Annotated in this window: 216 protein-coding genes, 1 tRNA gene and 3 pseudogenes (1 of these 220 running past the window's edge); 141 read left to right on the top strand and 79 right to left on the bottom strand. The window is 69.1% G+C overall.

Going from position 1 to position 222,023, the window contains the following annotated elements; translation table 11 throughout:
* The 5 genes from KF941_RS20185 to KF941_RS20165 form a co-directional block, all read right to left on the bottom strand.
* A protein-coding gene (locus tag KF941_RS20185; RefSeq protein ID WP_214274341.1) for a Tex family protein crosses the window boundary here: on the bottom strand, positions 1–1,675 show its 5' portion. The gene continues 638 nt to the left of window position 1, outside the view; only the first 1,675 of its 2,313 coding nucleotides appear in the window; it begins with the start codon at positions 1,673–1,675; the stop codon falls past the left edge of the window.
* Positions 1,676–1,747: 72 nt separating this feature from the next.
* On the bottom strand, positions 1,748–2,191 hold the full coding sequence (locus KF941_RS20180) for a hypothetical protein (protein ID WP_240540498.1): 444 nt from the start codon (positions 2,189–2,191) through the stop codon (positions 1,748–1,750).
* A 500-nt stretch (positions 2,192–2,691) separates the two neighbouring features.
* On the bottom strand, positions 2,692–2,880 hold the full coding sequence (locus tag KF941_RS20175; protein ID WP_114537608.1) for a hypothetical protein: 189 nt from the start codon (positions 2,878–2,880) through the stop codon (positions 2,692–2,694).
* 445 nt (positions 2,881–3,325) lie between these two features.
* Positions 3,326–3,410: transfer RNA gene (locus KF941_RS20170), tRNA-Leu, on the bottom strand.
* A gap of 48 nt (positions 3,411–3,458) precedes the next feature.
* Positions 3,459–5,162 carry an NAD(P)H-hydrate epimerase gene (locus KF941_RS20165; RefSeq protein ID WP_214274340.1) on the bottom strand — a complete coding sequence of 568 codons (1,704 nt, stop codon included), beginning with the start codon at positions 5,160–5,162 and terminating at the stop codon, positions 3,459–3,461.
* Between the two features lie 154 nt (positions 5,163–5,316).
* On the opposite strand from KF941_RS20165, the gene KF941_RS20160 reads away from it, so the two are divergent.
* From KF941_RS20160 to gap, 7 genes are all read left to right on the top strand, one after another.
* Positions 5,317–5,655, top strand: a complete 339-nt coding sequence (locus KF941_RS20160; RefSeq protein ID WP_036760069.1) for a P-II family nitrogen regulator — start codon at positions 5,317–5,319, stop codon at positions 5,653–5,655.
* Positions 5,656–5,734: 79 nt separating this feature from the next.
* Entirely contained in the window at positions 5,735–7,141 is a 1,407-nt protein-coding gene (gene glnA, locus KF941_RS20155; protein WP_116220515.1) for a type I glutamate--ammonia ligase, read from the top strand.
* A gap of 582 nt (positions 7,142–7,723) precedes the next feature.
* The gene (locus KF941_RS20150; RefSeq protein ID WP_214274339.1) at positions 7,724–8,917 is read left to right on the top strand and encodes a Hint domain-containing protein; all 1,194 of its coding nucleotides are present in this window, start codon (positions 7,724–7,726) and stop codon (positions 8,915–8,917) included.
* Between the two features lie 99 nt (positions 8,918–9,016).
* Entirely contained in the window at positions 9,017–10,333 is a 1,317-nt protein-coding gene (purB, locus tag KF941_RS20145; RefSeq protein WP_036760074.1) for an adenylosuccinate lyase, read from the top strand.
* Positions 10,334–10,393: 60 nt separating this feature from the next.
* Positions 10,394–11,452: a FliG C-terminal domain-containing protein gene (locus KF941_RS20140; protein ID WP_214274338.1), complete on the top strand. Its 1,059-nt coding sequence runs from the start codon at positions 10,394–10,396 to the stop codon at positions 11,450–11,452.
* Between the two features lie 214 nt (positions 11,453–11,666).
* Positions 11,667–11,810: a hypothetical protein gene (locus KF941_RS20135; RefSeq protein WP_036760079.1), complete on the top strand. Its 144-nt coding sequence runs from the start codon at positions 11,667–11,669 to the stop codon at positions 11,808–11,810.
* Between the two features lie 238 nt (positions 11,811–12,048).
* Positions 12,049–13,050 carry a type I glyceraldehyde-3-phosphate dehydrogenase gene (gene gap / locus KF941_RS20130; protein WP_036760081.1) on the top strand — a complete coding sequence of 334 codons (1,002 nt, stop codon included), beginning with the start codon at positions 12,049–12,051 and terminating at the stop codon, positions 13,048–13,050.
* A gap of 98 nt (positions 13,051–13,148) precedes the next feature.
* Here the strand turns inward: gap and KF941_RS20125 are convergent, their stop codons facing one another.
* Positions 13,149–13,463 carry an antibiotic ABC transporter gene (locus KF941_RS20125; RefSeq protein WP_083539132.1) on the bottom strand — a complete coding sequence of 105 codons (315 nt, stop codon included), beginning with the start codon at positions 13,461–13,463 and terminating at the stop codon, positions 13,149–13,151.
* A 128-nt stretch (positions 13,464–13,591) separates the two neighbouring features.
* Between KF941_RS20125 and pyrC the strand changes: the two genes are divergently transcribed.
* The 8 genes from pyrC to KF941_RS20085 all read left to right on the top strand — a co-directional run bounded on the left by pyrC (position 13,592) and on the right by KF941_RS20085 (position 22,318).
* Positions 13,592–14,635: a dihydroorotase gene (gene pyrC, locus KF941_RS20120; RefSeq protein WP_072462484.1), complete on the top strand. Its 1,044-nt coding sequence runs from the start codon at positions 13,592–13,594 to the stop codon at positions 14,633–14,635.
* On the top strand, positions 14,632–15,303 hold the full coding sequence (locus KF941_RS20115) for an orotate phosphoribosyltransferase (protein WP_036760086.1): 672 nt from the start codon (positions 14,632–14,634) through the stop codon (positions 15,301–15,303). The genes pyrC and KF941_RS20115 overlap by 4 nt, the downstream gene beginning before the upstream one ends.
* A 221-nt stretch (positions 15,304–15,524) precedes the next feature.
* On the top strand, positions 15,525–17,024 hold the full coding sequence (locus KF941_RS20110; RefSeq protein WP_036760087.1) for a replicative DNA helicase: 1,500 nt from the start codon (positions 15,525–15,527) through the stop codon (positions 17,022–17,024).
* Complete coding sequence (locus KF941_RS20105) at positions 17,021–17,383, top strand: DMT family protein (protein ID WP_036760088.1); 363 nt, start codon at positions 17,021–17,023, stop codon at positions 17,381–17,383. The genes KF941_RS20110 and KF941_RS20105 overlap by 4 nt, the downstream gene beginning before the upstream one ends.
* Before the next feature lie 63 nt (positions 17,384–17,446).
* On the top strand, positions 17,447–18,655 hold the full coding sequence (locus KF941_RS20100; protein ID WP_214274337.1) for a multidrug effflux MFS transporter: 1,209 nt from the start codon (positions 17,447–17,449) through the stop codon (positions 18,653–18,655).
* Between the two features lie 57 nt (positions 18,656–18,712).
* A complete protein-coding gene (locus KF941_RS20095) occupies positions 18,713–20,107 on the top strand; it encodes a helix-turn-helix transcriptional regulator (RefSeq protein WP_036760093.1) in 1,395 nt (464 codons plus the stop codon).
* Between the two features lie 431 nt (positions 20,108–20,538).
* Positions 20,539–21,828, top strand: coding sequence for a M23 family metallopeptidase (locus KF941_RS20090; protein ID WP_072462482.1), 1,290 nt, complete (start codon positions 20,539–20,541; stop codon positions 21,826–21,828).
* On the top strand, positions 21,818–22,318 hold the full coding sequence (locus tag KF941_RS20085) for a polymer-forming cytoskeletal protein (protein ID WP_072462481.1): 501 nt from the start codon (positions 21,818–21,820) through the stop codon (positions 22,316–22,318). Before KF941_RS20090 ends, KF941_RS20085 begins: the two co-directional genes overlap by 11 nt.
* Before the next feature lie 63 nt (positions 22,319–22,381).
* Here KF941_RS20085 and KF941_RS20080 read toward each other — a convergent pair whose 3' ends face one another.
* The 4 genes from KF941_RS20080 to KF941_RS20065 form a co-directional block, all read right to left on the bottom strand.
* Positions 22,382–23,239 (bottom strand): DUF2189 domain-containing protein, encoded by an 858-nt coding sequence (locus tag KF941_RS20080; RefSeq protein WP_083539131.1) that lies wholly within the window; start codon positions 23,237–23,239, stop codon positions 22,382–22,384.
* Positions 23,240–23,293: 54 nt separating this feature from the next.
* Positions 23,294–23,788, bottom strand: a complete 495-nt coding sequence (coaD, locus tag KF941_RS20075; RefSeq protein ID WP_036761068.1) for a pantetheine-phosphate adenylyltransferase — start codon at positions 23,786–23,788, stop codon at positions 23,294–23,296.
* Positions 23,789–23,893: 105 nt separating this feature from the next.
* A complete protein-coding gene (locus tag KF941_RS20070; protein WP_036761065.1) occupies positions 23,894–24,331 on the bottom strand; it encodes a CBS domain-containing protein in 438 nt (145 codons plus the stop codon).
* 92 nt (positions 24,332–24,423) lie between these two features.
* Positions 24,424–25,317: a LysR family transcriptional regulator gene (locus KF941_RS20065; RefSeq protein WP_214274336.1), complete on the bottom strand. Its 894-nt coding sequence runs from the start codon at positions 25,315–25,317 to the stop codon at positions 24,424–24,426.
* A 109-nt stretch (positions 25,318–25,426) separates the two neighbouring features.
* Between KF941_RS20065 and KF941_RS20060 the strand changes: the two genes are divergently transcribed.
* From KF941_RS20060 to KF941_RS20040, 5 genes are all read left to right on the top strand, one after another.
* Positions 25,427–26,926: a CoA-acylating methylmalonate-semialdehyde dehydrogenase gene (locus tag KF941_RS20060; RefSeq protein WP_036761059.1), complete on the top strand. Its 1,500-nt coding sequence runs from the start codon at positions 25,427–25,429 to the stop codon at positions 26,924–26,926.
* 203 nt (positions 26,927–27,129) lie between these two features.
* Entirely contained in the window at positions 27,130–28,275 is a 1,146-nt protein-coding gene (locus KF941_RS20055) for an acyl-CoA dehydrogenase family protein (protein ID WP_214274335.1), read from the top strand.
* Between the two features lie 68 nt (positions 28,276–28,343).
* Positions 28,344–29,357 (top strand): enoyl-CoA hydratase/isomerase family protein, encoded by a 1,014-nt coding sequence (locus KF941_RS20050; protein WP_214274625.1) that lies wholly within the window; start codon positions 28,344–28,346, stop codon positions 29,355–29,357.
* On the top strand, positions 29,354–30,229 hold the full coding sequence (mmsB, locus tag KF941_RS20045; RefSeq protein ID WP_214274334.1) for a 3-hydroxyisobutyrate dehydrogenase: 876 nt from the start codon (positions 29,354–29,356) through the stop codon (positions 30,227–30,229). Before KF941_RS20050 ends, mmsB begins: the two co-directional genes overlap by 4 nt.
* Before the next feature lie 82 nt (positions 30,230–30,311).
* Complete coding sequence (locus KF941_RS20040; protein WP_036761050.1) at positions 30,312–30,629, top strand: hypothetical protein; 318 nt, start codon at positions 30,312–30,314, stop codon at positions 30,627–30,629.
* Positions 30,630–30,798: 169 nt separating this feature from the next.
* On the opposite strand, the gene KF941_RS20035 is transcribed toward KF941_RS20040, so the two are convergent.
* Positions 30,799–31,251, bottom strand: a complete 453-nt coding sequence (locus tag KF941_RS20035) for a DUF1801 domain-containing protein (RefSeq protein ID WP_072462476.1) — start codon at positions 31,249–31,251, stop codon at positions 30,799–30,801.
* A 405-nt stretch (positions 31,252–31,656) separates the two neighbouring features.
* Here KF941_RS20035 and KF941_RS20030 point away from each other — a divergent pair, with 405 nt between their 5' ends.
* The 5 genes from KF941_RS20030 (at position 31,657) to KF941_RS20010 (ending at position 38,949) form a co-directional block, all read left to right on the top strand.
* Entirely contained in the window at positions 31,657–32,862 is a 1,206-nt protein-coding gene (locus KF941_RS20030) for an efflux RND transporter periplasmic adaptor subunit (RefSeq protein WP_214274333.1), read from the top strand.
* A gap of 1 nt (position 32,863) precedes the next feature.
* Positions 32,864–34,804 (top strand): MacB family efflux pump subunit, encoded by a 1,941-nt coding sequence (locus KF941_RS20025; protein ID WP_036761380.1) that lies wholly within the window; start codon positions 32,864–32,866, stop codon positions 34,802–34,804.
* A gap of 136 nt (positions 34,805–34,940) precedes the next feature.
* Positions 34,941–35,117: a hypothetical protein gene (locus KF941_RS20020; RefSeq protein ID WP_166435372.1), complete on the top strand. Its 177-nt coding sequence runs from the start codon at positions 34,941–34,943 to the stop codon at positions 35,115–35,117.
* Between the two features lie 402 nt (positions 35,118–35,519).
* Positions 35,520–37,358, top strand: a complete 1,839-nt coding sequence (gene ilvD, locus KF941_RS20015; protein ID WP_214274332.1) for a dihydroxy-acid dehydratase — start codon at positions 35,520–35,522, stop codon at positions 37,356–37,358.
* A gap of 154 nt (positions 37,359–37,512) precedes the next feature.
* Positions 37,513–38,949 carry a deoxyribodipyrimidine photo-lyase gene (locus tag KF941_RS20010; RefSeq protein ID WP_214274331.1) on the top strand — a complete coding sequence of 479 codons (1,437 nt, stop codon included), beginning with the start codon at positions 37,513–37,515 and terminating at the stop codon, positions 38,947–38,949.
* A 185-nt stretch (positions 38,950–39,134) separates the two neighbouring features.
* On the opposite strand, the gene KF941_RS20005 is transcribed toward KF941_RS20010, so the two are convergent.
* The 4 genes from KF941_RS20005 to KF941_RS19990 all read right to left on the bottom strand — a co-directional run bounded on the left by KF941_RS20005 (position 39,135) and on the right by KF941_RS19990 (position 42,269).
* The gene (locus KF941_RS20005; protein ID WP_346429022.1) at positions 39,135–39,650 is read right to left on the bottom strand and encodes a gluconokinase; all 516 of its coding nucleotides are present in this window, start codon (positions 39,648–39,650) and stop codon (positions 39,135–39,137) included.
* Positions 39,647–41,023 (bottom strand): GntP family permease, encoded by a 1,377-nt coding sequence (locus tag KF941_RS20000; RefSeq protein WP_036759901.1) that lies wholly within the window; start codon positions 41,021–41,023, stop codon positions 39,647–39,649. Before KF941_RS20000 ends, KF941_RS20005 begins: the two co-directional genes overlap by 4 nt.
* Before the next feature lie 130 nt (positions 41,024–41,153).
* The gene (locus tag KF941_RS19995) at positions 41,154–41,432 is read right to left on the bottom strand and encodes a hypothetical protein (protein ID WP_036759899.1); all 279 of its coding nucleotides are present in this window, start codon (positions 41,430–41,432) and stop codon (positions 41,154–41,156) included.
* A gap of 63 nt (positions 41,433–41,495) precedes the next feature.
* The gene (locus tag KF941_RS19990; protein ID WP_036759897.1) at positions 41,496–42,269 is read right to left on the bottom strand and encodes an FCD domain-containing protein; all 774 of its coding nucleotides are present in this window, start codon (positions 42,267–42,269) and stop codon (positions 41,496–41,498) included.
* A gap of 215 nt (positions 42,270–42,484) precedes the next feature.
* Between KF941_RS19990 and dld the strand changes: the two genes are divergently transcribed.
* From dld to KF941_RS19955, 7 genes are all read left to right on the top strand, one after another.
* Positions 42,485–44,170, top strand: coding sequence for a D-lactate dehydrogenase (gene dld, locus KF941_RS19985; protein ID WP_214274330.1), 1,686 nt, complete (start codon positions 42,485–42,487; stop codon positions 44,168–44,170).
* Between the two features lie 79 nt (positions 44,171–44,249).
* Positions 44,250–46,016, top strand: coding sequence for an L-lactate permease (locus KF941_RS19980; protein ID WP_036759893.1), 1,767 nt, complete (start codon positions 44,250–44,252; stop codon positions 46,014–46,016).
* 9 nt (positions 46,017–46,025) lie between these two features.
* Positions 46,026–46,796, top strand: coding sequence for a (Fe-S)-binding protein (locus KF941_RS19975; RefSeq protein WP_214274329.1), 771 nt, complete (start codon positions 46,026–46,028; stop codon positions 46,794–46,796).
* Positions 46,793–48,220 carry a lactate utilization protein B gene (locus KF941_RS19970; RefSeq protein WP_214274328.1) on the top strand — a complete coding sequence of 476 codons (1,428 nt, stop codon included), beginning with the start codon at positions 46,793–46,795 and terminating at the stop codon, positions 48,218–48,220. Before KF941_RS19975 ends, KF941_RS19970 begins: the two co-directional genes overlap by 4 nt.
* Positions 48,217–48,855 carry an LUD domain-containing protein gene (locus KF941_RS19965; RefSeq protein WP_114537694.1) on the top strand — a complete coding sequence of 213 codons (639 nt, stop codon included), beginning with the start codon at positions 48,217–48,219 and terminating at the stop codon, positions 48,853–48,855. The genes KF941_RS19970 and KF941_RS19965 overlap by 4 nt, the downstream gene beginning before the upstream one ends.
* Before the next feature lie 48 nt (positions 48,856–48,903).
* Entirely contained in the window at positions 48,904–49,473 is a 570-nt protein-coding gene (locus tag KF941_RS19960; RefSeq protein ID WP_214274327.1) for a 2'-5' RNA ligase family protein, read from the top strand.
* A 58-nt stretch (positions 49,474–49,531) separates the two neighbouring features.
* The gene (locus KF941_RS19955; RefSeq protein ID WP_036759884.1) at positions 49,532–50,197 is read left to right on the top strand and encodes a GntR family transcriptional regulator; all 666 of its coding nucleotides are present in this window, start codon (positions 49,532–49,534) and stop codon (positions 50,195–50,197) included.
* On the opposite strand, the gene KF941_RS19950 is transcribed toward KF941_RS19955, so the two are convergent.
* The 8 genes from KF941_RS19950 to KF941_RS19915 form a co-directional block, all read right to left on the bottom strand.
* Positions 50,194–50,937, bottom strand: coding sequence for a methyltransferase domain-containing protein (locus KF941_RS19950; RefSeq protein ID WP_214274326.1), 744 nt, complete (start codon positions 50,935–50,937; stop codon positions 50,194–50,196). The two genes, KF941_RS19955 and KF941_RS19950, sit on opposite strands and share 4 nt — an antisense overlap.
* The gene (locus KF941_RS19945) at positions 50,934–51,542 is read right to left on the bottom strand and encodes a pimeloyl-ACP methyl esterase BioG family protein (protein ID WP_214274325.1); all 609 of its coding nucleotides are present in this window, start codon (positions 51,540–51,542) and stop codon (positions 50,934–50,936) included. Before KF941_RS19945 ends, KF941_RS19950 begins: the two co-directional genes overlap by 4 nt.
* Positions 51,539–52,828, bottom strand: coding sequence for an adenosylmethionine--8-amino-7-oxononanoate transaminase (gene bioA, locus KF941_RS19940; protein WP_214274324.1), 1,290 nt, complete (start codon positions 52,826–52,828; stop codon positions 51,539–51,541). The genes KF941_RS19945 and bioA overlap by 4 nt, the downstream gene beginning before the upstream one ends.
* On the bottom strand, positions 52,828–53,448 hold the full coding sequence (gene bioD, locus KF941_RS19935; protein WP_214274323.1) for a dethiobiotin synthase: 621 nt from the start codon (positions 53,446–53,448) through the stop codon (positions 52,828–52,830). Before bioD ends, bioA begins: the two co-directional genes overlap by 1 nt.
* The gene (locus KF941_RS19930; protein ID WP_072462110.1) at positions 53,436–54,551 is read right to left on the bottom strand and encodes an aminotransferase class I/II-fold pyridoxal phosphate-dependent enzyme; all 1,116 of its coding nucleotides are present in this window, start codon (positions 54,549–54,551) and stop codon (positions 53,436–53,438) included. The genes bioD and KF941_RS19930 overlap by 13 nt, the downstream gene beginning before the upstream one ends.
* Positions 54,548–55,510, bottom strand: coding sequence for a biotin synthase BioB (gene bioB / locus KF941_RS19925; protein ID WP_181820610.1), 963 nt, complete (start codon positions 55,508–55,510; stop codon positions 54,548–54,550). Before bioB ends, KF941_RS19930 begins: the two co-directional genes overlap by 4 nt.
* 147 nt (positions 55,511–55,657) lie before the next feature.
* Positions 55,658–55,915, bottom strand: a complete 258-nt coding sequence (locus KF941_RS19920; RefSeq protein WP_072462108.1) for a PepSY domain-containing protein — start codon at positions 55,913–55,915, stop codon at positions 55,658–55,660.
* Between the two features lie 81 nt (positions 55,916–55,996).
* A complete protein-coding gene (locus tag KF941_RS19915) occupies positions 55,997–56,671 on the bottom strand; it encodes a DnaA N-terminal domain-containing protein (RefSeq protein ID WP_072462107.1) in 675 nt (224 codons plus the stop codon).
* Between the two features lie 482 nt (positions 56,672–57,153).
* Between KF941_RS19915 and KF941_RS19910 the strand changes: the two genes are divergently transcribed.
* The 3 genes from KF941_RS19910 (at position 57,154) to KF941_RS19900 (ending at position 60,693) form a co-directional block, all read left to right on the top strand.
* Positions 57,154–58,458, top strand: a complete 1,305-nt coding sequence (locus KF941_RS19910; RefSeq protein ID WP_036759868.1) for an AAA family ATPase — start codon at positions 57,154–57,156, stop codon at positions 58,456–58,458.
* Positions 58,455–59,564 carry a ParB N-terminal domain-containing protein gene (locus tag KF941_RS19905; protein WP_036759866.1) on the top strand — a complete coding sequence of 370 codons (1,110 nt, stop codon included), beginning with the start codon at positions 58,455–58,457 and terminating at the stop codon, positions 59,562–59,564. Before KF941_RS19910 ends, KF941_RS19905 begins: the two co-directional genes overlap by 4 nt.
* Before the next feature lie 145 nt (positions 59,565–59,709).
* Positions 59,710–60,693: a hypothetical protein gene (locus tag KF941_RS19900; protein WP_214274322.1), complete on the top strand. Its 984-nt coding sequence runs from the start codon at positions 59,710–59,712 to the stop codon at positions 60,691–60,693.
* On the opposite strand, the gene KF941_RS19895 is transcribed toward KF941_RS19900, so the two are convergent.
* Positions 60,650–61,672, bottom strand: a complete 1,023-nt coding sequence (locus tag KF941_RS19895; protein ID WP_214274321.1) for an AraC family transcriptional regulator — start codon at positions 61,670–61,672, stop codon at positions 60,650–60,652. The genes KF941_RS19900 and KF941_RS19895 overlap by 44 nt on opposite strands.
* Positions 61,673–61,800: 128 nt before the next feature.
* Between KF941_RS19895 and KF941_RS19890 the strand changes: the two genes are divergently transcribed.
* The 26 genes and pseudogenes from KF941_RS19890 to cysE all read left to right on the top strand — a co-directional run bounded on the left by KF941_RS19890 (position 61,801) and on the right by cysE (position 85,727).
* Positions 61,801–63,459 carry an AMP-binding protein gene (locus tag KF941_RS19890; protein ID WP_036760265.1) on the top strand — a complete coding sequence of 553 codons (1,659 nt, stop codon included), beginning with the start codon at positions 61,801–61,803 and terminating at the stop codon, positions 63,457–63,459.
* A gap of 9 nt (positions 63,460–63,468) precedes the next feature.
* The gene (locus KF941_RS19885; RefSeq protein ID WP_214274320.1) at positions 63,469–64,236 is read left to right on the top strand and encodes an SDR family NAD(P)-dependent oxidoreductase; all 768 of its coding nucleotides are present in this window, start codon (positions 63,469–63,471) and stop codon (positions 64,234–64,236) included.
* A 26-nt stretch (positions 64,237–64,262) separates the two neighbouring features.
* Entirely contained in the window at positions 64,263–65,444 is a 1,182-nt protein-coding gene (locus KF941_RS19880) for an acetyl-CoA C-acyltransferase (RefSeq protein ID WP_214274319.1), read from the top strand.
* The gene (locus KF941_RS19875; protein ID WP_214274318.1) at positions 65,441–66,568 is read left to right on the top strand and encodes an acyl-CoA dehydrogenase family protein; all 1,128 of its coding nucleotides are present in this window, start codon (positions 65,441–65,443) and stop codon (positions 66,566–66,568) included. The genes KF941_RS19880 and KF941_RS19875 overlap by 4 nt, the downstream gene beginning before the upstream one ends.
* Before the next feature lie 9 nt (positions 66,569–66,577).
* Positions 66,578–67,348 (top strand): enoyl-CoA hydratase-related protein, encoded by a 771-nt coding sequence (locus tag KF941_RS19870; protein WP_072462101.1) that lies wholly within the window; start codon positions 66,578–66,580, stop codon positions 67,346–67,348.
* Positions 67,349–67,455: 107 nt separating this feature from the next.
* Positions 67,456–68,718 carry a beta-ketoacyl-ACP synthase II gene (gene fabF, locus KF941_RS19865; RefSeq protein WP_214274317.1) on the top strand — a complete coding sequence of 421 codons (1,263 nt, stop codon included), beginning with the start codon at positions 67,456–67,458 and terminating at the stop codon, positions 68,716–68,718.
* Positions 68,715–69,893 carry an endolytic transglycosylase MltG gene (gene mltG / locus KF941_RS19860; protein ID WP_036760259.1) on the top strand — a complete coding sequence of 393 codons (1,179 nt, stop codon included), beginning with the start codon at positions 68,715–68,717 and terminating at the stop codon, positions 69,891–69,893. The genes fabF and mltG overlap by 4 nt, the downstream gene beginning before the upstream one ends.
* A gap of 318 nt (positions 69,894–70,211) precedes the next feature.
* Entirely contained in the window at positions 70,212–70,571 is a 360-nt protein-coding gene (locus tag KF941_RS19855; RefSeq protein ID WP_052096250.1) for a hypothetical protein, read from the top strand.
* Positions 70,471–71,862, top strand: coding sequence for a terminase family protein (locus tag KF941_RS19850; RefSeq protein ID WP_214274624.1), 1,392 nt, complete (start codon positions 70,471–70,473; stop codon positions 71,860–71,862). Before KF941_RS19855 ends, KF941_RS19850 begins: the two co-directional genes overlap by 101 nt.
* A gap of 148 nt (positions 71,863–72,010) precedes the next feature.
* A complete protein-coding gene (locus KF941_RS19845) occupies positions 72,011–73,210 on the top strand; it encodes a phage portal protein (protein ID WP_214274316.1) in 1,200 nt (399 codons plus the stop codon).
* Positions 73,211–73,444, top strand: a complete 234-nt coding sequence (locus KF941_RS19840) for a hypothetical protein (protein WP_024843692.1) — start codon at positions 73,211–73,213, stop codon at positions 73,442–73,444. It begins immediately after the preceding gene.
* A 1-nt stretch (position 73,445) separates the two neighbouring features.
* On the top strand, positions 73,446–73,982 hold the full coding sequence (locus tag KF941_RS19835) for an HK97 family phage prohead protease (RefSeq protein WP_240540497.1): 537 nt from the start codon (positions 73,446–73,448) through the stop codon (positions 73,980–73,982).
* A 23-nt stretch (positions 73,983–74,005) separates the two neighbouring features.
* Positions 74,006–75,172 carry a phage major capsid protein gene (locus tag KF941_RS19830; protein ID WP_214274314.1) on the top strand — a complete coding sequence of 389 codons (1,167 nt, stop codon included), beginning with the start codon at positions 74,006–74,008 and terminating at the stop codon, positions 75,170–75,172.
* A 126-nt stretch (positions 75,173–75,298) separates the two neighbouring features.
* A pseudogene (locus KF941_RS19825) lies at positions 75,299–75,917 on the top strand (hypothetical protein).
* Positions 75,914–76,264 (top strand): head-tail adaptor protein, encoded by a 351-nt coding sequence (locus KF941_RS19820; RefSeq protein ID WP_214274313.1) that lies wholly within the window; start codon positions 75,914–75,916, stop codon positions 76,262–76,264. The pseudogene KF941_RS19825 and the gene KF941_RS19820 overlap by 4 nt, the downstream one beginning before the upstream one ends.
* Positions 76,261–76,680, top strand: coding sequence for a DUF3168 domain-containing protein (locus KF941_RS19815; protein ID WP_036760253.1), 420 nt, complete (start codon positions 76,261–76,263; stop codon positions 76,678–76,680). The genes KF941_RS19820 and KF941_RS19815 overlap by 4 nt, the downstream gene beginning before the upstream one ends.
* Positions 76,681–76,692: 12 nt before the next feature.
* On the top strand, positions 76,693–77,106 hold the full coding sequence (locus KF941_RS19810; RefSeq protein WP_024843686.1) for a phage major tail protein, TP901-1 family: 414 nt from the start codon (positions 76,693–76,695) through the stop codon (positions 77,104–77,106).
* A gap of 1 nt (position 77,107) precedes the next feature.
* Positions 77,108–77,425, top strand: coding sequence for a gene transfer agent family protein (locus tag KF941_RS19805; protein WP_036760252.1), 318 nt, complete (start codon positions 77,108–77,110; stop codon positions 77,423–77,425).
* Entirely contained in the window at positions 77,422–77,631 is a 210-nt protein-coding gene (locus KF941_RS19800) for a phage tail assembly chaperone (protein WP_214274312.1), read from the top strand. The genes KF941_RS19805 and KF941_RS19800 overlap by 4 nt, the downstream gene beginning before the upstream one ends.
* A gap of 24 nt (positions 77,632–77,655) precedes the next feature.
* On the top strand, positions 77,656–78,318 hold the full coding sequence (locus KF941_RS19795; RefSeq protein WP_214274311.1) for a phage tail tape measure protein: 663 nt from the start codon (positions 77,656–77,658) through the stop codon (positions 78,316–78,318).
* Between the two features lie 3 nt (positions 78,319–78,321).
* Positions 78,322–78,954, top strand: coding sequence for a DUF2460 domain-containing protein (locus tag KF941_RS19790; RefSeq protein ID WP_036760246.1), 633 nt, complete (start codon positions 78,322–78,324; stop codon positions 78,952–78,954).
* Entirely contained in the window at positions 78,951–79,769 is an 819-nt protein-coding gene (locus KF941_RS19785) for a DUF2163 domain-containing protein (protein ID WP_116220484.1), read from the top strand. Before KF941_RS19790 ends, KF941_RS19785 begins: the two co-directional genes overlap by 4 nt.
* Positions 79,766–80,191, top strand: a complete 426-nt coding sequence (locus KF941_RS19780; RefSeq protein WP_072462092.1) for an NlpC/P60 family protein — start codon at positions 79,766–79,768, stop codon at positions 80,189–80,191. The genes KF941_RS19785 and KF941_RS19780 overlap by 4 nt, the downstream gene beginning before the upstream one ends.
* A 15-nt stretch (positions 80,192–80,206) precedes the next feature.
* Positions 80,207–84,110: pseudogene (locus KF941_RS19775) on the top strand (glycoside hydrolase/phage tail family protein).
* A complete protein-coding gene (locus KF941_RS19770; protein ID WP_214274310.1) occupies positions 84,103–84,825 on the top strand; it encodes a DUF2793 domain-containing protein in 723 nt (240 codons plus the stop codon). Before KF941_RS19775 ends, KF941_RS19770 begins: the two are co-directional and overlap by 8 nt.
* A 62-nt stretch (positions 84,826–84,887) precedes the next feature.
* Positions 84,888–85,727: a serine O-acetyltransferase gene (gene cysE / locus KF941_RS19765; RefSeq protein ID WP_114537672.1), complete on the top strand. Its 840-nt coding sequence runs from the start codon at positions 84,888–84,890 to the stop codon at positions 85,725–85,727.
* On the opposite strand, the gene KF941_RS19760 is transcribed toward cysE, so the two are convergent.
* Entirely contained in the window at positions 85,724–86,782 is a 1,059-nt protein-coding gene (locus tag KF941_RS19760; protein WP_214274309.1) for a quinone-dependent dihydroorotate dehydrogenase, read from the bottom strand. The two genes, cysE and KF941_RS19760, sit on opposite strands and share 4 nt — an antisense overlap.
* The gene (locus KF941_RS19755) at positions 86,779–87,111 is read right to left on the bottom strand and encodes a DUF952 domain-containing protein (protein ID WP_240540496.1); all 333 of its coding nucleotides are present in this window, start codon (positions 87,109–87,111) and stop codon (positions 86,779–86,781) included. The genes KF941_RS19760 and KF941_RS19755 overlap by 4 nt, the downstream gene beginning before the upstream one ends.
* Positions 87,112–87,244: 133 nt before the next feature.
* Between KF941_RS19755 and KF941_RS19750 the strand changes: the two genes are divergently transcribed.
* On the top strand, positions 87,245–88,846 hold the full coding sequence (locus tag KF941_RS19750; protein WP_072462088.1) for a bifunctional metallophosphatase/5'-nucleotidase: 1,602 nt from the start codon (positions 87,245–87,247) through the stop codon (positions 88,844–88,846).
* A gap of 55 nt (positions 88,847–88,901) precedes the next feature.
* Here the strand turns inward: KF941_RS19750 and KF941_RS19745 are convergent, their stop codons facing one another.
* Entirely contained in the window at positions 88,902–89,258 is a 357-nt protein-coding gene (locus tag KF941_RS19745; RefSeq protein WP_036756246.1) for a metalloregulator ArsR/SmtB family transcription factor, read from the bottom strand.
* A 185-nt stretch (positions 89,259–89,443) separates the two neighbouring features.
* On the opposite strand from KF941_RS19745, the gene KF941_RS19740 reads away from it, so the two are divergent.
* The 5 genes from KF941_RS19740 to KF941_RS19720 all read left to right on the top strand — a co-directional run bounded on the left by KF941_RS19740 (position 89,444) and on the right by KF941_RS19720 (position 92,114).
* Positions 89,444–89,785: an AtpZ/AtpI family protein gene (locus KF941_RS19740; protein WP_036756244.1), complete on the top strand. Its 342-nt coding sequence runs from the start codon at positions 89,444–89,446 to the stop codon at positions 89,783–89,785.
* A 2-nt stretch (positions 89,786–89,787) separates the two neighbouring features.
* Positions 89,788–90,534, top strand: coding sequence for a F0F1 ATP synthase subunit A (locus KF941_RS19735; protein ID WP_036756242.1), 747 nt, complete (start codon positions 89,788–89,790; stop codon positions 90,532–90,534).
* A 58-nt stretch (positions 90,535–90,592) separates the two neighbouring features.
* Positions 90,593–90,826: a F0F1 ATP synthase subunit C gene (locus KF941_RS19730; RefSeq protein WP_010394077.1), complete on the top strand. Its 234-nt coding sequence runs from the start codon at positions 90,593–90,595 to the stop codon at positions 90,824–90,826.
* A gap of 77 nt (positions 90,827–90,903) precedes the next feature.
* Positions 90,904–91,563, top strand: coding sequence for a F0F1 ATP synthase subunit B' (locus KF941_RS19725; RefSeq protein ID WP_214274307.1), 660 nt, complete (start codon positions 90,904–90,906; stop codon positions 91,561–91,563).
* Entirely contained in the window at positions 91,560–92,114 is a 555-nt protein-coding gene (locus KF941_RS19720; protein ID WP_036756240.1) for a F0F1 ATP synthase subunit B, read from the top strand. The genes KF941_RS19725 and KF941_RS19720 overlap by 4 nt, the downstream gene beginning before the upstream one ends.
* 171 nt (positions 92,115–92,285) lie before the next feature.
* Here the strand turns inward: KF941_RS19720 and KF941_RS19715 are convergent, their stop codons facing one another.
* Together KF941_RS19715 and KF941_RS19710 are read right to left on the bottom strand one after the other, a co-directional pair.
* Positions 92,286–92,933, bottom strand: a complete 648-nt coding sequence (locus KF941_RS19715) for an OmpA family protein (protein ID WP_036756238.1) — start codon at positions 92,931–92,933, stop codon at positions 92,286–92,288.
* A 161-nt stretch (positions 92,934–93,094) separates the two neighbouring features.
* Positions 93,095–93,691: a methylated-DNA--[protein]-cysteine S-methyltransferase gene (locus KF941_RS19710; protein ID WP_214274306.1), complete on the bottom strand. Its 597-nt coding sequence runs from the start codon at positions 93,689–93,691 to the stop codon at positions 93,095–93,097.
* A 101-nt stretch (positions 93,692–93,792) separates the two neighbouring features.
* Here KF941_RS19710 and nth point away from each other — a divergent pair, with 101 nt between their 5' ends.
* On the top strand, positions 93,793–94,461 hold the full coding sequence (gene nth / locus KF941_RS19705) for an endonuclease III (protein WP_214274305.1): 669 nt from the start codon (positions 93,793–93,795) through the stop codon (positions 94,459–94,461).
* Positions 94,458–95,465, top strand: a complete 1,008-nt coding sequence (locus KF941_RS19700; RefSeq protein WP_214274304.1) for an adenosine kinase — start codon at positions 94,458–94,460, stop codon at positions 95,463–95,465. The genes nth and KF941_RS19700 overlap by 4 nt, the downstream gene beginning before the upstream one ends.
* Positions 95,466–95,691: 226 nt before the next feature.
* Here KF941_RS19700 and KF941_RS19695 read toward each other — a convergent pair whose 3' ends face one another.
* The 6 genes from KF941_RS19695 to KF941_RS19670 all read right to left on the bottom strand — a co-directional run bounded on the left by KF941_RS19695 (position 95,692) and on the right by KF941_RS19670 (position 102,740).
* Positions 95,692–97,875: a 3-hydroxyacyl-CoA dehydrogenase NAD-binding domain-containing protein gene (locus KF941_RS19695; protein ID WP_214274303.1), complete on the bottom strand. Its 2,184-nt coding sequence runs from the start codon at positions 97,873–97,875 to the stop codon at positions 95,692–95,694.
* 12 nt (positions 97,876–97,887) lie between these two features.
* Complete coding sequence (locus KF941_RS19690) at positions 97,888–99,099, bottom strand: acetyl-CoA C-acetyltransferase (protein WP_214274302.1); 1,212 nt, start codon at positions 99,097–99,099, stop codon at positions 97,888–97,890.
* Positions 99,096–99,737: a glutathione S-transferase family protein gene (locus KF941_RS19685; protein ID WP_214274301.1), complete on the bottom strand. Its 642-nt coding sequence runs from the start codon at positions 99,735–99,737 to the stop codon at positions 99,096–99,098. The genes KF941_RS19690 and KF941_RS19685 overlap by 4 nt, the downstream gene beginning before the upstream one ends.
* Positions 99,738–100,016: 279 nt before the next feature.
* Positions 100,017–101,795, bottom strand: a complete 1,779-nt coding sequence (locus KF941_RS19680; RefSeq protein ID WP_214274300.1) for an acyl-CoA dehydrogenase C-terminal domain-containing protein — start codon at positions 101,793–101,795, stop codon at positions 100,017–100,019.
* Positions 101,796–101,817: 22 nt separating this feature from the next.
* Positions 101,818–102,207, bottom strand: coding sequence for a MerR family DNA-binding transcriptional regulator (locus tag KF941_RS19675; RefSeq protein WP_036756222.1), 390 nt, complete (start codon positions 102,205–102,207; stop codon positions 101,818–101,820).
* 92 nt (positions 102,208–102,299) lie between these two features.
* A complete protein-coding gene (locus KF941_RS19670) occupies positions 102,300–102,740 on the bottom strand; it encodes a MerR family DNA-binding transcriptional regulator (protein ID WP_036756220.1) in 441 nt (146 codons plus the stop codon).
* Positions 102,741–102,877: 137 nt separating this feature from the next.
* Between KF941_RS19670 and KF941_RS19665 the strand changes: the two genes are divergently transcribed.
* From KF941_RS19665 to KF941_RS19655, 3 genes are read left to right on the top strand one after another with little or no spacing between them, the layout of a single operon-like run.
* Complete coding sequence (locus KF941_RS19665; protein ID WP_036756218.1) at positions 102,878–103,321, top strand: PaaI family thioesterase; 444 nt, start codon at positions 102,878–102,880, stop codon at positions 103,319–103,321.
* Between the two features lies 1 nt (position 103,322).
* The gene (locus tag KF941_RS19660) at positions 103,323–103,826 is read left to right on the top strand and encodes a PaaI family thioesterase (protein WP_036756216.1); all 504 of its coding nucleotides are present in this window, start codon (positions 103,323–103,325) and stop codon (positions 103,824–103,826) included.
* A 5-nt stretch (positions 103,827–103,831) separates the two neighbouring features.
* Positions 103,832–105,172, top strand: a complete 1,341-nt coding sequence (locus KF941_RS19655; protein WP_214274299.1) for an MATE family efflux transporter — start codon at positions 103,832–103,834, stop codon at positions 105,170–105,172.
* Between the two features lie 46 nt (positions 105,173–105,218).
* On the opposite strand, the gene KF941_RS19650 is transcribed toward KF941_RS19655, so the two are convergent.
* The gene (locus KF941_RS19650; RefSeq protein ID WP_072462081.1) at positions 105,219–105,533 is read right to left on the bottom strand and encodes a DUF1476 domain-containing protein; all 315 of its coding nucleotides are present in this window, start codon (positions 105,531–105,533) and stop codon (positions 105,219–105,221) included.
* A 147-nt stretch (positions 105,534–105,680) separates the two neighbouring features.
* Here KF941_RS19650 and purC point away from each other — a divergent pair, with 147 nt between their 5' ends.
* The 9 genes from purC to rnr all read left to right on the top strand — a co-directional run bounded on the left by purC (position 105,681) and on the right by rnr (position 115,985).
* Positions 105,681–106,445 carry a phosphoribosylaminoimidazolesuccinocarboxamide synthase gene (gene purC / locus KF941_RS19645; protein WP_024843654.1) on the top strand — a complete coding sequence of 255 codons (765 nt, stop codon included), beginning with the start codon at positions 105,681–105,683 and terminating at the stop codon, positions 106,443–106,445.
* 12 nt (positions 106,446–106,457) lie between these two features.
* Positions 106,458–106,697 (top strand): phosphoribosylformylglycinamidine synthase subunit PurS, encoded by a 240-nt coding sequence (gene purS / locus KF941_RS19640; RefSeq protein ID WP_024843653.1) that lies wholly within the window; start codon positions 106,458–106,460, stop codon positions 106,695–106,697.
* 76 nt (positions 106,698–106,773) lie between these two features.
* The gene (locus KF941_RS19635; protein WP_214274298.1) at positions 106,774–107,646 is read left to right on the top strand and encodes a LysR family transcriptional regulator; all 873 of its coding nucleotides are present in this window, start codon (positions 106,774–106,776) and stop codon (positions 107,644–107,646) included.
* 76 nt (positions 107,647–107,722) lie between these two features.
* Positions 107,723–108,214 carry a formate dehydrogenase subunit gamma gene (locus KF941_RS19630; protein WP_036756210.1) on the top strand — a complete coding sequence of 164 codons (492 nt, stop codon included), beginning with the start codon at positions 107,723–107,725 and terminating at the stop codon, positions 108,212–108,214.
* Positions 108,211–109,752 carry a formate dehydrogenase beta subunit gene (locus KF941_RS19625; RefSeq protein ID WP_214274297.1) on the top strand — a complete coding sequence of 514 codons (1,542 nt, stop codon included), beginning with the start codon at positions 108,211–108,213 and terminating at the stop codon, positions 109,750–109,752. Before KF941_RS19630 ends, KF941_RS19625 begins: the two co-directional genes overlap by 4 nt.
* A complete protein-coding gene (gene fdhF / locus KF941_RS19620; protein WP_214274296.1) occupies positions 109,749–112,628 on the top strand; it encodes a formate dehydrogenase subunit alpha in 2,880 nt (959 codons plus the stop codon). The genes KF941_RS19625 and fdhF overlap by 4 nt, the downstream gene beginning before the upstream one ends.
* A 4-nt stretch (positions 112,629–112,632) precedes the next feature.
* Positions 112,633–113,448: a formate dehydrogenase accessory sulfurtransferase FdhD gene (gene fdhD, locus KF941_RS19615; RefSeq protein WP_072462078.1), complete on the top strand. Its 816-nt coding sequence runs from the start codon at positions 112,633–112,635 to the stop codon at positions 113,446–113,448.
* A gap of 6 nt (positions 113,449–113,454) precedes the next feature.
* Entirely contained in the window at positions 113,455–113,676 is a 222-nt protein-coding gene (locus KF941_RS19610; RefSeq protein ID WP_036756200.1) for a formate dehydrogenase subunit delta, read from the top strand.
* Between the two features lie 44 nt (positions 113,677–113,720).
* Entirely contained in the window at positions 113,721–115,985 is a 2,265-nt protein-coding gene (rnr, locus tag KF941_RS19605) for a ribonuclease R (RefSeq protein ID WP_214274295.1), read from the top strand.
* A 216-nt stretch (positions 115,986–116,201) separates the two neighbouring features.
* Here rnr and KF941_RS19600 read toward each other — a convergent pair whose 3' ends face one another.
* The gene (locus KF941_RS19600) at positions 116,202–117,800 is read right to left on the bottom strand and encodes a phosphoenolpyruvate carboxykinase (RefSeq protein WP_214274294.1); all 1,599 of its coding nucleotides are present in this window, start codon (positions 117,798–117,800) and stop codon (positions 116,202–116,204) included.
* A gap of 235 nt (positions 117,801–118,035) precedes the next feature.
* Between KF941_RS19600 and KF941_RS19595 the strand changes: the two genes are divergently transcribed.
* The 6 genes from KF941_RS19595 (at position 118,036) to KF941_RS19570 (ending at position 121,333) form a co-directional block, all read left to right on the top strand.
* Positions 118,036–118,464, top strand: a complete 429-nt coding sequence (locus KF941_RS19595) for a serine kinase (protein WP_214274293.1) — start codon at positions 118,036–118,038, stop codon at positions 118,462–118,464.
* 9 nt (positions 118,465–118,473) lie between these two features.
* Positions 118,474–119,433 carry an RNase adapter RapZ gene (gene rapZ / locus KF941_RS19590; protein ID WP_052095936.1) on the top strand — a complete coding sequence of 320 codons (960 nt, stop codon included), beginning with the start codon at positions 118,474–118,476 and terminating at the stop codon, positions 119,431–119,433.
* Between the two features lie 24 nt (positions 119,434–119,457).
* A complete protein-coding gene (locus KF941_RS19585) occupies positions 119,458–119,883 on the top strand; it encodes a PTS fructose transporter subunit IIA (protein ID WP_036756189.1) in 426 nt (141 codons plus the stop codon).
* Positions 119,880–120,170, top strand: coding sequence for an HPr family phosphocarrier protein (locus tag KF941_RS19580; protein ID WP_214274292.1), 291 nt, complete (start codon positions 119,880–119,882; stop codon positions 120,168–120,170). Before KF941_RS19585 ends, KF941_RS19580 begins: the two co-directional genes overlap by 4 nt.
* 9 nt (positions 120,171–120,179) lie before the next feature.
* Complete coding sequence (locus KF941_RS19575) at positions 120,180–120,791, top strand: TetR/AcrR family transcriptional regulator (protein ID WP_072462075.1); 612 nt, start codon at positions 120,180–120,182, stop codon at positions 120,789–120,791.
* A 98-nt stretch (positions 120,792–120,889) separates the two neighbouring features.
* Entirely contained in the window at positions 120,890–121,333 is a 444-nt protein-coding gene (locus tag KF941_RS19570) for a DUF2852 domain-containing protein (protein ID WP_214274291.1), read from the top strand.
* 33 nt (positions 121,334–121,366) lie between these two features.
* Here the strand turns inward: KF941_RS19570 and KF941_RS19565 are convergent, their stop codons facing one another.
* The 5 genes from KF941_RS19565 to KF941_RS19545 are packed head-to-tail and all read right to left on the bottom strand — an operon-like array spanning position 121,367 to position 125,675.
* Positions 121,367–122,746, bottom strand: a complete 1,380-nt coding sequence (locus KF941_RS19565) for a glutamate--cysteine ligase (RefSeq protein WP_214274290.1) — start codon at positions 122,744–122,746, stop codon at positions 121,367–121,369.
* A 50-nt stretch (positions 122,747–122,796) separates the two neighbouring features.
* The gene (locus KF941_RS19560; RefSeq protein ID WP_116220466.1) at positions 122,797–123,312 is read right to left on the bottom strand and encodes a hypothetical protein; all 516 of its coding nucleotides are present in this window, start codon (positions 123,310–123,312) and stop codon (positions 122,797–122,799) included.
* Positions 123,309–123,728 carry a GNAT family N-acetyltransferase gene (locus KF941_RS19555; RefSeq protein WP_214274289.1) on the bottom strand — a complete coding sequence of 140 codons (420 nt, stop codon included), beginning with the start codon at positions 123,726–123,728 and terminating at the stop codon, positions 123,309–123,311. The genes KF941_RS19560 and KF941_RS19555 overlap by 4 nt, the downstream gene beginning before the upstream one ends.
* The gene (dapE, locus tag KF941_RS19550; RefSeq protein WP_139293959.1) at positions 123,725–124,873 is read right to left on the bottom strand and encodes a succinyl-diaminopimelate desuccinylase; all 1,149 of its coding nucleotides are present in this window, start codon (positions 124,871–124,873) and stop codon (positions 123,725–123,727) included. The genes KF941_RS19555 and dapE overlap by 4 nt, the downstream gene beginning before the upstream one ends.
* A 28-nt stretch (positions 124,874–124,901) precedes the next feature.
* Positions 124,902–125,675 (bottom strand): sulfite exporter TauE/SafE family protein, encoded by a 774-nt coding sequence (locus tag KF941_RS19545; RefSeq protein ID WP_116220463.1) that lies wholly within the window; start codon positions 125,673–125,675, stop codon positions 124,902–124,904.
* A gap of 428 nt (positions 125,676–126,103) precedes the next feature.
* Between KF941_RS19545 and KF941_RS19540 the strand changes: the two genes are divergently transcribed.
* From KF941_RS19540 to KF941_RS19525, 4 genes are all read left to right on the top strand, one after another.
* Entirely contained in the window at positions 126,104–126,430 is a 327-nt protein-coding gene (locus KF941_RS19540; RefSeq protein WP_214274288.1) for a hypothetical protein, read from the top strand.
* A 101-nt stretch (positions 126,431–126,531) separates the two neighbouring features.
* On the top strand, positions 126,532–128,187 hold the full coding sequence (locus KF941_RS19535; RefSeq protein WP_214274287.1) for an acyl-CoA dehydrogenase family protein: 1,656 nt from the start codon (positions 126,532–126,534) through the stop codon (positions 128,185–128,187).
* Between the two features lie 77 nt (positions 128,188–128,264).
* Positions 128,265–128,684, top strand: coding sequence for an META domain-containing protein (locus tag KF941_RS19530; protein ID WP_036756167.1), 420 nt, complete (start codon positions 128,265–128,267; stop codon positions 128,682–128,684).
* Positions 128,685–128,709: 25 nt separating this feature from the next.
* Positions 128,710–129,099 carry an META domain-containing protein gene (locus tag KF941_RS19525; protein WP_214274286.1) on the top strand — a complete coding sequence of 130 codons (390 nt, stop codon included), beginning with the start codon at positions 128,710–128,712 and terminating at the stop codon, positions 129,097–129,099.
* Here the strand turns inward: KF941_RS19525 and recO are convergent.
* The gene (recO, locus tag KF941_RS19520) at positions 129,068–129,796 is read right to left on the bottom strand and encodes a DNA repair protein RecO (RefSeq protein WP_214274285.1); all 729 of its coding nucleotides are present in this window, start codon (positions 129,794–129,796) and stop codon (positions 129,068–129,070) included. The two genes, KF941_RS19525 and recO, sit on opposite strands and share 32 nt — an antisense overlap.
* A gap of 63 nt (positions 129,797–129,859) precedes the next feature.
* Here recO and ade point away from each other — a divergent pair, with 63 nt between their 5' ends.
* Entirely contained in the window at positions 129,860–131,635 is a 1,776-nt protein-coding gene (gene ade, locus KF941_RS19515) for an adenine deaminase (protein ID WP_214274284.1), read from the top strand.
* 60 nt (positions 131,636–131,695) lie between these two features.
* Here ade and KF941_RS19510 read toward each other — a convergent pair whose 3' ends face one another.
* The 3 genes from KF941_RS19510 to KF941_RS19505 are packed head-to-tail and all read right to left on the bottom strand — an operon-like array spanning position 131,696 to position 133,907.
* Positions 131,696–132,034, bottom strand: a complete 339-nt coding sequence (locus KF941_RS19510) for a hypothetical protein (RefSeq protein ID WP_036756157.1) — start codon at positions 132,032–132,034, stop codon at positions 131,696–131,698.
* A complete protein-coding gene (locus KF941_RS28420; protein ID WP_255469645.1) occupies positions 132,034–132,168 on the bottom strand; it encodes a hypothetical protein in 135 nt (44 codons plus the stop codon). Before KF941_RS28420 ends, KF941_RS19510 begins: the two co-directional genes overlap by 1 nt.
* A complete protein-coding gene (locus KF941_RS19505) occupies positions 132,165–133,907 on the bottom strand; it encodes an extracellular solute-binding protein (RefSeq protein ID WP_240540495.1) in 1,743 nt (580 codons plus the stop codon). The genes KF941_RS28420 and KF941_RS19505 overlap by 4 nt, the downstream gene beginning before the upstream one ends.
* 510 nt (positions 133,908–134,417) lie before the next feature.
* On the opposite strand from KF941_RS19505, the gene KF941_RS19500 reads away from it, so the two are divergent.
* Positions 134,418–135,200 carry a 3-hydroxybutyrate dehydrogenase gene (locus KF941_RS19500; protein ID WP_036756275.1) on the top strand — a complete coding sequence of 261 codons (783 nt, stop codon included), beginning with the start codon at positions 134,418–134,420 and terminating at the stop codon, positions 135,198–135,200.
* Positions 135,201–135,257: 57 nt separating this feature from the next.
* On the opposite strand, the gene thyX is transcribed toward KF941_RS19500, so the two are convergent.
* Complete coding sequence (gene thyX / locus KF941_RS19495; protein WP_036756272.1) at positions 135,258–136,163, bottom strand: FAD-dependent thymidylate synthase; 906 nt, start codon at positions 136,161–136,163, stop codon at positions 135,258–135,260.
* 156 nt (positions 136,164–136,319) lie between these two features.
* On the opposite strand from thyX, the gene KF941_RS19490 reads away from it, so the two are divergent.
* Positions 136,320–136,748, top strand: a complete 429-nt coding sequence (locus KF941_RS19490; RefSeq protein WP_116220459.1) for a VOC family protein — start codon at positions 136,320–136,322, stop codon at positions 136,746–136,748.
* Positions 136,749–137,083: 335 nt separating this feature from the next.
* On the opposite strand, the gene KF941_RS19485 is transcribed toward KF941_RS19490, so the two are convergent.
* Positions 137,084–137,509 carry a winged helix DNA-binding protein gene (locus KF941_RS19485; protein WP_240540564.1) on the bottom strand — a complete coding sequence of 142 codons (426 nt, stop codon included), beginning with the start codon at positions 137,507–137,509 and terminating at the stop codon, positions 137,084–137,086.
* Between the two features lie 184 nt (positions 137,510–137,693).
* Positions 137,694–137,939: a succinate dehydrogenase assembly factor 2 gene (locus KF941_RS19480; RefSeq protein ID WP_051419801.1), complete on the bottom strand. Its 246-nt coding sequence runs from the start codon at positions 137,937–137,939 to the stop codon at positions 137,694–137,696.
* Positions 137,940–138,044: 105 nt separating this feature from the next.
* Here KF941_RS19480 and KF941_RS19475 point away from each other — a divergent pair, with 105 nt between their 5' ends.
* Positions 138,045–139,247, top strand: coding sequence for a pyridoxal phosphate-dependent aminotransferase (locus tag KF941_RS19475; RefSeq protein WP_214274282.1), 1,203 nt, complete (start codon positions 138,045–138,047; stop codon positions 139,245–139,247).
* Positions 139,248–139,284: 37 nt separating this feature from the next.
* On the opposite strand, the gene aspA is transcribed toward KF941_RS19475, so the two are convergent.
* Both aspA and KF941_RS19465 read right to left on the bottom strand, forming a co-directional pair.
* Positions 139,285–140,691, bottom strand: a complete 1,407-nt coding sequence (gene aspA, locus KF941_RS19470; RefSeq protein ID WP_072462123.1) for an aspartate ammonia-lyase — start codon at positions 140,689–140,691, stop codon at positions 139,285–139,287.
* A gap of 157 nt (positions 140,692–140,848) precedes the next feature.
* On the bottom strand, positions 140,849–141,745 hold the full coding sequence (locus tag KF941_RS19465; RefSeq protein ID WP_214274281.1) for a LysR substrate-binding domain-containing protein: 897 nt from the start codon (positions 141,743–141,745) through the stop codon (positions 140,849–140,851).
* A gap of 141 nt (positions 141,746–141,886) precedes the next feature.
* Here KF941_RS19465 and KF941_RS19460 point away from each other — a divergent pair, with 141 nt between their 5' ends.
* Positions 141,887–142,921, top strand: a complete 1,035-nt coding sequence (locus KF941_RS19460; protein ID WP_214274280.1) for an Ldh family oxidoreductase — start codon at positions 141,887–141,889, stop codon at positions 142,919–142,921.
* Positions 142,922–143,352: 431 nt separating this feature from the next.
* Here KF941_RS19460 and KF941_RS19455 read toward each other — a convergent pair whose 3' ends face one another.
* The 5 genes from KF941_RS19455 to KF941_RS19435 all read right to left on the bottom strand — a co-directional run bounded on the left by KF941_RS19455 (position 143,353) and on the right by KF941_RS19435 (position 148,634).
* Positions 143,353–144,180 carry an alpha/beta hydrolase gene (locus KF941_RS19455; RefSeq protein WP_214274279.1) on the bottom strand — a complete coding sequence of 276 codons (828 nt, stop codon included), beginning with the start codon at positions 144,178–144,180 and terminating at the stop codon, positions 143,353–143,355.
* Positions 144,180–144,968, bottom strand: a complete 789-nt coding sequence (locus KF941_RS19450) for an enoyl-ACP reductase (RefSeq protein ID WP_214274278.1) — start codon at positions 144,966–144,968, stop codon at positions 144,180–144,182. Before KF941_RS19450 ends, KF941_RS19455 begins: the two co-directional genes overlap by 1 nt.
* A 19-nt stretch (positions 144,969–144,987) precedes the next feature.
* Positions 144,988–146,217, bottom strand: a complete 1,230-nt coding sequence (fabB, locus tag KF941_RS19445) for a beta-ketoacyl-ACP synthase I (RefSeq protein WP_072462122.1) — start codon at positions 146,215–146,217, stop codon at positions 144,988–144,990.
* Between the two features lie 21 nt (positions 146,218–146,238).
* Positions 146,239–146,748, bottom strand: a complete 510-nt coding sequence (gene fabA / locus KF941_RS19440) for a bifunctional 3-hydroxydecanoyl-ACP dehydratase/trans-2-decenoyl-ACP isomerase (RefSeq protein ID WP_036756139.1) — start codon at positions 146,746–146,748, stop codon at positions 146,239–146,241.
* A 398-nt stretch (positions 146,749–147,146) separates the two neighbouring features.
* On the bottom strand, positions 147,147–148,634 hold the full coding sequence (locus KF941_RS19435; RefSeq protein ID WP_214274277.1) for a PLP-dependent aminotransferase family protein: 1,488 nt from the start codon (positions 148,632–148,634) through the stop codon (positions 147,147–147,149).
* A gap of 166 nt (positions 148,635–148,800) precedes the next feature.
* On the opposite strand from KF941_RS19435, the gene tauA reads away from it, so the two are divergent.
* The 8 genes from tauA (at position 148,801) to KF941_RS19395 (ending at position 157,436) form a co-directional block, all read left to right on the top strand.
* On the top strand, positions 148,801–149,817 hold the full coding sequence (gene tauA / locus KF941_RS19430) for a taurine ABC transporter substrate-binding protein (RefSeq protein ID WP_214274276.1): 1,017 nt from the start codon (positions 148,801–148,803) through the stop codon (positions 149,815–149,817).
* Between the two features lie 66 nt (positions 149,818–149,883).
* Complete coding sequence (locus KF941_RS19425; protein WP_036756131.1) at positions 149,884–150,693, top strand: taurine ABC transporter ATP-binding protein; 810 nt, start codon at positions 149,884–149,886, stop codon at positions 150,691–150,693.
* Positions 150,686–151,513, top strand: a complete 828-nt coding sequence (locus KF941_RS19420) for an ABC transporter permease subunit (RefSeq protein ID WP_036756128.1) — start codon at positions 150,686–150,688, stop codon at positions 151,511–151,513. The genes KF941_RS19425 and KF941_RS19420 overlap by 8 nt, the downstream gene beginning before the upstream one ends.
* 92 nt (positions 151,514–151,605) lie before the next feature.
* Positions 151,606–152,028: a nuclear transport factor 2 family protein gene (locus tag KF941_RS19415; RefSeq protein ID WP_116171109.1), complete on the top strand. Its 423-nt coding sequence runs from the start codon at positions 151,606–151,608 to the stop codon at positions 152,026–152,028.
* A gap of 8 nt (positions 152,029–152,036) precedes the next feature.
* Positions 152,037–153,428, top strand: a complete 1,392-nt coding sequence (locus KF941_RS19410; protein ID WP_214274275.1) for an FAD-binding oxidoreductase — start codon at positions 152,037–152,039, stop codon at positions 153,426–153,428.
* 12 nt (positions 153,429–153,440) lie between these two features.
* Positions 153,441–155,222, top strand: a complete 1,782-nt coding sequence (gene xsc / locus KF941_RS19405; protein ID WP_072462046.1) for a sulfoacetaldehyde acetyltransferase — start codon at positions 153,441–153,443, stop codon at positions 155,220–155,222.
* Positions 155,223–155,435: 213 nt separating this feature from the next.
* The gene (locus tag KF941_RS19400; protein ID WP_214272461.1) at positions 155,436–156,452 is read left to right on the top strand and encodes a putative sulfate exporter family transporter; all 1,017 of its coding nucleotides are present in this window, start codon (positions 155,436–155,438) and stop codon (positions 156,450–156,452) included.
* A gap of 3 nt (positions 156,453–156,455) precedes the next feature.
* Positions 156,456–157,436 (top strand): phosphate acetyltransferase, encoded by a 981-nt coding sequence (locus KF941_RS19395; protein WP_214274274.1) that lies wholly within the window; start codon positions 156,456–156,458, stop codon positions 157,434–157,436.
* Positions 157,437–157,457: 21 nt separating this feature from the next.
* On the opposite strand, the gene KF941_RS19390 is transcribed toward KF941_RS19395, so the two are convergent.
* Entirely contained in the window at positions 157,458–158,003 is a 546-nt protein-coding gene (locus tag KF941_RS19390) for a CAP domain-containing protein (protein WP_083539305.1), read from the bottom strand.
* Between the two features lie 318 nt (positions 158,004–158,321).
* On the opposite strand from KF941_RS19390, the gene KF941_RS19385 reads away from it, so the two are divergent.
* The 3 genes from KF941_RS19385 (at position 158,322) to KF941_RS19375 (ending at position 159,577) form a co-directional block, all read left to right on the top strand.
* Positions 158,322–158,723, top strand: a complete 402-nt coding sequence (locus KF941_RS19385) for an NAD-dependent epimerase/dehydratase family protein (protein WP_116220453.1) — start codon at positions 158,322–158,324, stop codon at positions 158,721–158,723.
* Between the two features lie 78 nt (positions 158,724–158,801).
* On the top strand, positions 158,802–159,125 hold the full coding sequence (locus tag KF941_RS19380) for a hypothetical protein (RefSeq protein ID WP_214274273.1): 324 nt from the start codon (positions 158,802–158,804) through the stop codon (positions 159,123–159,125).
* 32 nt (positions 159,126–159,157) lie between these two features.
* The gene (locus KF941_RS19375; protein ID WP_346429015.1) at positions 159,158–159,577 is read left to right on the top strand and encodes a DUF2269 family protein; all 420 of its coding nucleotides are present in this window, start codon (positions 159,158–159,160) and stop codon (positions 159,575–159,577) included.
* Between the two features lie 38 nt (positions 159,578–159,615).
* Here KF941_RS19375 and KF941_RS19370 read toward each other — a convergent pair whose 3' ends face one another.
* Positions 159,616–160,518: a LysR family transcriptional regulator gene (locus KF941_RS19370; protein WP_214274272.1), complete on the bottom strand. Its 903-nt coding sequence runs from the start codon at positions 160,516–160,518 to the stop codon at positions 159,616–159,618.
* Positions 160,519–160,690: 172 nt separating this feature from the next.
* Here KF941_RS19370 and KF941_RS19365 point away from each other — a divergent pair, with 172 nt between their 5' ends.
* The 4 genes from KF941_RS19365 to KF941_RS19350 are packed head-to-tail and all read left to right on the top strand — an operon-like array spanning position 160,691 to position 165,703.
* The gene (locus KF941_RS19365) at positions 160,691–161,932 is read left to right on the top strand and encodes an FAD-dependent oxidoreductase (RefSeq protein ID WP_214274271.1); all 1,242 of its coding nucleotides are present in this window, start codon (positions 160,691–160,693) and stop codon (positions 161,930–161,932) included.
* Positions 161,933–161,941: 9 nt separating this feature from the next.
* Entirely contained in the window at positions 161,942–162,211 is a 270-nt protein-coding gene (locus KF941_RS19360) for a sarcosine oxidase subunit delta (RefSeq protein ID WP_116220450.1), read from the top strand.
* Positions 162,208–165,090 carry a 2Fe-2S iron-sulfur cluster-binding protein gene (locus KF941_RS28415; protein WP_214274270.1) on the top strand — a complete coding sequence of 961 codons (2,883 nt, stop codon included), beginning with the start codon at positions 162,208–162,210 and terminating at the stop codon, positions 165,088–165,090. The genes KF941_RS19360 and KF941_RS28415 overlap by 4 nt, the downstream gene beginning before the upstream one ends.
* A gap of 1 nt (position 165,091) precedes the next feature.
* Positions 165,092–165,703: a hypothetical protein gene (locus tag KF941_RS19350; protein WP_214274269.1), complete on the top strand. Its 612-nt coding sequence runs from the start codon at positions 165,092–165,094 to the stop codon at positions 165,701–165,703.
* Between the two features lie 79 nt (positions 165,704–165,782).
* On the opposite strand, the gene KF941_RS19345 is transcribed toward KF941_RS19350, so the two are convergent.
* Genes KF941_RS19345 through KF941_RS19330 form a run of 4 tightly spaced genes read right to left on the bottom strand, consistent with a single transcriptional unit; the run spans position 165,783 to position 169,017 of the window.
* Positions 165,783–166,532 carry an amino acid ABC transporter ATP-binding protein gene (locus KF941_RS19345; protein WP_036759693.1) on the bottom strand — a complete coding sequence of 250 codons (750 nt, stop codon included), beginning with the start codon at positions 166,530–166,532 and terminating at the stop codon, positions 165,783–165,785.
* A gap of 11 nt (positions 166,533–166,543) precedes the next feature.
* Entirely contained in the window at positions 166,544–167,425 is an 882-nt protein-coding gene (locus tag KF941_RS19340; protein ID WP_116220446.1) for an amino acid ABC transporter permease, read from the bottom strand.
* Positions 167,415–168,170: an amino acid ABC transporter permease gene (locus KF941_RS19335; protein WP_214274268.1), complete on the bottom strand. Its 756-nt coding sequence runs from the start codon at positions 168,168–168,170 to the stop codon at positions 167,415–167,417. Before KF941_RS19335 ends, KF941_RS19340 begins: the two co-directional genes overlap by 11 nt.
* A gap of 13 nt (positions 168,171–168,183) precedes the next feature.
* Entirely contained in the window at positions 168,184–169,017 is an 834-nt protein-coding gene (locus KF941_RS19330; protein ID WP_036759698.1) for a transporter substrate-binding domain-containing protein, read from the bottom strand.
* Between the two features lie 250 nt (positions 169,018–169,267).
* On the opposite strand from KF941_RS19330, the gene KF941_RS19325 reads away from it, so the two are divergent.
* Positions 169,268–169,921: a transporter substrate-binding domain-containing protein gene (locus KF941_RS19325; RefSeq protein ID WP_166435371.1), complete on the top strand. Its 654-nt coding sequence runs from the start codon at positions 169,268–169,270 to the stop codon at positions 169,919–169,921.
* 8 nt (positions 169,922–169,929) lie between these two features.
* Positions 169,930–172,335 (top strand): ATP-binding protein, encoded by a 2,406-nt coding sequence (locus KF941_RS19320; protein WP_214274267.1) that lies wholly within the window; start codon positions 169,930–169,932, stop codon positions 172,333–172,335.
* 11 nt (positions 172,336–172,346) lie between these two features.
* Here the strand turns inward: KF941_RS19320 and KF941_RS28410 are convergent, their stop codons facing one another.
* Complete coding sequence (locus KF941_RS28410) at positions 172,347–173,144, bottom strand: response regulator (protein WP_214274266.1); 798 nt, start codon at positions 173,142–173,144, stop codon at positions 172,347–172,349.
* Complete coding sequence (locus KF941_RS19310; protein WP_240540494.1) at positions 173,111–174,142, bottom strand: GlxA family transcriptional regulator; 1,032 nt, start codon at positions 174,140–174,142, stop codon at positions 173,111–173,113. The genes KF941_RS28410 and KF941_RS19310 overlap by 34 nt, the downstream gene beginning before the upstream one ends.
* Before the next feature lie 113 nt (positions 174,143–174,255).
* Here KF941_RS19310 and KF941_RS19305 point away from each other — a divergent pair, with 113 nt between their 5' ends.
* The 17 genes from KF941_RS19305 to KF941_RS19225 all read left to right on the top strand — a co-directional run bounded on the left by KF941_RS19305 (position 174,256) and on the right by KF941_RS19225 (position 193,571).
* A complete protein-coding gene (locus KF941_RS19305) occupies positions 174,256–175,506 on the top strand; it encodes a sarcosine oxidase subunit beta family protein (protein ID WP_214274265.1) in 1,251 nt (416 codons plus the stop codon).
* Positions 175,507–175,515: 9 nt separating this feature from the next.
* Positions 175,516–175,800, top strand: a complete 285-nt coding sequence (locus KF941_RS19300; protein ID WP_116220442.1) for a sarcosine oxidase subunit delta — start codon at positions 175,516–175,518, stop codon at positions 175,798–175,800.
* Positions 175,797–178,730, top strand: coding sequence for a sarcosine oxidase subunit alpha family protein (locus tag KF941_RS19295; protein ID WP_214274264.1), 2,934 nt, complete (start codon positions 175,797–175,799; stop codon positions 178,728–178,730). Before KF941_RS19300 ends, KF941_RS19295 begins: the two co-directional genes overlap by 4 nt.
* Entirely contained in the window at positions 178,723–179,313 is a 591-nt protein-coding gene (locus KF941_RS19290; RefSeq protein ID WP_214274263.1) for a sarcosine oxidase subunit gamma, read from the top strand. Before KF941_RS19295 ends, KF941_RS19290 begins: the two co-directional genes overlap by 8 nt.
* Positions 179,314–179,401: 88 nt before the next feature.
* Positions 179,402–180,619, top strand: coding sequence for a pyridoxal phosphate-dependent aminotransferase (locus tag KF941_RS19285; protein WP_214274262.1), 1,218 nt, complete (start codon positions 179,402–179,404; stop codon positions 180,617–180,619).
* Positions 180,616–181,047, top strand: coding sequence for a RidA family protein (locus tag KF941_RS19280; protein WP_114537313.1), 432 nt, complete (start codon positions 180,616–180,618; stop codon positions 181,045–181,047). The genes KF941_RS19285 and KF941_RS19280 overlap by 4 nt, the downstream gene beginning before the upstream one ends.
* A gap of 73 nt (positions 181,048–181,120) precedes the next feature.
* Positions 181,121–182,026: a bifunctional methylenetetrahydrofolate dehydrogenase/methenyltetrahydrofolate cyclohydrolase FolD gene (gene folD / locus KF941_RS19275; protein ID WP_214272729.1), complete on the top strand. Its 906-nt coding sequence runs from the start codon at positions 181,121–181,123 to the stop codon at positions 182,024–182,026.
* 132 nt (positions 182,027–182,158) lie between these two features.
* Complete coding sequence (gene purU, locus KF941_RS19270; protein ID WP_214272728.1) at positions 182,159–183,043, top strand: formyltetrahydrofolate deformylase; 885 nt, start codon at positions 182,159–182,161, stop codon at positions 183,041–183,043.
* A 151-nt stretch (positions 183,044–183,194) separates the two neighbouring features.
* A complete protein-coding gene (locus KF941_RS19265) occupies positions 183,195–184,082 on the top strand; it encodes a LysR family transcriptional regulator (RefSeq protein ID WP_214274261.1) in 888 nt (295 codons plus the stop codon).
* A gap of 254 nt (positions 184,083–184,336) precedes the next feature.
* Positions 184,337–186,397, top strand: a complete 2,061-nt coding sequence (locus KF941_RS19260; protein WP_214274260.1) for a hydantoinase/oxoprolinase family protein — start codon at positions 184,337–184,339, stop codon at positions 186,395–186,397.
* Positions 186,390–188,078: a hydantoinase B/oxoprolinase family protein gene (locus KF941_RS19255; RefSeq protein ID WP_214274259.1), complete on the top strand. Its 1,689-nt coding sequence runs from the start codon at positions 186,390–186,392 to the stop codon at positions 188,076–188,078. The genes KF941_RS19260 and KF941_RS19255 overlap by 8 nt, the downstream gene beginning before the upstream one ends.
* Before the next feature lie 46 nt (positions 188,079–188,124).
* Positions 188,125–189,114, top strand: a complete 990-nt coding sequence (locus tag KF941_RS19250) for a TRAP transporter substrate-binding protein (RefSeq protein ID WP_036760506.1) — start codon at positions 188,125–188,127, stop codon at positions 189,112–189,114.
* A 58-nt stretch (positions 189,115–189,172) separates the two neighbouring features.
* Positions 189,173–189,688, top strand: coding sequence for a TRAP transporter small permease (locus KF941_RS19245; protein WP_052096274.1), 516 nt, complete (start codon positions 189,173–189,175; stop codon positions 189,686–189,688).
* A gap of 4 nt (positions 189,689–189,692) precedes the next feature.
* Entirely contained in the window at positions 189,693–191,006 is a 1,314-nt protein-coding gene (locus KF941_RS19240) for a TRAP transporter large permease subunit (RefSeq protein WP_036760509.1), read from the top strand.
* Between the two features lie 14 nt (positions 191,007–191,020).
* Entirely contained in the window at positions 191,021–191,761 is a 741-nt protein-coding gene (locus KF941_RS19235) for an SDR family oxidoreductase (protein WP_214274258.1), read from the top strand.
* Complete coding sequence (locus tag KF941_RS19230) at positions 191,758–192,786, top strand: Gfo/Idh/MocA family oxidoreductase (protein ID WP_214274257.1); 1,029 nt, start codon at positions 191,758–191,760, stop codon at positions 192,784–192,786. The genes KF941_RS19235 and KF941_RS19230 overlap by 4 nt, the downstream gene beginning before the upstream one ends.
* 59 nt (positions 192,787–192,845) lie before the next feature.
* The gene (locus KF941_RS19225) at positions 192,846–193,571 is read left to right on the top strand and encodes a GntR family transcriptional regulator (protein ID WP_214274256.1); all 726 of its coding nucleotides are present in this window, start codon (positions 192,846–192,848) and stop codon (positions 193,569–193,571) included.
* 9 nt (positions 193,572–193,580) lie between these two features.
* On the opposite strand, the gene KF941_RS19220 is transcribed toward KF941_RS19225, so the two are convergent.
* From KF941_RS19220 to KF941_RS19160, 13 genes are all read right to left on the bottom strand, one after another.
* Positions 193,581–194,261, bottom strand: a complete 681-nt coding sequence (locus KF941_RS19220; protein WP_084197434.1) for an exopolysaccharide biosynthesis protein — start codon at positions 194,259–194,261, stop codon at positions 193,581–193,583.
* 182 nt (positions 194,262–194,443) lie between these two features.
* Positions 194,444–195,364 carry a carbohydrate kinase gene (locus KF941_RS19215; protein ID WP_214274255.1) on the bottom strand — a complete coding sequence of 307 codons (921 nt, stop codon included), beginning with the start codon at positions 195,362–195,364 and terminating at the stop codon, positions 194,444–194,446.
* Positions 195,365–195,382: 18 nt separating this feature from the next.
* Complete coding sequence (locus KF941_RS19210; protein ID WP_214274254.1) at positions 195,383–196,669, bottom strand: zinc ribbon domain-containing protein; 1,287 nt, start codon at positions 196,667–196,669, stop codon at positions 195,383–195,385.
* Position 196,670: 1 nt separating this feature from the next.
* Positions 196,671–197,810 carry an SPFH domain-containing protein gene (locus tag KF941_RS19205; RefSeq protein WP_214274253.1) on the bottom strand — a complete coding sequence of 380 codons (1,140 nt, stop codon included), beginning with the start codon at positions 197,808–197,810 and terminating at the stop codon, positions 196,671–196,673.
* 81 nt (positions 197,811–197,891) lie between these two features.
* Entirely contained in the window at positions 197,892–198,920 is a 1,029-nt protein-coding gene (locus KF941_RS19200; protein ID WP_214274252.1) for a DUF2927 domain-containing protein, read from the bottom strand.
* The gene (locus KF941_RS19195) at positions 198,917–200,092 is read right to left on the bottom strand and encodes a toxic anion resistance protein (RefSeq protein WP_214274251.1); all 1,176 of its coding nucleotides are present in this window, start codon (positions 200,090–200,092) and stop codon (positions 198,917–198,919) included. Before KF941_RS19195 ends, KF941_RS19200 begins: the two co-directional genes overlap by 4 nt.
* A 219-nt stretch (positions 200,093–200,311) precedes the next feature.
* The gene (locus KF941_RS19190) at positions 200,312–200,764 is read right to left on the bottom strand and encodes a hypothetical protein (protein ID WP_036748988.1); all 453 of its coding nucleotides are present in this window, start codon (positions 200,762–200,764) and stop codon (positions 200,312–200,314) included.
* An 81-nt stretch (positions 200,765–200,845) separates the two neighbouring features.
* A complete protein-coding gene (locus KF941_RS19185; protein ID WP_036749313.1) occupies positions 200,846–201,859 on the bottom strand; it encodes a GlxA family transcriptional regulator in 1,014 nt (337 codons plus the stop codon).
* 71 nt (positions 201,860–201,930) lie between these two features.
* Complete coding sequence (locus KF941_RS19180; protein ID WP_114536015.1) at positions 201,931–203,265, bottom strand: AI-2E family transporter; 1,335 nt, start codon at positions 203,263–203,265, stop codon at positions 201,931–201,933.
* A gap of 109 nt (positions 203,266–203,374) precedes the next feature.
* Positions 203,375–204,598, bottom strand: coding sequence for a saccharopine dehydrogenase family protein (locus KF941_RS19175; RefSeq protein ID WP_214274250.1), 1,224 nt, complete (start codon positions 204,596–204,598; stop codon positions 203,375–203,377).
* 46 nt (positions 204,599–204,644) lie between these two features.
* The gene (locus KF941_RS19170) at positions 204,645–205,751 is read right to left on the bottom strand and encodes a carboxynorspermidine decarboxylase (RefSeq protein WP_214274249.1); all 1,107 of its coding nucleotides are present in this window, start codon (positions 205,749–205,751) and stop codon (positions 204,645–204,647) included.
* Between the two features lie 123 nt (positions 205,752–205,874).
* The gene (locus KF941_RS19165) at positions 205,875–206,900 is read right to left on the bottom strand and encodes a Gfo/Idh/MocA family oxidoreductase (protein ID WP_214274248.1); all 1,026 of its coding nucleotides are present in this window, start codon (positions 206,898–206,900) and stop codon (positions 205,875–205,877) included.
* A gap of 3 nt (positions 206,901–206,903) precedes the next feature.
* Positions 206,904–207,362, bottom strand: coding sequence for an Rrf2 family transcriptional regulator (locus KF941_RS19160; RefSeq protein WP_024845794.1), 459 nt, complete (start codon positions 207,360–207,362; stop codon positions 206,904–206,906).
* Positions 207,363–207,527: 165 nt separating this feature from the next.
* Between KF941_RS19160 and KF941_RS19155 the strand changes: the two genes are divergently transcribed.
* Complete coding sequence (locus KF941_RS19155) at positions 207,528–208,187, top strand: alpha/beta hydrolase (RefSeq protein ID WP_036749011.1); 660 nt, start codon at positions 207,528–207,530, stop codon at positions 208,185–208,187.
* Between the two features lie 36 nt (positions 208,188–208,223).
* Positions 208,224–209,373, top strand: a pseudogene (locus KF941_RS19150) (HD domain-containing protein).
* Here KF941_RS19150 and KF941_RS19145 read toward each other — a convergent pair.
* Positions 209,370–209,909, bottom strand: coding sequence for a hypothetical protein (locus tag KF941_RS19145; RefSeq protein ID WP_214274247.1), 540 nt, complete (start codon positions 209,907–209,909; stop codon positions 209,370–209,372). The pseudogene KF941_RS19150 and the gene KF941_RS19145 sit on opposite strands and share 4 nt — an antisense overlap.
* Positions 209,910–209,980: 71 nt before the next feature.
* Between KF941_RS19145 and KF941_RS19140 the strand changes: the two genes are divergently transcribed.
* From KF941_RS19140 to KF941_RS19115, 6 genes are all read left to right on the top strand, one after another.
* Positions 209,981–211,195, top strand: coding sequence for an NADP-dependent isocitrate dehydrogenase (locus KF941_RS19140; RefSeq protein WP_116220422.1), 1,215 nt, complete (start codon positions 209,981–209,983; stop codon positions 211,193–211,195).
* Between the two features lie 240 nt (positions 211,196–211,435).
* A complete protein-coding gene (gene purQ, locus KF941_RS19135) occupies positions 211,436–212,104 on the top strand; it encodes a phosphoribosylformylglycinamidine synthase subunit PurQ (RefSeq protein WP_214274246.1) in 669 nt (222 codons plus the stop codon).
* A gap of 64 nt (positions 212,105–212,168) precedes the next feature.
* On the top strand, positions 212,169–213,962 hold the full coding sequence (locus KF941_RS19130; RefSeq protein WP_036749022.1) for an ATP-binding protein: 1,794 nt from the start codon (positions 212,169–212,171) through the stop codon (positions 213,960–213,962).
* A 19-nt stretch (positions 213,963–213,981) separates the two neighbouring features.
* Positions 213,982–215,307 carry a sigma-54 dependent transcriptional regulator gene (locus tag KF941_RS19125; RefSeq protein WP_036749029.1) on the top strand — a complete coding sequence of 442 codons (1,326 nt, stop codon included), beginning with the start codon at positions 213,982–213,984 and terminating at the stop codon, positions 215,305–215,307.
* Positions 215,308–215,860: 553 nt separating this feature from the next.
* The gene (locus KF941_RS19120; protein ID WP_214274245.1) at positions 215,861–218,545 is read left to right on the top strand and encodes a ribonuclease E/G; all 2,685 of its coding nucleotides are present in this window, start codon (positions 215,861–215,863) and stop codon (positions 218,543–218,545) included.
* A gap of 77 nt (positions 218,546–218,622) precedes the next feature.
* Positions 218,623–219,366, top strand: a complete 744-nt coding sequence (locus KF941_RS19115; RefSeq protein WP_036749030.1) for a cytochrome c biogenesis protein CcdA — start codon at positions 218,623–218,625, stop codon at positions 219,364–219,366.
* Positions 219,367–219,377: 11 nt separating this feature from the next.
* Here the strand turns inward: KF941_RS19115 and KF941_RS19110 are convergent, their stop codons facing one another.
* Entirely contained in the window at positions 219,378–220,178 is an 801-nt protein-coding gene (locus KF941_RS19110; RefSeq protein WP_116220419.1) for an enoyl-CoA hydratase, read from the bottom strand.
* A gap of 84 nt (positions 220,179–220,262) precedes the next feature.
* Between KF941_RS19110 and KF941_RS19105 the strand changes: the two genes are divergently transcribed.
* The 3 genes from KF941_RS19105 (at position 220,263) to rpsI (ending at position 221,783) form a co-directional block, all read left to right on the top strand.
* A complete protein-coding gene (locus tag KF941_RS19105; RefSeq protein WP_036749037.1) occupies positions 220,263–220,685 on the top strand; it encodes a PaaI family thioesterase in 423 nt (140 codons plus the stop codon).
* A 150-nt stretch (positions 220,686–220,835) separates the two neighbouring features.
* On the top strand, positions 220,836–221,300 hold the full coding sequence (gene rplM / locus KF941_RS19100) for a 50S ribosomal protein L13 (protein WP_214274244.1): 465 nt from the start codon (positions 220,836–220,838) through the stop codon (positions 221,298–221,300).
* Positions 221,301–221,303: 3 nt separating this feature from the next.
* Entirely contained in the window at positions 221,304–221,783 is a 480-nt protein-coding gene (rpsI, locus tag KF941_RS19095; protein WP_036749038.1) for a 30S ribosomal protein S9, read from the top strand.
* The last annotated feature ends 240 nt before the right edge of the window (positions 221,784–222,023 follow it).

The raw sequence follows: 222,023 nt of genomic DNA, 5'->3' as shown, positions 1-222,023 counted from the left end.
CGCGGATGCGCAGGAAGCCCGCGCATTGCTCGAAGGCGCGCGGGCCAAGCCCCGTCACCTTCTTCAAGGCCGCGCGCGAGCGGAAGGCGCCCGAGGCATCGCGATGCGCGACGATGTTCTGCGCCAGCGACGGCCCCAGCCCGGCGACATGCGCCAAGAGCGGCGCCGAGGCGGTGTTCAGGTCCACCCCCACCGCGTTCACCGCATCCTCGACCACCGCCTCCAGCGTTTTCGCCAGCTGCCGCTGGTCCACGTCATGCTGATACTGGCCGACGCCGATGGATTCGGGCGGCACCTTGACCAGCTCGGCCAGCGGATCCTGCAAGCGCCGGGCGATGGACACCGCACCGCGCAGCGACACGTCGAGGCCGGGGAACTCCTTGGCCGCCAGTTCCGAGGCCGAATAGACCGAGGCGCCGGCCTCGGACACGATCACCTTCACTGGCTGCTTCACCCCCTCGGGCAGGCGTTTCAGCACCTCGGCCACGAAACGCTCGGTCTCGCGGCTGGCGGTGCCGTTGCCGATGGCGATCAGCTCGATCTTGTGGCGGGTGATGGCGGCGGCCAGCGCGGCTTCCGCCCCGCGCAGGTCGGATTTCGGCGGAAAGGGATAGAGCGTCGCCGTCTCGACCAGCTTGCCGGTGCCGTCCACCGCGGCCAGCTTGACCCCGGTGCGGATGCCGGGGTCAAGCCCGATGGTCGCGCGCGGCCCGGCGGGCGAGGCCAGCAGCAGGTCGCGCAGGTTGCGGGCAAAGACCCGGATCGCCTCGGCATGGGCGCGGGTGCGCAATTCGGTCAGCAGGTCGATATACATCGTGTTCGACAGCCGCACCCGCCAGCACCAGCCCGCCACCTTGCGCAGCCACCTGTCGCCCGGCTGGTCGCCCAGCCGACCCAGCGCCGAGGCGACGATGCCCTCGGCCCGCGCCGCGCCGGTTTCCGGCTCGGGCGCGATCTCGATGGTCAGCACCTCTTCCTTGGCGCCGCGCAGGATCGCCAGCGCCCGATGCGCCGGGATCGCGGCCCATTTCTCGGACTGGTCGAAATAATCGCTGAACTTGGCGCCGACCTGCTCCTTGCCCGGCACCACCTTGGCGGAAATGATCGCCTCGGCCTGCATGAATTCGCGCAGCCGGCCCAGCAGCGCCGCATTCTCGGACAGTTCCTCGACCAGGATGTCGCGCGCGCCCTCCAGCGCCGATTTCACATCCGGCACCGCCTCGGTCAGATAGCCCGCCGCCAGCGCCTCGGGCTCGGGGCTGCGGTTCTCCTGGATGGCGCGCAGCAGCGGCTCCAGCCCGTTTTCGCGCGCGATCATCGCCTTGGTGCGCCGCTTGGGCTTGAAGGGCAGGTAGATGTCTTCCAGCGTGGCCTTGGTCTCGGCCCCGGCAATGGCGCGGGCCAGATCCTCGGTCAGCTTGCCCTGGCCGCGGATCGTATCCAGGATCGCCGCCCGCCGCGCCTCGAGTTCGCGCAGATAGGCCAGCCGTTCGGCCAGCGTGCGCAGCTGCGTGTCGTCCAGCCCGCCCGTGACCTCCTTGCGATAGCGCGCGACGAAGGGAACCGTCGCGCCCCCGTCCAAGAGGCCGGTCGCCGCCGCCACCTGGGCGGGGCTGGCGCTGATCTCGGCGGCGATGGTGCGGGCAATGCGGTCGGTCGCGTCCACGGGCGGCATCCTCTGCTGACTGGAACGCCGTCTTAGACAAAACCGGCCGCCGATCCAAGCGTCCCGGCGCCGCCGTCCCGTTCAGGACAGGCGCATCGCCGCGCGCATCCGCTTTTCGAACTGCGGGTCAAGGCGCGGCAAGCGCATGTCGCCCTTGGTCGTCTCCATCGCGCACCACAGGTTCGCGATGGCGGTCCAGTTCAGGCCCAGGGGCTCGTCGCCGGTTTCGACCAGTTGCAGCCGCCCACCCAGCCGGCGGAAGGCCATGCCCCTCAGCAGGGCATTGGCGTGCAGCAGCACCTCGTCGGCCAGCTCGTCGTCGAACTGCGCCTCGGCCATGGCGACGAACCCCGAGGGATCGCCTTCGATGGAAAGGGTCTGCGCCTCGATCAGGTAGCTTTCGCAGATCGAGAACCCCTGCTCGCACCAGTCCGCCACCGAGCCCGAGAAGCTTCGGCTGCCGACCCCGATTCCCGGAACCTGAAGAAAGCTCAGGCAACCGTTGTCGCCAGGGGTATAATGCATGCCAGCGGCATGCGTGGCCTTGCCATTCACCAACATCACTCACCAACCAACAATAGAGATCACGCAATGACTTACAATTAAAACGATCTGTTCGGTTTAGGCCAGTTGCCCTTTAAGACAGGTTAACAATTTCTTAACAGCGGCGCGTCAATACGTTGTTTTTACTTGATTTTAATAAGCGCCCTGCGCGGCGGTGGCGAACACCCCCAGGTTGCGATGGATTCGCGGGGCCCTGTCTTTCCTTGCCGCAGGGTCATCCGGGGCCGGCGGCTTCGGCCGACCCGCGCTTGCGGCCGGCCCGCCGGGGCAGCCCCCGCGCGGGAATCAACAAAACGGGAAAGCCCCGCCGCAAATGGGCAGGACCGTTCCTTTCGGCTTTTGGGCCTTGGATATGCCGGAAAAAAAGCACGGCTGCCGCCTGCGCGGATGCGCTGGCGGCTTGACAGGCAGGCCAGCCCCGCGGCTGATTGCCTGCCCTGCGGGCTGGCGCCCGGCGCTTGCTAGCCCATGTTGTCCTTCAGCTTCCCGGCGACATACCAGGTGATGGGCAAGGCGATGATCGCACCCCCGGCGGCGGCCAGAAGGATGGCGCGCAGATCGTAAAATCCCATCGCCAGGACGATGATCACGCCGATCCCGGCGAGCGTCGTCAGGCTGATGGACAACAGAAGCATGAAAAGACGGGTCATTTCCACCCCCAGACCAGTTACCATGCCCTGTAGGGCACATCCGGCCGCGACGCGCTTTGACGGGGATCAAACTGGCCAAGGAAGAATCCGGCCCGGCTGCGCGCCCATCGCAAGGAACGCCCCCGGATCAGCCGCCACATGGGCCCGCTCGGGCAGCGGGCTGTAGAGGACATGCGCGAGAAGATCGGCGCCCTGGATGACGCCGGCCGGCTGGTGATCCACGGCGGGCGATATGCCGAAGCTGGGGAGTATTCAGCCCCTCACCGGGCACAAGACGCCCGCCCTGGTCTGGAAGTTCCGGTCCCAGGCCAACCGAAAGCGCGAGCCAAAGGCGGCGCAACGCCGCCGGGAACCGAACATGACCGCGCCGAAAATGTGCCGAAACGCCTTGAGCCGAGGGCCGGCACCATTGCGATCGCAGGCGGATTATCGTCTGCTTTCAAAATGGTGCGGGTGGAGGGACTTGAACCCCCACGCCTTGCGGCGCCAGAACCTAAATCTGGTGCGTCTGCCAATTTCGCCACACCCGCAATGGCGCGCTGTCTAGCAAAGCCACCGCCCACATGCGAGGGGTAATTTCAGACTCCCATCCCACGCAGCACGGCGGGCAGCGCCTCGGGCAGATCGTCGGCGATCAGACCGGGACCGAAGCGACGCGCCGCCTCGGCATGAAGCCGGGCGCCGGTTGCCGCCGCCTCCAGCCCCGGCAGGCCGCGGGCCAGGAGGCCGGCGATGATCCCCGCCAGCACATCGCCCGCGCCCGCCGTCGCCAGCCAGGGCACGTCGAAGGCGGAATGGATGCAAGCCCGCCCGTCGGGGGCGGCGATCACCGTGTCGGGGCCCTTCAGCAGCACGACGGCGCCGCTGCGCGCGGCCGCGTCGCGGGCGGCGTCGAGCCGCGAATAAAGCGGGCCGCGCATTTTTGCCAATTCCTCGCGATAGGCCGCATGTTCCGCCAGGAACCGCGCCATCCGCGCCGGATCGGACGCCTGGGCATCACCGATGCCGGCAGGCGCAGGCGGATGGTCAAGGCGCGCGGCAAGATCGGGAAAGACGCGCCCGAACTCGCCCGCATGGGGGGTCAGCACGCAGTTCTCGTGCAGCACCGCCATCAGGCCGGGGTCGCGGGACAGGGCGGTCAGCGCATCGGCATCCAGCACCGCCGCCCGCCCCGCGCCCAGGATCGCGGGCAGCAGCACCGCCGCGCGCTCGACCCCGCAGCCGGGACCGATGCAGAGCGCGTTGATCCGGCGGTCCGCCAGCATGTCCTGCAGCCCGGCCGGATCGTCGATTCCCCGGCGCATCAGCGCATCGGGCGGGCCGGCATGGGCCGGCAGGGCCTCGGCCGGCGGCGCAAGCGTCACCAGGCCCGCGCCGATGCGCAGGGCGGCGCGGGCCGACAGGCGCCCCGCCCCACCCCTGCCCGGCCCCCCGGCAACGACCAGCGCATGGCCGTGGCTGAACTTGTGGGGATGCGAGGACGACCGCTTGGCAAGCCGGTCGGCCAGCACCGTGCCAGACCGGGCGTCGGGAATATCGAACGGGGGCCAGATGCCGGTCAGCCGGGCGGGCCGGAACCCGCGGCCGTCGATGTTGCGCTCTCTCCAATGCCGCAGGCCGATGTCGGCGACGACCAGCTCGCCGCAGCATTCCGGCCCGCGTTCCAGCAGATGCCCCGGCTTGGGGCTGTCGAAGGCAACGGTCAGCCGGGCGCGCAGGTCGAAATCGCCCGGCTCGCGCGGCCGGCCGGGAAAGGCGCCGCTGTCGAGGCACAATCCGCTGGGGCAGTCCACCGCCACCAGCCGTTCGCGGAAGAACGCCCAATCGCCGCCCGAGCCGCCCAGATGATCCAGGATCGCGGCGATCTCGCCCTCGGGCGCGCGGGTCAGGCCGGTGCCGAAGATCGCGTCCACATAGACATCCGCATCGGGGCCCTCGCGCAGGGCGTCCTCGGTCAGGGGCAGGATCGGGCCCAACGCCCGCCATTCGGCCTTCATCCGGGCCGCATCCGCGCCGGCGGCATTGTCCATGCCCAGCACCCGCAGCTGCCAGCCCGCCCGGTGCAGGTGCCGCGCGACCACATAGCCGTCGCCGCCGTTGTTGCCCGGCCCGCACAGCACCACCGCCAGGCCCGCCTTGGGCCAGCGCAGCCGGATCTGCCCGGCGACGGCGCAGCCGGCACGCTCCATCAACTCTGCGCCCGTGACCCGGCCGCTGGCCATCGCGGCAGATTCGATGGCGCGCATTTGAGCGGTCGTCAGGATTTCGGTGCCGTGAAACATGGTGACTGCCTAAATTATCATCGTTCTGCACGAAATATACGCATATCGGCCGGGCAAATGCGATCGGCCGCATGATCCTGGCCTTGCCCCATTTACCCGCATCATCAAACCCGCCAATCAGGTCGCAGGCAAGTCGCGAGAGAAGGATCAGGCGATGAAGAAAGTCGAAGCCATCATCAAGCCCTTCAAACTGGACGATGTGAAAGAGGCACTTCAGGAAGTCGGCGTCCAGGGCCTCTCGGTCACCGAGGTCAAGGGCTTTGGCCGGCAGAAGGGCCATACCGAGCTTTATCGCGGCGCGGAATATGTCGTGGACTTCCTGCCCAAGGTGAAGATCGAGATGGTGCTGCCCGACGACCTGGTCGAGGCCGCCGTCGACGCCATCATCTCGGCCGCGCGCACCGAGAAGATCGGCGACGGCAAGATCTTCATCATCCCGGTCGAACAGGCCATCCGCATCCGCACCGGCGAGACCGGCGACGACGCGGTCTGATCCCGCCCGACCCGCAACAAGAAACCGATGACCCCAGCCCCGCGGCGGCGCCGGGCAGACTGATGGAGGAAGGATCCCAATGACAGTCAAGGACGTTCTGGATCTGATGAAGACGGAAGAGGTCGAATATGTCGACGTCCGCTTCACCGATCCCAAGGGCAAGTTGCAGCACGTGACGCTGGTCGCCGACCTGGTGGACGAGGACTTCTTCGAGGAAGGCTTCATGTTCGACGGCTCCTCGATCGCCGGCTGGAAGTCCATCGACCAGTCCGACATGAAGCTGATGCCGGACGCCTCCTCGGCCTATATCGACCCGTTCTATGCCGAAAAGACCCTCTGCGTGCATTGCAACGTGGTCGAGCCCGACACGGGCGAGCCCTATGCCCGCGACCCGCGCGGCACCGCGCTGAAGGCCGAGGCCTATCTGAAATCCAGCGGAATCGGCGATGCGGCCTATTTCGGTCCCGAGGCCGAGTTCTTCCTGTTCGACGACGTGCGCTATTCGGTCACGCCGCAGAAGGTCTCGTTCGAACTCGACTCGGTCGATGCCGCCTGGAACACCGACACCGTCTACGAGGACGGCAACCTCGCCCATCGCGCGGCCCACAAGGGCGGCTATTTCCCGGTGAACCCGATCGACGCCGCCCAGGACATCCGCGGCGAGATGCTGTCGACCATGAAGCGCATGGGCATCAAGGTCGACAAGCACCACCACGAGGTCGCCACCGCCCAGCACGAGCTGGGGATGATCTTCGGCGGGCTGGTCGAGCAGGCCGACAACATCCAGAAATACAAATACGTCATCCACAACGTCGCCGCCGCCTATGGCAAGACCGCGACCTTCATGCCCAAGCCGATGAAGGGCGACAACGGCTCCGGGATGCACGTGAACATGTCGATCTGGAAGGACGGCAAGCCGCTGTTTGCCGGCGACAAATATGCCGACCTGTCGCAAGAGGCGCTGTGGTTCATCGGCGGGGTGCTCAAGCACGCCAAGGCGCTGAACGCGCTGACCAACCCCGCGACCAACAGCTACAAGCGGCTGATCCCCGGCTTCGAGGCCCCGGTGCTGCGCGCCTATTCCGCCCGCAACCGCTCGGGCTGCGTGCGCATTCCGTGGACCGAGTCGCCCAAGGCCAAGCGCGTCGAGGCCCGCTTCCCCGACCCGGCGGCCAACCCCTACCTGGCCTTTGCGGCGCTGCTGATGGCCGGCCTTGACGGCATCAAGAACAAGATCGACCCGGGCCCGGCCTCGGACAAGGATCTCTACGACCTGCCGCCGGAAGAGCTGGCCGAGATCCCGACCGTCTGCGGCAGCCTGCGCGAGGCGCTGGAGGAGCTGGAGAAGGACATGGACTTCCTGCTGGCCGGCGACGTCTTCACCCGCGACCAGTTGGAAGGCTACATCAAGCTGAAATGGGAAGAGGTCTATGCCTATGAGCATACCCCCCATCCCATCGAATATGCGATGTATTACAGCTGCTGAGCCGCAGCCCGGAACGAACCGGAAAGCCGCCCTTCGGGGCGGCTTTTTCATTTCCCGATCCAGGAAACCAGCAATCCGGCGCCGCGGGTCGGCAGGCTCTGGAACCCCGCAGATCCAAGGGCGGGGGCGGGCCGGAGCCACGATCGCCTCAGCACAGCAGCAACGTCTTGCTGGAGCCCAGAGCCGCGACAGCGCGGCGCGCCGTTGCTTCCGAAAGGATTGCACGGCAGATCCGCATCACGGCGAAGCCAAGCCACCCAACGGCCGGACTTATCGCCCGATTTCCGCGCCGCCAGCCCGTCCCTGCAGCGCTTGTCGATAAGGGCGGGCCGGGGGCTGGCCCGGCTGATCGACCGCAGATGCCGGAACATTCGGCGCCCTGCACCGGGGGCAATCGGCAATTAGTTCAATTTGTCTGCAAAATGGATGGAAATCCGAACGCGAAACCGGCTACAGTGATCCTGTGCCAGACGCATGGCGTTTTGGTTGCAAAACGTGCGGTCATCCGTCCTCTGGGGTCGGCGGATGGCTGGTTTCCAGCCTACGGCATGGGCGCAGCCCTGCCTGTTACAGGATCTTAGAATGCCTTATTTCACCAAAATACCCGACGCGACCATCGACCTGGAGGCCGAGACCCCGGTCCTGGTTCTGGGGAACAATCTTCTGCTGAACGAACTCAGCGGCTCCACCCAGTTCACCCAGTACGACGTGGATGAACCCCACGGCACCACACTGTCCCGAGGGGACGACATCTCGCTGGTGGATGGCGAGGGCGATCCGCTGCTGTCGGGCGGCACCTTCGCCGGCACCGGCACGCTGTCCACGGCGGCCGTGGGACTGACCGTCAAGCTCCTCGGCATCGAGCTGGCCTCGCTGACGGTCCAGGTCAACCCGATCGGCGGCTCTTTCGTCGTGAAGGGCGAAGACACCTATTTCGTCACCGACCAGCCCCTGACCGAGGACCATATCAGCGTCAAGATCACCGGCACCGTCGCTGGACTACCGCTCACCCTGGCGGATGTGAACATCTCGGACCTTGGCGGTTCGTTGACCGGCGACGTTCTTGCGGCGGTGCAGAATCTTCTCGACACCATCGTCGTCAACGTCGCCTACAATCCCGCCGGCACGCTGGTCCTTGACGACGACGACGTCTTTCCCTGCTTCACCGCCGGCACGCTGATCGACACGCCCCAGGGCCCGGTTCCGGTCGAAAGCCTGTCGGTCGGCGACCTGGTGCTGACGGCCGACCACGGCCCCCAGCCGGTCCGCTGGATCGGGCGCCGCCGCTTTGCCGCGCATCGGCTTGCCGCCCATGGCGCCCGGCTGACGCCCGTCCGCATCAGGGCCGGGGCGGTGGGGCCGGACATGCCCTCGGCGGACCTGGTCGTCTCGCCGCAGCACCGGATCCTGCTGCGCTCGCGCGTCGCCCTGCGGATGTTCGGCACCGACGAGATCCTGGTCGCCGCCAAGCAGCTTTTGCAGATCGAGGGCGTCGATCTGGCCACGGACCTGGCCGAGGTGGAATATGTCCATATCCTCTTCGACCAGCACGAGGTGGTCCGGGCCAACGGCACCGCGACCGAGTCGCTGTATCTGGGCCCGCAGGCCCTTGCCGCCCTGCCCGCCACGGCGGTCGAGGAAATCCTCGCCATCTTCCCCGAGCTGACCGAGCGCACCCATGCCCCCGCGGGGGCGCGGATGCTGGCCTCGGGGCGCAAGGCGCGCAAGCTGGCGCATCGCCATTCGAAGAACGGCCAGCCGCTCGTCCTGGCCTGAATCGGCAACAGCCGCGCAGGGGCCGCCGCGGCCCCTGCCGCCGCGGTTGCGGGTCCGGGGCCTTGCCGCTAAAACCCCGGCAAACCCAAGGAGCCCTGCATGATCCCGCGCTATGCCCGTCCCGAAATGGTCGCCATCTGGTCGCCCGAGACCAAGTTCCGCATCTGGTACGAGATCGAGGCGCATGCCTGCGACGCCCAGGCCGACCTTGGCGTGATCCCGCGCGAGAATGCCGAGGCCGTCTGGAAGGCCCGGGACGTGGAGTTCGACGTCGCCCGCATCGACGAGATCGAGGCCGTGACCAAGCATGACGTCATCGCCTTCCTGACCCACCTGGCCGAGCATATCGGCGCCGAGGAGGCGCGCTTCGTCCACCAGGGCATGACCAGCTCGGACGTGCTGGACACCACGCTGAACGTGCAGCTGGTGCGCGCCGCCGACATCCTGCTGGCCGACATGGACAAGGTGCTGGCCGCGCTGAAGAAACGCGCCTACGAGCACAAGGACACCGTCCGCATCGGCCGCAGCCACGGCATCCATGCCGAGCCGACGACCATGGGCCTGACCTTCGCCCGCTTCTACGCCGAGATGGCGCGGGGCCGCGAACGCCTGCTGCGCGCCCGCGAGGAAGTGGCGACCGGCGCCATTTCCGGCGCGGTCGGCACCTTCGCCAACATCGACCCCGCGGTCGAAGAGCATGTCTGCGCCAAGATGGGCCTCTCGCCCGAGCCGATCAGCACCCAGGTCATCCCGCGCGACCGCCACGCCATGTTCTTCGCCACGCTGGGCGTCATCGCCAGCTCGATCGAGAACATCGCCATCGAGATCCGCCACATGCAGCGCACCGAGGTGCTGGAGGCCGAGGAATATTTCAGCCCCGGCCAGAAGGGCAGCTCGGCCATGCCGCATAAGCGGAACCCGGTGCTGACCGAGAACCTGACCGGCCTTGCCCGCCTTGTGCGCATGGCCGTGGTGCCGGCGATGGAGAACGTGGCGCTGTGGCACGAACGCGACATCAGCCATTCCTCGGTCGAGCGCGGCATCGCCCCGGATGCGACCATCACCCTGGACTTCGCCCTGAACCGCCTGGCCGGCGTGATCGAAAAGCTGGTGGTCTACCCCGAGAACATGCTCAGGAACATGAACAAGTTCAAGGGGCTGGTCATGTCGCAGCGCGTGCTGCTGGCCCTGACCCAGGCCGGCGTCAGCCGCGAGGACGCCTATCGCCTGGTCCAGCGCAACGCCATGAAGGTCTGGGAACAGGGCGCCGATTTCAAGACCGAGCTGCTGGCCGACGCCGAGGTGACGGCCGCGCTGTCCCCCGCCGAGATCGAGGAGAAATTCGACCTAGGCTATCACACCAAGCACGTGGACACGATTTTCGCCCGCGTCTTCGGCGAAAACGGCGCGCATTAACCCGGTGTTCGCTTTTTCCTGCCAGATTGCCCCCGACAGGTTTGGAATCGGGGGCAATCCATGGGTGTTCCGGCGCTCGGGGCGACGGCGGGGCTCAGTCCGCGGCAAAAGGCTGCGGTGATCGTGCGGCTGGTGCTGGCCGAGGGCGGGGACATCGACCTCGCCCGGCTGCCGCCGGAACTGCAGACCGACCTGGCGCAGGAAATGGCGCTGATGGGGATGATCGACCGCGAGACGCGCAATGCCATCGTGGCCGAGTTCTGCGACAGGCTGGAAGCGGTCGGCCTGTCCTTTCCAGGCGACATCGACGGCACGCTGGACCTGCTCGACGGGCATCTTTCGCCCGACACGACCGACCAGCTGCGGCGCATGGCGGCGCTCAACGGCGCCGGCAACCCCTGGGACAGCATCGCCGCCCTGCCCCCCGCGCTCTTGGCCGAACTGGCCCGCACCGAAGCGGTCGAGATCGGGGCGGTGATGTTTTCGAAACTGCCGGTGCCGCGCGCGGCCGAGGTGTTCGGCCTGCTCGAACAGGAACGCGCGCGCCAGATCGCCTATGCCATGTCGCTGACCGGCGGCATCACCCCCGAGGCGCTGCAACGCATCGGCCGGGCGCTGCTCCATGCCGCCGACGCCGTGCCGCAGCCGGCGCTGGAGGGCAAGGCGGGCGAAAAGGTCGGCGCGATCCTGAACTTCTCGCCCTCCAGCATGCGCGACGGCGTCCTGGCCGGGCTCGAGGACGACGATGCCGCCTTTGCCGGCGAGGTGCGCAAGACCATCTTCACCTGGGCGCATATCCCGCGCCGCATCGACCGGCGCGACATCGCCCGTATCCTGCGCGAGGTGGACAATCCCGTGCTGCTCAAGGCGCTGGCCGGCGCCCGCGGCCCGGCGCGCGAAACCGTGGATTTCCTGCTGGGCGGCATTTCCTCGCGCCTGGCCGAGTCGATGCGCGAAGAGATCGAGGCGCTCGGCAAGGTCTCGGCCCGCGACGCCGAGGAGGCGATGGACCAGGTCGTGGTCACGATCCGCCGCATGGAGGCGGCGGGCGACCTGTTCCTGATCGCCCAGGAAGCCGAGGAGGAAGCGGAAGAGGAACCGCAAGCCCCGCCCGGCTGACGGATCCCGCCCGCCGCAATCCGAAAACCCGCCGCAGGCTCGCCAAGGCCCCCCAAGGCCCGCAGCAAGGACGGCACGGACAGACGGCAGGGCCCCATGGCGCAAGGCGCGGTGCGGCGGCAGGCCGCAAAGGCTTGCCCGGCCCCGGCCTCTGCCCTAGCAGGGGGCGGGACGGCGCATCGCGCCGGGGGACGGCAGGGACGGGACGGATGGCATGACAAATCAGATCGCGCTCGTGCTGGGGCTCCTGGTCCTGGGCCTCTTCGCGGCGGATGCGCTGGTGCTGCATTGGAACCTGCCGCTGTTTCTGGGCAAGGCGTTCGCCAGCCTCATCGAATATCTCAGCTTCTGGCGCTGACGCCGGCACCGCGATTCGCCGCCCTGCAGCATTCGGCACCGCGGCAAGCGGCTTGCGCCGCCCGCGCCGGCCATCCCCGCCGCCGGCCGGGCGCAGCGGCAGCGACCATACGTCGCAACCATGCCCTCGGCACCCCCCTTTCCGCCGAGTTTCCGCCCCTTTCGCTTGCAGGCATTTGCATTCCCCCGGCGATGCGGGCTATTTGCAGCGCGAACATCATCAGCGGCGGAGGAAACCTATGGCTGTCAAGGTAGCGATCAACGGCTTTGGCCGGATCGGTCGGAACGTGCTGCGCGCGATCATCGAATCGGGGCGCAATGATATCGAGGTCGTGGCGATCAACGACCTGGGCCCGGTCGAAACCAATGCGCATCTGCTGCGCTACGACTCGGTCCACGGCCGCTTCCCCGCCCAGGTCACGGTTTCGGGCGATTCGATCGACGTCGGCCGCGGTCCGATCAAGGTCACGGCGATCCGCAACCCGGCCGACCTGCCCTGGGGCGACATCGACGTCATCATGGAATGCACCGGCATCTTCGCCTCCAAGGAAAAGGTGCAGCCGCACCTGTCGACCGGCGCCAAGCGGGTGCTGATCTCGGCCCCCGGCGACAATGCCGACAAGACCATCGTCTTCGGCGTGAACCACGACACGCTGACCAAGGACGACATCGTCGTCTCGAACGCCAGCTGCACGACGAACTGCCTGTCGCCGGTGGCCAAGGTGCTGAACGATTCGATCGGCATCGCCCGCGGCTTCATGACCACGATCCACAGCTATACCGGCGACCAGCCGACGCTCGACACCATGCACAAGGATCTGTATCGCGCCCGCGCCGCGGCGCTGTCGATGATCCCGACCTCGACCGGCGCGGCCAAGGCCGTGGGCCTGGTGCTGCCCGAACTCAAGGGCCGCCTGGACGGCGTGGCGATCCGCGTGCCGACGCCCAACGTCTCGGTCGTGGACCTGGTCTTCGAAGCCGCCCGCGACACCTCGGTCGAGGAAATCAACCAGGCCATCCGCGCCGCCGCCGACGGCCCGCTGAAGGGCATCCTGGGCTATACCGACGAGCCGCTGGTCTCCTCGGACTTCAACCACGACAGCCACAGCTCGGTCTTCCACATGGACCAGACCAAGGTGATGGAGGGCAAGCTTTGCCGCATCCTGACCTGGTATGACAACGAATGGGGCTTCTCGAACCGCATGTCCGACACCGCGGTCGCCATGGGCAAGCTGATCTGAGCCCACATCTGAACCCGCAAGGGCTCGATCCGAAAACCGAAACGCGCCCTCGCCGGGCGCGTTTTCATTTCCGGCGGACCGGCGCCGCCGGTCGCCCGTCAGTTCTTGCCCGAAAGGCGCCGCACATTGGCACGGGTGCGCTTGCGATAGGGCCGCAGCGCCGCCGCCATCACCCGGTCGGCCCGCTCGCCCCGCCCGGCGGCACGCAGCGCGGCCTGCAGCGCCTCGGAGGCGGCATCGGCCTTTTCCACCACCATGCGCTGCGGCTCGGCCGCGTCCTGGCGCACAAGCCCCATCATCCCCGCCGTCCGCAAGGCAATGACCATCTGCGATTCCCAGGCCATGCGCGCCATCTGCTGCCACAACAGCAGCGGCGCCTGCATCGCCGCATAATTCATCTTCCCGAAACCCATCACGAATTCCCTATGAACGAACAACAGGCGGGCAAGGCTGCGCCCATGGCGGGGAAATGCCAAGAGCCCCCGTGGACAGGATCTTTGCCCTATGGCCTTGCTGCCGCACCCGGTATAGAGGGAAAATCATGACCAAATCCGTGACGCTCCGACGCCCCGACGACTGGCACCTGCACCTGCGCGACGGCGCCATGTTGCAGGCAGTGGCTTCATTTTCCGGCCATTTCGGCCGGGCGATCATCATGCCGAACCTGGTGCCGCCGGTGGTGACAGGGGCGCAGGCCGCGGCCTATCGCGACCGCATCCGCGCCGCCCTGGCCCCGGAAATGACGTTGCGTCCCTTGATGACGCTCTACCTGACCGAAACCACCGATCCGGCCGATGTGCTGGCTGCCCATGCGCAGGGAATCATCTCGGCGGTCAAGCTCTACCCGGCCGGGGCGACCACCAATTCGGCCTCGGGCGTGCGCGATTTCGACAAGGTGCGCGGCGTGCTGGAGGCCATGGCCCAGGCCGGCATCCCGCTTTGCTTCCACGGCGAGGTCACGGACCCGGCGGTGGACATCTTCGACCGCGAGGCGGCGTTCATCGACCGCGTCCTGGAGCCGATCCGCCGCGCCACGCCCGGCCTGCGGGTGGTGATGGAACATATCACCACCTCGGACGGGGTGGATTACGTCGCGGGCAACGACGACATCGGCGCCACCATCACCACGCATCACCTGGTCATCAACCGAAACCACATCCTGGCGGGCGGCATCCGGCCGCATTACTACTGCCTGCCGGTCGCCAAGCGCGAGACGCACCGGCTGGCGCTGCGCCGCGCGGCGACCTCGGGGGACGCGCGCTTCTTCCTGGGCACCGATTCGGCGCCGCACCCGGACCGCGCCAAGGAATCGGCCTGCGGCTGCGCCGGCTGCTTCACCGCGCCCAACACCATGTCGATCCTGGCCCAGGTCTTCGAGGAGGAGGGCGCGCTCGACCGGCTGGAAGGCTTCACCTCGCTCCACGGCGCCGCTTTCTACCGCATGGAGCCCAACGAGGATCGCATCCGGCTGGTCAGGCGCGAGATACCCGCCGCATATCCGACCCATATCCCCGCCGGCGACGAAACCGTCACCGTCTTCGACCCCGGCTTCCCGCTCTACTGGCACCTCGAGGATCCCGCATGACCCTGCCCTTCCCCCCGCATGAGGAAATCGCCCGGCTGACCGCCCGCATGCTGCTGGAGATCAAGGCGGTGCATTTCAATGCGGCCGAGCCCTTCACCTATGCCTCGGGGCTGAAGGGGCCGACCTATATCGACTGCCGCAAGCTGATCAGCTTCCCGCGCATCCGCGCGACGCTGATGGACTTCCTGGCGGCGACCGTGCTGCGCGAGGCGGGCTTCGCCGCCTTCGACAACGTGGCCGGCGGCGAGACGGCGGGCATTCCCTTCGCCGCCTGGGTGGCCGAGCGGCTGGAGCTGCCGATGACCTATGTGCGCAAGAAGCCCAAGGGCTACGGCCGCAACGCCCGCATCGAGGGCGCCATGACCGAGGGCCAGCGCGTGCTGCTGGTCGAGGACCTGACCACCGACGGCGGCTCGAAGCTGAGCTTCGTCGACGCGATCCGCGAAACCGGCGCGACCTGCGGCCATACGGCGGTGATCTTCTACTACGGCATCTTCCCGGAAACCACGCAGCGCCTGGCGGACCACGGCGTCAGGCTGCACCATCTCTGCACCTGGTGGGACGTGCTGGCCGAGGCCAAGGCGCAGGGCTTCTACGACGAGGCGACGCTCTCCGAGGTCGAAAGCTTCCTGACCGATCCCCGCGCCTGGCAGGCCGCGCATCCCTGATCCGGCCGGCCCGGCTGCACGGTGGCAAGGGGTATTTGAGCAACGAAGAAGACCGGGGCGCCGCCCTGTCCTTCTCTGTTGGCCAAATACCCATGCCGCCCTTGCCACCCGTGCAGGCGCGGCATTCCGCCCACAGCTTATCCACAGCATATCCCGATGGACCGCGGGGCGCATAAGGTGGATAACGGCCCCCAGCCGAGTCGAAGGTCGGAGACCATGGGATGAGCGAGTTGCGCGCCGTCGAAATCAGGAAGCCCGGCGAGATCGCCGAGGCCGCCGCCGCGCAGGCGGTGCCCTTCTCGATCGAGGCCGAGCAGCAATTGCTGGGCGCGCTCCTGACCAATAACGAGGTCTACGACCACGTCTCGCGCATTATCCAGGCCGGGCATTTCTACGACCCGGTCCATCGCCGCATCTACGAGATCTGCGCCGAGCGCATCGCCCGCAACGCCCTGGCGAGCCCGGTCACGATCAAGGCCTTCATGGAGCATGACGCGGGCCTGAAGGAACTGGGCGGCCCGGCCTATCTGGCGCGGCTGGCGGGGGCGGCGATCTCGTCCCATGCCGCGCGCGACTATGCGCAGATGATCCGCGAATTCGCCCTGCGCCGCGAGCTGATCGGGCTGGGGCAGGACATCGCCGCGCGCGCCGCCACCGTCACGGTCAGCGATTCCGCCGAGGAGCAGATCAAGGAGGCCGAGCAGATCCTCTACAAGCTTGGCGAGCAGGGCGTGGCCGAGCGCGGCTTCCAGAGCTTCCTGGCCGCCGTCACCGGGGCGCTGAACGCCGCCAATGCCGCCTTCAGCCGCGGCGGCGGGCTGTCGGGGATCTCGACCGGGCTCGTGGACCTAGACGGCAAGATGGGCGGGCTGAACCGCTCGGACCTGGTCATCCTGGCCGGGCGGCCCTCGATGGGCAAGACCTCGCTGGCCACCAACATCGCCTTCAACGTCGCCAAGGCGCATCGCCTGGGCGAATTGCCCGACGGCAGCCACGGCACGGTGGCGGGGGGCGTCGTCGGCTTCTTCAGCCTCGAGATGTCGGCCGAGCAGCTGGCCGCGCGCATCCTGTCCGAGGCGGCCGAGGTGCCCAGCGAGGCGATCCGCCGCGGCGACATGACCGAGGACGAGTTCCGCCGCTTCGTCAAGGCCGCCCACGACCTGCAGAACTGCCCGCTTTACATCGACGACACGCCCGCCCTGCCGATCAACCAGCTGGCCGCCCGCGCCCGCAAGCTCAAGCGCACCATGGGGCTGGACCTGCTGATCGTGGACTATCTCCAGCTTCTGCGCGCCGCATCGGCCAAGGACAGCCGCGTCAACGAGGTGAGCGAGATCACCCAGGGCCTGAAAGCCGTCGCCAAGGAGCTGGACATCCCCGTCATCGCGCTGTCGCAGCTGTCGCGCCAGGTCGAGAGCCGCGAGGACAAGCGCCCGCAGCTGTCCGACCTGCGCGAATCCGGCAGCATCGAGCAGGACGCCGACATCGTCATGTTCGTCTTCCGCGAGGAATATTACCGCGAGCGCGAAAAGCCCGCCGACCACGACCTCGACAAGATGGCCACGTGGCAGCAGGTCATGGAATCCTGCCACGGCAAGGCCGAGGTCATCATCGGCAAGCAGCGCCACGGCCCGATCGGCACGGTCGAGCTGTCCTTCGAGGGCCGCTTCACCCGCTTCGGCAACCTGGAAAAACATCGCAGCTGGGATCCTGCCGAATGAACCTGCCGGTGCCGTTCGTCACCATCGGCCTGCTGATCCTGTCGAACCTGTTCATGACCGTCGCCTGGTACGGGCACCTGAAGTTCAAGACCGCGCCGCTCATGCTGGTCATCCTGGTCAGCTGGGGCATCGCCTTCTTCGAATATGTGCTGCAGGTGCCCGCGAACCGCAGCGGCTACGGCCATTTCAACGCCGCGCAGCTCAAGACCATCCAGGAGGTCATCAGCCTGTCGGTCTTCGTGCTGTTCTCCTGGGCGTGGCTGGGCGAGAAGCTGACCTGGAACGTGGCGGCCGGCTTTGCCTGCATCTGCCTGGGCGCCTTCCTGATCTTCCACGATTTCGGCGGCTCGGCGCATTGACGCGAAACTGTGCCCTGTAAACAGGCGATTGCCTTTGCCCGCCGGCCGGGCAAAGGTGCGGGCATGAGCAGCGCGACCCCTTCCCTTCCCCGCCGGCCAAGCATCCTGACCCTGGTTTCCATCTCGGCCGCCGGGGCACTTTCGATGAACATCTTCCTGCCCTCGCTGCCGGCCATGGCGCGGGATTTCGGCGTGGAATACGGCTTCATGCAGCTGTCCGTCTCGGCCTTCCTGGGGGTCAGCGCGGTGCTGCAACTGCTTTGCGGCCCGATCAGCGACCGCTATGGCCGCCGGCCGGTGGTGCTGGGCTCCTTCGCGATCTTCCTGCTGGCGACCGTGGGGGCGCTGCTGGCCAGGGATGCGGCCTGGTTCATGCTGTTCCGCCTGATCCAGGCGGTCGCCACCACCGGCTTCGTCATCAGCCGCGCCGTGGTGCGCGACATCGTGCCGGCCGAGCAGGCGGCCAGCATGATCGGCTATGTCACCATGGGCATGTCGCTGGTGCCGATGGTCGCGCCCACGCTGGGGGGCGTGCTGGACGAGACCCTGGGCTGGCGCGCCAGCTTCGTCGCCATGGGGCTGACCGGGCTGGCGGTCATGGCGCTTTGCGCCTTCGACCTGCCCGAGACGGCGCGCGGCGGCGGCGTGCCGCTGCGCCGGCAGGTCGCCACCTATCCGGTGCTTGCCCGCTCGCAGCGCTTCTGGGGCTATGCGCTGGCGGCGACGCTCAGCGCGGGGTCGTTCTATGCCTATCTGGGCGGCGCGCCCTTTGTCGGCCAGGTGGTGCTGCACCTGTCGCCGGCCGAGGTCGGCTATTGGTTCGCCGGCCCCTCGATCGGCTATGCGCTGGGGAACTACCTTTCGGCGCGGTTCTCGACCCGCATCGGCATGAACCGGATGATCCTGTCGGGGGCGCTGATCTGCTCGGTCTTCCTGGTGATGGCGCTGGCGGTGGACCTGATGGGCGGGCTGACGCCGCTGGTCTTCTTCGGCGCGGTCGGGCTGATGGGGCTGGGCAACGGCATGGTGCTGCCCAATGCCAATGCCGGGATGATGAGCGTGCGCCCCGAACTGGCCGGCACCGCCAGCGGGCTGGGCGGCGCCATGGCGGTGGCGGGCGGCGCCGGGCTGGCGGCGCTGGCCGGCGCGCTCTTGCACGACGAATCGGGGGCGGCGCCGCTTCTGGTCATCATGGCAGGGTCGGCCATCGCCTCGATCGGCTTCATCCTCTGGGTCATGATCCGCGAAAGGCAGGTCATCGCCGGCCGCTGATCCCCCTTGCGGCAACGCCTTTGCAAAGCGTATGGCTGCTTTGCAAAGAGGACTCGCATGGCCACACAAAAGATCTATGCCGGCGTCGCCCTGCGCGAGACGCGGGCCCGCGCCGGCCTGACCCAGCGCGCCTTTGCCGACCGGCTGGGCGTGTCGCTGCCCTATCTGTCGCAGATGGAGAACAACCACCGCCCGGTCTCGGCCGGGGTGCTGCTGAAGCTGGCCTCCGAGTTTTCGGTCGATCTGGGCGCCATGGCGGTCGGCGATGCCGAGCGCATGGTGATGGACATGGCCGAGGCGCTGGCCGATCCGCTGTTCGACGCCACGCCGCCCCGCGCCGACCTGCGGCTGGCCGCGACCAACGCCCCGGCGCTGGCGCGCGCCTTCCTGGACCTCTATCGCGCCCATCGCGAGGGGCAGGAGCGGCTGGCGGCGCTGGACGAGGCGCTGGGGGCGGGGGCGCAGAACGCCACCCCCTCGCCCTGGGAAGAGGTGCGCGACTTCTTCCACTATTGCGACAACTATATCGACGCGGTGGACCACGCCGCCGAGCATTTCGCCCGCATCCGCCCCGAGCAGCGCCCGCTGGACCGCGCCATCGCCGCCCTGGCCGAGCGCGGCATCGAGGTGGTGACGGCCGAGCTGGGCAGCGGCCCGGTCTATCTGCGCGACGGCAAGCGCATCACCCTGAACGCCGCCGCCGAGCCCGCCACGCAGGCCTTCCAGCTGCTGCACCTGCTGGCGCTGGAATCGCGCGGCGACCTGCTGGAGGCGACGCTGGAGCTGGCGCGCTTTCGCAGCGGCTCGGCCCGCGACATCGCCCGGCTGGGGCTGGCGAACTATTTCGCCGGCGCGGCGATGATGCCCTATTCCCGCTTCCTGGCCACCGCGCGGGCCGAGCGGCACGACCTCGAGCGGCTGGCGCATCTGTTCCACGCCTCGCTGGAACAGGTGGCGCATCGGCTTTCGACCCTGCAACGCGGCGGCGACCGGGGGGTGCCGTTCTTTTTCGTCCGCGTCGACCAGGCGGGCACGATCACCAAGCGCCATTCCGCCACGCGGATGCAATTCGCCCGCTTCGGCGGCGCCTGTCCGCTGTGGAACGTGCATCAGGCCTTCGAGACGCCCGGCCGCTTCCTGCGCCAGCTGGCCGAGACGCCGGACGGCAAGCGCTACCTGCTGCTGGCGCGGGACGTGTCCAAGCCCGCGGGCGCCTTTGGCGCGCCGGTGCGCCGCTTCGCCATCGGCCTGGGCTGCGAGATCAGCCATGCCCGCGACGTGGTCTATGCCGATGGGCTGGACATCGGCAATCCGCAGCTGTTCGAGCCGATCGGCGTGTCCTGCCGGATCTGCCCGCGGCCGAACTGCCACCAGCGCTCGGTGCCGCCGGTGGACCGCCATATCCGCATCCCGGCGGATCGCCCCGGCCCGCTGCCCTACGAGATCGCCTGAAACCGCCGCAAACGCCGCGACCCGCGGCGCGGTTCCCGGCGCGCAGGCGGAACAGCCGCGGGGAATCACTGAAACGGCCGATCTGAACCCGTTCGTTTGCCCATTTTGCGGGCAGCGTCATCCGGCCGCCTGCTGCGCCGAACCGAACCGGACGGTCAAGACGCGCCATCCGATTCCGCGGGGAAAAATGCCTTCAATCTTTCATAGATTCATGGAAAGGCCCGTTCCCATCAACCCATGGTTGCAGTTTTGGCCCCTTTGCGCCCGGCGGATAACCACCCGCGCCGCCAGCCCCGATCGGCGTCAATCCGCCCAAGCTTCGGGCAGGCCCCCCGCCCCTGTTGCGCTTTGACCACAGGTCGGATTTATCCGTGCGCAGCCATGACCGCCTTTGCCCGGCAGGTCGGCCGAAACAACATGGACCTGGGACATTGCGGATCACCCACAGCCTGAATTCGGTGCTTGAGCGCTGGCTGCCAGAACAGCGCCTTTTCCTGAAGTCGGACAAGACCACCCGCTTCCTGCGGCTGCGTCCGGCCACGCAGCTTCTTGCCCTGGGGGGCATCGCGCTGGTCTTCGGCTGGTCGATCATCGCCAGCTCGATCCTGGTCATCGACGCGATCAGCGCCGGCTCGTCGCGCCACCAGGCCCGGCTGGCGCAAAGCGCCCTGGAAGCGCGGCTGACCGACCTTTCCGCCGAACGCGACCGCCGCGCCGCCGAGGCGGTGGCGGCGCAGAACCGCTTTGCCGTGGCGCTGGACCAGGTCTCGCACATGCAATCGCTGCTGCTGGAGACCGAGGCGCAGCGGCGCGAACTGGAAACCGGGCTGGGCGCGGTGCAGGCCGACCTGCAGGACGCGGTGAAGGCCCGCCAGCAGGCCGAGGCGCTGGCCGGCCCCGAGGGCGAGGCCGCCCCCGTCCGCACCGCCGAACTGCAGGCCGCGCTGGACATCCTGGCGGGCGAGCTGAAACAGGCCGCCGGCCAGCGCATCGAGGCGGTGCAGCAGGCCGAGGACGCCCGCCGCCTGGCCGAGGCCGTCACGCTGGAGCGCGACCAGATCGTCGCCCGCAACGACGAGATCCTGTCGCAGCTGGAAGACGCCGTGTCCGTCTCGGTCAAGCCGCTGGACGACATGTTCCGCAGCGTCGGCATGAACCCGGACGAGATCCTGCGCACCGTGCGCCGCGGCTATGCCGGGCAGGGCGGCCCGCTGAACCCGGTCAGCTATTCCTCCAGCGGCAATGCCGAGATCAGCCAGGGCGAGGCCAAGGCGCAAGAGATCCTGATCACCCTGGACCAGATGAACAGCTACCGCATCGCGGTCGAGAAGATGCCGCTGGCCATGCCGGTGAAATCGGCCTTCCGCTATACCTCGCCCTTCGGCCGCCGCTGGGGCCGCGCGCATGAGGGCATCGACATGGCCGCCCCGGTCGGCACGCCGGTCTATGCCACGGGCGAGGGCACGGTGATCTTTGCCGGCTGGCAGCGCGGCTACGGCAACCTGATCAAGATCCGGCACGAGCTGGGCACCGAGACCCGCTATGGCCACCTGTCCAAGATTCGCGTGAAGGCCGGTCAAAAGGTGTCGCGCGGCAGCCAGATCGGTGATATGGGCAATACCGGCAGATCGACCGGGCCGCATCTTCACTATGAAGTCCGCGTGAACGGCCGTGCCGTGAATCCCATGAGCTTCATCAAGGCAGCCCAAAATGTTTTCTAAGACCCGTGTTACCGAACCCGGCCCCCGTACCCAGCCGACCCCCGAGCCCGAACCGGCGCGCGGCCTTGACACGAGTTACGACATTCCGGCAGCCGCGGCCCCGCGTGCGCGCACCGCGCCTTCGGTGCTGTCCGCGGACCTGACCGTCACCGGCAACATCCAGACCCAGGGCGACGTCCAGGTCGAAGGCACCGTCGAGGGCGACATCCGCGCCCATCAGCTGATCGTCGGCGAAAGCGCCACCATCCGCGGCGAGATCGTCGCCGAGGAGGTCGTGGTGAACGGCCGCGTCGTCGGCCGCGTCCGCGGCCTCAAGGTCCGCCTGACCGCCACCGCGCGGGTCGAGGGCGACATCATCCACAAGACCATCGCCATCGAATCCGGCGCCCATTTCGAGGGCTCGGTCCAGCGCCAGGAAGATCCGCTGGCCAATGGCGTGACCCCCAAGCTGGCGCCGCCCGCCCGCGCGGCCAATGCCGAAGCCGAGTGATCCCGGCATCGGCGCAAGATCGGCGCAAGATAGATGATCGGGCGGCCGCGGGGCCGCCCTTTTTCATGGCTCGGGGTCCGGCATCAGCAGCCGGTACATGTGCCAGCTGGCATGGCCCAGCACCGGCAGCACGACGAAAAGCCCCAGGAACAGCGGCACGATGCCCGCGAACAGCAGCGTGGCGATGACCACGGCCCAGGACAGCATCACCGGCAGGTTCGCCCCCACCGCCTGGAAGCTGGCGATGATGGCCGAGACCAGGTCCACCTCGCGGTCCAGGATCAGCGGCAGCCCGACCACGGTGATCGAGAACAGCACCGCGGCAAAGCCCGCCCCGATCGCCGTGCCCGCCCCCAGCATCACCAGCCCGCGGCCCTGCAGCAGCACCTCGGGCGAGGAGGTGATGTTGGTCAGCGCCGAAACGCCCATGAACAGCGCGAAGGTGGTATGGGCGACAAAGACCCAGAACATGAACATCAGCAGGATGACCATGGCCATCGACGGCACCTGCCGGTCCTTTTGCGCGATGACCACGGCCAGCACCTCGCGCCAGATCAGCGGCCGGTCCGATTCGATGCGCCGGCTGACCTCGTAGAGGCCGACGGCGGCAAAGGGCGCGATCAGCGGAAAGCCGACGATGAAGGGCATCAGCCACCATTCCTGCCCCGCCGCCGTGGCCACCGCGGTCAGCACCAGCCCGCCCGCGACATAGAAGGCCGCGAACAGCAGGCCGAAGGCCGGGGCGCGGCGGAAATCCCGCCAGCCCGCCGCCAGCACCGCCGGGATGGCGTCCAGCCCGATCACCGCCGGCAGCGGGATCTCGTCCGGGCCCGGATCGGGCAAGGGGTCGGGCAGCGGCTGCCGCTCGGGCTCGGGGATGGGGGTGGGAATGGGCTTGGGGTCCGAATCGGTAAATACCATCTGCTCCTCCGTCAATGCGACGAAGGTTAGCAGGCCCGCGGCAAAGAAAAAGCCTTAGCGCGCGAAGCGCTCGACCAGCGCGTCCCGGACGGCGGGGGGAACGAATTTCGACACGTCCCCGCCCAGCCGCGCGATCTCCTTGACCAGTTTCGAGGCGATGGCCTGCCGGCGGGCGTCGGCCATCAGGAAGACCGTCTCGATGCTGTCGTCCATGGCGCGGTTCATGCCGACCATCTGGAATTCGTATTCGAAATCCGCCACCGCCCGCAGGCCGCGCACGATCACCGTGGCGCCGACGTCGCGGGCGCAGTCGATCAGCAGGTTCTCGAACGGGTGGACCACGATCTCGCCGCCGCGCTTGGCGACGATGCGGTCGCATTCCTCGCGCACCATGGCGACGCGGTCCTCCAGCGCGAACAGCGGGCTCTTGTCGCGGTTGATGGCGACGCCGATCACCAGCCGGTCCACCAGCTCCAGCGCGCGCTGGATGATGTCCAGGTGGCCCAGGGTGATGGGATCGAAGGTGCCTGGGTAAAGCCCGATGCGCATGGGGTGCCGTCTCCTCGCCGAATGCCGGCAGTCAAACAGGGTTTCGCCAAGGAATGCAAGACCATGCGCCCGGCCGCATTTCGCAGGGCGGGCAAGCGGGCCGGGTCAGTTGCCCATGATCATCCCGGTCAGCGCCTCTTTTTCCGCCGCGAGTTCCTTGAGCCGGGCCGAAACCGCATCGCCGATCGAGACGATGCCGACCATCTCGCCCCGCTCGTCCACCACCGGCAGGTGGCGGAAGCGGCCCTGGGTCATGCGGTCCAGAATCACCAGCGCATCCTCGCCCGTGGTGCAGGTCGCCAGCTTGCGGGTCATCAGCTCGGTGATCGGCTGCTCCAGGACGGCGGCGCCGCGCTTGCCCAGTTCGCGCACCACGTCGCGTTCCGACAGGATGCCCAGCGGGATCTTGCCGTCCTCGGATACCACGATCGCACCGATGCGCTTTTCCGAAAGCAGCTTCGTGGCCTCGGCCACGCTGGTTTCCGGGCCGACGGTGAAAATCTCGCCGCTGGCCTTCATCGACAGGATCTGGTTGACGAGCATTGCTGTTCCTCCTCCGGGTTGGCGCAAGCGTCCTGGCGCCCAGCGTCACCTCAACCCCGGCTTGCGTCAAGCCCGATGTTGCAGTGCAGCGATCAAGGGATGACAAGCGCCTGGAGCCGCGCCACCTCGGCCCGGATGCCCTGCGCCAGCGCATCCGCCAGCCGGTTCATCCGCTGCGAGCGGCGGTCGTCGGCATGCCGGATCAGCCAGAAGCTGCGCGTCAGCGAAACCTGGTCGGTCAGCACCCGCCGCACGCCGGGGCAGAAGGGAATCGCGAAGTCATGCACGATGCCCAGGCCCGCACCGACCCGGATCGCCTGCATCTGCACCGAGACCGAGTTCGAGGTCAGCGCCGCCCATTCCGCCCCCGTCTCGGTCAGGTAGTCCAGTTCGCGGTCGAAGATCATGTCGGCGATATAGCCGATCATGCGATGGCCGCGCAGATCCTCGCGCGAGCGGATCGGCTGATGGGCGCGCAGGTAGTCCTCATGCGCCGCCAGGTGCAGCTGGTAGTCGGTCAGCCGCTGCACCACCAGCCGCCCGGCCTGCGGCTGCGAGACGGCGATGGCCATGTCCGCCTCGCGCTTGGACAGGTTGAAGACCCGCGGCAGGGCGACGATCTGGATCTCCAGCCGCGGATGCGCCTCGGACAGGCGCGCGCAGACCTGCGGCAGCAGGTAGTTGGCACAGCCGTCCGGCGCGCCGATGCGCAATTGCCCGGCCAGGTCGCCGGGGCCGGTCAGCGCCTCCTCGGCGCCGCTCAGCGCCGCCTCGACCGCCTCGGCATGGGGCAGCAGCCGCTCGCCCTCGGGCGCCAGGCCATAGCCCTGCGGCGTCTTGATGAAAAGCTTGGCCCCCAGCGCGCCTTCCAGCCGCGCCACCCGCCGGCCCACGGTCGAGGCGTCGATGCCCAGCCGCCGCCCGGCCCCCGACAGGCTGTCGGCCCGCGCCACGGCCAGGAAAATGCGCAGGTCGTCCCAGTCCATGCCCGCCGCCTTTGCAGAAATGCAAAACCCTTTTGCCAGACTTCCTCTTTTTCCGGCAATGCTGCAAGTCTATGATCCCCCCGAAACCTGAACCCCTCGGGAGGCACCCATGGAAGAACTGAGCCACTGGATCGACGGCAAAGAGGTCAAGGGCACCTCGGGCCGCTTCAGCGATGTCATGAACCCCGCGACCGGCGAGGTGATCGCCAGGCTGCCGCTGGCCACCCCGGCCGAGCTGGACGCCGCCGTGAAGAGCGCCGAAAAGGCGCAGGTCGCCTGGGCCGCCACCAACCCGCAGCGCCGCGCGCGGGTGATGATGAAATTCGGCCAGCTGATCCAGGACAACATGGATGCCCTGGCCGAGCTGGTCTCGCGCGAGCATGGCAAGACCCTGCCCGACGCGCGCGGCGACGTGCAGCGCGGGCTCGAGGTGATCGAGGTCTGCATGGGCGTGCCCGCGATGCTCAAGGGCGAGTTCACCGACAATGCCGGCCCCGGCATCGACCTTTACTCGATGCGCCAGCCGCTGGGCGTGGTCGCGGCCATCACCCCCTTCAACTTCCCGGCGATGATTCCGCTGTGGAAGATGGGCCCGGCGCTTTCGGCCGGCAACGCGATGATCCTGAAGCCGTCCGAGCGCGTGCCCTCGACCTCGATCATGCTGGCCAAGCTCGCGCAAGAGGCCGGGCTGCCCGACGGCGTGCTGCAGGTCGTCAACGGCGACAAGGAGATCGTGGACGCGATCCTCGACCATCCGACCGTGCAGGCGGTGGGCTTCGTCGGCTCGACCCCGATCGCGCAATACATCTATGGCCGCGCCGCGACCAACGGCAAGCGCGCGCAATGCTTCGGCGGCGCCAAGAACCACATGCTGATCATGCCCGATGCCGACCTGGACAAGGCGGCGGACGCGCTGGTCGGCGCCGGCTTCGGCGCGGCGGGCGAACGCTGCATGGCGATCTCGGTCGCGGTGCCGGTGGGCGACAAGACCGCCGACGCGCTGATCGAGCGGCTGATCCCCAAGATCGAGAAGCTGAAGGTCGCCCCCTATACCGCCGGCGAGGACGTGGATTTCGGCCCGGTCATCACCAAGGCCGCGCAGGAGCGCATCAACCGGCTGATCGATTCCGGCGTGGAACAGGGCGCGAAGCTGGTGGTGGACGGCCGCGGGCTGAAGATCCAGGGCTATGAGAACGGCTTCTTCTGCGGCCCGTCGCTTTTCGACAACGTGACCCGCGACATGGACATCTACAAGGAAGAGATCTTCGGCCCGGTGCTGTCCACCGTGCGCGCGCAAAGCTACGAGGACGCGCTGAACCTGGTCATGGACAACGACTACGGCAACGGCACGGCGATCTATACCGCCGACGGCGACACGGCGCGCGACTTCGCCAGCCGGGTGAACGTGGGCATGGTCGGCATCAACTTCCCGATCCCGGTGCCGCTGAGCTACTACACCTTCGGCGGCTGGAAGAAGTCGGCCTTCGGCGACCTGAACCAGTATGGCCCGGACGCCTTCCGCTTCTACACCAAGACCAAGACCGTGACCGCCCGCTGGTTCTCGGGCATCAAGGACGGCGTGGCGCTGAACTTCAAGGCCATGGACTGACGGCAGGGGCGGGCGGGGGCTCTGCCCCCGCGTGCCCTGCACCCCTCGACGGGGTGCAGGGCACGCTCCCCCGGGATATTTCGACACGAAAGAAGCCGGGGCGGCGACCTCCGCAGTTTCGCGCAAGGCTGCAAAACTGGCGCAACATTTCCCGGCCATGACCGGGCAAGGCAATTCATCACGAAAGACATGAGGGGGAGAGCATGGATTTCGGTCTGAGCGAGGAGCAGGGGGCGATCTTCGATCTGGCTCGGGATTTCGGGGCCGATCATATCGCGCCGCAGGCCCGCGCCTGGGAAGAGGCGGGGACCATCCCGCGCGCCTTGTGGGCGCAGGCGGCCGAACTGGGCCTGGGCGGGGTCTATGTCGGCGAGGAGCATGGCGGCACCGGGCTTTCGCGGCTGGATGCCACGCTGGTCTTCGAGGCGCTGGCCATGGCCTGCCCCTCGGTCGGCTCGTTCCTGTCGATCCACAACATGTGCGGCGGCATGATCGACAAGTTCGGCACCCCCGCGAACAAGGCGCGCTGGCTGCCCGGCCTGTGCAGCATGGAGACGGTGTTCTCCTATTGCCTGACCGAGCCCGGCGCCGGTTCCGACGCCGCCGCCCTGCGCACGCGCGCCGAGCGGGTCGAGGGCGGCTGGAAGCTGAACGGCACCAAGGCCTTCATCTCGGGCGGCAGCTATTCGGATTGCTACCTGGTCATGGCCCGCACCGGCCAGGACGGGCCGCGCGGCATCTCGACCATGGTGGTCGAGGCCGGCACGCCCGGCCTCAGCTTCGGCGCGCTCGAGCACAAGATGGGCTGGAAGGCGCAGCCGACCGCCCAGGTGCAGTTCGACGATTGCGTCATCCCCGAAGAGAACCTGATCGGCGAGGAGGGCCGCGGCTTTGCCTATGCCATGGCCGGCCTGGACGGCGGGCGGCTGAACATCTCGGCCGGCGCGCTGGGGGGCGCGCAGGCGGCGCTGGAGGCGACCCTGCGCTACATGGGCGAGCGGCGCGCCTTCGGCCAGACGCTGGACCAGTTCCAGGCGCTGCAATTCCGCCTGGCCGAGATGGAGACGGCGCTGCAATCGGCGCGCATCTTCCTGCGCCAGGCGGCCTGGAAGCTGGACCGCGGCGCGCCCGACGCGACCAAGTTCTGCGCCATGGCCAAGCTGCATGTCACCGACCGCGCCTTCGAGGTCGCCAACCAATGCCTGCAGCTGCATGGCGGCTATGGCTACCTGGCCGATTACGGCATCGAGAAGATCGTGCGCGACCTGCGCGTGCACCAGATCCTGGAAGGCACCAACGAGATCATGCGGCTGATCGTCGGCCGCGCCCTGCTGGCGGAGCGTGACTGATGGCCGAGATGCCCAAATCCGAGATGCCTGAATCCGAGATGCCCCAATCCGAGATGCCCGAATCCGAGATGCCCGAATCCGAGATGATCGCCCGCAAGGACCGCCGCGCCGGCCGGCTGACCTTCAACCGCCCGCAGGCGCTGAACGCGCTGAGCCACGAGATGGCGCTGGCCATCGACGCCGCCTTGCGCGAATGGCAGCACGACCCCGAGGTGGCGCTGGTCGTCATCGACGCCGCGGGCGAGCGCGCCTTCTGCTCGGGCGGCGACATCGCCGCGGTCTATCGCGCGGGGCTCGAGGGCGACCACCGGGTCGGGCGCGCGTTCTTTCGCGACGAATACCGCATGAACGCGCGGATCGCCGAATATCCCAAGCCCGTGGTCGCGCTGATGCAGGGCTTCGTCATGGGCGGCGGCGTCGGCGTCGGCGGCCATGCCAGCCACCGCATCGTCGGCGACACCACCCAGATCGCCATGCCCGAGACCGGCATCGGCCTGATCCCCGACGTGGGCGGCAGCTGGCTTCTGGGCCATGCGCCGGGCCGCTGCGGCGAATACCTGGGCCTGACCGGGGCGCGGATCGGCGCCGGCGACGCGATCTTCACCGGCTTCGCCGACGCCTATATCCCCGAGGCGGAATGGCCGGCGCTGATCGACCGGCTGGCCGAGACCGGCGACGCGACGGCGATCGCGCCCCACCCCCGCCCCACGGCGCCGCTGGAGGGCCGCGACCTTTCGGCCTTCGGCGGTCCGAGCGTGGCCGAGATCGCGGCCGCGCTGGAGGCGGCGGGCGACGAGGCGGCGCTCAAGCCCCTGCGCCGCAACTCGCCCCTGTCGATGGCGGCGACGCTGGCGCTGGTGCGCGCGGCGCGCGGCGACGCCAGCCTGCGCGACAGCCTGGCGCGCGAGCTGCGCTTTACCGCCCGCGCCACGGCGGAAAGCGACTTCCTGGAAGGCGTGCGGGCGCAGATCATCGACAAGGACCGCAACCCGCGATGGTCGGCCGATGCCGGCCCCGCGCATGTCGCGGCCATGCTGGCGCCGCTGGGCGAGGACGAAATCGAATGGGAGGACCGGACATGAAGATCGGATTCATCGGCCTGGGCAACATGGGCGGCCCGATGGCGGCCAACCTGGCCAGGGCGGGGCACGCGGTCGCAGGCTTCGACCTGGCCGCGCCGATGCCCGAGGGCGTCGCCAAGGCGGCGACGGCGGCCGAGGCGGCCGCGGGCGCCGAGGTGGTGATCACCATGCTGCCGAACGGCGCCATCCTGCGCGCGGTCGCGGCAGAGGCGATCCCGGCCATGGCCGCGGGCGCGGTGTTCTGCGACTGCTCGACGGTGGACGTGGACAGCGCCCGCGCGGCGGCGGCGCAGGCCGCGGCGGCGGGCCTGGGCGCGCTGGACGCGCCGGTCTCGGGCGGGGTCGGCGGCGCCACCGCCGGCACGCTGACCTTCATGGTCGGCGGCTCGGCCGATGCCTTCGCCAAGGTGAAGCCGCTTTTCGACGTCATGGGCCAGAAGGCCGTGCATTGCGGCGAGGCGGGCGCCGGCCAGGCTGCCAAGATCTGCAACAACATGATCCTGGGCGTGACCATGATCGCCACCTGCGAGGCCTTTGCCCTGGCCGACAAGCTGGGGCTGGACCGGCAAAAGATGTTCGACGTGGTCTCGACCTCCTCGGGCTACAGCTGGTCGATGAACGCCTATTGCCCGGCGCCGGGCGTCGGCCCGCAATCGCCCGCCGACAACGGCTACAAGCCGGGCTTCGCCGCGGAACTGATGCTCAAGGACCTGCGCCTGTCCCAGCAGGCCGCCGAGGCCGCCGATGCCGACACCCCCATGGGCCAGCTCGCCGCAGCCCTCTACGCCCGCTTCGTCGAGGACGAGGACGGAAAGGGCCAGGACTTCTCGGCAATGCTCCCGAGATTCGTCGGACGACACCGGGAAGGCTGATTTCTCGGATTCGTGAGGGAGCCGATCGGGGGCTTGCGGCGTTTAACCTTTGATAAAGGATTTTCGTGCCAGGCTGGAAGCCATGTTACGCAATCGCCAGAGCCTGATTCTCGCCGCGGCCCTGATTGGCCTCCTCGCGCCGGCCACCCTTGCGCAAGGGGTGGGCCAGGCGGCCAAGGCCAACGCCCAGGCCACCTTCGGCCAATCCGCCATGCTGCGGGTCGGGGACCGGCTGGACAGCGCGCGCCTGCACCAGGTGACGCGCCCCGGTCTTTACGGGATGAGCGAGGCGCCCTCGGGCAGCCGCTACGGCATCGTGGACGGCAAGCTGATCCGCTACGATCCGGAAAGCGCCCAGGTGCTGTCGATCATTCGCCAGGTGGACCGCATCGTGGACTAGGCCCGCAGCCGCGGGTTGTCGCGGCAGCCGCCCGCCTGCCACGCCATGACCACAGAGGCCGCCGCCGCGACCGCGGGGCTTTCGCCCCCCGCCCCAGCGTCTTTCCCGGCGCCTTTCCCCCAGGCAAAGCCCGCCGCGCGGCGAAGTCCGGCGCGGCGATGCGGCCCCGTCACAGCTTCTCGCCCGGCAACCGGCTGGCCTGCTTGACCCAGCGGGCGAACTGCGCTTCGTCGAACCCGCCTTCGCGGATGTCGAGATAGCGCACCTCGGGATATTTGGACTTGCCCGGCGGCGGCGGCTCCAGCGCGGCGCCGCGAAAGAACGTGACCTTCACGTATTTCGTGAAGCAATGAAAGCTGAGGAACCAGAGGTCGTCCTCCATCCCGTAGAAGGGCGAGTTCCATTTGACCGCCTTGCGCACGCCGGGGACGACGCGCGTGATGATGTCGTCCATCCGCCGGCCGAGGTCGCTTTTCCATTCCGGCATGGCGGCGATATAGGCTTGGACCGGGCCGTCGCCATAACCCTTGGCGATCTGGGGATTGCCGCCCGACAACAGCACCGGGCCCGCCGCGCCCTGCCCCTTCGTTCCCTCGGCGCTCGGGGTCTTTCTGCTGGTCATCTTCGCCTCCGCTTTCGGGTTCCGGCCGGGCCGCCCCCTGTCGCGGCCGCCGCCTTGCCGGCGGGCCGGGCGCGCTCCGGCCGATGCCGGTCCAGCGTTGCAGCAAACCGGCCGCAGGGAAAGCCCCCCGCGACCGGGATCACAAGAGCGGCAACCCCTGCCCGCCTGCCCGGCGCCGGCGCGAGGCAGGCCCGGCCTGCCGGACCGCTTCCTTACTGAAATACAAGGTCATTTCCGCGGCGGCAGGGTACAATCGGCCGCATTTACAACCCGGCCCGGATGGCAAAACCATGGTCGCGTCGCGGCGGGAACCACGCTAAAAGCGTCGCGAAACGGGGGCGAAGCCGCGCCCGTGTGATACCTTGTCGCCCGGCCGGGTCCGGCCGAATGTTACGGAGTGCCCCGATGCGCCAGCCCTTAGCCCTTGCCCTGACCGCCGTGGCGCTGGTCGCCGTTCTGGCCGGGCTTGCCGGGCTTACCGAGGGCAAGTCCGCGACCCCCGGCTACATGAGCGCGCCGGTCGCGCGCGGCGACATCGAGATGGCGGTTCTGGCCGAGGGGCGGCTGAAGCCCTCGAGCCTGGTGGCGGTGGGGGCGCAGGTCTCGGGGCGGATCACCGAACTGGCGGTCCGGCTGGGCCAGCGGGTGGAACAGGGCGACCTGATCGCCCGGATCGACTCGGTCCAGCAGGCGAACGAATTGCGCACCGCCCAGGCGGCGCTGGCCAATCTCAGCGCGCAGATGGCCGAGCGGCAGGCGGTGCTGGCGCTGGCGGAAAAGACGCTGGAGCGGTCGGAAAACCTGATCCGCTCGGCCGCGGCCGCGCGCAGCACCATCGACAGCGCCCAGCAGGACGTCGCGGTGGCCCGCGCCCAGATCACCGCGCTCCAGGCGCAGATCGCCCAGGCCGAGGTCGCGATCGAGATCGCCCGGACCGACCTCGACTATACCCGCATCACCGCGCCCACTGCCGGCACGGTGCTGGCCATCGTCAGCCAGGCCGGGCAGACGGTGAACGCGGTGCAGTCCTCGCCCACCATCGTCGTGCTGGGGCAGCTGGACCGCATGGAGGTGCATGCCGAGATCTCGGAAGCCGACATCGGCAAGGTCCGGCCCGGCCAGCAGGTGCGCTTCACCCTGCTCGACGACAGCGGCCGCAGCTATCGCGGCGTGCTGGCCTCCATCGCGCCGGCGCCGCAAAGCATCGTCAACGACAGCGCCATCCAGGGCGGCGCCAGCACCGACAGCAGCAGCGGCGCCATCTATTACACCGGCATCGTCCCGGTCGAAAACCCCGACGGGCACCTGCGCAGCTACATGACGGCGCAGGTCAGCATCGTCCTGGGCGCGGCGCAGGACGTGCTGACCATCCCGTCGAGCGCGCTTGGCCGGCGCAACCCCGACGGCAGCCACCAGGTCCGGGTGCTGGCCGCGGGCGGCGGCATCCAGACCCGCGACGTGGTGATCGGGCTCAACGACAAGGTGGTGGCCGAGGTGGTCTCGGGCCTCGACGAGGGCGAGCAGGTGGTGACCGGCGAACAGGGCGGCGCCCCGGCGGCCGGCGCGGCCCCCCGCAGCAGCCGGCGCATGATGGGCCCGCTGGGTGGCTGAGATGGGATCCCCGCTGATCCGGCTGCGCGGCATCGCGCGCGAATACCCCTCGGGCGAGGGGGTGCTGCGCGTGCTCAAGGACATCGACCTCGACATCGCCCAGGGCGAATTCGTCGCCGTCATGGGCGCCTCGGGCTCGGGCAAGTCGACGCTGATGAACATCCTGGGCTGCCTCGACCGGCCCAGTTCGGGCAGCTACCTGCTGGACGGGCGCGAGGTGGCGCAGCGCGATCCGGGCGAGCTGGCGGCGCTGCGCCGCGAAACCTTCGGCTTCATCTTCCAGCGCTACCACCTGCTTTCCGAGATGACGGCGCTGGGGAATGTCGAGGTGCCGGCGATCTATCGCGGCCTGCCGCGCGAGGCGCGCCGCGCCCGCGCCCGCGACCTGCTGGACCGGCTGGGCCTGGGCGACCGGCTGGGCCACCGGCCGGGCCAGCTTTCGGGCGGCCAGCAGCAGCGGGTCTCGATCGCCCGCGCGCTGGTCAACGACGCCCGCGTGATCCTGGCGGACGAGCCGACGGGCGCGCTCGACAGCCGCAGCGGCGACGAGGTGCTGGGCATCCTGGAACGGCTGAACGCCGAGGGCCGCACCGTCATCATCGTCACCCACGACCCCAAGGTCGCCGCCCGCGCCCGCCGCGTGGTCGAGATCGCCGACGGCCGCATCATCGCCGACCGCCGCAGCGATGCGCCCGCCGAGCCCGCGCGGCTGGCCGCCTTGCCGCCCGCCCGCGCCGCCGCCCCGGTGCTGGGCCGGCTGGCCGAGGCGCTGCGCATGGCGGTGCTGGCCATGCGCGCCCACAAGCTGCGCAGCTTCCTGACCATGCTGGGCATCATCATCGGCATCGCCTCGGTCGTCTCGGTGGTGGCGCTTGGCGAGGGCTCGCGCCAGCGCGTGCTGCAGAATATCGCCGGGCTGGGCACGAACACGCTGCAGATCTATCCCGGCCGGGATTTCGGCGACATGCGCTCGGGGCGGGTGACGACGCTGGTCACGGCCGACGGCGCGGCGCTGGCGCGCCAGCCCCATGTCGCCTCGGTCAGCCCGACGGTCAGCAGCGCGCAGACCCTGCGCCACGGCGCGACCGAGGCCAGCGCCCAGATCAGCGGCGTGGGCGAGCAGTATTTCGACGTGGCCGGCGTCGCGCTGACCCAGGGCCGCGGCTTCGACGCAAGCGACGTGGCGGAGATGGGCCAGAACGTCGTCATCGACGAGAGCACCCGCCAGAGCCTGTTCGGCGAGGGCGCGGCGCTGGGGCAGGTCTTCATGGCCGGCAAGGTGCCCTTGCGGGTGATCGGCGTGGCCGAGGCGCAGAACCGCGGCCCCGGCGGCTCCACCAGCCTGACGGTCTATGCGCCCTATACCACGGTGCAGGCGCGCTACCTGGGCTCGACCAGCGTCAGCGGGCTGACGCTGCGCGTCGCCGACGAGGTGGACATGGCCCTGGCCGAGCAGATGGTCTCGGACCTGCTGGTCCGGCGCCATGGCGGCAAGGATTTCTTCATCGTCAACAACGACCAGATCCGCCAGACCATCACCTCGACCACGCAGACGCTGACGCTGCTGGTCGCGGCCATCGCGGTGATCTCGCTGCTGGTGGGCGGCATCGGGGTGATGAACATCATGCTGGTTTCCGTGACCGAGCGCATCGGCGAGATCGGGCTGCGCATGGCGGTGGGCGCGCGGCGCGGCGACATCCGCGCGCAATTCCTGATCGAGGCGGTTCTGGTCTGCGTCATCGGCGGCGCGGCGGGCATCCTGGCGGCGCTTGGCTTCGGCCTGGCCTTCGAGCGGCTGAGCAGCAATTTCACCCTGGTCTATTCGCCCCTCTCCATGGTCGCCGCCCTGGCCAGCGCCTGCGGCATCGGCCTGATCTTCGGCTACCTCCCAGCCGTCAACGCCGCAAAGCTCGAACCCGTAACAGCACTCGAAAAAGGGTGAGATTCCCCCGTTTTGCGCCTTTGCCGCGACTGTTGCAGCAGGCACACAGTCGCGGCACCTGTCCCAAAGGCGAACTTCCCAGACTCGGCTTCCGCGCCCAAACTGCTGGTATGGAAGGAGGAAAGGAACAGGGACAATGAAAGGCACAGTCACTCTTACCGGGCGCAAGGGGGCGCTCGTCTCCGGCGAATACGAGGTCACGGGCGACACCATCCGGGTGTCCTATGCGGGCCACGAGCGATGCGTGCGGCTCGACGGCGGCTCGGTGGATCATCTGGCGCAATCGCTCCTGCGCGATCTGTGGCTGGAATGACGCGGCCCGCCCTGCGGCGGCACCGGCTGCGCGCCATCCCAGGCGCCTGAGGAAAAATGCGCCTTCCGCCCGATGGCGGTTTCATGCCGGAACCCGGCCGGAACCGCCCCAGGACGGGGCGCAGCGAAGGCAGGCGATGACGGCGACGATTCCGGCAAGGCGGACCGGCGCGGGGCTGGTTGCGGCGATGCGCAGCCCCCTCGGCCCCGGCCACCGTCCCGCCGCCGCGCCATGTCGGGACGCTTCTGCCCATGGGCCGGCTGGCCGGGCGGCTGATGCCCCGGGTCGCCCCGCGAAATCGGGGGTATCGCCCGGCGCAAAGCGTGATAAGGGATAACCTCGCCAATTCCTTCGTGATACTGGCCGCTCAGCACGGACAATCAGACGACAGAGAACCCAGCCATGCCCGCATATCGTTCCCGCACCACCACCCACGGCCGCAACATGGCGGGGGCCCGCGGCCTCTGGCGCGCGACCGGGGTGAAGAACAGCGATTTCGGCAAGCCGATCATCGCCATCGTGAACAGCTTCACCCAGTTCGTGCCGGGCCATGTGCATCTGAAGGACCTGGGCCAGATGGTCGCCCGCGAGGTCGAGGCGACCGGCGGCATCGCCAAGGAATTCAACACCATCGCGGTCGACGACGGCATCGCCATGGGCCATGACGGCATGCTTTATTCCCTGCCCTCGCGCGAACTCATCGCCGATTCGGTGGAATACATGGTCAACGCCCATTGCGCCGACGCCATGGTCTGCATCTCGAACTGCGACAAGATCACCCCCGGCATGCTGATGGCGGCGATGCGGCTGAACATCCCGGCGATCTTCGTCTCGGGCGGGCCGATGGAGGCGGGCAAGGTCACGCTGGGCGACGGGCGCAAGGTCTCGCTGGACCTGGTGGACGCCATGGTCGCCGCCGCCGACGACAAGGTCTCGGACGCCGACCTGGCCGCCATCGAGGAAGCCGCCTGCCCGACCTGCGGCTCCTGCTCGGGCATGTTCACCGCCAATTCCATGAACTGCCTCAGCGAGGCGCTCGGCCTGTCGCTGCCCGGCAACGGCTCGACCCTGGCCACGCATGCCTTGCGCAAGACCCTGTTCCTGGAGGCCGGCCGCCGCATCGTCGAGGTGACGCGCCGCCATTACGAACAGGACGACGCCAGCGTCCTGCCCCGCGCCATCGCCAGCAAGGCCGCGTTCCTGAACGCCATGTCGCTCGACATCGCCATGGGCGGCTCGACCAACACCGTGCTGCACCTGCTGGCCATCGCCCAGGAAGGCGGGGTGGATTTCACCATGGACGACATCGACGCGCTGTCGCGCAAGGTGCCGTGCCTGTGCAAGGTCGCGCCGAACACCGCCAATGTCCATATGGAGGACGTGCATCGCGCCGGCGGCATCATGGCGATCCTTGGGGAACTCGACCGCGCCGGGCTGATCGACCGCGACTGCCCGACCGTCCACGCCCCCACCATCGGCGCCGCCATCGACCAATGGGACATCGCCCGCAGCAACGACCCGCAGGCGCGCGAACTGTTCCTGGCCGCGCCGGGCGGCGTGCCGACGCAGGTGGCCTTCAGCCAGGCGACGCTCTGGCCGGACCTGGACCTCGACCGCGAAAAGGGCGTGATCCGCTCGGCCAAGGCGCCGTTCTCCAAGGACGGCGGGCTGGCGGTGCTCAAGGGCAATATCGCGCTGGACGGCTGCATCGTGAAGACCGCTGGCGTGGACGAATCCATCCTGGTGTTTTCCGGCCGGGCCAAGGTCTATGAAAGCCAGGACGCCGCCGTCTCCGGCATCCTGACCGGCAAGGTCGAGGCCGGCGACGTGGTCGTCATCCGCTACGAAGGCCCCAAGGGCGGGCCGGGCATGCAGGAAATGCTGTATCCGACCAGCTACCTGAAATCGAAAGGGCTGGGCAAGGCCTGCGCGCTGATCACCGACGGCCGCTTCTCGGGCGGCACCTCGGGGCTTTCCATCGGCCATGTCAGCCCCGAGGCGGCGGCCGGCGGCACCATCGGCCTGGTCCGCGACGGCGACCGGATCGAGATCGACATCCCCAACCGCTCGATCCGCCTGGCCGTGCCCGAGGACGAGCTGGCCGCCCGCCGCGCCGAACAGGACGCCAGGGGCTGGAAACCGGCACAGCCGCGCCAGCGCCAGGTCTCGGCCGCGCTCAAGGTCTATGCGCAATTCGCATCCTCGGCCGACAAGGGCGCGGTGCGCATCCTGCCGGAATAGACCCGCCAAGCCCCCGGTCCTGCCGCAAGGCGGCGGGGCGGGGGCGGCCTTGCCCCGCCGAACCGGCCCCACCGACCGGTCTCGCTAGGCGGGGCTTGCGCCGGCCTGCGAAACCCTGATGACTGGCCGGCGAGCATCCAGCCGGACCCCGCCCATGCCGCCCAGCATCCTGTGGCTTTGCCGCGACTTCCGTTTCCGGGACAATGCCGCCCTGGCCGCCGCCGCGGGCGCGGGGCCGGTGCTGCCGGTCTTCCTGATCGACGGCGCCTTGCGGACGCAGGGCGCGGCCAGCCGCTGGCGGTTGCAGCGCGCCCTGCTGGCCTTCGATGCCGAACTGCGCCGCCGCCACGGCGCGACCGTGCTGGTGCTGGAAGGCGAGCCCTGGGACATCCTGCCCGCCCTGGCCGCCCGCATCGGCGCGGGGTCGCTGCACAGGAACGACTGGCCCGAACCCGCGACCATCGCCGCGCAGCAGCGGCTGGGCCGGGCGCTGGCCGGCACGCCGGTGCGGCTGGTGCTGCATCCGGGCCATCTGCTTGTGCATCCCCGCGCCCTGCGCACCGGCTCGGGCGGCGCCTATCGCGTCTTTACCCCCTTCGCCCGCGCCCTGCGCGCCATCGGCCCCGACCGGCCCGGCGGCGAAGCGGCGAGCCTTTCACCGCTGGCCGACCCGCCGCGGGGGCTGGCGCTCGACCGGCTGGACCTGGCCCCGGACCTGCATCGCGGCCGCGCGGTGCTGGAGCGCCACGCCCTGCCCGCGGGCGAGGCCGCGGCGCAGGCCCGGCTTGGCGATTTCCTGGACCGCGCCGCGGGTTACGCCGCGCAGCGCGACCGCCCCGACCTGCAGGCGGCCTCGGGCCTGTCCGAGCATCTGGCCATGGGCGAGATCGGCCCGCGCGACCTCTGGGCCATCGCCTCGGCCCGCGCCAAGGCCGATCCCGCCGCCAGCCCCGGCATCGCCGCCTTCCTGACCGAGCTGATCTGGCGCGAATTCGCCTGGCACCTGCTGATCGAGTTTCCCCGGCTGGCACGCCAGCCGTGGCGGCCGGAATGGGCGGATTTCCCCTGGCGCGGCGACAGCGCCGCGCTGACCCGCTGGCGCCGGGCCGAAACCGGCATCGCGCTGGTCGATGCCGGGCTGCGCGAGATGCGCGTGACCGGGCGGATGCACAACCGGGTGCGCATGGTGGCGGCCAGCTGGCTGACCAAGCACCTGCTGACCGACTGGCGGCTGGGGCTGGCGCATTTCGCCGACAGCCTGACCGACTGGGATCCGGCCGCGAATGCGATGAACTGGCAATGGGTGGCGGGCTGCGGCCCGGATGCGGCGCCCTTCTTCCGCATCTTCAACCCCGAACGGCAGGCCGCGCAATTCGACCCGCAGGGCCGCTATCGCCGGCGCTGGCTGCTGGGCTGGCAGGGCGCCGAGGGCGAAGAGGCGCGGGCCTATTTCGACAGCCTGCCGCCCGGCTGGGACGTGCCCCGCACCTGGCAGGACCGCGCCACGCCCGAGAGGCTGGCCCAGGGCCGGTCCCGCGCGCTGGAGGCCCATGCCACCTTCCGCCGCCAGGCCCCAGTCGATGACCGCTGACCGCCGCGCCAGCCCGGCGCGGCCCTGGCAGGCTGCTGAAAAAGGATTTCGAGAGGGCGGCGCAGCGGAAATCGTTCTGGATCCAGTTGATATCGGCCCGAAATGGGGTGTTTTCGGCAAGTGTGAGGCGGATTTCCCGGTTCCCGCCCGCGCTGTCCTGTCGCAAGGACTTTTTCAGCAGCCTGCTAGCCCTCCAGCCCCATTTGGCGCAGCGCCTGCCGGACCTGGTCCTCGACCGACAGGGCCATGTCGACCACCACGCCGTCCTCGTCCGCCGCCAGCGGCTCCAGCGTGGCCAGCTGCGAATCCAGCAGCTTGGCCGGGAAGAAATGCCCCTCGCGATGCGACAGCCGGCTTTCCAGAAGCGCGCGCGAGCCATGCACGTGCAGAAAGCGCACCCGCGGCGCGCCCTCGCGCAGGATGTCGCGATAGGCCCGCTTCAACGAGGAACAGCCGATGACCGAGGACTGCCCCAGCGCCTCGTTGCGGCCGATCTCGGCGGCCAGCGCCCGCAGCCAGGGCGCGCGGTCGTCGTCGTCCAGCGGGATGCCCGCGCGCATCTTGGCCACATTGGCCTCGGGGTGGAAGCTGTCGCCCTCGACGAAGGGCCAGCCCAGATGCGCGGCCAGCGCCTCGCCCGTGGTGCTCTTGCCGCAGCCCGAGACGCCCATGACCACGATATGCTGCACCACGCCGCTCACAGCAGCCACCAGCCGATCAGGGCGAAGCCGAAGGCGATGGTGCCCAGCAGCGTCTCCATCACCGTCCAGGTCTTCAGCGTGGTCTTTTCGTCCATGTCGAGGAACCGCCCGACCAGCCAGAAGCCGGAATCGTTGAAATGGCTCAGCACGGTCGCGCCGCCGGCGATGGCCACCACCAGGAAGCAGCGGTCGAACTCGCTGAGCCCGGTGGTCGCCGCCACCGTCGGCGCGATCAGCCCGGCGGTGGTGGTCAAGGCCACCGTGGCCGAGCCCTGCGCCACCCGCAGCGCCATCGAGATGACGAAGGCCGCCACGATCAGCGGCATGCCCACCGCGTCGAGGCTGGAAGCCAGCGCCTCGCCGATGCCGCTGGCGCGCAGCACGCCGCCGAACATGCCGCCGGCGCCCGTGACCAGGATGATGGCGCAGATCGGCGCCAGCGCGCCGTCCATGATGCGCTCGATCTCGGTCGCGCTGCGGCCGCGGCCCAGCAGCGCCATGGCCACCAGCACGGTGATCAGCAGCGCGATGGGCGTCTGGCCGATCAGCCGCAGCACCGTGACCCAGCCCGCGCCGGCATCGACGACGCCCATGGTCGCCAGCGTGCCCAGCCCGGTGTTCAGGAAGATCAGCGCCAGCGGCAGCAGCAGCACCAGCATCACCGTGCCGAAGCTGGGCGGGATGCGGTCATGGCCCTCGGCCTCGACCGCGCCCAGGATCTCGGGGATCGGCAGCACGAAGCGCCGCCCGGCCCAAAGCCCGAACAGGTAGCTGCCGAAGAACCAGGTCGGCAGCGCCACGACCAGCCCGACCACCACCAAAAGCCCGATGTCCGCGCCCAGCAGGTCGCCCGCCGCCACCGGCCCCGGATGCGGCGGCAGCAGCGCATGCATAGCCGCAAAGGCCCCGGCCGCCGGCAGCGCGTAAAGCAGCACCGAGCCGCCAAAGCGGTAAGCCACGCTGAAGATGATCGGCAGCATCACCACCAGCCCGGCGTCGAAGAAGATCGGAAAGCCGAACAGCAGCGAGGCCACGCCCAGCGCAAAGGGCGCGCGCTCGGCGCCGAACTGGCCGATCAGCCGGTCCGCCAGCACCTGCGCACCGCCGGTGATCTCCAGCAGGCGCCCGATCATGGCGCCGAAACCCACCAGCAGCGCCACCGTTGCCAGGGTCGAGCCGAAGCCCTGCATCAGCACCGCGATGACATCGGCCATGGGAACGCCCGCGACCATCGCGGTCATCAGGCTGACCAGGACCAGCGAGACAAAGGCATGCAGCCGGAACCGCATGATCAGGACCAGCAGCACTAGAACCGCCGCCAGGGCGATCAGCAACAGCACGACCGTGCTGTGAACGGGCTCGACAGGATTCATGAAAGGGGCTCCTCCAGCGAAAGGGTCGTGGGACGGCTAGGGCCTGGTCCTGCCCCCCGCAGATTCGGGGGGTGGCCAGGCATCCGTCGGTTTTCGTGGCCGTTAGCGATAACAGATGCCGGGTGAAAAGTTAAGACGTTTCGCGCCGGTGCCGCGCCGCGGTGGCAAGATCGTGCAGCAGCCGCATTTCGTCCGACAGCGCCAGCTCCAGCGCCGCCTCGGGGCCGGACACGACGCCGGGGTCTTCCTGGCCGTCCAGCATCACCTCGCGATCCTCCAGCCATTGCAGCATCTCGGCCTGCACGCTCTCGGGCGAAAGCTCCAGCAGCTTCTGAAAGGTGCGGCGATGCGCGATCACCCGGCCTTCGAGGCCGTCGATCCGCGCGGCCAGCCTGTCCATCCTGTCCATGCGCGATTTCCCTGAGTTTTCCGGGAATCATGATGGCACAGATGCCGGAACCGGCAAAGCCGTTCAGTTCCGCGAGGTCAGGCTGCCGCCCTCGATCCGCCGCAGCGAGATTTCCAGCCGCGCCTCGGCGGCGATGATCTCGGCGCGCACGCGCTTGGTATAGATCATGTGGTCCTGCGCCGCCCGCGCCGCCGCCGGCGCGTCGCGGGCCATGATCGCGTCATGGATGGCGCGGTGCTGGGCGCGCAGCACGTCGCGCACCTCGGGCCGGGCATACAGCTTTTCGCGGTTGTGGAACACGCCCTTGCGCAGCATCCCCGACAGCGCCCGCATGATCTGCAACAGCACGATGTTGTGGCTGGCCTCGTAGACGGCGACATGCAGGTCCACGTCCGCCTCGGCCTCCTCGCGGAAATCGGCCTCGGCATGGGCCTGGTGGATGCGCTCCATGCAGCGGGTCAGGGTCGCGCGGTCCACGTCGTTGGCCCGCGTGGCCGCCAGGCTGGCCGCCATGCCCTCCAGCGTGGCGCGCAGCTCTAGGTAGTCGTCCACCACCTCGGGACGCGAGGCCATCAGCTCGACCAGCGGATCGGTGATCGAGGTGGCCAGCGGCGCCACCCGCCGCCCGCCGCCCGGATCGGCGACGATCAGGCCCTTGTCCTCCAGCATGCGGATGCCCTGGCGCAGCGTCGGGCGCGACACGTTCAGCCGCAGCGCCATCTCGCGCTCGGCCAGCAGCGGATCGCCGGGGCGCAGCGAACCTTCGAGAATCAGATCCTCGATATGGCGCGCGGTGGTCTCCGCAGCGGGGGCGCCCTTGTTCACTTCGCTGGCCATCTCCGACTCCTCTGGGCAACCGCCGGAAATTCAGTGGGTTAGGCGGCGGCATCCGGTCCTGCAGATTAGCCGCAGCGCCAGGTCGGGCGCAATGGATTTCCCACTTGACCCAAGCGGTAAAATTATTTTACCAAGAAAGAAGGGAAGGTAAAGTAATCTGATCAGCCGGTGCCGTGCAGCGCCGGGTCGATTGCATCAAGGGAGGGGGGAAAGCCATGACGGCAGACCGTGCGGACCTGCTGGACCGCCTGCGCGCCATCGTCGGGCGGGGGCATGTGCTGACCGCGCCCCGCACGACGCGCCGCTACACCCGCGGCTTCCGCTATGGCGAGGGGCCGGTGGCCGCGGTGGTCCGCCCCGGCTCTCTGGTGCAGATGTGGCGGGTGCTGAACGCCGCCGTCGCCTCGGGGCGCGCGGTGATCCTTCAGGCCGCGAATACCGGGCTGACCGGCGGCTCGACTCCCTGGGGCGATGACTACGACCGCGAGATCGTGCTGGTCTCGGTCATGCGCCTGCGCGGCATCCACCTGCTCGGCGCGGGCGAACAGGCGGTCTGCCTGCCCGGCGCGACGCTCGACAGCCTGGAAAAGCGCCTGCGCCCGCTGGGACGCGAGCCGCATTCCGTGATCGGCTCATCCTGCATCGGCGCCTCGGTCCTGGGCGGCATCTGCAACAATTCCGGCGGCGCACTGATCCAGCGCGGCCCCGCCTATACCGAGATGAGCCTTTACGCCGAGATCCGCGCCGACGGCTCGGTCGCGCTGGTCAACCACCTGGGCCTCGACCTCGGCGACGACCCCGAGGAAATCCTCGCCCGCGTCGAGGCGGGCAAGCTGCCCGCGCCCGCGCCCACCGACGCCTGGGCCTCGGACCGCGAATATGCCGACCACGTCCGCGACATCGAGGCCCAGACCCCCGCCCGCTTCAACGCCGATCCGCGCCGGCTGCACGAGGCGTCGGGCTGCGCCGGCAAGCTCGCCGTCTTTGCCGTGCGGCTGGACACGTTCCAGGCCGAAAAGGACACGGCGGTGTTCTATGTCGGCAGCAACGACCCCGACGAGCTGACCGGGATCCGCCGCCATATCCTGGCGCATTTCCAGAGCCTGCCCATCGCCGGCGAATACATCCACCGCGAAGCCTATGACGTGGCGGCGAAATACGGCAAGGACACCTTCCTGTTCATCCGCCATGCCGGCACCGACCGCATGCCCGCCTTCTTCGCCGCCAAGGCGCGCATGGACGCGCTGACCGAGCGGCTGGGCCTGGGCGCGACGCTTTCGGACCGGCTGGCGCAGGGGGTGGCATCCCTCGCCCCCCAGCACCTGCCCAAGCGCATGAACGACTTCCGCGACCGCTACGAACACCACCTGCTTCTGCGCATGGGCGGGGCGGGCATCGCCGAGGCGCGCGACTACCTGACCGGCATCTTCCCCTCGGCCCGGGGCGACATGTTCGAATGCACCCCGGACGAGGGCAAGGCCGCCTTCCTGCACCGCTTCGCCGTGGCCGGCGCCGCCGTGCGCTACCGCGCCATCCACGCCCGCGAGGTGCAGGACATCGTGGCGCTGGACATCGCGCTGCGCCGCAACGACCGCGACTGGGTCGAGCGCCTGCCGCCCGGCCTGGACGCGAAGATCGAGAAGAAGCTCTATTACGGCCATTTCTTCTGCCACGTCTTCCACCAGGACTATGTGGTGAAAAAGGGCCAGGACTGCCTGGCCGTGGAACACGAGATGTGGCGCCTGCTGGACCGGCGCGGCGCCGAATACCCGGCCGAGCATAACGTCGGCCATCTTTACCACGCCAAGCCGGAGCTGGCCGGCTTCTACCGGCAGCTGGACCCGACCAACAGCCTGAACCCCGGCATCGGCCAGACCTCGAAATGCGCGCATTGGCATTGACGCCGGCGCCATCCAAGACGACCGCGCAGGACTGCGCACCCGCAACGGCGGAACCGCCCGCCCCATCTGAGGAGGAAAGATGGCTGGACTAATCACATTCATCCTGGCCCTGCTGCCCATCGCCACGGTCTTCGTGCTGCTGGTGGTGCTGGCGAAATCGGCCAAGTTCTCGATGCTGGTGGCCTATCTCGTCACCGCCGCCACCGCCCTGCTGATCTGGGGCACCGAGCTTAACAAGGTCCTGGGCGCCACCGTCAACGGCGCCGTGACCGCGGTCAGCCTGCTCTATATCGTCTTCGGCGCCATCCTGATGCTCTACACGCTCGAGGAAAGCGGCGGCATCCGCTCGATCCGGGCCGGCTTCACCTCGATCTCGCCCGACCGGAGGGTGCAGGCGATCATCATCGCCTGGCTCTTCGGCTCGCTGATCGAGGGCGCCTCGGGCTTCGGCACGCCGGCGGCCATCGCCGCGCCGCTGCTGGTGGCCATCGGCTTTCCCGCCATGGCCGCCGTCATGGTCACGCTGATTATCCAGAGCACGCCGGTGTCGTTCGGTGCGGTCGGGACGCCGATCCTGGTCGGCGTGCGCACCGGCCTTGCCGACCAGCAGATCGTCGAGGCGACCATCGCGCCCATGGCCTTCGGCGACTACCTGCTGGAGATCGCGGTCAAGGTCGCCACCATCCACGGGCTGATCGGCTTCCTGATCCCGCTGATCCTGGTCGGGATGCTCACGCGCTTCTTCGGCGCCAACCGCTCCTTTGCCGAAGGCTTCCGCATCTGGAAGTTCGCACTGTTCGCGGGCCTCGCCTTCACCGTGCCCTACTACCTCATCGCCGCGACGCTGGGACCGGAATTCCCCTCGCTCCTGGGCGGCATCGTCGGGCTCATGATCGTGGTGCCGGCGGCGAAACGCGGCTTCCTGATCCCCAGGGAAAGCTTCGACTTCCCGCCGCGCCGCGACTGGAACGACAACTGGGTCGGCAAGCTCGACGATCTCGAGGACCACAATGCCCACAAGCCGGTGATGCCGCTGGTCAAGGCCTGGGCGCCCTATGTCTTCGTCGTGGCCCTGCTGGTCATCACCCGCTCGATCGCGCCGATCAAGGCATGGCTCACCTCGCCCGAGATGACGATCGCCTTCCGCGACCTGTTCGGCTCGGGCATCAACGCCTCGGTGCAGGTGCTGTTCCTGCCCGGCACGATCCTGATCCTGGCCTCGCTCTTTACCTTTGTGCTGCACGGCATGTCGGGGCGCGACTACGGCCGGGCGCTCAAGGCTTCGGGCACGACCATGATCGCCGCCGCCCCGGCGCTGCTGCTGGCGGTGCCGATGGTGCAGGTGTTCCTGAACTCGGCCTCGGACAGCTATGCCAGCATGCCCATCGTCCTGGCGCAGGGCGTCTCGTCGGTGGTGGGGGATGCCTGGCCGATGTTCGCGCCGCTGATCGGGGCCATGGGCGCCTTCGTCGCCGGCTCGAACACGGTCAGCAACATGATGTTCTCGCTCTTCCAGTTCTCGACCGCCGAGCAGATCGGCCTGGGGGCTGCGGGCGCGGGCACCGTGGTGGCGCTGCAAGCCATCGGCGGGGCCGCCGGCAACATGATCTGCGTCCATAACGTCGTCGCCGCCTCGGCCACCGTCGGGCTGACCGACCGCGAGGGCGCGATCATCCGCCAGACCCTGATCCCAATGGCCTATTACGTCGTGCAGGGCGGGCTGATCGGCTTTGCGCTGCTGACCGGCAACCCCATGTGGTGGGTCGCCGCCGCGATCTGGGCGGGTGCGGTGCTGTTCTTCATGTCGCGCAACCGCGGCCCCCGTCCCGACACCGTCGCCAACTAGGGGGAAACCATGACCGGAGAGCCAAAACCGACAGTCGGTCTGTTCGTGACCTGCCTTGTCGACGCCATCCGCCCGCAGATCGGCTTCGCGGCCCTCCAGCTTCTTGAGGAAGCGGGCTGCGTGGTCGAGGTGCCGCAGGCCCAGACCTGCTGCGGCCAGCCGGCGCTGAACAGCGGCGACGACCGCGACGCGGCGCATCTGGCCCGCCAGACCATCGCCGCCTTCGAGGGCTACGACCATGTCGTCCTGCCCTCGGGCTCCTGCGCGGCGACCATGGTGCATGGCTACCCGGAGCTGCTGGCGGAGGACCCCGACTGGGCCGCCCGCGCCCGCGCCATGGCGGCGAAGACCCATGAGATCACCAGTTTCCTCCACGATGTCATGGGCTTCGCGCCACGGGGGCGGAGGTGCGATGCCTCCGCCACCTATCACGACAGCTGCTCGGGCCTGCGCGAGCTGGGCGTCGCCGCGCAGCCGCGCGCGCTGCTGGCCCAGGTCGAGGGGCTGGAGATGCGCGGCCTGCCCGGCAACGACGCCTGCTGCGGCTTCGGCGGCACCTTCTGCGTGAAATATTCCGCCATCTCGAACGCCATCGTCACCGAAAAGGCCGAGGCGGTCGAATCCACCGGCGCCGACATCCTGCTGGCCGGCGACCTGGGCTGCCTGATGAACATGGCCGGCAAGCTGCATCGCCGCGGCGCCAAGACCCGCTGCTTCCACACCGTCGAGGTGCTGGCCGGCCGCGCCCAGGGCCCCGCCATCGGCGAGGACGCGCCATGAACGCACCCTTCAAGGCCCCGTTCAAGGCCCCGTTCAAGGCTCGCGCCGCGGCGGCCCTGGCCGACCCGGTGCTGAAGACCGCCATCGACCGCACCACCGGCAATGCCGAGCGAAAGCGCGCCGCGGCCCTGGCCGCATTCCCCGAATTCGAGGCCGCCCGCGCCCGCGGCCAGGCGATCAAGGATCATGTCATCGCCCATCTGGGCCATTACCTGGAGATGTTCGAGCGGAACGCCACCGCCCGCGGCGCGCAGGTCCACTGGGCCGGCGACGATGCCGAGGCCCGCGCCATCGTCACCCGCATCTGCCTGGCCGCCGACGCCAGGCTGGTGACGCGCGCCAAATCCATGCTGGGCGAGGAGATCGGCCTGCCCCATGCCCTGGCCGATGCCGGCATCGAGCGGGTCGAGACCGACCTGGCCGAGCATATCATCCAGCTGGCGGGCGAGGCGCCCTCGCATATCATCTGGCCCGCCATGCACCGCACCCGCGAGCAGGTGGCGGAGCTCTTCAAGACCGGCCACCAGCCGCCGCCCGCCGCCGAAGACCCGGCGACCATGGTGCAAAGCGCCCGCCGCGTCCTGCGCGAGAAATTCCTGTCGGCCGACATCGGCATATCCGGCGCGAATTTCCTGGTCGCCGATACCGGCGCCACCTGCACCGTCACCAACGAGGGCAATGCCGAGCTGACCACCACGCCCCCGCGCATCCATATCGTCACCGCGGGGATCGAGAAGCTGGTGCCCTCGACCGCGCATGCCCTTGCGCTGCTGCGCCTGCTGGTGCGGTCGGCGACGGGCGGCGAGATGACGCAATACACCACCTTCCACGCCGGCCCGAAGCGCCCCGGCGATGCCGACGGGCCCGAGGAGATGCATATCGTCCTGGTCGACAACGGCCGCACGAAGATGCTGGCCGACGAGTTCCGCGAGATGCTGCGCTGCATCCGCTGCGGCGCCTGCATGAACCATTGCGTGGTCTATCGCCAGATCGGCGGGCATGCCTATGGCGGCACCTATCCCGGCCCGATGGGCTCGGTGCTGACGCCGGTGCTGGACGGGCTGGCGGCGTCCCGCGACCTGCCCAACGCCTGCACCATGAACGGCCGCTGCGCCGAGGTCTGCCCGGTCGGCATCCCGATCCCCACGCTCTTGCGCGCCTGGCGCCGCCGCAGCTGGCGCGAGGGGCTGGAGCCCGGCCCGGTCCGCACCGGCATCGGGCTTTGGGCGCAACTTGCCCGCCGGCCGCGGCTTTATCGCCTGGCGACCCGCATCGGGCTGCCTGCGCTGCGGCTTTTCGGCAAGGGCGGCTGGATTTCGCGCCTGCCGCTGGCCGGGGGCTGGACCGACCACCGCGACCTGCCGCGCCCGGCGGCCCGCAGCTTCATGGACCAATACCGCGCCCAGCAGAAGGCCCGCAAATGACCGCCCGCGACCGCATCCTTTCGGCCATCCGCGCCACCCTCGGCCCTGGCAAGCCGCCCGAGCGGATCGCGGCCGAGGCCGCCGCCCTGCTTGAGGATCCCGACGCCGCCCGCCCGCGCCTTGCCGCGCCGGAACTGCCCGAGGCCTTCGCGCTGAAGGCCGCCGCGCTCGGCACCACCATCGACCGCATCGCCACGCTGGCCGAGGTGCCGCGGGCCATGGCCCGCTATCTGGACGCGCATGGCCTGCCGCCCCGCTTCGCCATGCAGCCGGCGCCGGAACTGGCGGCGCTGGACTGGCAGGGCCTCGCCCCGCATCCGGGCATCGCCGCGGACGAGCCCGCGGCGCTTGGCCTGGCGCTTTACGGCATCGCCGAAAGCGGCTCTCTGGTCGTCCATTCGGGACCGCAGAACCCGATCCTGCTGTCCTTCCTGCCGCTGCACCATGTCGTGCTGCTGCGCGAGGCGACGCTCTTGCCCTACCTTGAGGACTATGCCGCCCGCCTTGCCGCCCAGGCGATCCCGCGCAACGCCATCCTGATCACCGGCCCCAGCGGCACCACCGACATCGAGGGCAGCTATGTCCGCGGCGCCCATGGCCCCGGCTTCCTGCATGTCATCCTGATCGCGGGCTGACCGCCGCGCCGATTTGCCCTAGCATTGCGGCACCGATGGGAGGCCGCGATGCCCGACGCCCCGCAAGCGCAGGAAATGCCGCAGGAAACGCCGCGCGAGCATTTCCTGCTTTTCGTCGCCATCCCGCCGCCCGAGGTGGTGGCGCGGATCGAGGCCGCCTGGCAGCTCGCCCAGCGCCGCGACCGCTTTCGCCGCGCGACGCTGCACATGACCATCCTGCCGGTGATCCGCACCCCGCAGCTCCAGCCATGGATGGCCGAGGCGCTTGGCCGCCCGCTGGAGGGGCTGGATTTTCCCGCCTTCGACCTGGTGCTGGACCAGCTGACCACCTTCGGGCCGCCGCGCCGCCGCGACCGGCCGCTGGTGCTGGTCGGCCGGCAGGAAAACCCCGCCCCCGACGCGCTGTGCCAGACGCTGTGGCAGCGGCTGGCCGGCGCCGGGCTGGGCGTCGCCCGCCACCGCGTCACCCCGCATGTGACGCTGGCCTATGGCAAGCCCCTGCCGCCGCAGGGCATCGCGGTCCCGCCGGTGCATTGGCGGGTGGACCAGCTTACGCTGATCGACAACCTGCAGGGCCTGGGCCGGCACGTGCCGCTGGCGCGCTGGCCGCTGCGCTGAACCTCGGGGCGCCGAAGCCTTATCGACAATCCCCGCCGCCCGCCTTATCCATGGCGCCATGAGCGCGGGATCAGAAGAAACCCTGGCGGTCCGCATCAGCCGCGTGCTGGCCGACCGCATCGTGGCGGGCGAGATCGGCCCCGGCGAGCGCCTGCGCCAGGACCGCATCGCCGAGGAATTCGGCGCCAGCCACGTCCCCGTCCGCGAAGCCTTCCGCCGCCTCGAAGCCCAGGGCCTGGCGATCAGCGAGCCGCGCCGCGGCGTCCGCGTCGCCGCCTTCGACCTGCCCGAGGTCAAGGAGGTGGCCGAGATGCGCGCCGCGCTCGAGGAACTGGCGCTGCGCCATGCCGCGCCGCACCTGACCCCGGCCATCCTCCATGCGGCGGAAGAGGCGACCAAGGCCGGCGACGCCTCGCGCGACGTGCGCTCGTGGGAGGCGGCGAACCGCCGCTTCCACAAGCTGATCCTGACCCCCTGCGCCATGCCGCGGCTGCTGGCCGCCATCGACGACCTGCACGCCGCCAGCGCGCGCTTCCTCTTCGCCGCCTGGCAGTCGAACTGGGAGACGCGGACCGACCACGACCACCGCGCCATCCTGGCCGCGCTGCGCAAGGGCGACGTGGACGCCGCATGCGCCACGCTGGCGCGCCATGTGCGCTGGATCGGCCGCCGCCCGGCGCCCCCGGCCAGCGACAAGCGCGACGCCTTCGCCATCCACGGCTAGCCGCGCCGCTCGGCCACCAGCCAGCTGGCGACATAGGTCAGCGCGACGTCCCGCGCGCCCCCGTGCAATGCCTCGTAGCGCGCCATGAAGTCGCGCAGCGCGCCCGGCGACCGGATATGCCCGGCGCAGCCGTTGACCCCGGTGGCGCGCAGGTGGCGCAAGACCTCCAGCGCGCCGGGGAAATGCAGCACGATCGGCCATTCCCCCGCGCCCCGGACCCGCCAGCCCGCCGGCAGCAGCGCCGCCATCTGCGCCCCGCTCAGGTATGACGGCGCCGCCGCCCGGCTGCCCAGCGCCCGCAGCTCGGGAAAATGCCCCGGCGCGAACCCCGAAAGCGCCAGCCAGCCCCCCGGCGCCACCGCATCGCACAGCCGGCCCACGGCCCGCGCCGGATCGGTGACCCATTGGATCATCGAGGCCGAGGCGGCCAGGTCCACCGCCCCCGGCAGCGCCACCTCGGCGATGTCGCCCGGCCGGTATTCCGCCGCCACCCCCGGCAGTTCCGGCGCGGCCAGGTCATTGAGCCACAGCCGCGCCGGCCGCAGCCCCAGCAGGTGCCGCGTCAGGTGGCCCGAGCCATGGCCCGCCTCCAGCACCCGCGCCGGCCGGTGCCCCGGCGCGGCCCGGCGATAGGCCGCGAACAGCCGCGCCGCGATCCGCCGCTGCGCCAGCGCCGCGCCGTCATAGGTCGCCATGCCGCGCGCGAATGACCGCGCCACCCGCCCGGCCAGCGCGGTCATGCCAGCACCTCGGCCCAGTCGCGCCATTGCGCAAAGGGATTGTGCCCGCACTCCAGCACCCGCGTCTCGACCGGCCAGCCCTGCCAGGCGCGGATCAGGTTCTTCAGTGGAAAGATGCGGTCGGCCGCGCCCAGCCAGATGCGGTCGAAACCCGGCACCTGCCCGGCGTCCCAGCCCATCACCGCCTGCAACTCGTCGCGCAGCGCGGCGGGATCGGCGTCCGCGGCGACGGCGCAACCGGCCCGCCGGCCGAATTGCCGCAGCGAGACCTCGGACAGGTTCGCCGCCGTGGCCCGCACCGTCTCGCGCGGGATGCCCAGGTCGTCGTCGCAGGGCGCCCAGGAACCGCAGGCCGCGACCTTGCGGCGAAAGCCGGCCAGGCCCGGCAGCCGGCAGGCCGCCGCCACGCCAAAGGACCAGGCGACCAGGTCCATCGCCGCGTATCCCCGCGGCCAGTCCGGCAGGGCCAGGTCGCGGTAATCCGACAGCACCAGCACATCCGCCGGCCCGGCCAGGTGCCGGAACGGCGCCGCCCCGGCCGCCCAGCCGGTCAGCACCACGATCAGCTCGGGCGCGCCCTCGCGGCGCAGCCATTCCGCCCTCATGGCCGGTCCGCGGGCCAGCCCGCGATCTCGACCATGGCGGCGCAGATGCGCGCCACCTCCTCGGGCCGGGCGACAAAGGGCGGCATGCAGTAAAGCAGCCGCCCGAAGGGCCGCAGCCAGACCCCGCTTTCGCGGCAAAAGCCATGCACGCGCGCCATGTCCAGGGCCTCGCGCAGCTCGATCACGCCGATCGCGCCCAGCACCCGCACGTCGCGCACGCCGGGCAGGCCGCGCGCCGGGGCAAGGCCCTGCGCCAACCCCGTCTCGATCCCCGCGACCTGCCCCTGCCAGGCGCCCTCGGCCAGCAGGTCCAGGCTTGCGCAGGCCACGGCGCAGGCCAGCGGATTGCCCATGAAGGTCGGCCCGTGCATCAGGACCGGCGCCGGCCCGACCGAGATCGCCTCGGCCACCCGGCCGGAGGCGACGGTGGCGGCAAAGCTCATCATGCCGCCGGTCAGCGCCTTGCCCAGGCACAGGATGTCCGGCACCACCCCGGCGCGTTCCATGGCGAATAGCCTGCCGGTGCGGCCGAAGCCGGTGGCGATCTCGTCCAGGATCAGCAGCACGCCATGCCGGTCGCACAGCGCCCGAACCCCGGCCAACCAGCGCGGGTGATAGAACCACATGCCCCCCGCGCCCTGCACCACCGGCTCGATGATGAACCCGGCGATTTCATGCGCTTTCTCGGCAAGCAGCGCCTCGACCGCGCCCAGCCCGTTCCGCGCCGGATCGTCCGTCCATTCCGCGCCGAAGGGGATGGGCGGGCGCGGCACGAAATGCTGCACCTGCAAGGCGGCGCCGAAATGGCTGTGCATGCCGGTCTCGGGGTCGCACAGGCTCATCGCCTTCCAGGTATCGCCGTAATAGCCGCCGCGGGCCGAGGCGAAAGCCACCCGCCCCGCCTGCCCCAGCCCAAGCTGCGCCTGCACCGCCATCTTCAGCGCCACCTCGACCGCGACCGAGCCGCTGTCGGAATAGAAGATGCGGTCCAGCCCCGCGGGCAGCATCCCGACCAGCCGCCGCGCCAGCCCGACGGCCGGCCCATGCGTCAGCCCGCCGAACATGACATGCGGCAGCCGGGCCAGCTGCGCCTGCATCGCCGCGACCAGCCGCGGATGGCGATGCCCATGCGCCGCCGCCCACCAGGAGGACATGGCGTCGATCATCCGCGCCCCGTCCGCCAGCGTGAGCCACACCCCCTCGGCCGCCGCGACCTCATGCACCGGCCCCGGCTCGCGCATCGAGCCATAGGGATGCCACAGGTGCCGCCGGTCGACATCCCGCATCACAGCACCTCGCGGATCGCATCGACGTCGATGCCGGCGAAACCCGCCTCCAGCGTCCCGGCCGTCACCGTCTCCAGCAGCGGCAGCCGGCCCAGGTCGCGCACCGCGCCGATCTCGCAGATCACCCGGCGGCTGTCCTCGGCCTCCTCGCCGATGAAGGCCACGCCCGCCACCCGGCAGCCCGCGGCCCGCAGCGCCACCAGCGACAGCAGCGCATGGTTGATCGTGCCCAAGGCGGTGCGGCAGCACAGCACCACCGGCGCGCCCCAGCCGGCGATGACCTGCAGGTAAAGCAGCCGCCGGGTCAGCGGCACCATCAGCCCGCCCGCGCCCTCGACCACCAGCGGGCCGGCCACCTGCGGCAGCGCCAGCCGCGCCGGATCGATCTCGACCCCCTCGCGCTCGGCCGCCAGATGCGGCGAGGCCGGCAGCCGCAGCCGATAGACCTCGGCCAGCACCGGCCGGCCGGACAGCCGCGCGACGGTCTCGCTGTCGGTCCCCTCCTCCAGCCCGGCCTGCACCGGCTTCCAATAGCTCGCCCCCAGCGCGCGGGTCAGCCCGGCGCTGAAGACCGTCTTGCCGATGCCGGTATCGGTGCCCGCCACGATCACCGCACCCATGCCGCCTCCAGCGCCGCAAACAGCGCCGCGATCTCGGCCGCCCCGACATTGCCGGTGACGGACAGGCGCAGCCGCGCCGTCCCCCTGGGCACCGTCGGCGGCCGCACCGCGCGGACGTCGAAGCCCTGCGCCTGCAAGGCCGCGGCCAGCGCCAGGGCCCGATGGTCGTCGCCGACGATCACCGGAACGATCTGGCTCTGCGCCGCGATGCCGCAGCCCCGCGCCGCATCGCCCGCCTGCGCCATGCGCGCCCGCGCGCCCGCGACCAGCGCCGGATCATCCGCCAACGCCCGCAAAGCCGCGCGCAGCACCGCCGCCGACAAGGGCGAGGGCGCGGTGGCATAGACGAAGGGCCGCGCCCGGTTCACCAGCACCTCGACCAGCACCCGGTCGGCGCAGACCAGCGCGCCCGAGGCGCCCAGCCCCTTGCCCCCGGTATGCAGCGTCACCAGCGCGCAGCCCAACCCATGCGCCAGCCCCCTGCCCTGCGGGCCAAAGACGCCGGTCGCATGTGCCTCGTCCACCACCAGCACCGCATCCTCGCGCGCGGCCAGCGCCGCCAGCGCGGGCAAGGGCGCCAGGTCGCCCTCCATCGAATAGACGCTCTCGACCGCGATCCAGACCCGGCCGCGCCCGCCGCCCGCGCGCCATTCCGCGACGACCCGCGCCGCATCCGCGGCATCGTTATGGGCAAAACCGCGGCATTCCGCCCGGCCCAGCCGCATCCCCTCATGCGCGCTGGCATGGACCAGCGCATCGTGCAGCACCAGGTCGCCCTGCATCGGCAGCGCCGAAAAGATCGCCTGGTTGGCCTGGAAGCCGCCGCCCATGTAAAGGCACGCCTCGGCGCCAAAGAAAGCCGCCGCCTCGGCCTCCAGCGCCTCATGCTCGCCGTGGTTGCCGCGCAAAAGCCGCGACCCCCCTGCCCCCAGTGCCACGCCGCGCGCCAGCGCATCCCGCGCCGCCCCGGCCAGCAGTTCCGACCCCGCCAGCCCCAGGTAGTCGTTCGAGGCGAAATCCAGCCCCGCGGCCGGCGCCACCCGCCGCAGCCGCCCGCGCCGCGCCAGCGCGTCCAGCGCCGCCCGATGCCGCGCAAAGCTCATGCCGCGCAGCCCTCCTGCGACGCGTCCAGCACCTCGGCCCGCAGCCCGAGCCTCGCGAACAGCCGCGCATCCTTGTCCTCGCCGGGATTGCCGGCGGTCAGCAGCGTGTCGCCGACGAAGATCGAATTGGCCCCGGCAAAGAAGCACATCGCCTGCATCTCGTCGCTCATCTCGGACCGTCCGGCCGACAGCCGCACATGGGATGTCGGCATCAGGATGCGCGCCGTGGCGATGGTGCGCACCATCTCGATCGGGTCGAGCTTGGGCACATCCGCCAGCGGCGTGCCCGCCATCGGCATCAGCATGTTGATCGGCACCGATTGCGGCGGCACCTCCAGCCCGGCCAGCGTCTCCAGCATGGAGATGCGGTCCTCCTCGGTCTCGCCCATGCCGACGATGCCGCCGGCGCAGACGTTGATGCCGGCCGCCTGCACCCGCTCCAGCGTCTCGATGCGGTCCTGGAAGGTCCGCGTGGTGATGATCTCGGAATAATAGCGCTCCGAGGTGTCGATATTGTGGTTGTAATAGTCCAGCCCTGCGTCCTTCAGCCGCAGCGCCTGGTCCGCGTCCAGCATGCCCAGCGTCATGCAGGTCTCCATCCCCAGCGCCTTGACGCCGCGGATCATCGCCAGCACCGCCGGCATGTCGCGTTCCTTGGGCGAACGCCAGGCCGCGCCCATGCAATAGCGCGTGGCCCCGGCCTCCTTGGCGCGCCGGGCCTCGGCCAGCACCCGCTGCACCTCCATCAGCTTCGAGGCCGACAGGTCCGAGCCGTTGCGCGCCGATTGCGAGCAATAGGCGCAATCCTCGGGGCAGCCGCCGGTCTTGATCGACAAGAGCTTGGAGCATTGCACGACATTCGGGTCGAAATGCGCGCGATGCACGGTCTGGGCCTGGAACAGCAGTTCCATCAGCGGCTGGCGATAGATCTCGGCGGCGCGGCGCGATTGCTGGGGCATGGATACCTCCCTGAGCCTCATGTGGAGATATCTATAAAACCGGCAGGGCCGCTTTGTTAATCCGTATATATTATCTATTATTTCAGGAACAATCGCCGACTGGCTGGGCGGGCACCCCTTCGCCGGGCAAAAGGGCGCCCTGCCCGCTCAATCGTCCCGTCCCCTTTCCTGGAAACTGGCCGGATCGAACAGGACTTCGACCGACAGGCCGCTGCGGTCCTGGCCGTGGACCTCGTAGCAGCCGTCCTCCATCTCGATCTTGCGGACGGTCCAGCCCTTGGCGGCCAGGTCGGCCCGCAATTCGTTGGCCGGACGCCGCTGATCGTGCGGCACATGGCAGCGGTCATGGGCGACGGCGGGGGTCGCCAGGGCCAGAATGGCCGGGATCAAGGCAACAAGACGCATGATTCTTTCTCCTGCATTTGCGTTCCGTGCCACCGCAATAGCAGGACCGGGCTGACAGCCCGCTTACAGCGCCCGCGGCGCTCAGGGGCCCAGGATGCGCAGCTTGCCGACGCGCCCGTCGCAGCGCTGCACGGCGATGCGCAGCCGCTCCAGCAGATGGGTCTGGACGTAATTGGCATGAAAGCGGCTGGGCGCGAACAGCGTCAGGCAGGTCTCGTTGCGCTCGGCCTCCATCAGCCCGGCGAACCAGGCATCGAATAGCGCCGGATCCTCCTCGGCCAGCCGGGCGCGCGCCTCGGCCCACAGCCCCTCGGCCGGCATCGGCTCGGGCCGGTGCAGCGGCACGACATTATTGGCCGGCTCGGCCCGGCGGCCGCCGACGCGCTCGACGAAATCCGGGCCGATGTTCGGCCATTCCGCCTTTGTATCCAACAAGATACGCTCAAGGTTCAGGCCCAGGACCGACACCCGGCCGCGCGCGCCCTGCTGCTTGATCTCGATCCAGCCAAGGGCGCGCAGCTTGGCCATCTCGCGCTTGACGGTGCGCTCGTCCACGCACCACAGCCGGGCGATCTCGCGCTGGCCGATGGTCAGTTCGTCGCGCTGCCAGTTATAACGGGTGGTGATCAGCGCCATCAGCCGCAGCACCAGGCGCTGGCGATGCTTGTCGCCGGCCAGCCCATGCGCCATCATGGCCGAGAGCAAGTCGTATTTCTTCGCCGCCGCCTCTCGGCCGACGGCACGGATCACCTGCATGTCTGCTCCTGCGCCCCGGTATTCCCGGCTGCCTTCCATCTGCCCGCCTTGTCCTGCCCGCCGGGCAAGACCGGGATGACGGCGTCGGTTTGCCACCGTTTGAAACGCTTTTCGTCATCCCTTCCGTATTTGCGTCCTGAAATCCGATTCTGTCAAGCGATTCCCCGCCGACCCGGTTTCCCCGTCCAAATCATCAAAGAAAATCGGTATCAAATGGTATAGGGGGTCATCCAGGCCGTCCCCCAATAGCAGCGTTTTGTCCCCCAATCCGGGATGCAACGCGCCAACCCGTCCCCCATTTCCGCGTTAGCGTTCCGGGGTTTGCGGCCCAGGGATTCGCCGGCCGATTCGCCGGGCGATGCAGGAAAACCCCGCGATCTCCGCATCCTGGCCATTCCATTAAAACGCCTTTTGCCAAATGTGCAAATCCGGCGTAAAAGCGAAACGGAAGAAAATCTGCGTCCTAGAAATACAGGCATCCTATGTATACGCACGAAGACCTCGCCAAGCTGCAGGCGCAATCCTTGAAGATGCAGGGCTGGATCCGGCGCCAGACCTTCAGCCCGGCCAATGAAAAGACGCTGCGCCGCTTCTCCAGCTGGGAGGTGGCCGAGCTGATCTTCCGCATCAACCAGTCCACCTTCCGCGGCAAGCTCGCCGCCGAGCCGAACCTTCCCCTCGGGGAAGTCGAGGAGGACGGCCGCCAGCGCTGGTTCTCGCTCGACGAGATCAACGAGCTGCGCCGCCGCATCCGCATCAACCGCAAGACGCTGATGCCCTGGCGGGCCGAGGGCAAGCGCGCCTTCCGCGCCGCCATCGCCAATTTCAAGGGCGGCGCCGGCAAGTCGACCGTGGCGCTGCACTTCGCCCATGCCGCGGCGCTGGACGGCTACCGGGTGCTGGTCGTCGACTTCGACCCCCAGGCCACGCTGTCGCATTCCATGGGCCTGACCGACGTGGGCGAGGACCATACCGTCTGGGGCATCATGGCCCGCGACCTGGAACGCGAGACCGACCGCATGAACGCCGCCGCCCGCGGCGCCGAGTCCGGCACTGCGCTCCCGCAGCGCAAGCTGCCGGCCTCGATCCGCGACATGGGCCTGGGCATGCTGCGCCCGGCGGACTTCATCAAGCCGACCGCCTGGCCGACCATCGACATCATCCCGAGCTGCGCCAACGCTGCCTTCGTCGAGTTCGCCAGCGCGCAATACCGGCACCTGAACCCGGAATGGACCTTCTTCGGTGCGGTGTCGCGCTTTCTCGACAGCCTGGCGGACGATGCCTATGACCTGATCCTCTTCGACTGCCCGCCGGCCATCGGCTACCAGTCGATGAACGCGGTCTTTGCCGCCGACATGCTCTATATCCCCTCGGGCCCCGGCTATTGGGAATACGACTCGACCACCAGCTTCATCGGCCAGCTGTCCGAGGCGCTGGAAGACCTGTCGCATGGCTTCGAAAACTTCCCCACGGGGAAGATCAAGCTGCCCAAGGCCTTTGCCGACATCCGCTTCCTGATGACGCGCTACGAGCCGTCGAACGAGCTGCACCAGGCGATGTATGGCGCCTTCCAGCAGGTCTTCGGCCAGCACATGGCCCAGCATCCGATCGAGCTGACCCGCGCGGTCGAGCAATCCGGCCGGTTCCTGTCCTCGATCTACGAGATCGACTATCGCGAGATGACGCGCGGCACCTGGCGCCGGGCGCGGGCGACCTTCGACCAGGCCTATGAGGAGTTCAAGTCCCATGTCGTCGCTGCCTGGGACAAGCTGGAGGGCGAGGCATGAGCCGCAAGCGCCGCATGTTCGAGATCGAGATGCCGGACGAGCCCGCCGCGGCCGTGCCGGAAACCTTCCCCGCGGGGAAGGAGGAAAAGGAGCATCGCCGCGGCCCGATGGCCACCGCCATCACCGAGACCGCCGAATCCACCCGCGACCGCGCGCGGCTGGAGGCGCAGATCCGGGCCGAGAACGATGCGCTGGCGCAGGAACATGTGCGGCTGAAGCGCGCCGGGCTGATCACCGACCTGATCCCGCTGGACGCCATCGACGCGCAGAAGCTGATCCGCGACCGCGCCGCGGGGCCGGATTACGAGCTGACCGAGCTGGTCGAGTCGATCCGCGACATCGGCCTGTCGAACCCGATCCGGGTCGAGCCGGCCGAGGACGGCCGCTATGAGCTGATCCAGGGCTGGCGCCGGCTGTCGGCCTATCGCCAGCTGCTGGAAGAGACGGGCGACGTCGAGAAATGGGGCCGCATCCCGGCCGGCATCGCGGCGCGCGGCGACGAGCTGGAGCGGCTATACCGGCGCATGGTCGACGAGAACATGGTGCGCAAGGACATCTCGTTTGCCGAGATGGCGCAGCTGGCGCTGCATTACGCCATGGACCCCGTGACCGAGGAGAACGACCCCGAGAAGGCGGTGGCGATCCTGTTCAAATCCGCCGGCTACCAGAAGCGCAGCTATATCCGCAGCTTCATCCGGCTGGTCGAGGCCCTGGGCGATGCCTTGCTTTACGCGCCCGACATCCCGCGCGCGCTGGGGCTGGCGCTGGCGCAGCGGCTGGACGAGGTGCCGGGCACGGCGGCCGCGATCCGGGCCGAGCTGAAGAACTGGGATTCGCGCTCGGTCAAGGACGAGCTGGAGCTGCTGCGCCGCTATGCCGGGCTGGCGGGCGACGAGGAATCGCCGGCCGCCGCGCCGCGCAGCACCACGCCGACCGTCCCCGCTGGGAAGGCCCGCATCAGCTTCCAGATCCAGCGGCCGCAGGGCAGCGCCAAATGCACCGCCTCGAACGGGCGGCTGGAGATCCGGCTGCCGCGCGACTTCTCGGCCGTGGACCGGCGCAAGCTGGAGGCGGCGGTGCGGGTGATGCTGGAGAGCCTGGATTGACCTTCCCCACGGGGAAGGTCCGGCCCCCGCCGCGGGCCTTTCGGGGCCGGCCGGGGGCATCGGGGCAGGGGGTGAACACCCCCTCTTCCAGTGATCCGCAAAATGGGGTTATTCTGCGGATAAGGCTGCTTGCAGGTCGGGAAACATGCCATCCGCTTCGGACATAGAATATCACGGAAAATCGGTCGCGCACCAGTTTTTTGATGCCTCGGCGTGGTTTTCCGCCGAGGCCGGGCAGGCCGCGGAACTGGCCCGCGCCGCATTCGCGCTGGGGCGGCTGGAGGGCGCGGTGGCGGCGCTGGAGCCCGAGGCGCGGGCCGGCGCCAACCGCCGGCTGGCGCTGATCGAGGTCGAGGCGATGCTATGGGCGCAGGGCACGCCCTTGCGCCGCGAGGAGATCGGCCGCGACCTGATGGAGGCGCGGGCCGGCGCCGACCTGGAGGCGATGCGGCTGGCGCGCTGGGGCATCCGCCGGCTGGAGGGGCAGGGCGATGCGCGCGACCTGCGCGGCTTCCTGGGGCTGCACCGGGCCGCGGTTTCCGGGCTGGACGAGCTGTTGGCGACGCGGCCGACGGGCCGGGATTTCGACGCGGCGGTGGCCGAGTTCCGCGACCTGGCCGGGCAGGTCGCGGGGCTGTCGCCGCTGGTCAGGGCGGCGGCGCTGCGGGTGTTGTGGCGGCTCTGCGGTCTGTCGGCGCCCGAGATGCTGGCCGAGCCCGCGACCTGGACCGCGCGCGACATGGCCGAGGGCTGCGAGGCGCTGCGCTTCGTGCCGCTGGGCCGGCATGGTCGCGGGGTCTGGGTCGATGGCGGCAGCCCGGCCGAGCGCGTGGCGCGGCATCTTGCCGCAGTCACCGCCGGGATCCAGGATGCGCGGCACGAGCTGGCGCGGGTGGCCGACTGGCAGGCCCGCGCGCTGGAGGCGATGGCCGGGGTCAAGGGCGAGAACGCCGGCCGGGTGATCCGGGCGCTGGCGGCGCATCCCTTGCTGAACGCGGCGATGCTGGAGGAAAGCGCCGGCATCAGCCGCGACACCGCCGAGCGGATGCTGTCGCGGATGAAGGCACTGGGCCTGGCGCGCGAGATCACCGGCGGGCGGCGGTTCCGGCTGTGGATGCTGGCGGGCTGAGCGCGTCGCGGCGGAAGGCGGCCGGCGTGGTGCCGGCGATCTTCAGGAAGGCGCGGTGGAAGGCGCTGGGTTCGCCATAGCCCAGGCGGGCGGCGATCTCGGCCACGCTGAGGTCGGTGTCGCGCAGAAGCTGGCGCGCGCGCATCAGCCGGATCTCGGCGCGGATGGCGGCGAAGCCCTGGCCCTCGGCTCGCAGCCGGCGGCGCAGGGTGGCGGGGGACAGGCGCAGCTCGGCGGCGAGGCGGTCGAAATCCGGCCAGTCCTCGGGCGCGGCGGCGCGCAGCCGGGCGCGGATGCGCGCGGAAAGCCCCTGGTCGTGGCGATAGCGCAGAAGGATGTTGGCGGGCGCGCCGCGCAGGAAGCCTTCCAGCGCCTTTTCGCTGCGGATGGTGGGCAGGGCGAGGTAGCTGGCGGCAAAGCTCAGCCGGCTGGCGGGCTGGCCGAAATGCACCGGCGCGCCGAAGAACTGGTGGTAGTCGCGGCGGTTCTCCGGCGCGGGGCAGGCGAAATCCACCTGCATCAGCGGGATGCGGCGGCCGATCAGCCAGCACATGACGCCCAGCAGGATCAGCCAGTAGGTGCGATAGGCGAAGGCGCGGCGCGGCGGGCCGGCGTCGCGCAGCACGATCTCGGCCTGGCCGTCGCGCAGGCGCAGGGTGCCGGTGGGGTCGTCGAGCGTGACCGACAGGAACAGCAGCGCCCGGCGCAGGGCGCGCTCCAGCGTGCCGGCATGCAGCGCCGCCTGGCAGAGCAGCTGGAAGCTGCCGGGGCGCATGGGGCGGGGGGCCTCGTCGAAGAATTCGTCGCGGATGCGGTCGGCGATGGCGAGCCAGAGCTTGCCGTATTGCAGGTTCGAGACCGGCTCGCCCAGGGCGGGGATGCCGGATTGCGCCAGGAGCGGCGCGGGGTCGATGCCGCGGCGGTGAAGGCAGTCCAGCGCGTCCTCGACGAAGCCGGGGGTGATGGTGCGGCGTTCCATGGCGCCCCTTGTTGCAAAACCGATCAGATATTCTGGCCGCCAATGGCATTGTTTGCAATGTCGCCGGCGCTAAGCTGCCGCCGAACTCGGGGAAACCGCGGAATGCGGGAGAGTTGAGGAGGAGAGACATGTCTGCGACCACCCTGTCCCGGACGCGCTATGACGAGGCCGTGGCGCGGTTCCGTATCGAGGACGCCATCGCCGGGCTGCGCGGCGACCTGGAGACCGGGCTGAACGCCTGCGTCGAATGCTGCGACCGCCATTGCGGCGCGAACCGGGTGGCGCTGCGCTGCCTGTCGCCGGACGAGGCGCTGACGGAATACACCTTCGAGGATCTGCGCGGCATGGCGGCGCGGGCGGCGAACCTGATGCGCGACAAGGGCGTCCGGCCGGGCGACGTGGTCGCCGGGCTGTTGCCGCGCACGGTCGAGCTGGTCGCCACGGTGCTGGGCGCCTGGCGGCTGGGCGCGGTCTACCAGCCGCTGTTCACCGCCTTCGGCCCCAAGGCGATCGAGCATCGGCTGAGGACCAGCGGCGCCAAGCTGGTGGTGACGAATGCCGCCCAGCGGCCCAAGCTGGACGAGGTCGAGGACTGCCCGCTGGTCGCCGTGCTGCGCGGCGCCGGGCCGCTGGCGCCGGGCGACGTGGATTTCCGCGAGGCGCTGGCCATGGCCTCGGACGCGTTCGAGCCGGTGATGCGGCGCGGCGAGGATCTGTTCATGATGATGTCCACCTCGGGCACCACCGGACTGCCCAAGGGGGTGCCGGTGCCCTTGCGGGCGCTCTTGGCCTTTGGCGCCTATATGCGCGATGCGGTGGACCTGCGCGAAAGCGACGTGTTCTGGAACATCGCCGATCCGGGCTGGGCCTATGGGCTGTATTACGCGCTGACCGGGCCCTTGCTGCTGGGGCAGGCGACGATCTTCTACGAGGGCGGCTTTACCGCCGAGACCACCTATCGCATCATCGGGCGCATGGGGGTGACGAGCCTTGCCGGCTCGCCCACCGCCTACCGGCTGCTGATCGCGGCGGGGCCGGAGGCGGCCGCGGCGGTCAAGGGGCAGCTGCGGGTGGTCAGTTCCGCCGGCGAGCCGCTGAACCCCGAGATCATCCGCTGGTTCGCCGAGCATCTGGCGGTGCCGATCCATGACCATTACGGCCAGACCGAGATGGGCATGTGCGTGAACAACCATCACGGGCTGGAGCATCCGGTGCGTCCGGGCTCGGCCGGCCTCGCCATGCCGGGCTATCGCGTGGTGGTGCTGGACGATGCGGGCTGCGAATTGGGGCCGAACCAGCCGGGCGTGCTGGCCATCGACATGAAGCGGTCGCCGCTGATGTGGTTTTCGGGCTACCTGAACCAGGCGACGCCGGCGCTGGCGGGGGGCTATTACCGCACCGGCGATTCGGTGGAGTTCGAGCCGGACGGGTCGATCAGCTTCATCGGCCGGTCGGACGATGTGATCACATCCTCGGGCTATCGCATCGGCCCCTTCGACGTGGAAAGCGCGCTGATCGAGCATCCGGCCGTGGTCGAGGCGGCGGTGGTCGGCGTGCCCGACCCCGAGCGGACCGAGGTGGTGAAGGCCTTCGTGGTGCTGGCCAAGGGCGTCGAGGGGACCGAGGCGCTGCGCGAGGAACTGGCGCAGCACGTGAAGAAACGCTTGTCGGCCCATGCCTATCCCCGGATGATCGAGTTTGTCGCCGACCTGCCGAAGACGCCGAGCGGCAAGATCCAGCGCTTCATCCTGCGCAAGGCGGAAGTCGAGAAACTGGCGCAGAGGTAGGGGGATACCATGCGGATCGAGAACGGGGTTTTTGTGATCACAGGCGCCGGCTCCGGCCTGGGCGCGGCCGTGGCGCGCATGGCGGTCGGCGCGGGTGCGCGGGCGGTGCTGCTGGACGTCAATGCCGAGGCCGGCGCGGCGATGGCGGGGGAACTGGGCGCGGCGGCGCGTTTCGTCAGGACCGACGTGACCAGCGGCCCGGAGGGCGAGGCGGCCATCGCCGCGGCGCTGGAGGCTTTCGGCCGGATCGACGTGGCGGTGAACTGCGCCGGCGTGGCTCCGGGCGAGAAGATCGTCGGGCGCGAGGGGCCGCATGGGCTGGAGAGCTTTGCCCGCGCCATCCAGATCAACCTGGTGGGCACCTTCAACATGCTGCGGCTGGCCGCCGATGCCATGGCGAAGAACGCGCCGGGCGAGGGCGGCGAGCGCGGGGTGATCGTCAACACCGCCTCGATCGCGGCCTATGACGGGCAGATCGGGCAGGCGGCCTATGCGGCCTCGAAGGGCGGCGTCGCGGCGCTGACCCTGCCGGCGGCGCGGGAACTGGCGCGGCACGGCATAAGGGTGATGACCATCGCGCCGGGCATCTTTGCCACGCCGATGATGGCCGGGCTGCCGCAGGAGGTGCAGGACAGCCTGGGCGCCAACGTGCCTTTCCCGCCGCGGCTGGGCAATCCTGCGGAATATGCGGCGCTGGTGCGCCATATCGTCGAAAATCAGATGCTGAACGGCGAGGTCATCCGGCTGGACGGCGCGCTGCGCATGGCGCCGAAATAAGGGCGCCGAAATAGGGGAGAGTCATCATGAGCACCGATCCGATTGTCATCACGGGCGCGGCCCGCACGCCGATGGGCGGTTTCCAGGGCGATTTCGCCGGGGTCGAGGCCGCGGCGCTGGGCGCGACCGCGATCCGCGCCGCGCTGGGCGGCCTGGACCCGCAGGCGGTGGACGAGATCATCATGGGCTGCGTGCTGCCCGCCGGCCAGGGCCAGGCCCCGGCGCGGCAGGCGGCGCTGGGCGCGGGCCTGCCCCTGGGCGCGGGGGCCACGACCGTCAACAAGATGTGCGGCTCGGGCATGAAGGCGGCGATGCTGGGCCATGACCTGATCCTGGCCGGCTCGGCCGATGTCGTGGTCGCGGGCGGCATGGAAAGCATGTCGAACGCGCCCTATCTGCTGCCGAAGGCGCGCTCGGGCTATCGCATGGGGCATGGGCAGGTCATGGACCACATGTTCCTGGACGGGCTGGAGGATGCCTATGACAAGGGCCGGCTGATGGGCACATTCGCCGAGGATTGCGCCGAAGCCTATCAGTTCACACGGCAAGCGCAGGACGAGTTCGCGATCTCCTCGCTGACCCGTGCGCAGAAGGCGATTGCCGCCGGGCATTTCGCGGGCGAGATCGCGCCGGTGACGGTCAAGGGCCGCGGCGGCGAGGTGGTGGCCGATACCGACGAGCAGCCGGGCAAGGCGCGGCTGGACAAGATCCCGACGCTGAAGCCGGCCTTCCGGCCGGGGGGCACGGTGACGGCGGCGAACAGTTCCTCGATCTCGGACGGGGCGGCGGCGCTGGTCTTGATGCGGGCCTCCGAGGCCGAGCGGCGCGGGCTGACCCCGCGGGCGCGGATCGTCGGGCACGCGACCTTTGCCGACAAGCCGGGGCTGTTTCCGACCGCGCCCATCGGCGCGGTCCGGCGGTTGCTGGAGCGGACGGGGACGGCGCTTTCGGACTATGATCTGTTCGAGGTGAACGAGGCTTTCGCGGTGGTCGCCATGGCGGCGATGCGCGATCTGGGCCTGTCGCATGAGGCGGTGAATATCCATGGCGGCGCCTGTGCGCTGGGCCATCCCATCGGCGCGTCGGGTGCGCGGGTGCTGGTCACGTTGCTGGCGGCGCTGGAGACGCATGGCGGCCAGCGCGGCATCGCCACGCTTTGCATCGGCGGGGGCGAGGCGACGGCGGTCGCCATCGAGAGGATGGCATGATGCTGACCGAGGAACAGGAGCAGATCCGCGACGCCGTGCGCGACTTTGCGCAAGAGCGGCTGGCGCCGGGGGCGGCGGCGCGGGACCGGGCGCACGCCTTTCCGCGCGCCGAACTGACCGAGATGGGCGCGCTGGGGTTCCTGGGCATGCTGGTGCCCGAGGAACATGGCGGCTCGGAGACCGGCACGGTCGCCTATGCGCTGGCGCTGGAGGAGATCGCGGCGGCGGACGGGGCGTGCTCGACCATCATGTCGGTGCATAGCTCGGTCGGCTGCGTGCCGATCCTGCGCTTCGGCACCGAGGAGCAGAAGGCGCGCTTCCTGCCCAGGATGGCGAGCGGCGAGTGGATCGGCGGCTTTGCGCTGACCGAGCCGCATGCCGGCTCGGACGCGTCGAACCTGCGCACGCGGGCGCGGCGCGAGGGCGGGTATTATGTCATCGACGGCAGCAAGCAGTTCATCACCAGCGGCAAGAACGGTTCGGTGGTGATCGTCTTTGCCGTGACCGATGCGGCGGCGGGGAAGAAGGGGATTTCCGCCTTCATCGTGCCGACGGATACGCCGGGCTACGAGGTGGTCTCGGTCGAGCACAAGCTGGGGCAGCATTCGTCGGACACCTGCGCGCTGGCGTTCAGCGGGATGCGGGTGCCGGTCGAGAACCGGCTGGGCGAAGAGGGCGAGGGCTACAAGATCGCGCTGTCGAACCTGGAGGGCGGGCGCATCGGCATCGCCGCGCAGGCGGTCGGCATGGCGCGCGGCGCCTATGAGGCGGCGCTGGCCTATGCGCGCGAACGCATCACCTTCGGCCGGCCGATCATCGAGCATCAGGCGGTGGCCTTCAAGCTGGCCGACATGGCGGTGCAGATCGACGCGGCGCGGCTGATGGTGCTGCGCGCGGCGCAGTTGCGCGAGGCGGGCAAGCCCTGCCTGACCGAGGCCAGCATGGCCAAGCTCTTCGCCTCGGAAATGGCGGAGAAGGTCTGTTCGGCGGCGATCCAGATCCATGGCGGCTACGGCTACCTGGCCGATTACCCGGTCGAGCGCATCTATCGCGACGTGCGCGTGACCCAGATCTACGAAGGGACGAGCGAGGTGCAGCGCCTCGTCATCGCCCGCAACCTGTGAGGGGGGAGCATGGCTGAGCTGATCGAGATCACGCGGGAGGGTCGGGTGGCGCTGATCCGCCTGAACCGGCCCGAGGCGCTGAACGCGCTGAACTCGGCCCTGGCCGAGGAATTGACGGCGGCGGCCGAGGCGCTGGACGCGGACCGGGGGGTGGGGGCCATCGTCGTCACCGGCTCGGACCGCGCCTTCGCCGCGGGGGCGGATATTTCGGAAATGGCCGAGAAAAGCGCCGAGGCAATGGTCGAGGCGGATTTCTTTGCCATCTGGGACCGCTTCGCCGCGACGCGCACGCCGAAGATCGCGGCGGTGAACGGCTATGCCCTGGGCGGCGGCTGCGAGCTGATGATGATGTGCGATTTCGCCATCGCCGGCGAGGGGGCGAAATTCGGCCAGCCCGAGGTCAAGCTGGGGGTGATCGCCGGCATGGGCGGCACGCAGCGGATGACGAAACTGATCGGGCGGGCGCTGTCGATGGACCTGCACCTGACCGGGCGGATGATGGATGCGGCCGAGGCGCTGCGCGCCGGGCTGGTGGCGCGGGTGGTGCCCGACGATCAGGTCGTGCCCGAGGCGATGGCGGCGGCGCGGCAGATCGCCGGCTATTCGCGGCCGGCGACGCGGCTGGCGCGCGAGGCGGTGATGCGGGCCGAGGAGCTGTCGCTGGCCGAGGGCGTGGCCTGGGAACGGCGGCTGTTCCACCGGCTGTTCGGCACCGAGGGCCAGCGCGAGGGCATGCGGGCCTTCCTGGAAAAGCGCAAGCCGGAGTTTCACCGCGACTGACCGGAACCGGGGGCGGCAGCCCGCCGGCCGGGCGGCGCTTTGCGTTGCGCGGCGGGCGGGCGGCGTGTAGAACCTGCCCGATTGAGCGTTGCGAAGGGAGCCCGTGCATGCGCAGAGTTGTCGTCACCGGACTGGGGATGGTCACGCCGCTGGCCTCGGGGGTCGAGGAGACCTGGTCGAGGCTTCTGGCCGGGGAATCCGGCGCCGGACCGATCACCCGGTTCGACACCAAGGACGTGGCGACGAAATATGCCTGCGAGCTCCCCTTTGGCGACGGCTCGGGCGGGACGTTCAACCCCGACGACTGGATGGAGCCCAAGGACCGGCGCAAGGTCGACGACTTCATCCTTTACGGCATGGCCGCCGCGACGCAGGCGGTGAAGGATTCCGGCTGGGAGCCGGCGAACGAGGACGAGCGCGAGCGCACCGGGGTCATGATCGGCTCGGGCATCGGCGGGCTTTCCTCGATCGCCGATACCGCGGTGCTGATCAAGGAACGCGGGCCGAAGCGGGTCTCGCCCTTCTTCATTCCGGGGGCGCTGATCAACCTGGTCTCGGGCCAGGTCTCGATCCGCTTCGGCTTCAAGGGGCCGAACCATGCGGTGGTCACGGCCTGCTCGACCGGGGCGCATGCCATCGGCGACGCGGCGCGGCTGATCATGCTGGGCGATGCGGACGTGATGATCGCGGGCGGCGCCGAGAGCCCGATCTGCGAGATCGGCATCGCCGGCTTCAACGCCTGCAAGGCGCTGTCCACCAAGCGCGAGGACGACCCCAAGGCGGCCAGCCGGCCCTGGGACGTGGACCGCGACGGCTTCGTCATGGGCGAGGGCGCCGGCGTCGTCGTGCTGGAGGAATACGAGCATGCCAAGGCGCGCGGCGCCAAGATCTATGCCGAGATCCTGGGCTATGGCCTGTCGGGCGACGCCTATCACATCACCGCCCCCAGCGAGGACGGCGACGGCGGCTTCCGCAGCATGACCAACGCGCTGAAGCGCGCCAACCTGACGCCGGGCGAGCTGGACTATATCAACGCGCATGGCACCTCGACCATGGCCGACGTGATCGAGCTGGGCGCGGTCGAGCGGCTGATGGGCGATGCGGCGGGCAATGTGGTGATGTCCTCGACCAAGTCGAGCATCGGGCACCTGCTGGGCGCGGCGGGCGCGGTCGAGGCGATCTTCTGCATCCTGGCGATCCGCGACCAGATCTGCCCGCCGACCATCAACCTGGACGACCAGGCGCGCGAGACGCCGATCGACCTGGCCGCCAATGCCGCGGTGCGGCGCAAGGTGGACCATGTGCTGTCCAACAGCTTCGGCTTCGGCGGCACCAATGCGAGCCTGGTGATGGGACGGGTCAAGGAATGATCTGGCGCCACATCGCGTCGAATTTCCTGACGCTGCTGATCGTGATCCTGATCGCGGTCGCGGCGGCCATCGCCTGGGGCAAGCACGAATACACCCGGCCCGGCCCCAGCGCCGTGGCCGCCTGCGTGCGCGTCGCCCCCGGCGCCAGCCTGAACGCGGTCAGCCAGCAGCTGGCCGAGCAGGGCGTGGTGTCCAATGCCTATATCTTCCGGGCGGGCGCCGATTATGCCGGGAAATCGCGCGATCTGAAATACGGCTCCTACCTGATGCCGCCGCAGTCCAGCATGGAGGAGATCGTCCGGGTCATCACCGCCGGCGGTCCCAGCACCTGCGGCACCGAGGTGGTGTTCCGCATCGGTGTGCGCGAGAACTCGGTGATCCTGCGCGACATGGATGCCGAGACCGGGGTCTTTGCCGAGCAGGCGAAATACAACCCCGCCAGCGAGCCCGCGCCCGAGGTCATCGCGGCCGCGGAAGCCAAGCCGGATGCGCGGCTGCGCATCTCGGTCGCCGAGGGGGTGACGAGCTGGCAGGTGGCCGAGGGGCTGAAGCAGGCCGGCTTCCTGGGCGGCGAGGTCGCGGACCTGCCCGAGGAGGGCAGCCTCGCCCCCGACACCTACGACGTCGAGAAGGGCGCCGACCGCGCCGCGCTGCTGGCCGAGATGGAGCGGCGGCAGGCGGCGATCCTGGCCGCGGCCTGGGAGGCGCGCGAGCCCGACCTGCCCTATGCCACGCCCGAGGAGGCGCTGGTCATGGCCTCGATCATCGAGAAGGAGACCGGGCAGCCGAACGAGCGGCGGATGGTGGCCAGCGTCTTTGTCAACCGGATGCGGCAGGGGATGCGGCTGGAGACCGACCCGACGGTGATCTACGGCATCACCGGCGGCAAGGGGGTCCTGGACCGCGGCATCCGCGCCTCGGAACTGCGGCGGCGCACGCCCTACAACACCTATCAGATCGACGGGCTGCCGCCGACGCCCATCGCCAATCCCGGCCGGGCCGCCATCGCCGCGGCGATGGACCCGGAAGATACCGATTACGTGTTCTTCGTGGCCGACGGCTCGGGCGGGCACGCCTTTGCCCGCACGCTGGAGGAGCACAACCGCAACGTCGCCCGCTGGCGCGAGATCGAGCGCCAGCGCGGCCAGCCGCTGTCGCCGGTGCAGGGCGACTGATCGGCCTTGCCGGAGGGCCGGTCGGTTTTTTTGGGTATTTGGGGAACGGAGAAGGCGCATGCCTGTGCCCCGGACCCGGCGGCGGCGGGTGTTGCGCCGGGCGTGCGCTGCGGTGTTGCATTCGGCAAGGGATTGTTCTTGCGGGGGAAATCGGCGCCGCGGCGATCAACCGAGGGTTTTGCGTTGACTCGGCGCACGCCCTGAAGTAGAAATTACCCATGCTGGGAGAGATGGGCAAGCGGCCGGGGGGCGACCCCGAGGCCGCTTTTTTCATGTCTCGCTCGTGCGGACAGGCACACGAGGGCAGGGCGATCAAGAATGACCAAGAGTTTCGATCCGGGGCCGCAGGCGCCGGAAGGGCCTTTCGTGCCCGGCGCCGAGGCGGCGGACACAAACGTGCTGGAGATCGCGGATGGGCTGTTCCGGTCCTATGCGGCCGAGCTGAACCGGCTGCGGGAAAGGATCGAGGCCGGCGAGACCGGCGAGTTGAAGGAATCCGGCAAGCTGGTGCGCGAACTGCGGGCCGCGACCCAGATGGTGCTGGAGGAAAGGAGCAAGGTTGACAAGCTTCGCAAGGATGCTGCCGGGCGGGTCGGTGCAGGCGCACTCGACCTTGACGCGGCACGAGACGAGATCGGGCGCCGCCTGGCTTGCCTGCGCCGGGCCCGAGGAGGTTGACGCGTTCCTGGGGGGCCTGGGCGACAATGCGCTGGCGGCGCTGCCCTGGCTTTTCGAGTTCTGGGCGCTGCCGCACCAACTGCCGCCCGAGGGCGACTGGAAGAGCTGGGTGATCATGGGCGGGCGCGGCGCGGGCAAGACCCGCGCCGGCGCCGAATGGGTGCGCGCCCAGGTCGAGGGCGCGACCCCCGAGGGGCCGGGCCGCGCGCGCCGGGTGGCGCTGGTCAGCGAGACGCTGGACCAGGCGCGCGACGTGATGGTGTTCGGGGAATCGGGGATCCTGGCCTCGTCCCCGCCGGACCGGCGGCCGGAATGGGAGGCGGGGCGGCGGCGGCTGGTCTGGCCGAACGGGGCCACGGCGCAGCTATACTCGGCCCATGAGCCCGAGGCGCTGCGCGGGCCGCAGTTCGACGCGGCCTGGGTCGACGAGCTGGCCAAGTGGAAGAAGGCCGAGGAATGCTGGGACATGCTGCAATTCGCGCTGCGGCTGGGGCCGCATCCGCAGCAGGTCGTCACCACCACGCCGCGCAACGTGGCGGTGCTGAAGCGGCTGTTGCGGCAGTCCTCGACCGTGACCACCCATGCGCCGACCGACGCGAACCGGGCCTATCTGGCCGAGAGCTTCCTGGCCGAGGTGCAGGCGCGCTATGGCGGCACCCGGCTGGGGCGGCAGGAGCTGGAGGGGTTGCTGCTGGAGGATGTCGAGGGGGCGCTGTGGAGCGCGGGCCTGCTGGAGCGCTGCCGCGCCGAGGCGGCGCCGGCGCTGTCGCGCATCGTCGTCGCGGTCGATCCGGCGGTGACGGCGGGGGCGGCTTCGGACGAATGCGGCATCGTGGTCGCCGGGGTGGTGGCCGAGGGGCCGGTGACGGATTGGCGGGCCTATGTGCTGGAGGATGCCTCGGTCCGGGGCGGGCCCCTGGACTGGGCGCGGGCGGCGATCGCGGCGATGCGGCGGCACGGGGCCGAGCGGCTGGTGGCCGAGGTCAACCAGGGCGGCGACCTGGTCGAGAGCGTGATCCGCCAGGTCGATCCGCTGGTGCCGTTCCGCGCCCTGCGGGCGGGGCGCGGCAAGGGCTTGCGCGCCGAGCCGGTGGCGGCGCTTTACGAGCAGGGGCGGGTCAGCCACCTGCGCGGGCTGGGGCTGTTGGAGGAGCAGATGTGCCGCATGACGGTCGCGGGCTATGACGGCAGGGGGTCGCCCGACCGGCTGGATGCGCTGGTCTGGGCGATCCACGAGCTGATGATCGAGCCGGGGGCGCATCACCTGCGCCCGGCGGTGCGGGGGCTTTAGGGGGCTTTGCCCCCCGCGCCTGCGGCCCCCCTCGACGGGGGGCCGCAGGCGCTCCCCCCAGGGTATTTTCGAAACGGAGAAGGGCCTTTCGGGGTCCGGGAGGGGTCGCGGGCGCGGCCCCTTTTTCTTTGGGATTCAGGAGGAACCGATGGCATTTCCCTGGTTCGGGCGGGGGGCTGCGCCCGCGAGGCCGCCCGTCGCGGTCGAGAAGAAGGCCAGCGCCGCCGGCAAGCTGGTGGCGCTGGCGGCGGGTTCGGGCCGCGTGGTCTGGTCGCCGCGCGACACGGTCAGCCTGATGCGCCTGGGCTTCGTCGGCAATCCGGTCGGGTTCCGCGCCGTGCGGCTGATCGCCGAGGCGGCCGCCGCCGTGCCGCTGATCTGCCAGGACCGCGAGCGCCGCTATGAGGTGCATCCGGTGCTGGACCTCTTGCGCCGGCCCAATCCGGGCCAGGGCCGGGCCGAGCTGTTCGAGGCGCTCTACGGCCAGATCCTGCTGAGCGGCGACGGCTATCTGGAGGCGGTGGGCGAGGGCGCGAAGGGGCTGCCGGCCGAGCTGCACGTGCTGCGCGCGGACCGGATGGCGGTGGTGCCGGGGCCGGACGGCTGGCCGGTCGCCTATGAATATGGCGTGGGCGGGCGCAAGGTCCGCTTCGACATGGCCGGCAGTCCCGATCCGATCTGCCATATCCGCAGCTTTCATCCGCTGGACGACCATCACGGGCTGTCGCCCATGCAGGCGGCCGCGGTGGCGGTGGATGTCCACAACAGCGCCTCGAGCTGGTCCAAGGCGCTTCTGGACAATGCGGCGCGGCCCAGTGGCGCCATCGTCTACCGCGGCGCCGACGGCCAGGGCAGCCTGTCGCCGGACCAGTACGAGCGCCTTGTGACCGAGATGGAGATGCATCACCAGGGCGCGAGGAACGCCGGGCGGCCGATGTTGCTGGAGGGCGGGCTCGACTGGAAGCCGATGGGGTTTTCGCCGAGCGACATGGAGTTCCACCAGACCAAGCTGGCCGCCGCGCGCGAGATCGCGCAGGCCTTCGGCGTGCCGCCGATGCTGATCGGCATTCCCGGCGAGGCGACCTATGCCAATTACGCCGAGGCGCACCGGGCCTTCTACCGGCTGACGGTGCTGCCGCTGGTCTCGCGCGTGGCCGGCGCCCTGGCCTGGTGGCTGTCCGAGCACCTGGGGGCCGAGATCGACCTGCGCGCCGATCCCGACCAGGTGCCGGCCTTGGCCGAGGAGCGCGACCAGCATTGGAAGCGCGTCGGCGAGGCCGGTTTCCTGACCCCGGCCGAGAAGCGGGCGGCGCTGGGCCTGCCGCCCTTGGCCGATGCGGAGGGGTAGATGGAGGGCTCGCGTTTCGTCAAGGAGCCCTTCGACTGGCACGACCAGCGCCTTGAGACGCAGGAGCGGATCATGGCGCTGCAATTTTCCCAGGTGGAGCGCCGGCTGGAGCGTATCGAGGCGCTGATCGAGGGGCTGGAGCGGCGGTTGTGGATGACCGTCTATGGCGTCGTCGCGGTCATCCTGACCCAGGCGGTGCAGTCGATTCTGGAATATGCGCCGAAAGGAGGCTGAGATGGGCCCAAGCCATGACGGGCTGGAGTTGAAATATGCCGCCGGCGGACCGGTGGTGGCCGAGGGCACGCGGATCGAGGGCTATGCCAGCCTGTTCGGCCTGGCCGACCAGGGCGGCGACGTCGTTGTCCGCGGCGCCTATGCCGCCAGCCTGAAGCGGCTGGAGGCGCGGGGCGACCGGGTGCGGATGCTGTGGCAGCACGATCCCGCCCGGCCCATCGGCGTCTGGGAGGAGATCCGCGAGGACGAGAAGGGGCTTTGGGTCAAGGGGCGCCTGCTGCCCGAGATCGCCCAGGCCCGCGAGGCGGCGGCGCTGGTCGCGGCGGGGGCCATCGACGGGCTGTCGATCGGCTATCGCACCGTTTCCGCCGAGCGCGACGGCAAGGGCCGGCGCCTGCTGACCGAGGTCGAGCTGTGGGAGGTGTCGCTGGTGACGTTCCCGATGCTGGCCGAGGCCAAGGTCGGGACCAAGTCGGACCGGCTGCACGAGATGGCGGCGGCCTTTCGGGCCGCGACGCTGGCGCTGCGCGCCAAGTGAGTTTCACCGAAACGGAGGGGATCATGACCGAGGTGAAAGCCGCGGCCGGGGCGGATGTGCCCGGCGACCTGGGGGCCGAGATGCTGGGCTTTGTCCAGGAGTTGAAGGCATTCCGCAGCGAGATTCAGAACCGATTGGAAGCACAGGAAACACGCATGACCATGCTGGACCGCAAGACCATTTCCCGCCCCCGCGCCCCCCTGTCGGCCGAGGCCGACCAGGGCGCGCCGCATCAGAAGGCCTTTGACGCCTATATCCGCCATGGCGACGACGGCGCGCTGCGCGGGTTGCCGCTGGAGGGCAAGGCGATGACCTCGACCTCGGACGGGGGGTTCCTGGCGGCGCCGACGGTGGCCATGCAGGTGCAGGAGGCGCTGAACGTTACCGCGTCATTGCGCCGCGTCGCCAATGTGGTGACGGTGGAATCCGCAAGCTACGAGGTGCTGGTGGACATGGGCGACATCGCCCATGGCTGGGCCACCGAGGCCACGGCCCAGGCCGAGACCGGCACCCCCAGCGTGCAGCGGGTGGTGATCCCGGTGCATGAGCTTTCCGCCATGCCCAAGGCCAGCCAGCGCCTGCTGGACGACGCGGCCTTCGATGTCGAGACCTGGCTGGCCGGGCGCATCGCCGAAAAATTCGCCCGCGCCGAGGCCACGGCCTTTGTCAGCGGCGACGGCGTGAACAAGCCGCGCGGCATCCTGACCCATGCCAAGGCGCCGAACGGCACCGCGACCAATGTGCAGATCGGCACCATCCCGTCGGGCGGGAACGGCGATTTCGCCGCCACCAACCCGGCCAATGCGCTGATCGACCTGGTCTATGCGCTGGGGGCGCAATACCGCGCCAATGCCAGCTTCGTGATGAACTCGAAAACCGCCGCCGCGGTGCGCAAGATGCGCGATGCGGACGGCCGCTTCCTGTGGGCGGACAGCCTGGCCATGGGGCAGCCCGCGCAGCTTCTGGGCTATCCGGTGCTGGTCTGCGAGGACATGCCCGACATCGCCCAGGGCTCGCATTCCATCGCCTTTGGCGACTTCCGCTCGGCCTATACCATTGTCGAGCGGCCGGACCTGCGGGTGCTGCGCGATCCCTTCTCGGCCAAGCCGCATGTGCTGTTTTATGCCAGCAAGCGGGTGGGCGGCGGCGTCACCGATGCCCGCGCGGTCAAGCTGATGGTCTTCGGCTGATCCAGCGCCGAAGCGGGGGCCGCGCCGGTCGCCTGTGCCCTGCCGGCAAATGCAACTGTCCGCGCGCGCCAGGGTGCGGCGGCGCGGCCCCCTTTGCCCGAAGCCCTGCGAGTGGGAGAGACGAGGATGATGCTTGTGGAAGTGACGGCGCCCGCGGCCGGGGCGCTGCCCGTCGCGGTGTTGCGCGACCATCTGCGGCTGGGAACCGGGTTCGGCACCGGCGAGGACCCGGCCGAAACCGCGGCGCTGGCGGGGTTCCTGCGCGCGGCCATCGCCACCGTCGAGGCGCGCACCGGCAAGGTGCTGCTGGCCCGGCGGTTCCGGCTGCGGCTGGAGGCATGGCGCGACCCGATGGGCCCAGCCCCTGCCGCTGGCCCCGGTCGAGACGGTCGAGGCGGTCGAGATCGCCGATGCGGCGGGCGCAGCGGTGCCGGTCGATCCGGCGGCCTGGAGGCTGGTGGCGGACATGCAGCGGCCGGTGCTGGCGCCGGTGGGCACGGTCCTGCCGGCGGTGCCCCTGGGCGGGTTCGCCGAGATCACCTTTGCCGCCGGGTTCGGGGCGGAATGGGCGCAGGTGCCGGCCGATTTGGCGCAGGCGGTGCTGCTGCTGGCCGCGCGCTATCACGAGGATCGCAGCTTTCAGGGCTCGGCGGGGGCGCTGCCCTTTGGCGTCAGCGCGCTGATCGAGCGCTGGCGCTCGGTCCGGGTGCTGGGGGGGCGCGGCCAGTCGCGCGGCCGGGCATGAGGGCGCCGCGGCCGACGGTGCCGCTGGTGGTGGAAGCGCCGCTTGGGGTGCCCGACGGGATGGGCGGGTTCCGCCTGACCTGGCAGGAGGTCGGGCGCCTCTGGGCCGAGATGCGGTCGGGCGCGGGGGCGGAGCGCATCGCCGAGGTGGGGGCGCAGAGCGTCGTGACCTGGCGGATCACCGTCAGGGCGGCGCCTGCCGGCGATGCCCGCCGCCCGCGCCCCGAGCAGCGGCTGCGGCTGGGCGCGGGCGCGGCCGCCCGGCGCTTTCGCATCGAGGCGGTGGCCGAGAGCGATGCCGGCGGCCGCTGGCTGGTCTGCATCGCGAAAGAGGAGTCCCTGGCATGAGCTATCTTGCAACGGCCGCCCTGCAGGCCGCGGTCTATCGCCGCCTGCGCGAGGACGGCGCGCTGGCGGCGCTGGTGGGCGACGCGATCTATGACGCCATGCCGGTGGCGGCGCCGGCGGGGCTTTATGTCTCGCTGGGGCCCGAGGAGGTGCGCGACGCGGGCGACATGACGGCCGGCGGCGCGGTGCATGATTTCGTCGTCTCGGTCCTGTCGGGGGCCGAGGCGGCGGGCGGCTTCGGCGCGGTCAAGGCGGCGGCGGTCGCGGTCAGCGAGGCGCTGGAGGCGGCCGACATGGCGCTGGATCGCGGGCACCTGGCGGGGCTGTGGTTCCTGCGCGCCCGCGCGCGGCGGGCGGAAAACGGCGCGGGGCGGCGGGTCGACCTGACCTTTCGCGCGCGCATCGACCTGGGTTGAGGAGAGACGGTGATGGCGGTGCAGAACGGACGCGACCTGCTGATCAAGATGGACATGACCGGCGACGGCCATTTCGAGACCGTGGCGGGGCTGCGGGCGACCCGGCTGGGCTTCAATGCCGAGACGGTGGACGTGACGAGCCTGGAAAGCGAGGGGCGCTGGCGCGAGCTGCTGGCGGGCGCGGGGGTGCGCTCGGCCAGCATCTCGGGGTCGGGGGTGTTCCGGGACGGGACCACGGACGAGCGCGCGCGGCAGGTGTTCTTCGACGGCGAGGTGCCGCGCTTCCAGGTGGTGATCCCGGATTTCGGCACGGTCGAGGGGCCGTTCCAGATCACGGCGCTGGAATATGCGGGCAGTTACAATGGCGAGGCGACCTATGAGATTTCCATGGCAAGCGCGGGCGCGATCAGCTTCGTCGCGTTCTGAGATGGCCAATCCGCTGGCGGGCGAGGTCGAGATCTGGCTGGACGGGCGGCGCCATGTCGCCCGGCTGACGCTGGGCGCGCTGGCCGGGCTTGAGGCCGAGCTGGGCGCGGAAAGCATGATCGCGCTGGTCGAGCGCTTCGAGGGCGGGCGGTTTTCCAGCCGCGACGTGATGGCGGTGCTGGTCGCGGGCCTGCGGGCGGGCGGCTGGCCGGGCGGCATGGACGCGCTGGCCTCGGCGGACCTGCGCGGCGGGCCGGTCGCCGCGGCCCATGCGGCGGCGGCGCTGCTGGCGCGGGCCTTTCGCATCGAGGGCGCATGAGCGGCGGGCTGGACTGGCCGGGGTTGATGCGCATGGGCCTGGGCCCGGCGCGGCTGGGCGGACTGGGGCTGACGCCGGCCGAGTTCTGGGCGCTGACCCCGGCCGAGCTGGCGTTGATGCTGGGCGTCGAGGCGCGGGGCGCGGCGATGACGCGCGACCGGCTGGCCGAGCTGGTCGTGCGCTATCCCGACCGGCCCGCCGGTTAGCATGAGGGAAAAGGAGGCGCCGTCATGGCGAACAAGGACGGATTGGACCGGCTGGACGAGGACGGTCCCGCGCTGGGCCGGGGGCTGGAGCAGAGCGCGCGGCTGGCGGCGGAGTTCGACGCCGAGCTGGCGCGGCTGCGGGCCTCGATGGTCCATACCAACCGCGAGGTGGGCACGCTGACATCGGGCATCGGCAGCGGGCTGCGCCGGGCGTTCTCGGGGCTGGTATTCGACGGCATGAAGCTGTCGGACGCGCTGAAGGGCATCGCGCGCAGCATGGCCGACAGCGCATTCGCCGTGGCGATGAAGCCGATCGAGCAGGCGCTGGCCGGGGCGATCGCGCAGGGGGTGAACGGCATGGTCTCGGCGGCGCTGCCCTTTGCGGATGGCGTTGCCTTCGCGCAGGGGCGGGTGATGCCCTTTGCCAAGGGGGGCGTGGTGAGCCAGCCGACCTATTTCCCGATGCGCGGCGCGACCGGGCTGATGGGCGATGCCGGGGCCGAGGCGATCATGCCCTTGCGCCGCGGCGCGGACGGGCGGCTGGGGGTCGCGGCCCAGGGCGGGGGGCGGCCGGTCAGCGTGACCTTCAACGTCTCGACCCCCGACGTGGCGGGGTTCCAGCGCAGCCAGAGCCAGATCGCCGCCCAGATGGGCCGGCTGCTGGCGCGCGGGGAAAGGAACGGGTGAGCCATGGCATTTCACGAGATCAGGTTCCCGGCGAACCTGTCCTTCGGCTCGGTCGGGGGGCCGGAGCGGCGGACGGAAATCGTCGCGCTGACCAACGGCCACGAGGAGCGGCGCACGCCCTGGGCGCATTCGCGGCGGCGCTATGACGCCGGGCTGGGCTTGCGCTCGCTGGACGACGTGGCGGCGCTGATCGCCTTTTTCGAGGCGCGGGCCGGGCAGATGCACGGGTTTCGCTGGAAGGACTGGGCCGATTGCAAGTCCTGCGCGCCAAGCGCGGCGGTGAGTTTCCAGGACCAGGAGATCGGCATGGGCGACGGGGTGCGGCGCGAGTTTGCGCTGCGCAAGGCCTATGCCTCGGGTCCGGCGCGCTATTGGCGGCCGGTGGCGAAGCCGGTCCAGGGCACGGTGCTGGCCGGGGCCGGGAATGTCGAGCTGCGCGCCGGGGTGGATTTCGCGGTGGACTGGGCGACGGGCGTGGTCAGTTTCGCCGCGCCGCCCGAGCCGGGGGCCGTGGTCACGGCGGGGTTCGAGTTCGACGTGCCGGTGCGCTTCGACACCGACCGGATCGCGGTCTCGGTCGCGTCCTTCCAGGCGGGCGACCTGCCGCAGGTGCCGGTGGTGGAGGTGCGGGCATGACCGAGACGATTGCGCGGGCCTGGGCGGTCGCGCGGCGCGACGGGCTGGTGCTGGGCTTTACCGACCACGACCTGGCGCTGTCCTTCGACGGCGTGACCTTCCGCCCCGACAGCGGGCTGAGCGCGCGGGCGCTGGTGCAGGGCCTGGGCCTGTCGGTGGACAACAGCGAGGCGGTGGGGGCGCTGTCGGACAGCGCCATCACCGAGCGCGACCTGATGGCCGGGCGCTGGGACGGCGCCGATGTGCGCCTGTGGGAGGTGGACTGGACCGACAGCGCGAACCGCCGGCTGGTCTTTCGCGGCCATCTGGGCGAGGTGGTGCGCAGCGGCGCGGCGTTCCGCGCCGAGTTGCGCGGCCTGTCCGAGCCGCTGAACCGGGCGCAGGGGCGGGTCTATCATCCGCGCTGCTCGGCCATGCTGGGGGACGGGCAGTGCCGGTTCGACCTGGCGCGAGCCGGCTATTCGGCCGAGGGCGTGGTCGAGGCCGAGGACGAGGGCCGGCTGGCGCTGTCGGGCATCGCGGGCCATGACGGCGGCTGGTTCGAGCATGGCCGGCTGGTCGTGCTGACCGGCGCGGCCGAGGGGCTGTCGGGCCTGGTCAAGGCGGATGCCGCCCTGCCCGGCGCGCGGCGCGAGGTCGAGTTGTGGACCGCGCTGGGTATCCGGCCCGCCGCGGGCGACCGGGTGCGGCTGGAGGCGGGTTGCGACAAGCGGGCCGAGACCTGCCGGATGAAGTTCCTGAACTACCTGAACTTTCGCGGCTTTCCGCACCTGCCGCCCGAGGACTGGCTGATCGCGCCCAAGGTGAACCGATGAGCGCGGCCGTCGTTCGGGCGGCGCGGGCCTGGATCGGCACGCCTTATGTGCATCAGGGCTCGGTCAAGGGGGCGGGAACGGATTGCCTGGGGCTGGTGCGGGGGGTGTGGCGCGAATTGTGCGGCGCCGAGCCCGAGGCCATGCCGGCCTATACGCCCGACTGGGGCGAGGTCGGCGGGGCCGAGCTGCTGCTGGGCGGGGCGGGGCGGCTGCTGCTGCCCGCGCCCGACGAGCGGCCGGGCGACGTGCTGGTCTTTCGCATGCGGGCCGGGGCGCCGGCCAAGCATATGGGAATAGTGGCGGACATCGGCGAGCGGGCCAGCTTCGTGCATGCCTATGACCGGCATGGCGTGGTGGAAAGCCCGCTGTCGGCGCCGTGGCGGGCGCGGATCGCCGGGCGGTTCCGGTTTCCGCCGCTATAGGGAAAAGGGAAAGCAATGGCGACGATTCTGCTGGCGGCGGTGGGTGCCTCGCTGGGTGCGGGCTTTGGCGGCACGGTTCTGGGGCTTTCGGGCGCCGTCATCGGCCGGGCGGTGGGTGCAAGCCTGGGCCGGATGATCGACCAGCGCCTGCTGGGCGGCGGCTCGAAGGCGGTCGAGACCGGCCGCGTGGACCGGATGCGCATCCAGACCGCGGGCGAGGGCACGCCGATCGCGCGTGTCTGGGGGCAGATGCGGGTGCCGGGCCATGCGATCTGGGCCGGCCCCTTGGTCGAGACCCGGCGCAGCCAGGGCGGCGGCAAGGGCTCGGGCCCGCGCGTGACCGAGATCGGCTATCGGGCAAGCCTGGCGCTGGCGCTGTGCGAGGGGCCGATCCTGGGGGTCGGGCGCATCTGGGCGGATGGCGAGGAGGTCTCGGCCGAGGCGCTGAACATGCGGGTTTACCTGGGCGACGAGGAACAGCTGCCCGACCCGGCCATCGCGGCCGAGGAGGGCGAGGCGGCTCCGGCCTATCGCGGCCTGGCCTATGTCGTGCTGGAGGATCTGGCGCTGGAGACCTGGGGCAACCGGGTGCCGCAGCTGTCCTTCGAGGTGGTGCGGGCGGCCAGGCAGGGGCGGGGTCTGTCGCGCGAGGTGCAGGCGGTGGCCATGATCCCCGGCACCGGCGAATATGCGCTGGCGACGACGCCGGTCCGCTATGACATGGGCCTGGGCGAGATGCAGGTCGCCAACCACAACAGCGCGCTGGGGGCGACGGACTTCCTGGCCTCGATGGCGACCCTGGGGCGGGAACTGCCGCGTGTCGGCTCGGTCTCGCTGGTGGTGTCCTGGTTCGGCGACGATCTGCGGGCCGGCGAATGCACGGTTCGGCCCAAGGTCGAGGATCTGTCGCGCGATGGCCAGGGGATGGCCTGGCGCGCCGGCGGCATCGGCCGCGACGAGGCGCAGGCGGTGGCGCGGGTGGACGGGCGGCCGATCTATGGCGGCACGCCCGCCGACGGCTCGGTCGTCGAGGCGCTGCGGGCGATCGCCGAAAGCGGGCGCAAGGCGGTGTTCTATCCCTTCATCCTGATGGAGCAGCTGGCGGGGAACGGCCGGCCCGATCCCTGGAGCGGGGCCTCGGACCAGCCGGTCATGCCCTGGCGCGGGCGCATCACCGCCAGCGTCGCGCCGGGGCGCGAGGGCAGTCCCGTGGGCACCGCCGAGGCCGCCGAGGAGGTGGCGCGGTTCTTTGGCACGGCCGAGGCCGGGGATTTCACCCGCGACGGCTCGGCGATCCGCTATAGCGGGCCGGACGAGTGGTCCTATCGCCGGTTCATCCTGCATTACGCGCATCTTTGCGCGGCCGCGGGCGGGATCGACGCCTTCCTGATCGGGTCCGAGATGGTCGGGCTGACGACGATCATGGCGGCGGGGCATTCCTTTCCGGCCGTGCAGGAGTTGCGGCGGCTGGCGGCGGATGTGCGCGGCATCCTGGGCGAGGGGGTCAAGGTCGGCTATGCCGCCGACTGGTCCGAATATTTCGGCCATCATCCCGGCAACGGCGACGTGCATTTCCACCTGGATCCGCTTTGGGCCGACGAGAACATCGACTTCATCGGTATCGACAACTACATGCCGCTGTCGGACTGGCGCGAGGGCGAGGATCACCTGGACGCCCGTCACGGGCGGATCGACGATCCGGCCTATCTGCTGGCCAATGTGCTGGCCAATGTCGCCCGGCGGCGAGGGCTACGACTGGTATTACGCCAGCGATGCCGACCGGCAGGCGCAGCGGCGCACGCCCATCCATGACGGCGCGCATCACGAGCATTGGATCTGGCGCTGCAAGGACATCCGCGGCTGGTGGCAGAACGCGCATCACGACCGCATCGGCGGGGTGCGGCGGGCGCAGCCCTCGGCCTGGGTGCCGGGCAGCAAGCCGGTGTGGTTTACCGAGATGGGCTGCGCCGCGCTGGACAAGGGCACGAACCAGCCCAACAAGTTCCTGGACGCGATGAGTTCGGAATCGATGCTGCCGTATTTTTCGGACGGGCGGCGGGACGACCTGGTGCAGGCGGCCTATGTGCGGGCGATGACCGGGTTCTGGGGCGATCCGGCGCACAATCCGGCGCGGGCGGCGTTCGGGCGGACCGGGGCGGGGCGGATGGTGGACATGGCGCGCGCCCATGTCTGGTGCTGGGACGCGCGGCCCTATCCGGCGTTCCCGGCGCGCCTGGACCTGTGGTCGGACGGCCCGGCATGGGAGCGCGGGCACTGGCTCAACGGCCGCGCCGGCGCGGTGCCGCTGGCCGATGTGGTGGCCGAGATCTGCCGCGAGGCGGGGGTACGGGCATTCGATGCCGAGGCGCTGCGCGGGCTGGTGCGCGGCTATGCGCTGTCGGGGGCCGAGACGGGGCGGGCGGCGCTGCAACCGCTGATGCTGGCGCATGGGTTCGACGCGGTCGAGCGCGACGGCGTCCTGCGCTTTGTCATGCGCGGCGCGCGGGTCGATGCCGAGCTGGGGCCGGAGGACATGGCGCTGGCCGAGGAGGTCGAGGCGGTGGAAATTTCGCGCGCCGCCGATGCCGAGATGGTGGGCCGCATCCGGCTGACCCATGTCGAGGCGGGCGGCGATTATGCCGCGCGCACGGCCGAGACGGTGATGCCGGGGGCCGAGTTCCTGGCGGTCTCGGACAGCGAGCTGGCGATGGCGCTGACCCGCGGCGAGGGGCGGGCGCTGGCGGAACGCTGGCTGTCGGAGGCGGCGGTGGCGCGGGACGCTGTGCGCTTTGCCCTGCCGCCCTCGCTGGGGCATCTGGGGCCGGGGGACGTGGTGCGGCTGGCCGAGGGGTCGGCCGAGGCCAAGCGCTGGCGCATCGACCGCATCGAGCGCGCGGGCGCGATCACGGTGGACGCGGTGCGGGTCGAGCCGGGGGTCTATCGCCCGGCCCGCGTGGTCGAGGGCGAGGCGGCGCTGCGCCCCTTCGTGCCGCCGATCCCGGTCTGGCCGGTGTTCCTGGACTTGCCGCTGCTGCGCGGCGACGAGGTGGCGCATGCGCCGCATCTGGCGGTGACGGCGACGCCCTGGCCGGGGGCGGCGGCGGCCTGGGTCTCGACCGAGGAGGCGGGGGGCTATGCGCTGAACGCGACGCTGGCCGAGCCTTCGGTCATGGGGGTGACGGAAGGGCCGCTTTCGGCGGCGCGGCCGGGGGTCTGGGACCGCGGGCCGGCGCTGCGGCTGCGGGTCAAGGGCGGCAACCTGCGCTCGGCCGGGGTCGAGGCGCTGCTGGCGGGCGCGAACCTGCTGGCGATCGGCGACGGCTCGGCCGAGGGCTGGGAGCTTTTGCAATTCGCCGAGGCGCGGCTGGTTTCGGCCGGGCTATGGGAGATCTCGATGCGGCTGCGCGGGCAGGCGGGGACGGATGCCTTCATGCCGGCGGTCTGGCCGGCGGGCAGCGTGGCGGTGCTGCTGGACGGGGCGGCGGCGCAGGTGGAGCTGGCGCCCTCGGCCCGCAACCAGCTGCGGCATTGGCGCATCGGGCCGGCCACGCGCAGCCCGGACGACCCCAGCTATCGCCACGTCGCCGCGGCGTTCCGCGGCGCCGGGCTGCGGCCGCTGTCGCCCTGCCACCTGGAGGTCCGCGGCCGGGTCGTGACCTGGGTGCGGCGCACGCGGATACAGGGCGACGGCTGGGACGGGCCGGACGTGCCGCTGGGCGAGGCGCAGGAGCGTTACGCCGCCCGGCTGGTCCGGGACGGGCAGGTGCTGGCCGAGGCCGTGCTGGCCGAGCCGCGCTGGGCGGTGCCCGGGGGCGTCTGGGCCCAGGCCGCGGCGGGCGGCGGCTTTGCCGTCGAGGTCGCCCAGCTTTCCGACACGTTCGGGGCCGGGCCCCATGCAAGGAGGATGATCCATGTCTGAGAACACGACCGCGAATTGCGCCCTGCCGCTGCTGATGCCGGCGCAGGCGCAGAAACATGTCACGGTGAACGAGGCGCTGATGCGGCTGGACGGGCAGGTGGACCTGGTGCTGCAAAGCCTGACCCGCATCACCCCGCCCGAGACGGTGGTGGACGGGCTGTGCTGGGGCGTGCCGCAGGGTGCGGTCAACGCCTGGGAGGGGCAGGGCGGCAAGATCGCCATCGGCGCGAACGGCGGCTGGGTCTTTGTCGAGCCGGGTTTCGGCCGGCGGGCGCTGGTCGCCGACCAGGGGGTGGTGGCGATCCATGGCGGGGCGGCCTGGGTGCCCGGCGCCATCACCCTGGGCCAGCACGGCTCGGGCCTGCTGGCACGGCAGCTTGACGAGGATGTGACGCTGGGCGCGGGCGCCTGGTTCGAGACGGCGATGGCCGTGCCGTCCGGCGCGCTGGTCATCGGCGCCACGGCGCGGGTGCTGGAGGCGATCACCGGCAGCGCGACATCCTGGTCGCTGGGCACGGCGGGCAGTTCGGACAGCCTGACGCGATTCGGTCACGGGCTGGGCAAGGCGCAGGGCTCCTGGGCGCGCGGGCTTGCCTCGCCGCCCGTGGTGTTCTGGGAGCCTGCGCCCCTGCGGCTGACGGCCGCGGGCGGGCAGTTCACCGGCGGCAAGGTGCGCATCGTGCTGCATTGGTGGGAATTGCGGCTGCCGGATTGAGCGGACTTTTCGCGCCCGCCGGTTTCCGCTAGACTCGGCGGGTGAAACTGACGGGCGCCCGTATGAACTTGCAGAAAGACATGATCGAGCCGCTGTCCGACGCGCGCGATGCCCCGCGCGATTCGGTCTGGGGCCGCATCCAGCGCGAGGCGCGGATCGCCGTGCGCGACGAGCCCCTGCTGGGCGCGCTGATCCATGCCGGGCTGCTGCATCATGCCACATTCGAGGCGGCGCTGGCCTATCGCTTTTCGCTGAAGCTCGCCTCGCGCGAGATGAGCGAGCAGATCCTGCGCGAGATCGCCGACGATGCCTTTGCCCGCGCGCCGGAACTGTCGGCGGCGGCACAGGCCGACCTGCTGGCGGTCTATGACCGCGACCCGGCGACGCACCGGCTGATGCAGCCGATCCTGTTCTTCAAGGGCTACCAGGCGCTGCAAGCCTATCGCATCGGGCATTGGCTGTGGCAGCAGGGCCGCCGCGACATGGCCTATTTCGTGCAGATGCGCTGCTCGGAAGTGTTCGGCGTCGATATTCACCCGGCGGCGAAGATCGGCACGGGCGTGATGATCGACCATGCCCATTCCATCGTCATCGGCGAGACGGCGGTGGTCGGCAACGACGTGTCGATGCTGCATTCGGTGACGCTGGGCGGCACCGGCAAGGAGGATGGCGACCGCCATCCCAAGATCGGCAACGGCGTGATGATCGGCGCCGGCGCCAAGGTGCTGGGCAATATCCGCGTCGGCCATCATTCGCGCATCGCCGCCGGCTCGGTCGTCTTGGCCGAGGTGCCGCCCTGCAAGACCGTGGCTGGGGTGCCGGCGCGGATCGTGGGCGATGCGGGCTGCGCCGACCCGTCGAACACGATGAACCAGCTTCTGGGCCACGAAGACCTGTTCTAGAGCCAGTCGGCGTTGCCGCTGCCGGTCAGCTCGGCCAGCGTGAGGTTTTCGTGTGCGAGCCGTTGGTCGAGGTCGCGCGCGATCCGGGCGGCCAGCGAGAAGCCCTGGTAGACCAGCGCGGAATAGATCTGGACGGCCGAGGCGCCGGCCCGCAGCTTTTGCCATGCCTGCTCGGCCGAGCCGATGCCGCCGACGCCGATCAGCGGCACGCGGCCCTGCGTCTCGCGATAGAGCCGGGCGAGGATGCGGGTGGCGCGGTCGAAGAGCGGCGCGCCGGAGAGGCCGCCGGTTTCCCCGGAATGCGGCGAGGCGAGGCCGTCGCGCGAAAGCGTGGTGTTGGTGGCGATGATCGCATCGACCGGGGCGGCCAGCGCCACGGCGGCGATGTCGGCCAGCGCGGCATCGTCGAGGTCGGGGGCGATCTTGATGAACACCGGCGGGCGGTTCGGCAGCGCGTCGCGCGCCGCCAGCACGCCTTGCAGCAGGGCCGACAGCGCCTGGGGGCCCTGGAGGTCGCGCAGCTTCTCGGTATTGGGCGAAGAGACGTTGACGGTCAGGAAATCGGCATGGGCGCCGGCAATGCGCACCACCTGCGCGAAATCGGCGCTGCGGTCGGCGCTGTCCTTGTTCGCGCCGATGTTCAGCCCGACGGGGATGCCCGGCGGGCGCTGGGCGAGCCGGTCGGCGATGGCCTGCGCGCCCTCGTTGTTGAAGCCGAAGCGGTTGATGATCGCGCGGTCCGGGGTCAGGCGGAACAGGCGCGGCCTGGGGTTGCCGGGCTGCGGGCGCGGGGTGGCGGCGCCGACCTCGACGAAGCCGAAGCCGGCGCGCATCAATGCGGGCAGGGCACGGGCGTTCTTGTCGTAGCCGGCCGCCAGACCCACCGGGTTCGGCAGGTCGAGGCCGGCGAGCTGCGTGCGCAGCCGGTCGGAGGTGACGGGCCGGCCCGGCAGCGGCACCAGCCCGAGCCGCAGGGCAAGGATCGAGAGGTCATGCGCGCGTTCGGGGTCCAGGCGATGCAGCGCGGCAAGGCCCAGCCGCTCGATGGGGGTCATGCGAGATCTCCGATGTCGTGGCCGGCGGGGCCGAGGGACAGGGGGCGGCTCCAGATCACGTCGCCCATGCGCAACTCGCGGTAGAGGTGCGGAAAGAGATCGCCGCCGCGCGAGGGTTCCCAGCGCAGCTCGGGCAGGACGTCGCCGTCCAGCGCCAGCAGGTGCAGCCCGTCCTCGGCCGCGAAATGGCGCGACAGGGTGCCGGGCAGCTGCGCGGCGGTGGAGAGGTGGACATAGCCGTCCGCCAGGTCCACCGGCGCGCCGGCGCTGCGGCCCTGCCGTTGGAATGCCTGGAACTCGGCGGCGCGGAGGATCTTGTAAACCAGCATGGCGGGTTCATGCGTCGCGTGATGCGGGGCGTCAAGCGGCATCGCGTCGCCCCAACGGCTTCGTCAATTGACGCCGCGGCCGGCATCCCGCAATCTGCCGCCCATCCAGACATTCGGGGTGAGAGGGATCGAGATGAAACGCGGGCTCATGGTTTCGGCGGCGATCGTCGCGCTGTCTTCGGGCGCGGCGCAGGCGGATTACACGCTGCATGTCCTGCATATCAACGATTTCCACAGCCGGATCGAGCCGATCAACGCCTATGACAGCACCTGCGACGCCGAGACCGAGGCGCAGGACGGGTGCTTCGGCGGCGTGGCGCGGCTGGCGACCAAGATCCGCGAGCTGCGCGACGGGCTGAAGGCCGAGGGCCAGAACGTGATCGTGCTGGACGCGGGCGACCAGTACCAGGGCAGCCTGTTCTATACGACCTACAAGGGCAAGGACACGGTCGAGTTCATGAACGCCATCGGCTTCGACGCCATGGCGGTCGGCAATCACGAATTCGACGACGGGCCACAGGGGCTGCAGATCCTGGCGGAGGGCGCGAAGTTTCCGGTCGTCTCGGGCAACCTGGACCTGTCGCAATCGCCCGAGTTGAAGGACAAGGTCGGCGACGTGCTGGTGCTGGATGTCGGCGGCGAGCAGGTGGGCATCGTCTCGGCCCTGGCGATGGACACGCCCGAGACCGCCTCGCCGGGCGACAAGGTCATCTTCATGGACGACATGGACAGCCTGAAGGCCGACGTCCAGGAACTGACCGAGCAGGGCGTGAACAAGATCATCGCGCTGACCCATTCCGGCTACAGGCGCGACCAGGAATTCGCGGCCGAGGTGGCCGGGATCGACGCGGTCGTCGGCGGGCACAGCCATACGCTGCTGGGCCAGCTCGAAGGTGCCGCCGGCCCCTATCCGACCATGGTCAAGGGCGCGGACGGCACCGAGGTTCCGGTGGCGACCGCCTATGCCTATGGCAAATACCTGGGCCATCTGGTCCTGACCTGGGACGACGAGGGCAAGCTGGTCAAGGCCGAGGGGCAGCCGATCCTGCTGGACGGCTCGGTCGCGCCGGACGAGAAGCTGGCCGCGCGGGTCAAGGAGATGGCCGCGCCGATCGAGCAGCTCAAGCAGAAGCGCGTGGCCGAGATCGCGGCGCCGATCGACGGCAGCCGGGAAACCTGCCGGGCGCGGGAATGCGAGATGGGCAGCCTGGTGGCCGACGCCATGCTGGCGCGCGTCAAGGACCAGGGCATCACCATCGCGATCCAGAACGGCGGGGGCTTGCGCGCCTCGATCGCCGCGGGGGTGGTGACGATGGGAGACGTGCTGTCGGTCCTGCCCTTCCAGAACACGCTGTCCACGTTCCAGCTGAAGGGCGCGGACGTGGTCGCGGGGCTGGAAAACGGCGCGAGCCAGATCGAGGAGGGCGCCGGGCGCTTTGCCCAGGTCGCCGGGCTGAAATACACGCTGGACCCCTCGGCCCCGGCGGGCAGCCGGATCAGCGACGTGCAGGTGCGCGACGGCTCGGACTGGGTGCCGATCGATCCCGAGGCGGTCTATGGCGTGGTCTCGCAGAACTACATGCGCGCGGGCGGCGACGGCTACAGGGTCTTTGCCGAGAACGCGATGAACGCCTATGACTTCGGGCCGGATCTGGCGGATGTGCTGGCCGAATACCTGGCCAAGCAGGGGCCGGGCTTCGTGGCGCGGGTGGATGGCCGCATCACCGTGAAATGACAGGAACGCAAAGGGGCCGGGCATAAGCCCGGCCCTTTTTTGCGTTCGGGGGCCATCAGGACTTGGCTTCGTCGCCATCCGCCAGCGGCAGGGCTTCGCGCAGGAAGCGTTCGAAATCGTCCAGGTCCACCGGCTCGAACTGGCCGAAGCCCTGCATCCAGACCGAGGCGTTGCGCAGCCCGTCGGGTTCCAGCTTGCACCAGATGATGCGCCCGCGCCTTTCCTGCCGGATCAGTCCCGCGGCCGCCAGCACGGCGAGATGCTTGGAGATCGCCGCCAGGCTGACCTGGAAGGGCGCCGCCACATCCGTCACCGCCATGTCGTCTTCCAGCAGCATGCCAAGGATCGCCCGCCGGGTCGGATCGGCGAGGGCGGAGAAAATGGCGTCGAGGCTGGGTTGCTGTGCGGGCATCGGCTTTGCTTAACTTGCCGGTTGAATATGGAGCGGATGGCCACCGGACCGCAAGGCCGGGTTTCCGCGATGGGCGGCTTCCGCGGAAGCTTTGTTTTTCAACAGGTTGCAATTTCCGGGGCCTTGCTTGACTCGGGGGGCGCGAGTCCCTATCACCGCGCCAACCGATAACGGGGGTGTGAGCCGTGGCCGAGGACGACCATGACGCCGCGCGATCCCGAGACGCGGAGCGGCTGCGCGCGCTGGAGGCCCGGCTGGGCAAGAAGGCGGCGGACAAGCCGGCCTCGCGCGGGGAAGAGCATTTCAGCCAGGCCAACATGGCCTGGCGCATGGTGACCGAGCTGGTGGCGGGATTGGCCCTGGGCTTCGGGATCGGATACGGGCTGGACTATCTGACCGGCCTGCAGCCGGTCTTCATGGTGGTCTTCGTGCTGCTGGGACTGGCGGCCGGCATCAGGACCATGATGCGGACCGCGAACGAGATAGGCAAGACACCGGGACGTCCCGGCGACGACAAGGGTGAATGACGATGGCAGAAGAAGAAGCAGGTGGTCTGGTTTTCCATCCGATGGACCAGTTCGTCGTCAAACCGCTGTTTGGCGAAGGGCCGGTGAACTGGTACACGCCGACCAATGCGACGCTGTGGATGGCGCTGGCCGCGCTGGCGATCACCGCGCTTCTGGTCTTTGGCACCCGCGGCCGGGCCATCGTGCCGAACCGCGTCCAGTCCATCGCCGAGCTGCTTTACGGCATGGTCCACAAGATGGTCGAGGACGTGACCGGCAAGGACGGGCTGAAATACTTCCCCTATGTGATGACGCTGTTCTGCTTCATCCTGTTCGCGAACTTCCTGGGCCTGCTGCCGAAAAGCTTTTCGCCGACCTCGCATATCGCCGTGACGGCGGTGCTGGCGGTGCTGGTCTTTGTCGGCGTGACCGTGCTGGGCTTCGTCAAGAACGGCGCGCATTTCCTGGGCTTGTTCTGGGTCAGCTCGGCGCCCCTGGCGCTGCGCCCGGTGCTGGCTGTGATCGAGCTGATCTCGTATTTCGTGCGGCCGGTCAGCCATTCCATCCGACTTGCCGGCAACATCATGGCCGGCCACGCGGTGATCAAGGTCTTTGCCGCCTTCGCCGCCATTGCCGCCATCGCGCCGGTTTCGGTCGTCGCCATCACCGCCATGTATGGGCTCGAGGTGCTGGTGGCGCTGATCCAGGCCTATGTCTTCACCATCCTGACCTGCGTCTACCTGAAGGACGCGCTGCATCCGGCGCACTGAGCCGGGCAGCCAAGGTCTGAAACGAAAACCCTTTCCAAAAGCCTCAAGGAGCATGAACATGGAAAATCTGGGTCAACTGGGACAGTATCTCGGCGCCGGTCTGGCTTGCGTCGGCATGGCGGGCGCCGCCATGGGTGTGGGCAATGTCGCCGGCAACTACCTGGCGGGCGCGCTGCGCAACCCGTCGGCCGCTGCCTCGCAGACCGCCACGCTGTTCATCGGCATGGCCTTTGCGGAAGCCCTGGGCATCTTCTCGTTCCTGGTCGCGCTGCTGCTGCTGTTCGCAGTCTGATCCTTTTGCCATCCTTGCGGTTGGGTGGGGGCGTCATGCGCCCACCCGATTGTGAAACGACCGGCATGGGGTAGGATATGTTCAGCCTGTTGCAACAGACCGCGCCCGTCGTGGTCGAAGAATCTGAAACGGTGATCATCACCGAATCCGCCGAAGCGGCGGGTCATGGCGCCGATGCGGCCCATGCCGTGGTCGCGGCGGATGCAGCCCATGGCGCGGCTGGCCATGCCGCCAGCGCCCCCGGCATGCCGCAACTGGATTTCACCACCTTCGGCAACCAGATCTTCTGGCTGCTGGTCATCCTGGCGGTGATCTACTGGGTTCTGTCGCGGATCGCGCTGCCGCGCATCGGCGGCGTCATCTCGGACCGCCAGGGCGCCATCACCGGCGACCTGATGGCTGCCGAGGAATTCAAGCAGAAGGCCAAGGAGGCCGAGGCCGCCTATGACAAGGCGCTGGCCGACGCCCGCGCCGAGGCCGGCAAGATCGTGGCCGCCAACAAGGCTGAGATCCAGAAGGAACTGGACGCCGCCATCGCCCATGCCGATGCGGAAATCGCCGCGCGCGCGGCGGAATCCGAGAAGCGCATCGGCGAGATCCGCGCCTCGGCCATCGAGGACGCGCGCAATGTCGCCCGCGAGGTGACTGCGGCCCTGGTGGAGAATTTCGGCGGCAAGGTTGACCAGGGTCTGGTCGATGCGGCGGTCGACCAGCGACTGAAGGGGGCGCTGCAATGAAACGTCTGAGCGTTCTCTTTGCCCTGATGGCAAGCCCGGCGCTTGCGGCTTCGGGCCCGTTCTTCTCGCTGCGCAATACCGACTTCATCGTCACGCTGGCCTTCCTGCTGTTCGTCGGCATCCTGGTCTGGTTCCGCGTGCCGCAGATCGTCGGCGGCTTGCTGGACAAGCGGGCCGAGGGCATCCGCAACGACCTGGCCGAAGCCCGCCGCCTGCGCGAGGAAGCGCAGGAGATCTATGCGAGCTACGAGCGCCGCCAGCGCGAGGTCAAGGGCCAGGCGGACGAGATCGTCGCCAATGCCAAGCGCGAGGCGGTTTCGGAAGCCGAAAAGGCCAAGAAGGCGCTGCAACTGTCGATCGAGCGCCGGCTGAAGGCCGCCGAGGAACAGATCGCCAGCGCCGAGGCCGATGCCGTGCGCGCCGTGCGCGACCGGGCTATCCAGACGGCGATCGGCGCCGCGACCGAGATCCTGGGCAAGCAGGCCAGCCCGGCCGAGCGCAGCGCCGGCATCGACCAGGCTATCGAGGAAGTGGGCCGGCGGCTGAACTGAGGCTGCGGAATCGAACGAGAGGGGTGCGGCCAAGCATCCCCATGGGACAGTGACCGGACCCCCGAGGCGGAGACGCTTCGGGGGTTTTTCCTTTTCCGCCCATCGAGGGCGCAAAAGCAAAGGGCCGGCCGCCTTTCGGCTGCCGGCCCGCGCCTGGCGTCCCTGCCGCGATCAGCGGGTCGGGGTGATCAGGATCTCCACGCGGCGGTTCTGCGCCCGGCCCGCGGCGGTATCGTTCGAGGCGACCGGCTGGGTCGCGCCGCGGCCCATGGTGGTGAGGCGCGATTGCGACACGCCGCCGGCGCCCAGGATGCCCGCGACCGAACGCGCCCGGCGCTCGGACAGATCCTGGTTGTAGGCGGCCGAGCCGGTGCTGTCGGTATGGCCGACGATCTGGATGCGGCTGTTGGGATATTGGTTGAGGTTGCGGGCGATGGTGTAGAGATCGTTCTGCCCCTGCGCCCCCACCGCCGCGGAATCGGTCGCAAACAGCGTGGTTTCCGGCATCACCACCGACAGGTGGGTGCCGTGGTTCACGATCTGGATGTTCGGGTTGTTCAGCGATTGCTGCAGCGCGCGCTGCTGCTGGTCCAGGATCGAGCCGCCGACGGCGCCCGCCGTCGCGCCGATGATCGCGCCCTTCACGGCGTTCGAGCGGCTTTCGCCGGCACCGATCAGGCCGCCCACCACCGCGCCGGCGATGGCGCCCTGCTGGGTGCGGCTGGTCTGTTGGGGCTGGCCGTAGGGATCGGTCGGCGCGCAGGCGCTGATGGCGATCACGCCCGCCGAGGCGAGAAGCAGCGAAATACGGGTCTTCATTCCTTCACCTTTCTTTTCAGGGCGATCCTACGCCGCCTGTCCTTGCGACGCGGCCGGCCTTCCCGTCTCCGGGGGCCGGCGGCTGATGCCCAAACGCGGTCACATTGGCATGGGTTCCGGGCCAACTCCACAGGAATAGACGGGAAATCGCGGTGCGCGGCTCACAAAGCGGCGATGGCGCGGGGCGCGATGCTCGCGCCTTCGCGCGCAAGCAGGGCGCGCTTTACCGCCTCGCCCCAATGATAGCCGCCGATGCGGCCGTCGGTGCGGGTCACGCGATGGCAGGGGATCGCCCAGGAGACCGGGTTCTGCCCGACCGCCGTGCCGACCGCGCGCAGGGCGTTCGGACGGCCGATGCGCTCGGCCAGCATGGCATAGCTGATGACCTGTCCCGGCGGCACTTCGGCCAGGGCACGCCAGACCTGCAACTGGAACGCGGTGCCGCCAAGGCGGACGGCGATCTCGCCCTCGCCGGCCAGCAGGGCCTGGATGGCGGGGGCCAGCGCCTCGGGCGCCTCGACCAGCCGGGCGCCGGGGAAGCGGGCGACCAGGTCGGCCTCGACCCGGTCCTCGGGCATGGGGCCGACAAAGCCCAGGGCCCAGAGCGCGCCGCCCGCCCCCAGCGCCACCACGGTGCCGAGCGGCGTCGGAAAGCGCCCGCGACAAAGCACCGCGCCGGCATGCTGGGCCGGCTGCGTGGTGATCGAGACCCGCAGCCCCGGCTGGGGCTGGGCAAGGGAGAAAAGCGTTCGTGTCATGCCTGCCTCGCAATTGTCGCTGTGTCAGCCTAGCGCAACCGCGGGCCGAATCCATACGGGAAAGCTTGCGCATGGCGGCGGGGCAGGGCATCTGGGGGCGCATGGCACGCAGCACCCTTTCCCGCCTTCCCCCCGCCTTGCCCTATGCGGCCCAGGTCGCGATCTTTTCGCGCCTGCGCGAGGCCAATCCGCATCCCGTGACCGAGCTGCAATATGTGAACGCCTTCACCCTGCTGGTGGCGGTGGCGCTGTCGGCGCAGGCGACCGATGTCGGGGTGAACAAGGCGACCAAATCGCTGTTCCAGCGCGTGACCACGCCGCAACAGATGCTGGAGCTGGGCGTCGAGGCGCTGACCGAGGAGATCAAGACCATCGGGCTCTACCGCCAGAAGGCGAAGAACGTCATCGCCCTGTCGCGCCGGCTGGTCGAGGAATATGGCGGCGAGGTGCCGCAATCGCGCGCGGCGCTGATGACCCTGCCCGGCGTCGGGCGCAAGACGGCGAATGTCGTGCTGAACAGCGTGTTCAGCTTTCCGGCACAGGCGGTGGACACGCATATCTTCCGCGTCGGCAACCGCACCCGCATCGCGCCGGGCCGCGACGTCGAGGAGGTCGAGCGCGCCATCGAGGACAACGTCCCCGTCCCCTTCCAGCAGAACGCGCATCACTGGCTGATCCTGCACGGCCGCTATATCTGCCAGGCGCGGCGCCCGCGTTGCCGGATCTGCCCCATCGAAGATCTCTGCCCCTATGAGGAGAAGACCGAATGACCACCCCCTATGTGATCGGGATCGGCAATGCCGTGATGGATGTGATCGCGCCGACCTCGGATGCGACGCTGGCGCGGCTGGGGGTGGAAAAGGGCATCATGCAGCTGGTCGACCGCGCGCGATCCGAGTTCCTGATGGCGGCGCAATCGGCCGATCCGCAGGCGGGCAAGGCGCGGCTGGTGCCGGGCGGCTCGGTCGCGAACACCCTGGCGGGGCTGGGAATGCTGGGGCTGCGCACGGCCTTCATCGGCAAGGTGGCGGGCGATCCCCTGGGGCTGAGCTATGCCGAGCAGACCGAGGCGCAGGGCACGGTCTTCGTCAACCCGCCTGTGGCGGGGGACGTGGCCCCGACCTCGCGCTCGATCATCTTCGTGACGCCGGATGGCGAGCGGTCGATGAACACCTACCTGGGGATTTCCGGCGAACTGGGGCCCGACGACGTGAACCCCGCGACCTTCAGCGGCGCGGACTGGCTGTTCCTGGAAGGCTATCTCTTTGACAAGGATGCCGGCAAGGCGGCCTTCCTGAAGGCGGCCGATGCCTGCCACGCGGCGGGCGGGCAGGCGGGGATCGCGCTGTCCGATCCGTTCTGCGTCGACCGCCACCGCGCCGATTTCCGCCGGCTGGTGGCGGGGCCGATGGATTACGTCATCGGCAATGTCCACGAATGGCAGTCGCTCTATCAGGCCGAGGATTTGGAGGAGGCGCTGCGCCTGGCCTCGGCCGATTGCGGGACGGTGATCTGCACCCGCTCGGGCGAGGATGCGATCCTGATCCGCGGGGCCGAGCGGGTAACGGCGCCGGTGCATCGCGTGGTGCCGGTGGATGCGACCGGGGCGGGCGACCAGTTCGCGGCTGGGCTGATCTATGGGCTGGCCATCGGCGCCGACCTGGCGGCGGCGGGGCGGATGGGCTGCATCGCGGCAGCAGAGGTCATCGGCCATGTCGGCGCCCGGCCCGAAAGCGACCTGCGCGCGGCCTTCCGGGCCGAGGAACTGGCCTGATCGCGCCTTGGGGCGCGGTCCCTGGGGTATTTGGGCAACAGAGAAGCGTCGGAAGGGGGAACCCTTCGGCGCTTTTTCTTTGAGTATTTGGGAAACGGTGAAATGCCCTGGTCGCGGGCTTCCTGCCGGGGGTGCGGAATTGGCCCGGCGCCGGTTTTTCTCCGTTCTTCAAATACCCCGGCAACCGGGCGGACAAGGCTGAACCGGCCCTGCCCGCCGCGAGAGTTCAGGCAGCCTTGTTGCCGGCGCCGATCCGGCCGTAGAAGCTTTCGCCTTTCGCGGCCATGTCCTTGAGCAGTTGCGGCGCGGCGAAGCGGGGGCCGAATTTTGCCGCCAGACCCTCGGCGATCTCGACCGCACGCGGGGCGCCCAGCATGTCGAGCCAGCCGAAGGGGCCGCCCGACCAGGGTGCGAAGCCCCAGCCGAGGATGGCGCCCACGTCGCCCTCGCGGATGTCCTCGAGCACGCCTTCCTGCAGCGCACGGACGGCTTCCAGCGATTGCGCGAACATCAGCCGGTGCTGGATTTCGGTCAGCTCGGGCTGGGTGTCGGCTTCGGGCCATTCGGCAGCGAGGCCCGACCAGAAGCCCTGGCGCTTGCCGGCCTCGTCATAATCGTAGAAGCCGGCCTTGGTCTTGCGGCCCAGCCGGCCCTGGTCGGCGAGCCGGAAGATCACCTGGTCCACCGCCCCGTCCGGGTAGGCCTCGTCCATGGCCGCGCGCGTCGCCTTGGCGATCTTGACGCCCAGGTCGATCGAGGTTTCGTCCACCAGTTGCAGCGGTCCCAACGGCATGCCCATCATCTTGGCCGCGTTCTCGATCAGCGTCGGGCTGACCCCTTCGGCCACCATGCGGATGCCCTCGTTGATATAGGGGATGATGCAGCGATTGGCGTAGAAGAAGCGCGCGTCGTTGACCACGATGGGCGTCTTGCGGATCTGGCGCACGAAGTCCAGCGCCTTGGCCACGGCGCGCGACCCGGTTTCGCGGCCCTTGATGATCTCGACCAGCAGCATCTTGTCCACCGGGCTGAAGAAATGGATGCCGATGAACTGGTCGGGCCGGGCGCTGGCCTTGGCCAGCTCGCCGATCGGCAGGGTCGAGGTGTTGGTGGCGAAGATCGCGTCCTGCGGGATCACCGCCTCGGCGCGCTTGGTGACTTCGGCCTTGACGGCGGGGTCTTCGAACACCGCCTCGACCACCAGGTCGCAGCCTTGCAGGGCGGCGTAATCGGTGGTGGGCGTGATGCGGGCAAGCACCTCGGCCTTCTTCTCTTCGGTGGATTTGCGGCGGCTGATCGCCTTGTCCAGCAGGCCGGTGGAATAGGACTTGCCGCGCTCGGCCGCCTCTTGCGTCGCATCGATCAGCACCACCTCGATCCCGGCCATGGCCGAGACATGGGCGATGCCGGCGCCCATCATGCCGGCGCCGAGGATGCCGAGTTTCCTGACCGTCTGGTCCGGCGCCTCGGGGCGGTTCGCGCCCTTCTCCAGCGCCTCCTTGTTGATGAAGAGGCTGCGGATCATCGCCGTGCTGGAGGGGTTCATCAGCACGTTGGTAAACCAGCGCGCCTCGATCTTCATCGCCGTGTCGAAGGGCACCATGGCGCCTTCATAGACGGCGCTCAGCAGGGCCTTGGCCGCCGGATAGACGCCCAGGGTCTTGCCATGCACCATGGCGCTGGCGCCGACGAAGGTCATGAAGCCGGAAGGGCTATAGGGCTCGCCGCCCGGCATCTTGTAGCCCTTGGCGTCCCAGGGCTTGACCAGGTCGGCATCGCCCGCCTTCAGCACCCATTCGCGGGCGGCTTGCAGGGGGTCGGCAACGACCTCGTCGATCAGGCCGGCGGATTTCGCCTTGGCGGGGTCCGAGAGCTTGCCTTCCAGCAGGAAGGGCGCGGCGCCCATGGCGCCCAGCTTGCGCACCAGCCGGGTGGTGCCGCCGGCGCCGGGGAAGATGCCGACCATGATCTCGGGCAGGCCGATCCTGGCCTTCGGGTTCTCGGCGGCAAAGATGCGATGCGTGGCCAGCGGCAGCTCCAGCCCGATTCCCAGCGCCGTGCCGGGCAGGGCGGCTGCGATGGGCTTGCCGCCCTTTTTCGTCTTGGGGTCCATGCCGGCCAGCTCGATCTTGCGCAGCAGGTGGTGCAGCGTCATCACCCCGTCGAAGACCGCCTGCGCGCCGCCCTGCTTCATGCCGGCGATGACGTTCAGGTCCATGCCGGCGGCGAAGTCCTTCTTGCCGCTGGTGATGACGATGCCCTTCACGGCCGCGTCGGCCAGGGCCTCGTCGATCAGCGCGTTCAATTCGGCCGCGCCGTCCAGCGACAGCACGTTCATCGACTTGCCGGGCACGTCCCAGGTGATGATGGCGACGTCGTCGGCGCCTTTATCCATGGTGAAATCGGTCATCTTCCCCTCCGCTCAGACGCGCTCGATGATGGTGGCCGCGCCCATGCCGGACGCGATGCAGAGCGTGGCGAGGCCCACGGTCTTGTCCTGCCGCTCCAGCTCGTCGAGCAGCGTGCCGATGATGATGGCGCCGGTGGCGCCCAGCGGGTGGCCCAGGGCGATGGCGCCGCCATTGACGTTGACCACGGCGGGATCGACCTGGAAGGCCTGCATGAAGCGCAGCACGACCGAGGCGAAGGCCTCGTTCACCTCAAAGAGGTCGATGTCGCTGATCGCCATGCCTGCGTCGCGCAGGATCTTTTCCGTCACCGGCACCGGGCCGGTCAGCATGATGGTCGGGTCGGTGCCGATCTTGGCGGTGGCGCGGATGCGGGCGCGGGGCTTGAGCCCATGCGCCTTGCCGAATTCCGCATTGCCGATCAGCACGGCAGCGGCGCCGTCCACAATGCCCGAGCTGTTGCCCGCGTGGTGGATATGCTCGATGCGGTCCAGATGCGGGTATTTCAGCATCGCCACCTTGTCGAAGCCGGGCATGGACTCGCCCATCTCCTTGAAGCTGGCCTTCAGCTTGGCCAGATCCTCCAGCGAGGTGCCGGGGCGCATGTATTCGTCGCGGTCGAGGATGGTCAGGCCGTTCTGGTCCCTGACCGGCACGATGGACTTGGCGAAGCGGTTCTCTTGCCAGGCCAGGGCGGCGCGACGCTGGCTCTCGACGGCAAGGGCATCGGCCTCTTCGCGGGTAAAGCCGTATTCGGTGGCGATGATGTCGGCGCTGATGCCCTGCGGGACGAAATAGGTCTTGAAGGTCAGGCTGGGGTCCACGGCGATGGCGGCGCCGTCGCTGCCCATGGCGACGCGGCCCATCATCTCGACGCCGCCGGCGATATAGGCGTCGCCTGCGCCGCCCCTGACCTGGTTTGCGGCCAGGTTCACCGCCTCCATGCCCGAGGCGCAGAAGCGGTTGATGGCCAGGCCGGGGATCGACTCGTCCAGATCGGATTCCAGCACCGCCGAGCGGGCGAGGCAGCCGCCCTGTTCCTTGACCTGGGTGACATTGCCCCAGATCACGTCCTCGACGGCATGGCCCTCGAGCCCGTTGCGCTCCTTGACGGCATTCAGCAGCCGGGCGGAAAGCGCGACCGAGGTGACTTCGTGCAGGCTGCCGTCCGGGCGGCCCTTGCCGCGCGGGGTGCGGGCGGCGTCGTAGATATAGGCTTCGGTCATGCGTCCTCCTTCGCGGCCCGGTCCGCGGGATTGCCGGGCATCAGGTCATAGGGATGTTTCCAGCCGGGCAGGGCCTGGATGCGGTCCAGCCAGGCGTCGATCCGGGGCCATTCGGCGCGGTCGAAGCCGAAGGGCTCGGGGTAATAGAGATAGCCGCAACAGGACAGGTCGGCGATGGTGGGCCGGTCGCCCGCCAGCCAGTCGCGCCCGGCCAGATGCCCGTCCAGCGTCTTCAGCGCCGCCTTGCAGCGCCCCTGCAGCCAGGCGATGACCTCGGCGGGGCGTTTCTCGGGCGGCAGGAAGTTCATCAGGAAGCGCAGCGTGCCGAATTGCGACGAGCCCTTGTGGTTGTCCCAGAACAGCCAGCGCAGGATCTCGCTCCGGTCGCCGTCCATGAAGCGCCCGGTCCTTTCGGCCAGGTGCAGCAGGATCACGCCCGACTGGGCCAGGGTCAGGCCGTCCTCGACGTAGACCGGCGCCTCGCCCATCTCGTTCAAGGCGCGATAGTCGGCGCCGCGCATGGCGCCGCCGAAGAAATCCACGAAGACCGGCTGCCAGGGATGACCGGTCAGCTGCATCATCAGCGCCACCTTGTAGGAATGGCCGGATTCTCCGAAGCAGTGAAGCTGGGCGGTCATGCTGTTTCCTTTCCTTCGACTTGGCGCCCGGCTTCCCGGTGCATGGGTATTTTTACAACGAAGAAGACGCGCCTTAACCTTGTCTTAACCGCTCCCTGCGAAACTCGGCGGTGCGGTACAGGCTGGGGAGCCGATGACCGCCAACGGAGAAGTCGCCCCGGTCATTTGGCCAAAACCTGTCCCGCCTGAACCGCGGGGGTGGCCGGGGCGCAACCTGCCGATTTCTTCGTTGCCCAAATACCCATGCGACCTTGCTGCCAGGCGCCCCCCTTGCCCGTTTCAGAACCGCCCTGCATCCAGCGCCATCACCGGCTCGGCGCCCGAGCGGATGCGGGCCAGATGCGCCGCGGTCATCGGCAGCTGTCGCGCCATGTAATAGCGGCCGGTCGCCAGCTTGGTCTCGTGGAAGGCCGGATCCTCGGTGCCGCCATCCAGCGCCGCCTTGGCCGCAGCCGCCATCCGCGTCCACATCAGCCCCAGCGCCACATGGCCGAAGAGGTGCATGAAGTCGTAGGAGCCCGCCAGCGCCGCGTTCGGGTTCTTCATGCCCTGTTCCATGAAGAACATCGCCGCCGATTGCAGATCCTTCGAGGCCGCCTTCAGCGGCTCGCAGAAGCCGGCTTTCAGCGCCGCGTCGCCCTCATGCGCCTTGATCTCGGCCTTGACCAGTTCGAAGAAGGCCATGACCGGCTTGCCGCCCTCGGCCGCGAGCTTGCGGCCGACGAGGTCCAGCGCCTGCACCCCGTTCGCGCCCTCGTAGATCATGGCGATGCGGGCGTCGCGGACGAATTGCGACATGCCCTGTTCCTCGATATAGCCGTGGCCGCCGAAGACCTGCTGGGCCTGCACCGCCGTCTCGAAGCCCTTGTCGGTCAGGAAGCCCTTGATCACCGGCGTCAGCAGCGAGACGAGGTCATGGGCCTCCTTGTCCTCGGCCAGAACGGCGCGGTCGATCAGATGCGCGCCCCAGAAGGCCAGCGCGCGGGCGCCCTCGAGGAAGCTTTTCTGGTCCATCAGGTTGCGGCGGATGTCGGGATGCACGATCAGCGGATCGGCCGGACCCGCAGGGTTGGCATCGCCCGTCACCGCGCGGCCCTGCAGCCGGTCGCGGGCATAGGCGACGGCGTTCTGATAGGCGGCCTCGGCCACGGAATAGCCTTGCAGGCCGACGCCGATCCGGGCCTCGTTCATCATGGTGAACATGGCGCGCATGCCCTTGTGCAGCTCGCCCAGGAGCCAGCCTTTCGCGCCGTCATAGTTCATCACGCAGGTGGCATTGCCGTGGATGCCCATCTTTTCTTCCAGGTTGCCGACCGAGACGGCGTTCCTGTCGCCCAGGGAGCCGTCCTCGTCGACCAGGAATTTCGGCACGATGAAAAGCGAGATGCCCTTGGTGCCCTCGCCCCCGCCCGGCGCCTTGGCCAGGACCAGGTGGATCACGTTTTGCGACATGTCGTGGTCGCCGGCCGAGATGAAGATCTTCTGCCCGGTGATCAGGTAGCTGCCGTCCTGCTGCGGCTCGGCCCTGGTGCGCAGCAGGCCCAGGTCGGTGCCGGCATGGGGCTCGGTCAGGTTCATGGTGCCGGTCCATTCGCAGCTGACCATCTTCGGCAGGTAGGTGGCCTTCTGCTGTTCGGTGCCATGGGCGTGGATGGCGGAATAGGCGCCATGCGTCAGGCCCTGATACATGGTGAAGGCCATGTTCGAGGCCGAGAACATCTCGCCCGCCGCCAGGCCGATCACATAGGGCATGCCCTGGCCGCCGTATTCCGGGTCGCAGTCGAGCGCGGTCCAGCCGCCCTCGCGCATCTGTTCGAAGGCTTCCAGGAAGCCCCTGGGGGTATGGACCACGCCGTTTTCCAGCGTGCAGCCCTCGCGGTCGCCGACGGCGTTCAGCGGCGCCAGCACCTCGGAGGCGAGCTTGCCGGCCGCCTCCAGCACGGCCTGGGTGAAGTCGCGGTCAAGATCGCCGTAACCCGGCAGATCCTGGTTCGAGATGTCCAGCACGTCATGCAGCACGAATTGCATGTCGCGGACGGGCGCGGAATAGGTGGTCATCGGTCCTCCCGAAAGTTCGCCCTCAGGCGTCGGATTTCAGTCTTTGCAGCGCGGCCTCGCCCTCGGCGATCTGCTGGCGCAGCTCGGCGATGGCCTCGCCCAGTTCGCGGTGCTGCCGCTCCATGTCGGCAAGCCGGTCGCGGGCGGTGGCGAGCGTGGCTTCGGTCTGGGTGATGTTGCGTTCGGCCGGGTCGTAAAGCTCCAGCAATTGCCGGATCTGCTCCAGCGAGAAGCCGAAGCGCTTGCCGCGCAGGATCAGGGTCAGCCGGGCGCGGTCCGAGCGGCCGTAAAGCCGATGCTGGCCGCGGCGCTGCGGAAACAGCAATTCGCGGGATTCGTAGAATCGCAGCGTGCGCGGCGTGACGTCGAAGGCGTCGCACATCTGGCGGATGGTCAACAGCTCGTCGCCCATGGCCGATCCTCTCCCCTTGGCACATTCACTTGCCGGGGAATATAGGTCGAGTTGACGTGCGCGTAAGGGGGGACGTGGCGTCAGCGCCCGGCTCAGCCCCTTTTCGCCGTCCCGGCGCCGTTCTGGCCCGCCCCGTCCTGGCCCGCGCCATCCTGGCCCATGCCGTCCAGGATCGCGACGGTGTCGTTGCGCAGGGCCAGCAATTCGGTCATCGAGGCTTCGAGCTCGTCGCGCTGCTGGCGCAGCACCTCGAGCTGGCGGTCGGCCAGCTCGATCCAGACGCGATACTGCTCCTGCGTGCCCTTTTCGCCATAGATCAGCAGCCATTGCCGGATGTCCTCGAGCGAGAAGCCGAAGCGGCGGCCGCGCAGGATCAGCTTCATCCGGGCGATCTCGCGCGGGCCGTAGAAGCGCGAGCGGCCTTCCTTGCGGGGGCTGAGCAGCTCGATGTATTCGTAATAGCGCAGCGTCCGGGGCGTCACGTCGAACCGTGCGCACATTTCCTTGAAGCCAATGTATTCGCTATCGGACATCGGATGAACTCTATGCTGCGGTTGCGGCGCAGCCTAGCGCGGGGGCGGATCAAACTCAACCATTGGTCGGGCGGGCTTGCCTGCGGGTCGCGGGCTGCTACCATTGCCGCCTGCGAGCCAAGCAAGAGGCCAGGGGCATGAGCGAACCGTCGCCAGAGGACGAGCTTGAACAACGCCGGCGCATCGCGCGCCAGTTCATCGAGGTGATCCCCCATGCGCGGGCGCTTGGCATGCGGCTGGACCAGCTTTCCGCCGAGGGGGCCGAGATCTCGTTGCCCTGGCGCGAGGATCTGGTCGGCGATCCGCGCAGCGGGGTGATCCATGGCGGGGTGATCTCGGCCCTGATGGACACGTGCAGCGGCGCGGCGGTGATGGCGCATCCGACCGGGGCGCGCTCGACCGCGACCATCGACCTGCGCATCGACTACATGCGCGCGGCGACGCCCGGCCAGACCATCCGCGCCAAGGCAAGCTGCTATCACATCACCCGGTCGGTCGCCTTCGTGCGCGCCTGGGCGATGGATGACGACGAATCCCGCCCCGTGGCCTCGGCCACCGGCGCCTTTACCGTCGAGAGGTGACATGGCCCCGCGCAACGAATCCCTCGACGCCATCAAGTCGCGGCGCAACAACACGCTGAACGCGCTGGTTTCCAGCGTGCCCTATATCCGCTGGCTGGGCATCGGCTTCGACCGCCGCGGCGACGAACTGACCGCCGTGCTGCCCTTTGACGAGAAGCTGATCGGCAACCCGATGCTGCCGGCGATCCATGGCGGGGTGACGGCCGCCTTCCTGGAGGTCACGGCCATCGTCGAGCTGACCTGGACCGCGATCTGGGAAGACATGGAGCAGGGCCGCATCGCCCCCGACGCCGCCGTGCCCGAAAGCCTGCCGCGCCTGCCCAAGACCATCGACTTCACCGTGGACTACCTGCGTTCCGGCCTGCCGCGCGACGCCTATGCGCGGGCGCGGGTGGTGCGCTCGGGGCGGCGCTATGCCAGCGTGCATGTCGAGGCCTGGCAGGACCAGCGCCAGAAGCTGCTGGCCCAGGCGACCGGGCATTTCCTGATGCCGCAGGATGGCTGAGGAGCATGGCTGAGACGCTGGCCGGCCGGTCGGGGAACCGGGGGGCCGAGGCCGATCTCTCGCACCGCCGGGTGCTGGCCATCGCCCTGCCCGTGGTGCTGTCGAACGCGACGATTCCCATTCTTGGCGCGGTGGATACCGGCGTCATCGGCCAGCTGGGCGAGGCCGCGCCCATCGGTGCGGTGGGGCTGGGCGCGGTGATCCTGACCTCGGTCTACTGGATCTTCGGCTTCCTGCGCATGGGCACCTCGGGGCTGGTGGCGCAGGCGCATGGCGCGGGCGACGATGGCGAATCCGGCGCGCATCTGCTGCGGGCGCTGGGGATCGGGCTGGCGGCGGGGCTGGTCTTCATCCTGGCGCAGGGGTTGCTGTTTGCCGGCGCCTTCCGGCTGGCGCCGGCCTCGGCCGAGGTCGAGGCGCTGGCCCGGCAATACCTGGCGCTGCGCATCTGGGGGGCGCCGGCGACCATCTCGCTTTACGCCGTCACCGGCTGGCTGATCGCCACCGAGCGGACGCGCCGGATCCTGGCGCTGCAATTGCTGATGAATGGGCTGAACATCGTCCTGGACCTGTGGTTCGTGCTGGATCTGGGCTGGGGCGTGCGCGGCGTCGCGGGCGCGACGCTGATCGCGGAATGGTCCGGCCTGGCGCTGGGGCTGTGGTTTGCGCGCCATGCCCTGCGCGCGGCGATCCGGCGCGCCGGGCTGCTGGCGCGCGAGCGGATCGAGGAACTGGCGCGGGTGAACGGCGACATCCTGATCCGGTCGGTGCTGCTGCAAGGATCGTTCACCACCTTCATGTTCCTGGCCGCGGGGCAGGGCGACGTGACGCTGGCCGCCAACCAGGTGCTGCTGCAATTCCTGTCCATCGTCGCCTATGGGCTGGACGGTTTCGCCTTTGCCGCCGAATCGCTGGTCGGGCAGGCGGTGGGCGCGCGCCGGCCCGACCGGCTGCGGCAGGCGGCGCGGCTGACCTCGGCCTGGGGCGTCCTGGGCGCGGGGCTTTTGTCGGCGGTGTTCCTGCTGGGCGGGCCGGCGATCATCGACCTGCTGACCACCGCGCCCGAGGTGCGGGCCCAGGCGCGCGTGTTCCTGCCCTGGCTGGTCGCGGCGCCGCTGGTCGGCATCGCCTCGTGGATGCTGGACGGCATCTTCATCGGCGCCACCCGCACGCGCGAGATGCGCGACGCCATGCTGGTCGCGGTCGGGATCTATGCGGTGCTGGTGGTGGTGTTGCCGCCGATCTGGGGCAACCACGGGCTTTGGGCGGCGCTGATGGCGTTGAACGCGCTGCGCGGCCTGACCATGTGGCGGCTTTATCCCAGGGTCGTGGCGGCGGCGGGCTGAGATGCGGAACGCCCCGGAATCCGGGGCGTCGGCGTCTTGCGAAAGCTCAAAGCTCGTTGATGATCTGTTCGCGCGCGGTGACGCGCAGCTCGGCCATCTTGGCGCGGATGATGTCCTCGTCGGCCTGGCCGGCCAGGTCGGCCGCCAGCTTGCGGAACACGTCCTCGTCGCCCGGCTCGTCGAAATCCGAGGTGACGACGGTCAGCGCATAGGCGCGGGCATCGTCGCCCGTCTTGCCCAGAAGGCCGGCCGCCCATTCGCCCAGCAGGCGGTTGCGCCGCGCCTCGGCCTTGAAGTTCAGTTCCGCATCATGGGCGAATTTCGCCTCATGCGCGCGCTCGCGGTCGTCAAAAGTGGTCATGGCGGCCTCCGGCTTGGGATTATCCCGTGGATATTGCGCAGGATATGCCCATGCGGGCGGGCCATCGCAAGCCCGTATTGCCCATGACCCCGTTTCTGGCCTATAGCCGCATAAAGATTGTCACCTTGCGGACGGGAGACGCGCAGCATGGCACCAAGGCGCAAGAAAATCTACGAAGGCAAGGCCAAGATCCTCTACGAGGGCACCGAGCCCGGCACGCTCATCCAGTATTTCAAGGATGACGCCACCGCCTTCAACGCCCAGAAGAAGGCCACGGTCGAGGGCAAGGGCGTGCTGAACAACCGCCTGTCCGAGTTCTTCATGACCGGGCTGACCAATATCGGCGTGCCGAACCACTTCATCCGCCGCATCAACATGCGCGAGCAGCTGGTGCGCCAGGTCGAGATCATCCCGCTGGAAGTGATCGTGCGTAATTTCGCCGCAGGCTCGATCTCGAAGCGCCTGGGCATGGAGGAGGGCACGCCGCTGCCGCGCCCCATCGTCGAATACAGCTTCAAGAACGACGAGCTGGGCGATCCCTTCGTGTCCGAGGAATACATCATCGCCTTCGGCTGGGCATCGCAGCAGGACCTGGACGACATCGTGAGCCTGGCGCTGCGGGTGAACGATTTCCTGTCGGGCGTGTTCTTCGGCGTCGGCATCAAGCTGATCGACTTCAAGATCGAGGTCGGCCGCATCTGGGACGGCGATTTCATGCGCCTGGTGGTCGCCGACGAGATCAGCCCGGATTCGTGCCGGCTCTGGGACGTGAAGACCGGGCAGAAGCTGGACAAGGACGTGTTCCGCCGCGACCTGGGCAGCCTGACCGATGCCTATACCGAGGTGGCGCGCCGGCTGGGCCTGATGCCCGCCAACACCACCTCGCTGACCAAACCCACCCTGATCAACTGAGAGGCCCTGCCGATGAAAGCCCGTGTCACCATCATGCTGAAGGATGGCGTTCTGGATCCCCAGGGCGAGGCGATCCGGCACGCGCTGGGGGGCCTGGGCTTTGCCGGCGTCTCGGGCGTGCGCCAGGGCAAGGTGATCGAGCTGGACCTGGCGGCATCCGATGCCGAGGCGGCGAAGGCCGAGGTCGCGCGCATGTGCGAGGGCCTGCTGGCCAATACCGTGATCGAGAAATACGCGGTCGAGATCGTCTGATCCGTTCGGGCCGGGGCTCTGCCCCGGACCCCGGGATATTTGGACACGAAAGAAGGGGCTTGGGGAGGGCGGCTTCGTGATCGACAAGCTCTCCATGTTCATGGCCCTGGCGCGCGAGAAGCATTTCGGCCGCGCCGCCGAATCGCTGGGCATCACCCAGCCCACCCTGTCATCCGCCATCCGGGCGCTGGAAGAGCAGCTGGGCGTGCAGCTGGTCCGGCGCGGTTCGCGTTTCCAGGGGCTGACGCCCGAGGGCGAGCGCGTGCTGGGCTGGGCGCGGCGCATCGTCGCCGATGCCCGCGCCATGCAGGCCGAGATGCAGGCGAGCCGCAAGGGCGTTTCCGGGCGGCTGCGCATCGGCGTCATCCCGACCGCCATGCCGCGAATCGCCGAGCTGACCGGGCCTTTCCTGCGCCGTCATCCCAATGCCGGGGTCTCGATCCTGTCGCGCAGCTCGGACGAGATCCGCGACCAGATCGAGGCGCTGGAGCTGGATGCCGGCGTCACCTACCTGGACAGCGAGCCGCTGGGCCGGGTGCAGAGCCTGCCGCTGTATCGCGAGACCTATTGCCTGATCGACCGCGGCGAGCTGGCCGGGCCGGCGGACTGGGCCGAGACCGCCACCCGGCCGCTATGCCTGCTGACCCCGGACATGCAGAACCGCCGCATCGTCACCCGGCACCTAGTCGAGGCCGGGGCGGATGCGCTGCCGCGGGTCGAATCGACCTCGATGCTGGCGATCCTGTCGCATGTGGCGACCGGCGACTGGACCGCCATCCTGCCGCGGGCGCTGGCGCGCGGCCTGCCGCTGCCCGAGGGGGTGCGGGCGCGCGACCTGACCGGGAACGGGCATATGGTCGGGCTGGTCGTCGCCCGGCGCGAGCCGCATCCGCCGCTGGTCGAGGCGCTGATCCGCATCGTCTCGTCGATTGATACTTTCAATCAATAGACGATATATCACGATTGTTCTGTCTATCGTGGGGCTCTAGTCTGGGTAAAACAATTGAGCCCGGACCGACCCAGCCATGACTTCACCAGCGATCGACGCTGATTTCCTTTTGCGCCTTGACGAAATCATCGCCGCCCACAAGGGCCGCGAGGGGCCGCTTTTGCCCATCCTGCACGACATCCAGGCCGAATGGGGCCATGTTCCCGAGGAGGCGCAGCCGGTGCTGGCCGAGGCCCTGGGCATGACCCGCGCCGAGGTTCATGGCGTCGTCAGCTTCTATCACGATTTCCGCGACCATCCGCATGGCCGGCATGTGTTGCGGCTGTGCCGGGCCGAGGCCTGCCAGTCGATGGGCGCCGAGGCGCTGGCCGATGAGGTGCGCCAGGCGCTGGGGATCGACTGGCACCAGACCACGCCCGACGGGCGGCTGACGCTGGAGCCGGTGTTCTGCCTGGGGCTTTGCGCCTGCGCGCCCTCGGCCCAGATGGGCGACAGGCTGGTTGGCCGGGCGAACCTGGCCAAGGTGCGGAAACTGGTGGCCGAAGCGGGCATGGGGGCGGGCGCATGAGGGTCTGGGTTCCCCTGGATGCCGCCGCGCGGGCGCTGGGCGCCGACGAGGTGGCCGAGGCGCTGGGGCGCGAGTTCACCGTCACCCGCAACGGCACGCGCGGGATGATCTGGCTGGAGCCCCTGGTCGAGGTCGAGCGCGAGGGCGTGCGCCACGGCTATGGGCCGGTCGGGCCCGAGGACGCGGCCTCGGTCGCCGAGGCGATCCGCACCGGCGGCGATCATCCGCTGGCGCTGGGTCCGGTCGAGGATCTGCCCTGGATGAAGGCGCAGACCCGGCTGACCTTTGCCCGCGTCGGCGTGATCGACCCGCTGTCGGTCGAGGAATACGAGGCGCATGGCGGCTTGGCCGGCCTGCGCCGCGCCATCGGCATCGGGCCGGAACGGATCGTCGCGGAAGTCACCGAATCCGGGTTGCGCGGCCGGGGCGGCGCCGGTTTCCCGACCGGGATCAAGTGGAAGACCGTGGCTGGCGCCAAGGCGGCGCGGAAATACATCGTCTGCAATGCCGACGAGGGCGATTCGGGCAGCTTCGCCGACCGCATGCTGATGGAGGGCGATCCGCTGGTCCTGATCGAGGGCATGGCGATCGCCGGCATCGCCGTGGGCGCGGTGCAGGGCTATGTCTATATCCGCAGCGAATATCCCGACGCGATCCGGCTGATGGAGGCCGCCATCAGCAAGGCGCGGCAGGCCGGCATCCTGGGCCAGTCGGTGCTGGGATCAGACCATGCCTATGACATGGAGGTGCGGGTCGGCGCCGGTGCCTATGTCTGCGGCGAGGAAACCAGCCTGCTCAACAGCCTGGAGGGCAAGCGCGGCGTGGTCCGCGCCAAGCCGCCGATCCCGGCGCTGGAGGGCTTCCTGGGCCGGCCGACGGTGGTCAACAACGTGATCTCGCTGGCCTCGGTGCCTTGGATCCTGACCCATGGCGGGGCGGGATACGCGAAGCTGGGCATCGGGCGGTCCAAGGGCACGATCCCGATCCAGATCGCCGGGAACGTGAAATACGGCGGGCTGTTCGAGGCCGCCTTTGGCATGAGCCTGCGCCAGATCATCGAGGAGATCGGCGGCGGCACCGCCTCGGGCCGGCCGGTCAAGGCGGCGCAGGTGGGCGGGCCCTTGGGCTCCTATATCCCGCATTGGGATTTCGACGTGCCCTTCGGCTACGAGGAACTGGCGACGAAAGAGGGCCTGCTGGGCCATGCCGGCATCACCGTCTTCGACGACACGGCCGACATGCTGAAGCTGGCGCGCTTTGCCATGGAGTTCTGCGCCGTGGAAAGCTGCGGCAAATGCACGCCCTGCCGCATCGGCTCGATCCGGGGCGTCGAGACCATCGACCGCATCGCCCAGGGCGACGAGACGGGGATCCCGATCCTCACCGATCTTTGCAACACGATGAAATGGGGCTCGCTTTGCGCGCTGGGGGGCTTTGCGCCCTTCCCGGTCATGTCGGCGCTGACCCATTTCCCCGAGGATTTCAGCGGGCGCCGCGAGCCCCGCCCCACAATCAGGAGCCGGGAGGCCGCCGAATGAAGGATTTCATCATTCCCGACCGCGACATGGGCACCCCCGCGGTCAACTCCGACGTTACCGTGAACCTGCTGGTGGACGGTATCCCGGTCAGCGTTCCCGCCGGAACCAGCGTCATGCGCGCGGCCGCCGTGGCGGGGATCTCGGTGCCCAAGCTTTGCGCCACCGACCATCTTGCCGCTTTCGGCTCCTGCCGGCTTTGCGTGGTGCAGATCGAGGGGATGCGGGGCCTGCCGGCATCCTGCACGACTCCGGTGGCCGAGGGCATGGTGGTCCATACCCAGACCGACGAGGTGGCCCAGGTCCGCAAGGGGGTGATGGAGCTTTACATCAGCGACCATCCGCTGGACTGCCTGACCTGCGCCGCCAATGGCGATTGCGAGCTTCAGGACATGGCCGGCGCCGTGGGCCTGCGCGAGGTGCGCTATGAGCCGGGCAAGAACCATTTTGCCCGCCGCGACGCCGAGGGGCCGAACCCGGAATACCGGCCCAAGGACCAGTCGAACCCCTATTTCACCTTCGATCCGGCGAAATGCATCGTCTGCTCGCGCTGCGTGCGCGCCTGCGAGGAGGTGCAGGGCACCTTCGCGCTGACCATCGAGGGGCGGGGCTTCGACAGCCGCGTTTCCGCCGGCATGGCCTCGGACAGTTTCCTGTCGTCGGATTGCGTCAGCTGCGGCGCCTGCGTGCAGGTCTGCCCGACCGCGACGCTGATCGAGAACAGCGTGATCCAGATCGGCACCCCCGAGCATATCGTCAAGACGACCTGCGCCTATTGCGGCGTCGGCTGTTCCTTTGACGCGCATATGCGCGGCGAGGAAGTGGTGCGCATGGTGCCCAGCAAGGACGGCAAGGCCAACCACGGCCACAGCTGCGTCAAGGGCCGCTTTGCCTGGGGCTATGCCACGCATCGCGAACGCCAGACCCAGCCCATGGTGCGCGAACGGATCACCGATCCCTGGCGCGTGGTCAGCTGGGACGAGGCGCTGGACTTCGCCGCCACCCGGCTGCGCCAGGCGCAGGCGGATTTCGGGCGCGATTCCATCGGTGTCATCACCTCGTCGCGCTGCACCAACGAGGAAACCTATCTGGTGCAGAAGCTGGCGCGTGCGGTGTTCCACAACAACAACACCGACACCTGCGCCCGCGTCTGCCATTCGCCCACCGGCTACGGGCTGAAGACCACCTTCGGCACCTCGGCCGGCACGCATGACTTCGATTCGGTGGATGAGACCGACCTGGCGCTGGTCATCGGCGCCAACCCGACCGATGGGCATCCGGTCTTTGCCAGCCGGCTGCGCAAGCGGCTGCGCGAGGGGGCTGGGCTGATCGTGCTGGACCCGCGCCAGATCGACCTGCTCAAGACCCCGCATATGGGCGAGGGACTGCACCTGCCGCTGCGCCCCGGCACCAATGTCGCCATGCTGACCGCCATGGCGCATGTGATCGTGGCCGAAAAGCTTTATGACGAGGCCTTCATCCGCGAGCGCTGCGACTGGGACGAGTTCCTGGCCTATGCCGAATTCCTGCTGGATCCGCGCCATGCGCCCGAGGCGGTCGAGACGCTGGCCCGCGTCCCGGCCGAGCTGATCCGCAAGGCCGCCCGCGCCTATGCCGCCGCGCCCCGCGCCAGCATCTATTACGGCCTGGGCGTGACCGAGCATTCGCAAGGCTCGACCACCGTCATGGCCATCGCCAACCTGGCGATGCTGACCGGCAATATCGGCAAGCCCGGCACCGGCGTGAACCCGCTGCGCGGCCAGAACAACGTGCAGGGTTCCTGCGACATGGGCAGCTTCCCGCATGAATATCCGGGCTATCGCCATGTCTCGGACCCCGAGACGCGGGCGATCTACGAACGCGCCTGGGGCGTCGAGCTGTCGCCCGAACCGGGCCTGCGCATCCCCAACATGTTCGACGAGGCGCTGGCCGGCCGGTTCCGCGGGCTCTATTGCCAGGGCGAGGACATCGTGCAATCCGACCCCGACACCCGGCACGTCACCGCGGCGCTGGCGGCGATGGACATCGTCGTCGTGCAGGATCTGTTCCTGAACGAGACCTCGAACTACGCGCATGTCTTCCTGCCGGGGTCGAGCTTCCTGGAAAAGAACGGCACCTTCACCAATGCGGAACGCCGCATCAACATGGTCCGCCGCGCCATGACGCCCAAGAACGGCTACGAGGACTGGGAAGTCACCCAGATGCTGGCCAACCGCATGGGCGCCGCCTGGTCCTATGCGCACCCGCGCGAGATCATGGCCGAGATCGCGCTGACCACCCCCAGCTTCGCCGGCGTCAGCTACGACCTCCTGGAGCGCGAGGGCTCGGTGCAATGGCCCTGCAACGACAAGGCGCCGCTGGGCACGCCGGTCATGCATATCGACGGCTTCGTGCGCGGCCGGGGCAAGTTCGTCCATACCGAATATGTGGCGACCGAGGAACGCACCGGGGCGCGCTTCCCGCTGTTGCTGACCACCGGGCGGATCCTGTCGCAATACAACGTCGGCGCCCAGACCCGGCGGACCGAGAACGTGGTCTGGCACCCCGAGGACATCCTGGAGATCCATCCCTCGGACGCCGAGAACCGCGGCATCCGCGAAGGCGACTGGGTGCGCGTGGCCTCGCGTTCGGGCGACACGACGCTGCGCGCGCATATCACCGAGCGGGTGGCGCCGGGCGTGGTCTATACGACCTTCCATCACCCGACGACTCAGGCCAATGTGGTGACGACGGACAATTCCGACTGGGCCACCAACTGCCCCGAGTTCAAGGTGACGGCCGTGCAGGTCAGCCCCTCGAACGGCCCCTCGGAATGGCAAGAGGAGTATCGCCATCATTCCGACCTCGCCCGCCGCATCCTGCCCACCGCTGCCGAGTGACGGCATGCGGGACGTGAAGGCCGGCGTGCTGCGCTGGGACGGCGAAGGCCAGGGCGGCGGCTGGCGGCCCATCGAGCCGCCCCCGGCACCGCAGGAATGCCCGGTGGCCATCGTCATCGACGGCATGAGCCAGGCGGTGCTGATGGCGACGCCGCATGACCTGCGCGACTTTGCCCTGGGCTTCGCCCTGACCGAGGGGCTGGTCGCCGCGCCCGAGGATGTCGAGGGTTTCGAGGAGGCCGAGGTTTCCGCCGGCGGCTTTCCCGCGCGCGAGGCGCGGCTCTGGCTGCGCCCCGGCCTGGCCGCCCGGCTGGCCGAGCGGCGGCGCAGCATGATCGGCCCGGTGGGCTGCGGGCTGTGCGGCGTCGACAGCATCGAGGCGGCGCTGCCCCGGATCGTGCCGGTCGCCTCGGACTGGTCCATGCCGCCCGCGGACGTGGCCCGCGCCATGGCCGCGCTGACCCAGGGCCAGGTCTTGCGGCACCGGACCCCCGCCATCCACGGTGCCGCCTTCTGGGACGGTGCCCATGGCCTGACGCGCGAGGATGTCGGGCGGCACAATGCGCTGGACAAGCTGGCGGGCGCGCTGGCGCTTGCCGGACTGGCGGCCGGGCAGGGCGCCATCGTCATGTCCTCGCGCCTGTCGGTCGACCTGGTGCAGAAGGCCGCCCGCATCGGCGCGCCGATCCTGATCGGCGCCAGCGCGCCGACGGCCCTGGCGCTGCAATGGGCCGAGCGCGCCGGCATCACCCTGATCGCCCGCGCCAGGGGCGCGAGCTTCGATCTTTACACCCATCCCCGGCGCATTGCCGGAAGCTGAGGCGACATGTCCCACGACCATTCGAAACTGATCCGCATGGCCAGCCAGATGGCGCAATTCTTCGGCACCCAGCCCGACCGGCCGGCGCCCGAGGCGGTGGCCGCGCATATCAACGAATCCTGGACGCCGCGGATGCGGCAGGATTTCGTGGACCAGATCCGCGCCGGGGCCGAGGCCGACCCGGTGGTGCGCGAGGCGGCCGCCTTCGTCCGCCTGCCGGCCGCCTGATTTTGCCCCTGCCACCCCGTCTGGCGTCGTGCTAGCGTGGCGGCATGGCACAGCTACCTTCCCGGCAAGAGATTCTCGACTGGGTGTCCGCCCACCCGGACGCCACCGCGAAACGCGACATCGCGAAAGCCTTCGGCATCAAGGGTGCCGAGCGCATCGAGCTGAAGCGGTTGCTGAAGGAGCTGGAATCCGAAGGGCTGCTGGAGCGCCGCCGCCGCCATTACCACGATGCCGAGCGGCTGCCGCCGGTCACGGTGCTGCAACTGCTGCCGCCCGACCGCGACGGCGACATCTTCGCCAAGCCGCTGGAATGGCAGGGCGAGGGGCCGATGCCGCGCATCCTCTATGCGGCGCTGAAATCCGACCCGGCGGTGGCGCCGGGCGAGCGCATCCTGGCCCGGCTGATCGAGACGCGGGGCGAGGATCACGACTACCAGGCCCGGCTGATCCGCCGCATCGGCACGGTGCAGCACCGCATCGTCGGCATCTTCCGCGCCGCGGCCGGCGGGTCCGAGGCGGGCGGCCGCATCCTGCCCATCGACAAGGGCCAGGACAAGGAATGGCAGATCCGCCCCGGCGACGTGCATGGCGCGAAAAGCGGCGAGCTGGTCGAGGCCGAGCAGGTCGGCCCCCGCGGCCGCATCGGCCTGCCCGTGGCGCGGATCGTCGAGCGGCTGGGCGACCCGTCCGCGCCCAGGGCGGTCAGCCTGATCGCCATCCACCAGCACGGCATCCCCGACGATTTCCCCGACGAGGCGATCGCCGAGGCCGATGCCGCCCGCCCGGCGACGATGAAGGGGCGCGAGGACCTGCGCCCCCTGCCCTTCATCACCATCGACCCCTCGGACGCGCGCGACCGCGACGATGCCGTGGCGGCCGAGACGCATGAGGACGGCGGCGCCACGGTCTGGGTCGCCATCGCCGATGTGGCGCATTACGTCCGCCCCGGCTCGGCGCTGGACCGCGAGGCGAGGAACCGCGGCAATTCCACCTATTTCCCCGACCGGGTGGTGCCGATGCTGCCCGACATCCTGTCGAGCGACCTCTGCTCGCTGCACCAGGGCGTGGACCGGCCGGTCATCGCAGTCAGGATGCGGCTGGACGCGCAGGGCAACAAGACCGGCCACAGCTTCCACCGCGGCATGATCCGCTCGGCCGCGAGCCTGGCCTATGAACAGGCGCAGGCGGCGGCCGACGGCAGCCCGGACGACCAGACCGCGCCGCTGCTCGACGCCGTGATCCACCCGCTCTGGCACGCCTACGGGCTGCTCAAGGCCGCGCGGCAGCGCCGCCAGCCGCTGGAACTGGACCTGCCCGAGCGCCGTATCGAGCTGACCCCCGACGGTCGGGTGAAATCGGTGAACTTCCGCGAACGCTACGACGCGCACCGGCTGATCGAGGAATTCATGGTGCTGGCCAATGTCGCCGCGGCCGAGGAACTGGAACGCCTGCGCCGCCCGCTGCTCTACCGCGTCCACGAGGAGCCGACGGTCGAAAAGCTGGACGCGCTGCGCGAAGTGGCCGAGGCCTCGGGCTTCACCCTGGCCAAGGGGCAGGTGCTGCAGACCCGGCACCTGAACCGTCTGCTGGAACAGGCCGAGGGCTCGGAATTCGACGAGCTGATCAACATGACGGCACTGCGCTCGATGCAGCAGGCCTATTACAACCCCGAGAATTTTGGCCATTTCGGGCTGGCGCTGCGCTCTTACGCGCATTTCACCTCGCCGATCCGGCGCTATTCCGACCTGATCGTGCATCGTGCGCTGATCATGGGGCATGGATGGGGCGATGACGGGCTGTCGGCGCAGGACATCGAGACGCTTTCGGAAACCGCCCAGCATATCTCGGAAACCGAGCGGCGCTCGATGGCGGCGGAACGCGACACCACCGACCGCTATCTCGCCGCCTATCTGGCCGACCGGGTGGGGGCCGAGTTCACCGGCCGCATCAGCGGCGTGCAGCGTTTCGGCGCCTTCGTGCGGCTGGACGAGACCGGGGCGGACGGGCTCTTGCCGATCCGCGAGATCGGCCGGGAATATTTCCACTACGACCCCGAGGCGCAGGTGCTGATGGGCTCCGAGACCGGGCTCGAGATCGGCATCGGCCAGCGCGTGACCGTCCGCCTGACCGAGGCGGTGCCGCTGACCGGCGGGCTGATGCTGGAACTGCTGGAACTCGAAGGCCGGCCGCTGCCGCAAGGCTCGGGCGGCGGGCGCGGCAAGGGACCCATGCGCAAGCGCGCCACCCAGGCCCGGCTGGCCGAGATCAAGCGCGCGCAAAAGCGGCGGCGGGTTCGGCGGCAGGGCTGAAGAAGGGGGCTTTGCCCCCGCGCGTTCCGCGCTCCCCCAGGATATTTGGACACGAAAGAAGCGATGTGGCGACTCCGCCGGCTTCTTTCGTGTCCAAATATCCTGCGGGGGAGTCGGCCGCAGGCCGACGGGGGCGCAAAGCCCCCTTGCGGCGCCGGTGCAAGCGAAAAGGCGGCCCCTTGGACCGCCTCTCCTGCATCGCCTGGATCCTGGCTCTCAGCCGATGGCGGCGGCGCGGACGTCGTCGTCGATCTTGTCGGCATATTGCGCGAAATTGTCGCTGAACATGCCGACCAGCTTGCGGGCCTGGGCGTCATAGGCGGCGCCGTCCGCCCAGGTCTGCCGCGGGTCGAGCAGCTTGTCCTCGACGCCGGGAACCGAAACCGGAACCTCGAAGCCGAAATTCGGATCCTTGCGGAACTCGACCTGGTTCAGCGAGCCGTCCAGCGCCGCGGTCAGCAGGGCGCGGGTCGCCTTGATCGGCATGCGCTTGCCGGTGCCGAAGGCGCCGCCGGTCCAGCCGGTGTTGACCAGCCAGCAGGCCGCGCCGGTCTTGGCGATCTTTTCCTGCAGGAGCTTGCCATAGATTTCCGGCCGCCGCGGCATGAAGGGGGCGCCGAAGCAGGTCGAGAAGGTGGGCGTCGGCTCGGTCACGCCGACCTCGGTCCCCGGCGTCTTGGAGGTGAAGCCCGACAGGAAGTGATACATCGCCTGCGCCGGGGTCAGCCGCGCGATCGGCGGCAGCACGCCATAGGCGTCGCAGGTCAGCATGATCACGTTCCTGGGCTGGCCGCCCAGCGAGGTTTCCGACGCGTTCGAGATCTGCTCCAGCGGATAGGCGCAGCGCATGTTGTCGGTCAGCGAGTTGTCCTCGAAGTCCAGCTCCAGCGTGTCGGGGTCGTAGACCATGTTCTCGACCACGGTGCCGAACTTGAAGCAGGTGGCGTAGATTTCCGGCTCGGCCTCGGCCGAGAGGTTGATGGTCTTGGCGTAGCAGCCGCCCTCGAAGTTGAAGATGCCGTGGTCCGACCAGCCATGCTCGTCATCGCCGATCAGCGTGCGCGAGGGATCGGCCGAAAGCGTGGTCTTGCCGGTGCCCGACAGGCCGAAGAAGATCGCCGAATCGTCGGGATTGCCGATGGCGTGGTTGGCCGAGCAATGCATCGGCATCACGCCCTTTTCCGGCAGGATGTAGTTCAGCAGCGTGAAGACCGATTTCTTGTTCTCGCCGGCATAGGCGGTATTGCCGATCAGGATCAGCTTCTTCTCGAAGTTGAGCGCGATCACCGTTTCCGAGCGGCAGCCATGTTTCGCCGGGTCGGCCTTGAACGAGGGGCAGTTGATGATGGTGAAATCGGGCACGAAGCCGGCCAGTTCGGCCGCTTCCGGGCGGCGCAGCAGGTGGCGGATGAAAAGCCCGTGCCAGGCCAGTTCGGTCACGACCCGGACGTCGAGGCGCAGGGCAGGATCCGCGCCGCCGTAGAGGTCTTGCACGAAATAGTCCTTGCCCTTCATGTGCTCCAGCATGTCGGCATGGAGCCGGTCGAAGGCCTCGGGCTCCATCGGGCGGTTGTTTTCCCACCAGATGCTGTCTTCCACCGACGCCGTGCGCACCACATGCTTGTCCTTGGGCGAGCGGCCGGTATGGGCGCCGGTCGAGACCAGGAAGGTGCCGCCCAGGCCCAGCTTGCCTTCGCCGCGCTGGATCGCCGCCTCGACCAGCGCCGGTTCCAGCAGGTTGTAGTGGACATTGCCGAGCCCCGTGATCCCCTGGTCTTCGAGACGGCAATTCGGATTGACGCGCGGTTCGGTCATGGCACCTTTGCTCCTGCTGATAGTCCGGGCCGGCAGCGGCCGTTGCGCGTCCTATAACACGGCATTTCCCCGGCGAAAGCGCACATATGGGCAGGGTTAGCGCAATCAGACACGGTTAGCGCAATCATTTGTCGGATCGTGGTCTTGGCTTCGGGAAAACGTCACAAAGGCCCTTGGTCCGGCGTAGGGGTCCGGGGCGATTCGCGCCGCGGCAAGAGGCAAGGGGAAGGAAGCCATGATCCTGCATGCAAGCTGCATTGCCTACCGGGAACGGGGGCTGCTGATCCTGGGGCCCTCGGGCGCGGGCAAGTCCGTGCTGGCGCTGCAGATGATGGCGCTTGGCGCGGCGCTGGTGGCGGACGACCGCACCGTCCTGCGCCGCGAGGGCGGTCGGATCCTCGCCGATGCGCCCGATTCGATCCGCGGCAGGATCGAGGCGCGGGGGGTGGGCATCCTGCATGCCGCGCCGCATGGCGCGGTCGAGCTGGCCCTGGCGGTCGATCTGGCGCGCCCCGAGCCCGACCGACTGCCGCCCGACCGGCGGCTTGACCTAATGGGCAGGTCCGTGCCCCTTGTCCTTGGGGCCGGCCGCGTTCATCTTGCGTCAATACTGTTGCAATACCTTGTCGCTGGCCGGGCGGATACGGATTTGCACGAAAGGTAGGGTCAAGCCATGCCGGAGGCGGCAAGCGCCATGGACAGCCAGGAGGAACAGGCCCAGCGGCTGGTGCTGATCACCGGCCCGTCGGGGGCCGGGCGCTCGACGGCGATCAACGTGCTGGAGGATCTGGGCTACGAGGCGATCGACAACCTGCCCCTGTCGCTGATCCCGCGGCTGCTGGACGGGCCGGCGCGGCCGATGCCGCTGGCCCTGGGGCTGGACGTGCGCAACCGCGACTTCTCGGTCGCCAACCTGATCGAGCTTATCGACCGGCTGACCCGGCTGCCGGAATATGCGCCCGAGGTGCTGTTCCTGGATTGCACGACCGAGCAGCTCTTGCGGCGGTTCAACGAAACCCGGCGCCGCCATCCGCTGCGCGCCGAGGGCTCGCCGCTCGACGCCATCATCGCCGAGCGCGACATGCTGTCGCCGATCCGCGCCCGCGCCGACGTGCTGGTCGATACGTCCGAGCTGTCGCCGCATGACCTGAAGGCGGAACTGGCCCGCTGGTTCGAGACCGAGCCGGGGCGGCGGCTGACCGTCTCGGTCCAGTCCTTTTCCTACAAGCGCGGCGTGCCGCGCGGGGTGGACATGATGTTCGACTGCCGCTTCCTGGCCAATCCGCATTGGCAGCCGGAACTGCGGCCGCTGGATGGCCGCGATTCGCCGGTTCAGCATTATGTGATGGCCGATTCGCGATTCGACGAATTCTTCCGCAGGGTGCAGGATCTTGTGCTTTTCACCCTGCCTGCCCATCTGGATGAGGGAAAGGCGCACCTGGCGATCGGCTTCGGCTGCACCGGGGGGCGACACCGTTCTGTCACAATGGCGGAAAAAATGGCAGATGCGCTTGCGAAAGCAGGCTGGCAAGTGTCAATTAGACATCGGGAACTTGAACGCCGTGAAAAGGCGCCGGCACCTGGGGATGATGGCCATATGCGGGCCTCTCGCACAGCTTTGGCGCAAGGGTGAACGGCTGGTGCGTGGTGGGGCGAATTGATCGGGATTGTCATCGTGGCGCATGGTGGGCTGGCCAGGGAATATCTCTCGGCCGTCGAGCATGTGGTGGGGCCGCAAACCGGGATCAAGGCCGTGGCCATCGAGGAAAACCATGACCGGGGCGAGAAGCAGGCCGAAATCTGCGCCGCCGCGGATGCGGTGGACGCGGGCGACGGCGTGGTGGTGGTCACGGATCTGTTCGGGGGTTCGCCCTCGAACCTGTCGCTGATGGCCTGTGCGACGCGGAACCGCTCGATTCTCTATGGGGCGAACCTGCCGATGCTGGTGAAACTGGCGAAATCGCGCAAATTGTCGGTGGCCGATGCGGTGACGCTGGCCAAGGATGCGGGACGCAAGTACATCAACAGCTATGACGTCCTGCCTGCCGATGTGCTTCCCATTCCCAAACGTGCCGCTTCATGAATGACATGACCAACGGGGCCGTCACCCGCGAACTGGCGATCATCAACGAAAAGGGCCTGCACGCGCGGGCCAGCGCGAAATTCGTCGAGACGGTGGAACGCTTCGACGCCCAGGCCACCGTGGAAAAGGACGGCATCAGCGTCTCGGGCGATTCGATCATGGGCCTGCTGATGCTGGCCGCGCCGCGCGGCACCGCGATTCGCGTCACCACCCGCGGGGTCGAGGCGCAGGAGCTGGCCGATGCGCTGACCGCCCTGGTCGAGGATTACTTCGGCGAAGGCATGTAAGGGCCGGACATGGCCCGCACCTCCTATCACCATGGCAACCTGCGCCAGGCCCTTGTCGAGGCCACGGTGCAGCTGATCGAGGAAAAGGGCCCGCAGGCCTTTACCCTGGCCGAGGCCGCACGCCTGGCCGGGGTCAGCGCCGCCGCGCCCTATCGCCATTTCGCCGGGCGCGAGGATCTGCTGGAGGAGGTCGCCCGGCAGGGCTTCGAGGAATTCGCCGACCGGCTCGAGGCCGCCTTCGACCAGGGCCGGCCGCGGCCGCTGACCGCATTCCTGCGCATGGGCCAGGAATACCTGACCTTTGCCGCCGAGCGGCGCGGCTTCTACATGGCCATGTTCGAATCGGGCATCTCGATCGCCGGCAATGCCGGGCTGTCGCAGGCCTCGGAACGGGCGCGCGGCATCCTGGTGCGCGGGGCCGAGACGCTGTTTGCCCAATTGCCCAATGGGCGCCGCCCGCCGCCGGGCATGGTCGCCGACCATGTCTGGGCGCTGAGCCATGGCGTGGTCGAGCTGTTCGGCCGCGGCAAGCCCGGCTCGCGCTCGCCCATCTCGGCGGGCGACATGCTGGAAAGCGGGGCGCTGATCTATCTGCGCGGGCTCGGCGTGATCCCCGACTGAAACTTTCCCATGAAAATTTCCGCCGTTTCCCTTGAACCCGGCCGGCTGCGCTCCATCTATGTAAATGTGATTAACATTCACATCGGAAAGGGACCGCAATGAACACTGACATCGCCCCGCGCCCCTCCGTCCTTGACCGGGTCGGCGCCGTGCTGGCCGGCATCCGGGACTGGCTGGACGAACGCGGGAAGGGCGCCTGGATCGCCGCCATGATCCTGGCCTTCATCGCCTGCTGGCCCTTGGGCCTTGCCATCCTGGGTTACATGATCTGGAGCAAACGCATGTTTTCCTGCCGCCACCGCCATCATCACCACCGCCACGGCCGCAGCCATGGCCTCGGATACGCGGCGCCGACCGGCAACACCGCCTTCGACGCCTATCGCGAGGAAACGCTGAAGCGGCTGGAGGACGAGCATCGCGAGTTCCTGGACTTCCTGCAAAAGCTGCGCGAAGCCAAGGACAAGGCCGAGTTCGACCAGTTCATCCAAAGCCGCAAGGAATCGGATGAGCCGCCGGCTCCCAGGATCGAGCCGCAGGCGTGATGCGAAAAGGGCCGGGGATCACCCGGCCCTGCTTCAATAGGAATATTCGGCATAGATGCGGCTGAGGTCGCCCGCCCATTCGCCCTGGTATTTCTCCAGCAGCTCGTCGGCCGGCACCCTGCCGGTCTCGACGCTTTCCTTCAGCGTGTTCAGGAAATGCGTCTCGTCCGGGACCAGCCCGCCCGAGCCGGTGCGGGCCCGCGCCTTGAGCCCGGCCTCGGAAATCGCCAGCACCTCGCGCGCCAGGTCGCGCATCCTGGTGCCGTGCACCTCGGCATCCAGCGCCAGAAGGCCGGCGCCCTGCCGCCAGGATTCGCGCGTCTCGGCGTCCCAGCCCTTGACCAGATCCCAGGCCGCATCCAGCGCCGAGGCGTCGTAAAGCAGCCCGACCCACAGCGCCGGCAGGGCGCAGAGCCGCCGCCAGGGGCCGCCGTCGGCGCCGCGCATCTCGATGAATTTCTTGACCCGCGCCTCGGGGAAAACGGTGGTCAGGTGGTCGGCCCAGTCCGAGAGCGTCGGGATCTCGCCCGGCAGGGCGGGCAGGCGGCCGTTCAGGAAATCGCGGAAGCTCTGCCCCAGCGCGTCGATATACTTGCCGTCGCGATAGACGAAATACATCGGCACATCGAGGACGTAATCGACCCAGGCCTCGTAGCCGAACCCGTCCTCGAAGGCAAAGGGCAGCATGCCGGTGCGCGCGGCGTCGAGGTTCTGCCAGATATGCGCGCGCCAGCTTTTCCAGCCGTTCGGCTTGCCGTCGAGGAAGGGCGAATTGGCAAACAGCGCATTCGCCACCGGCTGCAGGGCCAGCGCCACGCGCAGCTTCTGCACCATGTCGGCTTCCGAGGCGAAGTCCAGGTTCACCTGCACCGTGCAGGTGCGATACATCATCTGCGTGCCCAGCGTGCCGACCCGGCCCATGTAGTCGGTCATCAGCCGGTAGCGCCCCTTGGGCATCATCGGCATCTGGTCCTGGGTCCAGACCGGCGCCGCGCCCAGGCCGATGAAGCCCGCGCCCAGCTCGTCGGCGACGCTTCTGACCTCGGCCAGGTGCTGGTTCACTTCGTCGCAGGTCTGGTGGATGGTCTCCAGCGGCGCGCCCGAGAGTTCCAGCTGGCCGCCCGGCTCCAGGCTGACATTGGCGCCGTCGCGTTCCAGCCCGATGATATGGCCGGCCTCCAGCACCGGGGTCCAGCCGAAGCGGGCCTGCAACCCCTCCAGCATGGCCTTGACCGAAGGCTGGCCGGGCGCGGCCTCATAGGGCAGGGGCATCAGGTCGGCGTGGCGATAGCCGAATTTCTCGTGTTCCGTGCCGATCCGCCAGCTTTCCCGCGGCTTTTCGCCCGAGGCGAGGTATTCGGCCAGCTGTTCGGGACGTTCGATCGGGCCGCCGCCCTGTTGGGGAATGGACATCGGTGGCCTTTCGTTTGCCTTTGCCCGCCACAGGTGGCAAGGCGGGCGGCTCAAGTCAAGCGGGCGCGAACCGGCCTCGTCCAAAGGGTTTGGATCGTGGGCGCCCCCTCGGCCAGCGCGGCGGCGACCCGGCCCATCTCGATCCCCGGCAAGGTGGCGAAGGCGCCGGCCAGATGTTCGGCCCCCGAGGCATCGACGGGGATCAGCAGCGCCTGCCCGTCGGCGCTTTTCAGCCGCCAGTGCCGGCGGCCGTTCAGCCGCATCAGCCGGATTTCGTTCAACTCGCGCAGCGCGATCTCGCCGCCCAGCAGCCGGTTGGGCGACAGGTAGCGGATCGCGCCCTCGTCCAGCTCGACCATGCCGGGGCCCAGCGTGTCGTGGCGGAACCGCATCCGCCGCCGCGCGTCCAGCGCCCAGAGCGCCGAGGCCCCGGCGATCGCGGCGCCGATCGGCCACAGGATCCAGCCGCCCAGCGAGAACACCCACAGCCCGAAGGCGGTCGCGGCCAGCGCGGTGCCGGTCTCGGCCCAGGGGCGCAGCTTTTCGGCCAGCTCCGGGCGGATCATTCCAGGTCCAGCGCCATGTCCCGATGCGGGATGCCGGCATCGTCGTATTCCGGGCCATAGGCGGCAAAGCCCAGCTTTTCGTAAAAGCCGATGGCATGGGTCTGGGCGCCCAGCTTGGCGCGGGTGACGCCGGGCATGGCGCGCAATTCCTCCAGCGCCGCGCGGATCAGCGCCGCGCCGGCGCCGGTGCCGCGGGCGGATTGCAGCACGGCGACGCGGCCGATCTTGCCGGTCGCGCCCTGGACCAGGATGCGGGCGGTGCCCACCGCCGCGCCCGAGGCGTCGCGGGCCAAGAGGTGGATCGCCTCGCCGTCGCGGCCGTCCCATTCCTCGGCCTCGGGGACGGATTGCTCGATGATGAAGACCTCGCGCCGGATCGCGCGGCAGGTCGCAAGGTCGGTGGTCTTTTCGATCATGCGAAGTAACGCTCCAGGATGCGGCGATAGATGCGGGCAAGCTGGCGCACCTGTTCGGCCGGCACGCGCTCATCCACCTGATGCATGAAATGCCCCACCAGCCCGAATTCAAGCACCGGGCAGTGATCCTTGACGAAACGCGCGTCCGAGGTGCCGCCCGAGGTGGAAAGCGCGGGGGCCACCCCCGTCTCCTCGCGCACCACGCCGGCGACCAGGTCGACGAAGGGGCCGGGCCGTGTCAGGAAGCTTTCGCCCGAAACGTCGGTCGAGATGGCGAAATCCACCTTGGTATCGGCCGAGATCGCCGCCGCCCGCGCCCGGATCGTGCGGTCGAGGCTGCCCGACGTATGCGCGTCGTTGAAGCGGATGTTGATCGTCGCCCGCACCCGTTCCGGGATCACGTTCGAGGCCGGGTTGCCGCAATCCACCGTCGTCACCTGCAAGCCCGAGGGGTCGAAATGCTCGGTCCCCTCGTCCAGCGGCGCCTCGGTCAGCTCGTGCAGCAGCCGCAGCAGCGCGTGGATCGGGTTGCGGGCGCGATGCGGATAGGCGGCATGGCCCTGGATGCCATGCGCCTCGACCTGCAGGGTCATCGAGCCGCGGCGGCCGATCTTGATCATCTCGCCCATGCGGTCGGGGTTCGAGGGCTCGCCGACGATGCAGACATCCATCCGCTCGCCATGCGCGGCCATCCAGTCGAGCAGCGCGCGGGTGCCGTGCTTGCCCGGCCCCTCCTCGTCGCCGGTGATGGCCAGGACCACCGCGCCGTCCGGCGGCGGGGTCTCGGTCACGAAGCCGATGGCGGCGGCGACGAAGGCGGCGACGCCGGATTTCATGTCGGTGGCGCCCCGGCCCCAGATCCAGCCCTCGGCCTCGTGCCCGGAAAAGGGCGGATGCGTCCAGCTGGCCGGATCGCCGGGCGGCACCACGTCGGTATGGCCGTTGAAGCCGAAGCTGCGCGCGCCCTTGGCCCCCCAGCGCGCGAACAGGTTCGGCACCCCCTCGCGGTCGACGCGATGGCATTCGAAGCCCGCCGCGCCCAGCACATCCGCCAGCAGCAGCAGCGCGCCGCCCTCGTCGGGCGTGACCGAGGCGCAGCGGATCAGCCTTGCGGTCAGTTGGGCGGGATCGGGGATCGTGGTCATGGGCGGCCTTTCGCTTTTGGCCCCCTGGTTACACCGCCGGGCCCGCAAGCTCCAGCGCGCGGCGCAGCAGGTTGGCGCCGGTCAGCACCAGCAGCAGCAGCGTCCAGCGCCGGAACCGCGCCGCGTCCAGCCGGTCATGCGCCAGATAGCCCAGCCCCATGCCGATCAGCGCCGGGATGACCAGGATCGCCGAGAACGGCAGGGTCCGGGCGTTCAGCAGCCCCGATTGCAGATGCGAGGCGGTCAGCACCGCCGCGCCGATGAAGAACACCACGCCCTGCACGCGCATCTGCTCGGCCTTGGGCACGTGCAGCGACAGCAGCAGCACCAGCAGCGGCGGCCCCCAGATGCCCGAGATGCCGCCGATCAGCCCGCCGGTCACGCCGGTCGCGATCTCCACGCGGCGGCGGTGATGGACGGGCAGGACCATGCTGCGCCCCAGGATCTGCCACAGCGCGAACAGCATGATCGGCAGGCCGATCAGCGCATACATCAGCCCTTGCGGCACGCGGGTCGCGAAAAAGGCGCTGACCGGGATGAACAGCACCACCATGCCGACATGCCAGCGCCAGTCCCAGGTCGCCTGCCATGCCGGGCGCCAGCCGCCGCGCAGCGCCTGGCGGATGTTCGTGACCAGCACCGGCAGGATCACCGCGGCGACCGCCTGCTGGGCGGGCAGGAAGGAACCCAGCGCCGCCAGCATGATCATCGGCATGGCAAAGCCGATGGCGCCCTTCACGAAGCCGGAAAACAGCGTGATCGCGATGGCGATCCAGAAATGGAAGGGATCGAGGCCGAACATGTTCCTTGGGCGACGGTAAGATTCTGCGGGTTCTGGCAAGGTGCTTAGCGCGCCTCGGATCTTTCCGCAAAGCACAAGAGGCAGGCTCTCAGGCGGAAAGCGGCGCCATCCCCCCGCGCGCGCGGGACCGGAGGTCGATCTGGACCCGGTCTACGACGCCATCGAGCCATCCCCCCGCGCGCGCGGGACCGGAAGTCGAGGACGCTGGTTGCGATGCATATTGCGCGCCATCCCCCCGCGCGCGCGGGACCGGATCACCGGCGATGCCTCGGCCTGGGCCGGAAGCACGGGGCGGCTAGCACGCCCCTCGCCCCCAGCCGGAGCAGCGCCCGGATCAAGGGCGCGCTGCCGAGGAACGGCAGCGCCGACGGCCGATTGCGTGCCGGTGACGGTGGCGGACCAGACCCATCCGGCCATGTGGCGCAGCGATGTCCGCCTGGCCTCTGGCAGGCCCTGGATCGCTGCGCATCCGGCTGGATGTCCAGCGGTTCACGCCCCGCCATGCCAAGGCCCTCGCCAGCCGCTTCGGGCCAAGGCACGGCCCCGCCGTCACTCGGGGCGCGGACGCAATAGGCAAGCTGCTGGGCGGGGCCGGGCGGAAGGGTTCGACACGGTGTTCCCCCTTGCCCAAGGGCCGGTCGCAAAGGGGGATCGACCGTTGCCAGACCGTCCTGCTCGACGGCAGCAGCCTGGCGCTGTGCCATCGTCCCGGCCGATATTCCGTGGGCACCCAGCCCGGCAATGGGCACGACTGACGGGACATTTTAGTTCATAATGCGGCTATATCGCGCATGATAGTTGCGCTGCAATTGCGAAACGGCTAGTCATGCTGCAACGCCGCATGAAGGAATCTGCCATGAAGGACATGCCCGCGATGCCAGCCGATACGCCTTCCGCCCTGCTTGCGCTTGCAGGCGAGGCCCTGCCGGAACTCGAATCCCTGCAATCCCACGCGACCGAGGCGCTGCGCGCGCTGGTCGCCCCGGCGGGCAAGCCACAGCCGGCGCTTCTGGAGGAACATCAGCACGCCGCCCATGCGCTGTCCTGGCTGGCGACCTATGTCGAATCGGTGCGCCAGCTGGCCGGCTGGGCCGGGCGGCTGGCCGAGGCGGGCAGCCTGGGCCGCACCGAGGCGCTGATCCTGCAGATCGGCCTGGGCGAATACCTGACCCAGATCGCCGGCGGCATCCCGATGAGCCAGACCGAGTTCGCCCGGCTTTCGGACCTGGGCCTCGACTGGAACCCGGGCGAGGCGGCGGCCGCGCTGATGCGCGGCAATACCGCCCAGGCGCGGGCCGAGCTGGCGCGGCTGATGCAGGACAACCATGGCCGCGCCACCTTCGGCGCCACCGGGCTGGACGAGGATCTGGAGATGATCCGCGACCAGTTCCGCCGCTATGCCGACGAGCGGGTGATCCCCAACGCCCATGAATGGCACCTGAAGGACCAGCTGATCCCGATGGAGATCATCGAGGAACTGGCCGAGCTGGGCGTTTTTGGCCTGACCATCCCCGAGGAATTCGGGGGGCTGGGCCTCTCGAAAGCCTCGATGGTGGTCGTGACCGAGGAGCTGTCGCGCGGCTATATCGGCGTGGGCTCGCTGGGCACCCGCAGCGAGATCGCGGCCGAGCTGATCCTCTGCGGCGGCACCGAGGCGCAGAAGGCGAAATGGCTGCCGGCGCTGGCCTCGGGCGAGATCCTGTCGACGGCGGTCTTTACCGAGCCGAATACCGGCTCGGACCTGGGCAGCCTGCGCACGCGGGCCGTGCGCGACGGCGACGACTGGGTCGTCACCGGCAACAAGACCTGGATCACCCATGCGCAGCGCACCCATGTCATGACGCTGCTGGCGCGCACCGACCCCGAGACCACGGATTGGCGCGGGTTGTCGATGTTCCTGGCGGAAAAGACGCCGGGCACCGACGACGACCCCTTCCCGACCCCCGGCATGACCGGCGGCGAGATCGAGGTGCTGGGCTATCGCGGCATGAAGGAATACGAACTCGGCTTCGACGGCTTCCGGGTCAAGGGCGAGAACCTGCTGGGCGGCGAGCCGGGGCGCGGCTTCAAGCAGCTGATGGAGACCTTCGAATCGGCGCGCATCCAGACCGCCGCCCGCGCCGTGGGCGTGGCGCAATCGGCGGCCGAGATCGGCATGCAATACGCCATCGACCGCAAGCAGTTCGGCAAACCGCTGATCGAGTTCCCGCGCGTCGCCGACAAGCTGGCGATGATGGCGGTGGAAATCATGATCGCCCGCCAGCTGACCTATTTCAGCGCCTGGGAAAAGGACCACGGCCGGCGCTGCGACCTGGAGGCCGGCATGGCCAAGCTCTTGGGCGCGCGCGTCGCCTGGGCGGCGGCCGACAATGCCTTGCAGATCCATGGCGGCAACGGCTTTGCGCTGGAATACGCCATCAGCCGCGTGCTGTGCGACGCGCGGATCCTGAACATCTTCGAGGGCGCGGCCGAGATCCAGGCCCAGGTTATTGCACGCAGGCTACTGGACTAGGATGAAATTCCGGCCCCTGCTGGACAGCGGGGGCCGTTAGGGCATTATGGCAGCAACATGACGTAACGGAGCTGCCCATGAACCGCATCCCGATGATTTCCGTGGCCTTCGCCGCCACGCTCGGCCTTGCCGCCTGCGAGCCCGCCACGCCCGACGTTCCGGGCAGCAATATCCCGACTGGCGCCTATGTGCTGGTCGGCATCGGTTCCGACACCGTGCCGCAGCGCAATGTCGGCATGACCATCGCGGCGGACGGCTCGATTTCGGGCAAGGCGCCCTGCAACCAGTATTCGGCCAGCCAGACCGCCGAGCCGCCGGGCTTTGCGCTGGGCCCGCTGACCACGACCGAGATGGCCTGTTCGGGCAATGCCGGCCGGCTGGAGACGCGCTATCTGCAGGCGCTGTCGGCCGCCGACGGCATCACCTTCGAGGGCGGCGTGCTGACAATCAAGGGGCCGACCTACCTGACCTATGAGCCGGGCTATCGCAAGGAATGACCCCTTGCCCGGAAGGAGGCGCGCCATGCGCAAGCTGATCCTGGCCCTGTCCTTGCCCCTGGGGCTGGCCGCCTGCGCGGCCGAACCGGACGGTGCGGCGCAGATCCCCGGCGACTATGCGCTGGTCGCGGTCGAGGGCGTCGCGGTTTCGGGCACGCCGAGCCTGCGCATCGCCGAGGACGGCGCGGTCTCGGGGCAGGGGCCCTGCAACCTGTTCACCGGCCGCAACAACGCCGCGCTGCCGGCGCTGGACCTGGGCGCGCTGGCGGTGACGCGCCGCGCCTGCCTGCAAGAGGGCGGCGAGCACGCGTTCTTCCAGGCGCTCGGCGCGGTGCGCGAGGCCAGGCGCGAGGGCGAGGAGCTGGTGATGACCGGCCCGGATGTCACCATCCGCTGGCGGATCGCGACGCCGTAAGCCGGGCGACCAGCCGGGCGCGTGCGGGCGGCAGGGGCTTGCCCGCATGGCTCTCGGCGAGCCGCGATTGCAGGAAATGCCCGGTCAGGGCCAGCGCGTCCTCGATCCCGCCATTGCCGCGTCCGCCCAGCATGGCGGGCAGGGGCAAGAGCCGCGGCGCCCAGTCCCCCGCCGCCTGCGCCGAAACCGCCCGGCCCGAGCGCGGGCTGACATAGGCCAGCCCCTCGCGCGATCCCGTCACCGCGCAGCTGGTCAGGTCCAGCCCGAAGCCCAGCTCGTCCAGAAGCCGCATTTCCCAGCGCAGATAGGCTTCCGCCCAATCCTCGCCCGCGTCCATCAGGTCCAGCAGCGCCTCGGTCGCGGCGGCAAGGTGGGGATGGGGGTCGCGCTCGGGCAGGGCAAAGGTCAGCAGCGCGGTGACGGCATTCACCCCGGCCAGCGCATCGGCACCGGCCAGCAGCCCCGGCCGCGCCCGCGCCGGCTCGATGCTGAAGGTGCCCAGCTGTTCCTCAAGCCGCGCCCGCCAGCGCAGGCTGACCCGGTTGCCCGGCTGCAGCATGGCGGCGCGCCTGGCGCTGGCGCCGCCGGGCACCAGGCCGCGGATCAGCCCTGCCTCGCGCGTCAGCACGGTCAGGATCACGGCGCTTTCGCCGTGCCTTTGCAGCGCCATCACGCTGGCCTCGCCGCTCCATTCCATCGCGCCGCCTTTCCTTTCGCGCCACCCTGCCGCAATCTGGGGGCGACGGACAAGGAGGCAGGCATGTTGAAACCGTGGATCGAGGCCCAGGCCCGGCTGGTCGAAGTGGCGGCGGGGCGCGCGCCGGCGGATCTGGTGATCCGGGGCGGGCAATGGGTCAATGTCCACACGCGCGAGGTGATCCCCGGCATCGACATCGCCGTGGCCGACGGCCGGGTGGCCTATGTCGGCGCCGATGCCGGGCCCTTGATCGGCCCCGATACGCAGGTGATCGAGGCGGCGGGCCGCTACATGGTCCCCGGCCTGGTCGACGCGCATATGCATGTCGAATCGGGGATGCTGACGCCCGCCGGCTTTGCCGCCGCCGTGATCCCGCATGGCACGACGACGATCTTCCACGACCCGCATGAGATCGCCAATGTGCTGGGGCTCAACGGCGTGCGGCTGATGCGGGACGAATCGCTGCTCCAGCCGATCAGCATGTTCACCCAGATGCCCAGCTGCGCGCCATCCGCCCCCGGCCTGGAGACCACCGGCCAGCCGATCACCGAGGGCGAGGTGGCGCAGGCCATGGGCTGGGACGGCATCGTCGGCCTGGGCGAGATGATGAACTTTCCCGGCGTCGCCGCGGGCGACCGGCAGATGCTGGCCGAGATCGCCGCCACCCGCGCCGCCGGCAAGACGGTGGGCGGCCATTACGCCAGCCCCGACCTGGGCCGGCCCTTCCACGCCTATGTCGCCGGCGGCGCCGCGGACGACCACGAGACCACGACCGAGGCGCAGGGCATCGCCCGCGTGCGCCAGGGCATGGGCTGCATGATGCGGCTGGGCTCGGCCTGGTATGACGTGGAAAGCCAGATCACCGCGATCACCGAAAAGGGGCTCGACCCGCGCTTCTTCATCCTTTGCACCGACGACAGCCATTCCGGCACGCTGGTCCATGACGGACACATGAACCGGGTGGTGCGCCATGCCATCGACTGCGGCTGCGATCCGCTGGTGGCGATCCAGATGGCGACGATCAACGCGGCCCAGCATTTCGGGCTGGAACGCGAGCTGGGCAGCATCACGCCGGGCCGGCGGGCGGACGTGATCCTGACCCGCGACCTGCGCAGCCTGCCCATCGAGGCGGTGATCGCGCAGGGGCGGCTGGTCGCCGAAGGCGGCAAGCTGCTGGTGGATTGCCCGCGCATCGCCTGGCCCGACGAGGCGCGCAACTCGGTGCATCTGGGGCGCAGCCTTGCCGGCGCGGATTTCGCCGTGCGCGCCACGGGCGACAGCGCGCGGGTGCGGGTGATCGGCGTGGTCGAGAACCAGGCCCCGACCCGCGCGCTGACCGCCGAGCTGCCGATCCGCGACGGCGTGATCGAGGCGCAGGGCGAGACCTGCCATATCGCGCTGGTCGAACGCCACCGGGCGACGGGCGGCGTAGTGAACGGCTTCGTCTCGGGCTTCGGCTACCAGGGCCGGATGGCGGTGGCCTCGACCGTGGCGCATGACAGCCATCACATGATCGTCGTCGGCACCTGCCGCGACAGCATGGCGGCGGCGGCCAACCACCTGGGCCGGATCGGCGGCGGCGTCACCGTGTTCCGCGACGGCGAGGAACTGGCGACGGTGGCGCTGCCCATCGCCGGGCTGATGTCCGACCTGCCCGCCGAGGAAGTGGCCGAGGCGACGCAGGGGATCGTCAAGGCGATGCAGGATTGCGGCTGCCGGCTCAACAACGCCTATATGCAGCATTCGCTCCTGGCGCTGGTGGTGATCCCCGAGCTGCGCATCTCGGACCTGGGCATCGTCGACGTGACCCGGTTCGAACTGGTCGACCTGCTGGTCTAGCCCTGCAGCCCCGGCACGACCCCCGGCCGGGATGGGCCGGGGCCGGCCGCGGGGCGTGCGTCAGTCGCCGTCGTCGGGCACTTCGTCGTCATCGCCGAAGCGGGCGTCGTCGTCATATTCGTCCTCGCCCTCGCCGACATATTTCGCCGACAGGTTGATCGAGTGATTGTCGTGGATCGGGTCCATGACGATGTCCGAGGGGATTTCGCCCGCCAGCCATTCGCGGATCTCGTCCTTGGTCTCGTCGATCTCCTGCCCGGTGACTTCGGCGATATAGGTGATGAAGGCGCGCTGGTCGCCGTCGATCTCCTCAAGGTCGCTTTCATCGGCCGCAGGCCATTTCTCGACGATGGCCTCGAAGAAGGCGGGCCAGTTGTCGCGGACGTGAACCCATTTCATCAGTAGCCTCCTCCGCCCAGGCCGCCCTGCACCATGCGCGAGGCGCCGGTGATGTCCTCGCCCACGCCGGCCACGGTATTGCACGCGGCAAGCGCAAGAAGGGTCAGGATGGCTGCGATCCGACTGAATTTCATTCTCTTTCCTCCTGCCACCAGGTTTCTGGCATGAAGCCGGGCCAGTCACCGTAAAGCGGCGTGTTTTCAGGATAATCCAGGTCGGCACGATGGGCCAAGCGGGAAATCCGTGAATAGCTGACCGGGATGACATAGCGTCCGGCGGTTAAGATTCGGTCAAGGGCCCTGACCGCTGCGACGAAATCCTCATGCGTGCGGGCGTGGCCCATCTCGGCGATCATCGCCTCGGCGGCGGCGCTGTCCATGCCCATCCAGTTGCGGCTGCCCGGCTTGGCCACGCCCTCGCGGCCCCAATAGAGCCGCTGTTCGTTGCCGGGCGACAGCGACAGCCCGCGTTCATACCAGGTCATGTCGAACTGGTAATTGTTCGTCCGTTCCACATATTGCGCGGCATCGAGCATCGTCACCGTCGGCCGGATGCCCAGGTTGCGCAGCGATTGCACGAAGATGTCGATGATCTGCCGGGTCTCGGCGCTGGTGCGCATGGCGCTGCCCGACTGGTTCAGCAGGATCTCGAAGGCGAAGGGGCGGCCCTTCGCGTCGCGCAGCTCGCCCTCCTGCACGGTCCAGCCGGCCTCGCCCAGCAGGTCCAGCGCGGCGCGGATGCCCCGGCGGTCGATGGCGCGCTCGCCGCCCTCGGGCAGGGCATAGCCCTCGATGGTGCCGGGCGGCAGCTGGTCGGCGAAGGGCGCCAGCAACGCGGCCTCGCGCCCGGTGGCGGGGCCGGGCTGCATCGCCAGATCGGAATTGGCGAAATAGCTGGTGATCCGCGGATCCTTGCCGCCGGTCAGCGTCATGTTGATGAAGCGATAGTTGAAGGCTTCGATCATCGCCTGCCGCACCCGCCAGTCGGCAAACAGCGGATTGCGGGTGTTCATCACCAGCCCCATGATCCCCGAGGGGCGGCCATGCGCGATCTCGGATTTCTCCATCCGGCCGTCGCGCATGGCGGGAAAGTCGAAATTGCGTTCCCAGCGCGCCGCGACCAGTTCGCGCCAGACGTCGATCTCGCCGGCCTTGAACGCCTCGAACATGGCCGAGGCGTCGCCGAAATAGTCGTAGCGGATCACGTCGAAATTGTGCAGCCCCCGGCTGACCGCCAGGTCGCGGCCCCAGTAATCCGGGTTGCGGCGAAAGCTGATCGCCCGGCCCGGATCGACCTTGTCGATGACATAGGGCCCCGATCCGATGGGGACCATCAGGCTGGACCGGCCGAAATCGCGCCCCTGCCATTGCGCCTTCTTCAGGATCGGCCGCATGCCCATCAGCATCGACAGCTCGCGGTCGGCGGTGTTGAAGGTGAACCGGACCGAGCGCGGCCCGGTCTGTTCCATCGTCTCGACCTTGGACCAGACGGCGGTATAGCGCGGATGCCCCTTGGTCCCCAGCACCTCATAGGACCACATCACGTCCTCGATCGTTACCGGCGTGCCGTCGGAAAAGCGCGCCTCGGGGCGCAGGGTGAACTCGACCCATGTCCGGTCGGCATCGGTCTCGACGCTTTCGGCCAGAAGGCCGTAGAGGGTGAAGGGCTCGTCGATCGAGCGCATCATCAGCGACTCGGCCACCAGCCCCGGCTGGGTGAAGATCGGCCAGACCGGGTTGCCCATCAGGATCCAGGGGTTGAGCGAATCGAAGGTGCCCGTCTCGGCCAGGCGAATCGTGCCGCCCTTGGGCGCCTCGGGATTGGCATAGGGCAGGTGGGTGAAGCCGGCCGGAAGCGCAGGTTCTCCATACATTGCAATGGCATGCCGGGGTTCGGCAAGGCTTGCCAGCGGCATGGATGCAACACACAGGCACAGGGCGATTCGCCGCCAGATCGCGGATTCGTTAGCAAACTTGAAGAATCGCATGCTCGATGGCCCTGTTTTCCGGGTCGTTGGTTCTGCCCGCGCCCAGATTAACCGCCCGTTCACCTTGAAGCAAACTTACGCCTTGGACTCATGGGGCGAAAAGCGTATAGATAAGGCACTGCTCGATAGGTTTCTTGCCTGTATGAAACCTGCCTCATGACTTGCGCCCGCCTTGTGCGGGCGCTTTTTTCTTGGGGGTTTCGCGATCCGGCCGCAGCCTTGCCTGCCCGCGCCCGCCGGGGGAATCGAGCGCGCAAAAAAGTGAACGAAGCGGTATTTCCCCTGCCATCGCCGGCGGCCCCCGCGCCTTGCCGCGCCGCCGGTGTCCGACCTTGTGCGGTGCGGGCTTTTTCCCCATGCTGCGGCGGCAACAGCAACGCAGGCGTGGAGGCAGCGATGTTCCAGAAATTCCTTGGCGGCAAGACGGCGGTGGTGACGGGTTCGAACTCGGGGATCGGGCTTGGCATCGCGCATGAGCTGGCGCGGGCCGGGGCGGATCTGGTGCTGAACAGCTTTACCGACGCGCCCGAGGATCACGCCCTGGCCGAAAGCCTGGCCGCCGAGCATGGCGTCAAGGTCCGCTACATCCAGGCCGACATGTCGAAGGGCGCCGAGTGCCGCGCCCTGATCGAAAAGGCCGGCGCCTGCGACATCCTGGTGAACAATGCCGGCATCCAGCATGTCGCGCCGATCCCGGATTTCCCGGCCGAGAAATGGGACGCGATCATCGCCATCAACCTGTCCTCCGCCTTTCACACCACGGCGGTGGCGCTGCCGCTGATGCGCGAGGCGGGCTGGGGGCGGGTGATCAACATCGCCTCGGCGCACGGGCTGACGGCCAGCGAATACAAGTCGGCCTATGTCGCCGCCAAGCACGGCATCGTCGGCCTGACCAAGGTGACGGCGCTGGAGACGGCGAAGGAGCCGATCACCTGCAACGCCATCTGCCCCGGCTATGTGCTGACGCCCATCGTGGAAAAGCAGATCCCCGACCAGATGAAGACCCACAACCTGAGCCGCGAGGACGTGATCGCCAAGGTCATGCTGCACCGCCAGCCCTCGGGGCAGTTCGCCACGGTCGAGCAGATGGGCGGCACGGCGGTCTTTCTGTGCTCGCCGGCGGCCGAGCAGATCACCGGCACGACGATCTCGGTGGACGGGGGGTGGACGGCGCTTTAGGGCGCCGCTCCGGCAGGGTTTCCCGCCCCTTTGCCCAAGGGGATCGCGGGCGGGCGGTCAGCCCCAGGCCGCCTCGAACTCACGCCATTCGCCCTTGCTCATGCCGCTGTTTTCCTGCGTGACCGTCTCGCCGGCCAGGCGGCGCTTCAGCGCCTCGACGCCCCTGGCGGAAAGCTGCATGCCGCCCAGCCGGTAATCCTCGAAGGCGGCGTAGGCGAAGGGCACCCAGTCCTTGACGATGCCGCACATGGTTTCGGCATAGGTGCGGATCTCGTATTGCGCATGGGCATCGGCGCGCAGGCGCAGGAAATGGAACAGGTTGTGCAGGTCGACCTTCCAGTACCATTGCGTATAGACATTCGCCGGCAGGTTCATCCGCGCCAGTTCGCGCGCCAGGCCCTGCTGGCCCTCCTGGCTCAGCATCGCCTCGTAATGGTCATAGCTGCGCATCGCGTCCTCGCGCAGGATGTCGAGGACGCGGGCGGCCTCGTCCCCCTCCAGCACCTGGCCGCGGCCCTGGTTGTTCACCGTCGATTGCGCGGCCAGGTGTTCGGGGGCGGGGATGTAGAATTCGCGGTCCAGGATCGAATAGCGCGCCGAATATTCGTTCACGTTGGCGGTGCGGTGGCGGATCCATTGCCGGGCGACGAAGACCGGCAGCTTGACGTGGAACTTGACCTCGCACATCTCGAACGGGGTCGAGTGCCAGTGCCGCATCAGGTAGCGGATCAGCCCCTCGTCGTTGCTGACCGATTTCGTGCCGCGGCCATAGCTGACCCGCGCGGCCTGGGTGATCGCGCCGTCGTCGCCCATGTAGTCGATGACCCGCACCAGCCCGTGATCCAGCACCGGATGCGCCCGGTAGAGATGGCCCTCCATCCCCTCGGAGACGGCGCGCAGGGTGGGGCGCGGGCTGGCGCGCAGCTCGTCGATCTCGGCCTGTTGTTCGGGGGTCAGGGGCATGGCGGAATCCTTCGTGCTGTTGGGCATATCTTGTGGCACCGACGGGGGATGCAATCAACCGGCAGTATGGACGCGGCGGGTGCAGCCGATCGCCCCACGTTGCGGTCCGGCCGCCGCCATGCCAGTCTGGCCGCAGCGAACGGAAAGGAGCGACAGATGAAGGTCCGCTATCTGCACACCATGGTCCGCGTGCTCGATCTGGAAAAGACGATGGCATTCTTCCGCCTGCTCGGGCTGGAGGAGACGCGGCGAATCGACAATGAGAAGGGGCGCTTCACCCTGGTCTTCATGGCGCCGCCCGGCCAGCCGGAATGCCCGGTCGAGCTGACCTGGAACTGGGACGGCGACGACGGCCTGCCCTCGGACAGCCGGCATTTCGGCCATCTCGCCTATCGGGTCGAAGATATCTACGAGATGTGCCAGAGGCTGATGGATGCGGGCGTGACCATCAACCGCCCGCCGCGCGACGGCCACATGGCCTTTGTCCGCAGCCCTGACAACATCTCGATCGAATTGCTGCAAGAGGGCGAGGCGCTGCCGCCGCAAGAGCCCTGGGCCAGCATGCAGAACACAGGCCACTGGTAGGGGGCGGGGCCCCGGCGCAAGGCGGCGCAGGGTCTGGCTCATGTCCGACCCGCACTGGGCCGGGCCCGGCCGAGCTGCCGCAAGAGCCCTGGGCCAGCATGCAGAACACGGGCCACTGATAGAGGGCGGGGCCGCGGCGCAAGGCGGCGCAGGGTCTGGACATGCCCGGCCCGCGCCGGGTCGGGTCGGCCTATCGCAGACCTGACCGCGCGCATTGAGACGCTGGATGCCCGACCCGTCGCCGGGACCGGCCGGCGGGGAGAAGGGCCCCCGCGGCCGATGCCGGTGCGGGCCGGGCATGACGGCGTCGCTGGGCCATGCCGGGGCGGTGTGGTTCAATAGATGTAGCGGATCTGCTCGGCCCAGAATCTTTCGACCCGGCGCCATTGCAGGTTCACCGCCTCGATGGGCGGATCGTCCAGCACGCCGGACAGTTCCAGCCCTTCGGCATGGCGGGCAAACAGCCGCGCCACGCAATCGCGCACCTCTTGCCCCGTCTGGGTCAGCCGCACCCGGACCGCGCGGCGGTCCATCTCGCAGCGTTCATGGTGGACATAGCCCAGCTCGACCAGCTTCTTGAGATTGTAGGAGACGTTCGAGCCCTGATACATCCCGCGCGAGCGCAACTCGCCCGCCGTCACCTCCGACGTGCCGAGATTGTAGATCAGCAGCGCCTGCACCGGCGTCAGATCCGAGCGGCCCAGCCGCTCGAACTCGTCCTTGACCAGGTCCAGCAAAAGCCGATGCAGCCGCTCCAGCATTTGCAGGCTTTCCAGATAGGCGTCGGCCCGGTTGGTCCGCGGCGGCAAGGGCCGCAGGGCCGGCACCGTGTGGGCAGAGCTGCGCTGTTGCATAAGCGGGTTCCGTTCTTGGCCTCGTTTCCGCCACAATGGCGCAGATTTGCCAATCTTCGGTTAATCGCCGCGCAGTTTGCTAAAATTGCGCCTATTTCCGTGCCAGCCGCTGATGGGCAAAACCCGCCACGCGGTCCAGGATGGGCAGCAGCGCCTGCGGTCCTGGGCGGGCGTCGCCCAGCCGGGCGGTGATCCAGGGATACAGATCCTGGTCGTTTTCGCTCAGCAGCGCCTCGTAAAGGTCCAGTTCCTCGGGGCTCAGCCCGTCAAGCTCGCTGTCCGAGAACGGGCCCAGGATCAGGTCCATCTCCTTGGTGCCCCGCCGCCAGCTGCGCATCCGCAGCCGCTTCAGCCTTGCTTCGTTCTCGTCCACGCTTGCCCCCGGCTTGCCTGTCCGCGGCGCCGCCCCTATGACGGGGCAGCCAGCCGCAGGATGAATTCGATGAGCTTTTTGTCGCAGACGCTCGCCCGCGTCAAACCCTCGCCCACCATCGCCATCACCACCCGCGCCCGCGAGCTTGCGGCCGAGGGGCGGGACATCATCGGCCTGTCCGCCGGCGAGCCCGATTTCGACACGCCCGCGCATATCCGCGAGGCGGCCAAGGCCGCCATCGACGCCGGCCATACCCGCTACACGGCGGTAGACGGCATCCCGGAACTGAAACGCGCCATCTGCGACAAGTTCGCGCGGGAAAACGGGCTGGACTATGCGCCCGCGCAGGTGACGGTCGGCACCGGCGGCAAGCAGATCCTCTACAACGCACTGATGGCGACGCTGAATCCGGGCGACGAGGTCATCATTCCCGCGCCCTATTGGGTCAGCTACCCGGACATGGTGCTGCTGGCCGGCGGCACGCCCGTGGTGGTCGAGGGCGCGATGCAGAACGGCTATCGCATCACCCCCGAACAGCTGGAGGCGGCGATCACGCCGCGGACGAAATGGCTGATCCTCAATTCGCCCTCGAACCCCACCGGCGCGGGCTATGCCGTCGAACACATGCGCGCCCTGACCCAGGTGCTGATGCGCCATCCGCAGGTCTGGGTGCTGGCGGACGACATCTACGAGCATCTGGTCTTTGACGATTTCCGCTTCGTCACCCCGGCGCAGGTCGAGCCGGGGCTGAAATCGCGCACGCTGACCATGAACGGCGTGTCGAAGGCCTATGCCATGACCGGCTGGCGCATCGGCTATGGCGCGGGCCCCGAGGAACTGATTCGCGCCATGGCCAAGCTGCAGTCGCAATCGACCTCGAACCCCTGCTCGATCAGCCAATATGCGGCGCTGGCCGCGTTGCAGGGGCCGCAGGACTACATCGCGGAAAGCCGCGCCGTGTTCCAGCGCCGCCGCGACCTGGTGGTGGCGGGGCTGAACGCCTGTCCCGGCATCGACTGCCCGGTGCCGCAGGGGGCGTTCTACGTCTATCCCTCGATCGCGGCGCTGATCGGCAAGACCTCGGCCGGCGGCACGTTGATCGCGGATGACGAGGCATTCGCCACCGCGCTGTTGAACGAGACCGGGGTCGCGGTGGTCTTTGGCGCGGCCTTCGGGCTTTCGCCGCATTTCCGCATCTCCTACGCCACATCGGACGCGGTGCTGGCGGATGCCTGCGCGCGGATCAAGGGGTTCTGCGAGGGGTTGCGCTAAAGCGAAGCGGCGGGGCCGAAACCCCGCCCCGCCTGCCTTAGTTGACGAAAAGCTGCGGCCTGGTCAGGCTTTCCGGGCGCAGGATGGCGTCCAGCCGTTCTTTCGGCAAAAGCCCCTTTTCCAGCACCAGCTCATAGACGCCGCGGCCGGTCAGATGCGCCTCGGTCGCGAGTTCGGTGGCGGCGGCATAGCCGATATAGGGGTTCAGCGCCGTGACGATGCCGATCGAGCGGCGCACGGTTTCCTTCAGCACGTCGCGATTGGCGGTGATGCCGCGCACGCAATTGTGCTCCAGCGTGTTGCAGGCCGCGATCAGGTGGCTGACCGAGCGGAACATGCTGTAGGCGATGACCGGCTCGAAGGCATTCAGCTGCAACTGCCCGCCCTCGGCGGCCATGGTGATGGTCATGTCGTTGCCGATCACCTCGAAGGCGACCTGGTTGACCACCTCGGGGATGACCGGGTTCACCTTGCCCGGCATGATCGAGGAACCGGCCTGTTTCGCCGGCAGGTTGATCTCGTTGAAGCCGGCGCGCGGGCCCGAGGACAGCAGCCGCAGGTCGTTGCAGATCTTCGACAGCTTGACCGCCACCCGCTTCAGCACGCCCGAGACCTGCACGAAGGCGCCGCAATCCTGCGTCGCCTCGACCAAGTCGGGGGCGGTGACGACCGGGATCACGGTGATCTCGGCCAGCCGCGCCCGCACCCGCTCGGCATAGTCGGGATGGGTGGTGATGCCGGTGCCGATGGCGGTGGCGCCCAGGTTGATCTCGCAGATCAGGCTGGCGGCCTCGGCCAGGCGCATCTCGTCCTCGCCGATGGTGATGGCGAAGGCGTTGAACTCCTGGCCCAGGGTCATCGGCACCGCCTCTTGCAGCTGGGTGCGGCCCATCTTGAGGATTTCGGCGAATTCCGCGCCCTTCTCGGCAAAGGCGCCGCGCAGCGAGGCCAGCGCCGCGATCACGTTCTGCAAGCCCCGCCACGAGGCCAGCCGCAACGCCGTCGGATAGACGTCGTTGGTCGATTGGCTCATGTTCACATGCTCGTTGGGATGCAGGTATTTGTATTCACCCTTGGCATGGCCCATGATCTCCAGCGCGCGGTTGGCGATGACCTCGTTGGCGTTCATGTTGGTTGAGGTGCCGGCGCCGCCCTGGATCTGGTCCACGACGAACTGGTCGTGCAGCTGGCCGGCGCGGATTTCCTCGCAGGCGGCGACGATGGCGTCGCGGCGCTCGGCCGAAAGCAGCCCCAGATCGGCATTGGCCAGCGCCGCAGCCTGCTTGATCGCGGCCAGCGCGCGGATCAGTTCGGGAATTTCGCCGATGGGCCTGCCGGAGATCGGGAAATTCTCGACGGCGCGCAGGGTGTGGACGCCCCAATAGGCGTCGGCGGGCACCTCGCGGTCGCCAAGCAGGTCGTGTTCGATGCGGGTCTTGGTCATGTTCACCTCGGGCGCAGGCGCGCCGCCCGCCGGTGGCGGTGCGGGCGCGATGCGCATTTCTGTCGGATCTGTTGCGATAGGCAGGGCGTTCGCGCGCCCCATGTGTCAAAGATTTAGGCAGGATCGCGGGTATTTTCCAATGCGAAGTCGCGCTGGGTTATTCCGATCCTGCATAACCTTCGCCCAACTCGCGCGCGGCCTGCCAGACCCGCCCGGTGATGCCGCGGCCGCGCGCCGCATTGCGGTAAAGCCGGATCTCCATCGGCAGTTCCGGGGCCACGACCTCCAGCCGGCCGGTCGCGATCTCGGCCGCGACCAGCCGGCGGGGCAGCCAGACCAGGCCATGCCCGGCCACGGCCATGCTTTTCATCGCCTCGGCCATGCTGGCTTCGTCGGTATGGGCGACATAGACCCTGGGCGCGCCGGGCTGCGCCAGCGCGATGCGCGCCATGGCGTTCAGGAACGAGCCGCGGGAATATTTCAGCATCGGCATGCCCTCGGTCCGCCATTCCTGCGGAAAGCCGGGGCGGGCGACGGCGACCAGGCTGTCCTGGCCCACCACCAGATGCGGATAGCCCGCGGGGTCCAGCGGGATGTTCACCTGCGGATGGGCATAGGTCAGGAAGAAGTCATAGCCGCCCTCGGTCAGGGCCTCGATGCAGCGGTCGAAATTCTCGGGCTTGACGCGGCTGGTCATCTGCCCCGCCGCCGCCTTCAGCCGCATCAGCCAGCCCGGCAGGAAGGTCACGGTCAGGCTGTGCAGCGCCACGAAGGAAATCTCGCCGCCCCGGCTTCGGGCATGGTCGCGGAACTCGGCGCGGCGGGCGAGGATCATGCGCACGACCTCCTCGGCCGTCTCGCGGAACAGCACGCCCTCGGGCGTCAGCGACACCGGGTAGCTGTCGCGCGACAGCAGGTCGGTGCCCAGCCATTCCTCCAGCGCGCGGATGCGGCGGCTGAAGGCGCTTTGCGTGACGCCGCGCAGCTCGGCCGAGCGCGAGAAGCTGTGCGTCTCGGCCAGGCTCAGGAAGTCCTCAAGCCATTTCAGATCCATGCGCCCCCCTTTCCTGCCGCTTTAGCCGAGCCGGCGCGGGCGCGCCATGCCTGGCCGCCTTGCGGGCGGCAATCGGGCCTGAATGCTTGCCCCTGGCCGGAAAATCCGGTTTTCTGGCGGGCATCAGACGGGGAAGGAAGCATGGACGACAGCACGATGGTGACGGTGGCCGAGCTTGGCCGGATGGTCGAGTCGCTTTTCATGCGCGCCGGCTTCAACGCCCAGCAGGCCGATGCCATCGCCCGCATCATCACCGCCGCCGAGCGCGACGGCGCGAAATCGCACGGCATCTATCGTATCGAAGGCTGCCTGCGCACCCTGGCGGCCGGCAAGGTTTTCCCCGATGCGCGACCGGAGCTGATCGACGAGGGCAGCGCCGTGATCCGGGTCGGGGCCGGCGGCGGCTTTTCCCCCGCCGCCTTCGAACTGGGCCTGCCGGCGCTGGCCGGCCGCGCGGAAAAGCTGGGGCTGGCGGCGCTGGTCATCAACGATTGCGTGCATTACTCGGCGCTGTGGCCCGAGGTCGAGGCGCTGGCGGCGCGCGGCCTTGCCGGGCTTGCCATGTGCCCCAGCTATGCCGCCGTCGCCCCGGCGGGCGGCAACCGGCCGATCCTGGGCACCAACCCCATCGCCTTTGCCTGGCCGCGTGCGGGGGCCGCCCCCTACGTCTTCGACTTCGCCACCTCGGCCGCGGCGCGGGGCGAGATCGAGCTGCTGGCGCGGGCGGGCGAACCCCTGCCCGAAGGCTGGGCGCTGGACGCGGCCGGCCAGCCCACCACCGATCCCCAGGCGGCGCTGGCCGGGGCCATGCTGCCCTTTGGCGGGCACAAGGGCTCGGCCATCTCGACCATGGTCGAGCTGCTGGCGGGGGTGATGATCGGCGACCTGACCAGCCAGGGCGCGCTGGACGAACTGGGCACGCTGGCCCTGGCGCCCAGGCATGGCGAGCTGATCCTGGCCTTTTCGCCGGCGCGTTTCGCCGCCGGCCGGCCCGGCGATCCGCTGGCTGCGGCCGAGGCGCTGTTCGACGCCATCCTGGGCCAGGGCGCGCGCCTGCCCGGCCAGCGCCGCCTTGCCGCCCGCGCCCGCTCCGAGGCCGAGGGCATCGCGCTGACCGCCGCAGAACTGGCGCTGATCGAGCGCTTCCAGCGCGAGGGGCTGGCGGCGCTGGGCTGATCGCGGTCCGGCGGGGGCCAAGCGGCTGCACGACCGGCGGTCGGCATGCATCGCGGCCGTCTCGTGCGCCGGCTGCCGGAAAGCGGCTGAGCAGAATCGTCCATCCGTCCCAGGCGGTGTGGCCGGCCCAAGGGCAGGGGTCGATCATGCGCGACGCCGGCATTGCGCGGGGCTTGCAAGGCAGGCCCCCGTTCCGATCCTGTGCATCAGGTGCAGAAGCCTAGCCGTCGGTTCTCGGCTCAGGGCGGGCCACCGGGCGCGGCATCGGCGGAACTGGAGCGGCGGATCCTCGCCACGCCAGCCGCCGGACTGGCAGGCCGCCGGGCCGCGCTGCCACGGCCCCGCGGACAGGCCCGCGAAATGCCGCGGTGCCGGTCCAGAACCGGGGCGGGCGTTCGATCATGCCCCGACCTTGCGGCGGGCGGATCAGCCTAGCGCATGGCGGCAAGCCAGTCCTGAATCGCGGCCAGCGATTCGGGCTCGTCGAGGAAGGGGACATGGGCGCGATCGGGCACCTCGGCCAGGATCATCTGGGGATGCCGGCAGCGCATCTCGGTCGCGGTCTCATGCGCCAGCAGGTCCGAATTCGCCCCGCGCACCAGCGCCAGAGGCAGCCCCTGCGCGGCGTCGAACAGCGGCCACAGATCGACCTCGGGCCCATTGAAGGCGGCCAGGAACGCCTCGCGCAGGGCGGGGTCGTAGTTGATGCGCAGGCCCGCGGGCGTCTCGGCGTAATGGCGCCGCGCCTCGTCCAGCCATCGGCTTGCCGGCACGCCGGCAAAGCCGGGCATGAGGGCGGGCAGGCGCTCTGCCATGTCCTCCAGGCTTTTCGCGGCCGGGTTGCGGCCGACATAGTCGAAGATCCGCTCCAGCCCGCTGCGCTCCAATGCCGGGCCGACATCGTTCAGGCACAGGCCCAACAGCCGGTCGCGCGCCGTCGCGGCCAGCAGCATGCCGATGATCCCCCCGCGCGAGGTGCCCAGCACCGCCGCCTGCGCGATGCCCAGGTGATCCAGCAGCGCCAGCGCGTCCCGCGCCTCTTGCGGGACGGTATAGCTGTCCGCGCCGGTCCAATCCGAATCGCCGCGGCCGCGGTAATCCGGCCGGATCAGCCGCACGCCGGCCAGATGCGGCGCCAGATAGTCGAAATCCCGCCCCGTCCGGGTCAGCCCCGGCAGGGCCAGGACCGCCAGCCCCTCGCCCTCGTCGCGATAGGCCAGCCGGGCGCCGTCCTCGGCCTGGAAGAAGCGGACGGGCATCACAGGTTTTCCGACTGCGGCATGCCCAGCACGTGATAGCCGCCATCGACCAGCACGATCTCGCCCGTGGTGCAGGCGCCCCAGTCCGAACACAGCCAGACCGCCGTGCCGCCGATCGCCTCCAGCGTGGCATTGGCGCGCAGCGGGGCATTGGCCTCGGTATGGCGATAGGTCTTGCGGGCGCCGCCGATGGCTGCGCCGGCCAGGGTCTTCATCGGGCCGGGGCTGATCGCGTTGACGCGAATCCCCTCGGGGCCCAGGTCGTTGGCCAGGTAGCGGACCGAGGATTCCAATGCGGCCTTTGCCACCCCCATGACGTTGTAGAACGGCGTGACCCGGTTCGAGCCGGCATAGGTCAGCGTGATGATCGAGCCGCCATTCCTCATCAGGGGCTGCGCGCGCCGGGCCAGGTCGATCAGCGAATAGCACGAAATCGTCAAGGAATTCTTGAAATTGTCGCGGGTCGTATCGATGAATCGCCCGGTCAGCTCGTTCTTGTCGGAATAGGCGACGGCATGGACCAGGAAATCCAGCCCGCCCCAGCGCGATTCGATCGCCGCAAAGGCGCGGTCGAGCGATTCGTCGTCCAGCACGTCGACATCCATCAGGAAGTCCGAGCCCAGCGATTGCGCCAGGGGCTCGACCCGCTTGCCGAAAGCCTCGCCCTGATAGGAAAAGGCCAGTTCCGCGCCCTGATCCGCCAGCGCCTTCGCAATCCCCCAAGCGATCGAGCGGTCATTCGCGACCCCCATCACAAGGCCGCGTTTGCCTTTCATCAATTCGCTCATGGCTTAACCTTTTCTTGGTTTATTCGCGGTATTTCGACAGGAGCAGCGTGGCGTTGGTGCCGCCAAAACCGAAACTGTTGGAAAGGACACTATCGAAATCGACGTCATCCATGCGCGTCTGCGCAATCTCCTCGGGCCGGATCTCGGGGTCCAGCTCGGTGATGTTGGCCGAGGCGGCGATGAAGCCCTGCTGCATCATCAAGAGCGAATAGATCGCCTCATGCACGCCGGTCGCGCCCAGCGAATGGCCGGTCAGCGACTTGGTCGACGACACCGGCGGCACCGCGCCCTCGCCAAAGACCCGGCGCAGCGCCTTGATCTCGCCCACGTCGCCCACCGGGGTCGAGGTGCCATGCGCATTGACATAGCTGACGCGCCGCCCCTCGGGCAGGGTGGACAGCGCCAGCCGCATCGAGCGCTCGCCGCCCTCGCCGGAAGGGGCGACCATGTCATAGCCGTCGCTGGTCGCGCCATAGCCGGTGACCTCGGCATAGATGCGGGCGCCGCGGGCCAGGGCGTGGCCCAGCTCCTCCAGCACCACCACCCCGGCGCCGCCGGCGATGACGAAGCCGTCGCGGGTCGCGTCGAAGGGGCGCGAGGCCGTCTGGGGCGTGTCGTTGTATTTCGACGACATCGCGCCCATGGCGTCGAACAGGCAGCTGAGCGTCCAGTCCAGCTCCTCGCCGCCGCCGGCGAAGACGATGTCCTGCTTGCCCATCTGGATCAGCTCGGTGCCGTTGCCGATGCAATGCGCCGAGGTCGAGCAGGCCGAGGTGATCGAATAGTTCACGCCCTTGATCCTGAAGGGCGTGGCCAGGCAGGCCGAATTGGTCGAGGACATGCAGCGCGTGACCATGAAGGGGCCCATGCGCTTGGGCGCACCCTTCTCGATCACGGTGCGATGCGCCTCGAACAGGTTGGCGGTCGACGGCCCGCCCGAGCCCATGACCAGGCCCGAGCGCTCGTTCGAGACATCCTCGGGCGCCAGGCCCGCATCCTCGATCGCCTGCTGCATGGCGATGAAGTTATAGGCCGCGCCCGCGCCCATGAAGCGCAGGTTGCGCTTGTCGATATGGTCCTCGACGGCGATCTGCGGCATGCCGTGAACCTGGCTGCGAAAGCCGTGCTCGGCATATTCGGGGGCGAAGACGATGCCCGAGCGGCCGGCGCGCAGGCTTTCGGTGACCTCGGTGGCATTGTTGCCGATGGGAGAGACGATGCCCAGCCCGGTGATGACGACACGGCGCATGGCGTGCTCCTTGTTCATGTGTCAGGCGGCCGACAGGGCAACCTTCATGTCCTTGACCTCATAGATGGTTTCGCCGTCGGCCTCGACACGGCCGTCGGCGACGCCCATGGTCAGGCGACGGGTCTGGACCGCCTTGGTGAAATCGACGAAATAGCGCAAGAGCTTGCGGTCGGGGCGGACCATGCCGGTCAGCTTGACCTCGCCCACGCCAAGCGCATAGCCGCGCCCCTGCCAGCCGCGCCAGCCCAGGTTGAAGCCGGTCAGCTGCCACAGCCCGTCAAGGCCCAGGCAGCCCGGCATGATCGGATTGCCGGGAAAATGGCAGGCAAAGAACCACAGGTCGGGATGGATGTCGAATTCGGCGACGACATGGCCCTTGCCATGCGGGCCGGCATCGGCGGAAATCTCGGTGATGCGATCCATCATCAGCATCGGCGGCTCGGGCAATTGGGCATTTCCGGGGCCGAACAACTCGCCACGGGCGCAGGCCAGCAGATCTTCCTTGTCAAAGCTGGTCCGTGTCATCGTCATGCGCGTGTGTTCCCCTCGATCCGACGTTGCGTTAACTGCTGCGGCGGCTGCCGGGCAAGGCCCGCGCCGCACTTGCTTTCGGGTCTATCATTCCGTCCCGGCAGGGCGCAAGGGCGCAGGTTTTGCGGGTTTTTGCGTCGGATATGCCGGCGGTTGCCAAAGACGGAGGCGCGGCGGACGATTTGCCGCAGCTTTCCCCGCCCGGCAGGACGGGCGGGCCTTGCGCGCCATGGCCGGCGCCGCATCCGGGGGCTTTGCGCCCCCAGACCCCCGCAGGATATTTCAACACGAAAGAACCGGGCAGGAGAATACCGGGCCGCGGCTTCTTTCGTGCCGAAATATCCTGGGGGAGCGCGGAACGCGCGGGGGCAAAGCCCCCATGACGGGGGAACGGGCGGTCAGCCGGCCTGTTCCGCGGCCAGTTCGCGGGTGCGGCGGGCGATCAGGGCGATGCCCGGCGCGATGTCCCCCTCGCGGATCGAGGAATAGCCCAGCCGGAAGAAGGCGCAGGGCTGCGGCGGGGTTTCGAAGAAGACCTCGCCCGGCTCGATCAGCACGCTGTCCTCTTGCAGCCTTGCCGCCAGGACGGCGCTGTCGATGCCGGCCGGTCCCTCGATCCACAGGCTCGACCCGCCCGAGCGCGCCGCCCCGGCGATGCGCAGCCCGGTGGCCGCCAGCGCCTGCTCCATCAGCGCGCGGCGGCGTTTCAGCGCCCCGCGCAGCCGCACGATATGCGCGTCGTAATGGCCGAGCGCCAGGAAATAGGCGGTGATCCTTTGCAGGTGGTTCGGCGGGTGGCGCAGCATGATGGCGCGCAGCGCGCGGGCCCGCGCGATGAAGGGCGCCGGCGCCACCATGTAGCCGATGCGCAGCCCCGGAAACAGCGATTTCGAGAAGCTGCCGACATAGATCACCCGCCCCGACCGGTCGAGCGATTTCAGCGCCGGCGCCGGCGGGGCGAGATAGGACATCTCGAAGTCGTAATCGTCCTCGACGATCAGGAAATCATGCGCGGCGGCGCGGACCAGCAGGTCGCGGCGCCGCGCCAGCGGCATGGTCGCGCCGGTCGGGATGTTGTGGCTGGGCGTCACGATCACCAGCCGCGTCCCCTGCGGCAGCAGCTCGGGGTTCAGCCCGCCCTCGTCCACGTCGAGGAAGGTGGTCGGGCTGTGGGCGCGGCGCAGGGTCTCGGCGAAATCGGGATAGCCCGGATCCTCGGTCACGGCCAGCCGATCGCCGCGCGCCAGCAGCTCGACGGCGATGAACAGCGCGTTCTGCGCCCCCAGCGTCACCAGCACCTCGTCCGGCTCGGCCTGGATGCCGCGGCGGGGCAGGGAATGCGAGCAGATGTAGTCGATCAGCATCGGGTCGTCGGCGCCGTAGAGGTCCGAGGCCAGCTCGCCGAAATCCCGCGTCCCCCAGGCCCGGCGGGCGCAGTCGCGCCAGGCGTTGTGGTCGAAGAGCGCCGCGTCGCTTTGCCCGTAGATGAAGGGATAGCGGAAGTCGCGCCAGTTCGCCGGCTTGCGGATCACCCGCTGCCGCGGCAGCTGGCCCGCAAGCCAGCTGTCCCAGTCGAGCGCGGTCTCGTGCGGCACGGGCTCCTGCACCTTCAGCCGGCGGTGCGGCACGGTGGCGGCGACGATGATGCCGGACCGTGCCCGCGTCTCCAGATAGCCCTGGCTGACCAGCTCCTGGTAGACCAGCGTCACGGTCATCCGCGAAATCCCCAGCGCAGCGGCCAGCCCCCGCGACGAGGGCAGCCGCGTGCCCGGCCGCGCCCGCGTCTCCAGGATCGCCCGCACGATGGCCGCCGCCAGCCGCGCCTGCAGCGTGCCTGCATCGCTGTCGCGGGAAAAGAACATTTCGACGGGAATCCGGTCGCTCATCTGGCCTTATCTTTGCTTTCATCTGGACATATCGTTACGCCCCGTCACCTGCAACATTTTGCCGCAGAAGCAACCGTGCAGAGTTGCCCATGCCAATCACCGGGGCTGAGCCGACAGGCTCGGCCGCGTCGCAAGACCAACAATCGAAAGACAGGGAGTCACAAGAATGACCAACATGAACCGGGCCGGAGTCTTCCTGGCCGCGATGACGCTTGGCGCCGGCCTCGGCCTGGCCCCCGCCCATGCCGAGACCACCGTGGTCGTCGGCTACCAGCAGATCGTCGGCCCCTTCATCGCCGCCATCGCCGACGGCCGGCTGGACGCCGCGGCCAAGGAGGCGGGCTACAAGATCGACTGGCGGCAGTTTTCCTCGGGCGGCGACATCTCGACGGCGCTTGCCTCGGGCAACGTGCCGGTGGGGGTGATCGGCTCGACCGGGATCGCCGCCGCGGCGACGCGCGGGGTGGAGTTCGAGCTGTTCTGGATCCTCGACAATATCGGCAAGTCCGAGGCGCTGGTCGCCCGCAACGGCTCGGGCATCGAGAAGCCCGAGGATCTGGCCGGCAAGAACGTCGCCGTGCCCTTCGTCTCGACCTCACATTTCCACCTGCTGGTCGGGATGGACCAGGTCTGGAAGATCGACCCGCGCGGCGTCAACATCCTGAACATGAAGCCGCCGCAGATCCTGGCCGCCTGGCAGCGCGGCGACATCGACGCGGCCTATGTCTGGCCGCCGGTGCTGACCGAGCTGATGAAGGAAGGCACGGTCATCGCCGACAGCGAACAGATTGGCGCGGCCAGCGTGCCGACCTTCGACGGGCTGGTGGCGGACAAGAAATTCGCTGCCGAGAACCCGGACTTCATGGCCGCCTTTACCAAGGCGCTGGCCGGGGCCTATGCCGATTACAATGCCGACAAGGCGGCCTGGACCGAGGATTCCCCGCAGGTCGCCGGCATCGTCAAGATGATCGGCGGCGACGCCGCCGGCACGGTCGAGGCGCTGAACATGCTGTCCTTCCCGGATGCGGCCGAGCAGGCCTCCGAGACCTGGCTGACCGGCGGCGCGGTGCGCGCGCTGGGCGAAAGCGCCCGCTTCCTGGTCGAGCAGAAGCAGATCGACGGCGCGCTGGACGATTACGCCCCCTTCGTGAACCCGAGCTTCGCCCAGGCCGCGGCGCAATAGGCGGCGGGCCCCCTGCGGGGCCGCCTTCCCGCGCGCTTCAACCCTTTCCTCTGAAAGACCGCTGATATGCAGACACTGAAAGTTTCCGACGTCAGCCTGATCTATCCGGGCCATCACAAGGGCGCCCCCGTCACGGCGCTGAAAGGCGTGAACCTCGAGGTCAAGAGCGGCGATTTCGTCGTGGCGCTGGGTGCCTCGGGTTGCGGCAAGACCACGCTCCTGAACCTGATGGCCGGGTTCATGGCGCCCTCGGCCGGGCAGATCACGCTGGGCGACCGCCCGGTCGCCGGCCCCGGCGCCGAGCGCGGCGTGGTGTTCCAGAAACACGCGCTGCTGCCCTGGCTGAACGTCATCGACAACGTGGAATTCGGCCTGAAACTGCAGGGCGTGGACGCCAGGACAAGGCGCGAGCGCGCGGTGAAGAACCTGGCGCTGGTCGGCCTGCAGGACTTCCACAAGCACATGATCTATCACCTGTCGGGCGGCATGCAGCAGCGCGTCGGCATCGCCCGCGCCCTGACCTGCGACCCGGCCATGCTGCTGATGGACGAGCCGATGGCGGCGCTGGACGCGCTGACCCGCGAGACGGTGCAGGAACTGCTGCTGCAGATCTGGCAGCAGACCGACAAGATGTATTTCTTCATCACCCACAGCGTCGAGGAGGCGCTGTTCCTCGGCTCGCGGCTGATCGTCATGTCGCCGCGGCCGGGCCGCATCACCCACACCTACGAGCTGGACTTCAACCGCCGCTTCCTGGCCGAGGGCAATGCCCGCGCCATCAAGTCCAGCCCCGATTTCATCGAGATGAGGGAGCAGATCCTTGGCATCATCTATGGCGACGAACGCGCCGGCGAGCAGGAAAAGATCCATGCTTGACCGGCTGATGAAAGCACGCCCGGCCCGGCCCGGCGTATCCTACGGCGCCCCCGGCGACGGCTCCAGCGCGCTCATCAGCCTGGCCACGGCGCTGGCGCTGATCGCGCTGTGGTTCCTTGTCACCGGCATGGGCTGGGTCAGGCCGCTGTTCCTGCCCTCGCCCGCCGCGGTCTGGGGCAAGTTCGTGCTGGCCGCGACCGAGGGCGTGTCGAACTCGACCCTGGTGCAGCATACGCTGGCCAGCCTCGGCCGGGTGCTGGGCGCCTTCTTCCTGGCGCTGGCCGTCGCGGTGCCGGTCGGCATCCTGATGGGGGTGAACCGGGTGGTCCGGGGCCTGCTGGACCCGATCATCGAGTTCTACCGCCCGCTGCCGCCCTTGGCCTATCTGCCGCTGATCATCATCTGGCTGGGCATCGGCGAGTTTCCCAAGGTCTTCCTGATCTTCCTGGCGATCTTTGCCCCCATGGCCATCGCGGCGCGGGCCGGCGTGCGCTCGGTCTCGATCGAGCAGATCCATGCCGCCTACGCCATGGGCGCCAGCAAGCTGCAGGTGATCTTCCACGTCATCCTGAAGGCGGCGCTGCCCGAGATCTTCACCGGCATGCGCATCGGCATCGGCGTGGGCTGGACGACGCTGGTCGCGGCCGAGATGGTCGCCGCCCACCGCGGCCTGGGCTTCATGGTGCTGAACTCGGCCGAATACCTGGCCAGCGACGCCGTGATCATGGGGATCATCGTGATCGGCATCCTGGCCTTTGCCTTCGACCTGCTGATCCGCCGCATCGAACGGGCGCTGATCCCCTGGAAGGGCAAGGTCTGACCCCCGTCCGCCGGATCTGACCCGCAACCATTCACCGCAAACGTCCCGGAGGCGCGCCCGCGCGCCGCCGACCGGGAGAGGAGTATCCACCGATGACCCGCAAGCTGACCGCCGGCGACCTGAAGGCCACCTTCGACGCCTTCAACCGCCACGACATCGACGGCGTGATGACCCATTTCGCCGAGGATTGCGTGTTCTACACCGTCGCCGGCGAGCATGAATACGGCAACAAGGTCGAGGGCAAGGCCGCCATCGCCAGGGCCTTCGAGACCGTCTGGACCACGATGCCGGACGTCGAATGGGCCGACCACACGCATTTCCTGTCCGAGGACGGCACCCGCGGCGTGTCGCAATGGACCTTCCGCGCCACCAACCCGGACGGCAGCCGGACCGAAGTTCAGGGCGTGGACCTGTTCCGCATCGCGGACGGCCGGATCGTCGAGAAGCAGGCGATCCGCAAGCAGCGCCCGGCCATCCCCGCCCCTGCCCCCGCCTCCGCCCTTGCCGAGAAATGAGGCCCGCCATGCAGGCGATCGAGAAACGAGCGGGCGCGCAGCCCTACGACCCGTTCTATGACCCCATCACCAGCCGCAGCCTGGGCCCGCGCAGCGATTACGCGCCGACCTACTGGATCGGCACCGCCGGCGAGCCGCCTGCGGACGACGGCCCGGTCACGCGCGACATGGATGCCGACGTGGTGGTGATCGGCTCGGGCTATACCGGCCTTTCCTGCGCCCTCCACCTGGCCAAGATGCACGGCATCAAGGCCACCGTGCTGGAAGCGAACGGCGTCGCCTATGGCTGTTCGACCCGCAACGGCGGGCAGGCGCAGGTCAGCTCGGGCCGGCTCAAGCGCAGCCAGTGGATCGAGCGCTGGGGCCTCGATACCGCCAAGGGCCTGCATGCCGAGGTCTGCGAAGGGTTCGCGCTGTTCCGCGGGCTGATCCGCGACCATGCGATCGACTGCGATCCGCAGGACGGCGGGCATTACTACATCGCCCACAAGGCCAGCGTGATGCCCGCGCTGCAGAAGGATGCGGCGCTTCTGCGCGAAACCTTCGGCTACGACGCCCGCATGATCTCGCGCGACGAGCTGCACCGGACCGTCGTGCGCGACATGGAGGCGCATGGCGCCATGTGGGAGGTGGACGGCGTCGGCATCCATGCCGCGAAGCTGGCCTTCGGCTACCTGCGCGTCGCCCGCGAACTGGGCGCGAAAGTGCATGTCGACAGCCCGGTGCAGGGCTGGGAATACCGCGGCGGCGTGCATCACCTGCGCACGCCGGGCGGCACGGTGCGCGCCAAGCGCGTGGCGGTGGCGACGGCGGCCTATGCGCCGCGCGGCCTGCACCCGCGGCTCAGGGACCGGCTGATGCCGATCATGTCGAACAGCATCGTCACCCGTGTGCTGACGCCGGGCGAGCTGGAGGCGGTCGGCATCCGGAAGCTCTCGCCGCTGACCGACACCCGGACGCTGCGGCATTACTACCGGCTGCTGCCCGACAACCGGCTGCAGATCGGCTCGCGTGCCGCGATCACCGGCCGCGATGCCGCGAACCCGGCGCATCTGGAGGCGCTGAAGCAGGGGATGGCCCGCAAGTTCCCCGCCCTGCGCGGGATCGAGCTGGACTACAGCTGGTGGGGCTGGGTGGATGTCAGCCACGACATGATGCCGCGCATCACCGGACTGGCCGACCTGCCCGGCGCCTTCTATGCGCTGGGCTATGGCGGCAACGGCGTGATGTATTCCGCCATGGCCGGGCGGCGCATGGCGCAGCTGGTCGCGGGCGAGGCTGTGCCCAGGCTGCCGATCTTCAACGACGAATTGCCGCATGAGGGCTGGAGGACGCCGTTCCGGCGCCTCGGCCAATGGGGCCTCTACAAACTCTATCACTTCCGCGACGAGCGCAAATAAGGAGCCATCGCCATGAGAATGACCACTGAGGAGTCTTTTGTGAAAGTTCTCCAGCTTCACGGGATCGAGCATGCGTTCGGGATCATCGGCTCTGCGATGATGCCTGTGTCGGACCTGTTTCCCAGGGCTGGGATCACGTTCTGGGACTGCGCGCACGAGACGAACGCCGGGATGATGGCGGACGGGTTCACCCGCTCGACCGGCCGGATGTCGATGGCGATCGCGCAGAACGGCCCCGGCGTGACCGGCTTCGTCACGCCGGTCAAGACCGCCTACTGGAACCACACCCCGCTGCTCTTGGTCACGCCGCAGGCGGCGAACCGCACCATCGGCCAGGGCGGCTTCCAGGAGATGGAGCAGATGCGCATCTTCGCCGATTGCGTCTGCTACCAGGAAGAGGTGCGCGACGCCTCGCGCATCCCCGAGGTCCTGAACCGGGTGATCATGCAGGCCTGGCGCAACTCGGCCCCGGCGCAGATCAACATCCCGCGCGACTTCTGGACCCAGGTCATCGACGTGGAGCTGCCGCAGGTGGTCGCCTTCGAGCGGCCCGCGGGCGGCGAGCAGGCGGTGGCCGAGGCGGCAAAGCTGCTGTCCGCGGCCGAGTTCCCGGTGATCCTGTCGGGCGCCGGCGTGGTGCTGTCGGGCGCGATCCCGGAGCTGGCCAGGCTGGCCGAGCGGCTGGATGCGCCGGTCTGCTCGAACTACCAGCACAACGACAGCTTCCCCGGCTCGCACCCGCTGGCCATGGGCCCCTTGGGCTACAACGGCTCGAAGGCGGCGATGGAGATCATCGCCAGGGCCGACGTGGTGCTGGCGCTGGGCACGCGATTGAACCCGTTCTCGACCCTGCCGGGCTATGGCATCGACTACTGGCCGAAGGACGCCAGGATCATCCAGGTCGACATCAACGCCGACCGCATCGGGCTGACCAAGAAGGTCACGGTCGGCATCCAGGGCGACGCGGCCAAGGTGGCGCGCGGCATCCTGGCGCAGCTCGCCCCCACCGCCGGCGATGCCGGCCGGGCGGAACGCAAGGCGCTGGTGGCGCAGACCAGGTCCCGCTGGGCGCAGGAACTGTCGAGCCTGGACCACGAGGAGGACGATCCCGGCACCGAATGGAACGAGGACGCGCGCAGGCGCGACGCCGGGCTGATGAGCCCGCGCCAGGCCTGGCGGGCGATCATGCAGGCGGTGCCGAAGGAGGCGATCGTCAGCTCGGACATCGGCAACAACTGCGCCATCGGCAATGCCTACCCGAGCTTCGAGGCCGGGCGGAAATACCTGGCGCCGGGGCTGTTCGGGCCCTGCGGCTACGGCTTCCCGGCGATCCTGGGCGCCAAGATCGGCAATCCGGACGTGCCGGTGATCGGCTTTGCCGGCGACGGCGCCTTCGGCATCTCGATGAACGAGATGACCGCCTGCGGCCGCGAGGACTGGCCGGCGATCACCATGGTGATCTTCCGCAACTACCAGTGGGGGGCGGAAAAGCGCAACACCACGCTGTGGTACGACAACAACTTCGTCGGCACCGAGCTGGACCGCGACACCTCCTATGCGAAGATCGCCCAGGCCTGCGGGCTCGTCGGCGTGCAGGTGAAGAGCCAGGAGGAACTGACCGCGGCGCTGCACGATGCGGTCGAGCGGCAGATGAAGAACCGCGAGACCACCTTCATCGAGGTGCTGCTGAACCAGGAACTGGGCGAGCCCTTCCGCCGCGACGCGATGAAGAAGCCGGTGGTGGTCGCCGGCATCGACCCGGCCGACATGCGCCCCCAGCAGGGCGCGGCCTGAGGCGGGACGGCGGCGGAAGGCCGGGGCGTCCCCTGCCTTTCTCCGTTTCCCAAATACCCCGGGGGGGCGCTTGCGCGGCCCCATCGAGGGGCCGCGCAAGCGCGAGGGGGGCAGGGCCCCCCTCGGCGCCCCCGCCCCGCCCGCGGCCCCCATGACACCCCCCGGCGCGCAGCAACAAGCGCCCCGGCCCATCCCCGCATCCCGGTGAGGACGATGATTTCCACCATGATCCCTTCGCGCGGCCTGATCGAGGAAGCCTTTCCGGGCTTCGCCGTCTCGGCGCTGGTCGCGGCCACGGCGCAGTTCCTGTCGGATCATTACGGCGCCCCCGCCATGCTGCTGGCGCTGCTTCTGGGCCTGGCGCTGAACTTCCTGGCCGAGGAGGGCACCCGCACCGCCCCCGGCATCGCCTTTACCGCGCGCACCGTGCTGCGGCTGGGGGTGGCGCTTCTGGGCGCGCGCATCTCGGCCGGCATGCTGGCGGCGCTGGGGCCGGGCGCCATCGCGCTGGTGGCGGCGGGCGTGGTGCTGACCATCCTGTTCGCCCTTGCCGCCAGCCGGCTGGCCGGCCGCGGCTGGCGCTTTGCGCTGCTGACCGGCGGCTCGGTGGCGATCTGCGGCGCCTCGGCGGCCATGGCCATCGCCGCCGTCCTGCCCCGGCACGAGAAATCCGAACGCGACCTGGTCTTCACCGTGCTGTCCGTCACCGTGCTTTCGACCGTGGCCATGGTGCTCTACCCGATGCTGGCCGGGCTTTTCGGCTTCACCGCCCGCGATTCCGGCGTCTTCCTGGGCGGCACCATCCATGACGTCGCCCAGGTGGTCGGCGCCGGCTTCTCGATCGGCCCCGAGGCGGGCGAGACCGCGACCCTGGTCAAGCTGATCCGCGTCGCCATGCTGGCGCCGGTGGTGCTGTGCTTTTCCCTGGCGATCCGGGCGCGCGGGCTTTCGGACCGCCGGGGCGGCAAGGCGCCGCCGCTGCTGCCGGGCTTCGTCATCGGCTTTCTCGCGCTCGCCACGCTCAACAGCCTGGGGCTGGTGCCGCCGGCGGTCTCGGACTTCGCCGGGCAGCTGTCCCGCTGGGCATTGCTGATCGCCATCGCCGCCGTCGGCATCAAGACCTCGCTCGGCAAGATGCTCGAGGTCGGCGCCGGCGCCATCGGGCTGATCGTGGCCGAGACCGTGTTCCTGGGCGTCTTCGTCGTCGCCGGCCTGCATTTCCTGGGGTAAGAGATGAAACCGCTCGAGCGCATCCACCAGACCGCCAAGGCGCTGGACCGCCACATCATCCTGTCCGAGGGCGACGACCCGCGCGTGGCCGAGGCCGCCCGCCGGCTGCTGGCCGAGGGGCTGGCGCGCGTCACCCTGATGGGCGGGCCCGAGATCCCCGGCGCCCGCCGCATCGACCCGGCCGGCGCGCCCGACCTGGCGGAACTGGCCGACCATTGGCACCGCATGCGCGCGGCCAGGGGCATGACCGGCGAACGCGCGCTGGCCGAGATGCGCGACCCGATCCGCCAGGCGGCGATGCGGGTGCGGCTGGGCCAGGCCGACGGCACGCTGGGCGGCGCCGTCGCCACCACCGCCGACACCGTCCGCGCCGCATTGCAGATCATCGGCCGGGCCCCCGATGCCGGCATCGTGTCGAGCTTTTTCCTGATGCTGTCCTGCGGGCCGGGCGCGCCGATCAGGGGCGGCATGATCTTTGCCGATTGCGGGCTGGTGATCCAGCCCGACGCGCAGGAGCTCGCCGCCATCGCGCTTTCGGCCGCCGGAAGCTGCCGCCGGCTGCTGGCCGAGGAGCCGCGGGTGGCGCTGCTGTCCTTCTCGACCGCGGGCTCGGCCGACCACCCGAGCCTCGGGCGGCTGCGCGAGGCGCTGGCGCTGATCCGCGCCGCGGCCCCGGATCTCGAGGTGGATGGCGAGATGCAGTTCGACGCCGCGCTGGACGAGGCGATCCGGGCGAGGAAGGCGCCGGCCAGCCGGCTGTCGGGGCGGCCGAACGTCTTCGTCTTTCCCGACCTCGCCGCGGGCAATATCGGCTACAAGATCGCCGAGCGCCTGGGCGGCCTCACCGCCATCGGGCCCATCCTGCAGGGACTGGCAAAACCCGCAAACGACCTCTCGCGAGGATGCTCCGTCAAAGACATCGTCGACGCAGCAGCCGTAACCGCCGTCCAGACAGCAGAGCCCGGGCCGGTCGCCGCGTCCTAGCGGCGGCCCGACCCGCTGCGTTCAGCGCCCGGCCGGGGCGGCATAGACGGCCGACCAGAAGCGGGTCCGGCCATCCGCGCCGGTGGCGTGGCCGATGCCGAACTGCCGGACCTGCGGGATCAGGATATTGGCCCGGTGCCCGCTGGAGCTGTTCCATTCCCCCAGCACCTGGTCGGCGCCGTAGGGGCCGGCGGCGATGTTCTCGGCGGTGATGCGCGGCGCATATCCCAGCGCCTTGAGCCGTTGCGCCGGGCCGCTGCTGCGGCTGCCGGCATGGCTCATCCGGCCGCGCTGCGCCATGTCGCAGGCATGGGCGGCCGCGGCCTGCGACAGCAGGGCATTGGCCTGGACCGCGGGCAGCCCGGCCTGGCTGCGGGCGCGGTTGGTGGCGCTGAGGCCGGACCGGACGACCTGCGGGCTGGGGGCGCTGCATTCGACCAGGCCCGGCGCCGAGACCTGCACGTCATAGGCCTTGTCCGGCCCGGCGCTTGGCGGCGCCGTGCATGCGGCAAGCAGCAGGCAGGCCGCAACCGCCGTGCATGCGGGGTGGGGGATTTCGTGCGGCATCGTGTTTTCCTCCTGATGCGATGGAAGAACGCCTGCGGCACGACTGGAAAAACCTGAACGAAAGCACGATGGAAATGCGGGTCGCAGCGCCCTGGGGCTGTGCCGGCGATCTTCGGACACGTCATGCGTGCAAAACGACCCGGAAGGGGACATGGTTCCTGATCCGCTGCGGCGCTGGAACAAGGCCGCTTGCGGGCGTTTCACCCGGTCCTCGCGGAATTTTCGTGCAAATCCCAAGGAGAGACGACCGATGAGCCGCCCGGTCAGGCGTGAGGCGGCCGGCCCAGCCCCCGATACAGCCCCCGATGCAGGCCGGCCATGGGGGTGCTGGTGACGGGGGCGACGGGGCTGATCGGGCAAAGCGTCTGCACCCGGCTGGTCGCCGACGGCCATGTCGTCCTGGGCACCACCCGCAGCGCCGCGCCGGCGGCACCCGGCGCGGTCTCGGGCTGGATCCGGGTGGATTTCCGCCAGGCGCGCGAGCCCGAGACCTGGCTGCCGCATCTTCGCGACATCGACGCGGTGGTGAACTGCGTCGGCGTGCTGCAGGACAATGCGCGCGAGGATACCGCCGCCGCCCATGCCACCGGGGCGGAGGCGCTGTTTCGCGCCTGCGCGGCGGCGGGGGTGCGGCGGGCCGTGCATTTCTCGGCCATCGGGTGGACCGGCGGCAGGCCTCGGCCTATTCGGCCAGCAAGCTCAAGGGCGACAGGGCGCTGATGGCGCTGGACCCGGACTGGGTGATCCTGCGGCCCTCGGTGGTGCTAGGCGGCCCTGCCCGTGCTGCCGGTGATGCCCGTGACCGGCCCCCTGCAGGGGGCGGCGCTGGAGAATGTGGCCGAAACCGTGGCGTTCTTCGTCCCGCCCGACCGGCCGGCACGGCTGGCGCTGGAACTGGCCGGGCCAGAGCGGCTGTCCTTTGCCCAGGTGGTGGCGCTGCATCGCGCCTGGCTGGGCTGGCGCCCGGCGCGGCCGCTGGCGCTGCCTGGCTGGTGGCGGGCCTGCTTTACCGGGCGGGCGACCTGGCGGGCAGGCTGGGCCGGCGCCCGCCGCTGCGCAGCACCGCGCGGGCCGAGATCCGCCACGGCGCCGTCGGCGACCCGGCGCCCTGGACGCAACTGACCGGCATCCGGCCCCGCGGCCTGGAGGAGACCTTGCGCGCGCGCCCGGCCACGGTGCAGGAGCGCTGGTTCGCCCGGCTTTATCCCATCAAGCCGGTGCTGTTCGTGGTGCTGGTGCTGTTCTGGACGCTGACCGCGATCATCTCGCTGACCACGGATTTCGAGAACGGGCTGGAACTGATGCATCGGGCGCTGGCCGGGCCGGGGGTGGTCGCGGGCGCGCTGGCCTGGCACCTGGGCTATGGGCTGGGCGAGCATCGGATCGTGCTGTCGCTGCTGCTTTATTTGCTGACCGGCGCCTTCTGGCTGCCGGTGGTCTGGATGCAGATGCAGATGCGCGACCTGGCCGTCGCGGCGCTGCACCGGCGCGCGCGCTTCCGCCGCGCTGTTTTCGGGCCTGGTTCGCCTTCGGCTTTCCGGCCTTTGCCGCCGTGCCGGGCATCTTCTGGCTGATGATCGCGCGGCCGGCGCAGATCTGGTAGGGCCCCGCCTCAGGGCGGCGGCCGGCCCCTGCCGCCGGCGGCCGGCCCGGCAAAGACCGTCCGGCAGGCCTGCACAAAGGCGTGGACCGCCGGATGCCGGGCGCCGGACCGCTGCCAGATCACCCCGGTATGCCGCGCCTCGCCGGCGGGCAGCAGGGTCTTGCGCAGCCGCAGCCCATCCGGCCAGGGCGGTGCCCAGTCGGGGACGATGGCCACCCCCAGGCCCCGGTCCACCAGCGCGGCGATGGCGTCCAGCGCGTCCAGCTCCAGCCATTCCTGCACCTTCAGCCCGTGGTCGCGGATGTATTTGTCCACGATCTGCCCGCCCCATTGGTTGCGGTCGTAGCGGATGAAGCGCGACCGCTCGATCAGCACATGCGGGTCGAGCGGCGGCGCGGATTGCGAGGCGATGAAGACCAGCGGCTCGTCGCGGATGGTCAGCCAGTCGGTGGATTTCGGGATGGCGAATTGCGGCCTGACGATGATCGCCGCGTCCAGCTGTCCCTCGACCACGCGATGGTAGAGATCGACCGACGAGCCGGGCTGGACGAAATATTCGATCGAGGGATAGTCGGCGCTGAGCCGGGTGATGATGGCCGGCAGCAATCCGGTCAGCGAGGTCGCGGTCGCGCCCAGCCGCAACTGCCCCGCCGGCACCCCGTTCGCCGCCAGCGCCTGAAGATCGCGCGCGCCCTGCACCAGCGCGCGGGCGTGATCCAGGATCGCCAGCCCCTGGGCCGTGGGCTGCACCGTGCGCCCCGAGCGCAGGACCAGCTTGTGCCCCAGCTCCTGCTCCAGCGCGTGCAGGCGCTGGGTCAGGGCCGCCGGCGTGCGGTTCAGCCGCCGGGCCGCCTCGGCGATCGAGCCGCAATCGGCGATGGCGATGAAGGTTTCCAGAAAGCGCAGGTCCATGGGGCCGATCCTCATCTGCCGGGCCGCCGGTCATTATGGCGGGACGGCCTGCCCCTTGCCAGCGGGTTTTCTTTTCCGGCCATTACGAAAACGGGGTCTGAGGGCCAGGTTCCGTTTCTTGCCCGCGCAGCGGCCGGCGGCAAGACTGGCGGCGGAAAACCGGGGACGACGCATGCCGATCGAATTGCTGAAATACGGGTTGAGACGGGGCCACCGGCCCTATCGCGACATTCCCTCCACGCCTGAGCTGCGCAGAAGCTACGATGTCGTCATCATCGGCGGCGGCGGCCACGGGCTGGCGGCGGCCTATTACCTGTCGCATTACCACGGCATCTCGAACATCGCCGTGCTGGAAAAGGGCTATCTGGCCGGCGGCAACACGGCGCGCAACACGACGACGGTGCGCTCGAACTACCTGACGCTGCCCTCGATCGAGTTCTATCGCGAAGGCGTCTCGCTGTTCGAGACCATGTCGCAGGAGCTGGGCTTCAACGTCATGTTCTCGCAGCGCGGCCAGCTGACGCTGGCCCATTCCGACGCGGCCATGCGCAGCTTTCGCCTGCGGGCCGAGATGGGCAAGCATGCCGGCATCCGCGCCGAGGTCGTCGATGCCCAGACCGTGCAGGAGCTGTGCCCGCATGTGAACATGGATTTCGGTGGCCAGCACGAGGTCCTGGGCGGGCTGTGGCACGCCGACGGCGGCACCGCGCGCCACGATGCCGTCGCCTGGGGCTATGCCAAGCGCGCCGCCGAGCGCGGGGTCGAGATCCACCAGCGCACCGAGGTCACGGGCTTCGGCATCGCCAGCGGCCGCGTGACCGAAATACGGACCAACCGCGGCACCGTCCTGGCTGGGCAGGTCTTGCAGGCGGCGGGCGGGATGAACGGGCGCATCGCCGAAATGGCCGGCATCCGGCTGCCGATCCGCTGCTTTCCCCTGCAGGCCATGGTCACGCAGCCGCTCAAGCCGTTCCTGGACATCCTGCTGTCCTCGTCGAACCTGCATACCTATCTGGTGCAGTCCTCGCGCGGGGAGATCGTGATCGGCGGCGGGACCGACCCCTACCAGCTGGCCTCGACCCGCTCCAGCTTGCCGCAGAAAGAGGCGCTGGCCACCGGCGCGCTGCAGCTGATGCCCTTCCTGCACAACGTCAAGCTTTTGCGGCAATGGGCGGGGATCACCGACATCACCCCGGATTTCAGCCCGATCATGGGCGCCTCGCCCCTGCAGAACTATTGGCTGGACGCGGGCTGGGGCACCTGGGGGTTCAAGGCGACGGCGGTGGCGGGCAAGCGCATGGCCGAAACCATCGCGACCGGGCGGGTGCCCGACATCCTGATGCCCTTTGCGCTGGAGCGCTTTGCGCGATTCGAGCTTCTGAACGAAATGGGCGCCACGGCGGCCGGGCATTGAGGTGCTGCGATGAAGATCATGACCTGCCCGGTGAACGGGCCCCGCAATATTTCCGAATTCCAATGGCTCGGCCCCGTCCAAGCCGAGGACGAGGCCCGCGACGAAACCCTGGTCGAGCGGCTTTTCCTGGCGCCGAACCCGATGGGCGTGCTGCGCGAATGGTGGCGCCACACCCCCTCGAACACGGTGTTCATCGCCGAACGCAACCTGATTTCCGATGAAATCCTGCGCACCTGGCTGAAGGGTTCGGACGCAGACAAACCCACGAGCGCCGCATGAGCAACAGACTTGGCCACGGCTGGGGCAGCCGCATCGACCGCAACGCCGCCATCGGCTTCACCTTCGAGGGGCGGCCCGTCTCTGCCCATCCCGGCGACACCATCGCCAGCGCGCTGGCCGCCAAGGGCGAATGGATCCTGTCGCGGTCCTTCAAGTATCACCGCCCGCGCGGCATCCTGACCATGGCCGGGCAGGACGCCAATACCCTGGTGCAGATCGGCGACGAGGCCAATGTCCGCGCCGACCTGCGCCAGGTGGCCGAGGGCATGGCGGTCACGCCGCTGAACGTCAGCGGCAGCCTGCGCCGGGATCGCGGCCGCATCATCGACCACCTGGGCCGCTTCCTGCCGGTGGGTTTCTATTACCGCACCTTCTTCGGGCCGCGCAGGACCAGCTGGCTGAAGCTGTGGGAGCCGATCATCCGCGCCTCGGCCGGGCTGGGCACCGTCAGCCTGGACCCGGCGCCGCGCCGCTATCTCAAGGAAACCCGGCATTGCGACGTGCTGGTGGTGGGGGCGGGGCCGGCCGGCCTTGCCGCCGCCATCGCCGCCGCCGAGGCGGGCGCCGACGTGATCCTGGCCGAGAAGGAGCCGGAACTGGGCGGCGCGCTGACCTATGCCCGCTTCGGCGTCGAAACCGCCGATGCGGCCCGCCACCTGGACGCGCTGCGCCGGCAGGCGGCGGCGGCCGGGATCGCGGTCCTGTCCGGCGCGACCTGCAACGGGCATTTCGCCGACAACTGGCTGCCGGTGCTGCAAGGCGACCGCCTGATCCGCATCCGCGCGGCCGAGCTGGTGCTGGCCACCGGCGCGCACGAGCAGCCGCTGATCTTTCGCAACAACGACCTGCCCGGCATCATGCTGTCCTCGGCCGCGCAGCGCCTGATGCGGCATTACGGCGTGCGTCCGGGCCGGCGGGCGGTGGTCTATGCCGGCGACCGCGACGGCTATCTGGCGGCCCTGGACCTGGACGATGCCGGCGTCAGGATCGCCGCGGTGATCGACCCCGAGGCCGAGGACCGCGACGGCCTTGCCCCGGAACTGGCGCGGCGCGGGGTGCCGGTCATGCGCGGCTGCACCATCCGGCAGGCCCGCGGCGGCCTGCACCTGAAGGCGGTCGAGGTCCAGGACCGCCAGGGCGGCCGGACCCGGCTGGACTGCGACCTGCTGGTCATGGCCGGCGGCTATACGCCGGGCTACCAGCTTGCGCTTCATGCCGGGGCGCGGCTGTCCTCGGACGACGGCGGCACGCGTTTCTCGATCACCGGGGTGCCGGCGCACGTCCACCTTGCCGGGGCGGCGGCGGGCCTGTCCGACCTGGCGGCGGTGATCGAAAGCGGCCGGATCACCGGGCTGCGCGCCGCGGCCGGGCTGGGCCTGGCGCCCGCGCAGGATCTGCCGGCGCCGGCGCCGGTGCAGGCCGGCTGGCGCCGCGCCGCGCCCTCGCCGGCCCATCCCAAGGGCCGCGACTTCGTCGATTTCGACGAGGATCTCCAGGTCAAGGACATCGAGAACGCCATCGCCGACGGCTATCGCGAACTGGAGCTGGTGAAGCGCTATTCCACCGTCGGCATGGGGCCGTCGCAGGGGCGGCATTCGGCGCTGGCCACGGCGCGCATCGTCGCCCGCAAGACCGCGCGCAGCCTGGCCGAGGTCGGCATCACCACCGCGCGCCCGCCCTTCGGCCCGGAAAGGCTGGGCCTTCTGGCCGATACCACGCCCGAACGCCACCGCCGCACGCCGCTGCACGCCGCCCATCTGGCGGCCGGGGCCCGGATGACGCCGGTGGGCGCCTGGTGGCGGCCCCTGGTCTATCCCGGCGCCGACGCGCCCGAGGATGCGATCCGGCGCGAGATCCACATGGTGCGCGAGGCGGCGGGGATGCTGGACGTCTCGACCCTGGGCAAGCTGGAGATCCGCGGGCCGGATGCAGGGGCCTTCCTGGACCGCATCTATACCATGGCCCATGCCGGGCAGCCGGTGGGCCGGGTGCGCTATTGCCTGGCCCTGAACGAGATGGGGTCGATCCTGGACGACGGCGTGGCCTTCCGCCTGTCGGACGAGCATTTCTACGTGACGGCGACCACCGGCGCGGTCGATCGGCTTTTCGCCGAGATGATGCTGCAAAAGACCATCATGGGCGCCAGGGTGGACATCCAGAACGTGACCGCGGCCTTCGGCGCCATGAACCTGACCGGCCCCAGGGCCCGCGAGGTGCTGGAGCGCCTGCCCGGCAGCATCGACTTCGGCCGCGAGGGCTTTGCCTTCCTGGACGGGCGCGAGGGCGAACTGGCGGGTTGTCCGGTCCGGGTCATGCGCATCGGCTTCACCGGCGAGCTGAGCTACGAGATCCACCTGCCGCAATCCCATGCCGCCGGGCTTTGGGCGGCGCTGCTCGAGGCGGGGGCGGACCTGGGGCTGCGGCCCTATGGGCTCGAGGCGTCGCGCATCCTGCGGCTGGAAAAGGGCCATATCATCATCGGGCAGGACACCGATGCGCTGTCCACGCCGGACGAGCTGGGCATGGGCTGGGCGCTGTCGCGCAAGAAGCCCTTCTACATCGGCAAGCCCGCGGTCGAGCGCCGCCGCGCCCTGGGCGACAAGCGCCGGCTTTGCGGCTTTGCCCTGCCGGACGAGGGGAATGCGGCCGGGGTGGGCGAATCCGCGCTGGTGCTTCAGGACGGCAAGCCTGTCGGCCATGTCACCTCCTTCGGGTATTCGCCGACGCTGGGGCAATGGATCGGGCTGGCCCATGTCGCCCCCGACCAGGCCGAGCCGGGGTCGCGGATCACCCTGCGCGGCTTTGCCGGCGCCGAGGTCGAGGCGCCCGTCGTCGCGCTGCCCTTCCATGACAAAGACAATGCACGACAGGAGATGTGACATGACCGCGCTTGCCGCACCGGCCCGGATATGGCCGCTTGCCGACCTGCTGCCGCTGCTGGACGCCTGGCCCCAGGACGGCCGGGACTGGATGCTCGACCTGTCCGCGCTGCCGCGTTTCGGGCTGCGCGGGCCCGGCACGGCCGCGTGGCTGTCCGGCCGCGGCTGCCCGCTGCCCGACACCATCCACCGCACGGCCGAGGCCCCCGGCATGACCGTCGTCCGGCTGGGCGGCGACGAGGTCGTCCTGCTGGCCGATCCCCTCGCCGGACCAACGGGGCTGGCCGCGTTGCGGCACGACTGGCAGCAGGCCGCCGGCCCCAAGGGCTTCGACGCCTGGCGCGAGGAGACCTGGTGCTGGCTGGCCCTGACCGGGCCGGGCCTGGCCGATGCCCTGCCGCTGCTGACCGCGGTCGATACCCGGCCGCATGTTTTCGGCCCCGGCGCCGTGGTCCAGACCCGCGCCCTGCACATGGATGCGGTGCTGGTCCGCAACGACCGCAACGGCCAGCCCGGCCTGGACATGCTGTTCGACGTGGCTTCGTCGGACTATGCGGCGGATTTCGTCGCCGACGTGCTGGCGGGATTCCAGATGGGCCGCCTGGCGGGCTGATCGCCCGGCCCCCTTTGGCGAACATGAAGACGCCCGCCCGATCCGGCAGATCGGGCGGGCGTTCGGTTTCTAGCCGGCGCTACAGCACCTGGTCCAGGAAGTCGCGGGTGCGCGCGTCCTTGGCCTGGGTAAAGAACTCGGCCGGGGGCCCGTGTTCCACGATTACGCCGCGGTCGGTGAAATAGATGTGGTCGGCGACCTCGCGCGCAAAGCCCATCTCATGCGTGACCAGGATGCAGGTCATGCCCTCGGCGGCCAGATCCTTGATGGTGACGAGGACTTCCTTGACCGTCTCGGGGTCCAGCGCCGCCGTCACCTCGTCGAACAGCATCACGTCGGGCCGCATCGCCAGCGAGCGGGCGATGGCGACGCGCTGCTGCTGGCCGCCCGAAAGCTCGCCCGGATAGTGGTTCTCCTTGCCCTCCAGTCGCACCTTCTTCAGCAGGGCGCGGGCGCGGGTCTCGACCTCGGCGGGCTTTTCCTTCAGCACCTTGACCGGCGCCATCATCACGTTCTGCAGCGCGGTCTTGTGCGGGAACAGGTTGTATTGCTGAAAGACCATGCCGACCTTGCGCCGCAAGGCCAGCTTGTCCAGCCTGGGGTCGTGGACCTCTTGCCCCTCGACCTGGATCGAGCCGGCCTGGATGTCGTTCAGCGCATTGATGCAGCGGATCAGCGTCGACTTGCCCGATCCCGAGGGGCCGATGATGCAGATCACCTCGCCCTTCATCACGTCCATGCTGATGCCGCGAAGCACCTCGACCTGGCCATAGGATTTGTGGACGTCGCGCAGGCGGACGATGGGCTGGTCGGCGGTCCAGTTTGTCATGGGACACCCTTTCAGTTTTTGACCGCGAACCGACGTTCCAGCCGCAGGGTCAGGCGGGCGATCGGATAGCAGTATGCAAGGAACAGAAGCAGCGCGAAGCCGTAGAAGGGGATCAGGAGTTCGGGGCGGTTGCCCTCGGCCTCCATGGCCTGCCGGGTCAGGCTGATGATCTCGCCCACGCCCAGAAGCGAGCAGAGCGGCGTGGACATGGTCAGGATCGCATACCAGTTCATCCAGGGCGGCAGCATCCGCTTGAAGCATTGCGGCAGGATGATCTGCCAGATGGTCTGGCGGCGGGTGAAGCCCAGCGACTCGGCCGCCTCCCATTGCGCGGTGGGCACGGACTGGACGGCGCCGCGGACCACCTCGGCGATGTTGGCCGATACCGGGATGGCCAGGCCGATCACCGTCTTGATCCAGCCGGGCAGGGGGATCGTCATGCCGAAGACCTTGATCTGGAACGGAAAGGCCAGCAGCACGATGAACAGCAGCACGAGCCAGGGCACGTTGCGGAAGAAGGTGACATAGACCCGCGCGACGGCGCGCAACAGCCGCGCGCGCGAAATCAGCGCCAGCCCGGCAAAGGCGCCGACCGCCGTCCCGATCGCCATGGCAAGGACCGAGATCAGGACGTTGAACAGGAAGCCCTGCGTGAACAGGAAGGGCATCCAGCGCAGCAGTTTTTCCAGCGGGGTTTCGATGGCGGCGGCGGCGCCGGCCTGCGCCAGGACCATGGCGGGAAACAGCGCCGCCAGCGCCACGATCCAGCCGGCCGGGATCGCGGCCAGCCAGCGCGTCGCGAAGAACGCGTCATAGGCCGGGCCGCGCGGGGCAAAGGGCAGCAGGACCGGCAGCGCGCCCTTGGCCATCGGGACGGGGGTTTTATACGCCATAGCCTGGAATCCTCAGCTTGCGTTCCCATTGGCCCATGCCCAGGGACAACAGCCCGACCAGCCCCAGGTAGCAGACCATCATCAGCAGCATGGTCGGGTTCTGGGCCGAGGGAAAATCGTTCCAGATGGAGACGGACTGGTAAAGCAGTTCGGGGACCGCGATGGCATAGGCCTGGTTGGTGGTCTTGACCAGGTTGATGAGATTGGCCGACAGCGCCGGCAGCGAGATCCGCAGGGTCAGCGGCAGCACCACGTTGGTATAGGCCTGAAGCCGCGTCATCCCCAGCGATTCCGCGGCCTCGCGGGTGGAATGGGGCACGGCCTCGATCCCGGCGCGGAAGATCTCGATGTTGAAGGCGCCGGTAAAGAAGGACAGCGCGATGATCGCCCAGCCGACGTTCGAGATGATCGGCACCTCGAGCCAGCCGTCGGGGCTGTAGCTGGGGGTGAACTGCCCCAGCGCGAAATAGAAGAACAGCAGCTGGATCAGCGGCGGCGTGTTGCGGAAGAACTGCACATAGCCCTGCACCGCGCTGCGCAGAAGGCGGCTTTTCGCCTCCTGCGCCCAGGCGCCGACGACGCCGATGACGACGGAAAACACCAGGCAGGCCAGGCTGAGCTTGATGGTCATCCACAGCCCGCCCAGAACCCGGTCCATCTGGACCGGATCGTAAAGCCAGATGAAGTTCCAGTGCGGAGAGGTGGCGGCCAGTTCCCGGAAGAAATCCTGCATGTCCGTCAGCATCGGCGCGCGGCCCCTACTGCGCCAGCGGATCGGCCATCCGCGCGTGCATGTCGGCCAGGAAGGGGCTGGCGGCGACGCCCCATTTCTTTTCCAGCTCGATCAGCGTGCCGTCGCGGTGCCAGGCGTATTGCAAGCCCGAGACGATCTGGCCGAGCGCGCAGCTTTCCTCGGACTTGGCGACGGCCAGGCCCCAGGGCGCGAAATCCTCGACCGGCAGCGAGATCTCGAAATCGTCCCAGCCGCCGGCGGCGTAATCGGCGCCGATGGTGGTGTCGTCATAGACGAAGGCCACGCATTTCTTGTCGCGCAGCGCCTGCTTGGCCTCGGCCGCGTTGCCGAAGGCGGCGATGGTGGCGCCGTATTCCTGTTCGATCTTCTGCAGGTAGAACGAGCCCTGCACGCCGCAGACCGGCTTGCCGCGCAATGCGTTCCAATCGGTCAGGCCCATGGCCTTGGGCGTCAGCGCCGCCGTGCCCGAGGCATAGTAGTTCGGCCCCTTGATCCCCACCATCGCCCGCCGGTCGGCAGTGTCGGTCATGGTGGCGATCATCAGGTCGATCTGGCCCTGCTGCAGGAACTGCATCCGGTTCGACGCGATCACCGGCACCAGCTCCAGCTTGACGCCCAGCGTGTCGGCGACCATCTGCGCCATGTCGATCTCCAGCCCGACGATGTTGCCGGCCGTGTCGCGATAGCCCCAGGGCTTGTAGTCGGCCTTGACCCCGGCGATCAGGGTGCCGCGATCCTGGATGCGCTTCAGCCCGGCATTGGTGCAGCTTTCGGCGGCGGCGGCCAGCGGCGCAAGCGCGACCGCGGACGCCAGAAGGGTGGCGAGGATGGTTTTCATCTATGGGACTCTCCTGTTGATTATGAGAGGACTAGCAAAGCCCTCCGACAGAGCGTGAGAGACGAAAACATTGCCCTGCTGCGGCAACATTATTTCCCCGGACAAAGGCGGGAAGGCCGCGCCATCATGCGCCGCGCCCCCTGCCGCGGTCGCGCGCCGCCGCGTGCTGGGCGGGCTTGCGGGCTGGGCGGCTGCCTGTGCCGCGCCCTCGGCCCTGCGCGCGGGGCCCGAAACCTGGACGATGGTCGGGATGGACGAGTTCGCGCCCTACAACTACCTGGACAGCGGCCGGTTCGTCGGCGCCGACATCGACATCCTGGGCGATGCCGCCCTGCGGCTGGGGATCGGGATGCGCTTCGTGCCCCTGCCCTGGCGCCGGGCGCTGCTGGCGCCGGGCATGGGCGAGGCGGACGGGCTGTTCCAGCTGGCGCCGACCCCCGAGCGGTTCCGCAACTGGCTGATGGTCGGGCCGTTGCGGACGACGCGGCTGGTCTTCGTCGTCATGGCGGATTCGCCCCTGCGCGACTTTGCTGGCCTGGGCGTGCTGGCCGGGTATTCGGTGGGCGTGGTCGACGGCTTTACCTATACCCCCGCCTTTGACGCCTCGACGCATTTCCTGCACGAAGGCTCGGTCGATGACGAGACCAGCCTGCGCAAGCTGCTGTTGCGCCGGGCCGACGTGGTGGTGGGCGGCGAGGCCAACCTGCGCCACGCCATGCGCAAGCTGGCGGTCGAGGACCGGGTTCGCGTCCTGCCCACCGCGCTGGACGTGCGCGGCCGCTATGTCGGCTTCCCCCGCAGCGATGCCGGGCGGGACAAGGCCGAGCGGCTGGGCGCCGTGCTGCGCCGGATGCATGCCGAGGGCCGGATCGCGGCGATCCTGCGCCACAGGCTGGGCGGGTGAGGCGCGGCATGGGCACGGGCAGCATCGCGCGCCGGATGGTGCTGGCCGGGGCGCTGGTCAGCATCGTCTCGGGGATCGGGCTGGGCGGGGCCAGCGCCGTCGCGGACCTGCGCCGCGGCATCGCGGTGGCGACGGGCAATGCCGAGCGGATCCTCTATTCCGCCGCGCCGCAGCTTGAGCGCGCCTATTGGGACGTGGACCTGACCACGGTCCAGGCCATCCTGGACCGGCTGGTCGATGCGCCGCTGATCCTGTCGCTGCGGATCGAGGACCTGCTGCTGTCGCCCGAGCAGCTGCGGGTGGCGCAGATCCCGCGCTTCCAGGTCCAGCGCCCTGCCGCCGCCCTGCCGGCCTGGCTGAAGGGCTGGATGCTGCCGCCCGAGCGCCTGACGCAGACCCGCTCGGTCGTCCTGCGGGCGCCCGACGGCGTGGCCGAGATCGCAAGGCTCGACGTCACCTTCTCGTTCGTGGGCTTTTACAACGACTTCACCCGGCAGGCGCTGCGCATCGTCCTGACCGCCGTCTTGCAGGCGCTGCTGCTGGCCGGGCTGCTGTTTTTGCTGGCAAGGCGCTACGTCATCTCGCCGCTGGGCGCGCTGAGCCGGGCGGCGCAGGGCCTGCGCGAGGGGCGGGGGTTCCGCCTGACCGGCCCGGCGGCCGGGCGGCTGCGTTCCCGCGACGACGAGATCGCGCGGCTGGCGCAGGATTTCACCCGCACGGTCGCGCAGATGGAACGCTATCGCGACCACCTGCGCGACGAGGTCGAGCAGCGCACCGCCGAACTGGTGGTGGCGCGCAACGACGCGCTGGCGGCGTCGCGGGCGAAATCGGCCTTCCTGGCCAATATGAGCCATGAGCTGCGAACGCCCCTGAACGCGATCACCGGCCTGTCGGAACTGCTGCTGGCCGACCGGCTGCCCGCCGCCTCGCGCCGGCAGGTCGCCGACATGCAAGGCGCGGCAAGGCAGCTTCTGGGCAGCATCGACAGCGTGCTGGACCTGTCCAAGCTCGAAGGCGGGCACATGGTCTTCGAGCGCCGGCCCTTTGCGGTGGACGCGGTCTTCGACGAGGTGATCGCCCAGACCCGCGCCTTGATCGGGTCGCGTCCGCTGCGGCTCGAGGGCGACATCGCCGCCGACGTGCCGGCGACGATCCTGGGCGACCGGCAGAAGCTGACGCAGATCCTGCTGAACCTGACCAGCAATGCCGTCAAGTTCACCGCCCAGGGCCGGATCGCGCTGCGGGTCTTTCGCCGGGGCGATCGGCTGCGGCTCTCGGTCTTCGACAGCGGCAACGGCATCGCCGAACAGGACCAGGCCGCCATCTTCGATCCCTTCACCCAGGCCGATGCGACGATCTCGCGCGAGGTGTCGGGCACGGGCCTGGGCCTGGCCATCGCCCGGCAGATGGCCCACGGCATGCAGGGCCGCCTGGCGCTGCGCAGCAGGCCGGGGGTGGGCAGCCTCTTCGTGCTGGAACTGCCGCTGGACCCCGGTCCGCCGGCCGCCGACCCGCCGCCGGTCCTGCCGCGCCCGCTGCTGGACGTCCCCGACCCGGCCCTGCGCCGCCGCATCGCGCGGATGCTGGATCGCGCGCGGATGACGGGCACGCCGGACGGCGCCGTGCTGCGGCTTGCCGACGGCGGGCTGACCCTGGCCGGGGCGGCCCTGCCGCAGCCCCTGACCCATCGCGAGCTGCGCCTGGCCGCGGATCGCCCGCCCGCCGGTCCCGCCCCCTCGCCGGCGTTGCGGGCAAGGCGCGTCCTGGTGGTCGAGGATCGCAAGATCAACCGCGACGTGATGGAGGAGCTGTTGCGGCGCTCTGGCGTCAGGGTCGCCTCGGCGCCGGGCGGGCGTGTGGCGCTGGCGGCGCTGGACCATCCGCTGCCCGATGCGATCATCACCGACCTGCACATGCCGGAAATGGACGGCATCGCCCTGATGGGCGCATTGCGGGCGCGGGGGCTGGCGATCCCGGTCATCGCCTCGAGCGCCGACGTGTCCACCCAGACGCGGCTGGCCTGCCGCGATGCCGGTTTCGCGGCCTTCCTGCCCAAGCCCGCGACCGGCGCCGCCCTGGCCGGGACGCTGGCCTCGGTGCTCGAGGATGCCCTGCCGGTGCTGGATCACGCCGCGCTGGACCGCAACACCGGCGGCGACCGGCAGCTTGCGGCGCGATGGCGGGCGCGGATCCCCGAGGAGATCGAGGAATGGCGCGGCCTGCTGGCGGGCGGGATGCCGCTGGCCGAGGCGCTGCATGCGATCAGGGGCGCGGCGCTGCAACTGGGCGCGGCCGAGGTCTGCCATGCGGTGCAGGAAGACCCGGTGGACATGGACCGCATCGCCGCGGCCCTGGACCGGCTGGACGAGGCCGCGACCCGGCCCGAGGAGACGCGCGAGCCGTCGCCCGGTTAGCCGCGCCCCGATCAGCCCTGGAAATCGGCCAGGCTGCGGCGGATGCCGGCCAGCAGCGCCTCGGCCCGCTCCAGCCGGTCGGCGCGGCGCTGGAGCAGGTTTTCCAGCGCCATGTTCGACCGGCGCAGGTCCAGCTGCACCCGAATCCGCGCCAGCAGCACCGCCGGGGCAAAGGGCCGGGCGACATAGTCGCAGGTGCCGACCGAAAAGCCCTCGGTCTCGTCCTCGGGCGCATCCAGGCTGGTCAGGAACATCACCGGCACCTTGGCCAGGCGCGGCATCGCCTTGAGCCGGCGGCACAGCGCATAGCCGTCCATTCCCGACATCCGCACGTCCAGCATGATCAGGTCGGCCTCGCCGCCCGCCAGCAGCCAGTCCAGCGCGTCCTCGGCGCGGGTATGGGCGACGACCTGGTAGCGGCCGTGCAGCACGTCGTGCAGCCTGCGGATATTGGCCGGCATGTCGTCCACGATCAGGATGCGCTCCTGGTCGGATTCCATCGGCAGCTCGGGCGGTTCCTCGTCGTTTTCGTCGCCGCGGATCGCGACCGAGGCCAGGGCGATGTTTTCCAGGTTGCCCGACACGGTTTCGAAATAGCGCGCGCCCCAGTCGCGCAGCACGGTGCTGTTGGCGCTGCGCTCGAAAAGCGACAGGCCCAGATGGGCCTCGAGCGCGCGGATCTGGCGGCTGACCGCCTCGCGCGTGACGTTCAGTTCGCGCGCCGCGTCGGAAAAGCTGCCCAGCCGGGCGGCCGCCTCGAAGGCGACGAGGCTGGTCAGCGGCGGCAGGTTTCGCTTGAGGTTTTCCATGGCGTTGCAGATTGCGCGGGCGCGGGCGGCGGCGCAAGGCCCCCGCCCACCGTCCCGTCCCGCCTGCGCCGCGCGGGGGGCGTGCCGAAATGCCGGGCAAAGCAGCGCGAGAAATGCTGCACGGTGGCAAAGCCGGTCAGCTGGGCGATCTCGGCCAGCGGCAGGGCGGAATGGCGCAGCAGCTCGTCGGCCTTTTCCAACCGCAGGTTGCGATAGAAATCCGAGATGCTCATGCCGAAATGATCGGCAAAGCGGCGCTGCAACTGCCGGGTGCTGCAACCGGACAGGCCGGCCAGCTGCGCCGCGGACAGCGGATCGGCGATATGCGTCGTCATCAGCCGCACCGCCGCCTCGAGCCGGGGGTGGTGCAGGTTGTAGCGCCGGGCGGGATCAAGCTGCTGCGGCTCGGAGGCGGTGCGCATCCGGGAATGGATGAACCAGTCGCTGACCTCATGCGCGAATGCGGCGCCGTGCTGGCTGGCGATCATCGCGCACATCATGTCGAAGGCGGAGACGCCACCGGCGCAGGTGTAGCGGTCGCGGTCGATGACATAAAGCGCGCGCTCGATCAGCAGGCCGGGCGCGAGTTCCTGCAATTCCTCGATATGCAGCCAATGGACGGTGAAGCGCCGCCCCTCCATCAGCCCATGCCGCGCCAGCACCGCCGCGCCGCCGGAAATCCCGCCCAGCCGGACCCCGCGGCGGTCAAGGTTGCGCAGGCCGTGGATCAGCGCCGGATCGTCATGCAGCATCGGGTTGCCGCCGGCGACGACGAACAGCAGGTCCAGGTCGGCCGCCGCCTCGCGCAGGGCGGCGCAGTTGAAGCCGCCGCCGACCGATGAGGCGACGAACCCGCTTTCGGCGGCAAGGAAATCCAGCCGGTAGAGCGGGCGCGGGCCCAGCTGGTTGGCCGCCCGCAGCGGCTCGATCGCCGAGGCCAGCGACATCATCGCATAGCCGGGCAAGAGCAGGAAACCGATGGAGGCGGGCGGGGTCATGCGCCGCCGCATAGCAGCCCTGGCGCATATGGGCAAGAACATGGCCGCTTTGGATAAAGACTGGCGGCGGGAAAGCCGTAATCTGGCGGCGAAACGTCAATACGGGGTCGAAGGTGCGCTTTTCAGCACTCAGGGTATTTGCCGAGGCGATCAGGGGTCACAAGGGCTGGGAGCCCCTGTGGCGCAATCCCGATCCGCAGCCGGCCTATGACTATGTCATCGTCGGCGGCGGCGGGCATGGGCTGGCGACGGCCTATTACCTGGCCAACACCTTCCGGCAGTCGCGCATCGCGGTGCTGGAAAAGGGCTGGCTGGGGTCGGGCAATATCGGCCGCAACACCACCATCATCCGCTCGAACTACCTGCTGCCGGGCAACGAGCCCTTCTACGAGTTCTCGATGAAGCTGTGGGAGGGGCTGGAGCAGGCGTTCAACTTCAACGCCATGGTCAGCCAGCGCGGCATCCTGAACCTGTTCCACAGCGACGGCCAGCGCGACGCCTATCGCCGGCGCGGCAATGCCATGCTGCTGGCCGGCGCCGATGCGGAACTGCTGGACCGCGAGCAGGTGCGGGCGATGGCGCCCTTCCTGAATTTCGACAACGCCCGCTTTCCGATCAAGGGCGGGCTGCTGCAGCGCCGGGCCGGCACCGCGCGCCACGACGGGGTGGCCTGGGGCTATGCCCGCGGCGCCGACATGGCCGGGGTCGACCTGATCCAGAACTGCGAAGTCACCGGCTTTCGCATCGAAGGCGGCCGCATCCGCGGGGTCGAGACCTCGCGCGGCCCTATTGCCGCGGGCAAGGTGGGGGTGGCGGTGGCGGGCTCGTCCAGCCGGGTGATGGCGGCGGCGGGGCTGCGCCTGCCCATCGAAAGCCATGTCCTGCAGGCTTTCGTGTCCGAGGGGCTCAAGCCCACCATTCCGGGGGTCATCACCTTCGGCGCCGGGCATTTCTACGTCAGCCAGTCCGACAAGGGCGGGCTGGTCTTTGGCGGCGATCCCGACGGCTACAACTCCTATGCGCAGCGCGGCAACCTGCCGGTGGTCGAGGATGTCGCCGAAAGCGGCATGGCGCTGATGCCGATGATCGGGCGGGCGCGGCTGCTGCGGATCTGGGGCGGGATCATGGACATGTCGATGGACGGCAGCCCGATCATCGACCGCACCCCCGTCGAGGGGCTCTATCTGAATGCGGGCTGGTGCTATGGCGGCTTCAAGGCGACGCCGGCCAGCGGCTATGCCTTTGCGCATCTCATGGCCACCGACACCCCGCACGACACCGCCCGCTTCTATCGGCTGGACCGTTTCGCGCGCGGCCATGTCATCGACGAAAAGGGCGTGGGCCCCACGCCGAACCTGCACTGAGGTCATGTGATGCTGATCCCCCATCCCCTGCTTGGCCCCCGCGACGCGCAGGAGTTCACCTATCTGGGCGATGCCCGCCTGATCGCGCGGCCCGACGGCATGGCCGAGGGCGCCGAGGCGGCCTTTGCCGAATACATCTATCTGCGCGACAACCCGGCCGGGGTGCATCGCGAGCTGTGGTTCCACGAACAGGGCGACCGCTCGTGGCTGATCGTGACCCGCGATACGGTGACGCATCGCATCCTGGGCGCCGAACTGGCCCGCGACGTCAAGCTGAAAGGCGGTGCGGCATGACCCGGCTGTCCGGTGGGCTGGTCGACCGCTCGCGCAGCCTGAGCTTTACCTTCGACGGGCGCCGCTATTCCGGCCATCCCGGCGATACGCTGGCCTCGGCGCTCTTGGCCAACGGGGTGCGGCTGATGGGGCGCAGCTTCAAGTATCACCGCCCGCGCGGCCCCATCTCGGCCGGGTCCGAGGAACCGAACGCGCTGGTCGAGCTGCGCGACGGCGCCCGGCAAGAGCCCAATACCCGCGCCACCGTGGCCGAGCTTTACGACGGGCTTCGGGCGCGCAGCCAGAACCGCGTCGGCTCGTTGCGTTTCGACCTGATGGCGGTGAACGACCGGCTGTCGCCCTTTTTCGCGGCGGGCTTCTATTACAAGACCTTCATGTGGCCGCGCGCCTTCTGGGAAAAGCTCTACGAGCCCGCGATCCGCCGGGCGGCGGGGCTGGGCCGGCTGTCGATGCAGCCCGACCCCGACGAATACGACAAGGGCTTCCTGCATTGCGACCTGCTGGTGATCGGCGCCGGGGCCGCGGGGCTTGCGGCGGCGCTGACCGCGGCGCGCGCGGGGGTCCGGGTCATCCTGGCGGACGAGGATTTCCGCCTGGGCGGCCGGCTTCTGGCCGAGACGCATCCGCTGGACGGCGCGCCCGCCCCCGAATGGGTGGCAGGGGTCGAGGCGGAGCTGGCCAGCCTGCCGAACCTGCGCATCATGCGCCGCACCACCGTCTTCGGGGCATTCGACCACGGCGTCCACGGCGCGGTCGAAAGGCTGGCCGACCACCTGCCGCAACCCCAGGGCGGGCCGCGCCAGGTGCTTTGGCGCATCACCGCCAGGCGGACGATCCTGGCGGCGGGCGCGACCGAGCGCCATATCCCCTTTGCCAACAACGACCGCCCCGGCATCATGCTGGCGGGTGCGATGCGGGCCTATGCCAACCGCTGGGCGGTCAGTCCGGCCGGGCGGGTGGCCGTCTTTACCAACAACGACGACGGCCATCGCACCGCGCTCGACCTGGCGGCCAAGGGGGTCGGCATCGCCGGCGTCATCGACAGCCGCGCGGATGCGGTGGCGATGGGGGATTATCCGCTGTTCGCCGGCGCCGTCATCGGCGACACCAGGGGCCGGCTGGGCCTGACCCGGATCGAGGTCCGCCAGCATGGCCGCAGCCAATGGCTGGATTGCGGGGCGCTGGGCGTGGCGGGCGGGTGGAACCCGAACCTGCACCTGGCCTCGCATCACCGCGGCCGGCCGGTCTGGAGCGACGCGCTGCACGCCTTCGTTCCCGGCAAGGACGGCCCGGCCGGCCTGATCGCGGCCGGCGCGGCCGAGGGCCGGGGCAGCACCGCGCAGGCCCTGCGCTCGGGCGCCGAGGCCGCGCGCCGCGCCCTGGCCGAGCTGGACGTGGATGCCCCGCTGCCCGACCTGCCGCAGGCCGAGGACCAGGCGCAGAACCTGCACCCGCTTTGGCATGTGCCGGGCAAGGGCCGGGCCTGGGTCGATTTCCAGAACGACGTGACGGTCAAGGACATCGCGCTGGCGCATCAGGAAAACATGCGCCCGGTCGAGCATCTGAAGCGCTGGACCACGCTGGGGATGGCGACCGACCAGGGCAAGACGGCGAATGTCACCGCGCTTGCGGTCATGTCGGAGCTGACCGGCAAGCCGATCGCGCAGACCGGCACCACGATCTTCCGCCCGCCCTATACGCCGGTCTCGCTGTCGGTGCTGGGCGGCGGCGACAGCGGCGCGCATTTCCGCCCGCGCCGCCTGACGCCGACCCATGCCTGGGCGCAATCCCAGGGCGCGGTCTTCGTCGAGGTCGGGCCCTGGATGCGGGCGCAATACTTCCCCCGCGCGGGCGAGGCGCATTGGCGCCAGACCGTGGACCGCGAGGTTCTGGCCACCCGCAAGGGCGTCGGCATCTGCGACGTGACCACGCTGGGCAAGGTGGACGTGCAGGGCGCGGATGCGGGCGCGTTCCTGGACCGGCTCTATTGCAACGCCATGGCCAGCCTCCGGGTCGGGATGACCCGCTATGGGCTGATGCTGCGCGAGGACGGCGTGGCCTGGGACGACGGCACCTGCGCCCGGCTGGCCGCGGACCATTACGTCGTGACCACCACCACCGCGCAGGCCGGCCCGGTCTATCGCCACATGGAGTTCGCCCGGCAATGCCTGTGGCCCGAGCTGGACGTGCAGCTGATCTCGACCACCGACGCCTGGGCGCAGCTTTCCGTCGCCGGCCCGAACGCGCGCCGGCTGCTGGAGCGGATCGTGGACGGGTTCGACCTGTCGAACGAGGCGTTTCCCTTCATGGCCTGCGCCGGGCTGACCGTCTGCGGCGGGCTTCGGGCGCGGCTTTTCCGCATCAGCTTCTCGGGCGAGCTGGCCTATGAGATCGCGGTGCCGGCGCGCTATGGCGATGCGCTGATGGCAAGGCTGGTCGAGGCGGGCGCCGACCTGGGTGCCACCCCTTATGGCACCGAGGCGCTGGGAGTGCTGCGCATCGAAAAGGGCCATGCCGCCGGCAACGAGCTGAACGGCCAGACCAGCGCGCAGATGCTGGGCATGGGCCGGATGGTGTCGGCGAAAAAGGATGGCATCGGCGCGGTCATGTCGCGGCGCGAGGGGATGCTGGCCGAGGCCCGCGTGCTGGTCGGCTTGCAGCCGGTCGATCCGGCGCAGCCGGTGGTCCCCGGCTCGCACCTGTTCCGCCAGGGCGAGGCGCAGGACACCTGGACCGATCAGGGCTGGATCAGCTCGGCCTGCCATTCGCCGCATCTGGGCCATGCCATCGGCCTGGGCTTTCTGGAAAACGGCGCCGCCCGCATGGGCGAGGTGATCGTCGCCGCCAACCCGCTGCAGGGGCAGAGCGTGCCTTTGCGCGTCGTTTCGCCCCATTTCATCGACCCCGAAGGAGGGCGCCTGCGTGACTGACTTGACCCCGATCACCGCGCTTGGCGCCGCCACGCCCGCCGACCAGCGTTTCGGCGCGCTGCGCATCACCGAGAATGCCGGCCTTGCCCTGGCGTCGCTGGCGCTGCGCCGGGGCGCCGCCCAGCCCGCGCCGCTGGGGCTGGCCCTGCCCGGACCGGGGCGTTGGGCCGAGGGGCAGGGCATCGCCGCCTTCTGGACCGGCCCCGGCCAGTGGATGGTCGAGGCCCCCGGCCGCGCCGCCGAAGATTTCGCGGCCGTGCTGGCCGCCGGGACGCCGGGCTGCTCGGTCACGGACCAGACCGATGGCTGGGCGGCGTTCGAGATCGTCTCGGACCGGGGCGAGGCGCCGATCCGGGCGCTGCTGGAAAGGCTGGCCAATATCGACCCCGACGGATTCGGCCCCGGCAGCGCCACCCGGACCCTGGCGCATCACATGGGCGTCTTCCTGATCCGCCGCGCCCCCGACCGGCTGGCGGTGCTGGGGATGCGCAGCATGGCCGGGTCGCTGTGGCATGCGCTGGCCACCACCCTGCGGCGGCAGGGGGCGGCCGCGGCGCCGGACGACGGTTTTCCTATCGTCTGATTCTACAAAAGCCAGTTTTTACCATCGACCCAAAGGCAATAGGCTGCCCGCAACATCAAACCCCCGCTGCGGGAAAGGGAAAACCACCATGTCGATCCAAAGCAAATTCAGCAAGTTGGGCACCGATAACGCCCCCGGACAAGAGGTCCGGCAAGGCCCGGCGGGCGCCGAGGGCTTCCTGCGGGGGGACAAGCTCTCGGGCCGCCCGGTCGATTTCTCGCATGGCGACGTGGATGCGCATGAGCCGACGCCCGGCGCCTTCGAGGCGTTTTCGGCCGGCGTCGCCCTGGGCGGGGCGCAGGCCTATACCGAATATCGCGGCGACCTGGGCATCCGCGAAGTGGTGGGCGCGCGGCTGGCCGGCTTTACCGGCGCGCCCGTCGATGCGCGGGACGGGCTGATCATCACCCCCGGCACGCAGGGCGCGCTGTTCCTGGCCGTGGCCGCGACGGTTTCGCGGGGCGACAAGGTCGCCATCGTCCAGCCCGACTACTTCGCCAACCGCAAGCTGGTCGAGTTCTTCGAGGGCGAGATGCTTCCAGTCCGGCTGGCCTATCGCGAGGCTGCGGCGGGGCAGGCGGGCCTGGACCTGGACGGCCTGGAGGCGGCATTCCGCGCCGGGGCAAGGCTGTTTCTGTTCTCGAACCCGAACAACCCCGCCGGCGTGGTCTATTCGCAGGACGAGATCGCCCGGATCGCGGCGCTGGCGGCGCAATACGGCGCGACCGTGATCGTGGACCAGCTGTATTCGCGGCTGCTCTACCCCTCGGCCTCCTATACGCATCTGCGCGCCATGGACATCGACGCGGAAAACGTCGTGACCATCATGGGCCCGTCCAAGACCGAATCGCTCAGCGGCTATCGGCTGGGGGTCGCCTTCGGCTCGACCCAGGTCATCGCCCGCATGGAAAAGCTGCAAGCCATCGTGTCCCTGCGCGCGGCAGGCTATTCGCAGGCGGTGCTGCGGACCTGGTTCGCCGAGCCCGAGGGCTGGATGGCCGAGCGCATCGCCCGCCACCAGGCGATCCGCGACGACCTGCTGGCGCTGTTCGGCGGCATCGAGGGGTGTTTCGTCCGCGCGCCGCAGGCCGGCAGCTACCTGTTTCCCAGCCTGCCCGCGCTGGCCATTGCCCACGCGGATTTCGTCAAGGCGCTGCGGTTGCAGGCGGGCGTCATCGTCACCCCCGGCACCGAGTTCGGCCCGCATTCCGGCGACAGCATCCGGCTGAACTTCTCGCAGGACCATGCGGCGGCGACGGCCGCGGTCGAGCGCCTGGCGGGGCTGGTCGAACGGTATCGCGCATGAGCGCGGCTCCCGGACAGGGCAACCCGGTGCCGCAGGGCGATTACGTCGCGGCAACGCGGCACGGATCGCTGATCTTCACCGCCGGGATGACCCCGCGCGCGAACGGCCGGCTGATGTTCAGCGGCCCGGTCCGCAGGGACCAGCCGCTGGAAACCTGGCGCGAGGCGGTGGTGCTGGCCTGCAGCAACGCGCTGCGGGCCGCGCGCGCGACCCTGGCGCCGGGCGAGGATCTGGCGGCCGTCCTCAGCCTGACCGTCTATGTCGCCGCGGAAGCGGGGTTTGCCGCGCATTCCGCGCTTGCCGATTTCGCCTCGCAGTTCCTCAAGGAACAGCTGGGCGCAGGTGGTATCGGCAGCCGCTGCGCGGTGGGCGTGGCGACGCTGCCGGGGAATGCGCCGGTCGAAATCCAGATGGTGGCGGCGGTCTGATCTGCCGCGCCGCGCGTGTGGGCGCCGGGCTTTTGCCTTGGGGCGGGCTGCGGACATTGAAGGAGAATGGCTTATGGGTGCAAGGATCATCGACGGGCGGGGCTTTGCGGCCGGGTTGCGGGCGCGTGTTGCCGAGGCTGTGGGCCGGCTGCGGTCTGGGCACGGGTTGGTGCCCGGGCTTGCGGTTGTTCTGGTGGGCGAGGATCCTGCGAGCCAGGTCTATGTCAGGAACAAGGCGGTCCAGACGCGCGAGGCGGGGATGGCGAGCTTCGAGCACCGGCTTGCGGCCGAGACGCCGCAGGCGGCGCTGCTGGCGCTGGTCGCGCGGCTCAATGCCGACCCGGCCGTGCACGGCATCCTGGTGCAGCTGCCGCTGCCCGCGCATATGGACGCCGGGGCGGTGATCGCCGCCATCGACCCGCGAAAGGACGTGGACGGGTTCCATGCGCTGAACGTGGGGCTGCTGGGGACCGGGCAGAAGGCGCTGGTGCCCTGCACGCCCTCGGGCTGCCTGATGCTCTTGCGCGAGACGCTCGGGGATCTGTCGGGGCTGGAGGCGGTGGTGGTGGGGCGCAGCAACATCGTGGGCAAGCCGATGGCGCAGCTCTTGCTGGCCGAGAACTGCACGGTGACCATCGCCCACAGCCGCACCCGCGAGCTGGCGGCGGTCTGCCGGCGGGCGGACATCCTGGTGGCGGCGGTGGGCCGGGCGCGGATGATCCGGGGCGAGTGGATCAAGCCCGGCGCCACGGTGATCGACGTGGGCATCAACCGCATCGAGGAGGAGGGCCGGTCGCGGCTGGTCGGCGACGTGGACTTCGCGGGCGCGGCGCAGGTGGCGGGCGCGATCACCCCGGTGCCGGGGGGCGTGGGGCCGATGACCATCGCCTGCCTGCTGGCCAATACGCTGGTGGCCTGCTGCCGGGCGCATGGCCTGCCCGAGCCGGATCCGGGCCGGGCCGAAGGCGCGGCGGCCTGAGGGATGGCGCGGGACGGCGGGGGGCGCTGCCCCCCCGCTCCTGCGGCCCCTCGAGGGGGCCGCAGGAGCGTCCCCCCGGGATATTTGCACACGGAAGAAACCAGGGCGCTTGCCCTTTCAGTGGAGAGCCAGATGAAGAAATACACGCTGACGGTCGCCTGCCCCTCGACGCGCGGCATCGTCGCCACCGTGGCCGGCTTTCTGGCCGAGCATGGCTGCAACATCACCGACAGTTCGCAGTTCGACGATACCGAGACCGGGCGCTTCTTCATGCGGGTGAGCTTCGTCTCGGAGGAGGGCGTGGGGCTGGAGGCGCTGCGCGCGGGCCTGGCCGGCCCGGCCGAGCCCTTCGGCATGGACCATGCCATCCATGACGAGGCCGAGAAGATGAAGGTGGTGATCATGGTCAGCCGCTTCGGCCATTGCCTGAACGACCTGCTCTATCGCTGGCGCATCGGCGCGCTGCCGATCGAGATCGTGGCGGTGATCTCGAACCACATGGACTACCAGAAGGTGGTGGTGAACCACGACATCCCCTTCCACTGCATCAAGGTCACGCGCGAGAACAAGCCGCAGGCCGAGGCGCAGCTGATGGCGGTGGTCGAGGATTCGGGGGCCGAGCTGGTGGTGCTGGCGCGCTACATGCAGGTGCTGTCGGATGCATTGTGCCGCAAGATGTCGGGGCGGATCATCAACATCCACCATTCCTTCCTGCCGAGCTTCAAGGGCGCCAACCCCTACAAGCAGGCCTTCGAGCGCGGGGTGAAGCTGATCGGGGCGACCAGCCATTACGTGACCGCCGACCTCGACGAGGGCCCGATCATCGAGCAGGACACCGTCCGGGTCACCCATGCGCAATCGCCCGAGGACTACGTCAGCCTCGGCCGCGACGTCGAAAGCCAGGTCCTGGCCCGCGCCATCCACGCCCATATCCACCGCCGGGTGTTCCTCAACGGCAACAAGACCGTGGTCTTCCCCGCCTCGCCAGGAAGCTACGCATCCGAAAGAATGGGGTGAAACAGCGCCCCCCACCCCCAGCCCCCGCCCCGGTCTTCCGTGGACAAATATCCCCGCCGGAGGCAAGCAGCGGGGAAGGCACGGCAGGCGGCGCATTTGCGGCCTGGCCTCGAATTCGTTATGCCCGCCTGAGGAATTATGAGCCGGCGTCATGCGCGAACTTCCCCATCTCGTCTATCTCCAGGCCTTCGAGGCGGCGGCGCGGCATCTGAGCTTTACCCGCGCCGCGGACGAGCTGAACTGCACGCAGGCGGCCATCAGCCAGCGGGTGCGGGCGCTCGAGCAGTATTTCGGCCGCCCGCTGTTTCGGCGCCAGGCGAGCGGCCTGGAACTCAGCTCTGCCGGAAAGGCCTATCTGCCCGGCATCACCCAGGCCCTCGACATGGCCGAGGCGGCGACCAGGGGGCTGACGGGGCGCCGCGAACGGCAGGGCATCACCGTCTCGGCGCCGATCTCGTTTCTGAACCTGTGGATGGCGCCGCGGCTTGGCGAATTCCTGGCCGGCCATCCCGGCATCGCCGTGCAGCTGAACAGCTCGATCTGGACTGATCCGAACATCGACCTGGCGGATGTCAGCTTCGCCTTTGAAAAGCCGGAGCTGATCGCGCCCGAGGCGATCGTCCTGTGCAGCGAGCGGCTGGTCCTGGTCGGCGCCGGCCGGCATGCCGAATCCGCGGCGCGCAGCACCCCCTTGCAGGAGATCCCGCAGATCGAGATCCAGGGGAAATACTCGCTCTGGGACATATGGTCGGATGGGATGGGCCTGCGCCGGACACCCGGCCTGCCGCTGCTGCGGGTCGATACCGCCGTCTCGGCGCTGGAACTGGCCGCGGCCGGGGCGGGGTTGACGGTGCTTTATTCGACTTATGCCGAAAGGCTGCTGGCCGGCTGCAGCATCACCGCGCCGCTGGGGCCGGGCGTCGCCGTGCCGCATGTGCTGGCGATGAGCCGCAACCCGAAGCGCAAGGAAACCGGCGCGGTCCGTAGCTTCATGGAATGGGTGTCGGGCCATTTCTCCGGCGATCCTGCGGCCCGCTAGCCCGCCCGGTCCTTGCGCCGGCATTCGGGGTTTTTCGCATCACGCATGGCTGTTTTCCGCGCGCTCTGCCCGGCGCACGGGCAGGGGCCGGCGCGCCGGGATTCAGAATCCAGTTTGAACACCGAAACGCGATTTTCTTGCCTGCGAGGCGTCGGAATCATTTGACGTAGGGCATCCGATTTGCATACTGAATTTCAAGAATCGAATTTCCCGGCATGGATCGCCGCGAAATTCATTGGAAATTTCAGGAGCATATGATGGGAGACTGGGTAATCGGGGTCGATGTCGGCGGAACCTTCACCGATTTTTCGGCGCGGCGGTTGTCGACGGGGCAATCGGTCCTGCACAAGCGGCCTTCGACGCCGCATGATCCGTCCGAGGCGATCTTGAACGGGTTGCGGGAATTGCAGGACAAGGCCGGGATCGACGGCGAGGACATCGTCCGCTTCGCCCATGGCACCACGGTGGCGACGAACGCGCTGCTTCAGCGCAAGGGACCGAAAACCGGCCTGGTGACGACCAAGGGCTTTCGCGACCTGCTGGAGATCGGCCGCCAGGTTCGCCCGGCCATCTACGACCTGCAGACCGACGCGCCGCCGCCCCTGGTCGAGCGCGAGCATCGCCTGGAGGTCTGCGAGCGGATCGGCCCCCGCGGCGAGGCGATCGTCGCGCTGACCGATGCCGAGATCGATGCCATCATCGCGGAACTCGGCCCGATGAGCGACGTGGAATCGCTGGCCGTCTGCCTGATCTTCTCCTTCCTGAACCCGGAGCATGAAGAGCGGATCGCGGCGGCGCTGCGCCGGGCCTATCCCGACCTCTACGTCTCGATCTCGAGCGAGGTGCATCCCGAGTTCCGCGAATACGAGCGTTTCTCGACCACGGTCATCAACGCCTTCCTGCAACCCGAGGTCAGCCGCTACATGGACCGGCTGAGCGCGGCGATCCAGAAGACGGCGCCCAAGGCCGCCCTGGGCATCTTCCAGTCGGCGGGCGGGCTGATGTCGATCGAGCTGGCCTCGCGCTTTCCGGTGCGCACGGCGCTTTCCGGGCCGGCCGCGGGTGCGGTGGGTGCGGCGGCGGCCGCGGCCATGTCGGGGATCGAGGACATCATCACCCTGGACATCGGCGGAACCAGCACCGACGTCGCGCTGATCCAGGGCGGCAAGGTCGGCACCTCGAACCTGCGCGACATCGCCGGTTTCCGCATCCGCCTGCCCACGGTCGACATTCACACCGTCGGCGCCGGCGGCGGCTCGATCGCGCATCTGGGCGCCGACGGGCTGCTGAAGGTCGGCCCGATGAGCGCGGGGGCGGTGCCGGGCCCGGCCTGCTATGCGCGCGGCGGCGACAAGCCCACGGTCTCGGATGCGAACGTGGTGCTGGGCCGGCTGCCGGCGCGGCTGGCCGACGGCTTCAGGATCGACGCCGACCTGGCCAGGGCCGCCGTCGCCCGGATCAGCGAGCCGCTGGGCGTATCGCTGGAGAAGGCCGCGCATGGCATCGTCAGCGTCGCCGCCTCGAACATGGCGCGGGCCATCCGCGCGGTCTCGATCGAGAAGGGGCAGGATCCGCGCGACTATACGCTGATGTGCTTTGGCGGCGCGGGGGGCCTGCATGCCGCGGACGTGGCCGAGATCCTGGCCATGCGCCGCATCCTGGTCCCGCGCGCGCCGGGCATCCTGTGCGCCGAGGGGCTGATCGTCTCGGACCTGCAGGAGAACTACGTCACCACCTGCCGCTGCCCGCTGGACGGCGACCTGGCCGTCATCGCCGAGGCCATCGGCCGGCTTTGCGCGCAGGCCGAGGAATGGCTGGCCGCCGATGCCGAGGATGCCGCCCATGTCGTCAGCCGCAGCCAGACCGTCATCCTGGACCTGCGCTATATCGGGCAGAACTACGAATTGCCGGTCGAGCTGGGCACCAGCCGACACGCCCCCGCGCTGCCCCCGGTCGAAGAGCTGAAGCAGGCCTTCTTCCGCCAGCACGAGGCGGCCTATGGCCATTGCAACCCCGACGCCCCGGTCGAGGTGGTCAACGTCCGCATCCGGGCGACGATGGAATTCGCCAAGCAGGCGGTCGATGCTGCGCGCCCGGCGGGCGAGGCCAAGCCCGCCGCGACCGAGCAGATCTGGTTCGAGCAGACCGGCTTCGTGCCGACCCCGGTCTATGCCCGCGACGGGCTGGCCGAGGGCGTCGGCATCATCGGCCCGGCGCTCATCACCCAGTTCGACACCACGACGCTGGTGCCGCCCGGATGGACGCTTCGCATTGATGGCGCAATGAACATGATTATGGAACGCAACGATGACTAAACCCCTGTCGCTGGATCCGATCACCATCGAAATCAGCTGGAACAGCCTGCGGTCGATCGCCGACGAATGCTTCCTGACGCTGATGCGCAGCGCATTCTCGACCAATATCAAGGAGCGCCACGACCATTCGACCGCCATCGCCGACCGCAATGGCCGGCTGATCGTCCAGGCGGAAAACGCGCTGCCGATCCACCTGGCCTCGATGTCGGGACTGATCGGCCTGATCCTGGAGCAATATGAAGGCAGCCTGGCGCCGGGCGACATCTTCATCGCCAACGACCCGCATGTCGCGGGCGGCTCGCACCTGCCCGACATCAACATGGCGATGCCGATCTTCGACGGCGACCGGCTGCTGGGCTTCGTGGCCAATATCGTCCACCATGCCGACGTCGGCGGCGCCTCGGTCGGCTCGATGTCGGGCGGGCTGAACGAGATCTACAAGGAGGGGCTGCGCATCCCGATCCTGCGCCTGTTCCGCAAGGGCGAGCGCTGCGACGACATCATGCGCCTGCTGCTGCTGAACATGCGCCTGCCGGACGAGCGGCTGGGCGACCTGAACGCGCAGATCGCGGCGGTCAAGCTGGGCGTCAAGCGCATCGGCGAGATGGTGGCGCGGCATGGCGCCGACCACCTGACGGCCCTGTGCGACGAGATCGTCAGCCGCACCAACCAGCGGATGCGCAAGGCGATCGCCGGGGTGGCGGACGGCGAATACAGCTTTGCCGATGTCATGGACGACGACGGGCTGGGCACCGAGGACGTCAGGATCGCCCTGACCGTCAGGAAGGCGGGCGAGAAGGTGGTCTTCGACTTCACCGGCACCTCGCCGCAGGTTCCGGGCAATTTCAACATGACGCTGAACACCACGAAATCGGCGGTCTGCTATGCGCTCAAGGCGCTGCTGGACCCCGAGGTGCCGAACAACCAGGGCATCTTCGACGCGATCGAGATCCGGGCCGAGCCGGGCAGTTTCGTGAACTGCGCCCATCCCGCGGGCGTCGCCATGCGCGCCAATTCCTGCCAGCGCGTGGTGGACGTGGTGCTGGGCGCCTTTGCCGAGGCGCTGCCCGGCCGCGTCATCGGCGCGGCCAACGGCGCCAATACCAGCGCGGTCTTTGCCGGCACCGATCCGCAGACCGGCCATTCCTATGTCTACCTGGAAACGCTTGGCGGCGGCATGGGCGCGCGCGCGGCCAAGGACGGCAAGGACGGCGTCCAGGTCCATATCACCAACACCGCCAACCTGCCGGTCGAGGCGATCGAGCTGGAATACCCGCTGCGCGTCGAGGAATATTCGCTGATCACCGATTCCGGGGGCGCGGGCAAGCACCGCGGCGGCATGGGCATCCGCCGCGCCATCCGCCCCATCGGCCATCTTTGCGAGTTCAACGGCGTCGGCGACCGCTTTCGCCACCGGCCCTGGGGCATCTTCGGCGGCATGCCGGGCGCGACGGGCCAGTTCCGCCTGCGCAACGACGACGGCTCGTCCAGGGATCTGCCCTCGAAGATCACCGGCATCTTCGTCACCGACGAAACCGTGGTCGTCATCGAGACCCCCGGCGCCGGCGGCTATGGCGACCCGCGCGAGCGGACGCCCGAAGCGATCCGCGAGGATCTGGCCTCGGGCAAGTTCACCGCGGATTTCGTGGCCGCGCATTACGCGCCGCAAAAGGTCGCCTAGGGCCAGGGCCCGGCGCGGCCCGCAGTTCAACAGAGAGGAAAAACAAATGCAAAACAGAATCCTGAGCGCGGCATTTTCCCTGGTGGCCCTGTCGGGCGCCGCCTTGGCGCAAAGCCATTCCTGGGATCTTGCCAACGAATACGGCGAAAGCACCATCATGGGCCAGGCGGACAAGGTGTTCATCGAGGCGGTCCACGAAGCCTCGGGCGGGGACATCAAGATCACCGGCCATTACGGCGGCTCGATCGGCTACAAGTCGGTGGACCAGTTCGACGCGGTGGGCGACGGCGCGCTGGACATGGCCGATACCATCACCACCTCGCTGTCGGGCATCGAGCCGCTGTTCCTGCTGTCGTCCCTGCCCTTCGTCGCCAATACCAACGCCGATGCGAAGCTGCTTTGGGACGTCGCGCGCCCGCATTACGAGGCGGTGTTCGAAAAGCACAACCAGGTGCTGCTCTGGGCGACGCCCTGGCCGCCCTCGGGCATCTGGGCGCAGGCGCCGATCACCGCCGAGGGCGACATGGCCGGGCTGAAGATCCGCGGCTGGGATGCCAGCGGCGTGCGCACCCTGTCCAATGCCGGCTCGACCGCCGTCCAGATCAGCTGGGCCGACACCGTCCCGCAGCTTGCCGCGGGCAGCATCAACTCGGTGCTGACCTCGGCGGATGGCGGCGCCAGTTCCAAGTTCTGGGAGTTCCTCGATAACTTCACCGCGGTGAACTATTCGATGGCGCTGAACATGACGCATATGAACAAGGACATCTACGACAGCCTGACCCCGGAACAGCAGGCCATCATCCGCGATGCCGCCGAAAAGGCCAGCGATGCGGCCTGGGCCGACCTGGAAAAGCGCGTGGCGCAGAATTTCGAGGAGATGCGCGCCAACGGCGTCGCCATCACCACCGACGTGCCGCCCGAATTCCTGGAGTTCCTGCGCCAGTCCGGCCAGGAGGTCTATGACGAATGGCTGAAGGCCGTCGGCCCCGTCGGCCAGCAGATCCTGGACGAATACGCCGCGAAGCGCGGTTCGTGACCCGGCAGGGCGCGCAGGGATTGCGCGCCCCCATCGCAATCATCATGAGGTCGGAAACATGCTTTCGCGTGCGGTCATTCGCATATCGGAAATCTGCTCGGGTGCCGGGATAGCGGTTTCGGCCGCGCTTCTGGTCTATATCGTCGTCCACATCATCCTTGAAATCATCCTGCGCAACTTCTTCGCCAGCTCGACCAACTCGATGGGCGAATATGTCGGCTATGCGACCGGGGCGATGGCCTTCCTGGCGATGGGCCACACCTTCATGAGCCGCAAGCACGTGCGCGTCAGCCTGCTGCGCCGCTTCCTGCGCGGCCGGGCCGCCATCGCGGTCGAATTGTTCTGCGTCGCGACGACCTTCGCGATGTTCGCCTTCATGGCCCGCTATATCTGGCTGATCCTGGTGCGCGACTTCCTGCGCGGCTCGGTCAGCCCCGGCCTGACGGCGACGCCGACCTGGTATATCGCCGCGGCGATCTTCGCCGGGCTGGTCATCTTCCTGATCCAGCTGGTCGCATCCGCGCTCGACACCGTGATCCACGGCGTCCCCGAAGAGCATATCGAGGGAGAATGAACCAATGGAATCCCTGATCGTCGCCTTCGGTGTCCTTGCCCTCGTCATCTTTTTCCTGGGGATCGGCGTCTGGGTCTTTGCCGGGTTGCTTGTCGTCAGCACCCTGGGCCTGGCGCTGTTCATCGACATGCCCGTCCACCGCATCGGCACCATCCTGGCGCCGCTGGTCATCCGCAGCTCGACCGCATGGGAGCTGTCGGCCATCCCGATGTTCATCTGGATGGGAGAGATCATCCTGCGCACCGACGTCTCGACCCGGCTGTTCCGCGGGCTGTCGCCGCTGACCTATTACCTGCCCGGCCGGATGCTGCACACCAACATCTTCGGCTCGGCCGTCTTTGCCGCCATCTGCGGCTCGAGCGCGGCGACCACCGCCACGGTCGGCAAGATCACCATCCCCGAGCTGAAGAAACGCGGCTATTCCAGCGCGCTTTCCTATGGCTCGCTGGCCGGGGCGGGCAGCCTGGGCCTGCTGATCCCGCCCTCGATCATGATGATCGTCTATGGCGTGCTGGCCGAGGTCTCGATCTCGCGGCTGTTCGCGGCGGGGCTGATCCCCGGCCTGATGATCGCCGGGATCTATTCGGTCTATGTCATCATCTACAGCCTGATCCGGCCGGCGGTGGCGCCCGCCGACACCACCGCCCCGACCTTGCGCGAGATGCTGGTCGGCATCGCCAACCTGGCCCCGATCGGCATCCTGATCGGCGTGGTGCTGGGCGCGATCTATTCCGGCCTGGCCACGCCTTCGGAAACGGCGGCGATCGGGGTGGCGGTGACGCTGGTCTATGCGGCCTGCACCTGGCAGCTGTCGTGGGGGACGTTCATCGCCAGCCTCAAGGCTTCGGTCCATACCAGCTGCATGATCTCGGCCATCATGATCGGCGCGGCCTTCATGTCCACCGCCATGGGCTTCATGCACGTGCCCCACAACATCGCCGCGGTGATCGACGGGCTGGCGCTGTCGCCCTATCAGCTGATCTTCATCCTGGTGCTGTTCTACCTGCTGCTGGGCATGTTCCTGGAAGGCATCTCGATGATGGTGATGAGCCTGCCGATCACGCTGCCGCTGATCCTGGCGGCGGGCTTCGACCCGATCTGGTTCGGCATCTTCCTGATCCTGATGGCGGAACTGGCGCAGATCACCCCGCCGGTGGGCTTCAACCTGTTCATCCTCCAGGATCTGGCCAAGGCCTCCATCGCGCGGATCATCGTCGCCTGCGTGCCGTTCTTTTTCCTGATGTGCTTCGGCGTCGTCCTGATCACCGTCTTCCCCGAGATCGTGCTGTGGCTGCCCGACTACCTGTTCCAGAAATGAGGCGAGGCAAGGAAATGGGACGACTGGAGAACAAGGTCTGCGTGGTGACGGGCGCGGCATCGGGCATCGGCCGGGAAACCGCGCTTGCCTATCTGCGCGAGGGGGCAAGGGTCCATGCGCTCGACCGCGACGAACGGGGGCTGGCGGAACTGGCGGCCCGGCACCCCGGCCTGCGCGTCGCCCGCATCGACGTCACCGATGCGGCGGCAGTCGAGGCCTTCCACGCCGGGCTGGAGCGGCTGGACGTGCAGGTCAACTGCGCCGGCATGGTCGCGGTCGGCAACCTGCAAGCCTGCACGGCCGAGGATTGGCAAAGGTCGCTGGACCTGAACGCGACCTCGGTCTTTCTGATGATGCGGGCGGCGGTCGGGCGGATGGCGTCGCAAAAGGGCGGCAGCATCATCAACGTCGCCTCGGTCATCTCGTCCATCGGGGCGGCGCCGGACCGCTTTGCCTATGGCGCGACCAAGGCGGCGGTGATCGGCATGACCAAATCGGTCGCCCGCGACTATGCCTCGGCCAATATCCGCTGCAACGCCATCTGCCCCTCGGCCGTCGAGACGCCCTCGATGACCGCGCGGATCGAGGCCATGCCCGACAGTGCCGCCGCGCGCCGCGACTTTGCCGCCCGCCAGCCGCTGGGCCGCATGGGAACCCCGGCCGAGATCGCGGAACTGGCGGTCTATCTTGCCTCGGACCTGTCGGGGTTCATGACCGGCAGCCAGCTGGTGATCGACGGGGGTGCGAAGCTGTGACGGAAACCGCACCCCTGCGCGCGGCGATCGTGGGCCTGGGCCGCTGGGGCCAGAACCTGGTCCGGGCCAATGCCGGCAATCCCGCCTCTGCCCTGCGCTTTACCCATGCCGCCACCCGTTCGCCCGCCAAGGCCCAGGATTTCTGCCGCGACCAGGGGCTGGCGCTGCTGCCGGGCCTGGACGCGCTGCTGCAAGAGGGCGAGGTCGATGCCGTCGTCCTGGCCACGCCGCACAGCCAGCACGGCGCGCAGATCCGCCGGGCGGCGCAGGCGGGCAAGCATGTCTTCGTGGAAAAGCCGCTGACCCTGGAGCTGGCCGAGGCCGAGGCGGCGCTGGCCGCCGCACAGGCGGCGGGCGTCGCGCTGTGCGTGGGGTTCAACCGCCGCTTCCTGCCGGCCTTCCAGGCGCTTGCGGGACAGCTTGAAGCGGGTGCGCTGGGGCGGGCCCTGCATGTCGAGGGCGCGTTTTCCGGCGATTTCGGCTATCACTATAGCGACCAGATGTGGCGCGGCGACGACCGGGAAAACCCGGCGGGCGGCATGGCCGCGATGGGCATCCATGTCCTCGATGCGATGATCGCGCTGCTGGGGCCGGTGCGGCGGGTCTCGGCCATCAGCCGCCGCGCCGCGGTTTCGGCGCAGCTGAAGGACGTGACCAGCGTGATGCTGGATTTCGAATCGGGCGCGACCGGCAGCCTTTCGACGCTGATGGCGACCGCCGGCTTCTGGCGGCTGCACGTCTTTGGCTCGCAGGGCTGGGCGCAGATGCCGGACCAGGCCACCCTGATCACCTCGGACCTGTCGGGCCGGCAGGAGCGGCGGGCCTTCGATCCCTGCGACAGCCTGGCGCAGGAACTCGACGCCTTCGCCCGCAAGGCCCGGTCGGACCGGCCCTATCCGGTCTCGCCTCTCCAGGCGCTGCAGGGCGTGGCGGCCATGGAGGCCATCGCGATTTCCGCCGCGGCCGATGCGGAGTGGACGCAGGTCGCGCGCCCGGCTACATCCATATCGGATGCCACGGCCTGACGCGCCTGGGCCGCGGCCATTGAAAGAGAACGCATTTCGGGATGACGATGAACAGATCCGTGGATGAACGGGACGGCCAGAAAGTCGCCAGGAAGATCCGAGAGGCCATCCTGAGGCTTGAACTGCGGCCGGGGCTGGTGCTGGACGAGGCCGACCTTGCCGAGCAGATGGAGGTGTCGCGCACGCCGGTGCGCGAGGCCATCATCCAGCTGATCTCGGACGGGCTGGTCCAGCGCCACGGCCGCAAGGCCATCGTCGCGACGATGGATTTCGACGAGGTGCCCAAGCTTTACGACGCGCTGCTGGTGTCGAGCCGGCTGATCCATCGCCTGGCGGCCGAACACCGCACCGACGACGACCTGGCCGCGATCAAAAAGACCATGCTGGCCTTTGAGCGCAGCAAGGACGTGTCGAACGGCGTCGAGCGGTCCGAGGCGAACCTGCAATTCCACCTGGCGATCTCGCGCGCGGCGCATAACCGCTATTTCTCGGCCTTCTACGACAATGCGCTGCTGGGCACCATTCGCCTGGCACGCGCCTGCTTTGCCCAGGTCAGCACGGTGGAATACCTGAACCCGACCACCAAGGAAGAACTGGCGGCGCATCTGGCGGAAACCGAGCGCCAGCACCGCGCCCTGTATGCCGCGATCCAGGCTTGCGACATCGAGCTGGCCGACCGGCTTGCGGTGGACCATTACGTCCTGACCCGCAACCGCGTCGAGAAGGTGCTGTTCCGCATCGACCCCGCCGTGGAGGGCCTGGACCTGACGGCCGGGCTGTCCTGAGCGCGCGGTTCAGGCAAGCAGCAGGGCCAGGCCGCGGAGGAAGGCCCAGATCACGCCCCAGATGAGCGCGAAGGCCAGGACCGCAAGCAGGCTGCCGGCGATGATCCACAGCCCGTCCCGTTCCAGCACGCCAAGCGCGAGGATGGCGATGGCCAGCGCCGGCAGCATGTTGCCCAGCGGGATCGGCAGCAGCAGCACGACCGACAGCCCCAGGCACAGCCCGCCCGCCAGCCGCACCGCCAGCGGCGCGGACAGCGGCGGGATGCGGGGCGAGAGCAGCCTTTCCGCCCGGACCAGAAAGGGCGCGCTGCGCGATAGGATCGCCGCGAATTCCGTGCGCGGCAGCGATCGCTGGGCGATGAAGCGCGGCAGCCAGGGCCGCTGGCCCAGCATCATCTGGAAGGACAGATAGACCAGCGGCAGGCCCAGGATGCCCGAGGTGCCCGGCGGCATGGGCAGGATGTTGGGAAAGGCGAAAAGCAGCAGCAGCCCTGCCGTCGCCCGCCCCTCGAGCAGGACCAGCAGGTCGGTGACGCTGATCCGGTCGCGGCCGGCGTCGCCGGCGATCCGGGTCAGCACGTCCGAAAGATGCTGGCGCCGCCGGGGCGGGCCGTGCCCCGGCCGCGGGCCTCGGTCCCCTGCCGCCGGACCGGGATCGCCGGTGGGCGGGCTTTCGCCTGGCGCAGGCATTCTGTCTCCTGACGGTTGCCGCGGTTCGGTGGTTCTATCTTGGGTCGGGCGGCTGGGGTTTCAAGGCGGAAATGCCTTTCGTCCGCTTGCCAGGCGGCTTCCCGAGGCGCGCGGCAGCCAGGGGTTGCCGCCTTGGCGTTCGGGTATTTGGGCAACAGAGAAGATGCGGGTGCCCGCGCCCTTCAGCCCGGCAGGGCGGCCAGTTCATGCGCCCAGGGCGGGTTGGCGCCGGGACGCGAGACGGTGATCGCCGCCGCGCGGGTGCCGAGCGCCAGCGCCTGGGCGATGGATTCCGGCGCCAGCGCCTCCAGCCCCTTGCGCGTCAGCACGCCGGCGCGGTCCAGCGCGGCCAGCACCCCGGCGTTGAAGGTGTCGCCGGCGCCGATGGTGTCGGCGACCTCGACCCGGACCGCCTGGGCGGCCAGCGGCGCGCCCGACCAATGCGCCCGCGCCCCGGCCGAGCCGCCGGTCTGGAAGACCACCCGCGGCCCGCGGGAAAGGATGGCGGCGGCGGCTTCCTCGAAGCTTGCGCCGGGCATCAGCCATTCCAGGTCGTCGCCCGAAAGCTTGACCAGGTCGGCCATGGCGATGAGCCGGTCGAGCCGGGCGCGATAGGCCGCCTCGTCGGCGATGAAGAAGGGGCGGATGTTCGGGTCCAGCATCACCGGGATGCGGTGGCGGACGCGCTCCGCCAGCGCCTCGACGGCGGCGCCGCAGGGGTCGGGCACCAGGCTGATGCCGCCGATGAACAGCGCCGAGACCGTATCGGGGATCTGGGGCAGATCATCGGGGGCGAACATGCGTCCTGCCGAGCCCTCGTCGTAGAAGGAATAGCGCGCCTCGCCCCCGGTCAGGGTCACGAAGGCCAGCGTGGTCAGCCGGTCGCTGCGCGGGCAAAGCCCGGTATCCACCCCGGCCTCGGCCAGCGGGCGCAGCAGCATCTCGCCGAAGCTGTCGCGCGAGATCGGCCAGAGATAGCCCGTGTCGATGCCCATGCGGCCAAGCGCGATGGCGGTGTTGTAGACCGCGCCCCCCGGCAGGGGACGGTAGCCGGCGCCCTCGGGCACCATGTCGATCAGCGATTCCCCGGCGCAAAGGATCATAGCCTCTCCCTTCCTTCGTCAGCCCGCTCCTGCCTCCTGATAGCGGTAACTGCCGGCGATGGAAATATCCTGCGTGACCGGCGCCGCGCCGATGCGGATGAAACCGCCCCGCTCGTTCAGCCACAGCGCGGCGAGCAGCAGGGCCAGCGCCAGCAGGACGGCGAAGGCGATCTTCCAGGCCGACCAGGGCCGTTCGCCCTGCACCCGGCCGGACTGGCCGTTGACGACGAAGCGGTAGCTCTTGCCGTTGTAGCGATAGGCGGCGGTCCAGACCGGCAGCAGGATATGCTTGAAGGTTTCGTCACCGTAGCGGGTCTCGATGCCGGTGATGCGCTGTTCGTTGCCGCCGATGGCGCGGCGCACGTCCATGGCGATGACCCCGGCCATTTCCTGCCGGGCGATGTCATGGCCCGAGCCGAGCGGGATCGTATAGCCCTCGGCCAGGAAGCCGGCGAGGTATTCGGGCTGGTAGGGCACCAAGTGCGACAGATCCCAGGGCGTCAGCGCATCGGTGATCCGGCGCGGCAGCGAGCCTGAGGCCAAGACCAGCACGTCGTCGAAATTCCGCGCCACCTGGCCCGAGACCGGGGTCCAGCGCGTCTTGCGCACCTGCCGGGCCACGCGCTGCTGGCGGCCGTCCACCATCTGCGTGACGTAGACGGTTTCGTAATACCAGTCGCCGCGCGCGCCGCTGTAGCGCGAGGCGGTGTCGGCGTCGAAGGTCCAGAAGGGCGAATAGACCCCGCTCATCTTCTTGCCGCGCCGGGCATAGGCGGTCAGGCCCGAGGGGGCGAACCAGAGCCCGCGCAGCCAGTCCTCGAGCGCGGTCTTGGCCTGCGCCTCGGTGATGACGAAGGGCAGCAGGCCCTGCGGCTTGATCAGGCGGGTGGTGCCGGTGTCGGTCACGACGGCCGTGGCGCAGAACGGGCAGGCCGAGGCGTGGCGGTCGCTGGTGATTTCCACCTTGGCGCCGCAGTTCGGGCAGGAGAGGGTGCGCACCGTCTCGGTCAGGTCGCTGTGCTGGTCCAGCGACAGCCCGTGTTCCAGCGGCAGTTCCTGCAATTGCGGCGCCTTGTGCCCGCCGTCCCATTGCAGCGCCCGCCCGGTTGCCGGGTCCAGCAGGATGGCGCTTTCGCCCCATGGCCCCTGTTGCGCCTGGCGGGCGGGCGCGCGGGCGGGGCCGGGGCCGATATGCTGCTTATGCCCGCAATAGGGGCAGACCAGCCCCTGCTGGCCGGGCGAGAATTCCAGGCTCGCGCCGCAATTCTCGCAAGGATAGCGGTATTCCGAGGGGGGTGTCGGCATCTCAGCCCTTGGGCAGCGGCGGGGGCGGCGGCGCGACGGTGAAGAGCTGGGCGAGTTCGGCGACCTCCTCGGCCGGTTTCCAGCCGTCCTGGCCGGGGGTCCAGACCAGCGTCTCGCGGGTGAAGGCCCCCTCGCGCACCAGGCGGCCGAGATGGGCGCGGCCATAGGGGCCGTCGGCCTGGCCGTTCACGGCGATGTGCCAGACCGTCTCGGGGTGGTGCAGCGGCGGTGGGGTTTGCGGGGCCTGTTGGGGCGCCTGCTGCTGCGGCACGGCGCCCCAGGGGCCGCGCTGCGCCATGGCGGCGCCCAGCCCCGCGCCCATTCCCGCACCCAGGCCGGCGCCGATGCCCGCGCCCATGCCGCCCGGCTGGTTCGAGGCGTTCAGCATCCCCTCGGACGCGGCATATTGGCCAAAGCGGTTCAGGTCGCCGACGATGCCCATCGAGGTGCGCTTGTCGAGCATCCGTTCCACCTCGTCGGGCAGGCTGATGTTCTCGATGTAGAATTCCGGGATGGTCAGGCCATAGGCGGCGACGGTCGGGCTGATCGCCTTGGCGACCATCTGGCCCAGGTCGCCGGTGTTCGCCGCCATGTCGAGGACCGGGATGCCCGAGCCGGCGACCATGCGCGAAAACTCCTGCACGATGATGTTGCGCAGCTGGAAGCTGATCTCGTCGCGGGTGAATTCGCCGTCGGTGCCGACGATCTCGGTCATGAAGCGGCCGGGGTCGGTCACGCGCATGGAATAGGTGCCGAAGGCGCGGATGCGCACCGGGCCGAATTCCGGGTCGCGCGCGATCACCGGGTTCTTGGTGCCCCATTTCAGGTCGTTGAAGCGGGTGGTGTTGACGAAATAGACCTCGGACTTGAACGGGCTGCGAAAGCCGTGGTCCCAGTGCTGCAGCCGGGTCAGGACCGGCAGGTTGTTGGTCTCCAGCATGTAGAGGCCGGGCTGGAACACGTCGGCCAGCTGGCCTTCATGGATGAAGACGGCGGCCTGGCCCTCGCGCACGGTCAGCTTGGCGCCGTATTTGATCGCCTTGCCGACGGTCGGGTAGCGATAGACCATGGTGTCGCGCGAGTCGTCGGTCCATTCGATGATCTCGATGAACTCGCCGCCGAGGATGTCGAAGATGCTCATGGGGGCTGCCTTTCGCTCTGCGGGACGCTTGCCCGCGATAGTGACCCGCAGCCGCCCGGCGTCAAGCCCCCGGACGGCGGCTCATGCTTCGGTCTCCAGCAATTCGCGGGCGATCTGCAGCACGATGGGGCGGGCCTCGGCCTCGGTCATGCCGGGACGCAGCCGGGCGTCGTAGAGGATCTGCAGCAGCAGCTCGTCATGCCGGGTCAGGTAGGCGAATTCCTCGTTGTCGTTGAAGATCGAGGGTCGCGCGCGCGGGCTGTCATTGGCCAGCCCCATGCCCTGGGCCAGTTCCTCGTGGATGCAGGAGCGGCGCAGGCGCGGCGGCAGTTCCGCCCGGATCAGCGCCACCGCCTGGGCATAGACCGGGGAATTGCCGTTGGAATAGGCAAAGACCGTGCAATAGTTCTGCGGCGCCAGGTCGCGCAGCGCGGCGATGTCGCCGGGCGGGATGCCGGGCACCAGCGCGGCCAGGCGCGGGCCGACGGCGCGGCGTTCGTCCTCGTTCAGGATCAGCACGGCGACATTGCCGGCGCCGCCCGTCACCGCGACCGGATGGCCGCTGATGCGGGCAAGCCGGGCGGCGAAGCCCGCGATCTCGGCGCGGTCGCGGGCGCGCTGGTCGGGGGCGACCGAATCGCCGAATTCCAGCCGCAGCAGCACCGGCTGCTGCCAGCGCCGCAGCGGCGCCGGCGTGGGGCGCGAGACCAGCTTGCCGCCCTCGCGCACATATTCGTCGTAGAGCGCGACCTCGATGAAGGTGTCGGTCAGCTTTTCCGGGGTCAGCGCGATTTCGTCGCCGCTGTCGATGCGCAGCCGGCCGCGGGCGATCAGCGCCTGCTCGACGCCGGCGAGGTAGTCGCGCATGTTGCGGCTGGCGGGCGAGGCGGCTGCGGCCTCGGCGCGGGCGGTGGCGGCACGGGCGCTTTCGGCGCGTTCCCGGCGCAGGGCCGCCTGGTCGACCGGCGGGTCGGGACGTTCGGGCGGCGGCGGGGCCTCGACCGGGGTGGGCGGCGCCTCGGCCGGCGGCTCGGGCGCGCAGGCGGCAAGCAGCGCCAGCAAGGCCAGCGCAAGGGACAGGGGCAGGCGAGATCGGGCTGGCAGGGTCACGGCGTCTTTGCTGCGGGGGTTGCGGATCGGGCGCTGGCCGAGGCGAGGGTCTTGCGCAATTCGGCCTCCATCACCTTCAGATCCTCTTCTGCGGCGGCGCGGCGGGTGCGGCCTTCGTCGGCGATGCGCAGGCTGTCCTCGATGGTCGAGATCAGCTCGGCATTGGCGGTGCGCACCGCCTCGATGTCGAAGACGCCGCGCTCCACCTGGGTGCGGATCTGGGCATTGGCCTCGCGCAGGTTCTTCGCGTTGGCGGTCAAGAGGTCGTTGGTCAGGTCGTTGGCTTCCTTGACCGCGCGGGCGGCCTCGGCGCTGCGCTGGATGGTGACGGCCTGGGCCAGCTGCGTTTCCCACAGCGGCACGGTGTTCACCAGCGTAGAATTGATCTTTGTTACCAAGGACTTGTCGTTTTCCTGCACCAGCCGGATCGAGGGCAGCGACTGCATCGTCACCTGCCGGGTCAGCTTGAGGTCGTGGACCCGCCGCTCCAGGTCGTCGCGGGCCGAGCGCAGGTCGCGCAGCTCCTGCGCCGCCATGACCTTGTCGTTCTCGGCCGCGGATTCGACGGCGGCTTCCCTGGCGGGGATCTCGTCGCGGTCGATCTGCGCCAGCTTCTCCTCGCCCGCGGCGATGTAGAGCGCCAGTTCGTCATAGAAGTTCAGCGTGCGCTCATAAAGCAGGTCCAGCGACCTGATGTCCTTGAGCAGCCGGTGCTGGTGCTGGTCCAGATCCATGGCGATGCGGTCGATCTGGCCCTGCACCTCTTCGTAATTGGCCGCGAACTTGGCAAAGGGCGCGGTGCGGCCCAGCAGCCTTTCCCACCAGCTGCGCTCGCGCCGCACGTCGAGTTCGCTGACGGAAAAGCCGCGGATGGTGGTCACGATCTCGCGCAGCGACTCGCCGGCGGGGCCGACGTCCTTGTTCTTGACGTCCGCCAGCATCGCCTGGCTGATTTCCTGCAACTCGTTCTGGGCGCGGGCGCCGAAATGCACGATCGAGCCCGAGTCGCGGATGTCGACCTCGGCCATGCGCTTGCGGATCTCCTCGGCGATGGCGGGCTCGGCCTCGGTCAGCGTCGGCGCGGCGGCGGGGGGTTCGGGCAGGACGACCGCGGTCACGGTCTGGATCTCGTCCAAGGCGGCTTGGGCGCTGGCCTGCGTCTGGGTGGTCATCCGGCGTCGTCCTTTCGTGATGGAACAAGGGCCCGGTTGCAGAATAGGCCGTTTGCAGCCGAGTTCAACGAGAGGCCGGCGCGAAGGTTCCCTTTGCCTTTCCGGTGTTGCCATCCTGCCGGAAAGCGGGCGCGCGGCGTGGCGAATCGCCGGGCAGCCGCGCATGAAAAATGGCGGCCCCGGCCAGCGGGACCGCCACGCATCGCCCGGACGGGGGCGCTACTGCGGCTTGACCAGAACCAGGTCGTTCGGGCGGCGCTGGCTTTCGGGCAGCGCGAGGTAGCGGTCATGGTCCGAAACCGTGATCAGCCGCGCCACATTGCCCTCGCGCGCGGCCCGCAGGTTCTGCGCGCTGGTCCGCTCCAGCTCGCCCAGCGTCGTCGCCAGCGCCGAGGCCAGGAACAGCGATTTCGCCTCGAACACCTTGGCGACATAGTGGTTGTAGCCCTCGATGGTCCAGGTCGTGCCCGCCCGCTCGCCCTCGCCGTTCACGATCAGATCCAGCGACCAGCCGCCCTGCGCATCCGTCGTCGCCTCGACCTTCTGCGTCACCACCCGCAGCCCGCCGTCGAATATGTCCGAGCCCTGAAGCGTCGCGACGATCTTGCCCGCCGCGATCGGCGCAAGCGTCGCATCCATCAGAACGCCCCTGACTGTGGCTTTGTTCGGCATCTCACCCTCTCCTCATCCGAATGGCGCCGCATTATCCGGCGCGGCACGGCGCGTTGCAGGATGGCGCCGTGCAACGGCCGGTCAGGGCGCGTCCTGCGCCAGGGGGACGCGGTTCTGGCGCCAGAGGTCGGGCGTGGTGCCCTCGGTCTCGCGGAAGACGCGGATCAGGTGCGAGGCGTCGCAAAAGCCGGTCTCCTCGGCGATGCGGGTGACGGTGCGGTCGGTGCGCGCCAGCAGCATGCGCGCCTGCGCCAGCCGGATGCGGATCGAGGCATCGGCGGGCGGAAGGCCCAGGTCGGCGTTGAAATGCCGCTCCAGCTTGCGCCGCCCGACGCCCAGATCCTTGGCGATGCGGGCGATGGACAGCGGCGCATGCAGGTTCTGCTGCATGGCCAGCAGCGCGCGGCGCACCAGCGGGTCGCGGGCATTGAGTTCCAGCGGCAGGCCGGGCTGGGGGCGGTCGCCGGCCATCGGCTCGTCGATCATCAGGATCGACAGCGCCTTGCGCGCGGCGGCGCGGCCCAGGTGGCGGTCGACCAGGAAGGCGGCCAGATGCGCCGCGCTGACCCCGCCCGAGCAGGAAATCCGGTCGCGGTCCACCACGAAGATCTGGTCCGAGACCGGGCGCATCCGCTCGAACTCGGCCAGGAAATCCTGGTGGTGGAACCAGCTGACGCAGCAGCGATAGCCGTCCATCAGCCCGATGCGGGCCATGGCGAAGACCCCGGTGCAAAGCCCGCCAAGCGCCACCCGCGCCAGGGCGGCGCGGCGCAGGAAGGCGGCCTGGTCCGGCGAAAGGCCCGGCCCCCCGTCGATCAGCCCGCCGACGGTGATGATGTAGTCGAAGCGGGTGGGGTCGCCCAGCCGCTCCTCGGGTTCGATGCGCATGCCGCAGGAGGATTGCACCGGCGCCATGTCGGGCGAGAGCACGCGCCAGCGGCAGCGGATCGGCCGCGAGCCGTCGCCGTCGTCGGCCGCCAGCCGCAGCACGTCCACGAACGTGGCAAAGGCCGACAGCGTGAAGCGCGGCGTCAGCACGAAGCCGATGCGCAGTCGCGGCTGGTTCGGGTCGGGCGAGGGGTCGTGTTCGGGCATCTGTCGCGATTCGTCCATGGATGGCGTCGCGATCATGCCATGTTTTCGCCATTTATCCAGAGCCGGCGCGATCAATCCTTGGTGGCCAGGACCATGGTGGCCGCCGAGGCCTGGGCCGCATCCTCGGCCTCGTCGCCGGCCTCGACCAGTTCGCGCGCCTCTTCCTCGTCCTCGTCCTCCAGCGCGGGCGGATCCTCGCCGGCCAGGAAATTGCCGAATTTCTGCAGGCCGGGGATGTGTTCGGCCAGAACCCGCATCACCACCAGCAACGGCACGGCGACGATCATGCCGATCACCGACCAGAGCCAGGCCCAGAGCGCGACGGTCAGGAACACCACCACCGTATTCAGCTGCAGGCGGCGCGAGACGAAATAGGGGGTGATGAGCTGGCCTTCCAGCGCGGTCAGGCCCAGATAGGTCAGGCCGACCATCAGCGGCGTGAACAGGTCGTCGAAGACGAAGACCCCGACCAGCGTCGCGATGATGATGCCGGCGACCGAGCCCAGGTAGGGGATGAAGTTCAGCAGGAAGGCCGCGAGCCCGAACAGCACCGGGCTGGGCATGCCCCAAGCCCACATCGCCAGCCCGATGGCCAGCCCCAGGCAGGCGTTGATCAGGGTGATCGCGCCAAGATAGGTGCCCAGGCTGTCCTCGATCTCGCGCAGCGCCAGGTAGGCCGCGCGCTTTTCGCGCATGGAATCGAAGCTCTGCACGATCTTGAGGTAAAGCAGGTCGCCCGAGGAGATCAGGAAGAACAGCAAAAACAGCGTGAAGATGATCTGCCCGACCAGCGCCGGCCCAAGGTCCAGCGCGCTGGCCAGCGTCGAGGTCTCGGGGGTGGCGTTCACCTCGACCTGGATCTGCTGGTCGGGCGGCTGCGGCGCGCCGGGGGCGGGGATCGCGCTGAGCGTGCCGGTCAGCGTCGCGTCGGGCAAGGTTTCACCGGGCGGCGTGGCCGGTTCGGGCGGGGAGGAACCGCCGCCGGCGATCTCGTCGATCTTTTCGGCGGCGCGCTCCAGGCCGCGGAAATTGCTGCGGATCTCGGTAAAGCGCTGTTCCAGCCGCTCGGTGATCTGCGGCGCGTTCTCGATCAGCCGGTTGGCCGGGCCCGAGATGACGAAGCCGATCAGCACCACCGCCACCACCAGCCCCAGCGAGACGATGGCGGCAGTAACGATGGCGCCGATGCCCAGCCGCTCCATCAGCCGGCGGAAGGGCACGAAGACGAAGAACAGCAGGATCGCCAGCGTCACCGGCATCAGGAAGCTGCGCGCTTGCGCGAAGAAGCTGAAGAGCAGGATGAGGAAGATGCCGATCACCGCCCAGTTCGCCACCTTGGCCACGCCCTTGTCGGTGGGGGCGGAAAAGGGAAACATGTGGCTGCGGCGTTCCTGATCTGGCGGCATGCGTCCCCTCCCCTCGTTCCGCGCCCCTCGTGCGGCGCCGAGGGAAACGCCAGGCCCGCGGCCGGGTTCCCCCGCCGCGGGCGTTTTCGGCAAGCCGTCCGGGCCGTGCCTAGAGCGGGTGGTCGCCCGAGGCGTCGATGACGCGGGTGGGCAGGCCCAGGTCGCCCAGCAGCTCCAGGAAGGGGCGGGCGGGCAGATCCTCGACATTGACCATGCGCTTCACGTCCCAGGTGTCGCGCGCGACCAGGATCGCCGCTGCGACCGGGGGCACGCCCGCGGTATAGCTGATGCCCTGGCTGCCGACCTCGTTATAGGCGTCCTTGTGGTCGGCGACGTTGTAGATGAAGACCTCGCCCGGCTTGCCGTCCAGCGTGCCCTTGACCAGGTCGCCGATGCAGGTCTTGCCCTCGTAGTCGGGCGCCAGGCTGGCCGGGTCGGGCAGCACGGCCTTGACCACCTTCAGCGGCACGACCTCCAGCCCCTCGGCGGTCGTGACCGGCTGCTCGGAAAGCAGGCCGAGGTTCTTCAGCACGGTGAAGACGTTGATGTAATGCTCGCCGAAGCCCATCCAGAAGCGCACGTCGGCGTCCTTGTAGCGGGCCGAGAGGCTGTGGACCTCGTCATGGCCGGACAGGTAGGCGGTGCGCTTGCCGACGACGGGCAGATCCCATTCGCGGCCGACCTCGAACATCTGGTTCTGCCGCCATTCGCCGCCCTGCCAGGAATAGACGGTGCCGGTGAATTCGCGGAAGTTGATCTCGGGGTCGAAATTGGTCGCGAACCAGCGGCCATGGCTGCCGGCGTTGATGTCGACGATGTCGATCGAGTCGATCTTGTCGAAATATTCGTCCTCGGCCAGCCGGGCATAGGCGTTGACCACGCCGGGATCGAAGCCCGCGCCCAGGATGGCGGTGACGCCGGCCTTCTCGCAATCCTCGCGCCGCTTCCATTCGTAGTTGGCATACCAGGGCGGCGTCTCGCAGATCTTGGCCGGGTCTTCGTGGATCGCGGTGTCGATATAGGCGGCGCCGGTCTCGATGCAGCCCTGCAGCACGGTCATGTTGACGAAGGCCGAGCCGACGTTGATGACGATGCCGGCGTCGATCTGGCGGATCAGCGCGGCCACGGCGGCGCTGTCCATGGCGTCCAGCGGATGGGCGGTGAATGCGACCGAATGGCCTTTCTCACGAATGCTCGCGATGATCTTCTCGGCCTTGGACACGGTTCGGCTGGCGATATGCAGCGCTCCGAATTCCTTGGCGTTCTGCGCCACCTTATGCGCGACCACCTGGGCGACGCCGCCGGCGCCGATGATGAGCACGTTCTTGGCCAATTCAGTCTCCTTTTCGGGGCTGGGAAAGGGGATGGCTTGCGCCTGTTCAGGACAGGCTGGCTTTGTAGTCGTCATAGGTGAACCGGCGGACCAGGCGGATCGTTCCGTCCTCGTCCCGGATCGTGATCGAGGGCATGGCCACGCCGTTGAACCAGTTCTTCTTGACCATGGTATAGCCGCCGGCATCGGCGATGCTGATGCGGTCGCCGACCTTCAGCGGCCGGGGAAAGCGGCCCTCGCCGAAGATGTCGCCCGCGAGGCAGGTCTTGCCCGCGACCTGCCAGGGATGCTCGCCGTCCTGCGGCAGCTTGGCGGTTTCGCGATAGATCAGCAGGTCGAGCATATGCGCCTCAATGCTCGAGTCGACGATGGCCACGTCCTTGCCGTGGTGGATGGTGTCCAGCACCGTCACCTCCAGCGAGGTCGAGCGGGTGATGCTGGCCTCGCCCGGTTCCAGGAAGACCTGCACGCCGAAGCGCTCCGAGAACGCCCGCAGCCGGTCGGCAAGCCGGTCCAGCGGATAGCCTTCGCCGGTGAAATGGATGCCGCCGCCAAGGCTGACCCAGTCGAGCTTTTCCAGGAAGCCGCCGAACTCGGCCTCGATCCGGCCCAGCTGCGCGTCGAACAGCTCGAAATCGGCATTCTCGCAATTGTAGTGGATCATCACGCCAGAGATGCGATCCAGCGCCGCCTCCAGCCGGTTCAGATCCCATTCGCCCAGCCGCGAGAAGGGGCGGGCCGGGTCGGCCAGGTCGAAGCCCGAGGTCGAGAAGCGCGGGTTCAGCCGCAGCCCCATGGCGATGCCGCGCCCGGCCGCCTTGGCCCCGAAACGGTCGAGCTGGCCCAGGCTGTTGAAGATGATCTTGTCGGCGTAACCCAGCGCCTCGTCGATCTCGTGATCGGCCCAGGCGACGGAATAGGCGTGGGTTTCCTTGCCGAATTCCTCGTGCCCCAGCCGCAGCTCGAACAGCGAGGAAGAGGTGGTGCCGTCCATGAAGTCGCGCATGAAGTCGAAGGCCGACCAGGTGGCGAAGCATTTCAGCGCCAGAAGGCATTTCGCGCCCGAGCGTTGGCGCAGATAGCGGATTCGCTCCATGTTCACCCGCAGCTTCGCAAGGTCGATCAGGTAATAGGGCGTCTGCAGATCGGACATGGCGCGGAACCTCTGGCCTTGCGACCGTGAAAGCGGAAAACGAATGGCTCATTTAGGGCCACGGGCCGCATTTCGCAAGAAAGCGTGACGGGCGTGTGACGGCGGGTGCGATGGACGGGTGCGTCAGATGCGCAATCGCACCGGCTGGCCCGTGCGCACCGATTCGTCCGCGGCCAGGCAAACGGCGAGCGAGGAGACCGCGTCGCGCATGTGCCGCTCCAGGTCCATGTCCCCGGCGATGGCGCGGGCCATGAAGGCGGCCTCGGCGTCGCAAAGCTGCTGGTGGCCGGGTTCGTCGCGCATCGAGATGTCGTGGTCCGGTTCTCCGACGCGGTGCAGGCGCAGGGTCGCGGTGCGGGTATGGGTGTCGATGTCGTCCGAGCGCGCGTCCTGGGGCATGCGGATGCTGACGGCGCCGCGCGGGCTGACCACGTCCTTCACGAAAAAGGCGGTGTCGGACATCATCGGCCCCCAGCCCGCCTCGTACCAGCCCAGCGAGCCGTCCTGGAACAGCACCTGGAAATGGCCGTAGTTGTACATGTCCGCCGCGATCTCGTCCGAAAGGCGCAGGCCCATCCCCCGCACCTCGACCGGCGGCGCGTCGGTGATCTGGCACATGACGTCGACGTAATGCACGCCGCAATCGACGATGGGCGGCGTGGTGCGCATCAGCGCCTTGTGGACCTGCCAGGTCGGGCCCGAGCTTTGCTGGTTCAGGTTCAGCCGGAAGACATAGGGCCCGCCCAATGCGCGCGCCTCGGCGATCAGGCGCTGCCAGCTGGGATGGTGGCGCAGGATGTAGCCGACGACCAGCTTGCGGCCGGTCTCGCCCGCGCATTCGGCCACGCGGCGGGCGTCCTCGACCGTGGTGGCCAGGGGCTTTTCGACGAAGACATGCGCGCCCGCCCGCATGGCGGCGATGGCATATTCGGCATGGCTGTCGGAATAGGTGGCGATCACCGCCACGTCGGGGCGCAGGCGGTGCAGCGCCTCGTGGAAGTCCTGGCTTTGCGGGATCGCGGCCAGTTCGGGCGGCAGGTCCACGGGCGAGCGGTTGACCAGGCCGACGATCTCGACCCCCGGCTGCTTCAGCCAGGCCAGCGCGTGGCTGCGCCCCATGTTGCCCAGGCCGGCGACCAGCACCCGCATGGCCTAGTCGTCCACGATCGACAGGATCTTGGGCAGGGCGGGGCAGGGCAGCAGCTGGTTGCGGGCCACGTCCGCCAGCGTGTGGTTGTGCAGGAACACATAGACATGCGCCGACAGGCTTTCCCACAGCCGGTTCGACAGCGTCTGCGCCCGCGAGCCCGAGACCCCGCCCGAGGCGCCGGCGCCGACATGCAGCGCGCTGACGGTTTCGTCCACCGCCTCCAGCACATCGGCGACGCGGATCGTCTCGGGCGCCTTGGCCAGCCGGTAGCCGCCGCCCGGCCCGCGCACCGAATCGACCAGCCCGGCCCGGCGCAGGCGGACGAAGAGCTGCTCCAGATAGGGCAGCGAGATGTCCTGCCGCTTGGAGATCTCGGCCAGCGAGGTCAACTCGTCGCCCTTGGCGATGGCCAGGTCGACCAGGGCGACCATTGCGTAACGTCCCTTGGTGGACAGTTTCATCTTGCCTCTCCTCCAGCCGCAAACCATTGACGACGCGTAAGCCAGGGGCTAATTCCCCGGCGCCGTCCTTGAATGCGTCTTGCCTATGTCGGGCGCGCTTCCCAGATTGACGATCTAGAGCCGCGCCGTCACAGGGTCAAGGAACCCGAGTTTCAAAGGAAGCCCATGCCCGAACTGATTTTCCCCGGTCCCGAAGGTCGTCTGGAAGGCCGCTATCACGCGCAAGCCGCGCCCGACGCCCCCATCGCCATCATCCTGCACCCGCATCCGCAATATGGCGGGACGATGAACAACCGGGTCGTCTACAACCTGCACTATGCCTTCCACCGCATGGGCTTCACCGTCATGCGGTTCAACTTCCGCGGCGTCGGCCGCAGCCAGGGCGAGTTCGACCAGGGCATCGGCGAGCTGTCGGATGCCGCCTCGGCGCTGGACTACCTGCAGGCGATGAACCCCAATTCCAAGCATTGCTGGGTCGCGGGCTTCAGCTTCGGCGCCTGGATCGGCATGCAGCTTCTGATGCGGCGGCCCGAGATCACCGGCTTCATCTCGGTCGCGCCGCCGGCGAACATGTATGACTTCTCGTTCCTCGCGCCCTGCCCCTCCTCGGGGCTGATCATCAACGGCACCGCCGACCGCGTGGCGCCGCCCAAGGACACCCATGCGCTGGTCGGCAAGCTGCGCGAGCAGAAGGGCATCACCATCACCCATGAGGAGATCGAGGGCGCGGACCATTTCTTCCGCGACGACGAGGCGCATATGAAGCCGATGATCGACACGGTGCAGGCCTATGTGCGCCGCCGCCTGACCGAGAACACGCGATAGGGAACCGGGCCGGCCCGGCCGGCCTGGGGCTTTGCCATGACCGACCTGACCCTGCGCTTTGCCTTCCTGACCGAGGCCGACCGGCTGAAATCGGTCGAGCGGGCGAATGTGCTGATGGACCTGTCGCGGCCGGAAAACAGCGCCGAGCACAGCTGGCACGTCGCGCTCTATGCGCTGGTCTTCGGCGCCTCGGACCGCGCCATCGCCATGCTGCTGCTGCACGACCTGGTCGAGATCGACTGCGGCGACCATCCGATCCACCTGGCCCATGACATGGCCGCCGTGCAGGCGGCCGAGGAAGCCGCGGCGCGCCGGCTGTTCGGCATGCTGCCGGGCGGCGAGGCGCTGATGGCCCTGTGGCAGGAGTTCGAGGCGGGCGAAAGCCCGGATGCCCGCATGGCCAAGCGCATGGACCATGTCCAGCCGCTGTTCCAGGTGCTTTGCGCGCCCGAGCCCCTGGCCGATCATGTCGCCATCGTGCGCGACAACATGACCTCGGGCCGCGCCCGGCGGCTCTGGGCGGAATGGCCCGAGGCGATGGAGGCGGCGCAGGCCCTGCTGGAGGGTTGCGCGCCCTGCGGCGAACTGGCGCAGCGCCTGGCCTTCCTGGCCGAGGTCGACCGGCTGAAATCGGTGCTGCGCGCCAGCCTGCTTTGCGACGGCTCGCGGCGCGAGAACAGCGCCGAGCACAGCTGGCACCTGGCGCTTTACGCGCTGGTCATGGCGCCCCATGCCAGGCCGGCGGTGGAGATCGGCCGGGTGATCCGCATGCTGCTGATCCACGACCTGGTCGAGATCGACACCGGCGACGTGCCGATCCACGCCCAGAACGGCGCCGCCCATCACGGCACCGCGCAATTGCAGGCCGAGGCCGAGGCGGCCGAACGGATCTTCGGCCTGCTACCCGCGCCCCAGGGGGTTGAATTGCGCGCGCTCTGGGCCGAGTTCGAGGCGAACGAGACCCCCGACGCGGTCTTTGCCAAGTCTCTTTGCCAAGTCGCTGGACCGGGCGCAGCCGGTGATGCAGAACATCGCTTCGGGCGGCGGCACCTGGGCGGAATACCGCGTGACCTATGCCCAGCTGGTCGAGCGCGTGGGCCTGCGCATCGAACGCGGCGCGCCGACGCTGTGGCACTGGCTCAGCGAAAGCGCGCAGGTGTATTTCACCGCAAGAACCGGCGGCTAGCGTTTCAAACCCCGGCTTGCTGCCTCGTGGCGCAGGGTTTCGGCGGTGATCTCGATCAGGAAGGGCGGCTTTTCGCCCCGTTCGTCCGGGCTGTAGTCGCGCCAGGGCAGGCTGCGGTATTCGTCCAGGAACTCGATCCGGCAACCCGGCAGGGCGCGCTTGATCGCGCAGGCCAGGAAGAAGCCGCGCAGGTTGATCGCCTTGAAGTGATCGAAGGGCGGCGCGGGCCAGTCCTTGACATGATGGTGGTCGAACCAGGCGTTCTCGTGCGTTTCGTAGCAATCGGCCCAGAGCCGGCAGCGCGCCGCCAGGCTGGCCGGAACCGGCAGGGTGGCGGGGGCGATGTCGAAGCATCCCTGGTCGTCGCAGAGCCAGACCGCCTCGGCAGCGCAGTCGCCATAGACGCGCAGGTGGAACGGCGGGACCAGGGGGGCGAAACCGGGCGCGGCCCGCTCGGCGCGGATTTCCGCCAGGGCTTTGCGCGTCTTGCGCCGCCACTCGGCGCGGGCCGCGGCATCGTCGGCATACCATGGCATACCGGGCTTTCCTTTCGTTCGGAATGCCGCTATAGCGCGGCCGAGCCGAATCCTAATCGAAGGGACCACCCATGTCGAAGATCAAGGTAGAGAACCCCGTCGTCGAGCTCGACGGCGACGAGATGACCCGGATCATCTGGGACTTCATCAAGCAGAAACTGATCCTGCCCTATCTGGACATCGACCTGAAATACTACGACCTGGGCATCGAGGAGCGCGACCGCACCCAGGACCAGATCACCGTGGACGCGGCCGAGGCGATCAAGCAATACGGCGTCGGCGTGAAATGCGCCACCATCACCCCCGACGAGGCGCGGGTCGAGGAATTCGGCCTGAAGAAGATGTGGAAATCGCCCAACGGCACCATCCGCAACATCCTGGGCGGCGTGATCTTCCGCGAGCCGATCATCTGCAAGAACGTGCCGCGCCTGGTCCCCGGCTGGACCCAGCCCATCGTCGTCGGTCGCCACGCCTTCGGCGACCAGTACAAGGCCACCGATTTCCTCTTTCCCGGCAAGGGCAGGCTGACGATCAAGTTCGTCGGCGAGGATGGCGAGACCATCGAGCACGAGGTCTACCAGGCCCCCGGCGCCGGCGTGGCCATGGCGATGTACAACCTCGACCAGTCGATCATCGACTTCGCCCGCGCCTCGATGAACTACGGGTTGAACCGCGGCTATCCGGTCTATCTCTCGACCAAGAACACCATCCTGAAAGCCTATGACGGCCGCTTCAAGGACCTGTTCCAGAAGGTCTACGAGGAAGAGTTCGAGGCCGAGTTCAAGAAGAAGGGCATCCATTACGAGCATCGCCTGATCGACGACATGGTCGCCTCGGCGATGAAATGGTCGGGCGGCTATGTCTGGGCCTGCAAGAACTACGACGGCGACGTGCAGTCGGATACGGTCGCGCAGGGTTTCGGCAGCCTCGGGCTGATGACTTCGGTGCTGATGACGCCGGACGGGAAGATCGTCGAGTCGGAGGCCGCGCATGGCACGGTGACGCGGCATTACCGCGAGCACCAGAAGGGCAACCAGACCTCGACCAACTCGATCGCCTCGATCTTTGCCTGGACCGGCGGGCTGAAGCACCGCGCCAAGCTGGACGGCAACGCCGCGCTGATGAATTTCGTCGAGACGCTGGAGAAGGTCACGGTGCAGGCGGTCGAGGACGGCCACATGACCAAGGACCTGGCGCTGCTGGTCGGGCCGGACCAGAAATGGCTGACCACCATGGGCTATCTGGAAAAGGTCGACGAATACCTGAACAAGGCGCTGGCGGGCTGATCCGGCCGGAAAGATGTCGGATTGCGAGGGCCGGGAGGGATCCCGGCCCTTTTCGCGTGATCGGCGCGGATTCCGGCGGAGTTGGGAAACGGTGAAGCGGGCAGGAGGCCGGCGGCGGCGCTGCGTCGCGGATTCTTGGGTATTTGGGGAACGAAGAAATCCGGGGGCGGTGCAAAGCCGCTTAACACGCGGCGCGGACTGGAGTATGGGAAGCGCGAGGCATAATCCCGGAGGCCCGCCATGAAAGCTGCCGTCATCACCTTTCCCGGATCGAATTGCGATCGCGACCTGGCCGTCGCCCTGCAGCAGGCGGGCGCCGAGGTCGTGCGGGTCTGGCACAAGGACGAGGCGCTGCCGGCGGGCACCGACCTGGTCGCGGTGCCGGGCGGGTTTTCCTTTGGCGACTACCTGCGCTGCGGCGCCATCGCCGCGCATTCGCCCATCGCCGGCGCGATCAAGGCCCATGCGGCGCGGGGCGGCTATGTGCTGGGCATCTGCAACGGCTTCCAGGTGCTGACCGAGCTGAACCTGCTGCCCGGCGCGCTGATGCGCAATGCCGGGCTGCGGTTCCTGTGCCGCGAGGCGGTGCTGCGGGTCGCGACCGCGGCCTGCCCCTTTACCGCCGCCTATCGGGCGGGCGAGGAGATCCGGGTGCCGGTCGCCCATCACGACGGCAACTACCAGATCGACGCCGAGGGGCTGGCGGCGCTGACGGACCAGGACCGGATCGCCTTTACCTATGCGCCGGGCATCAACGGCTCGGTCGAGGATATCGCCGGGGTGCTGTCGGAGAACCGCCGGGTGCTGGGCATGATGCCCCATCCCGAGCGCGCCGCCGATCCGGCCCATGGCGGCACCGATGGCGCGAGGCTTTTTGCCTCGCTGATGCAGGAGCTTGTCGCGGCCTGACTTGAGCGGCGCTCTTTCGCGCACTAGACTGCATCGACCCTTACGAGGGCGGTGCCGGAGGCTCATGCGAGAGGAAGACAGTTCCATCGGGTTCCCGGAAGGCAGGGCGGGTCTGACCAGCCGTTGGGGACTGCGCGGCGTGATCGCCGTGCTGCTGGTCGTGGCCGCGGGCACGATCTGGTTCACCAATGCCTGGCTGACGGCGCGGTTTTCCGAGACGACGCGGGTGCGCACCGAATTGCGCTCGGCGCTTTATACCGGCAACCTGCTGTCGGAATTGCAGCGCACCTCGGTGGTGCCCCTGCTCTTGGCGCGCGACCCGGCGCTGATCTCGGCGCTGTCGGGCAATGATTTCTCGGGCACCTCGGCGCGGCTGATCTCGGCCCAGAAGGAGATCGCGGCGGCCTCGATCAAGCTCTTGGACGCCTCGGGGCGGGTCGTGGGCTCGACCGACCGCAACCTGATCGGCACCAATTACGTGCAGGAGCCGTTCTTCGTCGAGGCGCTGCGGTCGCGGGACACGGTGTTCACCGTCTCGCCTTCGCCGCAGGGGGCCTATGAGTTCACCTATTCCCGCACCGTCATGTCGGACGGGCGCACGCTGGGCGTGGTCGTGGTGGGGGCGGACCTGACCCGGCTGGTGCGGTCATGGGCGGGGATTTCCGATGCGATCGCGGTGACGGACAGCGAGGGGCAGATCATCCTGTCGACCGAGCCGCGCTGGCGCGGGCTGACCCTGCCCGAGGCCCTGGCGGTGCGCTCGGCGCCCTCGGCCATCGCCCGGGCCTTCCAGGTCACGGCGGATTGGGCGGCGACCCCGGCCGACGCCTATGTGCAGGGCCGCGCGGTGATGCAGTCCGAGACCCGCATCCCCTTCCGCGGCTGGAAGATGATCGCCTTCACCACCTACGAGTCGGTGCGCGAGCGGGTGAATGCGGTGCTGGCCATGGTCATCATGGGCTTTGCCATCCTGCTGGCGGCGGTGTTCTATCTGCTGTCGCGCCGGGCGCGGGTGGAATCGGCGGCCTGGATGCGCGAATCGGCCGACCTGCGGGCGCTGAACCTGCGCCTGACGCGCGAGATCGCCGAGCGCGAGCGGATGCAGAAGGAATTGCGCGTGGCCGAGCAGACCGTGCAGCAGTCCAGCAAGCTCGCGGCCCTGGGCGAGATGTCGGCGGGCGTCAGCCACGAGCTGAACCAGCCGCTGGCGGCGATGAAGACCTATCTGGCCGGGGCGCGGCTTCTGTTGCAGCGCGGCCGGGCCGAGGAGGCGCTGTCGAGCTTCCAGCGCATCGACGACCTGGTCGAGCGCATGGGCGCCATCACCCGGCAGCTGAAATCCTATGCCAGGAAGGGCGGCGAGGCCTTTGAGCCGGTGGACCTGCGCGCCGCGCTGTCGAGCGCGCTGGTGATGATGGAGCCGCAGCTGCGAAGCCGCACCATCCGCCTGCAGCGCAACATCCCGCGCTATCCGGTCATGGTCTATTGCGACCGCATCCGGCTGGAGCAGATCATCATCAACCTGCTGCGCAACGCGGTCGATGCGATCAAGGGCCTGCGCGACCCGGCGATCGAGATCACCGTCAGCGCCGGCTCTCACGCATTCTTGTCCGTGCGCGACAACGGTCCGGGTGTATCGGATCTGGAAAATCTGTTTGAACCCTTCTTCACCACGAAGAAGCCCGGAGAGGGGACCGGCCTGGGGCTGGCGATCTCGTCCGGGATCGCGGCCGATTTCGGCGGGCGTCTGACGGCGCATAACGCCTCGGACGAGGGGGGCAGGGGCGCCGTATTCGAACTTGAGCTGCCGCTGCACGATCCCGGCCACAAGGCCGGGACGCGGCTGGCGGCGGAATGAAGAAAAGAGGTAAAGGCCCATGAGCCGCACTTTGAAGATAGCCGTCGTGGACGATGAACCGGACATGCGCGAATCCATCAGCCAGTGGCTGGCGCTGTCGGGCTTCGACGCCGAGACCTTCGCCACCGCCGAAGAGGCGCTGAAGGCGATCGGCGCCGACTGGCCGGGGGTGGTGATTTCCGACATCCGCATGCCGGGCATGGACGGGATGGCCTTTCTCAAGCGGCTGATGGGCATCGATTCGGGCCTGCCGGTCATCATGATCACCGGCCATGGCGACGTGCCGATGGCGGTCGAGGCCATGCGCATCGGCGCCATGGACTTCATGGAAAAGCCCTTCAACCCCGAGCGGCTGACCGAGCTGGTCAAGAAGGCGACCCAGGCCCGGCGCATGACGCTGGACAACCGCGCCCTGCGCCGCGACCTGTCCGAGGGCCAGCAGGTCATGTCCAAGCTGATCGGATCGAGCCCGGTCATGGACCGGCTGCGCGAGGACATCCTGGACCTGGGCCAGGCCGACGGCCATGTGCTGATCGACGGCGAGACCGGCACCGGCAAGACCCTGGTCGCCCATGCGCTGCACGCGGTGGGGCCGCGCGCCTCGAAGAAATTCGTGCCGATCTCCTGCGCGGCCTATAGTGACGAGATCCTTTCGGCCAAGCTGTTCGGCCCGGTCGAGAGCGGGCTGCCCGCGGTCGAGGAGGCCCGCGGCGGCACGCTGTGCCTGGAGGACATCGAGGCGCTGTCCGATCCCCTGCAGGCGCGGCTTCTGGCCTTCATCGCCGAGCAGGGCAGCCCGGCCGAGACCCGGATCATCGCCATTTCCAACGCCCGCGGCGAGGGGCGCCGGGCCGAGGATTCGCTGCGTCCCGACCTGTTCTATCGCCTGACCGCGCTGAAGATCACCCTGCCGCCGCTGCGTTCGCGCGGGGAGGACATCCTGACGCTGTTCACCCGCATGACCGAGCAATTCGCCGAGGAATACGGCTGCGAGCCGCCGCAGGTGACGGCGCAGGAGGCGGCGCAGCTGTTGCAGGCGCCCTGGCCGGGCAATGTGCGCCAGCTGATCAACGTGGCCGAGCGCGCGGTCTTGCAGAACCGCCGCGGCTCGGGATCCATCGCCTCGCTGCTGATGGCCGACGGCGAGGATACGCAGGAGGCGACCACGACCGAGGGCAAGCCGCTCAAGGAATATGTCGAGAGTTTCGAGAAGATGCTGATCGACAATACCATGCGCCGCCACAAGGGCAGCATCGCCGCGGTCATGGACGAGCTGTGTCTGCCGCGCCGGACGCTGAACGAGAAGATGGCGAAATACGGGCTGAGCCGCAGCGATTACCTGTGAGCGGCACGCCTCCGGCCCGGTCGGACATGGGTATTTGGGGAACGGAGAAATAGCCGGGGCGCGGGATCTGGCCTGGGGATTTGCCTGCCGCGGCGCGCCCCTGCCGGGGGGCGGGCGGGATGGGCGGATCGGCAAATCCCGGCGCTTTGACCAAAAACAGATTGTAACGGCGCGCCCTTCCCCGCTATCTTGCCCCTGTAGGGTGGGCGCCACAACCAATGGTTGCTCGACCTCGCCAGTTTCGCAGCGCGCCAGCCAGCCGCGACACCTGAAAAGTGCCGGTGGTGCCACGCGCGGAAAATCCTGCCCACGCCCCCAGGGGGCCTCTGGGCGACCGTAGATCGCAGCCCCGACCGCGCGAGCGGGATGGGCCAAGAAAGGTAAACAGACGCGATGGATCGCGCAACGCAGCTTGATCGGCAACGGTGGCAGGGGGGTTCCCCGGCCGCCGCGATTGCTGCTGGCGGTGCGGCTTTCGCTGTCCTCTCATGCGGCAGCCGAACCTTGCCCCCGCCACCGTGCGGGCCGGTCCGGCGGCCCGAAAGACGGAAACATGTCAAAGAAAATGCTGATCGACGCCACGCATTCCGAGGAAACTCGGGTTGTCGTGGTGGATGGAACCAAAGTCGAGGAATTTGATTTCGAGACGGTCAACAAGCGGCAGCTTGCTGGCAACATCTACCTGGCCAAGGTGACGCGGGTCGAACCCTCGCTGCAGGCCGCCTTCGTGGATTACGGCGGCAATCGCCACGGCTTCCTGGCCTTTGCCGAGATCCATCCCGATTACTACCAGATCCCCGCCGCCGACCGTAAGGCGCTGATCGAGGAAGAGCGCCAGGCCGCCGCCGCCGAGGCCGACGAGGGCGAGAAGAAGCGCAGCCCGCGCCGCCGCAAGCCGGCCAAGGCCGCCGCCGCCGACAGCGGCGATGCCGTCGTGGTCTCGGACGAGATCGCGGGGATGGCCGTGCTGGACCCCTCGGAAGGCGAGGCCGCGGGGGGCGAGGATCTTGCGGTGGCCGTGGCCGAGGCCGCACCGCTGGCGACGGCCGAGGATGCGGCCGCGGTCGCCCCCGATGCAGCCGACGAGCCGGCAGGCGATGACGCCGCCGAGGACGACGGCATCGAATCGGTCGCCGAGGAGGATGTGGCCGAGGAGATCTCGCCCCCCCGCAAGCCCCGCGCGCGCCGCTACAAGATCCAGGAGGTGATCAAGGTCCGGCAGATCATGCTGGTCCAGGTCGTCAAGGAGGAGCGGGGCAACAAGGGCGCCGCGCTGACCACCTATCTGTCGCTGGCCGGCCGCTATTGCGTGCTGATGCCCAATACCGCGCGCGGCGGCGGGATTTCCCGCAAGATCACCAATGCCGCCGACCGCAAGAAGCTGAAGGAGATCGCCAGCGAGCTGGAGGTGCCGGAAGGCGCCGGGCTGATCATCCGCACCGCCGGCAGCCAGCGGACGCGGACGGAAATCCGCCGCGACTACGAATACCTGATGCGGCTGTGGGAACAGATCCGCGAGCTGACCTTCAAGTCCATCGCGCCCGCGCCGATCTATGAGGAAGGCGACCTGATCAAGCGCACGATCCGCGATCTCTACAGCAAGGAGATCGACGAGGTCCTGGTCGAGGGCGAGCGCGGCTATCGCACGGCCAAGGACTTCATGAAGATGATCATGCCGTCCCATGCCAAGAACGTGAAGCATTACACCGATCCGATGCCGCTTTACGCGCGCTATCAGGTGGAAAGCTATCTGGCCGGCATGTTCAACCCGGTCGTGCAGCTGAAATCCGGCGGCTATATCGTCATCGGCGTCACCGAGGCGCTGGTCGCCATCGACGTGAACTCGGGCCGGGCCACCAAGGAAGGCTCGATCGAGGACACCGCGCTGAAGACGAACCTGGAGGCCGCCGAGGAAATCGCCCGCCAGCTGCGCCTGCGTGACCTGGCCGGGCTGATCGTCATCGACTTCATCGACATGGAGGAGCGCAAGAACAACGCCGCCGTCGAGAAGCGCTTCAAGGACAAGCTCAAGACCGACCGGGCGCGCATCCAGGTCGGGCGCATCTCGGGCTTCGGCCTGATGGAGATGTCGCGCCAGCGCCTGCGGCCGGGCATGCTGGAATCGACCACGCAGCCTTGCCCGCATTGCCACGGCACCGGGCTGATCCGTTCGGACGACAGCCTGGCGCTGACCATCCTGCGCGCCATCGAGGAAGAGGGCACCCGCAAGCGGTCCCGCGAGGTGCTGGTCAAGGCGCCGGTCGCGGTGGCGAACTTCCTGATGAACGCCAAGCGCGAGCATATCGCCAATATCGAGGCGCGCTATGGGCTGTCGGTCCGGGTCGAGGCCGATCCGGCGTTGATCTCGCCCGATTACGCCATCGAGAAGTTCAAGACCGCGACCCGCAACGTGCCCGAGGTGGTCTCGCCCGTGGTTTCGGTCGATGCCCGGCTGATGGCGCAGATCGACGACGAGGAGCCGGCCGAGGACGAGGTCGAGGAGATCGCCGAGGAGGAAGACCGCGCCGAGGACAGCCATGCCGAGGGCGGCGAGCATGGCGAGGGGGGCGAGAACGGCAGCAAGCGCCGGCGTCGCCGCCGGCGTCGCCGCGGCGGCAAGAACGGCGAGGGCGAGGCGTCCCATACCGAGGACGGTTCGGATCACGCCGAGGAGGGTGCCGAGGATGCGGCCTCTGAAGCCGAGCCGGCCGAGCAGCCCGCCGAAGCCGAGGTGACGCCGGCCGAGGTCGTGGCCGAAGTGGTGGCCGAGGCCGAGAATGCGGCCGAAGCCGCCGAGAAGCCGCGCCGCCGCACCCGGACCCGCCGCCGCAAGACGGAAGAGCCGAGCGACGCCGCCGCGGACGCGCCGCAGGCGGGTGTCGAGGCCGGGCCTGCCGTCGAGGCGGTCGAGCCTGTCGCGGAGCCTGTCGCGGAGGCCGCGTCGGCGGATGCTGCGCAGGATGCGCAGGCCGAGGAGCCGATTGCCGAGGCTGCTGCCGATCAGGCGGCCGAGGCCGAGGCGGAGGCGGAAGCTGCCGGACCCGTGGCGACCGACGCCGAGGAAGCCGCAGCCGCGGAACCCGAGGCCGCGGAGCACGAGACCGCCGTGGCGGAGGCCGAATCGACCGTTGCACCCGAGGCCGTGCCGGCACCGGCGCCCATGCCCGAGCCGGCTCCAGCTGCCGCGAACGAAGAGTCGGCGCGTCCCAAGCGTCGCGGCTGGTGGTCCCTGGGCTGATCTGTCGCAGCCTTCCCACGAAAGCGTTACGGGCGCGGGGCTTTCCCGCGCCCTTTCCATGAGCCAAGGTGCCGGACATGTTGGGAATCGAGCTTGCAGACGCCGCCTTTCTGCCCGCCGCGACGGTCGCGCTGCTGGCCGGGATCCTGTCCTTCCTGTCGCCTTGCGTCCTGCCGGTGGTGCCGCCCTATCTGGCCTATATGACGGGGGTCGGCGTTGGCGGGCTGAAGACGGGCGAACGCAGCGCGGTGGTGCCGGCGCTGTTCTTCGTGCTGGGGCTTTCGACGGTTTTCCTGCTGATGGGCATGGCGGCATCGGCCTTTGGCCGGATGTTCCTGCAATGGCAGGACTGGCTGGCGCGCGGGGCCGGGGTGGTGGTCATCATCATGGGCCTGCATTTCCTGCGCATCATCCGCATCCCCTTCCTGGATACCGAGGCGCGGCTGGATGCCGGCGACAAGGGCGGCTCGTCGCTGGGGGCCTATATCCTGGGACTGGCCTTTGCCTTTGGCTGGACGCCCTGCATCGGGCCGCAGCTTGGCATGATCCTGTCGCTGGCCGCCACCGGGGCCGAGGCCGGGCGCGGCGCGGCGCTGCTGGCGGTCTATGCGCTGGGGCTGGGCATTCCCTTTCTGCTGTCGGCCATCTTCGTCAACCGCGCCATCGGGGTGATGAACCGCATCAAGCCGCATCTGAAGCTGATCGAGCGCATGATGGGCGTGCTGCTGGTCGTGGTCGGGGCGGCGCTGCTGACCGGCGCCTTCCCGACCTTTGCCTATTGGCTGCTGGAAACCTTTCCCTGGCTGGCCGCGCTGGGTTAATCCCAGTTCGGTCAATCCCAGTTGGGCGGGCGCTTTTCCAGGAAGGCCTGGATGCCCTCGGCCGTGTCGGGCAGCAGCAGGTTCTCGCAGATCACCGCGCCCGCGGTCTCATAGGCATCCGCAAGGCCCAGGTTGCGCTGCGCGTGGAAGGCGCGCTTGCCCATGCGCACGGCGGCGGGCAGCTTGGCGGCGATGCCGCGGGCCAGGGCCATCGTCTCGGCCTCCAGTGCCGCGGGCGCGGCGACGCGGTTCACCAGGCCCAGCTCGTGCGCCCGCCGGGCGTCGATGAATTCGCCCGTCACCAGCAGCTCGAAGGCGGCGCGCGGCGGAATGGCGCGGGTCAGCGCCACCATCGGGGTCGAGCAGAACAGCCCGATGTTCACCCCGTTCACGCCAAAGCGCACGCCCTCGGCCGCCACGGCCATGTCGCAGCTGGCGACCAGCTGGCAGCCGGCGGCGGTGGCGATGCCCTGCACCTCGGCGATGACGGGCTGGGGCAGGGCCGGCAGCTTCTGCATCATCTGGGCGCAGCGCGAGAACAGCCGTTCATAGGCGGCGCGGCCGTCATCCTCGTCATTGCGGGCGCCCTGCATCTCGCGCAGGTCGTGGCCGGCGCAGAACGCCTTGCCGCGCGCGGCCAGCACCACCACCCGGATGGCGTCCTCCGCCGCGATCTCGTCCAGCGCATCGGACAGCGCGTCGATCATCGCCGTGGACAGCGCGTTGTAATTCATCGGGCTGTTCAGGATCAGGCGCGCAACGGGGCCGTCGTCCTGGCGCAGCACCAGCGGCTGGGGGTTTCCATCCTTCATGCCATTCCTCCTGACGCCACGGCGCGGCTTGTCTTTACCGGGCTTTGCCGGGCAGTCTAGCCGCCGTTCCGGCAGGGGGGAAGCATGGCATTGGCAATGGGCCGCGAGGCGCTGAACGAATTTCTGGACCGGGCATTTCCGCAGATCGCGGGCCAGGTGCGGGTGGAATCGCTGGACGAGACGGGGCTGACCGCGCGGCTGAAGGTGGACGACCGGCACCTGCGCCCCGGCGGGACCGTCAGCGGCCCGTCCATGTTCGCGCTGGCCGACGTGGCGATCTACCTGGCCATCCTGGCCCGCATCGGCGAGGTGGCGCTGGCCGTGACCACCAATGCCTCGATCGACTTCATGCGCAAGCCCGAGGCGGGGCGCGACCTGCTGGCCGATTGCCGCATCCTCAAGCTGGGCCGCATGCTGGCCGTGGGCGAGGTGCTGATCCGTTCGGACGGGACCGAGGAGCCGGTGGCGCGCTGCTCGATGACCTATGCGATTCCGCCGAAACGCTGATGTGGGCGGGGGTTGTTTTGCGGTATTTTGATACCTATTTCACAAGTCATTGATATGGCTGCCGGATTCCAGGCATCGCGCCCTTGACCTGCGCCCGGCTTTTGCCGATATACGCCCATCTCGAATTACAGCCCCCAAAGGGACCGACAGATGAAAACCTATACCGCGAAACCGGCGGAAATCGAGAAGAAGTGGATCCTGATCGACGCCGAGGGCGTCGTTCTGGGCCGTCTTGCCTCGATCGTCGCGATGCGCCTGCGTGGCAAGCACAAGCCGACCTTCACCCCGCACATGGACATGGGCGACAATGTCATCATCGTCAACGCCGACAAGGTGCAGATGACCGGCGACAAGCGCGACGCCAAGAAATACTACTGGCACACCGGCCATCCGGGCGGCATCAAGCACCGCACCGCGCGGCAGGTGCTGGAAGGCGCCCACCCCGAGCGCGTGGTGATCAAGGCCGTCGAGCGCATGATCTCGCGCAACAAGCTGGGCAAGAAGCAGATGACCAACCTGCGCGTCTATGCCGGCGCCGAGCATCCGCACGAAGCTCAGCAGCCCGAAGTGCTGGACGTCAAGTCCATGAACGCCAAGAATACCCGGAGCGCGTAAGCCATGGCCGAAGACATCAAAACCCTCGACGATCTGAAATCGGTCGCGACGGCTGCCCCGGCGGCCGCTCCGGTTCGCGAGGCGCAGCGCGATTCGCTGGGCCGCTCCTATGCCACCGGCAAGCGCAAGGACGCGGTCGCCCGCGTCTGGGTCAAGCCGGGTTCGGGCAAGGTGGTCGTGAACGGCAAGGACATCGCGGAATATTTCGCCCGTCCGGTGCTGCAGATGATCCTGCGCCAGCCCTTCGAAGTGGCCGGCGTCTCGGGCCAGTACGACGTCTATGCCACGGTTGCCGGCGGCGGCCTGTCGGGCCAGGCCGGTGCGGTCAAGCACGGCATCTCGAAGGCGCTGCAACTGCACGAGCCCAGCCTGCGCGCCGCGCTGAAGGCGGCCGGCTTCCTGACCCGCGACTCGCGCGTGGTCGAGCGCAAGAAATACGGCAAGGCGAAGGCCCGCCGCTCGTTCCAGTTCTCGAAGCGCTGATCCCTGCTTCCATGCGATGCGAAACGCGGTCCCTTTGGGGCCGCGTTTTTCGTTTTGCGCCCCGGCCTTGGCCCGGTCCAGCGAGTCGCGGCGCCGAATCCGCGGCCGACTCGGGGCGAAAACGGGCGCCCGGCACGGTGCAGGGCTTTGCCGCCTGCCTGCAAGCGCGGCCAGGCGGGCATTATCTGCCCGAATCTGCGACAGAAAAATGACAGAAAATCATTGCCTTGAGATTTTTCA

The sequence above is a fragment of the Paracoccus sp. pheM1 genome, assembly GCF_018499825.1.
In the GTDB taxonomy this organism is placed as follows: Bacteria; Pseudomonadota; Alphaproteobacteria; order Rhodobacterales; family Rhodobacteraceae; genus Paracoccus; species Paracoccus versutus.
The sequence above is the reverse complement of the archived record's forward strand: the minus strand, read 5'-3'. Positions and strand labels throughout refer to the sequence as shown.

What these genes read in the sequence shown, in the direction of transcription:
- KF941_RS20180 (WP_240540498.1), bottom strand. Translation starts at nt 2,191, where the DNA reads ATGCATTATACCCCTGGCGACAACGGTTGCCTGAGCTTTCTTCAGGTT.
- KF941_RS20175 (WP_114537608.1), bottom strand. Translation starts at nt 2,880, where the DNA reads ATGACCCGTCTTTTCATGCTTCTGTTGTCCATCAGCCTGACGACGCTC.
- KF941_RS20165 (WP_214274340.1), bottom strand. Translation starts at nt 5,162, where the DNA reads ATGTTTCACGGCACCGAAATCCTGACGACCGCTCAAATGCGCGCCATC.
- KF941_RS20160 (WP_036760069.1), top strand. Translation starts at nt 5,317, where the DNA reads ATGAAGAAAGTCGAAGCCATCATCAAGCCCTTCAAACTGGACGATGTG.
- glnA (WP_116220515.1), top strand. Translation starts at nt 5,735, where the DNA reads ATGACAGTCAAGGACGTTCTGGATCTGATGAAGACGGAAGAGGTCGAA.
- KF941_RS20150 (WP_214274339.1), top strand. Translation starts at nt 7,724, where the DNA reads ATGCCTTATTTCACCAAAATACCCGACGCGACCATCGACCTGGAGGCC.
- purB (WP_036760074.1), top strand. Translation starts at nt 9,017, where the DNA reads ATGATCCCGCGCTATGCCCGTCCCGAAATGGTCGCCATCTGGTCGCCC.
- KF941_RS20140 (WP_214274338.1), top strand. Translation starts at nt 10,394, where the DNA reads ATGGGTGTTCCGGCGCTCGGGGCGACGGCGGGGCTCAGTCCGCGGCAA.
- KF941_RS20135 (WP_036760079.1), top strand. Translation starts at nt 11,667, where the DNA reads ATGACAAATCAGATCGCGCTCGTGCTGGGGCTCCTGGTCCTGGGCCTC.
- gap (WP_036760081.1), top strand. Translation starts at nt 12,049, where the DNA reads ATGGCTGTCAAGGTAGCGATCAACGGCTTTGGCCGGATCGGTCGGAAC.
- KF941_RS20125 (WP_083539132.1), bottom strand. Translation starts at nt 13,463, where the DNA reads ATGGGTTTCGGGAAGATGAATTATGCGGCGATGCAGGCGCCGCTGCTG.
- pyrC (WP_072462484.1), top strand. Translation starts at nt 13,592, where the DNA reads ATGACCAAATCCGTGACGCTCCGACGCCCCGACGACTGGCACCTGCAC.
- KF941_RS20115 (WP_036760086.1), top strand. Translation starts at nt 14,632, where the DNA reads ATGACCCTGCCCTTCCCCCCGCATGAGGAAATCGCCCGGCTGACCGCC.
- KF941_RS20110 (WP_036760087.1), top strand. Translation starts at nt 15,525, where the DNA reads ATGAGCGAGTTGCGCGCCGTCGAAATCAGGAAGCCCGGCGAGATCGCC.
- KF941_RS20105 (WP_036760088.1), top strand. Translation starts at nt 17,021, where the DNA reads ATGAACCTGCCGGTGCCGTTCGTCACCATCGGCCTGCTGATCCTGTCG.
- KF941_RS20100 (WP_214274337.1), top strand. Translation starts at nt 17,447, where the DNA reads ATGAGCAGCGCGACCCCTTCCCTTCCCCGCCGGCCAAGCATCCTGACC.
- KF941_RS20095 (WP_036760093.1), top strand. Translation starts at nt 18,713, where the DNA reads ATGGCCACACAAAAGATCTATGCCGGCGTCGCCCTGCGCGAGACGCGG.
- KF941_RS20085 (WP_072462481.1), top strand. Translation starts at nt 21,818, where the DNA reads ATGTTTTCTAAGACCCGTGTTACCGAACCCGGCCCCCGTACCCAGCCG.
- KF941_RS20080 (WP_083539131.1), bottom strand. Translation starts at nt 23,239, where the DNA reads ATGGTATTTACCGATTCGGACCCCAAGCCCATTCCCACCCCCATCCCC.
- coaD (WP_036761068.1), bottom strand. Translation starts at nt 23,788, where the DNA reads ATGCGCATCGGGCTTTACCCAGGCACCTTCGATCCCATCACCCTGGGC.
- KF941_RS20070 (WP_036761065.1), bottom strand. Translation starts at nt 24,331, where the DNA reads ATGCTCGTCAACCAGATCCTGTCGATGAAGGCCAGCGGCGAGATTTTC.
- KF941_RS20065 (WP_214274336.1), bottom strand. Translation starts at nt 25,317, where the DNA reads ATGGACTGGGACGACCTGCGCATTTTCCTGGCCGTGGCGCGGGCCGAC.
- KF941_RS20060 (WP_036761059.1), top strand. Translation starts at nt 25,427, where the DNA reads ATGGAAGAACTGAGCCACTGGATCGACGGCAAAGAGGTCAAGGGCACC.
- KF941_RS20055 (WP_214274335.1), top strand. Translation starts at nt 27,130, where the DNA reads ATGGATTTCGGTCTGAGCGAGGAGCAGGGGGCGATCTTCGATCTGGCT.
- KF941_RS20050 (WP_214274625.1), top strand. Translation starts at nt 28,344, where the DNA reads ATGCCCGAATCCGAGATGATCGCCCGCAAGGACCGCCGCGCCGGCCGG.
- mmsB (WP_214274334.1), top strand. Translation starts at nt 29,354, where the DNA reads ATGAAGATCGGATTCATCGGCCTGGGCAACATGGGCGGCCCGATGGCG.
- KF941_RS20040 (WP_036761050.1), top strand. Translation starts at nt 30,312, where the DNA reads ATGTTACGCAATCGCCAGAGCCTGATTCTCGCCGCGGCCCTGATTGGC.
- KF941_RS20035 (WP_072462476.1), bottom strand. Translation starts at nt 31,251, where the DNA reads ATGACCAGCAGAAAGACCCCGAGCGCCGAGGGAACGAAGGGGCAGGGC.
- KF941_RS20030 (WP_214274333.1), top strand. Translation starts at nt 31,657, where the DNA reads ATGCGCCAGCCCTTAGCCCTTGCCCTGACCGCCGTGGCGCTGGTCGCC.
- KF941_RS20025 (WP_036761380.1), top strand. Translation starts at nt 32,864, where the DNA reads ATGGGATCCCCGCTGATCCGGCTGCGCGGCATCGCGCGCGAATACCCC.
- KF941_RS20020 (WP_166435372.1), top strand. Translation starts at nt 34,941, where the DNA reads ATGAAAGGCACAGTCACTCTTACCGGGCGCAAGGGGGCGCTCGTCTCC.
- ilvD (WP_214274332.1), top strand. Translation starts at nt 35,520, where the DNA reads ATGCCCGCATATCGTTCCCGCACCACCACCCACGGCCGCAACATGGCG.
- KF941_RS20010 (WP_214274331.1), top strand. Translation starts at nt 37,513, where the DNA reads ATGCCGCCCAGCATCCTGTGGCTTTGCCGCGACTTCCGTTTCCGGGAC.
- KF941_RS20000 (WP_036759901.1), bottom strand. Translation starts at nt 41,023, where the DNA reads ATGAATCCTGTCGAGCCCGTTCACAGCACGGTCGTGCTGTTGCTGATC.
- KF941_RS19995 (WP_036759899.1), bottom strand. Translation starts at nt 41,432, where the DNA reads ATGGACAGGATGGACAGGCTGGCCGCGCGGATCGACGGCCTCGAAGGC.
- KF941_RS19990 (WP_036759897.1), bottom strand. Translation starts at nt 42,269, where the DNA reads ATGGCCAGCGAAGTGAACAAGGGCGCCCCCGCTGCGGAGACCACCGCG.
- dld (WP_214274330.1), top strand. Translation starts at nt 42,485, where the DNA reads ATGACGGCAGACCGTGCGGACCTGCTGGACCGCCTGCGCGCCATCGTC.
- KF941_RS19980 (WP_036759893.1), top strand. Translation starts at nt 44,250, where the DNA reads ATGGCTGGACTAATCACATTCATCCTGGCCCTGCTGCCCATCGCCACG.
- KF941_RS19975 (WP_214274329.1), top strand. Translation starts at nt 46,026, where the DNA reads ATGACCGGAGAGCCAAAACCGACAGTCGGTCTGTTCGTGACCTGCCTT.
- KF941_RS19970 (WP_214274328.1), top strand. Translation starts at nt 46,793, where the DNA reads ATGAACGCACCCTTCAAGGCCCCGTTCAAGGCCCCGTTCAAGGCTCGC.
- KF941_RS19965 (WP_114537694.1), top strand. Translation starts at nt 48,217, where the DNA reads ATGACCGCCCGCGACCGCATCCTTTCGGCCATCCGCGCCACCCTCGGC.
- KF941_RS19960 (WP_214274327.1), top strand. Translation starts at nt 48,904, where the DNA reads ATGCCCGACGCCCCGCAAGCGCAGGAAATGCCGCAGGAAACGCCGCGC.
- KF941_RS19955 (WP_036759884.1), top strand. Translation starts at nt 49,532, where the DNA reads ATGAGCGCGGGATCAGAAGAAACCCTGGCGGTCCGCATCAGCCGCGTG.
- KF941_RS19950 (WP_214274326.1), bottom strand. Translation starts at nt 50,937, where the DNA reads ATGACCGCGCTGGCCGGGCGGGTGGCGCGGTCATTCGCGCGCGGCATG.
- KF941_RS19945 (WP_214274325.1), bottom strand. Translation starts at nt 51,542, where the DNA reads ATGAGGGCGGAATGGCTGCGCCGCGAGGGCGCGCCCGAGCTGATCGTG.
- bioA (WP_214274324.1), bottom strand. Translation starts at nt 52,828, where the DNA reads ATGCGGGATGTCGACCGGCGGCACCTGTGGCATCCCTATGGCTCGATG.
- bioD (WP_214274323.1), bottom strand. Translation starts at nt 53,448, where the DNA reads ATGGGTGCGGTGATCGTGGCGGGCACCGATACCGGCATCGGCAAGACG.
- KF941_RS19930 (WP_072462110.1), bottom strand. Translation starts at nt 54,551, where the DNA reads ATGAGCTTTGCGCGGCATCGGGCGGCGCTGGACGCGCTGGCGCGGCGC.
- bioB (WP_181820610.1), bottom strand. Translation starts at nt 55,510, where the DNA reads ATGCCCCAGCAATCGCGCCGCGCCGCCGAGATCTATCGCCAGCCGCTG.
- KF941_RS19920 (WP_072462108.1), bottom strand. Translation starts at nt 55,915, where the DNA reads ATGCGTCTTGTTGCCTTGATCCCGGCCATTCTGGCCCTGGCGACCCCC.
- KF941_RS19915 (WP_072462107.1), bottom strand. Translation starts at nt 56,671, where the DNA reads ATGCAGGTGATCCGTGCCGTCGGCCGAGAGGCGGCGGCGAAGAAATAC.
- KF941_RS19910 (WP_036759868.1), top strand. Translation starts at nt 57,154, where the DNA reads ATGTATACGCACGAAGACCTCGCCAAGCTGCAGGCGCAATCCTTGAAG.
- KF941_RS19905 (WP_036759866.1), top strand. Translation starts at nt 58,455, where the DNA reads ATGAGCCGCAAGCGCCGCATGTTCGAGATCGAGATGCCGGACGAGCCC.
- KF941_RS19900 (WP_214274322.1), top strand. Translation starts at nt 59,710, where the DNA reads ATGCCATCCGCTTCGGACATAGAATATCACGGAAAATCGGTCGCGCAC.
- KF941_RS19895 (WP_214274321.1), bottom strand. Translation starts at nt 61,672, where the DNA reads ATGGAACGCCGCACCATCACCCCCGGCTTCGTCGAGGACGCGCTGGAC.
- KF941_RS19890 (WP_036760265.1), top strand. Translation starts at nt 61,801, where the DNA reads ATGTCTGCGACCACCCTGTCCCGGACGCGCTATGACGAGGCCGTGGCG.
- KF941_RS19885 (WP_214274320.1), top strand. Translation starts at nt 63,469, where the DNA reads ATGCGGATCGAGAACGGGGTTTTTGTGATCACAGGCGCCGGCTCCGGC.
- KF941_RS19880 (WP_214274319.1), top strand. Translation starts at nt 64,263, where the DNA reads ATGAGCACCGATCCGATTGTCATCACGGGCGCGGCCCGCACGCCGATG.
- KF941_RS19875 (WP_214274318.1), top strand. Translation starts at nt 65,441, where the DNA reads ATGATGCTGACCGAGGAACAGGAGCAGATCCGCGACGCCGTGCGCGAC.
- KF941_RS19870 (WP_072462101.1), top strand. Translation starts at nt 66,578, where the DNA reads ATGGCTGAGCTGATCGAGATCACGCGGGAGGGTCGGGTGGCGCTGATC.
- fabF (WP_214274317.1), top strand. Translation starts at nt 67,456, where the DNA reads ATGCGCAGAGTTGTCGTCACCGGACTGGGGATGGTCACGCCGCTGGCC.
- mltG (WP_036760259.1), top strand. Translation starts at nt 68,715, where the DNA reads ATGATCTGGCGCCACATCGCGTCGAATTTCCTGACGCTGCTGATCGTG.
- KF941_RS19855 (WP_052096250.1), top strand. Translation starts at nt 70,212, where the DNA reads ATGACCAAGAGTTTCGATCCGGGGCCGCAGGCGCCGGAAGGGCCTTTC.
- KF941_RS19850 (WP_214274624.1), top strand. Translation starts at nt 70,471, where the DNA reads ATGCTGCCGGGCGGGTCGGTGCAGGCGCACTCGACCTTGACGCGGCAC.
- KF941_RS19845 (WP_214274316.1), top strand. Translation starts at nt 72,011, where the DNA reads ATGGCATTTCCCTGGTTCGGGCGGGGGGCTGCGCCCGCGAGGCCGCCC.
- KF941_RS19840 (WP_024843692.1), top strand. Translation starts at nt 73,211, where the DNA reads ATGGAGGGCTCGCGTTTCGTCAAGGAGCCCTTCGACTGGCACGACCAG.
- KF941_RS19835 (WP_240540497.1), top strand. Translation starts at nt 73,446, where the DNA reads ATGGGCCCAAGCCATGACGGGCTGGAGTTGAAATATGCCGCCGGCGGA.
- KF941_RS19830 (WP_214274314.1), top strand. Translation starts at nt 74,006, where the DNA reads ATGACCGAGGTGAAAGCCGCGGCCGGGGCGGATGTGCCCGGCGACCTG.
- KF941_RS19820 (WP_214274313.1), top strand. Translation starts at nt 75,914, where the DNA reads ATGAGGGCGCCGCGGCCGACGGTGCCGCTGGTGGTGGAAGCGCCGCTT.
- KF941_RS19815 (WP_036760253.1), top strand. Translation starts at nt 76,261, where the DNA reads ATGAGCTATCTTGCAACGGCCGCCCTGCAGGCCGCGGTCTATCGCCGC.
- KF941_RS19810 (WP_024843686.1), top strand. Translation starts at nt 76,693, where the DNA reads ATGGCGGTGCAGAACGGACGCGACCTGCTGATCAAGATGGACATGACC.
- KF941_RS19805 (WP_036760252.1), top strand. Translation starts at nt 77,108, where the DNA reads ATGGCCAATCCGCTGGCGGGCGAGGTCGAGATCTGGCTGGACGGGCGG.
- KF941_RS19800 (WP_214274312.1), top strand. Translation starts at nt 77,422, where the DNA reads ATGAGCGGCGGGCTGGACTGGCCGGGGTTGATGCGCATGGGCCTGGGC.
- KF941_RS19795 (WP_214274311.1), top strand. Translation starts at nt 77,656, where the DNA reads ATGGCGAACAAGGACGGATTGGACCGGCTGGACGAGGACGGTCCCGCG.
- KF941_RS19790 (WP_036760246.1), top strand. Translation starts at nt 78,322, where the DNA reads ATGGCATTTCACGAGATCAGGTTCCCGGCGAACCTGTCCTTCGGCTCG.
- KF941_RS19785 (WP_116220484.1), top strand. Translation starts at nt 78,951, where the DNA reads ATGACCGAGACGATTGCGCGGGCCTGGGCGGTCGCGCGGCGCGACGGG.
- KF941_RS19780 (WP_072462092.1), top strand. Translation starts at nt 79,766, where the DNA reads ATGAGCGCGGCCGTCGTTCGGGCGGCGCGGGCCTGGATCGGCACGCCT.
- KF941_RS19770 (WP_214274310.1), top strand. Translation starts at nt 84,103, where the DNA reads ATGTCTGAGAACACGACCGCGAATTGCGCCCTGCCGCTGCTGATGCCG.
- cysE (WP_114537672.1), top strand. Translation starts at nt 84,888, where the DNA reads ATGAACTTGCAGAAAGACATGATCGAGCCGCTGTCCGACGCGCGCGAT.
- KF941_RS19760 (WP_214274309.1), bottom strand. Translation starts at nt 86,782, where the DNA reads ATGACCCCCATCGAGCGGCTGGGCCTTGCCGCGCTGCATCGCCTGGAC.
- KF941_RS19755 (WP_240540496.1), bottom strand. Translation starts at nt 87,111, where the DNA reads ATGCTGGTTTACAAGATCCTCCGCGCCGCCGAGTTCCAGGCATTCCAA.
- KF941_RS19750 (WP_072462088.1), top strand. Translation starts at nt 87,245, where the DNA reads ATGAAACGCGGGCTCATGGTTTCGGCGGCGATCGTCGCGCTGTCTTCG.
- KF941_RS19745 (WP_036756246.1), bottom strand. Translation starts at nt 89,258, where the DNA reads ATGCCCGCACAGCAACCCAGCCTCGACGCCATTTTCTCCGCCCTCGCC.
- KF941_RS19735 (WP_036756242.1), top strand. Translation starts at nt 89,788, where the DNA reads ATGGCAGAAGAAGAAGCAGGTGGTCTGGTTTTCCATCCGATGGACCAG.
- KF941_RS19730 (WP_010394077.1), top strand. Translation starts at nt 90,593, where the DNA reads ATGGAAAATCTGGGTCAACTGGGACAGTATCTCGGCGCCGGTCTGGCT.
- KF941_RS19725 (WP_214274307.1), top strand. Translation starts at nt 90,904, where the DNA reads ATGTTCAGCCTGTTGCAACAGACCGCGCCCGTCGTGGTCGAAGAATCT.
- KF941_RS19720 (WP_036756240.1), top strand. Translation starts at nt 91,560, where the DNA reads ATGAAACGTCTGAGCGTTCTCTTTGCCCTGATGGCAAGCCCGGCGCTT.
- KF941_RS19715 (WP_036756238.1), bottom strand. Translation starts at nt 92,933, where the DNA reads ATGAAGACCCGTATTTCGCTGCTTCTCGCCTCGGCGGGCGTGATCGCC.
- KF941_RS19710 (WP_214274306.1), bottom strand. Translation starts at nt 93,691, where the DNA reads ATGACACGAACGCTTTTCTCCCTTGCCCAGCCCCAGCCGGGGCTGCGG.
- nth (WP_214274305.1), top strand. Translation starts at nt 93,793, where the DNA reads ATGGCACGCAGCACCCTTTCCCGCCTTCCCCCCGCCTTGCCCTATGCG.
- KF941_RS19700 (WP_214274304.1), top strand. Translation starts at nt 94,458, where the DNA reads ATGACCACCCCCTATGTGATCGGGATCGGCAATGCCGTGATGGATGTG.
- KF941_RS19695 (WP_214274303.1), bottom strand. Translation starts at nt 97,875, where the DNA reads ATGACCGATTTCACCATGGATAAAGGCGCCGACGACGTCGCCATCATC.
- KF941_RS19690 (WP_214274302.1), bottom strand. Translation starts at nt 99,099, where the DNA reads ATGACCGAAGCCTATATCTACGACGCCGCCCGCACCCCGCGCGGCAAG.
- KF941_RS19685 (WP_214274301.1), bottom strand. Translation starts at nt 99,737, where the DNA reads ATGACCGCCCAGCTTCACTGCTTCGGAGAATCCGGCCATTCCTACAAG.
- KF941_RS19680 (WP_214274300.1), bottom strand. Translation starts at nt 101,795, where the DNA reads ATGACCACCTATTCCGCGCCCGTCCGCGACATGCAATTCGTGCTGCAT.
- KF941_RS19675 (WP_036756222.1), bottom strand. Translation starts at nt 102,207, where the DNA reads ATGGGCGACGAGCTGTTGACCATCCGCCAGATGTGCGACGCCTTCGAC.
- KF941_RS19670 (WP_036756220.1), bottom strand. Translation starts at nt 102,740, where the DNA reads ATGTCCGATAGCGAATACATTGGCTTCAAGGAAATGTGCGCACGGTTC.
- KF941_RS19665 (WP_036756218.1), top strand. Translation starts at nt 102,878, where the DNA reads ATGAGCGAACCGTCGCCAGAGGACGAGCTTGAACAACGCCGGCGCATC.
- KF941_RS19660 (WP_036756216.1), top strand. Translation starts at nt 103,323, where the DNA reads ATGGCCCCGCGCAACGAATCCCTCGACGCCATCAAGTCGCGGCGCAAC.
- KF941_RS19655 (WP_214274299.1), top strand. Translation starts at nt 103,832, where the DNA reads ATGGCTGAGACGCTGGCCGGCCGGTCGGGGAACCGGGGGGCCGAGGCC.
- KF941_RS19650 (WP_072462081.1), bottom strand. Translation starts at nt 105,533, where the DNA reads ATGACCACTTTTGACGACCGCGAGCGCGCGCATGAGGCGAAATTCGCC.
- purC (WP_024843654.1), top strand. Translation starts at nt 105,681, where the DNA reads ATGGCACCAAGGCGCAAGAAAATCTACGAAGGCAAGGCCAAGATCCTC.
- purS (WP_024843653.1), top strand. Translation starts at nt 106,458, where the DNA reads ATGAAAGCCCGTGTCACCATCATGCTGAAGGATGGCGTTCTGGATCCC.
- KF941_RS19630 (WP_036756210.1), top strand. Translation starts at nt 107,723, where the DNA reads ATGACTTCACCAGCGATCGACGCTGATTTCCTTTTGCGCCTTGACGAA.
- KF941_RS19625 (WP_214274297.1), top strand. Translation starts at nt 108,211, where the DNA reads ATGAGGGTCTGGGTTCCCCTGGATGCCGCCGCGCGGGCGCTGGGCGCC.
- fdhF (WP_214274296.1), top strand. Translation starts at nt 109,749, where the DNA reads ATGAAGGATTTCATCATTCCCGACCGCGACATGGGCACCCCCGCGGTC.
- fdhD (WP_072462078.1), top strand. Translation starts at nt 112,633, where the DNA reads ATGCGGGACGTGAAGGCCGGCGTGCTGCGCTGGGACGGCGAAGGCCAG.
- KF941_RS19610 (WP_036756200.1), top strand. Translation starts at nt 113,455, where the DNA reads ATGTCCCACGACCATTCGAAACTGATCCGCATGGCCAGCCAGATGGCG.
- rnr (WP_214274295.1), top strand. Translation starts at nt 113,721, where the DNA reads ATGGCACAGCTACCTTCCCGGCAAGAGATTCTCGACTGGGTGTCCGCC.
- KF941_RS19600 (WP_214274294.1), bottom strand. Translation starts at nt 117,800, where the DNA reads ATGACCGAACCGCGCGTCAATCCGAATTGCCGTCTCGAAGACCAGGGG.
- KF941_RS19595 (WP_214274293.1), top strand. Translation starts at nt 118,036, where the DNA reads ATGATCCTGCATGCAAGCTGCATTGCCTACCGGGAACGGGGGCTGCTG.
- rapZ (WP_052095936.1), top strand. Translation starts at nt 118,474, where the DNA reads ATGCCGGAGGCGGCAAGCGCCATGGACAGCCAGGAGGAACAGGCCCAG.
- KF941_RS19580 (WP_214274292.1), top strand. Translation starts at nt 119,880, where the DNA reads ATGAATGACATGACCAACGGGGCCGTCACCCGCGAACTGGCGATCATC.
- KF941_RS19575 (WP_072462075.1), top strand. Translation starts at nt 120,180, where the DNA reads ATGGCCCGCACCTCCTATCACCATGGCAACCTGCGCCAGGCCCTTGTC.
- KF941_RS19570 (WP_214274291.1), top strand. Translation starts at nt 120,890, where the DNA reads ATGAACACTGACATCGCCCCGCGCCCCTCCGTCCTTGACCGGGTCGGC.
- KF941_RS19565 (WP_214274290.1), bottom strand. Translation starts at nt 122,746, where the DNA reads ATGTCCATTCCCCAACAGGGCGGCGGCCCGATCGAACGTCCCGAACAG.
- KF941_RS19560 (WP_116220466.1), bottom strand. Translation starts at nt 123,312, where the DNA reads ATGATCCGCCCGGAGCTGGCCGAAAAGCTGCGCCCCTGGGCCGAGACC.
- KF941_RS19555 (WP_214274289.1), bottom strand. Translation starts at nt 123,728, where the DNA reads ATGATCGAAAAGACCACCGACCTTGCGACCTGCCGCGCGATCCGGCGC.
- dapE (WP_139293959.1), bottom strand. Translation starts at nt 124,873, where the DNA reads ATGACCACGATCCCCGATCCCGCCCAACTGACCGCAAGGCTGATCCGC.
- KF941_RS19545 (WP_116220463.1), bottom strand. Translation starts at nt 125,675, where the DNA reads ATGTTCGGCCTCGATCCCTTCCATTTCTGGATCGCCATCGCGATCACG.
- KF941_RS19540 (WP_214274288.1), top strand. Translation starts at nt 126,104, where the DNA reads ATGTCCGCCTGGCCTCTGGCAGGCCCTGGATCGCTGCGCATCCGGCTG.
- KF941_RS19535 (WP_214274287.1), top strand. Translation starts at nt 126,532, where the DNA reads ATGAAGGACATGCCCGCGATGCCAGCCGATACGCCTTCCGCCCTGCTT.
- KF941_RS19530 (WP_036756167.1), top strand. Translation starts at nt 128,265, where the DNA reads ATGAACCGCATCCCGATGATTTCCGTGGCCTTCGCCGCCACGCTCGGC.
- KF941_RS19525 (WP_214274286.1), top strand. Translation starts at nt 128,710, where the DNA reads ATGCGCAAGCTGATCCTGGCCCTGTCCTTGCCCCTGGGGCTGGCCGCC.
- recO (WP_214274285.1), bottom strand. Translation starts at nt 129,796, where the DNA reads ATGGAATGGAGCGGCGAGGCCAGCGTGATGGCGCTGCAAAGGCACGGC.
- ade (WP_214274284.1), top strand. Translation starts at nt 129,860, where the DNA reads ATGTTGAAACCGTGGATCGAGGCCCAGGCCCGGCTGGTCGAAGTGGCG.
- KF941_RS19510 (WP_036756157.1), bottom strand. Translation starts at nt 132,034, where the DNA reads ATGAAATGGGTTCACGTCCGCGACAACTGGCCCGCCTTCTTCGAGGCC.
- KF941_RS28420 (WP_255469645.1), bottom strand. Translation starts at nt 132,168, where the DNA reads ATGAAATTCAGTCGGATCGCAGCCATCCTGACCCTTCTTGCGCTTGCC.
- KF941_RS19505 (WP_240540495.1), bottom strand. Translation starts at nt 133,907, where the DNA reads ATGTATGGAGAACCTGCGCTTCCGGCCGGCTTCACCCACCTGCCCTAT.
- KF941_RS19500 (WP_036756275.1), top strand. Translation starts at nt 134,418, where the DNA reads ATGTTCCAGAAATTCCTTGGCGGCAAGACGGCGGTGGTGACGGGTTCG.
- thyX (WP_036756272.1), bottom strand. Translation starts at nt 136,163, where the DNA reads ATGCCCCTGACCCCCGAACAACAGGCCGAGATCGACGAGCTGCGCGCC.
- KF941_RS19490 (WP_116220459.1), top strand. Translation starts at nt 136,320, where the DNA reads ATGAAGGTCCGCTATCTGCACACCATGGTCCGCGTGCTCGATCTGGAA.
- KF941_RS19485 (WP_240540564.1), bottom strand. Translation starts at nt 137,509, where the DNA reads ATGCTGGAGCGGCTGCATCGGCTTTTGCTGGACCTGGTCAAGGACGAG.
- KF941_RS19480 (WP_051419801.1), bottom strand. Translation starts at nt 137,939, where the DNA reads ATGCGCAGCTGGCGGCGGGGCACCAAGGAGATGGACCTGATCCTGGGC.
- KF941_RS19475 (WP_214274282.1), top strand. Translation starts at nt 138,045, where the DNA reads ATGAGCTTTTTGTCGCAGACGCTCGCCCGCGTCAAACCCTCGCCCACC.
- aspA (WP_072462123.1), bottom strand. Translation starts at nt 140,691, where the DNA reads ATGACCAAGACCCGCATCGAACACGACCTGCTTGGCGACCGCGAGGTG.
- KF941_RS19465 (WP_214274281.1), bottom strand. Translation starts at nt 141,745, where the DNA reads ATGGATCTGAAATGGCTTGAGGACTTCCTGAGCCTGGCCGAGACGCAC.
- KF941_RS19460 (WP_214274280.1), top strand. Translation starts at nt 141,887, where the DNA reads ATGGACGACAGCACGATGGTGACGGTGGCCGAGCTTGGCCGGATGGTC.
- KF941_RS19455 (WP_214274279.1), bottom strand. Translation starts at nt 144,180, where the DNA reads ATGCCCGTCCGCTTCTTCCAGGCCGAGGACGGCGCCCGGCTGGCCTAT.
- KF941_RS19450 (WP_214274278.1), bottom strand. Translation starts at nt 144,968, where the DNA reads ATGAGCGAATTGATGAAAGGCAAACGCGGCCTTGTGATGGGGGTCGCG.
- fabB (WP_072462122.1), bottom strand. Translation starts at nt 146,217, where the DNA reads ATGCGCCGTGTCGTCATCACCGGGCTGGGCATCGTCTCTCCCATCGGC.
- fabA (WP_036756139.1), bottom strand. Translation starts at nt 146,748, where the DNA reads ATGACGATGACACGGACCAGCTTTGACAAGGAAGATCTGCTGGCCTGC.
- KF941_RS19435 (WP_214274277.1), bottom strand. Translation starts at nt 148,634, where the DNA reads ATGAGCGACCGGATTCCCGTCGAAATGTTCTTTTCCCGCGACAGCGAT.
- tauA (WP_214274276.1), top strand. Translation starts at nt 148,801, where the DNA reads ATGACCAACATGAACCGGGCCGGAGTCTTCCTGGCCGCGATGACGCTT.
- KF941_RS19425 (WP_036756131.1), top strand. Translation starts at nt 149,884, where the DNA reads ATGCAGACACTGAAAGTTTCCGACGTCAGCCTGATCTATCCGGGCCAT.
- KF941_RS19420 (WP_036756128.1), top strand. Translation starts at nt 150,686, where the DNA reads ATGCTTGACCGGCTGATGAAAGCACGCCCGGCCCGGCCCGGCGTATCC.
- KF941_RS19415 (WP_116171109.1), top strand. Translation starts at nt 151,606, where the DNA reads ATGACCCGCAAGCTGACCGCCGGCGACCTGAAGGCCACCTTCGACGCC.
- KF941_RS19410 (WP_214274275.1), top strand. Translation starts at nt 152,037, where the DNA reads ATGCAGGCGATCGAGAAACGAGCGGGCGCGCAGCCCTACGACCCGTTC.
- xsc (WP_072462046.1), top strand. Translation starts at nt 153,441, where the DNA reads ATGAGAATGACCACTGAGGAGTCTTTTGTGAAAGTTCTCCAGCTTCAC.
- KF941_RS19400 (WP_214272461.1), top strand. Translation starts at nt 155,436, where the DNA reads ATGATTTCCACCATGATCCCTTCGCGCGGCCTGATCGAGGAAGCCTTT.
- KF941_RS19395 (WP_214274274.1), top strand. Translation starts at nt 156,456, where the DNA reads ATGAAACCGCTCGAGCGCATCCACCAGACCGCCAAGGCGCTGGACCGC.
- KF941_RS19390 (WP_083539305.1), bottom strand. Translation starts at nt 158,003, where the DNA reads ATGCCGCACGAAATCCCCCACCCCGCATGCACGGCGGTTGCGGCCTGC.
- KF941_RS19385 (WP_116220453.1), top strand. Translation starts at nt 158,322, where the DNA reads ATGGGGGTGCTGGTGACGGGGGCGACGGGGCTGATCGGGCAAAGCGTC.
- KF941_RS19370 (WP_214274272.1), bottom strand. Translation starts at nt 160,518, where the DNA reads ATGGACCTGCGCTTTCTGGAAACCTTCATCGCCATCGCCGATTGCGGC.
- KF941_RS19365 (WP_214274271.1), top strand. Translation starts at nt 160,691, where the DNA reads ATGCCGATCGAATTGCTGAAATACGGGTTGAGACGGGGCCACCGGCCC.
- KF941_RS19360 (WP_116220450.1), top strand. Translation starts at nt 161,942, where the DNA reads ATGAAGATCATGACCTGCCCGGTGAACGGGCCCCGCAATATTTCCGAA.
- KF941_RS28415 (WP_214274270.1), top strand. Translation starts at nt 162,208, where the DNA reads ATGAGCAACAGACTTGGCCACGGCTGGGGCAGCCGCATCGACCGCAAC.
- KF941_RS19350 (WP_214274269.1), top strand. Translation starts at nt 165,092, where the DNA reads ATGACCGCGCTTGCCGCACCGGCCCGGATATGGCCGCTTGCCGACCTG.
- KF941_RS19345 (WP_036759693.1), bottom strand. Translation starts at nt 166,532, where the DNA reads ATGACAAACTGGACCGCCGACCAGCCCATCGTCCGCCTGCGCGACGTC.
- KF941_RS19340 (WP_116220446.1), bottom strand. Translation starts at nt 167,425, where the DNA reads ATGGCGTATAAAACCCCCGTCCCGATGGCCAAGGGCGCGCTGCCGGTC.
- KF941_RS19335 (WP_214274268.1), bottom strand. Translation starts at nt 168,170, where the DNA reads ATGCTGACGGACATGCAGGATTTCTTCCGGGAACTGGCCGCCACCTCT.
- KF941_RS19330 (WP_036759698.1), bottom strand. Translation starts at nt 169,017, where the DNA reads ATGAAAACCATCCTCGCCACCCTTCTGGCGTCCGCGGTCGCGCTTGCG.
- KF941_RS19325 (WP_166435371.1), top strand. Translation starts at nt 169,268, where the DNA reads ATGGACGAGTTCGCGCCCTACAACTACCTGGACAGCGGCCGGTTCGTC.
- KF941_RS19320 (WP_214274267.1), top strand. Translation starts at nt 169,930, where the DNA reads ATGGGCACGGGCAGCATCGCGCGCCGGATGGTGCTGGCCGGGGCGCTG.
- KF941_RS28410 (WP_214274266.1), bottom strand. Translation starts at nt 173,144, where the DNA reads ATGGAAAACCTCAAGCGAAACCTGCCGCCGCTGACCAGCCTCGTCGCC.
- KF941_RS19310 (WP_240540494.1), bottom strand. Translation starts at nt 174,142, where the DNA reads ATGACCCCGCCCGCCTCCATCGGTTTCCTGCTCTTGCCCGGCTATGCG.
- KF941_RS19300 (WP_116220442.1), top strand. Translation starts at nt 175,516, where the DNA reads ATGCTGATCCCCCATCCCCTGCTTGGCCCCCGCGACGCGCAGGAGTTC.
- KF941_RS19295 (WP_214274264.1), top strand. Translation starts at nt 175,797, where the DNA reads ATGACCCGGCTGTCCGGTGGGCTGGTCGACCGCTCGCGCAGCCTGAGC.
- KF941_RS19285 (WP_214274262.1), top strand. Translation starts at nt 179,402, where the DNA reads ATGTCGATCCAAAGCAAATTCAGCAAGTTGGGCACCGATAACGCCCCC.
- KF941_RS19280 (WP_114537313.1), top strand. Translation starts at nt 180,616, where the DNA reads ATGAGCGCGGCTCCCGGACAGGGCAACCCGGTGCCGCAGGGCGATTAC.
- folD (WP_214272729.1), top strand. Translation starts at nt 181,121, where the DNA reads ATGGGTGCAAGGATCATCGACGGGCGGGGCTTTGCGGCCGGGTTGCGG.
- purU (WP_214272728.1), top strand. Translation starts at nt 182,159, where the DNA reads ATGAAGAAATACACGCTGACGGTCGCCTGCCCCTCGACGCGCGGCATC.
- KF941_RS19265 (WP_214274261.1), top strand. Translation starts at nt 183,195, where the DNA reads ATGCGCGAACTTCCCCATCTCGTCTATCTCCAGGCCTTCGAGGCGGCG.
- KF941_RS19260 (WP_214274260.1), top strand. Translation starts at nt 184,337, where the DNA reads ATGATGGGAGACTGGGTAATCGGGGTCGATGTCGGCGGAACCTTCACC.
- KF941_RS19255 (WP_214274259.1), top strand. Translation starts at nt 186,390, where the DNA reads ATGACTAAACCCCTGTCGCTGGATCCGATCACCATCGAAATCAGCTGG.
- KF941_RS19250 (WP_036760506.1), top strand. Translation starts at nt 188,125, where the DNA reads ATGCAAAACAGAATCCTGAGCGCGGCATTTTCCCTGGTGGCCCTGTCG.
- KF941_RS19245 (WP_052096274.1), top strand. Translation starts at nt 189,173, where the DNA reads ATGCTTTCGCGTGCGGTCATTCGCATATCGGAAATCTGCTCGGGTGCC.
- KF941_RS19240 (WP_036760509.1), top strand. Translation starts at nt 189,693, where the DNA reads ATGGAATCCCTGATCGTCGCCTTCGGTGTCCTTGCCCTCGTCATCTTT.
- KF941_RS19235 (WP_214274258.1), top strand. Translation starts at nt 191,021, where the DNA reads ATGGGACGACTGGAGAACAAGGTCTGCGTGGTGACGGGCGCGGCATCG.
- KF941_RS19220 (WP_084197434.1), bottom strand. Translation starts at nt 194,261, where the DNA reads ATGCCTGCGCCAGGCGAAAGCCCGCCCACCGGCGATCCCGGTCCGGCG.
- KF941_RS19215 (WP_214274255.1), bottom strand. Translation starts at nt 195,364, where the DNA reads ATGATCCTTTGCGCCGGGGAATCGCTGATCGACATGGTGCCCGAGGGC.
- KF941_RS19210 (WP_214274254.1), bottom strand. Translation starts at nt 196,669, where the DNA reads ATGCCGACACCCCCCTCGGAATACCGCTATCCTTGCGAGAATTGCGGC.
- KF941_RS19205 (WP_214274253.1), bottom strand. Translation starts at nt 197,810, where the DNA reads ATGAGCATCTTCGACATCCTCGGCGGCGAGTTCATCGAGATCATCGAA.
- KF941_RS19195 (WP_214274251.1), bottom strand. Translation starts at nt 200,092, where the DNA reads ATGACCACCCAGACGCAGGCCAGCGCCCAAGCCGCCTTGGACGAGATC.
- KF941_RS19190 (WP_036748988.1), bottom strand. Translation starts at nt 200,764, where the DNA reads ATGCCGAACAAAGCCACAGTCAGGGGCGTTCTGATGGATGCGACGCTT.
- KF941_RS19185 (WP_036749313.1), bottom strand. Translation starts at nt 201,859, where the DNA reads ATGCCCGAACACGACCCCTCGCCCGACCCGAACCAGCCGCGACTGCGC.
- KF941_RS19180 (WP_114536015.1), bottom strand. Translation starts at nt 203,265, where the DNA reads ATGCCGCCAGATCAGGAACGCCGCAGCCACATGTTTCCCTTTTCCGCC.
- KF941_RS19170 (WP_214274249.1), bottom strand. Translation starts at nt 205,751, where the DNA reads ATGTCCGATCTGCAGACGCCCTATTACCTGATCGACCTTGCGAAGCTG.
- KF941_RS19165 (WP_214274248.1), bottom strand. Translation starts at nt 206,900, where the DNA reads ATGCGGGTGCTGGTCGCCGGCCTGGGCAACATGGGGCGCAGCCACGCG.
- KF941_RS19160 (WP_024845794.1), bottom strand. Translation starts at nt 207,362, where the DNA reads ATGAAACTGTCCACCAAGGGACGTTACGCAATGGTCGCCCTGGTCGAC.
- KF941_RS19155 (WP_036749011.1), top strand. Translation starts at nt 207,528, where the DNA reads ATGCCCGAACTGATTTTCCCCGGTCCCGAAGGTCGTCTGGAAGGCCGC.
- KF941_RS19145 (WP_214274247.1), bottom strand. Translation starts at nt 209,909, where the DNA reads ATGCCATGGTATGCCGACGATGCCGCGGCCCGCGCCGAGTGGCGGCGC.
- KF941_RS19140 (WP_116220422.1), top strand. Translation starts at nt 209,981, where the DNA reads ATGTCGAAGATCAAGGTAGAGAACCCCGTCGTCGAGCTCGACGGCGAC.
- purQ (WP_214274246.1), top strand. Translation starts at nt 211,436, where the DNA reads ATGAAAGCTGCCGTCATCACCTTTCCCGGATCGAATTGCGATCGCGAC.
- KF941_RS19130 (WP_036749022.1), top strand. Translation starts at nt 212,169, where the DNA reads ATGCGAGAGGAAGACAGTTCCATCGGGTTCCCGGAAGGCAGGGCGGGT.
- KF941_RS19125 (WP_036749029.1), top strand. Translation starts at nt 213,982, where the DNA reads ATGAGCCGCACTTTGAAGATAGCCGTCGTGGACGATGAACCGGACATG.
- KF941_RS19120 (WP_214274245.1), top strand. Translation starts at nt 215,861, where the DNA reads ATGTCAAAGAAAATGCTGATCGACGCCACGCATTCCGAGGAAACTCGG.
- KF941_RS19115 (WP_036749030.1), top strand. Translation starts at nt 218,623, where the DNA reads ATGTTGGGAATCGAGCTTGCAGACGCCGCCTTTCTGCCCGCCGCGACG.
- KF941_RS19110 (WP_116220419.1), bottom strand. Translation starts at nt 220,178, where the DNA reads ATGAAGGATGGAAACCCCCAGCCGCTGGTGCTGCGCCAGGACGACGGC.
- KF941_RS19105 (WP_036749037.1), top strand. Translation starts at nt 220,263, where the DNA reads ATGGCATTGGCAATGGGCCGCGAGGCGCTGAACGAATTTCTGGACCGG.
- rplM (WP_214274244.1), top strand. Translation starts at nt 220,836, where the DNA reads ATGAAAACCTATACCGCGAAACCGGCGGAAATCGAGAAGAAGTGGATC.
- rpsI (WP_036749038.1), top strand. Translation starts at nt 221,304, where the DNA reads ATGGCCGAAGACATCAAAACCCTCGACGATCTGAAATCGGTCGCGACG.